Source organism: Arthrobacter sp. zg-Y40 (assembly GCF_020731535.1).
In the GTDB taxonomy this organism is placed as follows: Bacteria; Actinomycetota; Actinomycetes; order Actinomycetales; family Micrococcaceae; genus Arthrobacter_B.
The window spans coordinates 401,323-625,387 of sequence record NZ_JAJFZS010000001.1 but is presented as its reverse complement, the minus strand read 5'-3'; the positions used below and the strand labels follow the sequence as shown (position 1 = coordinate 625,387).

The following is a 224,065-nucleotide window of genomic DNA, read 5'->3' as shown; positions in this document are numbered from 1 at the left end:
TCGAATGATGAACCAGGTAAGGACCGGTAATGGACCCCATCGATTACGACCTCGCGCGCTACAGCGAGTTGTTTATGCTGCTTGCGGCCTTCACCTACACGGTCGCCTTCCTGGCCTTTGCGTGGGACCTGGCCAAGAGCAGCAAGATCATCCAGACGGTGGAGAACCGGGTGGAGCAGAAGAACGCAGTGCGTGAAACAGTTCCCGCCGGCAACGGCAACGCCCGGGACTGGGATGCCGAGGCAAGCCGGGGTTCGCAGACCGCAGACGCAGGCATGGGCTACGGCGGTCCGCGGCGCAACGCCGCACGGGTGGGCGTTGCCCTGACCGTGCTGGCTGCCGCCATCCACGCTGCCGCCGTCCTGTGCCGCGGCATGGCGGCCCACCGCGTGCCGTGGGGCAACATGTACGAGTTCTGCACCACCGGCGCCCTGGTGGTGGCCGTGGTCTTCCTGCTGGTGATCACCCGCCGCGACCTGCGCTTCCTGGGCACCTTCGTGCTGGGGCTGGTCCTGGTCATGATGATGGCCGCCACCATCGGTTTCCCCACCCCGGTGGCGCACCTGGTACCCGCCCTGCAGAGCTACTGGCTGATCATCCACGTGTCGGTGGCCGTGCTGGCTTCGTCGCTCTTCACCCTGACGTTCGCCATGTCCGTACTGCAGCTGCTGCAGGCGGACCGTGAATCCCGTATCCGCTCCGGCCGGCCCGCACGGATGGCGTTCATGCGCATTGTTCCGTCCGCGCAGAGCCTGGAAAACCTGTCCTACCGCATCAACGCCGTGGCCTTTGTGCTGTGGACCTTCACGCTGATGGCCGGGGCCATCTGGGCCGAGCAGGCCTGGGGCCGGTACTGGGGCTGGGACACCAAGGAAGTGTGGACCTTCGTGATCTGGGTGGTCTACGCCGGCTACCTGCACGCACGCGCCACCCGCGGCTGGACCGGAACCCGCGCTGCCTGGCTGTCGATCGTCGGCTACCTGTGCGTGATCTTCAACTTCGGAATCGTCAACGTGTTCTTCTCCGGCCTGCACAGCTACTCCGGCCTGTAAGGCACTGAAGCCCTAACGCACCAACGGTCAATAACGCACCAACGCGGAAGGCCCCGTCCCGGATCTCCGGGACGGGGCCTTCCGCGTTACAGGGTTCCGGCATCGCCGGGGTGCTGCGGCTGAAAAGGGGCGTGCAGCCTAGGCGCCCGGCAGGCCGTCGTCGTTCTGCTTGCCGCTGTCATTCTGCTTTCCGCTGCCTTCCTCGCGTGCTTTCAGCTCCGCTTCGCGGCGTGCGGCCTCTTTCTGTGCCTGGCGGCGGCGGCTCTCCAAGTTGCGCAGGAAGTCCGGGTCGTCGTCGGGGGCGGCAGGACGGCGCGGCTCCCTGGGCCCGGAACCCCCGCCGGTGGGACGGCCGAACAGGAACCACAGCAGGGCGCCGAGGACCGGGACCAGAATGATGGCGAACAGCCAGGAAACCTTGGAGATGCTGCGCACTTCGTTCGAGCGGGACATGATGCACTCGATGACGGCGTAGATGATCACGGCAGCGACAATAATGACGCCGAACAACACAAGACGGGGCATACCAACAGTGTAGAGGAGGGGCGCCTGCCCGGTCCTTTGGCGGCGAAAGGAACAGCAGGGGTACCCAGCGCCTAGAATGAAGGCGTGGCTTTCTGGAAATTTACTGCACTCCGCCTTGGTTTGGTGGCCGTTTTCTTTGCGATCAGCATCTGGCTGGGGCTGGGCATTGTGCCCTCGGCGCTGGCGGCCGCGGTTATCGCCTGGTGCGTGACCTATCTGTTTGCACGCAACATGCGCGATGAAGCCGCACGCACGGTACAGCGCCGGTTCACCCAGGAACGCGCACCCAAGCGCAACCGCGGCGAACTTGACGACGCCGCGGCGGAGGACGGCATGGTGGCGGACCGTCCCGGCGTCGAAACCGACGCGGACCGCCGCCGCGACGCCTAGCCCCGCAACGGCTTAGGCTGCACCGTGCTGACCCGGCCTAGGCCAGGATGCGGGTGATCACCAGTCCCGCGGCGTAAAGCACGCTGAAGCCCAGGTTGATCAAGCCCGTGTGTTTCAGCACCGGAACCAGGCTGCGGCCGGTCTTGCCGGTGAGCATCAGCCCGGCCGGCAGGATGCAGGCCGGCACCAGCAGCAGCACCAGCAGGAGCCAGGGGTAACTGCCGACAATAAACAGCGGCAGCAGCAGTGCCACCGCCAGCATCATGACGTAGCTGATCCGGGCCGGACCGTCGCCCAGCCGGACTGCCAGGGTGCGCTTGCCGGCCACCCGGTCCGTGGGAATGTCCCGGACGTTGTTGGCCATCAGCAGTGCCACGGCAATCAGTCCGGTGCCTACGGCGCCCAGCACGGCGGCAGCGTTGATTTCCAGTGCCTGGGTGTAGGTGGTGCCCAGCGTGGCCACCAGGCCGAAGAACACAAAGACGAACACGTCGCCCAGGCCCATGTAGCCGTAAGGGTTTTTGCCGCCGGTGTAGCCCCAGGCCGCCGCCACGCAGCCGATCCCGACCAGGATCAGGAACCACGTGGAGGAGAGCACCACCAGGCCCAGACCGGCGACCATTGCTGCGCCGAAGCAGCCGAAGGCCGCGTACTTGACCTGCTTGGGGGTCGCCAGCCGGGAGCCGGTCAGGCGAAGCGGTCCCACCCGGTTGTCGTCGGTGCCGCGGATGCCGTCGGAATAGTCATTGGCGTAGTTGACGCCTATCTGCAGCAGGACGGCAACCAGTGCAGCCAGTACGGCACGCAGGGGCGAGAAGGCTCCGAGGTCATAGGCGGCGGCGGAGCCGATAATCACCGGCGCGACTGCCATCGGCAGCGTCCGGGGCCGGGCGCCTTCTATCCATTGGGCGGCTGTAGCCACAGTTGTAATCCTTAATTTTTCTTCGGTTTTGGAGAGTTGTACCCGGCGGTTCAGTGCCGTGCGGCGGCGAGCAGCCGCAGCAGGGTCATCCGGTCCGCCTTGCCGTTGGGCAGCAGGGGCAGGGATTCCAGCAGCAGGACCACCTTCGGCACTGCCGCGGCGCCCAGCCGGGCGCGGACGGCGTCGCGGACCAGTTCAGGGTCAACACTGCCAACGACGGCGGCGCCCACCCGGGCGCCCCACTCGGCGTCCTCGAGGCCCAGGACAAAGGCCTGCTCCACCCCGGCCACGGTTTCGACCGCTTCGGCCACCACCTGCGCGGAGACCTTGACGCCGCCGCTGACAATTACGTCATCCAGCCGGCCGGATACGCTGACCCGTCCCTCGCCGTCGACCGTCCCGGTGTCATCCGTGCGGAACCAGCGCCGGCCGGAGTTGAACCGGAAACGGTCCCGGGTAAGCTCCGGACGGCCCATGTACCCGTCGGCGAGCACGTCACCGGCTATCCACAGCCGGCCGTCTTCGCGGATCACGTCGACGCCGGGCAGCGGAAGCCCGTTGTAGACGCAGCCGCCGCAGGTTTCGCTCATGCCGTAGGTGGTGACCACGTTCAGCCCAAGGCTGCCGGCCTTTTCCAGCAGCGCAGCACCGGCCGGAGCTCCGCCGAGCAGGATCGCATTGAAACGCCGCAGCACGCGCAGCGTCTCCGGGGCAGGATCCTGCAGCAACCGGTGCAGCTGGGTGGGCACCAGCGAGGTGAAGCGGTTGCGGTCCGTCATGTCTTCGGCGGCGCGGGTGAAGACTTCCGCGGTGAACGGGACGGACAGGTCCATAAAGACCGGCTGTGTCCCGGCGTAGAGGGACCGCACCAGGACTTGGATGCCGGCAATGTAGTTCACCGGCAGGGCCGCCAGCCACTGGCCGTCCGCTTCCAGCGCCACCGCAGTGGCCATGGAGGAGGCGGCCAGGGCATCGCTGCTGAGCATGGTCTGCTTGGGGGTGCCGGTGGACCCGGAGGTGCTGATCACCAGGGCAATGTCGTCATTGGGCAGCTCGCCCTCGAACGCCTGGCCCGGGTCGGTGTGCGGCGCGACGGCGGGGCCTTCCCCGGCCAGCGCGTCGGCCAGCGGGGCAAGCAGCATGCCGGCATCGAAGCCGGGCCTGGTGAGGACTGGGAGCAGTTCCAATGCGGTCCTAGAAGTAGTAGGGGAATGAGGACCAGTCCGGGTCGCGTTTGGCCAGGAATGCTTCCTTGCCCTCCACCGCCTCGTCCGTCATATAGGCCAACCGGGTGGCTTCGCCGGCGAAGACCTGCTGCCCGGCCAAGCCGTCGTCGGCCAGGTTAAAGGCGAACTTCAGCATCCGGATGGCCTGCGGGGACTGCCGGGCTATATCGGCAGCGTACTCCAACGCCGTTTTTTCGAGGTCCTCGTGGTCCACGGCTTCATTGACCGCACCCATGGCCACCATGTCCTCGGCGGAGTATTCACGGGCGAGGAAGAAGATTTCACGGGCTTTTTTCTGGCCGATCTGCCGGGCGAGCAGCGCCGAGCCGTATCCGGCGTCGAAGCTGCCCACTGTGGCGTCGGTCTGCTTGAATTTTCCGTGCTGGCGGGAAGCGATGGTCAAATCGGCAACCACATGGAGGCTGTGCCCGCCGCCGGCGGCCCAGCCGTTCACCACGGCAATAACCACCTTGGGCATGGTGCGGATGAGCCGCTGGACTTCCAGGATGTGCAGCCGCCCCGCGCGTGCCGGGTCAATGGTCTCCTTGGTTTCCCCTTCTGCATAGCGGTAGCCGTCACGGCCGCGGATCCGCTGGTCGCCGCCGGAGCAGAACGAGTGGCCGCCGTCCTTGGGGGAGGGGCCGTTGCCGGTGAGCAGGACGGTGGCGACGTCGGGGGTCATCCGGGCATGGTCCATGGCCCGGTACAGTTCGTCCACGGTGCCGGGGCGGAAGGCATTGCGTACCTCGGGCCGGTTGAAGGCAATCCGCACGGTCGGCAGGTCGCGCAGGACGGCGCCGTCGGCGTCGCGCTCCACCTGCCGGTGGTAGGTCATGTCCTGCAGGTCTTCGAATCCGGATACAAGACGCCACTGCTGCGGGTCGAAAATATCGGACACCTGTGCTGGAAGTTCTGTGCTCACAAACCGAGTTTATCGCCCGGCGCGGTTCGTTCCCGACAACCCGGGCAGCCCGGAACGCACCGCAACCCTCCCGTGCCCCGGGCCGTGTTGCCGGCCGCAGCCGCTTAATCCGCCGCACCCCTGTTCTCTGCAGGGCATCCTGCTCCAAGGTAGTAGCTATGGCTGGCTCCGTTCCGGGGATAGATGGCCCCGCATCAGATGCAATGCTCAAGTTTGGCCGGTTCTTCACCCGATGGGATGAAACCGATGACGGCCGGGCGGTTTTCCGCGAGGGCGGCCGGGAGGGGGACGCCTTCTACCGCAACCGGTGGAGCCACGACAAGGTGGTGCGGTCCACCCACGGGGTGAACTGCACGGGCTCCTGCTCCTGGAAGGTCTACGTCAAGGACGGGATCATCACCTGGGAAGCGCAGGAGACCGATTACCCCTCGGTGGGCCCGGACCGCCCCGAATACGAACCCCGCGGCTGTCCGCGCGGTGCGGCCTTCTCCTGGTACACGTATTCCCCCACCCGGGTCCGGTTCCCATACATCCGCGGAGTGCTGCTGGAAATGTACCGGGACGCCAAGGCCCGCACAAAGGATCCGGTGCTGGCCTGGGAAGAGATCATCAACGACCCCGAGCGCCGCCGAACCTACCAGCAGGCCCGCGGCAAGGGCGGGCTGGTGCGCTCCAGCTGGGCCGAGGCCCTGGAGATGACTGCCGCCGCGCACGTCTCCACCATCAAGAATTACGGGCCGGACCGCTGCACCGGGTTCTCACCCATCCCTGCCATGTCCATGGTCTCGCACGCCGCCGGGGCCCGGTTCATCAACCTGATCGGCGGGGTGATGAACAGCTTCTACGACTGGTACGCGGACCTGCCGGTGGCCAGCCCGCAGGTTTTCGGCGACCAGACGGACGTCCCGGAATCCGGCGACTGGTGGGATGCCACCTACCTGATGATGTGGGGCTCGAACATCCCGGTGACCCGTACCCCGGACGCGCACTGGATGGTGGAGGGCCGGTACCGGGGCACCAAGGTGGTTTCCGTCAGCCCGGATTATGCGGACAACACCAAGTTCGCCGATGAATGGCTGCCGGCCGCCGCCGGTTCCGACGCGGCGCTCGCCATGGCGATGGGGCATGTGATCCTCAAGGAAAACTTCGTGGACCGGAGGGTTCCGTTCTTCGAGGACTACGTGGTGCAGTACACGGACCTGCCGTTCCTGGTTCACCTGGAGGAACGGGATGACGGGACGGTGGTGCCGGGAAAGTTCCTGACCGCGGCGGATCTGGGCCGCAGCCAGAAGAAGGTCTCGGACGCCGCTTTCAAGACCGTGCTGCTGGACCGTGATGCCGGCACCCCGGTGGTGCCCAACGGCTCCGTGGGTTTCCGCTACAACGAGGCCGACGCCGGCAAATGGAACCTCGACCTGCAGGGCGTGGTGCCGGCCCTGTCGGTGGTGGATGCCTCCTCCTACGGCCAGCAGGTTAGCCGCGTGGACCTGCCCGCCTTCACCGATCCGTCCGGCGTCGGATCGGTGGTGCAGCGCGGAGTGCCCGTGCTGGAAGTGGCCGGCCGGACCGTCACCACCGTCTTCGATCTGATGCTGGCGCAGTACGGGGTAGGCAGGGACGGGCTGCCCGGCCAGTGGGCCGCCGGCTACCACGACGCCGCCACTGCGTACACCCCGGCCTGGCAGCAGGAAATCACCAATGTGGGTGCCGAAGCCGTCATCCGCACTGCCCGGGACTTCGCGGCCAACGCGGAGAAATCCAATGGCCGGTCCATGATCATCCTCGGCGCGGGCATCTGCCAGTGGTACCACGGCGACGTCACCTACCGTGCCATCCTGGCCATGCTGATGCTGTGCGGATGCCAGGGCCGGAACGGCGGCGGCTGGGCCCACTATGTGGGACAGGAGAAGTGCCGGCCCATCACGGGGTGGGCGGCCATGGCCTCTGCGGGGGACTGGAACCGGCCGCCACGGTTCATGGTCGGCACCGCGTTCTGGTACATGCATACGGACCAGTTCCGTTCCGACGGGTATTCTTCGGACGCCATGCAGTCCCCGCTGGCCTCCGGCCACCTGCGCGGAATGCACACCGCCGACGTCATTGCGAAGTCCACCCGGATGGGCTGGATGCCGTTCTTCCCGCAGTTCGATGCCCGGAACTCCCTGGACGTTGCCGACGACGCCGCCGCCGCCGCTGCGCGCGGTGAAGCGGATACCGAAGCGGGGTGGGTTGCGCGGCAGCTGAAGGAGGAAAAACTGCGGTTTGCCGTGGAGGATGTGGACGCCCCGGGGAACTGGCCGCGCACCCTGATCCTGTGGCGTTCGAACCTCCTGGGCTCCTCGGCCAAGGGCGAGGAATACTTCCAGAAGCACCTGCTGGGCACGCTGAACAACGTCATGGGCAAGGACCACGCCGACGCCCGGCCCAAAGACGTGGTGTGGCGCCAGGACGCCCCGCAGGGGAAGTTGGACCTGCTGGTGTCCGCGGACTTCCGGATGACCAGCTCCACGCTGCTTTCCGACGTCGTGTTCCCCGCCGCCACCTGGTACGAAAAGTACGATCTGTCCTCCACCGACATGCACCCGTATGTCCACGCCTTCACCCCGGCCATCGCCCCGCCCTGGGAAGCGAAAACGGACTACGACCTGTTCCGGTTGCTCGCCGAGGAATTCTCCCGCCAGGCGGCCACGCACCTGGGGGTGCGCAAGGACATGGTAGCCACGGCACTCACCCATGACACCCCCGGCGAAATCGCCCAGCCCGGCGGGCACGCGCCGGATTGGAAAGGCACGGACATCCCGGCGGTCCCGGGGCAGAATCTGCCCTCGCTCGCGGTGGTTGAACGGGACTACACCGCCATCGGGGAGAAGTTCACCGCTGTAGGCCCGCTGGCTGAGAAGCTGGGCTTCACCACCAAGTACGTCAAATACGATGTCTCCCGGCCGCTGGTCCAGCTGGCCCGTAAGCACGGCGTCTTTGACCGGGGAGCGGCAGCGGGCAGGCCGGCAGTGGATACCGATGCCCGGATGGCCGAAGCGATCCTGCTGCTTTCCGGCACCACCAACGGGGAACTGGCGGTGCAGGGCTTCCGGACCCTCGAAAAACGGACCGGGATTCCCCTGGCGGACCTGGCCGAAGGCGCGGAGGACCGGCAGATCACCTTCCGGGACACGCAGGACCGGCCCACACCGGTCATTACCTCCCCGGAGTGGTCCGGTTCGGAGACCGGCGGCCGGAGATACGCCCCGTTCACCATCAACATCGAACGGCTCAAGCCTTTCCACACACTGACCGGACGGATGCACTTCTTCCTGGACCACGACTGGATCCAAGACATGGGTGAGGCGCTGCCTGTGTACCGGCCGCCGCTGGACATGCACCGGCTGTTCGGCGAGCCCGCCCTGGGTACCCGCGGCGAGTTATCCGTGGCCGTACGGTACCTGACGCCGCACAACAAGTGGTCAATTCACTCCGAGTACCAGGACAACCTGCTGATGCTCTCCCTTTCCCGCGGCGGCACCTCGGTGTGGATGAGCGAGGAGGACGCCGCCCTTATCGAGGTCTCCGACAACGACTGGGTGGAATGTGTAAACACCAACGGTGTCCTGGTGGGCCGGGCCATCGTGAGCAGCCGAATGCCCGCGGGGGTCTTGTACGTCTACCACGCACAGGAACGGATCATTGACGTGCCCAAGTCCGAAGCCACCGGCAGGCGCGGCGGCATCCACAATTCGGTGACCAGGATCCTGGTTAAACCCACACACATGATCGGCGGCTACGCGCAGCTGTCCTGGGCCTTCAACTATCTCGGCCCCACGGGCAACCAGCGCGACATCGTCTCCGTTGTCCGCAAGCGTTCCCAGGAGGTGGCCTACTGATGCGCATCATGGCCCAGACCGCAATGGTGATGGCACTGGATAAGTGCATTGGCTGCCATACGTGTTCGGTGACCTGCAAGCAGGCGTGGACCAACCGCGCCGGCACCGAATACGTGTGGTTCAACAACGTGGAAACCCGTCCCGGGCAGGGGTATCCCCGCCGGTACGAGGACCAGGAACGGTGGAAAGGCGGCTGGGAACTGAACAGCCGCGGGAAGCTGAAGCTGAAGGCCGGCGGACGGCTGGCCAAACTCTTCGGCATCTTCGCCAGCCCGGTCCAGCCGGAGCTGAATGACTACTACGAGCCCTGGACCTACGACTACGAGAACCTGATCAACGCCCCGGCCGGCAAGGACTTCCCGGTGGCCCGGCCCAAGTCCCTGATCACCGGCGAGAACATGAATATCCGCTGGTCCGCCAATTGGGATGACGACCTGGGCGGTTCGGAGCGCACCAACCGGCAGGACCCGGTGCTGCAGAAGCTGCGCAGCGAGGCCGAGGAGAAGGTCAAGGCGGACTTCGACAACACGTTTATGTTCTACCTGCCGCGGATCTGCGAGCACTGCCTGAACCCCTCCTGCATGGCCTCCTGCCCGTCCGGAGCCATTTACAAGCGCGAAGAGGACGGCATTGTGCTGGTGGACCAGGACCGCTGCCGCGGCTGGCGGCAGTGCGTCACCGGCTGCCCGTACAAAAAGATGTACTTCAACCACCGCTCCGGCAAGGCCGAGAAGTGCACCTTCTGCTATCCGCGCATCGAGGTTGGTATCCCCACGGTCTGCGCGGAAACCTGCGTGGGCCGGCTGCGGTACATCGGGATTTTCCTGTATGACGCCGACAAGGTCACTGAGGCCGCCTCCACCCCCAACGTTCAAGACCTGTACGAGGCACAGTTGGACCTGATGATGGACCCCAATGATCCGGAAGTGGTTGCCGGCGCCCGGGCAGAGGGGATCCCGGAGGACTGGATTGACGCGGCCCGGCGCTCGCCGGTCTACGCCATGGCCAAGACGTTCCGGGTGGCGCTGCCGCTGCATCCGGAATACCGGACCATGCCCATGGTCTGGTACGTACCGCCGCTGTCCCCGATTGTGGACGTGCTCAACGAGCAGGGGCACGACGGCGAGAGCGCGGACAATCTTTTCGGCGCCATCGAGGCGCTGCGGATACCGGTGGAATACCTGGCCGAACTGTTCACCGCCGGGGACACCGACCTGGTGACCGGGGTGCTGCGCAAGCTCGCTGCCATGCGCGCCTACATGCGCGACATCACCCTCGGTGACGCTCCCGACGAGCGGATTGCGGCCGACGTCGGGATGACAGGTGAGCAGATTGTGGCTATGTACCGGCTGATGGCCGTGGCCAAGTACGAGGAGCGGTACGTCATCCCCACTGCGCACCTGGAGGACGCCCACAACCTCGAGGAAATCGGCTGCTCCCTGGATGTGGAGGGCGGGCCGGGCATGGGACAGACCGGGGTGTTCGGTGAAGCCTCCGGCCGGCCGACGCCGGTGGCGGTGGAAAACTTCGACGCGCTGCAGGCGCGGCAGCGCGGGGAGGACCCCACCGGGAACGGCAACCTGGGCGGCCGGGTGAACCTGCTCAACTGGGACGGGCGGGGAACACCGCGCGGACTGTTCCCCGCCAACAACAACCGCGGGGCAGCGGACGCAGACGCCGCCGAGGGCAAAGGCGCGGGGTACGACTCCGCCGAAGGCGACGGACCGGCGTCGGACTCCGGCGGGCGGAACGGTCCCGAGCCACCCTCCTCCGGACCGGGGGTCCGCCCGTGAGCCTGCTGGAGAAGCTGCTGGGCAAACCGGGCAAGGGCACGCTGGCCCCCGAGCCGTACGCTGACCAGCACCCCGCGCGCAGCCGGGCCATTCGGCAGGCAGCTGCCCTGCTGCTGGAGTATCCGGACCGGCAGCTGCTGGACCTGGTGCCGGCCATCCGCTCGGCCCTGGCCGAAGCCGGCGCCGGCAGCAGCGAGCTGGACCCGCTGTTTGGCTGGTTCGCCGACACGCCCCTGCGGGACGTGCAGTCGGCCTACGTGCAGGAATTCGACCTCTCCAAGCGGCACAGCCTGCACCTTACCTACTGGACCGACGGCGACACCCGGCGCCGCGGCGAAGCGCTCGCAGCCTTCAAGGAGATCTACCGCTCGCACGGAGTCCTGCCCGAGGGCACCGAGCTCCCGGACTACCTGCCGCTGGTGCTCGAGTTCGCCGCCAAAGTCTCACCGCAGGACGGCTACGAGCTGCTGCAGCGCTACCGGCCGTCCGTGGAACTGCTGCGCCTAGCCCTCCGCGATGACGGGCTGCCCCATGAGGGTGTGCTGACCCTGCTGTGCACCACGCTGCCCGGTGTCTCTCCCGAGGATGCCGCTGCGGTGATGCGTACCGCGGGCTACGGGCCGCCCACCGAAACCGTGGGCCTGGAACCCTACAGTTCGCGGCTGCTGCCGGTGAGTGAAAGGAACAGCCCATGATCGCAGTGGATCTACGGGCGGAAATGCCGCAGGCAACCGTGCCGGAAGCAACCGTGCCGGAAGCAACCGTGCCGCTGGACGTGCCGCCGCCGGGGAATGTGCAGGTGGGCCTGGACGACGTGATGCTCTGGGGAGTGCTGCCCTATCTGGTGCTCGCCGTCCTGATCCTGGGCTCCATCTGGCGCTACCGGTATGACAAGTTCGGCTGGACCACCCGGTCCTCCCAGCTGTATGAATCCCGGCTGCTGCGCATTGCCTCGCCGCTGTTCCACTTCGGCATCCTCGCGGTGATTGTGGGTCACTTTGTGGGACTGGTGATTCCCAAGACCTGGATGGACGCCATCGGGTTGAACGAGGACACCTACCATTTCTTCGCCCTCAGCGTCGGGACCCTGGCCGGTGTAGCCACCCTGGTGGGAATCGTGCTGCTGATCTACCGGCGCCGCACCACCGGTCCGGTGTTTATGGCCACCACCCGCAACGACAAGCTGATGTACATCTTCCTGCTCGCCGCAATCCTCACCGGGCTGGCCACCACCGTCTTCTCCGTCTTCGACACGAACATCGTGAATTACCGGGACACTGTGTCGCCCTGGTTCCGGTCGATCTTCATCCTTCAGCCGGACATCCTGGGCATGACCGCGGCCTCGGTGTCCTTCAAGATCCACACCCTGTTCGGCCTGGTGCTGTTTTCCCTCTGGCCGTTCACCCGGCTGGTGCACGCGTTCACCGCACCGCTGCAGTACCTGTTCCGGCCCTACATTGTCTACCGCTCCCGGGGGAAGCGGCCTCTTCCCGGTGCTGCGCCTCCGCCCCGCGGCTGGGCGCCGGTGGGCACCCCTGACCGCGACCGCCGCGGCGTTCCGCGGAACTGAGTTCTCCCTCCTGAAGGCAGGCACCCATGTCTACAGCATCTACCTCGCCGGCCGCAGGGGCGGACCTGAAATCCGGCCAGCTGCGGAACCTGATAGTCGCGACCATTGCCTCCACAGTCGGCTTCTGGGCCTGGACCATCATCGGGCCGCTCTCCAGCCGTTACGCCGCCGACATGGACCTGGGCGCAGGCCAGACCTCCATCCTGGTGGCCATGCCCATCCTCGTCGGTTCGGTGGCCCGCATCCCGGTGGGTGCCCTGACGGACCGGTACGGCGGGCGGATCATGTTCACCGTCATCCTGGGTGTCACCGCGCCGCTGGTGCTGCTGACCGGCATCGTCGGAGGGCTGGGCAACTTTCCGTTCCTGGTGGTCATCGCCTTCTTCCTGGGCATTGCCGGAACGGTGTTCGCCATCGGTATCCCGTTCTGCTCGGCTTGGTATGACCGCAGCCGAAAGGGTTTCGCCACCGGTGTTTTCGGCGCCGGGATGGTGGGCACCGCGGTGTCCGCCTTCTTCACCCCAAGGCTGGTCGACGCCGTGGGCTACATGGGCGCGCACATCACCATCGCCGTCGTGGTGGCCGTCATGGCCGTGATCAGCTGGCTGGTCCTGCGCGAGTCCCCGGCCTGGTCCGCCCCCACGGAACCGGTGCTGCCCAAGATCACCCACGCCTTCACGCTGCGGGTCACCTGGCAGCTGTGCTTCCTGTACGGGGTGGTGTTCGGGGCTTTCGTGGCGTTCTCGAACTACCTGCCCACGTATCTGGGCAACGTGTACGACTATGACGCAACCGCGGCCGGGACCCGGACCGCCGGGTTTGCGGTGGCCGCCGTCATTGCCCGGCCCATTGGCGGGACTATTGCGGACAAGGTGGGGCCGAAGCTGGTCACCCTGGCCTCCCTCGCCGGAACGGTGGTGCTGGCCGTGATCGTGGCGCTGCGGCCGGAGGAGGAACGGGTGTACGGTACCGCGTTCATCCTGATGGCGCTTTTCCTGGGGCTGGGCACCGGCGGCGTGTTTGCGTGGGTAGGGCGTGCTGCCCCGGCGCAGGACGTCGGCACCATTGGCGGCATCATTGCCGCCGCCGGCGGGCTTGGCGGATACTTCCCGCCACTGGTTATGGGGGCCACCTATGATCCGGAAAGCCGCAGTTACTTTGTGGGGCTGCTGCTGCTGGCCGCTTTTGCCGCCGTCGCGTTCCTGCTGACCTTTACGGTGCGCAACGGCGGGCGGGTGGATGAACGGACGCGTACCTGAAAACCGGTGTCCGGCCGGCGGCGGGCGTACAGTCGGGTGCATGGGTGCAACCGAACTGATCCTGATCCGCCACGGCGAGAGCGCGGGCAACGTAGCCGCCACCCGCGCCGGACGTGTTGGTGCCGAACGTATTGACATTGCCTGGCGGGACCCGGATGTCCCGCTCAGTCCCGACGGCGAGGAGCAGGCCGCGGCGCTGGGCCGCTGGTTCGCCGAGCTGCCTGCCGGGGACTTGCCGGATTCGGTGTGGTGCTCGCCGTACCTGCGCGCACAGCAGACCGCAGAACTGGCCGGACTGCCTGGACGCGCCGGGCCGATGCGCCTCGATGAACGCCTCCGCGACCGTGAACTGGGCGTGTTGGACCTGCTGACCAGCGCCGGCGTCGCCGCCCGCTACCCGGAGGAAGCCGAGCGCCGGGCCTGGCTGGGGAAATTCGTGTACCGGCCGCCGGGCGGGGAGTCCTGGGCCGACGTCGCCCTGCGGTTGCGCTCCGTCTTCCGCGACCTCGATGACGAGGAAGACGGCAACCGGGTGGCAGTGGTCTGCCATGACGCAGTAATTATGCTGATCCGCTACATCTGCGAACGGCTGAGCGAACAGGAACTGCTGGATCTCGCCGCGGCCAACAGCGTCCGCAACGGCTCGGTCACCCGCCTGGTGCGGCCGTCCGGAACCGGACCGTGGAAAGTGCACACCTTCAACAGCGTGCTCCACCTGCAGGACAGCGGAGCACCCGTCACCGAACACTCTGGAGATGAGCATGACGTCCACCCCCGCTAAACTCGTTACCCCCGCACTGCTGCGCGACTGGCAGCTCTCCACCGACACTGCCGGGAAGGAGGAGCGCGGCACCGTAGTGGTAGTCGGCGGCGAACGCCGCACCCCCGGAGCCGTGATGCTGACCGGCCTTGCGGGCCTGCGCGTGGGCGCCGGCCGGCTCACCATGGGCGTGGCGGACTCCGTGGCCGTGGCCGTGGCCGTTGCCATTCCCGAATCCGGCGTGGTGGGACTCGCGGAAGCCGACGGCGGCATAGACGGCGGTGCCGCAGGCGGGCTTCTCGCTGCGGACCTGGAATCCGCAGCTGCGGTGGTGATTGGCCCGGGAATGGCCGACGCCGAACAGACTGCGGCCCTGCTGCAATCCGTGGTGCCGCTGTTGGGGGAGAAGACCCAGGTGGTGCTGGATGCCTACGCGCTGGGTGTGCTGCCCGGCCAGCCGAAGCTCGCGGAGGCACTCGCCGGACGGCTGGTCCTGACCCCTAACCGCACCGAGATCCTGCACCTGCTGGGGGATGAAGGCGCGGACGAGGAGTCCCTTGACCTGGCCGAAGCCTCGGCCGAGGTGGCCCGCAAGTATTCGGCCGTGGTCACCGCACAGAACCTCATCACGGCACCGGATGGCTCCAGCTGGGAAGTGCCCGCCGGGAATCCAGGCCTGGGTACGTCCGGTTCGGGTGATGTCCTGGCTGGTGCGGTGGGCGGTTTCCTGGCCCGCGGTGCCACGCCGGAGCAGGCTGCATGCTGGGGCACCTACCTGCACGCCGTGTCGGGGGACCGGCTCTCGGCCTCGCGCGGCCCGCTCAGTTTCCTGGCGCGCGAGCTGCTGGAGGCCATGCCCCCGGTGATCGCGGAGCTGAACTAGGGGGAGCAGGCTGCCCGGGGCCGCTTCGGGCTCCTATCCTTAACTGATGACAGCTAACGAATACCGGGCCCCGTCCGGCCGCCCGCCGGCGCAAATCCCCTGGCTGCCGTACCGCTTCACCCGCAGTGATGCCGTGGCGGCGGGCTACTACGTCCTGTTCCTGCTGTTGCTCAGCTTTGTGCCGATTGACATTCCGGGGCTGTCCACGCTGATCCCGGATCCGCTGGTGGCCGCGTATGTGCTCAACCTGGCCTTCTACGCGGTGGGCGGCGTCCTGGCCCTCATCGCAGCCCGTGCCTATGCGGCACGGGAAGCAAGGATCCTCGCTACCCGGCCGGTCCTTTCAGCGGCGCTGATTCCGATCGGCGTGATCCTCACCATCATCGCTTCCATGGTGGGCCTGATCATCACCGGTGAGGCGGAGACCGCCGTGAACCAGGAGGCCGTGCAGGGCCTGGTTACGCAGATGTCGCCCTGGCTTGTGGTGCCCCTGGTGGTGGTGCTGGCGCCCTTCGTGGAGGAGTACATTTTCCGCCACCTGCTGATCGGCAAGCTCAGCCGCTACTGGAACATCTGGGCTTGCTGCATCCTGTCGGTCCTGTTGTTCGCCTCCATCCACATTGTGGGCAAGGAGTCGCTGTCCCTGCCGGTGCTGATGCCCTATCTGGCCACCGGCGCCGTGCTGGTGGGCATGTACGTGTGGGCCGGGAACAACTTCATGCTGTCCTACGGGGTGCATGCCGCGAAGAACCTGCTTAGCGTGGTGATCATCTATGCCGTGCCGCCGGAGCTGCTGCAGCAGTAGGGTCTCACGGCTGTTTTGGAGGTTCCGCGGACGCCCTCTGTACAGCTGATGCGGGTATTGGCCCTTCCAAGCCGCATCAGCTGTACAGAAGCTGGAAGAGCAGGTGCGCGTCAGCTGATGCAGAACTCGTTGCCCTCGGGATCGGCCATCGTGTACCAGGAGTGCGGGCCCTGACTGGCCTCGTACAGGAAGGATGCACCTCGACCTTCCAATGCGGCCCGGGCTTCGTCCTTGTCCCTGCCCTCCAGCCGCACATCCAGGTGGATTCGATCCTTGACGGTCTTGGGCTCGGGGACGGGCTGGAACAGGATGCGCAGCCGGTCCTCCTGTCCCACCTGATCGGCAGGGCAGATAGCTGCGCCGTCACGCCAGACCCGGACACCGTTGTGCTCAATCACGTCCTCGGGTTTTGCGAAGCCCTGGTCCAGCAAGGACGAGATGAAGCCCTGGTCCGTGGGCTCCAACGTCCAGCCCAAGGTTTCCGCCCACCAATCGGCCTGAGCGTGGGCATCGGTGCAGTCTACGCAGATCTGTATGTTCGTCATGGCCCAGAGCCTAGGAGCGCAGCGCCACCGTCGGCACTGAATTGCGGCCAGCTACCGTCCGCAAGCTAGGAGCCGGGCTTCTCGAGCCGCTCACTTTCGGGTGCCCGGACCGGAGAGCCGTTGCATGGCAGCACCCGCTCCGGCCGGGCCAAGTAGAAAAAAGAGCTCCGGGCTTCGGAGCCAAACCCGCCGGGCACCATCAGCGTGGAATACCGCTGGCACCACTGGGGCGTGTCGACGGCGGCTTCCAACGCGGTTGCGACCGCACCGACATTGTGGAACCACATCAACTGCTGCTGCCCGTCGATAACCAGGTAGATGAGGTCCAGCTGCGGATCCGCGGTGACGGCGACGTCGGCCCAGTGCTCCCAGCCCTGAAGTCGGCGGCCGTGGATCCAATGGATGTTGTGGCCCGGAGCGAAACCGGTGCAGTTGCTCGGGGAGGAACTGTTGAAGTCGGGGTTGTTGAAGCCGGAGTTGCTGACACTGGAAATGCTCACAGTGGGTTCCTTTTCAGGTTGTCCTTGCCTGCAGCGGATGAAGCAGGCCGCTTCGTCATCCGAACCACCCGCCGAACAGTGGGGTTGGTGTGGGGCCAGTCGGAGCTTTTATGCCCGGCGAACCGGGCGAAGGCCACATCTCGTGAAGCTGAAAACTACTGTAGCGGAGGGCGCCGACATTTCGACAGGGGTGCGGGTTTCCGGGTCCCGGGCGGGCTGGGTCCCGGGGCGGGCGCCGCGCGGGTCGGGCGCCGGGCGGGCCGGGTCCCGGGGCGGGCGCCGCGCGGGTCGGGCGCCGGGCGGGCCGGAACGGCGGCAACGAAAACTTCCGCTCGCAGAGCTCGCGAAAGTTATTAAAGCCGCCTAACCCGGCCCGTCCGGTGCCCTGGTGCCGCACCGCGCCTAACCCGGCCCGTCCGGTGCCCGGTGCCCTGTGCCGCAACGACGCTCCGAGCCCCGGGATCCCAGCACCCCCCGAAGGCTGCGGTTAGAACCTACGGGGCCGAGTCCACCACGGAGGTTCTCACCGAAGTCCATGCCGAAACGGTGCCGGCCGGAGCGTTGGGGAAGTCCTGCAGCAGTACGTCCTGTTCGCCGATGACCAGTCCCGAGTCAGGATCGATGATGATGTCGGTCCGTGATGTTCCTTCTGGGTAGGGGATCCCAATGGCGACGCCCGTCCTGCCGTCAACGGTTGCCTGCTTGTCGCTTATGACCACGCCGGGGATCAGTGCAGCGGCCCGATACATGGTTGCGCGCAGGTCGGCGGGGACGGCCCCGGTGCGCAAACCGTCAGCGATGGTTACAAAGGCCTCGGTTTCCGGCGTTTTGCCGGCTCCCTCGGTGCGCTCGTAAATGAGGTCCAGCAGTTCCCGGGGATCCCGGGGCAGGCTTCCGGCTTCGTCGAGGGAGGTGCCGATGATGACCATCGGCGCCTGCCCGTAGAAAGCTCCGCCCGGGCCGCGCTGGATTCCGACCGTCGGGTTCGGCACCCCACCCTTCGGCGGCAGCTGGGCGATCTCGGCGGCCGCCTTCTTGGCGGCGTCGGACGAGGACTCGAGGGGAATCCGCTCTCCGCGGTCCCAGACCCATTCACCGTTCCTGTCTGCCGGTATGTAGAGCTGATCGCTGACGGTTTCCTGCCAGGAAAGGTCGCTGCCGTCGGCCATCTGCTTGCCGCCCCAGGTCAGCTCGGTTGTGTCGATCTTCAGGTACTGGCCGGGCCCCACCAAGGGATCAGAGGTGCGGATAGTGGCGTCAGCCGCGGCGTTCAGGACTTCTGCTGCCTCAGCGGTGGCACCGGGACTGCCGGGCCGGACGACGTCGGCCACCACTATGCCTCCCACCAGCAGAGCCGCAGCGGCGGATGCAAGCAAGAGACGGCGTCGGGCGCGGGGCGCCGTGGTCCTCGGGCCTCCGGCGCGGCGGGCGTTCAGCGGAGGAACGGCGTGCAGGCGGGAGGGCGAGGTGCTTTGCGCCGCCTGCGGAGCGTCCATCACGGCCAGCGACCTGGCTCGGCTGCCGGCCAGCTCCGTTTCGTGAACGGAACGTGCGGGGTCAGCGGATGCAAGTGCGCGGTCAATGCCGCCGGGCATATTGGTATGGCTCATCGTTTCGCTCCTTCTGAAAGTGATTCCGTGTCCAGCAGGCGGCCGAGCGCCTTGCGTGCCCGGTGCAAACGCATCCTGACGGCGGTGGCGCTGGTGTTGAGCAGGTCCGAGACCTCGCTGGAACTGAAACCGTCCCAGTACGTCAGGAGGAGGACCTCCCGCTCATCGGGCCCGAGCCGGGCGAGCGCCTCATGGATGCGGGAGTCGTCGTCGTTCCGCTCGTGGTCGCGTTCAAGCTGGAGGGCTCCGAGGAGGCTCGCGGACCGGGAGGCGGACCGGTCGTGGTTGCGGAGGACGTTTTTCGCGATCCCGAACAGCACCATGACCGAAAGGCTTTCCTCCTGCCCGGTCTTTTCCCAGGCGATCCGAAAGACCTCGGCGCACAGGTCCTCGGCGATGGCGGCGTTTTCGGTTCGGCGCCGGAAGTAGCGGTAGATGCGGTCATGTCCGGCGGCATGGGCGGCCAGGAAACGCTTCTCCCTGTCCACGTCCCGTTGTTCCTTCCGGAAAGTTTCTACACTCATGCCCTGTTAATGTCCGGCAGCCTCCAAAGTGTAACTGCGCGCGCCGAAAGCCCCGGCCGCGTACCAAAGGGAAGCCGTATCGAGCGCAGTAGGTACCGGACACAACGAAGGGGCCTGGCGGAGGCGGCTTTAATATTCCCCGCGAGCTCTGCGAGCGGGGAATTTCGTTGCCGCCGGAGCCAGGCCTCGTAGGTGCCCACGGCCACCGTCCTAGGTGCCGGAGCCAGGCCCCGTGGGTGCCACGGCCACCGTCCTAGGTGCCGGAGCCAGGCCCCGTAGGTGCCCACGTTCCCAGCGAGGCCGGTCAAAGCCAGCGAAAGAGTTACCGCCAGCCTGCCCCCGGCGCCACCAGCTTCACGACGCTTTCCAGCAGCTGCGCGTTGTAGTCCACGCCCAGCTGGTTCGGCACGGTAATCAGCACGGTATCGGCTTCCTGCACGGCGGCGTCGGCGGCCAGTTCAGCAGCGATGACATCCGGTTCGCCGATGTAGCTCTTGCCGAACCGCGCCAAACCGCCGTCGAGATGGCCCACCTGGTCCCGTCCCTCGGCCTGCGCACGGAGCCCGAAATAATGCCGGTCCTCCCCGGTGACCAATGGGATGATGCTGCGGCTGACGGAGACCCGCGGGGTGCCCTGGTGGCCGGCGTCGGCCCAGGCCTGCCGGTACACGGCAATCTGCTCGGCCTGCAGCTGGTCGAACGGGACACCGGTGTCCTCGGTCAGCAGGGTGGAGCTCATCAGGTTCATGCCCTGCTCGCCCGTCCACTTGGCTGTGGCCCGGGTGCCGGATCCCCACCAGATGCGCTCGGGCAGGCCGGGGGACAGCGGATCGATGGGCATGGCTCCGGTGCTGCCGGTCATGGCCGGATCCGCCTGGGCGACGCCGGCACCGGCAATCGCGGCCCGGAACACTTCGGTGTGCTGCCGGGCCATGTCGGCGTCGGTGGATTCCGGCCCCGGCACGTAACCGAAGGACTCATATCCGCGCAGGGCCGGCTCGGGGGATCCCCGGCTGATGCCCAGCTGCAGCCTGCCACCGCTGATCAGGTCCGTGGCCGCGGCATCCTCGGCCATTGAAAGCGGATTCATATAGCGCATGTCGATCACGCCGGTGCCCAGCTCAATCCTGCTGGTCCGCGCGGCCATGGCTGCGAGCAGCGGGAAGGGGGCGGAGAACTGCGGGGCGAAGTGGTGCACCCGCAGGTACGCGCCGTCGACGCCGATTTCCTCGGCTGCGACGGCCAGCTCCACCTGCTGCAGCAATGCGTCACGTGCGCTGGGCGTCCGTGAGCCGAGCGCATTCCGGTAATGTCCGAAGGACAGGAACCCTATTCGTTTCATATCAGCCTCAGCGCCGTAAGGTTCGGCCGTATTCCCGTCCTCCCCGGACTTCCGGGCCGGGCACGTGGAAACGCAGCGGAAGGAAGCAGGAACAGTGCACATCACCTTGGTCCCGGGCTATCAGGGCTCACCGCCGGAGCAGTGGCAGAGCCGGTGGGAAGCCGACCTGCCGGACGTCACCCGCATCGCGCCGTCGTCGTGGGACGAGCCGGAGCTGGAGGACTGGATGTCCGCGCTGGACAAAGCCGCCGGGGCACAGCACGGGAACACCGTGCTCGTGGCGCACAGCCTGGGCTGCCTGGCCGCCGCGGAATGGCTGCTGCGCAACCCGGACGGCGCCCGCGGGGTCTTCCTGGTGAGCCCGCCGGATCCCGTAGCAGCCTCGTTCCCGCAGCCGGCCGGGACGTTCCGGAACCCGCGCTTGCAGGAACTGCCGGTTCCGGGCCTGCTGATCGCCAGTGAGAGCGACCCGTACTGCGCGCTGCCGGCGGCAGAGGTCATTGCAGCGGCCTGGAAACTGCCGTTCATCAATGCCGGCGAGCTGGCGCACATCAACGAAAAGAGCGGCGTGGGCTACTGGGAACAGGGCCGCGACCTGCTCACCGCGTTCACCGCGGGGCTGGGGGAACGGGCCGCAATCGGATAAGAATGGGCACATGCAACTTCCGGTGATGCCTCCCATTGCGCCCATGCTGGCCAAAGCCGCCAGCTCCCTGCCTGAAGGCGAGTATCTCTACGAGCCCAAATGGGACGGGTTCCGGTCCATCATTTTCCGGGATGGCGACGACGTCGAGATCGGCTCCCGCAACGAGAAGCCGATGACGCGCTACTTCCCCGAACTGGTGGAGGCACTCAAGGCCAACCTGCCCGAGCGGTGCGTGGTGGACGGGGAAATTGTGATGGTGGCGCCGGACGGTAAGCGCCTGGACTTCGAGCTGCTGCAGCAGCGCATCCACCCGGCCGCCAGCCGGGTGAAACTGCTCGCCGAATCCACCCCGGTCCGGTTCGTGGCCTTCGACCTGCTGGCCCTGGGAGACACGGATTACACGGACAAACCGTTCGCCGAACGCCGCGAGGCCCTGGTCCAGGCGCTGAAAACGGCGCAGGCACCGGTGTCCGTCACCGCCGCAACGGATGATCCGGAGCAGGCGCGGGACTGGTTTGACCGGTTCGAAGGTGCCGGGCTGGACGGAGTGGTTGCCAAGCCGCTGGATGCTGCGTATGCCCCGAACAAGCGCACCATGGCCAAGCTCAAGCATGAGCGCACCGCTGACTGCGTGCTGGCCGGCTACCGGGTGCACAAGTCCGGCCCGGACCTCATCGGTTCGCTGCTGCTGGGCATTTACAACGACGACGGCGAGCTCACCAACGTGGGCGTTGCCGGAGCCTTCTCCATGGACCGGCGCCGGGAGCTGTTCCAGGAGCTCCAGCCGCTGGTGGCGGGCGAAGAAGGGCACCCCTGGGCGTCGGAGGAGCAGGAGGCCGGCACCCGCACGCCCCGCAACTCGGAAGGCAGCCGCTGGAGCGGCAAGAAGGATCTCTCCTTTGTGCCGCTGCGTCCGGAGCGGGTGGTGGAGGTGAAGTACGACCACATGGAAGGGAATCGGTTCCGGCATGTGGCGAGCTTCGTGCGCTGGCGGCCTGACCGCTCGCCGGAGTCCTGCACCTACGCCCAGCTGGAGGAACCCGTGAAGTTCGACCTGGCGGACGTGCTGGGCAGCTAGCTGCGAAGACTAGCCGCGGCCCCGGCACCCGGTCCGGAATTCGCTGCCGGCATCCGCCAGGATGGCCGCGGTGTAGCCGTCCCGGTAACCGGTCTCGGTGGGATGCAGGTCGAACGGGCCGCCTTCGAAGCGAATCCAGGAATCGGCGGATCCCACTCCGTGTCCGGCGAATTCGTCCACCACGTCCACAAAGACGCCGTCCTCGGGAACCTGTCCGGCGATGACCGCATTCAGGGCGTCGGTTCCGGCGTTGAACAGGGCCTGCGCCTCCGCGCTGAGCGGGCCCGGCGCACCGGTTTCGAACAGGTGCGGGTATCCGGTGACCACCAGGGTGGCGCGCGGGGCTGCCTCGGCTATCCGGGCGAATTCCGCCGCCAGCTGGGGAGCCAGGACCGTCGAGGCGTAGGTGCTGGCCTGCTCGATGGCCGGTGCGCAGGTGGCCGGAAGCTGGGTCCCGGCGCAGGCGGCCACCACGGTGCCGAACCGGACGTCGTTGCCGCCGATGGTCACGGTCACGACGTCGGTCCGGTCGTTGAGCGTGCCGCTGGCCGCCGCGTTGCTGATCTGTTCGGGCAGGTCCACCGGTGCGTCAGCCGGGGTGGTCAGGGCGGTGGCGCCGGCGCAGGTGGCATCGGCTTCCAGATCCACGCGCCGCCGGGCGTCCAGCAGCGCGGGATAGCCCTGTTCCGTGCGGCCGCAGGCATCCAGCACGGGACCGCCGCCGTAGCCGGCGGCATAGGAGTCTCCGAAGGCCACATAGTCGACGTCGCGGCCCCAGCCGTGCCCGCCACCATGCCCGCCGCCGTGGCCCCAGCCATGCCCGTGGCCGTCTCCGCCCCGGTGCTGCACGGAGTCCCCGCCGAAGTTGCCCGGGGAGCCGCCTGCCGGACCGTCTGCCGCGGCGGACGACGCACCGCCGGCTAGGAGCGCCGCCGCAGCCAGGGCCAGGACACCGAGCCTCCCGCCGCGGAATGAACGGCGGAACGGGAGGCGGAACGGACTGCGGAAAGGGACACCGGGTGAACGGCGGGAAAGACCTGGGCGAGGGCTCATCTTTGCACTCCTTCGGGCAGCGGAATCAACGGCTCCAAGGCGGACAGTCTTTCCCAGCGCAGGGCACGCGGGCAATCGCCAATCCCTTATCCGGTTCCCTGGCGGCAGGTTTTTCATCGATAACCCGGGCAGTATGAGCGGCCGGAATGCTGCCGGGAGGGGTGTGGCGCAATGCACCTCTGCGCTACGCTGGCGATATACCGACCGTATGGTCAGTAATCGCTGGCTTCTTGCAGGCCCGTCGGTACATTCCAGCAGTCCCGGGCAACGGTGCCCGGCAGGACGCGTCCCGTGCGAAAGGTTTTCCCATGACGGCAACAGCCCTCGACGTTGACTACGTACCCAGCTACGTCCGGGACGCCTGGTGGTCTCCCGGCGACGGCGGAGCGGGCACCGAGGTGCGGGATGCCAGCACCGGCGAACTGCTGGCCCGGGTCAGTACGGACGGGCTGGACACGGCCGCCGCCGTCGAACATGCCCGCAGCACCGGCCAGACCGAACTGGGGAAGTACACCTTCCACCAGCGGGCCCTGCTGCTCAAGGAACTGGCCGGTTTCCTCAACGCCCGCCGGGAGGAACTGTACGAGGTGTCCGCCCGCTCCGGGGCCACCCGCAAGGACTCCCTGGTGGACATTGACGGCGGCATCGGAGTGCTCTTCGCCTACGGGTCCAAGGGGCGCCGCGAGCTGCCCAACGCCACGGTCATCACCGACGGCGCGGCGGAACGGCTGTCCCGGGACGGGTCTTTCCTTGGCGAACACGTCTACACCCGCCTGCCCGGCACGGCCGTGCAGATCAACGCCTTCAACTTCCCGGTATGGGGCCTGCTGGAAAAACTGGCGCCGGCCTTCCTCGCGGGGCTGCCGAGCATCGTCAAACCCGCCACCCCCACCGGCTACCTGGCCGCCGCAGCCGTGCGGCTGATCGTGGAGTCCGGGATCCTGCCTCCCGGGTCGCTGCAGCTGATCTCCGGCCCGGCGCGGGACCTGCTGGACCACCTGGACTACCGGGACCTGGTCTCCTTCACCGGCTCGGCGTCCACCGCCGAAAAGCTGCGTGCGCATCCCAATGTGGCGGTGGGAGGCGTTCGTTTCACGGCCGAAACGGATTCACTCAATGCCGCCATCCTGGGAGCCGACGCCGTGCCCGGCACACCCGAGTTCGAGGCCTACATCGAATCGCTGGTCACCGAGGTGACGGTCAAGGCCGGCCAGAAATGCACCGGCATCCGCCGGGCCCTGGTGCCGCGGGAACTGGTGGACGACGTCGTAGCCGCCGCCGCGGACCGCATCCGGGAGCGGGTGGTGCTGGGTGATCCACGGGCCGCGCAGGTGACCATGGGGGCGCTGGCGTCCACCGAGCAGCTCGACGGTGTCCGCGGTGCCGTCCGTGAACTGCTAGCCGCCGGCGGGACGCTGGCGCTCGGCTCGCTGGAGGCACCCGACGTCGTACTTGCCGACGGCAGTACCGGCCCGGCGCCGTCGGGCGCCTTTATGGAACCGGTGCTGCTGACCTGGGACAACAAGGACGCGGACGCACTGCACAGTGTGGAGGCCTTCGGACCCGTTGCGTCGGTGGTCGGCTATGACAGTGTGGCCGACGCCGTCCGGCTGGCTGCCCGCGGGGGCGGGTCGCTCGTGGCCACCGTCTGCACGAATGATCCGCAGGTGGCCGCCGAAGTGCTCGCCGGCATTGCCGGGCACCATGGGCGGGTGCTGATCCTGAACCGGGAGGATGCGGCGAGTTCCACCGGCCACGGCTCCCCGGTGCCGCACCTGGTCCACGGCGGTCCCGGGCGGGCGGGCGGGGGAGAGGAGCTGGGCGGCATCCGCGCGGTGCTGCATTACATGCAGCGCACCGCCGTGCAGGGCTCGCCGAACATGCTCACCGCCCTCACCGGCATCTGGCACACGGGTGCGGACCAGCGGTTCGACGCCGGCCATCCCTTCCGCAAGCCGCTGAGCGAGCTGCGGGTGGGCGACGCCGTGCGCTCCGGGCTGCGCACGGTGACCCTGGCGGACATCAGTGCCTTCGCCGAGACCACCGGCGACACGTTCTACGCCCACACCGACCAGGCCGCGGCCGAGGCCAATCCGTTTTTCCCGGGCATTGTGGCGCACGGCTACCTGCTGCTGTCCTGGGGTGCGGGCCTGTTCGTGGACCCGGCACCCGGTCCGGTACTGGCGAACTACGGGCTGGAGAACCTGCGCTTCATCACTCCGGTGGCTGCGGGCGACGCCATCCGGGTCACGCTGACCGCCAAGAAAATCACGCCGCGGGAGACCGACGACTACGGCGAAGTGGCGTGGGACGCGGTGCTCACCAACCAGGACGATGAGCTGGTAGCCACCTACGACGTGCTGACCCTGGTGGCCAAATAGCTGCCGGGGGACGCTGGGTTACGGGCAGCTGCTGCGGCGTACTGCCCAGTCGCAGACGGTGTCCGGGCTCAGGACGTCGCTGACCACCACCACGCCGTAAGCGGCCAGGACGAGCCCTGCAACTGCCAGGGCCGCCCACAGCAGCCGGCGCTTCCCCATCAGGCCGAGCCTGGACCCAGGCGGGTATGCAGCCCGTCGAAAACCATGGTGATGATGTTGTCCGCGAGCTTCTGCGCGGGCAGCGGACCGCCCGGCCGATACCACTCGACAATCGAGTTGATGGTGCCGAAAAGCAGCCGGGTGGTGGTCCGCGGATCAATGTCGCTGCGCACCGAGCCTTCACGCCGCGCCGCGTCCACCAGGTCCGCCACCCGGTGGTCGAACTCGCGGCGGCGGGCCAGCGCGGTGCGCTCAATCTCGGTGTTGCCGCGCAGGCGCAGCAGCAGGGTCACAAACGGCAGCCGCTCGGTCAGCACCTCAATGGTGCCGCGCAGCACGAATTCGAGCCGGACGTCGGCCGCACCGTCGGCGGCACCGTCGGAGGCCCGCGGGTCATCCAGCACCGCCTCCAGCCCGTCCAGGGCATGGTCGAGGGCCATGCGGAGCAGCTCGCCCTTGGAGGGGACGTGGTGGTAAATGGCTGACTTGGTGATGCCCAGGTTCTCGGCGAGGATGCCCATGGACGTGGCTTCGTACCCGTGCCGGTTGAACACGTCCACGGCCACGTTCAGCACACTCTGCTGGTCATAGCCGGGGCGGCCGCGGCGGCCGGGAACGGCAGCAGCAGGTGCATCGGGGGCAGCAGCGGGATCGGGGGCGGCATCAGGCATGGCGCCATTTTCCCACGCCGGGGCGCACCGGCGTCGGGCCGTTCATCACGACGGCGCGGCGCCGGGCTGCCGGCGCAGATCGTAGATCCGGCGCAGCTTGCCGCTGGAGCGTGCCAGCGTGCCCGGTTCCACCACCTCCACCGTGCAGGAGGAGCCGACGTGGACCTTGATCTGCGCTGCCAACTCGACGGCGGCGGTGGCGGCCTCCGGTGCGGAGGTCTCTTCCCGCCGCTCGATCCGCACGGTGAGTTCATCCATCCGCTCCGGCCGCGTGATTTCCAGTTGGAAGTGCGGGCTGAGGGCCGGCAGGCGCAGCGCGATTTCCTCGACCTGGGTGGGGAAGAGGTTCACGCCGCGCAGGATGACCATGTCGTCGCTCCGGCCGGTGATCCTGCCCATCCGGCGCATGGACGGCCGCGCCGTGCCGGGCAGCAGGCGGGTCAGGTCATGGGTCCGGTAGCGGATGATCGGCAGCGCTTCCTTGGTCAGGGAGGTGAAGACCAGTTCCCCGGGCTCGCCGTCGTTGTGCACCCGGGTGTCATCAAAGGGATCGATGATCTCGGGGCGGAAGTGGTCCTCCCAGATGTGTGCACCGTCCTTGCTCTCCACGCACTCGCCGGCCACGCCCGGGCCCATCACCTCGGAGAGGCCGTAAATGTCGCAGGCATCCAGGTCCATCAGGGTTTCGAGTTCATGCCGCATTTCCTCTGTCCATGGTTCGGCACCCAGCACCGCGGTTCGAAGCGACGTGGACCGGGGATCAATGCCGGCGGCAGCCATCGCGTCGGCGATCGCCAGCAGATAGGTGGGGGTGCAGAGGATGGTGTCCGGCTCGAAGTCCAGAATCAGCTGGATCTGGCGTTCGGTCTGCCCGCCGGAGATCGGTATGACGGTGCAGCCCAGTTTCTCCGCTCCGAAGTGTGCGCCCAGCCCGCCGGTAAACAGCCCGTAGCCGTACGCATTGTGCACCTTGTCGCCCGGCCGCACCCCGGACGCACGCAGCGAACGTGCCACCAGGGCGGCCCAGCGGTCCAGGTCCCCGGACGTGTAGCCGACCACCGTGGGCCGCCCCGTGGTTCCCGAGGACGCGTGGATGCGCGAGACCTGGTGCTGCGGTACCGCGAACATGCCGAAGGGGTACGTTGAACGCAGGTCCTCCTTAGTGGTGTACGGGAAAAGCCGCAGGTCGCCCAGCTCGCGCAAATCCGAGGGGTGCACGCCGGCGTCGTCGAACTTGGTCCGGTAGAGCGGAACCCGCTCGTAGGCGTAGGCCAGCGTCTGCTGCAGGCGCCGCAGCTGCAGGTCCTCCAGTTCGTCCCGGCTCATCCGCTCCTCGGGATCCAGGGAAGCAGGATCCAGGGCGGCGGGATTCGCGGCGGCGGATTTGGCGGGGGAAGTCTTCATGCGCTGTTTCCTGTCGGGAACGGGGCCGGCTCCCGGCCGGTGTCGGGACGGGAGAGCGGGTCCGGGAGCGGGCCGCGGATGGTGCGTGAGCGTCCGCGGAAAAGGGCGACGACGTCGGATGTACCGTCGGGGCGGTCGGCCCGCACCTCAATGTCATAAACACCGCTGCGGCCGCGGCCCGCCCGGTGCTCGGCGTGAGCGGTCAGGATGTCGCCCGCCTGCGCCGACGCCAGGAAGGTGATGTCTGCCCCCGCAGCCACGGTAACCTCGATCCGCTGCCGGGCCGGTCCGCCGGCTTCCGGGTTGCAGGCCAGCGCAAAGGCGGTGTCGGCGAAGGCAAAAACCATGCCGCCGTGCGCAATGCCGAAACCGTTGAGCATTTCCGGGCGCAGCAACATGGAGATGCGCGCTGCGCCGTCCCGGAGTTCCAGGATTTCGATGCCCAGCCACTGCGAGGCGGCATCGAAAACCAGAAGGGGATGGGCGGGGGATTTGCCCGGGGTGACGCCGGTGTCAGCCATGGGACCCTCCTTTTTATTTACCGAATGTTCATTAGGTAATCCCGGCAGGAGGATGGCTGTCAAGGACCCGGGCACCCGCGGGCCTGCCGGTGTTCCCAGAGGGTGCAGCAGGTCATGGCGTACCCTAGGGAGGTGACTCTTACCGCGGCCGCTGCCGTTTCCGGGCCCGTAAGGCCTCCCACATCTGCCCTTTTGCCCGAGTGGCTGGACCCTCAGGTATTCCTGGCCAATCCTGCCCTGGGACCTTGGGTTGTCCTGCTCGTCTGCGGCATTGTTTTTGCCGAGACCGGGCTGCTCATCGGGTTCTTCCTGCCCGGTGACTCCCTGCTTTTCACCGCGGGCCTGCTGGTGGCCACGGGCACCATCCACATCAATGTGTGGCTGCTGGGCCTGCTGGTCTTTGTCAGCGCGTTCGTGGGCGACCAGACCGGTTATTACATCGGCAAAAAGACCGGCCCGGCAATCTTCAAACGGGAGAACAGCCGGCTGTTTAAACAGGAAAACGTGCACCGGGCCGAAGTGTTCTTCGAGCGCCACGGCGGCAAGGCCGTGATCCTGGCACGCTTTGTTCCGGTGGTGCGGACCTTCACGCCCGTGGTGGCTGGCGTCGCAAAGATGAACTACAAAACCTTCGTTACCTTCAACGTCATCGGCGCCTTCTTCTGGGGCGTGGGCGTTACCCTGCTGGGTTATGTGCTCGGCGACCGCGTGCCGTTTGTCCGGGAAAACCTGGACCTGATCTTCGTGGGCGTAGTAGTGCTTTCGGTGATTCCGATCGTTATCGAGGTACTGCGCCAGTCCCGTAAGGCCAGCACCAAGCACGACGACGGCGGCCCTGCCGGAGATGCCGAGGAATCCGGCCCAGCTGCATCAGGCCAAACCACCGCTGCCTCCGCACAAAGCCCCGCTGCCCGTCCGGCCGCCGGCGATGCTGCCCTGGCCCGGCAGGCGCAAGAGTCGGCTGGCCGTCCGGCCGCCGGCGATGCTGCCCTGGCCCGGCAGGCGCAAGAGTCCGCTGCCCGTCCGGCCCGGCACGCCGCAGCCGACGGCGGACGCTTCTCCGCACCGAAAGCGGATGCCGAAGGCAGCGGCTCCTAACCGCACTGCCCGCAGGCTGGGATAGCAGTCCCGCCCGCAGAGTTCCCAGAAGGCCCGGACCCCAGGTCCGGGCCTTCTGCGCGTCCGGGGCAGCTGAGCTAAACGGCCGCCATGGTGCCGGCGTTGTGCCCGTGCGTCCCGGCAGTTTCGGGCCGCCACGGCGTCAGGGCCGGGGAAATGGGCGCGCTGGTAGGGACCGCGCGGTCGGGAGGGATGTCCGGCCAAACGGGCCCACCGGCCCCCGCGGTCGCAGAAGTTCCCACGCACCGGCGCCAGGCCGCAGAAGTTCCCACGCACCGGTTCCAGACCGCAGAAGTTCCCACGCACGGGGACTGGAGGGGCGCGTGGGACCCCAGCGGGAACATCCGTACCACTACGTGGGATCTTCGCGGAAGCTCGATCAAGACGTGGTGCGGGCGGAGTGCTAACTTCCGGGCATGGCAGGAGCCGGATCCAGATAACAATCCGGTAACCCGACCACGCCTTATGTGCCCCTGACCTGTGGTTCTATCCGGCTGCCGCGAGTTTCTGCGAAACGTGGGAGCGCTCCCACTTGACATGTGATGCACCGCACATCAGCATTTAGGCATCGCTTGTGGGAGCGCTCCCACACCGCCGGCATCACCGCCGGGCCAGGCACCCGGGCGCATCCGTTAGGCAACCGCACGGCAGGCGCGTAAACACCCGCCACGCACTCGTGCACTCGTAATCGACAAAGGAGTCAGCAATGAGTACCACACCCATATCGGCAGGCCGCGCACGCCGCCGGGGTCCCGCGGTTGCCGCATCGGTCGCAGCCGCAGCCCTTCTGCTCACCGCCTGCGGAGGCGGCGACGACGGAGCATCAGGAGAAGACGGACAGGTGACGCTCAGCGTCAGCACGTTCAACGAGTTCGGCTACGAGGATCTCTTCAAGGAGTACGAGGCAGCCAACCCGAACGTGAAGATCGTGCACGACAAGAAGGCCACTTCTGACAACGCGCACGACAACCTGAACACCAAGCTGGCAGCCGGGTCGGGCCTGTCGGACATCGAAGGCATCGAAGTGGACTGGCTGCCGGAGCTGAAGCAGTATGCGGACCAGTTCGCGGACCTTTCCAGCCCGGAAGTTGAAGGGCGCTGGCTGGATTGGAAGGAAGAAGACGCCACAGTTGACGGCAAGCTGATCGGCTACGGCACCGACGTCGGTCCCGAAGGCGTCTGCTACCGGGCGGACCTCTTCGCCGCAGCCGGCCTGCCGACCGACCGCGAGGAAGTCGCCAAGCTGCTCGAGGGCGACTGGGACCACTACTTTGAGGTTGGCGAGCAGTTCACCGCCAAGTCCGACGCCGCATGGTACGACTCGGCCATGGCCGTCTACCAGGGCCAGATCAACCAGGTGAAGAACGCCTACGAGGAAAATGACGGCACAGTCATTGCCACCGAGAACCCGGAAGTGAAGGAGATCTACACCAAGGTCCTCGAGAACTCCGTGGACAAGGACCTCTCGGCGCACCTGGAGCAGTGGTCCGATGACTACACGGCGGGCTTCCAGAGCGGCGCCTTTGCCACCACCCTCTGCCCGGGCTGGATGCTGGGCAGCATCGAAGGCAACGCAACCGGCGTTGAAGGCTGGGACATTGCCAACGTGTTCCCGGGCGGCGGCGGAAACTGGGGCGGGTCCTACCTGACCGTTCCCAGCCAGGGCAAGAACCAGGAAGAAGCCATCAAGCTGGCCCAGTGGCTCACCGCCCCTGAGCAGCAGATCAAGGCCTTCGAATCCAAGGGCACCTTCCCCAGCCAAACCGAGGCCTACGAGTCCGACACCCTGCTGAACTCCACCAACGAGTTCTTCAACAATGCGCCGGTCGGCAAAATCCTCGTGGACCGGGCCAACGCGGTCACCATGACTCCGTTCAAGGGTCCGAACTACTTCACCATCAACACCAACATGGCCCAGGCACTGAACCGGGTGGATGTCCTCAAGACCGATGACGCCAACTCCTCCTGGGAGAAGTTCGTCGCCAGCGTCGACGCCCTCCAGTAGCCCCCTAACCTCCGGTGCCTGTGGCTGCCACTGTGTGTAGTCCGCAGGATGGCGCTGCAGGCACCGGACCCAACTTCTTCCCCCTTGAACGTTAGGAAGTCAGCCATGGCTGTCACCGTCAAGCCGCCGGCAGCGCGGACGCCGGTACGGCGGTTAGGGTTCAGCAGCCGGCTGGCCCGCTGGGACGTCAAAGTCTCCCCGTACCTTTACATTTCGCCGTTCTTCATCATCTTCGCCATCGTCGGCCTCTTCCCGCTGATTTACACCGGATGGGTTTCCCTGCATAACTGGAACCTGATTGGCGGCAACCAGGGCTTCACCGGCACCGAGAACTTCACCTTTGTGCTCTCCCAGCCGTATTTCTGGAATGCGGTGGGCAACACCTTCAGCATCTTCCTGATCTCCGCAGTGCCCCAAATCATTCTTGCCATTGCCATCGCCGCCGTGCTGGATGCCAACCTGCGTGCCAAGACCTTCTGGCGCATGGGCGTGCTTTTGCCCTACATCGTTGCCCCCGTAGCCGTGGGCCTGATTTTCGGCAACCTCTTCGCTGACCAGTCGGGTGCCATCAACGGTGCGCTGACTTCCATCGGACTCCCGGCCATTCCCTGGCATGCCAACTCCCTGGCCAGCCACGTCGCGATTGCGACCATGGTGGACTTCCGCTGGACCGGCTACAACGCGCTGATCTTCCTGGCCGCCATGCAGGCGATCCCGCGGGACATGTACGAGGCCGCGATTATCGACGGTGCCAGCCGCTGGCGGCAGTTCATCTCCATCACCGTGCCCATGCTGCGCCCGACCGTGATTTTCGTTGTCATCACCGCCACCATCGGCGGACTGCAGATCTTCGACGAGGCCCGCGTCTTCGACACGTACGGGCTCGGCGGTGCAGACCGCCAATGGCAGACCCTGACGATCTACATCTGGGAACTGGGTTGGGGCCAGCGCAACCTGGGACGTGCTTCTGCAGTGGCCTGGCTGCTGTTCGTCATCATCGTGGTCATCGCCGCACTGAACTTCTTCATCACCCGACGCATCGCCACCCAGGGAGGACGGAAATGACTTCCGTACCCATGGTCGAACAGACCGCCGGCCGCAAGGCCGCCGAAGCAGCCAAGCGACGCCGTGACCGCGGCGGACAGGACCAGCGTCCGGGACGCGTCCATGTCCGGGCGGCGAAGACGGGCGGATACAACAAGCGGCCCGGCTTCCTCACCTACGGGCTGCTCGGAGCAGTGATCCTGGGCTCAGCCCTGCCGATCCTCTGGTCCGTCCTGGTCGCCAGCCACGACAGCACCGCAATTGCCAAGGGAGTGCCACTGATCCCCGGCGGTAACTTCTTTGCCAATGCCGCAACAGTGCTCGACAGCATCCCGTTCTGGCGGGCCCTGGGCAACAGCGTCCTGGTCTCCACAGTGACCGCCGCCTCCGTGGTGATCTTCTCCTCCCTGGCCGGCTTCGCCTTCGCCAAGCTGCGCTTCAAGGGTTCGAAGGCGCTGCTGGTCTTCGTGGTGGCCACCATGGCCGTTCCCACGCAGCTCGGCGTCATCCCGCTGTTCATCGTGATGTCCAAGCTCGGCTGGACCGGCACCATGGGCGCCGTCATCATTCCCGGGCTCGTCACCGCGTTCGGCGTGTTCTGGATGACCCAGTACCTCCAGGACGCCCTGCCGGACGAATTGATTGAAGCCGTCCGGATGGACGGCGCGAACATGTGGCAGTCGTTCTGGCACGTGGCCCTGCCGGCCGCCCGCCCGGCTGCCGCCATGCTGGCACTGTTCACTTTCGTGGCCACGTGGACCAACTTCTTCTGGCCCCTGATTGTGCTCAACGCGCAGAACCCGACGCTGCCGGTGGCCTTGGCGCAACTGCAGTCGGCGCGTTTCGTGGACTACTCGGTGGTCCTTGCCGGAGTGGTGCTCTCCACCATTCCGCTGTTTATTGTTTTCGCCGTCGCAGGACGGCACCTGGTTGCAGGAATTATGCAGGGAGCGGTTAAGGGATGACGCAGCACACCAACGGAAACTTCCCCACGGGATTCCTGTGGGGGGCGGCCACCGCCGCCTACCAGATCGAGGGTGGCGCGTGGGAAGACGGCCGCAAGGCCTCCATCTGGGACACCTTCAGCCGGGTCCCGGGCGCAGTGGTCAACGCCGAGAACGGCGACGTCGCCTGCGACCACTACCACCGCCTTGATGAAGACGTGGCCCTGATGAAGTCGCTGAACCTGGCTTCCTACCGCTTCTCCACCTCCTGGGCGAGGATCCGGCCCGACGGCGGCGCAGTGAACCCGGCCGGCCTGGACTTCTACAGCCGGCTCACTGACAAACTGCTCGACGCCGGAATAAAGCCCTGGCTGACCCTTTACCACTGGGACCTGCCGCAGGCGCTGCAGGACGCCGGGGGCTGGGCCAACCGCGACACTGCCTACCGCTTTGCCGAGTACGCCCTGAGCGTCCACGACGCCCTGGGGGACCGGGTGAAGGCCTGGACCACATTGAACGAGCCCTGGTGCTCCGCCTATCTCGGCTACGCAAGCGGCGAGCACGCACCCGGGCTGCAGGACCGGTCCCTGGCCGTGGCCGCCAACCACCACCTGCTGCTCGGCCACGGACTTGCCGCGCAGGAGCTGAAGGCCCGCGATGCGTCCCTGGACGTGGGCCTGACCCTGAACTTCACCGTCGCGGATCCGCTGGATCCCGAGAACCCCGACGACGTGGACGCCGCCCGCCGGATCGACGGGCAGTTCAACCGGGTGTTCGCCGACCCGGTTTTCCGCGGCAGTTATCCCGAGGACGTCCTCGCTGATCTGGCCCCATACGGTTTGGGACAGCACATCGGCGAAGGGGATATGGCGGTTATCAGCACACCGGTCGATTTCCTGGGCGTGAACTATTACCACGGCGAGGCCGTCACCAAGACGCGTCCGGCCACACTGCGGAGCACCGAGGCGCCCGTTTCGCGGCCGTCGGCCAGCCCGTATCCCGCCGCGGACGGGGTCTACTCCGTGCCCCGCGGACTGCCGGTGACGAACATGGGGTGGGAAATCCAGCCCGAGGGCCTGCACCGCCTCCTGCTCCGGCTGCAGCGCGACTACACCGGGCCCGCCGGGGTCCCGCTGTACATCACGGAAAACGGCGCCGCGTTCGACGACGACGTTGTGGTGGACGGCGTGGTCCAGGACGAGGACCGGCTGGGGTTCATCGAAGCGCACCTGCAGGCTGTCCGCGATGCGGCAGCAGACGGCGTCGACGTCCGCGGCTACTTTGCCTGGTCGCTCATGGATAACTTTGAATGGGCCTGGGGCTACGCCAAGCGGTTCGGCATTGTCCATGTGGACTACCAGACCCAGGTCCGCACACCGAAGGCCAGCGCCCGGTGGTTCGCCGAAACCGCACGTACCAATGCCTTGCCGGAAAGGTCCTCCGCGGCCGCACCGGATGTCGTATCGTCGATTCAGTGAGCTCCCTCAACCAGGGCACCCGCGGAACGCAGGTCAAGCCCCGCCGCAGCAGTCCCACACTGGAAGACGTGGCGGCGCTTTCCGGCGTCTCCCGCTCCACCGTGTCGCGGGCGATCAACGGCGGGGCCCGGGTCAGCGCCCGGACGCAGGCGGCCATTGACGCCGCTATCGGAGAGCTGGGCTTCACCCCCAACAGGGCAGCCCGGTCGCTGGCCACCAGCCGTGCCGACTCCATTGCCCTGGTGATTCCCGAACCGGACGGCCGGGTCCTGGTGGATCCCTTCTTCGCCATGACCCTCAACGGGATCACCGAGTCGCTGGCGGACACCGAGGTGCAGCTGGTGCTGCTGATTGCCCGGCAGGGGGAAAAAGCCGGCCAGATCATCCGGTACCTGCGCAGCGGCCACGTGGACGGGGCCATAGTGGTCTCGCACCACAAGGCCGACGCTCTGGAAATCGAACTGGCGGACGCGCCGCTGCCGGCCGTGTTCATCGGCCGGCCGTGGCATGGCCGCCAGGGACTGGTGTTCGTGGATACTGACAACTACACCGGCGGACTGCTCGCGGCGCGGCACCTAGCCGGCCGCGGTTACCGCCGGATCGCCACGGTGACCGGACCGGCGGACATGACCGCCGCGCAGGACCGCACGGAGGGCTGGCGTGCCGGGCTCGCTGAAGCAGGGCTGGTCTCTGCCGGGGCGGAGTCCGGGCACTTCACCACCGAAGGCGGCGCAGCGGCAGCAGCCCGGCTGCTGGACGCCGATCCGGGGATTGACGCCATCTTCGCGGCGTCGGACCTCATGGCCCTGGGTGTGCTGACCGTCCTGCGCGAGCGGGGCCTGTCGGTTCCCGGGGACGTGGCGCTGGTGGGGTATGACAACCACCAGCTGGCCGCCTCGAGCAAGCCCGGGCTGACCACCGTGGTGAACCCGATGGTCGAGATGGCACGGCGCGCCTCCGAAATGCTGCTGCGCGAAATCGAGGAGCCCGGATCGCGCCTGGAACCGGCTATCTACCCGCCGGAACTGGTCATCCGGCAGTCCGCCTAGCCCGCCGGGAATCCGCCTAGGCGGCGTTCTCCCGTTTGGCCGCCGACAGCAGGTCCCGGGCGCCCAGGGCGGCCAGGATGAACGCGTAGTCCCAGGCGCGGTCCTTCCAGGCCTCGTACCGCCCGGAAGCCCCGCCGTGGCCGCCGTCCATTTCGATCTTGAGCACAATAGGTTCGCTGCCGGTGGTGGTTTCGCGCAGCTGGGCCACCCACTTGGCCGGTTCCACGTACAGCACACGGGTGTCATTGAAGCTGGTGACGGCGGCGATTTTGGGATAGTCCACGGCCCGGATGTTCTCGTAGGGCGTGTATTCCTTCATGTACCGGTAGACCTCGGGGTCGGTGATGGGATTGCCCCATTCCTCCCATTCCAGGGCCGAGAGCGGCAGATCAGGGTCAAGGATGCTGGTCAGCGCGTCCACAAACGGCACCTGCGCCACGATGGCGCGGTACTTTTGCGGCGCCAGGTTCGCGACGGCGCCCATCAGCAGGCCGCCGGCCGAGCCGCCCATGGCCGCGATCCGGTCCGGATCCGCCCACCCGGACGCCGCCACCGCGTCCGTGGCATCCACGAAGTCGGTGAAGGTGTTCTTCTTGTGCAGCTTCTTGCCGTTGTCATACCAGGAGCGGCCCATTTCTCCGCCGCCGCGCACATGCGCCACCACGTACAGCACTCCGCGGTCCAGGAGCGAGAGCCTGGCTACGTTGAACCCCGGGTCCATGCTCATTTCGTAGCTGCCGTAGGCGTAGACCAGGGCCGGGTTGCTGCCGTCCCGCTGCAGGTCCGCCCGCCGGATGACGGAGAGCGGAATGCGGGTGCCGTCCGCCGCCGTCGCCCAATCACGTTCGGCTACGTAGTCCTCGGACCGGTAGCCGCCCTTCACCGGGGTTTCCTTACGCAGCTCCAATTCGCCGGTGGCCAGCACGTAGTCGTAGACCCGCGGCGGGGTAAGGAAGGAGGTGTAGCTGAGCCGCATGATCGGGGAGTCGAACTCTGCGTTGGCCAGGTTGGCGGTGTAGAGCTCCTCGTCGAAGGCCGGTTCCACCGGGGAACCCTGCGCGCCGGTGCCCAGGCCGTCAACCGGGAGGATCTGGACCCGCTCGGTGGTGTCCTTCCGGACCGAAACGAGCACATGCGTGGCGGTGACGGCTGCGCCGTTGACCCGCACGGTGTCGTCGTGGGCGATCACGGTGCGCCACTGCTGCTCGTCCAGGGGCTTGTCGAATTCGGCCTCGTCCACCAGCGAAAGCATGGAGTTCAGCGCCCCGCGGTTGTGCGTGAGGAGGTACTGGCGGCGGCCGTCAAGGGTCAGCGGCTCGGCCTCGTAAAGGATGTGTGCGCTGCGGGGAATCAGGGTGCGGACCGTGTCCGTGGGATCGGCGAAGTCCAGCACGCGGTATTCGCTGTATTCGGAGCTGCTAATGCCGATCAGCAGCTGCCTGCGGTCTGCGGAGAGGTCGAAGCCGGTCCACATGGCAATGTCGTCTTCCTGGTAGATCACGACGTCGTCCTCGACCGGGGTGCCCAGGGTATGCGCCTTGATCTGGTACGGCCGCCAGGAATCATCCACCACGGTGTAGAAGACGCGGGTGCCGTCCGGGGCGAAGGCCAGCGAATAGAAAACGTTGGCAATGGTGTCCGGGAGCAGCTCCCCGGTGCGCAGGTCCTTGATCCGCAGGGTGAAACGCTCGTCGCCGGCGTTGTCCTCGGAGTAGGCGAGCAGGTTGCCGTCCTCGGTCACGGCCAGTCCGCCCAAGGAGAAGAACGGCTTGCCTTCGGCTTCCACGTTCCCGTCCACGAGGATCTGTTCGCCTTCCACCGGGACGCCCGGCAGGACGGCGGGCGGCGTCCAGTCGGCGTCGAGGTCCCCGGTGTCTTGGGCGGCGGTGCGGCAGTGAATGGCGTACTGCTTGCCCTCTTCGGTGCGGGTGTAATACCACCAGCCCTTCTTGCGGGCCGGAACGGAGAGGTCCGTCTCCTCAGTGCGGTTCTTGATCTCGTTGAAGATCTCCTCGCGCAACGGCTCCTGATCGGCCGTGATCTCGGCGGCGTACGCATTCTCCGCGGTCAGGTGGGCAACCACCTCGGGGTTTTCCTTCTCCCGCAGCCACTCATAGTTGTCGATGAAGGTGTCACCGTGGTGGGTGCGTTCAGTCGGGACTTTCTTGGCAACCGGGGGCTGGGGAGTAGTCATGCTTCGAATATATCCATCCGGGCCGCGGCGTCGAAGGACCGCGCTGGCGTTATGCTCGCGGCTTAGCCCGCGGACCCCCGGCGTCAGCGGGCGGGGATGTAAAGCACGCTTTACATCTCCGGAGTCGGCATGGCATGCTCCAGGCCATGACTTCCGAGACGAAGGGCGGCCGCACCCGCCTCCTGACGATTTGTGCGGCCGCAGCAAGTGGTGCGGCCGCCGGTGCGCTCCTTGGCTGGGCCGCGGCGCTGCGGACCGGTGGGGACCCGGCGCTGTATGTGCCGGTCTTCGCCGCGGCGGTGGGCCCGGTAGCGGCGGCGGCGTTCTGGATGCTGGTGCTGAACGCCGGGGAAACCCGCCGGCTGGACACGGCCTCGGCCGCCGACGTCGAACGCTCCTGGACGCGGGATGCCGCAGCTGCGGCATTCACGGACCTGATAGTGCTGCTGGCCGCCGGAGTGGTGGTGCAGGCAGTGGCAGGTTGGGCCGCGCCGCTGCCGCTGTACTGTGCGGCCGGGCTGGGGGCTTGGACACTGCGTTATGCCGTTGCCCGGCACCGGAATTCTTAGGCATGGAGAACCGCGTGGCCCAGGAGCGGCTGCGCCTGGGACTATCACAGGTGCAGTTGGCCGAACGCCTGGGGGTCTCCCGGCAGACGGTGATTTCCATCGAGAAGGGCAAATTTGATCCGTCCCTGCCGCTGGCCTTTAGCCTGGCCCGCGTGTTGGGCCGGCATATTGAAGACCTGTTCCTGCCCGGGGGCTAGTCGCCCAGCAGCAACCAAGCGCACAGCGCTCCCACGCTGAGGAAAAGCAGCCAGTTCACCGCCACGACCAGGAGGGTCGAGGTGAAGGGCCGCGGCGGCATCTCGCGGTGGGGGAGCAGTACCGGTTCCGGCGCCGGGCCCTTGCGGAACTGCCCCCAGAGGCTGGTGCCCAGCAGGACGGTGCCCCCTGCCAGGGCCAGCGGAAGTGCCGGCAGCGAGAATAGGACCAAGTGCGGTGCAGCCAGCAGGAGGACGGCTTCCACCACCAGGCAGGCTGCGAGGAGAAGGGTCGGACGCCGCAGCGAACGCCAGGTGGGATTGCGTGCGTAGAGCGGGCTGACCCCGGCAACAACCAGGGCGGTGAAGGCCAGCAGCAGGCCCGGCGCAGTGACGTTGACGGTAGCGGCATCGGAGGTCACCGCGGCCGCCACGGCGAAAAAGCCCAGCAGTCCCAGGAGCGTTGGCACAATGACCACCGCTGCCGAACGAACGGCCGGCCGTTCCTCCCGGTCCTCGGGCCGCGGTCCGGGAAGGGCAGCACCGGACGGACCAACACCGGCAGGGCCAGCCCCGGCAAGGTCAGCACCGGCCGGACCAACACCGGCCGGGTCAGCCCCGGCAGGGTCAGCCCCGCCCGGAGCAGCACCTGCAGGGGCGCCCGGTATCCGGCGCCCGGCATCGGGTTCGGGGGTACCCATGGTAATCCTCTCCGCGTTGAACTCTCTGTGTTCAGTTTTCCATAGGGTCTTGACCCTCGTATCCACTCTCCATATTCTGAACGAACGGTCGGTAAATAATACGGTCGGTAGCAATACTGCCGTCCACTGAGGCGGGGATTCAATGCCTGCGGCGCGTTGCACCGGGTGCGGTTGGGACGAACGCGGTTGGGACGAGTGCGGTTGGGATGATGAGCATGGAAAATATGGGCCGGACAGCTCTCAGTGCGGAGACCGGAAGCGGTTCCGGCGGGCAAGAACACTTTGACAGGCTGATCGCCGCCGACACACGGGTGGAACCGCGGGACTGGATGCCGGATGCATACCGGAAAACCCTCGTGCGGCAAATCTCCCAGCACGCACACTCGGAAATCATTGGGATGCAGCCGGAAGGGAACTGGATTTCCCGGGCGCCCTCGCTCAAGCGCAAGGCCATCCTGATGGCCAAGGTCCAGGACGAAGCCGGACACGGACTGTACCTGTATTCCGCAGCTGAAACCCTGGGCACGCCGAGGGAACAGATGACCGAAGACCTCATTGCCGGCAAGGCCCGCTACTCGTCGATCTTCAACTATCCCGCTCTGACCTGGGCGGACATGGGGGCAATCGGCTGGCTGGTGGACGGCGCGGCCATCTGCAACCAGGTCCCGCTATGCCGCGCCTCCTACGGACCGTACGGCCGGGCCATGGTTCGGATCTGCAAGGAAGAATCCTTCCATCAGCGGCAGGGTTTCGAGATCCTGCTGGAACTTGCCCGCGGCACCGAGCCCCAGCGGGAAATGGCCCAGGATGCGATCAACCGGTGGTATGCCCCATCGCTGATGATGTTCGGCCCGCCCGACGACGATTCCCCCAACTCGCGCCAGTCCATGGCCTGGAACATCAAGCGCTTCTCCAACGACGAACTGCGCTCCCGGTTCGTGGGCATGATCGTGGAACAGGTCAAGGTGCTGGGCCTGACGCTGCCGGACCCGGACATCCGCCTCAATGACGAAAGCGGCAAATGGGAGCACGGACCGTTGGACTGGGACGAGTTCCGTGAGGTCCTCGCCGGCCGCGGCCCCTGCAACTCCCAGCGGCTGGCACGCCGCCGCGAAGCGCACGAAGACGGCGCCTGGGTCCGTGAGGCCGCTGCGGCCTACGCCGCCCGGCAGTCGGCCCGGCAGTCCCGGGAAGGAGCGGCATAGCCATGACGGGTGGATCTACAACCGGCGACGACGGCTCCCGTCCCGCCGCTCAGGCGGCCCCGGAGACTCAGGCGGCCCCCGCGACTGAGACTGCCGCCGCCGCGGCCCCAGTTGCCCCGCAGCCTGCCGTCCCGGCCGGTGCGTGGCCGCTCTGGGAAGTCTTCGTCCGTTCCTCCCGCGGCCTGTCGCACGTCCATGCCGGGTCCCTGCACGCCCCCGATGCCCAGATGGCCGTGCGGAACGCCCGCGATCTCTACACCCGGCGGAACGAGGGCGTCTCGCTTTGGGTGGTCCCGGTGTCGGCCATCATTGCCAGCGACCCGGACGCGAAGGGGCAGTTCTTCGAGTCCCCGCAGGGCAAGGACTACCGGCACGCCACCTATTACACGGAATCCGAAGGGGTGAAGCACCTGTGAGCTCGGACAGCGCCACCCGGATTACCCCGGGCAACGCCCTGCGCCCGGAAGACATTGCCGCCGCCGGAACCCGTGCACCCGCCGAGGTGGCCGAATATGCGCTGCGGCTGGGCGACGACGCGCTGGTGCTGGCCCAGCGGCTCGGCTGGTGGATTTCCCGTGCCCCGGAACTTGAGGAGGACGTGGCGCTGGGCAACATAGCCCTGGACCTGATGGGCCATGCCCGCTCCTTCCTGACCTACGCCGGCAGCGCCGACGGGCGGACCGAGGATGACCTGGCCTATTGGCGCGGGGAATCCGGGTTCCGCTCTGCGCACTTGATGGAGCAGCCCAACGGTGACTTCGCCCGGACCATTGCCCGGCAGTTCGCCGTCTCCTTCTACCAGTTCGAGCTGTACAGCGCCCTGCAGCACTGTGCTGACGCAACCCTGGCCGCCATCGCAGCGAAGGCGGTCAAGGAAGTGGACTACCACCGCGACCACAGTGCCCAGTGGGTGCTGCGGCTGGGGCTGGGCACCGACGAGTCCCGTCGCCGGATGATCCGGGCGCTGGAACTGACCTGGCCCTACGTGGGTGAACTGTTCGACGACGACGCCCTGGTTACCGCCCTGGGGGACCGGGCCGTGCTGCCGTCCACCCTCAAACCGGCCTTCGAACGCAACATTTCCGCCGTGCTCCGGGAGGCCGAGCTGGAGGTGCCCATGGTCCAGCCCGCGCCCGGCGGCGGACGGCAGGGCCGGCACAGCGAGCATCTCGGCTATATGCTCGCGGAAATGCAGGTCCTGGCCCGTGAACACCCGGGTGCCACGTGGTGAGCGTGATGGAATCCGCCCTGCGCCCGGCAGACCCCGCCGCAGCGGCGGCCTGGGATGTGGCCGCCACGGTGTGTGATCCGGAGATTCCCGTGCTGACCATCGAGGACCTGGGGGTCCTGCGCCGGGTGGAGGTTTCCGGGGCCGGGGTCCAGGTGGCCATCACCCCCACCTATTCCGGCTGCCCGGCCATGGACGCCATCACCGAGGACGTCACCGCAGCCCTGCACCGGGCCGGATACACCGGAGTGCAGGTCCGGTTGGAGCTGGCCCCGGCGTGGACCACCGACTGGATGAGCAGTGCCGGCAAGGCGAAGCTGGACGCCTACGGCATCGCCCCGCCGTCGGGACGCGCCGCGGCCGGCCCCGTCCGGGTGGGACTGAGCGTGAAGTGTCCGCAGTGCGCCTCGCTGAATACCCGCGAACTGACCCGCTTCGGGTCCACCTCGTGCAAGGCGCTGTGGGTCTGCGGCGACTGCCGTGAACCGTTCGACTACTTCAAGGTGCTCTAAAGATGTCCGTCCTTCCCGCGGCACCCGTCCGGCGTGCCGTTTTCCATCCGCTGACCGTTGCCGCAGTGCGCCGGCTGACCGAAGACGCCGTCGAGGTCACTTTCGCGGTGCCGCCGGACCTGGTGGATTCGTACCACTACCTGCCCGGGCAGTATGTTGCCCTGCGCAAGGTTTTGGACGGCACCGAACTGCGGCGCAGCTACTCCATCTGCGCCGAGCCACGCCCGGGGGAGCTGCGGGTGGCAATCAAACGGGACCTGGGCGGACTGTTCTCCTCCTGGGCCAACGAGCACCTGTTGGCCGGGGATGCGCTGGACGTGATGAGCCCGGCCGGCAGCTTCACTTCGCGCTCCCTGCCCGCCGCCCTTTCCGACGCATACAGCGGGGGCCCCGCCGGCATGCCGGCACACCAGCAGGTTGAGGGGCAGGTGTTTGCCGCCGTGGCCGCCGGCTCCGGCATCACCCCGGTCATTGCCATTGCCCGGACCATCCTGGCCTCTTCGGACACCACCCGCTTTGACCTGGTCTATGCGAACAAGGCCGCCATGGACGTGATGTTCCTCGAAGAGCTGGCGGACCTGAAGGACCGCTACCCGTCCCGGTTCGCGCTGCACCACGTGCTGTCGCGTGAACAGCGCATTTCTCCGCTGCTCTCCGGCCGGATCGACGCCGCGAAACTCACGGCACTCATCGGTACGGTCCTGCCGGCCGATGCTGTGGACGAATGGTTCCTCTGCGGGCCGTTCGAGCTGGTTCAGCTGTGCCGCGATGCCTTGTCCGCACGCGGAGTCGATCCGGCCAAAGTCCGGTTCGAGCTGTTTACCACCGGCCGTCCGGACCGGCCGGAAGGCTCATCCGGCCGTCCCGTTGTGCCGGACAGCTCGGGCGAAAACTACGGCATCACCTTCCGGCTGGACGGGCTGCAGGGGTCGGTCTCCAGTCCGGTCCATGCCCGGGAATCGATCCTGAATGCGGCCCTTCGGGTGCGCCCGGACGTGCCGTTCGCCTGTGCCGGCGGCGTCTGCGGGACCTGCCGCGCCAAGCTTGTGGCCGGCACCGTGGAGATGGAAGAGAACTACGCGCTGGAACCGGAAGAGCTTGCAGCCGGTTACGTGCTCACCTGCCAGAGCCGGCCCACCAGCACCGAAGTCAACGTGGACTACGACGCCTAGGAGGCACCGATGATCGAGCTGAGCATCAGGGACGGGGTGGCCGAGGTCCTGCTGAACGCCCCGCAGAAACTCAACGCCTTGGATTTCGAGGCACTGGGTGAGCTGGGACGGGCCTACGACGACGCCGCGGCGGCCGGTGTGCGCGCACTGCTGCTGCTCGGGGCGGGTCGCAGTTTCTGTGCCGGCCGGGACATCTCGGGGGTAAACCCTGCGGATGATGATGCGCGGGGTTACCTGGTGGAGGGCGTAAAACCGCTGCTGCGGAAAATGTCCGCTTTCCCGGCGCCAACCTTCGCTGCCGCGCAGGGCGCCTGCCTCGGGGTTGGCCTGGGTTTGCTCGCGGCCACCGACGTCGTCTACGTAGCCGCGGACGCGAAGATCGGCTCGCCGTTCGCGAACCTTGGGGCGGCCCTGGATTCGGGCGGGCACTGGCTCTTCACCGAACGGCTCGGCCCGCACCGCACCCTGGACCTGATCTACACCGCCGAGTTGATGAGCGGCACCGAAGCAGTGGCGGGCGGCCTGTTCAGCCGCGCCCTGGAACCTGCCGGCCTGCTCGCACAAACCCGGGAAGCCGCAGCCCGGGCAGCGGCCGGCCCCGCCCGGGCGCTGCTGGCCTCCAAGGCGCTGGTGGCGGAGATCCGGGACCGGCGGTTGGGCTTCTGGGAGGCGCTCGATGCCGAAAACGAGGTGCAGGAGCGGCTGAGCAGGACACCGGATTACGCTGAGGGATTTGCAGCATTCAAGGAGAAGCGCAAGCCGGTGTTCCGGCGCTGAGCGGCGTCCCGGATCCCCTCCGGAAGCGCACGGAAGCACCGGGGATTGCGTCCCGGCTTGTGATGCGGCACGCACCGGGCTAGGTTGGAAGAGAACTCGTAAGCATGCTTACAACCGTGCTTGCCGGGACCAGGAAACAGACCAGGAGGCGGAACATGGCCGACAGCTACAACCCGAACAACGATCCGGCTAATCCGGATAAGCCCAAGGACGCGCAAAAGGGCGCCGGGACCCAGGAGGGCACCGGCAACCATGAGCACAGCGAGGCAAAAGCCGGTAGCACCAACCCGGATCCCCTGGATGGCAACATCACCGGGTTGGAGCCCGGCGGCGGTGTTCCCCCGGGAGAAACCCCTCCCGCAGAAGACCAGATGAGCACTGATCAGGGCCACGACGAGAACTGACCCCGCCCCCGCGGCACCACGGCGCCTGCAGCAGTTGCTGCGGGCGCCGTCGTATGCCGCGGCCATGTTTGCCTCCACCCTCTCGTAGACCGGGCCGTTTCAGGCCGGCTTGAACTGGTGGAACGGCACCCGGAGGCGCCCGTGCCGCCGTTCCGTCCCGGTGCCGGATGGCTCATTGCCGGGCGCCAGCCCGTCTAGGTTTGAGCGCAACATTTACCAGCGGCGGAAGCCGCCTTCGGTGTTCAGTACCTGGCCGACCATCCACCGGCCTTCGTCGCTCACCAGCCAGGCGACGAGCCGCGCCGGATCGTCGGGTTCCCCGAACCGGCCGCCCGGGAAGTGGGCCAGCACGGCCTCCAGTTCCTCCGAGGGCCGGTCCCTGGTGGCGTCGTCGAGGTAGCCGGTGTTGACCGGTCCCGGATTGACGGTGTTGAGGACTATGCCGCGGCCAATCAAGTCGTCAGCCACCGAGGCCGTGATCCCGGCCAGTGCCCCCTTCGACGTCGCGTAGGCGATTTCCGCAGGCATGGGCCCCTTGGACTGTCCCGAGGTCAGCCAGATCACCCGCCCGCCGGGGCGTCCGTCATGCTGTTCGGCGAAGTACCGCGTGGCCAGCAGGGTGGAGCGCGTGTTCACCTGCCAGTGCGCGTCCAGCTTCTCCGGCGTCATCTCCAGCAGGCGCCCGTCGCTGCCGCTCATTGCATGGTTGCAGACCAGGATGTCCACGTGTCCGAATGCGTCCCGGGCAGCGTCGACGAGCTGCCGGGCGCCGTCGGCCGGGGCCAGGTCCATCCCCGCATGGTCGAGCCGGGCATCACCGACCAGTTTTCCGCGCAGCTCCCGCAGCAGGTCGTCGATCGAATCGGCACCCCACGGCTGGGCCTCGTCGTTGGGGGCATAGTGCTGCACGAACAGGTTGGCACCCATGGCGGCCAGCCGGGATGCAATGGCGTAGCCAATGCCCCTGCGCCTGCTGACACCTGTGACGACGGCGGTCCGTCCGGACAACGGGAAAGCGGAGGACGGGAAAGCGGAGGACAGGACAGCGGAGGACGGGACAGCGGAGGACAGGACAGCGGAGGACGGGACAGCGGACGGTACGGCAGCGGAAGTCATTCGCCCAGCGTAAGGCGTCCCGGCGGCGGGCCGTTTGTCCTAGCGGGTGTCGCGTTCCTCGAAGACCAGGAACGTCTGGGTATCCAGGACCCCGGGCATGGACTGCAGCTGGTCGAAGATGACCCGCCGCAGGTGGACGTTGTCCTCGGCCCGGACCAGCACAATGACGTCGAAGGAACCGCCCACCAGCGCGATGTGGTGGATTTCCGGGATATCGACGAGCCGGTCCTTCAATTCCCGCCAGGCATGCTGGCGGACCTTCAGGGTGACATAGGCGGAGGAGCCCAGTCCGGCCTTTTCCGGATCCACCAGGGCGGTAAATCGGCTGAGGACACCGGTGTCGGTGAGCCGTGCGATCCGCGAATAGGCGTGCGCCCGGGAAATGTGCACGGCCTGGGCCACGGCGGTAAAAGACGCCCGGCCGTCGGACCTCAGGACGGCCAGGATCTTCCGGTCAATATCGTCCAGCACCTGTGTTGGCTTCGGTGTTGCTGTGGTTGCCGGTGTAGCTGCCATAATGTCCACGCTCTCCCCAAGTAATCTGCGTCACATTTGCAAGGTGTCCATCAGATTACTCCCGGCCGTCCAATGCGTCCAAGATTTCCGCGGATGCTGGCTATGCCTGCGCGCCGGTCAGCATACTGGCAAGACAGAAGTTCCCGCGTGCAATGACGCCGCGGGCACTGAAGGACGGAGGCTCGTAATGACCATCTCTCCCGGACGTCCGCCCCAGGCGGCCCCCTCCTCCAACGGCGTGCCCGACGCCGCATCCGGCGCCGCTGTGCAGAACCTGCTCCCGTCGGACACCCCGGTGCAGCTGATCGATGCCAACGGCACTGCCTCTGTGCACCCGAGCTACCTTCTGCCCGCCGGAGACGCCCTGCTGGACGCCTACGCGCAGCTGGTGACCGGACGGCGGATCAATGACCAGGCCAACGCGCTGGTGCGCCAGGGGCGGATGGCCGTGTACCCCTCATCGCACGGGCAGGAAGCATGCCAGGTTGCCGCCGCCGCGGTGCTTCGGGACCAGGACTGGCTCTTTCCCACGTACCGTGACAGCGTCGCCGTCATGTCCCGAGGCGTTGACCCGCTGCAGGTGCTGACCCTGCTGCGCGGGGACTGGCACAGCGGTTACGACCCGTATGAACACCGGGTGGCGCCGCAGGCCACCCCGCTCGCCACGCAGCTGCTGCACGCCGTCGGTGTTGCCCACGCAGCCAAGCTGAAGGGCGAGGACACTGTGGTCCTGGCGCTGTGCGGAGACGGCGCCACCAGCGAGGGGGACTTCCACGAGGCCCTGAACTTCGCCGCCGTATTCCACCTCCCCGTGGTCTTCTTTATCCAGAACAACCAGTACGCCATCTCGGTGCCGCTGCGGAACCAGTCCGTGGCACCTTCCCTGGCGCACAAAGCCGTGGGGTACGGGATGCCGGGGGAGCGGGTGGACGGCAACGACGTCGCGGCCCTCCTTGCCGTCCTGGGTGCAGCGGTGGAGCGGGCGCGGGAAGGCGGCGGCCCGGCCCTGGTGGAAGCGCATACCTACCGGATGCAGCCGCACACCAACGCCGACGACGCCACCCGGTACCGCACCGCGGAGGAAGTGCAGGACTGGGTGCCCCGGGACCCGCTGGCCCGGACCCGGACCTACCTGCGCGTACTGGGGCTGTTGGACGATGCACGGGAAACCGAGCTCGCGGCCGACGCCGAAGCGGTTGCCGCCACTATGCGCGACGGCCTGAACGCCGACGTCGTTCCCGACCCGCAGGAGCTGTTCGAACACGTGTATACCCGGCGCACCCCGCAACTGGCCGAGCAGGCCCGGCTGCTGCGCAGCGAACTTGACCGCGGCTGACCGAAAGGCGCACACCATGGCAGCAACCAGCACGCAGGCCCGGCCCGCAGGGGTGCCTGCACCGGAGACCGACGGCGGCCCCCTGACCTTTGCGAAGGCGCTCAACGCGGCGCTCGCGGACGAGATGGCCGCCGATCCCGCGGTGGTGGTCTTCGGGGAGGACGTGGGTCCGTTGGGCGGGGTCTTCCGGATCACCGACGGCCTGACGGCCCGCTTCGGCACCGACCGCTGCTTCGACACCCCGTTGGCCGAATCCGGCATTATGGGCATGGCAGTGGGCATGGCGATGAACGGATTGCGGCCGGTGGTGGAAATGCAGTTTGACGCCTTTGCCTACCCGGCGTTTGAGCAGGTGGTCAGCCATGCGGCCAAAATGTCCAACCGCACCCGCGGCAAGGTAAAGCTGCCGCTGGTGATCCGGATTCCCTACGCCGGCGGAATCGGCGGAGTGGAACACCACTGCGATTCCTCCGAGTCCTACTATGCGCACACCCCGGGCCTCACCGTGGCGGCCCCGGCCACCGTCGCGGACGCGTATTCGCTGCTGCGCGCCGCGGTGCGGCTCAACGACCCGGTGGTCTTCCTGGAACCCAAAAAGCTCTACTGGGCGAAGGAAACCGTTGATCTGCCGGCACTGCGCCGCGCCGCCGATGATGCCGTGCGGACCGGGACCGAGGCAGCCGGCGGCATCGGCACGGCCGCCGTTGCACGTTCCGGAACGGACGCCACCCTGATTGCCTACGGGCCGTCGGTCTCCACAGCCCTGGCCGCCGCAGCTGCCGCTGAAGCGGAAGGGCGGTCCTTGGAAGTGATCGACCTGCGCTCCATCGTCCCGTATGACGACGCCACCGTGGATGCCTCGGTGCGCAGGACGGGGCGGGCCGTGGTGATTGCCGAAGCACCGGGGTTCGCGTCTGTCGCCTCCGAAATTGCGGCGCGCGTGCAGGAACGCTGCTTCCACTCCCTTGCCGCCCCGGTGCTGCGGGTGACCGGTTTCGACGTGCCTTACCCTGCGCCCAAGCTCGAGCACTGGTTCCTGCCCGGCGTGGACCGGATCCTGGAGGCCGTGGACGAGCTGCAGTGGGACGAAGGGGACGCCGGTGACGAGGGGGTCGTCGAGACGGAAACCCGCGCAGAGGCGGGAGGGCCGCGATGAGTGTGCGTACTTTCCTGCTGCCGGACCTGGGCGAGGGCCTTACCGAAGCCGAGCTGGTCAACTGGCTCGTTGCGGTTGGCGACACCGTGGCGGTGGACCAGCCAGTGGCGGAGGTGGAGACAGCCAAGTCCCTGGTGGAGGTTCCGTCCCCGTTCGCCGGGCGGGTGGCGCAGCTGCACGGCAGCGCGGGAGAGAGCGTCGACGTCGGCCGTCCCCTGATTTCGGTGGATACCGCGCCTGCGGGGCCGTTGGCCGCCGAGCCGTCGCAGGGGGACACCGCGAATGCCGCTTCAGCCGGGCTGGGAACAGCGCCTGCTGCCGGACTGGAAACCGCTGCGGCGGTGGGAACTGCGGAAGCGGCGGCTTCCGCGGCGGGGGAGGCCTACCGGCAGGAGGAAAAGGCCGGTTCCGGAAACGTGCTGATCGGCTACGGCACCCCGGCAGCAGGCCGGGCGCCGCGGCGTACCCGCGCACCCAAGCGTCGAGCCGGTGGGCCGAACCCTGCGGAGCGCGGCGCCGCCGGCGGATCGGCGCAGCAGCATCCCGGCACTGAAGCTCCGCGCTGCATCTCGCCGCTGGTGCGCCGAATGGCCCGGGACGCAGGTCTGCGGTTGACGGGTCTCACCGGGACGGGACCGGACGGCCTGATCCTGCGACGCGACGTCCAATCGGCCCTGGCAGCCAAGTCTGTTCCGGGCCGGATGCCGGCCAACGGTCCTGTCGCGGGCATCATCGCCACAGTGCCCGTGGCCCCTGCCCCGGCGGCCCCTGCCCCGGCGGCCCCTGCCCCGGCGGCCCCTGCCCCGGCGGCCCCTGCCCCGGCGGCCCCTGCCCCGGCGGCCCCTGCCCCGGCGGCGGTTGCTGCCCCGACGGCGGTTGCGCTGGCCCCTGCGGCTGGCACGGCGGCCACAATACCGGCCGGACCCCGGGATCCCCGGACCGGACTGGCCATCACCAGCCGCACCCCTCTACGGGGTCTGCGCCGCACGGCAGCCGCGACCCTCAGCCGGAGCCGCACCGAGATCCCCGAGGCCACCGTCTGGGTGGACGTGGACGCGACCGCCCTGGTGGAACTGCGTGCCGACCTGGCGCGGGACGGCCAGGGCGTTCCGTCGCTGCTGTCCTTCCTGGCCCGGTTCACCCTGGCCGGGCTGGCCCGCTACCCGGAACTGAATACCCGCTACGTTCCGGCCGGGGAAGCGGCTGCGGAATCTGCAGGCGCCGGCGCCCGTCCCGGTGGACAGTCCGGCACCCGCCCGGGCGCAGCCTCAGGGACAGCGTTCCGCGGGGGAGCCGAAGCGGCGGTCGAGGCCTTCGACGGAGTGAACCTGGGCATAGCGGTACAGGCTCCGCGGGGGCTCATGGTGCCCGCGGTACGGCGCGCCGATTCGCTGTCAACGCGCGAGCTGGACACCGAAATCCGCCGGCTGACCGCTGCGGCACAGGAGGGACGTGCCACCGCTGCCGAATTGACCTCGGGCACCTTCACCTTGAACAACTACGGGGTGTTCGGCGTGGACGGCAGCGCCGCCATCATCAATTACCCCGAATCGGCCATCCTCGGCGTGGGCCGCATCATCGACAAACCGTGGGTGGTTGACGGCCGGCTGGCTGTACGCAAAATGACGGAGCTGACCCTGGTCTTTGACCACCGGGTCTGCGACGGCGGCACTGCCGGCGGGTTCCTGCGGTACGTGGCCGACGCCGTCGAAAACCCGGCCCGGGTGCTGGCCGACCTGTAGCTGCCAATCCGAAACGACTGACCTGTAACGACTGACCTGTAACGACTGGCCTGTAACCACTGCCCCGTAATACGTGCCGCGCACAACCCGTCCGCGATAGGTTGGTAGGGCCGGCGAAGGGATCCCTGACATGACCGAAACACCGCAGCAGCATCTAACCGGCCAGCTGGGCTGGCAGGAGGTTGCGCCCCGCATCTGGGTGCGCAGCAACACCGCTTACAGCGTCAACACCGGACTGGTGGTGGGCGACGAGCGGGCCCTGCTCATTGACACCGGAGCCGGCCCCGGCATGGCACAGGAAATTTACGACGCCGCCCGGCAGTTGACGGACCTGCCGCTGACGGCGGTGAACACGCATGCGCACTTCGACCACTATTTCGGCAACGCCCTGATGCTGGCCAACGGTGTGGAGGACATTTGGGCCACCGCCGGCTGCGCCGCGAGCATTCGCGAAAACGGCAACACCCACCGGTCCCAGGCGGGCGACGCCGAGCCCGAGATGGCTGCCGGGATGGGTGAACACACGGAAATTGCCGAGCCCACAAAGCTGGTGGATGAGGCCCCAGTGGACCTGGATCTGGGCGGCATCTCCGTCACCCTGTTCCACCTGGGCCGTGGACACACGGACCACGACCTGCTGGTCGGAGCCGGCGACGTCTTGTTCACCGGAGACCTGGTGGAGCAGGGAGCGGACCCGCAGTTCGAGGATTCCTTCCCCAAGGACTGGATCCGCACGCTGGGCAAGATTACCGCCCTGGAAGACCTGTATACGGTGTTCATTCCCGGTCACGGCTCACCGGTCACGGTGGATTTCGTGACCACCCAGATGAACAAGATGCGCACCGCGGTCGCCGTGACCCGCAGCGCCATGGACCAGGCATCGGTGGACATGACCAAGGCCATCCCCATCCTTCCGTACGGGCCCGAACAGTCGCGGGCGCTGCTGACGCGGCTTCGCACCCTTGCCCGGTGGAAGTGGCTGAAGAAGTAACAGCACTGTCCGGCAGCCGGTGCGGGGATAGTCTGGGGCCGTGCCAGCGGAAGATTTCAGCCTTCGAACCATAGCCGTTCCTGCCTACGGCCCCACCCTGCTTTACGGGCTGGCAACCGGCGCCATCCTGCCGGTGGTGGCGATCACCGCCCGCGGCCTCGGCGCCACCGTTGCCCTGGCTGCCCTGCTCATCACCCTTACCGGGGTCGGCTCGCTGCTGACCAATGTGCCTGCCACCGTGGTCACCACGCGGTTCGGTGAGAAATGGGCGCTTGTGGCTGCCTCGGCCTGGTGCGCACTGGCCATGGTCCTGGCAGCAGCCGTACCGGTGCTGTGGGTCTTTGCCGTGGCCGTGTTTATGGTCGGGATGGCCGGCTCGGTGTTCGGCCTGGCCCGGCAGAGCTATCTCACCGAGGCGGTGCCCCTGTATTTCCGTGCCCGGGCGCTGTCCACCCTGGGCGGCGTCAACCGGATCGGCGTTTTTATTGGTCCGTTTGCCGCTGCCGGGGCCATCCACTTCCTGGGCACCCAGGGCGCCTATTGGGTGGGTGCCGCGGCCGCCGTCGGGGCAGGCATCCTCAGTTTCCAGGTCCCGGATCTGGCCCTCCGTTCCAGCGGTTCAAGCGGTTCCGGCGGTTCCAGCGGGTCCGGAGGGCCGGGCGGGCCGGCTGGCCGCGGACCGGAAGATGCCCCTGCACCCACGGTCCTTGGCATCCTGCGCAGCCACGCCCGGGTGTTCCGGACCATCGGCATCGGGGTGCTGCTGATCGCCGCGGTCCGGGCCACCAGGCAGGCAGTGATTCCGTTGTGGGCCCAGCACATTGGACTGGATCCCACCGCCACGGCACTGATTTACGGGCTATCGGGCGCCATCGACATGCTGATCTTTTATCCCGCGGGCAAGGCCATGGATACCTGGGGCAGGCGCTCGGTGGCTGTGCCGTGCATGCTGATCATGGGCGCGGGGCTGGGCCTGCTGCCGCTGGCCAGCGGACCCACCGGGCTGCTGCTGGCGGCCCTGCTGATCGGATTTGGCAACGGTATAGGCTCCGGCATTGTGATGACCCTTGGCGCCGACTTTTCGCCCTCGCCGGGACGCCCGCAGTTCCTGGGCATCTGGCGGCTGCTCGCGGACCTTGGAACCATGGGCGGGCCGGGACTGCTCGCGGCCGTAACCGCCCTTGTCTCGCTGTCGGCGGGAATCGGGGCTACCGCCGTACTTGGGCTGCTGGGAGCGGCGGTGCTGTGGCGCTGGGTGCCCGGGCGCAAGGCCCGGGCAGCCGCTAGCGTCGGGCAGGGTCCCCCGCCTGCTGGCTGAACAGCCAGCAGGCCAGGGCACTGATCAGGAAACCGACTCCGACAATCAGCGCCAGACCTGCCCAGAAATACAGCGGCGCGGCAGTGGCCACGGGGGCCGAATCCCACCGGGCGTAGAAGTACAGGCCCAGGCTCACGGCGGTGGCCAGGACGCCGGGCACGGCGCACAGCAGGGCAATGACCTTCGCCTGCCCCTGGGCCGGGCCGGTGGCCGGCCAGCAGTTCCATTCCGGGTTGGTGCGCATCATGACCAGGCCGCCCACCAGCGTCCAGGCCGCCACCACCAGCAGGGAGGCGACGACGTCGGACGGGCGGTGCCAGAGGTTCAGGAACGTGGCTGCCCCCGCCAAGATGGCGTAGCTGCCGCCGAAGAGCGCCGCGAGCGGGCGCCAGCGCGGGGAGGCCAGCAGGAAGACCGCCGCCGCGGCGGAGGCGGCAAGGGTGGTGTGGCCGGAAGGAAGCGAGTTGAAATCAAGGGTCACCACGCCCCGGTCGGGACGGTCCAGCACGGTGCGTTTGAGTAGCTGGCTGCTGATGTTGGCTGCAGCGAACGTACCCAGGGCAATCACGGCAGGGGAAATCCGATGCCGCAGGATGGTCACGAAAACCACCACTATCACCGCGATGAAAACCGAGATGAGCGGCAGGTTGTCCAGGAACGAGATGACCGGCAGATGGTTGCCCAGGGCGATCAGTTCGGCTTCCTTGAACGCGGATTCGTCGGCCAGTTGGCCGGTGGTGGTGCGGACGAAGAACCAGTAGGTGGCGGCAACGCCGGCGGCACATACAAGGGCGGCAAAAAGGAAGAGCGCCGGATTATGCGCAGCCGGACGTTGGGCACGGGAGCGCTGTGCCAGCAAGTTGCGAGTATCCATTGCTTCCAGATTGCCACATCATCGTGAACGTTGCCTGAGCCTGCCTTCACCGCGGCGGCCTCAAACTCCACAAGCGTAGGCTGGCATGGTGCCGAACTGGATGAGTACCGATTTCCCTGCCCTGCGCGCCGGTGCGCGTGTGGTCTCCATTCCCATGCGGGTAAAGTTCCGCGGCATCCTGCACCGTGAGGCCCTGCTGCTGCAGGGGCCCGCAGGCTGGGGCGAATTCTCCCCCTTCCCGGAGTACGCGGATGCCGAAGCCGTGCCGTGGCTGGCCTCGGCCCTGGAAGCCGCCGAGCTGGGTTACCCGGAGCCCGTGCGGAACTCGGTGCCGGTAAACGGAACCGTTCCCGCAGTGCCTGTGGACCAGGTGGAGGCCGTGCTGGCCCGCTTCGGCACGGTATCCGCCGTGAAGGTGAAAGTGGCGGAGGCAGGCCAGTCCCCGGAAGAGGACCTGGCCCGCGTGGCCGAGGTGCGGCGGCTGCTGCCCGACGCCGGAATCCGCGTGGACGCCAACGCCGGCTGGGACATTCCCACCGCCGTCGCAACCTTGACCCCGCTGGCCGAGGCCGGGCTGGAATATGCCGAACAGCCCGTAGCCGGGATTGACGGGCTGCGTGCGGTGCGGACCGAGCTGCGCCGCCGTGAGGTGCCGGTGCTTATTGCCGCTGATGAAAGTGTCCGCAAGGAAACCGACCCGCTGAAGGTTGCCCGCGAAGACGCCGCGGACCTGATCGTCATCAAGGCCGCGCCGCTGGGCGGGGTGCGCCGGGCTGTGGATATAGTCCGGCAGGCCGGGCTCCCCGCCGTGGTGAGTTCCGCCATCGACACCTCAGTGGGCATCCGCACCGGCGTCGCCCTGGCCGCCGCGCTGCCCGAGCTGCCCTACGCCTGCGGGCTGGGCACCCTTTCGCTGATGGCCGGCGACGTCACCGGGGAATCCCTGCTGCCCGACGGCGGCGCCCTGGCCGTGCGGGACGTGACGGTGTCCGAGGAACTGCTGGAACGCTATGCAGCCCCTGCGGAACGCACCCGGTGGTGGCTGGACCGGTTGGAGCGGGTGCACGGGCTGCTGGCCCGACGCGCCTAGGTGGCGATTCTTCTGCCCGGCCGCCTCTGACAGCCGGGGCGTGTACCGACAGGATCACCGGACCGATAGTGCCCGCACGCAGGTCCGGCTCGTGCCGTTACCCTTCCCGTTGCATCCCGGGGGCCGGGAGCTGGGGGTCTTCGATCAAGCCCAAAAGGGCAAGATTGTCCGCATCCCGGGACCCCGCCGGGGCGCTGTAGAGCACCAGCTGTTGGTCACGGTCCGCCATATCCAAGCTGTCGCAGTCGACGGTGATATCCCCGATGGCGGTGCGGAAGGTTTTCCGCAGGGTGGGCACATACTGGACGTCGTGCCGGTCCCACAACCGGGCAAACTCGGGGCTGCCCTCCTGCAGGTCCCGGACCAGGTCCCTGACTGACGGATCGGACGGATACCGGGTCAGAGCCGAACGGAGCCGCCGAACCGCGGTCTGCCGGAATTCGGCACCGTCGCTGATGCCGTATAGGTCCTCCTCTGTCCGGGGACGAAGGAACGCCTTCCTCGCAAGGTTGCGGTCCGCGGGATCGAGTTTGGCGTAGTCCTCCATCAGGGCGGCTGCGAGGTCGTTCCAGGCGAGGACCTCAAACGCCGCTGAGACCACGAACCCGGCCGTCTGGGGAAGCCGGTCGAGGAGCGCCAGGATGCTGGGGCGGACGTCCCGGCGGTGCATCCCGCGATGCAGGGGTGCCGTGCCGGCGAGGGCGTGCAGGTGCATGGATTCTGCATCCGTTAGTCCAAGTGCCCCGGCGATCCCGGCCAGGACCTCGGCCGATGGCCGGGGCGCCCGCCCCTGTTCCAAGCGCGCGTAATACTCGGTGGAGATGTGTGCAAGCACCGCGACCTCCTCCCGGCGCAGCCCGGGGGCGCGCCGGCGGGGACCTGGGGGAAGGCCGCGGTCTTCCGGGCGGAGCCGCTCCCGGCGGCTGCGGAGGAATGCTCCAAGCTCCTGCTTATCCATGCCCCTAAGTGTGCCCGTCCGACGCCGGTGGAGAGTAGTACAGTCTGTGCCTGTTTCCGGCTCCGGGCCTGCGGAACGCTGTGGACATGACACAAACAAAAACCATTGAAGCCCCATCCCTCGGACTGCTTGCCGGCAAGGTCGTCTTCGTCTCTGGTGCCAGCCGGGGTATCGGAGCCGCGGCCGCACGCCTCTTCGCCCGGGAAGGCGCCGCCGTAGTGCTCGCTGCCCGCAGCACCGGAGCCCTGGACCGCATTGTGGCCGGTATCCGGCGCGACGGCGGCGTGGCGGACGCCGTTCGGATGGATCTGGCGGACCCGGCAAGCATCCGTGCCGCGCTGGACCACGTCGGGGAACTGCATGGGCGGCTGGACGGCGCCTTCAACAACGGTGCCGCCATCCAGCCGCCCGGCAGCGTGGAAACCATCACCGATGAGGACCTTGAGGAGCAGTACACGGTAAATTTCCGGGCACATTGGATTGCCCTGAACGCTGAAGCCGCGCTCATGCGGAAAAGCGGCGGCGGAGCAGTCGTGAACACATCGAGCATCGGCAGCCGGCGGGCGAACCCCACCCTCCCCGCCTACGGCGCCATGAAGCGGGCGCTGAACAGCCTGACGGAGACTGCCGCCGTGAACCTGGCCCCCGAGCGGATCCGGGTCAACGGGATCACCCCGGGGGGTACGGCCACGGAAATGATCGATACGTGGGAGGAGGCTGCTCCCGGGGTCGTCAAGTCGATAGTGGCATCGGTTCCGCTCGGCCGGCTGGCCGAACCGGAGGAGATTGCCGAGGTCGCCGCCTGGCTGCTCAGCGACCGGGCGTCCTACGTTACCGGGGCAATAATCCCGGTCGACGGCGGGGCCGGGGCCTAGGGAAGCGTATGACCTGCTGCCCGCAGCAGGTCGCGGGCCTGATCGAACTGCGGTGAGGGAACCATGAGGATGTCGCCGTCGAAGGTCGAGACCACAAACACCGGGCAGCCGGCGGCCGAAAGCGGCGCAACCAGGGAGGCCACCACTCCGGTCAAGCCGAAGGGAATGGGGCCTGAGGCATAAAGAGCGGCCCAGGTTCCATCAATTTCGGCATCTGCCGGAGCCAGCGCCGCGGGGCAGACAATCGAAAGCTCCTGCGGCGTCCGGGTGATCGAAACGAATCCGTCCGGGGGCGCCGCAGCCAGGAGACCGGCGGGCGCCTCCGCGGCGGGGGAAAGCCTGGCAATCACGTAGTTGCCGGCGAGCACGTGCAGCTCCACTGAAGGAGCGGGGGCAGGAAGGGTCATGGAAGCATCCTGATTCACTTCGTGCGGAAGGCCCCCGTAGGGCCGCGCTAATCGCACCCCATCATCCTGCCAGACAGGCCGCGCGTCACGGGTTGGCCGCATGCGGCGCGCCGATGCCCGGGTCGATCCGGACCGGGCCGGCGGCGGAGGGCCGCACGTCGAAGTCGAAGATCGCGGTGGGTAGGTAGACCGTGGCGCAGGAGTTGGGGATGTCCACGACGCCGGAGAGCCGGCCCTCGATCGGGGCGGCGCCCAGCAGTAGGTACGCCTGCTCGGGGGAGTATCCGAACTTGGTCAGGTAGTCGATCGCGTGCAGGCAGGCGCGCTGGTAGGACAGGTGAGAATCGAGGTAGCGCTGCTCTCCGTCGAGCGTTACCGAAGTGCCGGAGAACGCGAGCCATTCGGAGAACCGAGGCTCCACGGTGCCGGGCATAAAGATGGCATTCTCGCCCACTCCGTAGGTGTCCATCCCGCCCCGGATCAGGTCCACCCGCAGGTCTATGAAGCCGCCCATCTCGATGGCCCCGCAGAAGGTGATTTCGCCGTCGCCCTGCGAAAAATGCAGGTCCCCGACGGACAGATTGGCGCCGTCCACAAATACGGGATAGAAGATCCTGCTGCCCTTGGAGAGGTTCTTGATGTCCTGGTTCCCGCCGTTCTCCCGCGGCGGCGCAGTCCGGGCAGCCTCCGCCCCCACCCTGTCCCATTCGCTTTGGGGCAGTCCGCCAAGCACTGCGTGCCCGGCCTCCGGCGGCAGCGCCAGCGGCGGCACCCGGTACGGGTCGGTCTGGATCAGTGCGCCCTCGCGCTGGTTCCACCGTTGCAGCAGCGCCGCCGAGGGAGCGGTGCCCATCAGGCCGGGGTGGATCAGCCCGGTAAAGGACACTCCGGGCACGTGCCGGGAGGTGGCGCGCTGGCCGGTGAAGTCCCAGATGGCCTTGTATGCGTCGGGGAACTGGTCGGTAAGAAACCCGCCGCCGTTTTCCCGGGCGAAAATCCCGGTATAGCCCCAGCCCTGTCCGGCCAGCGGTCCGTTGTCCTCCCGCGGGATGGGTCCGACGTCGAGGATGTCCACCACCAGCAGGTCGCCGGGCCTGGCGCCCTCGACGGCAAACGGGCCGCTGAGCTTATGGACGGCGAGCAGCGGAGCGTTGAGGATGTCCTCGGCTGAGTCGTCGTTGTGAATGGCGCCGTCGAACCATTCCCGGCAATCCACACGGAAGGAATCGCCGGGCCGCACCACCGCGACCGGGGGAATTTCGGGATGCCAGCGGTTGTGGCCGAGTCTCTCCTGGTCTTCGAACGTCCTGGTGGAATCGAGGGAAAAGACGGTCTTTGGCATGGTCTCTCCTTGGGGTGGGCGGGGTGCAGCTAATCGGGCCGGGGAAGTTTGCGGTGCAGCGGGTTCGCGGACGTTGTGGCGCGTGGGGCGGCAGCTTCGGTCCCGGGCACGGCGACGACGCCGGGCTCCGAGGCCGAGCGCTCCGTTTTTTCGAGCAGGCGGTAGGCGCTGCCGGAGGCATGCGACAGATGCGGGCCCGTGAACCGGCGCTGAGCCGCGTGTCCGCAGGTGGGACAGGGGATGAAGCCGGTGGCTTCGCCCATCGCGAGGAAGACATCAAATTCCCAACAGTCCGGGCAGCGGTAGGAGTAGAGCGGCATGGGTCCCCTTCTCGGGCAGCTGCGGAAAACGCCCGAGGCAGCTTAAGTTCGGCGCCGCTCCGGCTTGCCCGACAGCCTAAGAACGGCCGGGATGTGCGTCAACGGTGGACGGCCCGCACCGCATCCGGTGACGCCGAACCCTAGGATGGAAGGGTGACCGGATCTTCGCACCGCCCTGAGCCCGCAGCCAGCAGTCCCGAACCGATTGCCGGAAATGGGTTGAGTTCCCTGCAGGCCGCCCGATCCGCCGTCGCCGCCCTCGCGGCCGCCGGGGTGCACGACGTCGTGATTGCCCCGGGATCACGCAGCGCACCGCTGGCTTACGCCTTGGCCGAAGCGCAGTTGCAGGGCCGGATGCACGTGCACGTGCGGATCGACGAGCGGGTTGCCGGTTTCACGGCCCTTGGCCTGGCGCGCGGCGGACGCCGCCCCGCAGCCGTAGTGACCACCTCGGGCACCGCTGTGGGTGAACTGGTTCCGGCCGTGATGGAGGCCCACCACGCAGGTGTCCCGCTGGTGGTGCTCTCCGCGGACCGGCCTGCCGAACTGCACGGCACCGGCGCCAACCAGACCACGGTACAGCCGGGCATCTTTGCCGGCTTCCCCGTGGCAGCTCAGGATGTGGAAGCCGGCACAGACCCGGCCGGAGCCATTTCGGCCGCCCTGGCCCGGCTGGGGGCCGGCATCCCGGTGGGACCGGTGCACATCAACCTGCAGTTCCGCGACCCGCTGACCCCCCGCGACACCGACCCGCTGTTCCTCAACGCCCCGGATGTCCCGGAAACGCTGCCCGTCGTAGCTCCCGTCCCGGCGGAGGACCGTGTTCCCGCCACCGATCCGCCCGTTCCCGGGACGCACCGCACCGTAGTGGTGGCCGGCGACGGCGCGGGGGAACTCGCCGCCGTCTTTGCCCAACGTGCCGGGCTGCCGCTGCTCGCCGAACCGTCCTCCAATGCGCGTTTCGGGCCCAACGCCGTTTCCGCGTACCGGCTGTTGCTCGCCGAGCTTGGGCCGGAGATCGAACGCGTGGTGGTCTTCGGCCGCCCCACCCTGTCCCGGCCGGTGGCTGCCCTGCTGGCCCGCACCGACGTCGAGAAGGCGCTGTACCTGCCCCGCCCGGTGAACTGGTTCACGCCGGGACGGCGGCCCGAAACGATCATCAGCGACATTCCCGGGCTCTTCGAATTCGCCGGCGCCGGAGCACCCGGCTGGCTCGAGGCCTGGCAGACGGCATCGGAAGCGGCGCGTAACACCATCACCAACATGCTGGAGGGGCAGGCTGAACTGACCGGTCTGCACGTAGCCGATTTGGTCTGGGACGCCGCGGACGCGAACCTAGTGCTCGGCTCCTCCAACGTCATCCGGGACATGGACCTGGTTGCTGCCCCGGACTGGCATCCGCTGGACGTGTACGCGAACCGGGGGCTGGCCGGCATCGACGGGACCATTTCCACGGCCACCGGTATTGCGCTGGCGGGCGGCATCCCGACCCGCCTGCTGGTGGGGGACCTGACCTTCCTGCATGACGCCGGTGCGCTGCTCCTGGGGACGGGAGAGGATGAGCCGGACCTGCAAATAGTGGTGCTCAACGACGGCGGCGGCGGCATCTTCTCGGTGCTCGAACACGGCGCGCTGGGCGAGGACCCGAAATATACCGCCCTGGTGGAGCGTTTCTTCGGCACCCCGCACCGGGCCGACCTGGCCGCACTGTGCGCCGGCTACGGGGTGCGGCACCAGCTGCTCCAATCAGCCGCTGAGCTCGAAGCGGCGCTGGCGGCGCCGGTGGCCGGCCGGTCCGTGCTGGAAGTGCGCGTGGCCCGGGACATGCTCCGGAACCTGCACGCCCGGGTCCAAGACGCGGTCACGGCGTCCCTGCGCCGCTGACCCGCTCCTGAGAACAAACTGACCTGCTCTTGAGACAAAAAAGAACGGCCCGCACCTCCAGGTGCGGGCCGTTCGATGCTGCTGAGTGGAAGGTGTGGAGAAGTCCCAGAGGCCCCTAAGTCCTAGAGGACCTTAGGTCTTAGAGGCCCTTAAGTCCTAGAGGACCTTCGAGAGGAAGGCACGGGTGCGTTCGTGCTGCGGGTTGCCCAGGACATCCTCGGGGCGTCCCTGCTCCACCACGACGCCGCCGTCCATAAAGACCACGCGGTCGCCAACCTCGCGGGCGAAGCCCATTTCGTGCGTCACGACCATCATGGTCATGCCTTCTTCGGCGAGCTGACGCATAACGCCCAGCACGTCGCCCACCAGTTCGGGGTCCAGGGCGGACGTCGGCTCGTCAAAGAGCATCATGTCCGGATCCATGGACAGTGCGCGGGCAATGGCTACGCGCTGCTGCTGTCCGCCGGAAAGCTGGCCGGGGAAGGCGCCTTCACGGTCCGCCAGTCCCACCTTGGCCAAATTCCGCTTGGCCACCTGCTCGGCTTCGGACTTGCCGCGGCGCTTGGCCCGGCGCTGGGCCAAGGTGAGGTTGCGCAGCACGTTCAGGTGCGGGAAGAGGTTGAACTGCTGGAAGACCATGCCGATCCGGGTGCGGACTTTGTCCAGGTCCGTGTCCGGGTCGGTGATGTCTACGCCTTCCACCATGATGGTGCCGCTGGTGGGATCCTCCAGGCGGTTCACGCACCGCAGGAGGGTGGACTTGCCGGAACCGGACGGGCCAATCACGCAGACCACTTCGCCCTGGTCCACGTGGAAGTCGATGCCCTTGAGGACCTCGTTACTGCCGAAGGACTTGTGAAGGTTGCGGACCTCGATGGCAGGGGCACTGTTTTTATCGACGGCGCTGTTCTTGTCGACGCTCATGGCTGCTACCTGCCTCTCTGGTTGTGTCGTTCAAGCTTTGCTACCAGCTGGGTGAGCGGCAGCGTAATGATCAGGTACATCAGGGCGGCCAGGACCAGCGGCGTCGCGTTGGCCGTCTGGGAAACGGAGTCGCGGGCGAAGGTGGTCAGCTCACGGTCCTGCAGGGCCATGCCGGCAATGAACAGCAGGGAAGTGTCCTTGATCAGGATGACCAGTTCATTGGTCAGCGGCGGCGTGATGATCCGGAAAGCCTGGGGCAGGGTCACGGACACCATGGTCCAGGCCGGGCTCATGCCCAGCGAGCGGGCCGCTTCAGCCTGCCCGGCGGGAACCGCCTGGATACCGGCGCGGATGGTTTCGGCGATGTACGCGCCCGAAACGATGATGAGGGCCAGCAGGCCGGCGCCGGCACTGCCGCCCGGGGGCCGCCAGTCAAAGGCAATGGGTACGGCGAAGGCGAAACCGAAAATCACCAGCAGCGCCGGAAGGCCACGGAAAAGCTCGATGTACACCGTGGCGGCCCAACGGTAGGGGGCTACGGGGGAGAGCTTCATCAGGGCCAAAACCAGGCCCAGCAGCAGGCCGCCGGCAAACGCGATCACCGTGTAGATGATGGTGTTCTTCACGGCGACCGTGATGATGGTCGGGAAGGCCTCGCGGGCCACCTCGGGGTCGAAGAAGTTCTCGCCGATGGCCTCCCAGTCGGCCAGCAGCACAACGGCTGCCAGCGCGAGGACAAAGACGGCGTACAGGACGCCTTGGACCAGGCGTCTGCGGGTGGAGGGTTTCAAGTGTGGAGCCTTCCGGAGAAGAGAAAACGGGCCGTCCCGGGCCTTGGCGCCCGGGACGGCACAGCATTGATGGTTCTGGGCTTATTCGGTGAAGTACTTGTCGTAGATCTCCTGGTATTTACCATTTTCGCGCAGTTCGGACAGCTGCTCGTTCACCGCGGAGATGAGTTCGGTGTTCTCCTTCTCCATCGCGAAACCGTAGGACTCGTCCGTCTGGAACTTCTCGGCAATGGTGAAGGCACCGTCGTCGGTGTGGCCGAGGTTCACCGGCAGGTCCTGCAGGACGGCGTCCACGTTGCCGGACTGGAGGGCGGGGAACAGTTCCGCGTCGCTGGGGAAGGAAACAATTTCGACGTCGTCGGGGATGTTGTCGCGGGCGTAGGCCTCGCCGGTGGTGCCCTGCTGGACACCCAGCTTCTTGCCGGACATGTCCTCCAGTGCCTTGGTGTCCGAATCGGCCGGAACCAGCAGGGACTGCAGTGAGTCGTAGTACGGCTCGGAGAAACCGAGCTTTTCTTCCCGTTCCGGGGTGATGGTCATGGCGCTGGCACCCAGGTCACACTGGCCGGCCGCCAGGACCGTGCCGCTCTGCAGGCCGTCGAAACCCACGTCCTGAACTTCCAGTTCCAGCCCCATACCGGTGGCGATCTCGCGGATCAGGTCCATGTCGAACCCGGTGTACTCCCCGTTTTCTTCGTACTCGAAGGGTGCATAGGGGATATCCGAGCAGACCGTCAGCGCGCCGTCGGACACGAGGTTGAACTCGTTGCCGGCGTCGGAGGACCCGGCATCGTCATTGGAACCGCCGCCGCAGGCGGTCAGCGAGAGGGCACCCACGGCCAGGAAGGCCAGGGCAGCAGTGCGGGTGTTACGCAACATGAGTTACAACCTTACGTCGGACGGTGTGAGCCGGGCCTGTGTGGCCCGGCTCACCCTTTGCTGGTATTGGGATGCAGTCTAGAGCGTACGTACCGCATATTTCGGTAACATGTCGGCTACTTTGCCGCCGGGCCCTTGCGGTGCGGAAGTGGAGCTACTGCGCGAAGTACTTGTCGTAGAGCTCCTGGTACTTACCGTTCTCCCGCAGGGTTGAGAGCTGCTTGTTGACCTCGGCGGTCAGCTCTTCGGTGCCCTTCTTCTTCATTGCGAAGCCGTAGACCTCACCGGTTTCGAAGGTGGCGCTGACGGTGAACTTGCCGTCCCCGGTGTGGTCCTGGTTGACCGGCAGGTCCTGCAGCACGGCGTCAACGCCGCCGGCCTGCAGGGACTGGAACAGTTCGGCGTCCGTCTGGAAGGACATGATCTCGGCGCCCTCGGGAGCGTTGTCCCGTGCGTAGGACTCACCGGTGGTGCCCTGCTGGACGCCCACCTTCTTGCCGTCGAGGTCAGCCACGGACGCGATGGAGGAGCCGGACTTCACCAGCAGCGACTGCAGGGAGTCGTAATACGGGTCGGAGAAGGCCAGTTTGTCCGCGCGCTCCTCGGTGACGGTCATGGCGGCGGCGATCATGTCGCACTGGCGGGCGGCCAGGACGGTGCCGCTCTGCAGTCCGTCGAAGCCGACGTTCTGCACCTGGTAGTCCAGGCCCATTCCGGTGGCGATTTCGCGGGTGAGGTCAATGTCGAATCCGGTGTACTCGCCGTCGACCACGTATTCAAACGGCTCGAACGGGACGTTGGAGCAGACCGTCAGGGAGCCTTCGTTGACCAGGCCGAGACCGGATTCTTCTTCGGTCCCCCCGCCGCAGGCGGTCAGGGACAGCGCGCCGGCGGCCAGGACGGCGACGACGGCGGTGCGGGCTTTGTGCAGCATGGCGATTGGAAACCTTTGGTCGTGGGTTGAAGCCGCAGGGGGGAAACTAACCGTCTCCGGAAGCGGCAGCAGGTGGAAACAGGCACAACGGCAGCTTCCGAGTTTCTATTCTACCCAATGCAAATTTATGCAACGAACCAAACGGTTATGCAATGCCCCACCCGGGAGTGGTTCAAAGGTGCTGCCGGGCCGGCTCAGGATGCTGCGGGAGCAGCTGCCAGGTCGCCGCTTCGCTGCGCAACAGCTCGCGGGCGGTCCAAGCTGAGGGCCTCGAGCATGGGCCGGAATTTACTCCAGGTTTCCTCCAGTTCCGCGGCAGGATTGGATCCTGCAACGATTCCGCAGCCTGCATAAAGCCGGACCCGGGTGGGCTTTTCTATGACGGCTCCGCGCAGGGCAATCCCGAATTCACCGTTTCCGGCCCCGTCCATCCAGCCGACCGGGCCGGCGTACGGACCGCGGTCCATGTGTTCAAGCTCACTGATTAACTCACCGGCCACACTGGTGGGGAACCCGCAGACAGCTGCCGTGGGGTGCACTGCTTCCACCAGTGTCAGCGGAGTGGGGACCATGCCGGAACCGTCGGCCGCCAGTTCGGCGCTGACATCGGAGGCGAGGTGCCATACGTTGGGCAGTTCCAGTACGAACGGCTCGGTGTGGGAGGTCATGGAGGACGTGAACGGCTCCAGCGCCCGGGTCAGGGAGTCAATGGCGATCTGGTGCTCGTGCTGCTGCTTGTCGGATCCGGCCAGTACCCGCGTGGCGTAATCCGGGTCTCCGGCAGGGGCGGTGGCCCGGTCCAGGGTTCCGGCCAGGACGCGTGCCTGCGCTGTGCCGTCCTGCACCCGGATCAGCATCTCCGGCGTGGAGCCGATCAGCCCGTCCACAGAGTAGGTCCAGCAGTCGCGGTACCGGACGGCGAGTTCGCGCAGCACCTGGGACGCCACCAGGGGGCTGCCCAGTTCCACGGCAATGTCCCGGGCCAGGACAATCTTGCTCAGGTCTCCGGCGGCAATGTGGGCCACGGACCGGGCCACGGCGTTTTTCCACTCGGACTCGCTGAGCATTCCGGGCACAATCCGGTCCGCCGGATCATGCTCGCGGTACAGCGGCAGGTCTTCGAGGTAACGGGCCAGGGCGGCCTTCGCCGTCTCCTCGGACAGCTCGGCGTCGGGGTCCGCGGTTGTATAGGTCACCCATGACTCGTTGTCGCGCAGCCCCACAACCACCTCGGGAACGATCAGCCGGGACTGGAAGGGGGAGCGCTTGGAGAAGGCGAAGGAGCCGAAGGCCACGAGTCCGGTGCCCGCAAACGACAGCGGATTCTCGACGTCTGCGGAGGCCAGGACGGAGCGCCACCACTGCTCGGCCAGACTGAAGCGTTCCGGGCCGGTGGAGGTGAAACGGGCAGCTTCGCCGAAGCCGACCAGTCCTTCCTGCTGCCGGATCCAGCACAGCTGCTCGTCAAGAACCAGATACTCAAGGAGGCCGATGGTGGCGGAAAGCTCACCGACAGGCACTGTCACAGAACGCAGGGTGGTCATAGTGATTCCACATTACTCCGCCGCCGGGTCGCGCCCGTTACCGGCGGCCCGCAGGGGAGAGCAAGGAGACACTGCCGCGGGGCGGTTCGGCGGCATCCCTATTCTTTGAGACAATGACAGGGTGAACCGCGCATCGTTGGAAAAACGCCCGGATGAAGTTGCTGCCATGTTTGATGACGTGGCACCTAAATACGACGTCGTCAATGACGTGCTGTCCCTTGGACAGACCCGCCGTTGGCGCAAAATCGTGGTGGACGCCGTCGGCGCCGTGCCCGGACAGCGGGTCCTTGACCTGGCCGCCGGCACCGGCACCTCCAGCGAGCCCTACGCCGACGCCGGGATCGACGTCGTGGCCTGCGACTTCTCGATTGGCATGCTCACGGTCGGCAAGCGCCGCCGCCCCGATATCGAGTTCGTGGCCGGCGACGCCACCGACCTCCCGTTCGAGGACAACTCCTTCGACGCCGCCACCATCTCCTTCGGGCTGCGGAACGTGAATGAGCCGAAGAAGGCCCTGAGCGAAATGCTCCGCGTGACCAAGCCCGGCGGCCGCCTGGTGATTGCGGAGTTCTCCTCCCCGGTCATCCCGGTATGGCGGACCATGTACACCGAATACCTCATGCGGGCACTGCCTTCGATCGCCCGCAAGGTGGCCTCCAACCCGGACGCGTACGTCTATCTGGCTGAATCCATCCGGGCCTGGCCGAACCAGGACGGACTGGCGGCCTGGATAGCCGAGACCGGCTGGGAGGATGTGGCCTACCGCAACCTCACCGGCGGCATTGTGGCTGTGCACCGCGCCGTGAAGCCCGCTGCCAAGTCCGGGGGATCTCCGGCGAAGTGAAGGTCCTGATTGTCGGAGCCGGCCCCGCCGGCTCCACGGCCGCCTACTACCTCGCCTCGGCCGGGGTGGATGTCACCGTGCTTGAGAAGACTGCCTTTCCGCGCGAAAAGGTCTGCGGCGACGGGCTGACGCCCAGGGCCGTGCGTGAAATCCAACTGCTCGGCCTGCCGCATGAGGAAGCCGAGGGCTGGCGCCGGAACAAGGGCCTGCGGCTGATTGCCGGCGGCCGGACGATTGAGCTGCCCTGGCCGGCGCTTTCGGATTTCCCCGACTACGGGCTGATCCGCACCCGCCTCGGCTTCGACGAAGCCCTGGCCCGGCACGCGCAGGCAGCCGGCGCAAAAATCCTTGAACACCACTCCGTCACGTCAGCCGTCCGCGGCGGGGACGGACGTGTGGAAGGTGTTGTCGCCAACGTCCTGGACGAGAACGGCCGGCGTACCGGTGAGGAGCGTACGTTCCTGGCCGACGTCGTGCTGGCCGCTGACGGAAACTCCACCCGCACCGCGCTGAGCCTCGGGATCGAAAAGCGGGACGACCGGCCCATGGGCGTGGCCGTCCGCACCTACTTCGAGAGCCCACGCACCAACGATGACTGGATGGAAGGCTGGCTGGAGCTGCCCGACGCCGCCGGCAACCCGCTGCCCGGCTACGGCTGGGTCTTCGGCGTGGGGGACGGCACCTCCAATGTGGGCCTGGGCATCCTGAACTCCTCGAAGGAATTCGGGAAACTGGACTACCGCAAGGTCCTGCGCGACTGGACCGCGGGCATGCCCGCCGAGTGGGGATTCACCCCGGAGAACCAGGTGGGAGAAATCCGCGGCGCTGCCCTGCCGATGGGCTTCAACCGAACTCCGCACTATTCACCCGGACTGCTGCTGCTGGGTGACGCCGGCGGGATGGTCAGCCCGTTCAATGGTGAGGGCATTTCCTACGCCATGGAATCCGCCCGCTTCGCGGCCGAACACATCATCGAAGGCCAGGGGGCATCCCTGGATCCCGGGCTGCTCTCCTCACGGGCCGCGTTCGACGTCGAACTCCAGGCCTACGCAGGGCACATCCGGGACGAGTGGGGCAGCCACTTCACCCTGGGCCGCATTTTTGCCTCGATGATCGGCAAACCTGCGGTCATGAAGCTGGCTTTGCGCACCGGAATGCCCATCCCCGTGCTGATGCGCTTTGTGGTGCGGATGCTGGCCAACCTCACGGACCGCAACTCCAAGGGCATTGAGGATAGAGTGATTGCCTTACTGGAAATGCTCGTTCCGGCGGCAGGCAACCAGGGAGAACCTTCCCGTTTGCCACCCCGGCGCCCCTGACGTTTCGCCTCTTTGCCCACCCGTTCCGACGAATAGTTAGTCTTGAACAGTGACTGAATCCACCAACACCAGCCCGGAGTCCGGGTCGAGCACTTCCACACTGCCCCCGGGGTTCGCGCTGCTGGCGGAGGATCCCAGGCTTGGGCCTTCCATGGTCGCCTCCCTGGAACAGGTGGAGGTGCGGCTGCGCGAGGCCGTTGCGAACTCTGATCCGTTCGCCGACACCACCTCCCGGCACTTGGTGGAAGCGGGCGGCAAGCGGATCCGGCCCCTGCTGACCTTGCTGGCCTCCCACCTCGGCCGGGAGGAAGCCGGGGACAAGGTCATCCAGTCCGCCGTCGTCGTGGAACTGACGCATCTGGCCACGCTCTACCACGATGACGTGATGGACGAGGCTCCCTACCGCCGCGGCGCCCCCACAGCACATGAGATCTGGGGCAACTCCGTGGCGGTGCTGACCGGCGACCTGATCTTTGCCCGTGCCTCCAGCCTGGTTTCCGCGCTTGGCGGACCGGCCCTGGCTATCCAGGCTCACACATTCGAACGGCTGTGCATGGGGCAGCTGCATGAAACCATGGGCCCGGCCGAGGGCCAGGACCCGTTGGAGCACTACCTGTCCGTGATCGCGGACAAGACCGGTTCGCTGATCGCCGCTTCCGGTCAGTTCGGTGCGCTGTTCTCAGGAGCCGGCCAGGACGTCATTGACATCATGGTCGAATACGGCGAAAAGGTGGGCATTGCCTTCCAGCTGGCCGATGACGTGATTGACGTGACCGGTATGCAGGAAAAGTCCGGGAAGACCCCGGGTACCGATCTGCGCGAGGGCGTGCCCACGCTTCCCGTCCTGCTGCTGCGCCGTGCAGCGGCTGCCGGCGATGCCGATGCCGCAGCAGCGCTGGCCCTGGTGGAGCGGGACCTGTCCTCGGACGAGGCCCTGGCCGAAGCCGTGGCCGCCCTGCGCAACAGCCCGGTGACGGAAGAGTCCTGGGCCGTGGCCCGCAGCTGGTCCGAAGACGCCGTGGCGGCCCTCGCTCCGCTGCCCGACTCCGTGGTGAAGGAAGCCCTGGTCTCGTTTGCCCGTGCAGTGGTGAACCGCGAGGTGTAAGTGAACCACGGGGCCTAGCCGGCGTCTGCGCCGGCACTGCCGCTGCGCCGTTCCAGGAGCAGGGTGTCCCGCCACTGGCCGGTTTGCGGTCCGTGGGTCATCTTCGCAATCCGTTCCCGCCGGCCGACGACGCGGAACCCCTCTGCCCTGTGCAGGGCGAGACTGGCGGTGTTTTCGGGAAAAATGCTGCACTGCAGGGTCCAGATGCCGGCTTTTTCGGTGGAGGAAACCAGTGCGCGCAGCAGCTGGCGGCCCACGCCGCGCCCCTGCGCCGCAGGGCAGACGTAGACGGAGTGCTCAACCACTCCCCGGTAAACGGCGCGGGTGGAGGTGGGTGCGGCTGCCGCCCACCCCACGGTCTCTTCTCCGGCACACGCGAGAATCCTGTGTTCGGTCAGATGGGTGGAATTGAAGGTTTCCCAGTCCGGCGGCCGGCGTTCGAAGGTGGCCCGGCCGGCGGCAATTGCTTCCGCATAGATCCCGCGCACCGCTGGCCAGTCCTGCACCGTGAGGGCCCGGAGGGTAACGGCACCGGGTCCGGCACCGGGTCCGGCCGGCATCATCATGCCTACCGGGGAGCGAGAACGGCAGCTGCCCGTTCGAGCGCTCCGGGAATGATGGAGTAGTAAGCCCATACGCCGCGCTTTTCCCGGCGCAGAATTCCGGCATCCACCAGAATCTTCAGGTGGTGGGAAATGGTCGGCTGGCCCAAGCCGATCGGCTCAGTCAGGTCGCAGACACACGCTTCCTTGTTCTCCTGCGCCGCAATCAGTGAGACCAGACGCAGCCGCGTCGGTTCGGCAACAGCCTTGAGCAGCTGGGCAAACCGCTGGGCGTCCTCGGCGCTGAGCGCCTCTTTGGTCAGCGGCGTGCAGCAGGCTTCAGACACATCGGACACAGCGGACGCAGCGGACGCAGGGGTGAAAGCGGTCTGAACAGTGGTCACCCGTCCATTATGCACTCGGATTGACATTCGTCGATGCCTGCGGGAATACTCGAAATCGATACCCATCGATATTTCTCGATGCGTGTCGCCCCAAATCTCTGAGGAGTTCATGAGCACCCCCGCCGCACCACCGCAAACCGGCCCGGTCACCGCCCGGCTGTCGATGCTGGACCGCTTCCTGCCCGTGTGGATCCTCGCCGCGATGGCAGCCGGACTGCTCCTGGGCCGGCTGGTTCCAGGCATCGGCCCGGCACTGGACTCGGTGAAGGTTTCCAACGTGTCCCTGCCGATCGCCGTCGGCCTGCTGGTGATGATGTATCCCGTGCTGGCCAAGGTCCGATACAACGAAACCTCCAAGGTGGTGGCGGACCGGAAGCTGATGGTCACCTCGCTGATCCTGAACTGGGTGGCCGCACCGGCGTTTATGTTTGCGCTGGCCTGGATTTTCCTGCCGGACCTGCCCGAGTACCGGACCGGCCTCATCATTGTGGGTCTGGCGCGCTGCATCGCCATGGTGATGATCTGGAATGACCTGGCCTGCGGGGACCGCGAAGCCGCCGCCGTGCTGGTCGCCATTAATTCCGTGTTCCAGGTCCTCGCGTTCGGCGCCCTGGGCTGGTTCTACCTTCAGGTGCTGCCCGGCTGGCTCGGACTGGAAACCACCAGCGTCGAGTTCTCCTTCTGGGCCATCACACTCAGTGTCCTGATCTTCCTCGGCATCCCGCTGCTGGCCGGTTTCCTCACCCGCACCCTGGGCGAAAGGGCCCGGGGCCGGGACTGGTACGAAGGCACCTTCCTGCCGAAGCTTGGACCGTGGGCCCTGTACGGCCTGTTGTTCACCATCGTGCTGCTGTTCGCCCTGCAGGGCGATGGAATCACCTCCCATCCGCTGGACGTGGCCCGGATTGCCCTGCCGCTGCTGGTCTATTTTGTGGTGGTTTTCAGTGTGGGCATGCTGCTGGGCAAGGTCCTGAAGCTGGGCTACCCGCGCACCACTACGCTGGCGTTCACAGCCGCCGGAAACAATTTCGAACTGGCCATCGCCGTGGCAGTCGGCACCTACGGAGTGACCTCCGGGCAGGCGCTGGCCGGCGTCGTCGGGCCCCTGATCGAAGTTCCCGTCCTGGTTGCCCTGGTCTACGCCGCGCTCCGGGCGCAGAAGAAATACTGGCCTGCCGCTGCCTCTCCAGTCACCGCATCTCAAGAAATGACGAACCGATGAGCACCCCCAAAGCCACCGAAACCAAGCCCTCTGTCCTGTTCGTATGCGTGCACAACGCCGGCCGCTCCCAGATGGCCGCCGCCTACCTCCGCACATTGGGGAAGGGCCGGATCGAGGTCCGCTCTGCCGGGTCAGCACCCGCCGAGTCGGTCAACCCCGCAGCCGTGGAGGCCATGGCCGAAGACGGGATCGACATGTCCGCCGAGCTGCCCAAGGTCCTGACCACCGAGGCGGTGCAGGCCTCCGACGTCGTGATCACCATGGGCTGCGGCGATGCCTGCCCGATCTTCCCGGGCAAACGCTACGAGGACTGGAAACTCGAGGACCCTGCCGGACGGGGCGTTGAGGCGGTCCGGCCCATCCGGGACGAAATCAAGGCCCGGATCTCTGCCCTGATCGAAGACTTGCTCCACGCGAAGTAACCACCCGCACCGAAGAGGAAACACCCGTGCCTGACACCACTGAGAACACTGACAACACTGAGATGTCCGAACTTCCCGTCGCCGTGATCGGTGCAGGCCCCGTGGGCCTTGCAGCTGCCGCGCACCTGATTGAGCGCGGACTGACGCCGGTCATCTTCGAGGCCGGTGCAACGCCTGCGGCTGCGGTTGCGTCCTGGGCGCACATCCGGCTGTTCTCGCCGTGGCGGTACGACGTCGACGCCGCCGCCCGCCGTCTGCTCGCCGGTACCGGGTGGCAGGAGCCGGATGCCGAGGCCTTGCCCACGGGTGCCGAACTGGAGGAGCAGTACCTGCGGCCGCTTGCCGCTGTCCCCGGGATTGCGGCTTCGCTGCACACCTCCACCCGGGTTGTGGCTGTGAGCCGGGAAGGCCTGGACAGGACCCGCAGCAGCGGCCGGGAGGACACCCCGTTCCTTCTCCGGGTCGAAGATGCCGAGGGAACCGTCACCGACTTCCGGGCCCGCGCCGTCATTGACGCCTCCGGCACCTGGCAGACGCCGAACCCGCTGGGTCAGGCCGGACTGCCGGCTGTCGGGGAAGCGGACGCCGTCGCGGCAGGGCTGATCACACGCCCGCTGCCCGACGTCGTTGGCCGCGACCGTTCCCGGTTCGCCGGAAAGCATGTCCTGGTGGTGGGCGCCGGCCACTCGGCTGCGAATACCCTGCTGGCACTGGGGGAACTGGCCGAGCAGGAACCGGGAACCCGGATCAGCTGGGCCATCCGCAGCGCCTCCGCTGCCAATGTCTACGGCGGCGGCGACCTGGATGGCCTGCCCGCCCGCGGGGCGCTCGGCAGCCGGCTGCGTACCCTCGTGGCGGACGGACGAATCGAGCTGCACACGGCCTTCACCATCACCGGCTTCAAAACCTCAGACACCTTGTCGGTAGTTGGCACTACGCCGTACGGCGGGAAGCAGCTTGACGTGGACCTGCTGGTTCCGGCCACCGGTTTCCGCCCGGATCTGGAGATGCTGCGCGAAATCCGGCTGGACCTGGACCCGTCGGTTGAGGCCCCGCGGGGGCTCGGGCCGCTGATCGATCCCGAGTTCCACAGCTGCGGCACCGTGGCACCGCACGGCGCCCAGCTGCTGTCCCACCCGGAGAAGGATTTCTACGTTGCGGGCATGAAGTCCTACGGCCGGGCACCCACGTTCCTGATGGCCACCGGTTACGAGCAGGTCCGCTCCATTGCGGCGGCGTTGGCAGGAGACCAGCAGGCTGCCGACGACGTGCAGCTGGTCCTGCCCGAAACCGGAGTCTGCTCCACCGATCTCGGCGGCAGCTGCGACACAGCGTCAAGCTGTGATGCACCGGCCGTTGCGGGTTCAGTCGTGTCCGTTTCCTGCTGCGGAGCCGCGCCGGAGCCTGTGCCGGCCACGGAAGCGGCGTCGTCCTGCTGCGGGGCACCGGAACCGGCCCCCGCGGCCCCCGCGGCGTCTTCCTCGGCGTCGTGCTGCGGGACGGATGCCGGCATTGCGGCAGCAGAGGAAACCGCACCGGCGGCATCCTCCTCCTGCTGCACGCCCGAACCGGCGTTCCTGGGTATTCCCACCGGACTGGAGCACGGCCGCTCCGCGGAACAGGGGGACTGAATGCCGGGTACACCGAGCGTCTTGTTCATCTGCGTGAAAAACGCAGGCAAGTCGCAGATGGCGGCAGGGCTGATGAAGGACCTTGCCGGTGAAACCGTGGACGTGCGCTCGGCCGGGACCAAACCCGGTACGGCGCTGAACGCCCGGTCAGCGGAATCGCTGGCCGAACTCGGTATCGACATCAGCGCCGAGACTCCGAAAGCCGTGACGGACGAGGCGATGCGGGCGGCCGACATCGTCGTGACCCTTGGCCGCGAAGCAGCCGTGACCGTGCCGGCCGGCACCCGATACGAGAACTGGGACACCGACGAACCCTCCGAACGCGGCATCGAAGGAATGGACAGGATGCGCCTGGTCCGCGACGACATCCAGCGCAGGGTCCGTGAGCTGCACCGCGACCTCACCGGTGCCGAGGGCGCCTGAGCCCCTATGACTGAAAACCAGTCCCGGGATGTCGATGTCCTGGTGATCGGGGGAGGCCAGGCCGGTCTCGCTGCAGGCTACTACCTGAACCGCCTGCGGCGGGACGAGGCCACCGGCCGGTCCGGGCCAGCGCCCACCTTCGCCATCCTCGACGCCAACCGACAGCCCGGCGGTGCCTGGCAGCACTACTGGAAGAGCCTGGAACTGTTCTCCCCGGCTGCCTACAGCTCCCTGCCCGGCTACCAGATGCCCGCCTGGACGGGTGAAGGCAACCCCTCGGCGGAGCATGTTGCGCAGTATCTGCGCACTTACGAGGCCCGCTATGACCTGCCGGTGTACCGGCCCGTCCGGGTCGACGCTGTGCGGAGGATCGACGGCGGCGGCTACCTCACTGACGGCGGCTACCTCACTGACGGCGGCTACCTCACTGACACCGACCACGGGCAGTGGGCCAGCCGGGCGATCATCAACGCCACCGGCAGCTGGGCTACCCCGTACATCCCTGCGGTGCCCGGCAGCGAGCAGTTCACCGGCCGGCAGCTGCACACCGCCGGCTACCGGGGACCGGAGCCTTTCGCCGAACAAAACGTAGTGGTGGTGGGCGGCGGCAACTCGGGGGCGCAGATCGCCGCGGATCTCGCCCCAACGTCGTCGGTGACTTGGGTGACGCGGCATCCGCCGCGCTACCTGCCCGACGACGTCGACGGCCGGGCATTGTTCTCCATCGCCACACGCCGCAGCAAAGCCCTCGCGGCGGGAGAGCCTGCACCAGCCGGTATCGCCGACATAGGTGACATTGTTGCCGTTCCCGCGGTGCGGAAAGCCCGCGACGCCGGCCTGCTGAAGGCCCGGCCGATGTTCTTCCGCTTTGTCCCGGAGGGGGTGCAATGGGAGGACGGGGAGAAGCTCCGCGCTGATGCGGTTATTTGGTGCACCGGCTTCCGGCCGGACCTGCAGCACCTGAGGCCCCTCGGCCTGGCTATCCGCAACGGTGTTCCGGCTACGGATGCCCAGCTGCGCACCCGCTCAGTTGACGGCCCCGATCTGTTCTTCCTGGGATACGGGGATTGGACCGGACCTGCCTCAGCCACGCTCATCGGCGTCGGCGCGACGGCACGGGACACTGTGGCGAAGATTTCGGGCAGGTAGGACGGCCCCAAAAGCCGGCGCCCCTACTAGGACAGCCTTCCCTACAGGACGGCGCGCAGCTCCGCGGCTTTCCGGGCACGGACGGCCGGCGGCACGATGGGCCGCTTGGGGGTGAAATACAGCCCGTCATTGGTCCAACGCGGCAGCACATGCTGGTGGTAGTGCCACACGTGCTGGCTGCCGGCGGGCTCGTTGTGCTGCCGGGTGGTGACGCCGTCCGGGTGCCAGGCCTTCTTGATGGCGACCGCCATGTCGCGGGTCACCAACATGATCCGGGCCGCAACGTCGTCGGGCAGTTCATACAGCAGCTCGTAATGGGCGCGGGGAGTGACCAGGACATGGCCAGGCTCCGGGTCGAAACCGTGGGAGGCGATGAAGGCCAGCACCAGATCATCCGAGTAGACGAGGTCCCCGGGCTCGCAGAGGTTGCCGGGAAACCGGAACTCCCCGGAGGCCATGTCGCAGAAGGGGCATTCATAGCCCTCCGGTGCGTGGCTGGTCCAGGCGGTTTCGCTCGACAGTTCCTTCATTAAAGCCTCAGTCCTCGTCTTCGTCCTCTTCGAAAATCCACTCGAACATGTCCAGGACATATTCGCTCAGGGTGCCTTCTTCGCTCTGCCAGTCCCCGCGGGCGTTGTTGCGGCGCCACACAATGGGATCGGGAACGTCCAGCTGGTCCTCGCGGATGCCCCAGACGAACTTCTCATCCTCGTCTTCGAGGAACAGCAGGTACCCGTCTTCGATTTCCAGCTCATCCGGATCCCAGAAGAAGTGGAACGCCTCCATGAGGTCCTCGCACCCGCCCACGGCGAGGTAGAACTCGCGCAGCACCAGCGGGATGTTGAAATCATGGGCGGCGAGCATGGCATCGAGTTCGTGCTCGGGGATGCCGTCCTCTTCACGCCAGTTGTCCTCCAGGTACTTGGGGACCAGGGCGCGGAATCGATCAAGGAAAATTTCACTCATGTGGTCTCCAAGCGTGCGGTGAGTGGATGTATTCCAATCCTAGCGGGGACGCGGCGGCGGCCGTGCACCACCGCGCTAGGACAGGCGGGCCGCCAGGCCCGGGTAGTCGAGCACTGCGCCGTCCGCGTCCACCTCGAGTTCAGCGGTGAACCCGCCGGTATCGGAACTGTAGAGCACGACGGCGCGCCCGGACTCCGGTGAATAGGGCCTCACCTGCGAATAGACCTGCCGGCTGGGCAGCACCCGCAGACTGGGGATCTCCACCCACGCCATGGTCAGCTGCGTTTCATCCGGGGGAGCGGACCCGTTCAGCAGGTCCAGGCGGAGGATGGGCATGGTGTTGGTCAGCGGGCACAGTCCCAGATCGGCGTCCTGGGCCTCGTCCAAGCTGCGCGGATCGTCCAGCCCCGGAGCGGGCAGGCCGGTGTTGCCGGAGGCCGTGGTTTCCGCTGTCCACCGGCCCTCGGTGCTGCGTTCGAGCAGCAGCGTCCGGGCCCAGCCGTTGCCCTTCACACGGACGGACAGATGCCGGGTCACCCAACCCGGGATGGTGGAGAGCGTCCAGGTAACCGTGTACCCGGGGGTCACCGAGGTCCCGGCGGCAGCAAGTTCCCGCTCCCGGAAGGACACCACAGCTGTGTCCGTGCGCTCCGGATCATCCAGTCCCTGCCAGCGGATAGTCCTGGCCTGCGCGGTTAAGGTCATCCCTCCAGGTTAACCGTGCGGGCCTACCTGCCCGGATTCAGGCTGCCGACCCGGTTGCCAGGGCTCAGCGGGCCAGCTTCAGCCGCCCAGCCGCCGGACGCTCAGGGCCAGGAAGAGATGCACGCGGTCGGCAGTGACGGCCGGGTCGTAGCCGGTGAGTTCCGCGATCTGTGCCAGCCGGTAGCGAACAGTGTTGCGGTGCAGGTTCAGATCCGCGGCTACAGCGGCCACGGATCCGTTGAGGGCCAGATAGGTGTCCAGGGTAGGGAGCAGCTGGGCTCCGTGCCGGTTGTCGAAGGCTTCCAGCGGGCCCAGTGCTTCCGCGGCCAGATCGGCCAGCGGAACATCCCGGCCTGCCATCAGCAGGGACGTGAGGCTGAGGCGCTCCGGTTCGTTGACGGCCGCGCCGCGCTGCAGCGCCTCGCGGGCCTCGTAGTAGCTCCAGCGCAGTCCTGCCGGTTCCGTGTACGCGCCTCCCACTCCCACCTTGGCCGTGAGTCCGGCGCCAAAAAGGAAGGAGCTGAGCGCCTCGGCCAGCCGGGGCCCGTCAGAAGCCGGAACCACCACTGCCAGGCGCTTGCCGTACACGCCGGTGGGGGCGCCGTCGAACATTGCCGGAAGCGGCAGGGCCGGCAGGCCGCGGACCTGTCCCGAGGCGGCCTCCACCAGCAGGATCAACAGCCTCTGCGACGTGTCGATGCCGGCGGACCGGAGCCGGACGGCGGCGTCCGCCCCGGCCAGTCTCCCCTCCACTACGTCGCCCAGGAGCTGCCCGGTGACCTTTCGGCTGCTGGCCCGGCGTGCTGCTTGGTTGCTAAGTTCCACGCCAATCAGGCTGGAGGCGTAGGCCACGACGTCGGGCTGCACAAAGGGTTCCGCGATGGCCAGGGTGCAGCGGTCGCGCATCCCGGTGGAAACGGGTATCCGGCGCCAGGACGAGTCCGGCTGCGCGGTGGCAAAGACCGGTGCTCCGTATTGGAACAGGGCCACCTCGGCCCCCACCAGGCGGGACAGCTCGGTGAGCAGCCGGGGAAGCCCTTTGCCGCTGAGCAGCGCTTCGGCCAGCACCTGGTGTGCGGAAAGCAGTTGGTGCAGGTGGGTCACATGCTCGGCCGAAAGCGAATCGGCCACCAGCTTCCCCAACGCCATAAAGGGGGTGTCGTAAGGCACTTCGAAAACGGGCAGGTCTCTGCGGTCCGCTTCCGCCAGCAACGGACCGGGCACCGTGCCGTGGCTCAGCCCCGTACCGAAGCCGATGCCCAGGGCGCCGGCCTTATCCACGCTCTGCACAAAACGCCGCTGGGCAGCCGCGCTGCTGTGCCGCAGTCCGGTGGTTAGCACTACTTCGCCTCCGCCAAGGAACGGGGAGGGGTCCTCGAGTTCGGTCACCGCCACCCATTGGATGGGCCGGTCCGACAACGGTGCGGAACCGTGGCGGGTGAGGTTCAGTCCGCCTGCGGCCAGCAGATCCGGAAGAGTGATCGACATGGCTCCACTATAGGAGCGAAGCCGTTGGGCAACTGCACCGTGATGCTGCAGTCTGTCTGTGCGGATGCCTCTGGATGTGATCTGGGGCGCACAGTACGTTTGGGGTATCCCGGGTGCACGCCCGGCACGTTTCCGAAAGGACCCCCGGCATGGCGCAGACACTGCAGAACTTCATCAACGGCGAATTCGTCGCCTCCCGCGGAACGGAGGTGCTGGACATCGTGAACCCCGCCAACGGCGAGGTGGTGGCTGTGTCGCCGGTGTCGGTGGAGGCCGACGTCGATGCCGCCATGAATGCCGCCGCAACTGCGTTCCGGACCTGGAAGCGCACCACGCCCAGCGAGCGCCAGCTACTGTTGCTGCGCCTGGCCGACGCCCTGGAAGCCAATTCCGAGGAGCTGGTGGAAGCCCAGCACCGCAACACCGGGCAGGTCCGCTCGCTGATTGCCGCGGAGGAAGTGGCCGTGGGGGCGGACCAGCTCCGGTTCTTCGCCGGTGCCGCCCGGCTGCTGGAGGGCAAGTCCGCCGGGGAATACCTCGAGGGGCACACTTCCTTTGTCCGGCGTGAACCCATCGGCGTCGTCGCGCAGGTGGCCCCGTGGAACTATCCGCTGCTGATGGCCGTCTGGAAGATCGGCCCCGCTCTGGCCGCCGGAAACACCGTGGTGCTCAAGCCCTCCGACACCACGCCGGAATCCACGCTGGTCCTCGCCCGGCTGGCCCAGGACATCTTCCCTGCCGGTGTGCTGAATGTGGTCCTGGGCACCGGGGAGACGGGCGCCCTGATGGTCGAGCACCCCGTACCCGGACTGGTTTCCATCACCGGCTCGGTGCGGGCCGGCATTGCCGTGGCCTCCGGTGCGGCCAAGGGCCTGAAACGCGCGCATCTTGAACTGGGTGGCAAGGCACCGGCCGTGGTCTTCGCCGACGCCGACCTGGACCGCACCGCGCAGGCAGTGGCCGAGTTCGCCTTCTTCAACGCCGGGCAGGACTGCACAGCCATCACTCGCGTGCTCGTGGAAGATTCCGCCCATGACGCCCTGGTGGAGAAGCTGGTGGCAGCGGCCCGCGGGTTGAAAACCGGCAGCGACAACGACGAAGACAACTACTTCGGGCCGCTGAACAACATCAACCATTTCAACGCCGTGAACGCGGTCATTGATGCGCTTCCGGCGCACTGCAAGGTGGAAACCGGAGGACGCCGGGCCGGGGCGAAGGGGTTCTTCTTCGAGCCCACTGTCATCAGCGGTGCCCGCCAGGACGATGACATTGTGCAGAAGGAAACCTTCGGCCCGGTCATCACCGTGCAGCGGTTCGGCAGCGAAGACGAGGCCGTGGAAATGGCCAACGGTGTCGAATATGCGCTCGCCTCCAGCGTCTGGACCACCAACCACGGCCGGGCCATGCGCCTGTCCCGGGACCTTGACTTCGGTGCGGTCTGGATCAACACCCACATCCTACTCACCGCCGAAATGCCGCACGGCGGCTTCAAGAGCTCCGGCTACGGCAAGGACCTGTCCATGTACGGGGTGGAGGATTACACCCGGATCAAGCACGTGATGACCGCCTTGGACGCCTGAGTCCCGCGCCTCCAACCCCTACGGCACATTTTTGAAAGGCAGCATCATGAGCACTTCCGTCACCGCCCCCAGCTACCGACTGGAACAGAAACGCCGGATCAGCGGTTCCTTCCCGGGCCCGAAGTCCGCTGCCCTGGAGGCACGCCGTGCCGCAGTGGTGGCCAAGGGGGTTGCCTCCAGCGTCCCCGTGTACGCAGCCGACGCCGACGGCGGGATCATCGTGGACGTGGACGGCAACGCCTTCACCGACCTCGGTTCCGGCATTGCCGTGACCAGCGTCGGTGCGTCCGATCCCGCCGTCGTCGCTGCCGTGCAAGAGCAGGCCGCGCACTTCACGCACACCTGCTTTATGGTCACCCCGTACGAGGGCTACGTAGCCGTAGCCGAACGGCTGGCCGAAGTGACGCCTGGGGACTTCGAAAAGCGCACCGTGCTGTTCAACTCGGGTGCCGAAGCGGTGGAGAACGCGGTGAAGATTGCCCGGTCCGCCACCGGACGCAACGCCGTAGTGGCCTTCGACCATGCCTACCACGGGCGCACCAACCTCACCATGGGGCTGACCGCGAAGGCCATGCCGTACAAAACCGGTTTCGGTCCGTTCGCCCCGGAAATTTACCGGATGCCGATGAGCTACCCGTACCGGGAGGAAAACCCTGCCATCACCGGCGTCGAAGCCGCGGACCGGGCGATCCTCGCCATCGAGAAGCAAATCGGCGCCGACCAGCTCGCCGCCCTGCTGATTGAACCGATCCAGGGCGAGGGCGGGTTCATCGTCCCGGCGGAAGGCTTCCTGCCCCGGCTGGCAGAGTGGGCGCGTGCCAACGGCGTGGTCTTTATTGCCGACGAGGTGCAGTCCGGTTTCTGCCGGACGGGTGAGTGGTTCGCCGTCCAGCACGAGGGCGTGGTTCCGGATCTGATCACCATGGCCAAGGGCATTGCCGGCGGCATGCCGCTATCCGCCGTGACCGGCCGCGCGGAGCTGCTCGACGCCGTGCATCCCGGCGGCCTCGGCGGGACGTACGGCGGCAATCCGGTGGCCTGCGCCGCCGCGCTGGCCGCCATGGACACCATGGTGGCCCAGGACCTTGCCGGCCGGGCGAAGCACATCGGGGAGCTGGTGCTGCCCCGGCTGCGGGCGCTGGCCGCGGAGTCCGGCGCGGTCGGAGACGTGCGCGGCCGCGGGGCCATGCTTGCCGTGGAGCTCGTCATCCCGGGGACCATGGAGCCCGACGCCGCTGCCGCCAAAGCGGTGGCTGCGGCCTGCCTGCGCGAGGGCGTCATTGTGCTGACCTGCGGTACCTACGGCAACGTCATCCGGTTGCTGCCGCCGCTGACCATCGGCGACGAACTGCTGCTTGACGGCCTCGACGTACTGGAGGCAGCGGTCCGCGCGCAAGGTTGACCCTTTAGCGGTCTTGCCGGCAGGCCACACCGGCCTGCCGGCTGAGCCCTGTCACCAGGGCATCCAGCCCGGCGTCGAACGCCGTATCGGCGGCACGGCCTTCTTCCCGGCCCAACTGCTCCTGCACCGCGGACGTGAACAGCGGACTGTCCGGAGCGAGGGCACCGGTGTCGAAGATGTCCTGCGGCGCCACGGCGTCGTACGCCGAGCCGTAGATAAAGGACTCAAGTGCCACAATGGCGGGCACGATGTGTTCCTGCGGCCAGCCCGCACGGAGGAAACCCTCGGTGACGACTTCGTACATTGCCAGGGTCCGGGGCGCGCCGCGGACCTGCAGGACGGCGATCACCGGAATCAGCGGTGTGTGCCGGGCGAACACATCGCGGTAGGAACGTGCCCAGGTCCGGACCGCCTCCTCCCAGGGAAGCTCGCTGAAGCAGGATGTGTCCACCCCCGACATCACGTAGTCCTGGATCCACTGCAGGACTTCAGCCTTGGATTCCACATGGTTGTACAGGGCCGAGGGAGCCACACTCAGGCGCCGGGCCAGGGCAGACATTGTCAGCCCGTCATAGCCCTTGGCGCGGATGACGGCCAAGGCCGCGGCTGTAATTTTCCCGGGAGTCAGCACGCGGTTAGCGGGACGTCCCGCTCCGCGCCGTGCGGGTACCTGCCCTGTCATCCGCTCCCGTTCCGTCCTTCCCCAAGAAATGCCGTGCCGTGCAATGTTCTTGCCGTGCACTGCCATGCCGCATGCAACTGTGCCTGCCTGCCTGCCTGCCGGACTAGCTGCGCTGCCTGCCTGCCGGACTAGCTGCGCTGTCTGCCTGCTTGCCAGACTGGCTGCGCTGCCTGCGCTGCCGGACTGGCTGCGCGGCCTGCCGGACGACCGGCTGCGCCGCAAACTCCGACCCTTAATATTCACACAACCTCTTCCCCTTCCGTGTGACGGACGCTACAGTTCCATTCAATAAATGAACACCATTCATTTACCGTACCCGTGCAGCTCCGCATCCGTTGCTGCACGCGGCGGTACGCGGCCGCTCCCGGCCGCAGGGAAAGGAATCTGTGCAAACGCTGGAACGCGACGTTGTGATCATTGGGGCCGGACCGTCCGGACTGTCCGCTGCCCGGGCCCTGAAGGCAGGCGGGCTCAGTGTGGCAGTCCTTGAGGCGCGTGACCGTGTGGGCGGCCGGACTTGGACGGACACCATCGACGGGGCGATGCTCGAAATCGGCGGCCAGTGGATTTCCCCGGACCAAACCGCCCTGTCCGCGCTGGTGGAAGAGCTGGGCCTGGAAACCTTTGAACGCTACCGCGAGGGCGAATCGGTCTACATTTCGGCGGACGGAACCCGGCGCACCTACACCGGGGATATGTTTCCGGTGGGAGAGCAGACCGAAAAGGAAATGCTCCGCCTGATCGAGATCCTGGATGCGCTGGCCGCGGAAACCGACCCCGCCGCACCGTGGAATCATCCCAGAGCACGGGAACTCGACACCGTTTCCTTCCACCACTGGCTGCGGGCGCAGTCCGCGGATGAAGAGGCCTGCAACAACATCGGGTTGTTCGTAGCGGGGGGAATGCTGACGAAACCGGCCCACGCTTTCTCCGCTCTGCAGGCAGTACTCATGGCAGCGTCCGCCGGTTCCTTCTCGAACCTGGTGGATGAGGACTTCATCCTGGACCGCCGCGTCGCCGGAGGCATGCAGCAGGTATCCGAACGGATGGCAGAGGACCTGGCCGGGGACGTGTTCCTGTCCAACCCGGTGCGTTTCCTGCGCTGGCCCGGTGAAAGCAGCGGCACGGCCGGGGGTGCGCACGAGGGCGGAACTGGCACAATGCAGGATGGCGAAACGGGCACGACGGCGATTACGGACCCGATTCGCACGACGGCTGTGACAGCAGTTGCCGAATCTGTCACCGTCCACGCCCGGTATGCCGTGATGGCCGTGCCTCCGAACCTCTATTCCCGGGTCTCCTTTGAACCGCCGTTGCCGCGCCGGCAGCACCAGATGCACCAGCACCAGTCCCTGGGCCTGGTCATCAAGGTCCACGCCGTATACCGCACTCCGTTCTGGCGGGACAAAGGGCTGTCCGGCACCTGCTTCGGAGCGGGCGAACTGGTGCAGGAGATCTACGACAACACGAACCACCAGGACCCGCGCGGCACCCTCGTCGGTTTTGTTTCCGATGAAAAGGCGGACCGAATGTTTGAACTGTCCGCCCAGGACCGCCGCCGGGCGATACTTTCCTCCATCGCCGCGTTCCTGGGCGAGGAGGCACTGGAGCCGGAGGTCTACTACGAGTCCGACTGGGGCTCGGAGGAATGGACACGGGGCGCCTACGCGGCCAGCTACGACTTGGGCGGCCTTCACCGCTACGGGAAAGACCAGCTCACCCCGGTGGGCCCTATCTACTGGTCCTGCTCCGACCTCGCAGCCGAGGGCTACCAGCACGTAGACGGCGCGGTGCGAATGGGCCAGGGAACGGCACACAAAATCCTGGCCGTAGACGGTCAAGGCTGAAAGGGGTACCACCGTGCGCTACGTCGTCGGATACACGGCCAATGAACAGGGCCGGGATGCGCTGAACCTCGCGGGTGTGCTGGCCCGAACCCAGCACGCCGGACTGGACCTGGTTCTGGTTGCGCCTGAACCCTCGCCCTATACCGCCGTCTATCCCCCGGAACGCGGCTACACCGACCTGCTCGACGAGCAGCTGGAGGCCTGGCGCACCGAGGCCCTGGGTTTGGTGCCTGCGGATGTCCACGCTGATGCAGAGATCCGGCGGGCTGACTCTGACGCTCAGGGCCTCATGGACGCTGCGGAGGATCTCGATGCCGGACTCATAGTGGTGGGTGCCGCCGGCAACAGCATCTTCCAGCGCTTCACTGTCGGCAGCGTCGCGAATGCCCTCCTCCATGCTTCCTCCGTACCGGTCGCGTTGGCCCCGAAGGGGTACAGCCGCACTGCGCCGCTGACCCGGATCACCTGCGGCATCGGCAGCCGTCCCGGAGCGCAGGACGTGCTCGACGCCGCGGTGGAGGCAGCCGCACGCAGTTCGCTGCCGCTGCGGCTGGTGTCACTGGTGGCGCTGGACGCGCCGGCCGGGAAAGACGAAGCCATGGCGGAAGCGTCGCGCCATGCCAAGGCCGCCCAGGCCAAAGCGGAAGCGCTCGCGGGCGGCCGCTGTCCCGTCAGCGCAGTGGTAGCCCACGGGAGGACCATCGAAAACGCTATTGACGAACTGGATTTCGACAAGGGCGAAATCATGCTTATCGGCTCCAGCCGGCTGGCCCAGAACCACCGGCTGTTCCTGGGCACTACGGCCAGCAAGGTACTTCGCAGCCTTCCCGTACCCATGGTGGTTATCCCCCGCGGCGACGGGGCCCATCCTGCCGGCGGTCCACAACACACAACAGAGGAGATCCAATGAGCTCCAGCAGTGCAGTAGTGCCCGCCCGCGGAGACGAAGGCGGAAATGGCCTGAGCCGCAAGGGCTTGAAATCCGGCTCCGTGGGCCTGCTGGGCGCCGTCGTCATCGGCATCTCTTGCATAGCCCCCGCCTACACGCTCACCGCCGGCCTGGGCCCCACGGTGTCCGAGGTGGGTGTCCAGCTCCCTGCGATCTTCCTGGTCGGGTTCATCCCCATGATCCTGGTGGCCTTGGGCTACCGCGAACTAAACAACGCGATGCCGGACTCAGGCACGTCCTTCACCTGGGCCACCCGGGCGTTCGGGCCATGGGTGGGCTGGATGGGCGGCTGGGGTCTGATCGCAGCAACGATCATTGTGCTGTCCAACCTGGCGGCCGTGGCGGTGGACTTCTTCTATCTGCTGGTCGCACAGGTCACGGGGAACGACTCCCTGGCGGACCTGACCACCAATCTGCCGCTGAACATCCTCACCACCTGCCTGTTTATTGCCGGTGCCTGCTGGATCTCCTACCGGGGGATCGAAACCACCAAGGCCTTCCAATACGTGCTGGTGGGTTTCCAGTTGCTGGTCCTGGGATGGTTCTCCGTGGCGGCGTTCATCCACGTGGCTAACGGAACGGCCTTTGATGCCACCGCCATTACCGCCGACTGGTTCAACCCCTTCGCCGTGGAGTCCTTTTCCGCATTCGCTGCCGGAGTATCGCTGTCCATCTTTGTGTACTGGGGCTGGGACGTGACGCTGACCATGAACGAGGAGACCCGCAACCCGGACAAAACCCCGGGGCGGGCAGCCACCGTGACTGTGTTCGTGATTGTCCTGATCTACATGATGGTTGCCCTGGCAACCCTTGCCTTCGCCGGGGTGGGGGAGGGGGAACTCGGGGCCGGCAATCCGGACAACCAAGAGAGCATCTTTGCCGTCCTGGCCGGTCCGGTCATGGGGCCGTTTGCCATATTGATGTCCCTGTCCATTCTCAGCAGCTCCGCTGCGTCGCTGCAGTCCACCTTCGTCTCACCGGCCCGGACGCTGCTCGCGATGGGGCACTACCGGGCGCTTCCCGGCAAGTTCGCCAGGATCAGCCCGGCGCACAAGTCTCCGGGGTATGCCACGGTGGTGGCCGCGCTGGCAGCAGCAGGGTTCTATGCCTTCACGCGGGTGGTCTCCGAGAACGCACTATGGGACACCATCACCGCCCTGGGCCTGATGATCTGCTTCTACTACGGCATCACGGCGCTCGCCTGCGTCTGGTTTTTCCGCGCCGAGGCCTTCAGCTCGGTGCGCAGCTTCCTGCTGAAATTCCTGTCCCCGCTGCTGGGAGGAGTGATCCTGTTCGTCATGTTTTTCAAGACCGCGAGTGACTCCATGGACCCCTCCTACGGCTCCGGGTCCTCCGTGGCCGGGGTTGGGCTGGTATTCGTCCTGGGCATGGGCGTAATCCTTCTCGGCGCGGTGCTGATGCTCATCATGTACAAGGCCAATCCGGGGTTCTTCCGCGGTGAAACACTGCGAAAGGGAGTCGCTGAACCGGTTCCGGCGGAACTTGCGTAAAAGTTCCTCTGGAACTCCCACAGTCCGCAGGAACGTCGCAACTCCCCCCGGTTGCGGCGTTCCTGTGTTTATTCACCGAAGTTTATGCACCGAACCCGAAGTTTATGCACCGAACCCGGGGTTTATGCACCGAACCCGGGGTTTATGCACCGAACCCGGAGTTTATTTACCGAACCGGGTTGGGAACCTGCCTCCGGGTGGAAGTAGGTGTTCCTCAGCTGCTCCCGGTCCGGATCCACATAGGCCGGAGGCCGAAACCAGGGAATGCCGGATTGCATCGACACCTGCCAGTTCCCCTGATGAATCAGGTGGTGGTGGAACGAGCACAGCAATGCTCCGTTATGGATACTGGTACCCCCGCCGCGCTCCCAGAAGGTGACGTGGTGTGCCTCCGTCCAAGGCCCGGGGACAGTACACCCCGGGAACGTACAGCCGCGGTCGCGCGCATGCAGGGCTTTGCGCAGGTGCGGAGGGAACAACCGTGTCGCTCTGCCTAAATCCAGCACCTGGCCCGCCGACCCCAACACTGCGGGGATCAGATCGGCATCGCACGCAAGCCTGCGTACCTCTTCTGCGCGGATTGGGCCGGAGAAGGTTGCTGCTCCAGGGATTGGGAAGGATTTGCAGGTGCCATCGGACGGAGGGGTGCCTTCCTCGGAACGGGTAGCTAGTCCTGCCACCAGTGCGTCATGGCTGATAGTCACCATCACCTGCGGGCGCAGACCGCCTGAAGCGGGCATCCCGCCGGTAGCGAGGCCAGCTCGGATTGCCCCCAAAAGTCCTTCCAGCAGTTGCTGAGGGCGGCTTGGTTCCGGCGGCCGCGAGGAAGTATCCGACGGCGTAATGCCGGCCGAAGGAACTTCGCGGGCAGCGACGCGGGGGTTCGCGCCGCCGTTCATCGCGGTTGTGAGGGCCTCATGCTGTTCGTCCGTGCAGTAGACGTGCAGATGGTTTAGGCCGTTCCTTCGACGGCCAGCGAATCCCTTGGAACCGTGCGAGTTCTTCCTCCCCGGGCGGGGTTTCCTGGTCGATGAGAGCGAGCCAATGCCGTGCAGTGCGGAGCAGAAAGTCATGATCCTGCTGGGCCCCGACCTCGACTAACTGCTTCTCCATGGAATCGAGCAGATCCGGCTGCAACCGTGGTTGCGCCTCTTCCAGGGACTGAACGATGAGTTCGACACCTGCTGCAGACAGGACACCATCGGCACATGACTCGGCGACTCTTGGAAAGGAAGGTGGCAGGGAACGGCCCGTGAGAGTGTTCGTGGGCAGAATCGCAGCGGCGAGACCCAGCCGGCGCTTCGCTTCGGCCCGCGAGATCCGCAGCCGGGCCCGAAGGAAATCGGCGGTACTGCGGAATTCGCGGAAGCGGCGTCTAGTGTTGGTGCCTTTTCCGCTCGCGGCTTGCTCGTCCGAAGAGACACCATAGGTGTCGGCCGGACGGTGCCGGTCGACCGTGCCGGCCACGACGACCTGCAGGTACTGCGTGATGCGTGACAGGTCTTCAATGACGGAAGCAGCTTCGACGGCCTCCTCGAGGTCCACAAGCTTCCAGTCATTGGCCATTGACTCGCTCAGCCCGCGAGCCGCCTCGAGCAGCGCCTCGGCGTCAGAAACCAGCTCCGTCCCGTGCACCGTGGAGGAGTGCGCCACTCGCACCGCCTGCTCCACCGGTTCCGCCGTCATGGAACCAGCCTCTCCTAAAGCGGCACAGCACACACCACGGTCCTCTGGCGGTGGGAACGAAGTTCCCGGCCCCGGAACAGAACGCCCCCCTGTGGAGGATTAGTCGCCGGCCGGGCGGACCTGTGGTCCTGCGGGCGGACCAGTGGTCCTGCACGCGGCCTGTCTTCGGAGCCCGCCCAGACAGCCTTCCTACGCGGCAGCGGCCGCAGCCCGCAGCTTGCGGTTGCGCCGGGGTCCGCCGATCATGTCGACGGTCAGCATCACGAGTGCCAGCCACACCAGCCCGAAGCCGGCCCACCGCTCCGGCGGCATGGCTTCCTTGAATACGGTCAGCGCGAGGATGAACTGCAGCGTGGGGGCCAGGTACTGCAGCAGTCCTACGGTGGAAAGCGGCAGCCGGCGGGCAGCGGCGCCGAAGAAGATCAGGGGGACGGCGGTGATGACGCCGGAAGCGATCAGCAGCCACATATGAGCCGGCCCGTTGGTGGTCAGCGTGGCGGCGCCGGATACCCCGAGCCAGATCATGACGGCGGCGGCAATCGGGGTCAGCACGGCGGTTTCAATGGTGAGGCTGGAAACGGCGTCGACCCGGGAGCCGATGCCTTTCTTGACCAGTCCGTAGAACCCGAAGCTGAACGCCAGGGCCAGGGCGATCCAAGGCATGTTTCCGTAGGCCAAGGCAAGCACCAGGACGGCAATGAAGCCCACGCCCATGGCCGCCCACTGCAGAGGGCGGAGCTTTTCCTTGAGCACCAGGACACCCAGCAGTACCGAAACCAGCGGGTTGATGAAGTAGCCCAGTGCCGCTTCAACGGCGTGTTCATTCAGGACGGCCCAGGAATAGGTCAGCCAATTCACGGCAATCAGCAGGGCAGCTCCACCCAGGGTGCCCACGATGCGCGGGTTGCGGCCGGCGGCGAGCATGGGCTTCCATGCCCGCATCACGGTCAGCAGGATGGCGCAGAACACCAGTGACCACACCACGCGGTTGGCCACGATCTCCACCGCTCCGGCGGGCTTGAGCACCATGAAGTACAGGGGAAGCAGCCCCCAGAGGCCATAGGCGGCAACACCAAACAGGATGCCGGGAAGATTCTCGCGGCCAGTCCCGGCAGAACCTGAGGAACCGGCAGAAACGTTAGTGCGGGCGGGTGCGGCGTCGGGCTCGGCGTTACGCACGCCGCGGAGGGCGGGGACAGGCTTGGAGAAAGGCACGTGGGCATCAACACACCAACCCCGGATCCTATTCCCACCTGCCTTTGGGCAACCGTTTAGACGGCGGGGAACCCGGCATTTAGAATAAATAACTGTGTGTTAATTGCGCACCTACGGATCTTTCGAAGAGAAGAAGGACTATCAGTGACTAACCCAGCCGCGGAGAGCCCCCAGCGTCCCTTGAGGGTCGCCATTATCGGTGCAGGCCCCGCCGGTGTTTACGCCGCCGACATCCTTACCAAGGCCGAGCGGGACTTTGAGGTCAGCATTGACCTTTTCGACCAGTACCCCGCCCCTTACGGCCTGATCCGCTACGGGGTGGCACCCGACCACCCGCGGATCAAGGGCATCGTCAACGCCCTGCACAAGGTGCTGGACCGCGGCGACATCCGCTTCCTCGGCAACGTCAACTACGGACGCGACCTGACGCTGACGGACTTCCGGCACTTCTATGACGCCATCATCTTCGCCACCGGCGCCATCAAGGACGCACCCCTGAACGTGCCCGGCGTCGAGCTGGAAGGCTCCTTCGGCGGAGCCGACTTCGTCTCCTGGTATGACGGGCACCCGGACGTTCCGCGTGAATGGCCGCTGGACGCGAAGGAAGTTGCCGTGATTGGCAACGGCAACGTAGCCCTCGATGTCGCGCGCATCCTTTCCAAGCACGCCGATGACCTGCTCACCACGGAGATCCCGGCGAACGTCTACGAGGGCCTGAAGAAGTCCCCGGTGACGGATGTGCACATCTTCGGACGCCGCGGCCCGGCGCAGGTGAAGTTCACGCCCCTGGAACTGCGCGAGCTTTCGCACTCACGCGACGTCGACATTGTGCTCTACCCCGAGGACTTTGAATTCGACGAGGGCTCTGATGAGCAGATCCGCACGAACAACCAGACCAAAACCATGGTCAACACCCTGACCAACTGGTTGGTGGAGGAGCAGGACACCGGCGCCTCCCGCCGCCTGCACCTGCACTTCCTGCACAGCCCCGTGGAGATTTACGACGACGCCGCGAACCCGGGCAAGGTTGCGGGCATGAAGTTCGAACGTACGGAACTGGACGGAACCGGCAACGTACGCGGCACCGGCGAGATTGTCGACTACCCCGTCCAGGCCGTCTACCGGGCCATCGGCTACTTTGGCTCCGAGCTGCCCGAGGTGGGCTACGACGAGCGCCGCGGCGTGATCCCGAACGAGGGCGGCCGCGTCATCAACGAAGACGGCACCCCCGTCCCGGGCATCTACACCACGGGTTGGATCAAGCGCGGCCCGGTGGGCCTGATCGGGCATACCAAGGGTGATGCGCTGGAGACCATCGGCTTCCTGCTCGAGGACCGGCTGAACCTTCCCGCCGCCTCGCACCCGGATCCCTCCTCCATCATCGAGCTGCTGGAGGAACGGGGCGTCAAGTACACCACCTGGGAGGGCTGGCTGAAGCTGGATGCCTACGAGCGCAGCCTCGGCGCCTCCTACATCCACCCGGATTCGACTGCTGCCGAACTCGTCCGCGAGCGCGTCAAGGTGGTTGACCGCGAGGAAATGACCCGCATCTCCCGCGGCGAATAAGCGAATCGCCGGCCCAGCCGGCCGCAAAGGAGGGCCGCAGTCCAGCCGGACTGCGGCCCTCCTTTGTCTATGCGCGTCCCTGTGCACTGCCAGACGACGACGGCGACGCCGGCCCCGCCCGCCAACCCGCCGGCCCCCGACGCCGCCGACGACGGCCCCGCATCCCCGCCCGACCGACGGCGACGGCGACGACGACGACGCCGGCCCCGCCCGCCCACGGCGACGTCGGACCCACGCCGACCGGCCGGAGCACAGGAATAAGTTACGCGGTGGAAACCAGTGGAGCCCGCCGGGCCCAGAAGGTACTCTTGCCACCATCCGGCCCGCGGGTTTCCTGCGGCGGTTCTCCCAATCAGAGTGGATAGGCGGAGCGGTGGATACTTCGGCTGGCGTCACCGGGCAGGAGTCCGCCCTGCACGCCCACGAGCAGCTGAGCCCGGGCCGCCCGGTACCCAGCCTCCTGCGCGAGCCAGTCCGCGAGTCATGGCAGCGTTCGCTCGGCTATTCCCGCAACCCCGATGTCGACACTCCTGTCCTGGCCTTTGAACCGGACGAACTGCGGGAGTACCGGAAGGCTCACCCGCTGCACGTGGTGATGCCCGTAATCCAGCGGCTCTTGGTGCAGCCTGCAGCGGACAGCGGGCTCCTGGTGGCGGTGGGGGACCAGCACAGCCGCCTGCTGTGGGTGGAGGGGGACGAGGACCTGCGCCGCCGCGCGGAGGGCATGTACTTCATGCCGGGCACCGACTGGTCCGAGCCGTCCATTGGTACCAGCGCCCCGGGCGCGGCACTAGCCGGCGGAACGGGCATCCAGATTGCCGGGGCCGAGCACTTCAACCGCAGGGTCCATTCCTTTAACTGCACTGCCGTTCCGGTCCGGGACCCGGACTCGGGGACGGTAATCGGCGTCGTGGATATTACCGGGGGCGTGGCCGCCGTAGCACCGCACACCCTGTCCCTGATTGAGGCCGCTGTGGACGCGGCCCAGTCGCACCTGCGGATCGAGCGGCTGGAAGCCCGTGAGCGCAGCCGCAGCGGGCGGCGGCTGCGCCGGCTCGAAACGGTCCGCGCTGGGTTGTACCGTGACAGCCTGCAGATCCTGGGCCGCGACCATGCCCTCCTGAACGTGGGCGGAGCGTCACTGCAGCTCAGCGGCCGGCACGCAGAACTGCTGACCCTGCTCGCGCTGAACCCGCAGGGGCTCACCGCACACGAGTTGGCCGCCATGGCGTATCCGGAGACCGCAGCGCCAGCCACGGTCCGGGCCGAGATGCTACGCCTGCGCGCCATGCTGGCGCGGTTCGCGGACGGTCCGCAGGGGCTCGTGCCCCAGTCCCGGCCCTACCGCCTGCCCCGGGAGCTGGTGGTAGATGCCCGGCAGGTACTCAGCTACCTCGAACACGGTGCCCACCGCCTGGCGCTGAACATTTATGCCGGTCCGGTGCTGCCGCGCTCCGAAGCTCCGGCTGTGTCCGGCCTCCGGGCCGAAGTGTCGTCGGTCCTGCGGGAAACCATGCTTTCGGACGCATCTCCGGACCTGCTTGCCCAGTACCTCAAGCTGGAGGAAGCGGAGGACGACGTCGAGGGCTGGGCTGTTCTGCTGCGCCTGCTGCCGCCGGACTCTCCGCGGAGGGCCGCCGTCGTCGCCCGCTTGGAGCGCCTGGACCGTGAACTGGGGCTGGACCGTGAACTGGGGCTGAACCGTGAGCCGGGGCTGAACCGTGAACGGGGCGTTCCCCGGCCGGGCCCGCTTGGGGGCCGGCCATGGGGGAGATCCGCAGGCTCGTCAGCCCGGCAATACCAGGCCCGAACGTAACTGGAAGCGCGCCTATGCAACGTACATGCAACGTTGTGCTGCCTACCCTCAAAATATCCGCAGGCGGCCCGCTACGCCCCTGTGACCAGCACGCGGCCGCCGTCCAACGGTTGACCGCACGGAAGAGGGAGCTCAACGATGAGTGTTTATGCCCAGCCAGGCACCGAAGGCGCCAAAGTCACCTTCAAACCGCGCTACGAGAACTGGATCGGCGGGGAATGGGTGGCCCCGGTCAAAGGCCAGTACTTCGAAAACGTTTCACCGGTCACCGGCAAGCCGTTCTGCGAAGTGGCTCGGGGAACCTCGGAGGACATCGATTTGGCCCTGGATGCGGCGCACAAGGCCGCCGGGGCATGGGGCAAGACGGCGGTGGCCGAGCGCGCGCTGGTCCTGAACCGGATTGCTGACCGGATCGAAGCCAACCTGGAAATGCTGGCCGTGGCCGAAACCTGGGACAACGGGAAGCCCGTCCGGGAAACCCTGGCGGCGGACCTGCCGCTGGCGGTGGACCACTTCCGCTACTTTGCCGGCGCCATCCGGGCCCAGGAAGGCTCGATCTCGCAGATCGACGACAACACCACCGCTTACCATTTCCATGAGCCCCTCGGTGTGGTGGGCCAGATCATCCCCTGGAATTTCCCCATCCTGATGGCCACCTGGAAGCTGGCTCCGGCGCTTGCCGCCGGCAACGCCGTCGTTCTCAAGCCCGCGGAACAGACCCCGGCGTCGATCATGGTGCTGATGGAACTTATTGCGGACCTGCTGCCGGCAGGGGTGCTGAACGTGGTCAACGGTTTCGGCGTGGAAGCGGGCAAGCCGCTGGCTTCCTCGAACCGGATCCGCAAAATCGCCTTCACGGGCGAGACCACCACCGGCCGGCTGATCATGCAGTACGCCAGCCAGAACCTCATTCCGGTCACCTTGGAACTGGGCGGCAAGAGCCCGAACATTTTCTTCTCCGACGTCGCGGCAGCCGATGATGCTTTCTACGACAAGGCGCTGGAGGGCTTCAACATGTTCGCCCTGAACCAGGGCGAGGTCTGCACCTGCCCCTCGCGGGCGCTGGTCCAGGACTCCATGTACGACTCCTTCATGGCCGACGCCCTGGCCCGCACTGCCCAGATGGTGCAGGGCAACCCGCTGGACACCAACACCATGGTCGGCGCGCAGGCCTCCAATGACCAGCTGGAGAAGATCCTCTCCTACCTGGACATCGGCCGGCAGGAGGGTGCGAAGGTCCTGGCCGGCGGCTCCCGGCGGATCCTGGACGGCGACCTGGCCGACGGGTTCTACGTTGAGCCCACGGTCTTTGAGGGCAGCAACAGCATGCGGATCTTCCAGGAGGAGATCTTCGGCCCGGTGGTGTCGGTGACCCGTTTCTCCGACTACGGGGAAGCGCTGGCCATCGCCAACGACACGCTGTACGGCCTGGGTGCCGGTGTATGGTCCCGGGACGGGAATACTGCCTACCGCGCGGGCCGGGATATCCAGGCCGGCCGGGTCTGGGTCAACAACTACCACGCCTATCCCGCCCACGCGGCCTTCGGCGGCTACAAGTCCTCCGGCATTGGGCGCGAAAACCACGCCATGATGCTGGACCACTACCAGCAGACCAAAAACCTGCTGGTCAGCTACGCCGAAAACAAGCAGGGCTTCTTCTAGGAACCTGCCGGGCCCGCCTACGCTGGGTTACGCCCTACCTCCGATCGGATTGAGGATTGAATGGCCAGCATGCAAGCAGCAGTAGTGAACCAACTGGGTGCAGGACTTTCCGTTGAGGATGTGGCAGTAATTGACCCGGGTCCGGGCCAGGCACTGGTCAAGCTCGTTGCCACCGGGGTCTGCCATACCGACCTGCACGCCGCGGACGGGGACTGGCCCGTCAAACCGACGCCGCCCTTCATCCCCGGGCATGAGGGCGTGGGGGAAGTGGTGAAGGTAGGCGAGGGGGTCACCGACCTGAAGCCCGGTGACATGGTGGGCAATGCCTGGCTCGCCTCAGCCTGCGGCGTATGCGAGTACTGCAGGACGGGGTGGGAGACGCTGTGCGAGAACCAGACGAACAGCGGCTACTCCGTGGACGGTTCCTTCGGCCAGTACATGCTGGTGGACGCCCGTTTCGCCGCGCGTATTCCGGAAGGAGCGGACCCGCAGGAAATCGCGCCCGTCCTCTGCGCCGGCGTCACGGTCTACAAGGGATTGAAGGTCAGCGAGGCGCGCCCGGGCCAATGGGTGGTCATCTCGGGGATCGGCGGCCTGGGCCACGTCGCCGTGCAGTACGCAAAAGCCATGGGACTGCGGGTTGCCGCCGTCGACATCAGCGACGACAAGCTGGAGCTCGCGCAGAAATACGGAGCCGAGGTGGTGGTGAACGCCAACACCGAGGACCCGGCAGCGGCAATCCAGGAAAAGGTCGGCGGTGCCCACGCGGTGCTGGTCACAGCGGTCCATCCGGCGGCCTTCGGGCAGGCCATCGGCATGGCCCGGCGTGGGGGAACCATCGTTTTTGTCGGGCTGCCCCCGGGTGACTTCCCGGCTCCGATCTTCGACATTGTGCTCAAGGGCCTGACCATCCGGGGATCCATAGTGGGCACCCGCCAGGACCTGGCCGAGGCGATCGACTTCTATGACCGCGGTCTGATCCATCCCAATATCAGCGTCCGCAACCTGGACGAGATTAATGCGGTGATGGACGAACTGCGTGCAGGCAGGGTCGATGGCCGGGTGGTGATCGGGTACTGATGGATGCCGCACCTGTCTCCACTCTGGACGCGGCGGCGGCGCTGCCCGGGGAAGATTTCTCCCGGGTGGCGCTCACCCCGCCGGCGCAGGAACTGCTGCGCATCCTGCGGCAACAGCACGGTCCGCTGATGTTCCACCAGTCCGGCGGCTGCTGCGACGGCTCCTCGCCCATGTGTTACCCGAAAGGGGAGTTCCTTACCGGGGACGCTGACGTGCTGCTGGGAGTCTTCGATCTGGACGGGGACGAACTGGAGTTCTGGATGTCGCGGGAACAGTTCGAATACTGGAAACACACCCACCTGACCGTGGATGTCGTGTCCGGGCGCGGCAGCGGATTCTCCGTGGAGGCCCCCGAAGGTAAACGGTTCCTCATCCGGTCCCGTCTGTTCAGCTAGCCGGCAAATAGTAAGCTGGCTGTTGAACCTGCCGTTTTGCACGGTAGGGTGCAGATGGACGGTACTTATCGAGGCCCAGTGAGGGCGGGAGAAGAGGAAGACCATGGTTAAGAAGTTTGTATTCCTGGCCGGCTTGGGTGCAGGCTACCTGGCCGGCTCCAAGGGCGGCCGCGAGAAGCTGATGAAGCTCTGGAACGATCCCAAGGTTCAGGACACCGTGTCCCACGGCACCGACTGGGCCAAGGAGAAGGCCCCGGGCCTGCAGGACAAGGTCACGGGCGCCGCTAAGGACGCTGCTTCCAAGGTCAAGGGCTCCTCAAGCGGGTCCGGATCCACTGCCGGCAGCAGCTCCAGCAGTACCGGAACCAGCAGCACCGGCTCCGCAGCAGGGTCCTCTGCGGCCGGAGCCAACGGTTCCTTCACCAACGGCGGCGAGCACAAGATGTCGCCGGCCGAGCCGCAGCCGGAGGCCTAGGCTCAGCTCCAAACGCAGCACAACGCAACGGATGGGCGGACGAAAGTCTGCCTGTCCGTTGCGTTTTGTGTATTCCGGAACCCGCAGGGTGCCGGGCACGTTGGGTAGGCGTGGGACGCGTGCGGATCCTCGGAACCGTCAGCCGCCAGCGAAAATTGCGCTGCGGAACCGGAAATGGGAATAGCGCGCAACGGTACGTCCGTTATGTTCGGCTAGTATCGAGTGCCCGGAAAGAACACAACAACGGATTTGGAGTGTGAGCCGAGAAAATGGCTACAGATTACGACGCACCGCGCAAGACTGAGGAAGATGCCGGCACTACCTCCTCCATCGAGGAACTCCAGGCCCGGCGAACCGACAAGCAGTCTGCCGTAGTTGACGTCGATGAAGCCGAAGCGGCCGAAGGATTCGAACTGCCCGGCGCTGACCTCTCCGGCGAAGAACTGCTGGTGCGGGTAGTGCCGCCCCAGGAAGACGAGTTCACGTGCAACTCCTGTTTCCTTGTCCGTCACCGCTCCCAGCTGGCCGTGGAAAAGAACGGCCTGGCCTACTGCAAGGACTGCGAGGGCTAAGCGCCTTCTCCCTGCCGCCGCACCTCCTCCGGTCCGGCGGCTGCCTGCTTTAACCGCGTGTTGGAAAGGGGGTGGCCGGGTAATGACAGGAACGACGACGGCGGTGCTGCTTGCCGCGGGTGCCGGCACCCGTTTGGGGCTGGGGCCGAAGGCGATGCTGCCGTTCCGTGGCCGACCCCTGATTGAACACCAGGTGCGGGTGCTGCGGGACGGCGGGTGCGCCACGGTACTGGCCGTGCTCGGCGCCGGCAGGGGAGACATCCTGGCCGCGGCCAGACTGCAGGACGCCCGCCCGGTGCTCAACCCCGACTGGCAGCGCGGCATGGGTACCAGCTACCGCAGCGGCGTTGCGGCAGCCCTGGCACTGTGTCCGGGGGCGGTGCTGGTGGCCCTGGTGGATCAGCCGGGCCTGACCGCCGCCGTCGTCGCCCGGCTCCTGGCCGCCGGGAGGCCAGGCCGGATCACCGCCGCGGGTTACCGTGATCCGGGATCGGACCGGCTGCGGCGCGGCCATCCGGTGCTGTTCGATGCGGCGCTGGCGGCCCGAAGCCTTGAACCCGGTGAAGCCGCTGATGACGGCGATGCAGGCGATACCGGAGCTCGGCACTTCCTGGCCGCCCATCCGGACCTGGTGGACTTAATTGACTGCTCGGACCTGGCCGACGGGCGGGACGTAGACAGCGAAGCGGACCTTGTCCTGTTAGACTGAAAACTTCGTAGGGGAGTATCCCGAAACGCAGATATCCGTCAACACGTGGAGCACCGACGCTCCGCCGGATTCCGCGGCCGCCCGCAAGGGTTGGCGGGAGAGACCTATGCTCCTTTGGCATACCCTACGAAAGCAGACATCTCATGACTGTTTCCCCCATGGTCTGGGGAGTGACCATTGTGGTCATCCTGGCCCTTCTGGCCTTTGATTACTTCTTCCACATCCGCAAGGCGCACATCCCCACCCTCAAGGAAGCGGCCATCTGGTCCTCCATCTACGTGGGCGTGGCGATAGTCTTCGGCATCATCGTGTTTGTCCTCGGCGGCAGCCAGATGGGTACGGAGTACTTCGCCGGGTACATCACCGAAAAGGCCCTGTCGGTGGACAACCTGTTTGTCTTCCTGATCATCATGGCGAGTTTCCGGGTGCCGCGTGAGGACCAGCAGAAGGTCCTGCTCTTCGGCATTGTCTTCTCGCTGATTGCCCGCACCGCCTTCATCTTCCTCGGCGCAGCACTGATCAATTCCTTCTCCTGGATCTTCTACCTCTTCGGCCTGATCCTGCTGATCACCGCCGGAAACCTGCTCAAGCCCGAAAGCACCGAGGGCGACGACGAAGCCAACAACTTCATCATCCGGCTGGCCCGGAAGATCTTCCACACCTCGGACTCCTACGACGGCGACAAGCTGTTCACCATGGAGAACGGCAAGCGTGTCCTGACGCCCATGCTGCTGGTCATGGTGGCCATCGGCGGTACCGACATCCTCTTCGCGCTGGACTCCATTCCGGCCATCTTCGGCCTGACCCAGAACGTCTACATTGTCTTCACCGCCACCGCGTTCTCCCTGATGGGACTTCGCCAGCTGTACTTCCTGATCGACGGCCTGCTGGACCGCCTGATCTACCTGACCTACGGCCTGGCCGCCATCCTGGCCTTCATCGGCGTCAAGCTTGTCCTGCACGCCCTGCATGAAAACACCCTGCCGTTCATCAACGGCGGCGAGCATGTACCGGTCATTGAAATCACCACCACACTGTCCCTTTCCGTCATCATCGGCGTGCTGGTGGTCACCGTCATCGGTTCCCTGGTCAGCCCGGCAGGCAAGGCCATGACGGCGGTCAACAACGCCCGCCGCCATGCCGACGCCTACCTGGACCTGTCCTACACTGCCGATCCGGCCGAGCGCGAGCGGGTGTACAAGGCACTGTGCGACGAAGAGCAGGACATCCTGAAGATGGACCTCAAGTACCGCGACAAGGTCAAGGACATCGGGGAGATCCGCGAAACCGTGGCCCGCGCTCACAGCGAGCACGAGCGCTACCTCTCCCGCTAGGAAACAGCACCAGCCCCGGCCCAACCCGCCTGGACGGCAACAACGCCCGGGCAGCGACACCGCTGCCCGGGCGTTGTTGTGCGGCTTCCCGGGGTTTCCGCAAGGCTCCGGGGCTTCTGCAAGGCTCCGGGGCTTCCCGGCGGCACTTCCGGTCCGGTTCAGCCTTCCCTGACGGTCCGTTCTAGCGGTCCGTTTCCTGGCGGTGCAGCCGCGGGATGCTGCCTGCCGCCGCCATCCGTCCACCCGCCCGGCGGACCGCCATCCCCAGGCAGACTCCGGACACCAGTCCGCCAAGCCCGCCCGCGGCCAGGTCCCCCATGGTGTCCCCGTAGCCCACATTGATACTCCTGTCGACAAAGGCGTTGCCCCACCATTCGCCCATCTCCCATAGGACACTCAGCGCCAGTCCCAGGGAGAGCACCAGCACGGGCACAACCAACGGCAGGGAGCGCGAGGGGCGGTGCGGACGGCGTACGGCCGGGACCGCGTTGAACTGGACCAGCAGGAAGTAGGACATGGCGGCAAGAACACCCGTGGCCGCGCAATGGATGGCCAGGTCCCACCAGGAGATGCGGGCATACAGGTCCGCCACGCTGCTCCATGCCGCCAGCAGCAGCACCAGGCCGTACGCCGTGTCGAATCCCGGAATCACGTCCAGGCTGCGGGCAACCAGCAGCCCCAGCAGCACCAGCAGGAACAGGGCGGTTTCCACCGGTCCCAGCAGCAGGAGTGCGCCGGCCACGCTGAGGATGCCCAGCGCACGCACCACGTCCGCAATGACTTCCCCGCGGGTCTCCGGCGGCCGGAGCAGTGCATCGATCATCCTCATACGGTAGCCCGGCCGCGGCTGCGGCAGGAGGGGGCGCGGGGATCCGCGAACCGGGACCACAGCCGCCCCACGCTAAACTCGGCCCCATGTCCACTGTGCTTCCGCCCGTTACCGTGGTGATCCCATGCCGCAATGATGCCGCGCTGCTGGAAGCCTGCCTGCAGTCACTGGCCGGACAGAGCCTCGCGCCGCGGGAAATCGTGGTGGTGGATAACAACAGCACCGATGCCAGCGCTGAAACGGCGCGCCGTTTCGGCGCCCGGGTGGTCTTTGAGCCGGTGCCCGGTATTCCGGCCGCGGCAAGCGCCGGGTACGACGCCGCGTCCGGCCCGCTCGGCGCGGACACAGTTGCGGCAGGTGCCGCAGCCGGCCCGGCGACGGTCCCGGAACCGGACCTGATTATTGCCCGATGTGACGCCGATTGCGTGCTTCCCCGGGATTGGGTGCAGAGAATAGCTGAATCGTTCGCCGCGGACCCGGCTTTGGAAGTGCTCAGCGGGCCCGGGGTGTTCTACGGAATGTCCCCGCGCACCGGACGGCTGGTTTCCCGCCTGTATCTGGGCTCCTACTACCTGGCCATGGGATCGGCCCTGGCCCACTGGCCGTTTTTCGGGTCCAACCTGGCTCTGCGGGCACGCACCTGGCAGGACGTCAGCGGGCAGGTGCACCGTGAGGATGCGCAGATGCACGACGACGTGTGCCTGAGCTTCCATTTGGGTCAGGGCCGCCGCTGCAGGCGGGACCGGAGCCTGGTTGTCGGGATGGCACCGCGGGCCGTACAGACCAGGGCCAACCTGGCCCTGCGGTTCCGCCGGGCCTTCCATACTCTCGTCTCCCACTGGCCGCAGGAATATCCGTGGGTGCGCTGGGGCAGGCGCTTTGCCCGGGGCTGAAAGGGCACGGAGGAAGACGGTTTGAGTGCCCTGAGAAGCGCGGAAGTCCGTTGCCGCCGTGCCTGGCGCGCAGGCCCGGGGAATCCCGTCTAGGGGTAGAGCAGGGGCAGCTGCAGCACGAGCCACGGGCTGAACGCCCAGGGGGTCAGCCGCACCGCATCAACCAGCGGCACGGGGTCAACCCACTGCCAGTCCATGACCTCGTCCTCCGCCGGCACCGGATCCGCGTCGGCAACCGCGGTGTAGACCGGGCAGATTTCATGCTCCACAATCCCGGAGGCGTCCACGGCGCGGTAGCGGAAATCCGGCAGGCGCAGGGTCAGATCACGGACCTGAAGGCCCAGTTCGCGCTCCGCCCGCCGGCGGACCGCGTCCTCGTTTGGTTCGCCGGGGCCGGGGTGGCCGCAGAACGAATTGGTCCACACTCCCGGCCAGGTCAGCTTGGACAGAGCTCGCCGGGTCACCAGCAGCTGGCCGCGGGTGTTGAACACGTGCGTGGAGAACGCCAGATGCAGTGGAGTGTCGGTGGTGTGCACCCCGGCCTTGTCCCGGGTGCCCAACGCATGGCCGTCATTGTCAACCAGAACCACCAGTTCTGCGCGGCCTGTCATTTCTTCCACTCGTCCCATACGTGTTTACTTTACCTATGCAGACGCACCCCCCGCTCGAGCTGAACACCGGCCAGGAGCAGGTAGAGGCAGTCCTGAACCGGTTCTTCGAACAGGCCAAGGAACGGGCAGTCAAGCTCGGCTCCAGCTACCTGTCCCTGTGGCAGGCCTTGGAGGATTCCACGGCCGGGGGGAAGCGGGTGCGTCCGCGCAGCCTGCTGACCGCCTATCTGCACCTTGGCGGGACGGACATCCGCGCCGCTGCGCACGTAGGTGCCGCTTTCGAGCTGCTGCATACGGCGTTGATTGTGCACGATGACGTCATTGACCTGGATTTCTCCCGCCGGGGCCACTCCAATGTTTCCGGTGTGTACCGGGACCTGGCTGCATCAGCGGGCGCGGGGGAGGGCGCTGCACGGCACCGCGGCCTGTCCGCCGGGGTTATTGCCGGAGACCTGGCCCTGACCGGTGCGTTCCGGCTGCTGGACAGTGCCGGAGTGGACACGGACCTGCGGCTCCGATTGGCGGAAATCCTCGATGACGCCGTCTTTGCCTCCGCCGGAGGCGAGCTGATCGACGTCGACTTTTCCTTCCACCCCGGTGCCCCGCCCATTTCCGAAATCCTGCACATGGAACGCCTGAAGACCGCCGTGTACTCCTTCGAGGCGCCGCTGCAGGCCGGCGCCGTGCTTGCCGGGGCGTCCGACGACGTTGTGTCCACTCTGGGCCTGTACGGACAGGACATCGGTATCGCCTACCAAGTCGTGGATGACCTGCTGGGCGTGTTCGGCGCCGAAAGCGCCACCGGCAAATCCAGTTTCTCCGACCTGCGCGAGGGTAAGCGCACCGTGCTGGTCTCCTATGTGGCGGATAAGCCGGAATGGGCCGAACTGTCCGGGCTGATCGGCAACCCCGACCTCACCGTCCGCGATGCCGCCCGTGCCCGCGAACTGCTCGTATCCTCCGGTGCCCGGGACCACGCCCGCGAGTTGATGCAGGAATACGCAGACCGGGCACGGCAGCACCTGGACTGCCCGGCCGTGACGCCTGGACTGCGCGCCGCGTTGTCCGCCGTCGTTGACGACGCCGTGAACCGGGGACGCTAGGACGTGGCAGCAGAGCAGGGGCTGGCCCTCTACAACACTGTGTCCCGGCAGACCTCGGCCGTCCTGATCCGGAACTATTCAACATCCTTCGGGCTGGCTTCCCGGCTGCTCTCCGCGCGTACCCGGATGCAAATCGAAACCATCTACGCGCTGGTGCGGCTGGCCGATGAAATCGTCGACGGCGTGGCTGCGGCGGCCCGCATTCCGCGCGCAGAGATCGGGGTGCTGCTCGATGAACTCGAAGTGGACACCGAACGTGCGCTCCGGACCGGTTACAGCACCAACCTGGTGGTCCACGCCTTCGCGCTGACCGCCCGCGGGACCGGCATCGGCACGGACCTCACGCGCCCCTTCTTTGCCTCCATGCGGGCGGACCTGGACCAGGCAGAGCACACCGAGGCCAGCTTCAATGACTATGTCTACGGCTCGGCCGAAGTCATAGGACTGATGTGCCTGCAGTGCTTCCTGTACGGGATCTCCCTGCCCGAGGACCAGGCCAAACGGCTGCGTGAAGGCGCCCAGCGGCTGGGCGCGGCATTCCAGAAGGTCAACTTCCTCCGGGACCTGGCGCAGGACTTCGAGGCCCTGGGCCGCAGCTATTTCCCCGGCGTTACCGTTGCGGCGTTCACCGAAGCGGACAAGAACCGGATCCTGGACGGGATCGACGCCGACCTGATCGTGTCCGGCGCGGCGGTGGCGCAGCTGCCGCCGGGCTGCCGTGCCGCCGTCGCCCTGGCCCAGGACCTGTTCAGCGAGCTCGCCCGCCGGCTCCGGGACACCCCGGCCGAGCAGCTGCGCAGCACCCGCATCCGGGTGCCCAATCCGGTCAAGGCCCGGATAGCGGCCCGGGCGCTGCTGACCCGCAAAGTGGCCGCCCGGCCGGTATCCCCAACCGCCCCGAACGGAAGGCAACCATGAGCACGAGTCCGCGCACCGCCGTCGTAATAGGCGGCGGCATCACGGGTCTGGCCACTGCCGCGCTGCTGGCACGCGAAGGCCTCTCGGTGACCGTGCTGGAAAAGCAGCCCGAAACCGGCGGCCGTGCCGGCAGCTGGGAAACCGGCGGCTTCCGCTTCGACACCGGTCCGTCCTGGTACCTGATGCCGGAAGTCTTTGACCACTTCTTCCGGATGCTCGGGACCTCCGCCGCAGCGCAGCTGGACCTGGTCCGGCTGGATCCCGGCTACCGGGTGCTGTTCGAGGATGAGCCCGAACCGGTGGATATTGCTGCCACCCGCGAGGCCAACATTGCGCTCTTTGAATCCCTTGAACCCGGCGCCGGACCGCGCCTGGCGGAGTACCTCGAGTCCGCCGAAGAGGTCTACGCGATGGCGAAAAAGCGGTTCCTCTACTCCACGTTCGCCTCGTTCGCCCCGCTGCTGCGCGCCGACGTGCTGCGCCGGGGACCCCGGCTGGCCCGGCTGCTGATCGAACCGCTGAGCACCTTCGTGGCCAAACGCTTCACCGATCCGCGGATTCGGCAAATCCTGGGCTACCCGGCTGTGTTCCTGGGTTCCTCGCCGTTCACCACGCCCAGCATGTACCACCTGATGAGCCGGCTGGACCTTGCTGACGGGGTGCTGTACCCCATGGGCGGCTTCGCCCGGATGGTATCCGTGATCGGCGACCTGGCCCGCGCCGAGGGCGTTCGGATCCTCACCGGAGCAGAGGTCACCGGTATCCGCACCACCGCCGCCGGCCGGCGCAAACCGGGCGTTGCCGGTGTCCGCTACCGGGACGCCGGGGGAGCCGAAGCGTCCCTGGACGCGGACCTGGTGGTCTCGGCCGCGGATCTGCACCACACCGAAACCGCCCTGCTGCCGGCCGAACTGCAGACCTACCCGGAGAGGTACTGGCAGCGCCGCGTTCCCGGTCCCGGCGGGCTGCTGCTGCACCTGGGCGTGCAGGGCAAGCTCCCGCAGCTGGAACACCACACCCTGCTGTTCACCAGGGACTGGGAAGCGAACTTCGGGAAGATCTTCGGCAAGGAAACGTCCGTGCCGGATCCAGCCTCCCTGTATGTATGCCGGCCCAGCGCCACGGACCCGGATGCGGCCCCTGACGGCCACGAGAACCTGTTTGTCCTGGTCCCCGTACCGTCCGACCCGTCACTTGGCGCCGGCGGCATTGACGGCGCGGGGGACCCCCGGATCGAAAAAATGGCCGACGCCGTAATTGCCCAGCTTTCGGCCTGGGCCGGCATTCCCGACCTGGCCGAGCGGATCATCATCCGCCGCACGGTGGGGCCGCAGGATTTCGTGACGGATCTGAATTCGTGGCGCGGCACGATGCTGGGTCCGGCGCACATCCTTAAGCAAAGTGCCTTTTTCCGCGGCACCAACGCCAGCCGGAAGGTGGACGGGCTGCTGTACGCCGGCGGGTCCACGCTGCCCGGCATCGGCCTGCCGATGTGCCTGATCAGCGCCGAACTGGTGCTCAAGCGGCTGCGCGGGGAGACGGGCACCGAGGCGCTGCCCGAGCCGGCACCGTGGTCTGCTGCTGCTGCTGCTGCTGCGCCGGCTGCGGGCCCCGGACATGCTTCCCCCGGACTGGAAACATCTGGACTGGAAACATCAGGACTGGATCTATCTGGGGCGGAGGACGCCTGATGGGAGTGCTGTACCTGCTTTTCCTGCTGCTGTCCCTGGGGTGCATGGCCCTGCTGGACCACCGGTTCCGGCTGTTCTTTTTCGCCGATGCCCGCCGCGCCGGGATTGTCCTGGTCATCGGGGTCTTGTTCTTTACCGCTTGGGACCTGGCCGGCATCGGCGCGGATATCTTCTACCGCGGAGAGACCCCGTTTATGCTCGGCCTCGCCCTGGCCCCGCACCTTCCCGCGGAGGAGATCTTCTTCCTGGCCTTCCTCTGCTATCTGACCATGGTGGTTTTCGGCCTGGTCCGGCTGGCCGCCGGACTCGCTGCGGAACGGGGCGCGAACCGGGCGGCCGTACGGATGCAGGGCCGCGCGCCCGGGCAACCGGGGCACCCCGGGCAACCAGGGCAACCAGGGCAACCGGGGCAACCGGGGCAACCGGGGCAACCGGGGCAACCAGGGCGCAAGCCGGTGCGTAAACCGACGGAGCGGCCGCAGCCATGACGTACTGGACCCTTAACGCGTTTTTCCTGCTGCCGGCCGCCGGAGTATGCGCCGCAGCACTGCTGGCCAGGCGCCGCCGGCCGCGCTTCTACGCCGCGGCAGCGGCCGTTACGGCCGCCGTCCTGCTGGCCCTGACGGCGGTCTTCGACAACATGATGATCCGCGTGGGCCTGTTTTGGTACAACAATGACCGCATTTCCGGCGCGTTCGCGGGTGCCGCTCCGCTCGAGGACTTCGCCTACCCGCTGGCGGCCGTCCTATTGCTGCCCGCCCTGTGGATCCTTTTGCCGGGCCGGGCCCCCGAACCGGGCGCACCAAGGCCGGGCACTGCATCAAGGCCGGGCACTGCATCAACGCCGGGCACTGCATCAACGCCGGACACTGTATCAACGCCGGACACCGCACATCCTGTCCCTAAGGAGAATCCGTGAGCACCGGCTCCACCCGAACGGCCGGCAGCACCCTGCGGATGCTGCTGGTGTCCTCCCGGCCGCTGTCCTGGGTCAACACCGCCTACCCGTTTGCTGCCGCGTACCTGTTGACCACGGGACGAATTGACGCTGCATGGGTGATTGGAACCCTGTATTTCCTGGTGCCCTACAACCTGGCGATGTACGGCATTAACGACGTTTTCGACTATGAGTCGGACCTGCACAATCCACGCAAGGGCGGTGTGGAGGGCGCGGTCCTGGACCGCAGTTTCCACCGGGTCACCCTCTGGGCGGCACTGGCCACCAACGTGCCCTTCCTCGCCGCCCTGGTGCTGCTGGGCAGCCCGCTGTCCTGGCTGGTGCTGGCCTTCAGCGTGTTCGCCGTCATTGCCTACAGCGCTCCCGGCCTCCGGTTCAAGGAGCGCCCGTTCCTGGACTCCATGACCTCCAGCACCCACTTCGTCAGCCCGGCCCTGTACGGACTGGTGCTTGCCGGGGCTGTGTTCACCCCCGGCCTGTGGGCTGTGCTGGGTGCCTTCTTCCTCTGGGGAATGGCCAGCCAGGCCTTCGGAGCCGTGCAGGACGTGGTGCCGGACCGGGAGGGCGGCATCGGGTCCATCGCCACCGTGCTCGGCGCCCGGCCCGTGGTGCGGCTTGCCGCAGCCGCGTATTTGGCTGCGGGCCTGCTGATGCTGATGACCCCATGGCCGGCCCTGCTGGGCGGGCTCCTGGCCGTGCCCTACATCCTCAACCTGCTGCCGTTCATGGGGATTACCGATGCCGGCTCCGCCGCCGCCAACGCCGGGTGGAAGCGGTTCCTGAAACTGAACTTCCTCACCGGTTTCCTGGTGACGCTGCTGATCATCTGGTACTGGCCCAGCCGGTAAGAACCCGGCGGGCCAGAACCCGGCGGGCCAGAACCCTGCCGGGTTAGAAGCCCGGCAGGCAGCAGCACACGCAAAAGCGGCCGGCCCCCGAGGGGACCGGCCGCTGCTGTCTACGCGGACCTGCCGGAAACCGGCGTCAGCTTCTGAAGGGAGCAGTTACTCCGCGACGCCCACAAACTCGGCCTTTTCGTTGGCCGTGGTTTCGCCCTGGGCCAGGGACAGGCGCAGCTTCCCGCCAAGCGTCGCGTCAACGTTGGTCCAGTACTGGATCGCTGCTTCGCGGATGTGCGGGCGCTGCACACCGGAGATGGCACCGGTGATGGTTTCCAGGAAGCGTTCCTTGGCGGCGTCGTCGTAGACCTCGCGGTACAGGGTACCGGCCTGGACGAAGTCGCTGTCCTCGGAGTGCAGGGTCTGCGCGGAACGCACCAGGGCGCCGTCGTTCTCCCAGCTGCCCGCGCCGGCCAGCGCTGCGTCGGCCACCGGGCCGCCGAGCGTGTTCGGTGCGTAGACCGGGGTTTCCGGGCTGTTGTAGGAGAAGCGCATGGCGCCGTCCTGCGAGTAGTTGTTCACCGGAGCCTTGGGTGCGTTCACCGGCAACTGGTTGTAGTTGGCACCCACGCGGTAGCGCTGGGCATCCGGGTAGGAGAAGATGCGGGCCATCAGCATCTTGTCCGGGCTGGCGTCGATGCCGGGAACCAGGTTCGCGGGGGACAGGGCAACCTGCTCGATCTGCGCGAAGAAGTTCTCCGGGTTGCGGTTCAGGGTGTGGGTGCCCACCTTGATCAGCGGGTAGTCCGCGTGCGGCCAGACCTTGGTCAGGTCGAACGGGTTGAACCGGTAGGTCTTGGCGTCTTCGTACGGCATGACCTGAACGTGCAGGTCCCAGGACGGGAAGTTGCCCTCGGCAATGTTCTCGTACAGGTCGCGGCGGTAGAAATCGGCGTCGGCTCCGGCAATCTTTTCGGCTTCGGCACCGGTGATCTCGTGGTTGCCCTGGTTGGACGTGAAGTGGTACTTCACCCAGAAGCGCTCGCCGGCGGCGTTGATCCACTGGTAGGTGTGCGAGCCGAAGCCGGGCATTTCACGCCACGACGTCGGAATGCCGCGGTCACCCATCAGGTACGTGACCTGGTGGGCGGACTCGGGGGAGTTGGTCCAGAAGTCCCACTGCATGTCCGCATCGCGCAGGCCGGAGCCCGGCAGGCGCTTCTGCGAGTGGATGAAGTCCGGGAACTTGATGCCGTCGCGGATGAAGAACACCGGGGTGTTGTTGCCGACGATGTCGTAGTTGCCCTCGGTGGTGTAGAAACGCATAGCGAAGCCGCGGACGTCGCGCCAGGTGTCGGGGGAGCCCTGCTCGCCGGCAACGGAGGAGAACCGCTGGACGGTTTCGGTCACGGCGCCGGGCTGGAAGACAGCTGCACGGGTGTACTTGGAGACGTCCTCAGTGACGACGAACTCACCGAATGCGCCGCCGCCCTTGGCGTGCACGATGCGCTCGGGCATCCGCTCCCGGTTGAACTGGGCCAGCTTCTCGACCAGGTAGCGGTCGTGAAGGGCAATGGCGCCGTCGGCACCGGTGCTCAGGGAGTGGGCGTCGCTGGCGACCGGGGTGCCGGTCTGCGTGGTGGTGAAGTTGGACATGCTGGTTCTTTCTCTGGTGCTGGCAAAAAAGGGAGGAAGTTGGGGGTGCGGGCTAGGACGCTGCGGCGGCGCAGTCCGTGCACAGCCCGCGGTAGAGCACATCGGCAATCTGGATGGTCATGCCGTGGGTATTCCCGGGGGTGAGGCAGGGGGCGTGGCCAACGGCGCAGTCCACGTCCTCGATGCGTCCGCAGCCGGTGCATACCGCGTGATGGTGGTTGTCGTTCACCCGGGTTTCGTACCGGGCGGGTGAGTTGGGCGGTTCGATTTTCCGGACCAGTCCCGTCTCGGCCAGGTCCGCGAGGACCACGTATACCGACTGCACCGTGATGTCCGGAAGTTCCGCGCGGACGGCTGCGGCGACGTCGTCCGCTGCCGTGTGCGGTGCGGAGTCAACAGCCCGGAGCACGGCCAGGCGCTGTTTGGTGACCCGGCGGCCGTGTGCGCGCAGCTCAGCGGACCACTTGGCGGTGGTCTCCTCTGCTGCTGCTGCTGTCCCGGTCATGACACTCATCGTACACACTTATTTTGAGTTACTCATAATAAGTCCCGCCTAACTTGTGCCGGCCCCGGTACGCTGGGCCTAGCAGAGGGAACATCCACCTTCAGGAACATCACAGGGAAGCGGGGCAGCGTGCCTGCAGCAGATGCACGAACACAATTCCAGCGTGTGGCGGTGGGCGATGCGCGGGTGGACCTGCGCACGTACCGCCGGTACGACGACGCCGGGACGCCGGCGTGGCCCGGCTCCGGTTCAGAGGTGGTGCTGGTACACGGGATCGGTGCCTCCGAAAGGTACTTCGGCCCGCTGATCTGGGAGCTGGCACGCACGGCCACGGTCCATACGCTGGAACTGCCCGGCTTCGGTACAGCGCCCAAGCCGGAGCGGCAGCTGCAGATGGAGGATTTCGGGCGGATTGCCGTTCAGGCGCTGGAGGCCGCCGGTATCCGCGGCGCGCAGTGGGTGGGCCACTCCATGGGCTGCCAGGTGGTGGTCGAAATGGCGCTCGCCGCTCCCGACGCCGTGTCATCGGTGGTGCTCCTGGGTCCGACCATCAACGACGCCGAACGTTCCGCACCGCTGCAGGCGCTGCGGCTGCTGCAGGACTGCCTGGGCGAACCCCCTGCGGTCAATGCCATCCTGGTCACCGACTATCTGTTCCGGGCGGGGCCGCGCTGGTACCTCAAGACGCTGCCCGTGATGATCCGGCACCGGATGGAGGAACGGATCCGGGGCGTGCAGCCGCCGGTGCTGCTGGTGCGCGGAGGCAAGGATCCGGTGGTCCGCGCTGACTGGCTGGCCCGGCTGGCCGCAGCCCGGCCCGGCACCCGCACGGCGGAAGTGCCCGGCCAGCCGCACGTGATGATGTACAACCGTCCGGTTGAGACCGCCGCCCTGCTGCACTCGGCGGTTCCCTCCCGGTGACGCAGGAACCGCGGGAAAAAGGCAGTGCAGAGCCCACGCTGGAAGGGGCGGACCCCGGCGCCGGGGTCCGCCCCCGGCGCCGGGGGCGGATCTTCCGCCGGGCCAGGGAAGCCGGAGGCTGGGCCTCGGACTACGCCTACGTGGCCTACTGGCAGGTCCGGAACTTTTTCCTGCGCCGCGACCCGTCCGCCTACCTGCACCCCGAGGGACCGCAGCAGGTGCCGGTGGTGCTGATTCCGGGCGTCTACGAAAACTGGCAGTTCCTGCGCCCCTTGGCCGACTATCTGTTCGAGCGCGGGCATCCGGTGCACACCGTGGCCCCGCTGGGCTATAACCGCGGCGTCATCAAAGATGCCGCCGTGCTGGTGGAGCGCTACCTGGTGGAACAGGACCTGCACGGCGTGCTGGTGGTGGCGCACAGCAAGGGCGGGCTGATCGGCAAGCACCTGATGACCTTGCCCGAAGGTGGCCGCAGGGTGGAACGGATGATCGCCGTGAACACACCGTTCTCCGGATCCGTTTACGCCCGGCTGTTTCCGCTGGCGAGCATCCGCGCCTTTTCCCCGCGGGACCCGTTCCTGCAGGAGCTGCTGCGCAACCAAGAAGTGAACCGCAGGATCACCTCGGTATACAGCGGCTTCGACCCGCACATTCCGGCCGGCAGCCACCTCGCCGGAGCACGCAACATCCAGCTGGAAACCATGGGGCATTTTCGGCCCATCGGGGACTCTCGGCTCCTTGAGGTACTCGAGCAGGAGCTGGACGACGCCGGAAGCTAGCCCGGCGCCGTCGTGCCCTGCCGTAGTGCCGGAACCGGACGGAACCCGTAACCGGACGGACCGGGCTGAACCCGGGACCTGGCTGAACCCGGGACCTGGAACCGGACGGAGTCAGGACGCCCCGCGGGCCAGTGCCTGCTCCACGGCTGCCGCCGATCCGTCCCGCCACGGTTCCCCGTGCCCGGTCAGCATCAGCGGAGCGTCGGTGTCGGCCAGCATGGACAGGGAAGCCAGGGCCTGTGCGCTGTCCGCCGTCGCGGCGCCGGAGACGATCTGCGGGCCGCGCGCGCCGGTGTAGGGGTCCAGGGTCACCAGGGAATCGCCGCTGATGAGCGTTCCGCGGTCCGGATAGTGCAGGGCCACGTGCCCGGCGGTATGGCCCGGGGTGTAGATGATCCGGGGCTTGCCGGGCAGGGCGTCGCCGGAGTCCCGGGTGAGGCTGTGCACATCGGTAACGCCGCGCACGTTCAGGGCTCCGGCAAGCGTCATGGCGCCCAGCACCGGAACGGCCTTGGGATGGCGCACCGGGTACAGGAACCGGTTGTTCTCGTGCTCGTAGCGGTAGGGGTGGGCGGCAATGTAGCGGTCGGCGTCATGGACCAGGATGGGGGTGCGGTACTCCTGCCGGAGCCGGGCCGCCGTGCCCACATGGTCGAAGTGGGCATGCGTGAGCACCAGGGCGCGGATGTCTCCGGGGCCGTAGCCCAGCTCGTCCAGGGCTCCGGTGAGGTGGGGCCACATTCCGGGCAGTCCCGCGTCGATCACCGCCACCCCGTTGTCGTCCTCGACCAGGTACACGTTGACGTAGGCGTGTTCAATGCGGTGGATGCCGTCGGCGACGCTGCGGGTAAACACTGCGGTTCCTCCTTGGGGTGGAAACGGTGGACTGCCCTCCATCCTAAGCATGCTTGCTATTCATGTAGGCGAGTGATGGCCGGGATCTGTCCGGTGCGCCCCTAGACTGCTGGGGTGCCAAGACTCCTCGCCGACCTCACCCCCTTGCGTGAAAGCCCGGAATACCGCCGCCTCTGGACCGGAACGGCGCTGTCCGCCGTCGGCACCCAGCTCACCCTCGTGGCGGTGAGCCTGGAAGTCTACGCACTGACGGAATCCAGTTTCTACGTAGGCCTGCTCGGATTGGTGGGCCTGGTTCCGCTGGTCCTGGCCGGGCTGTACGGCGGGTCGGTGGTGGACGCGTACGACCGCCGGAAAGTCGCACTGGTTTCCTCCCTGCTGCTCTGGGGCAGCACCATCGGCATTGCCGCGCAGGCCTGGGCCGGAGTGGGCAACGTCTGGCTGCTGTACTTCCTGGTGGCCGTCAATGCCGGCGCCGGCGGACTGAACCAGCCTGCCCGCAGCGCCATCATTCCCCGGCTGGTCCGCCCCGAGCTGCTGCCGGCCGCCAATGCGCTGAGCATGATTACCTTCGGCCTGGCCATGACCGCCGGTCCGCTGCTGGCCGGTGTGCTGGTGGCCAGGGTCGGCTACGGCTGGACCTACACCATTGACGTGGTCACCTTCACTGCCGCCATGTGGGCGCTGTACCGGCTGCCGCCCATGCCGCCGGTAGGCGAGGTGCAAAAAGCCGGGCTGAAATCGGTGCTGGAGGGATTCAGGTTCCTGGGCACCCGCCCCAACATCCGGATGACGTTTGTGGTGGACCTGTGCGCTATGGTCTTCTCGCAGCCGCGGGCCCTGCTGCCGGCCATCGGGGCGTTGGCGCTCGGCGGCGGCGCGACGACGGTGGGCGTGCTGCTGGCCGCGACGGCAGTGGGTGCCTTCCTGGCCGGTTTGTTCTCCGGTCCGCTGGGACTGGTCCGCCGGCAGGGGCTGGCGGTGCTGTGGTCCGTGGCGGCGTGGGCACTGTCCGTATCGGCCTTCGGCGCCGTGGTGGTCCTGGCCGGGCACAACGACGGCGCGGTCCCGTCCCGCTGGCTGATCCCGGCGGCCGCTGCCATGGCGTGCGCCGGGATAGCCGATTCGATCAGCAGCGTCTTCCGCTCCACCATCCTGCAGGCCGCCACCCCCGACGCGATGCGCGGACGGCTGCAGGGTGTGTTCGTGGTGGTGGTGGCCGGCGGTCCCCGGCTGGGGGACCTGGTGGCCGGCGTGGACGCTTCCTTCCTGGGGGAGGGCTGGGCCGCGGTGCTCGGCGGGCTGATCTGCCTGGCGCTGGTGGGGGTGCTGGCCCGTACCCAGCCGCGGTTTGCCCGCTACGACGCCCTGCATCCCGAGCCCTGAGCCGGCTCCTCCCGCCCCGGTGTCCGGGGCGTGTTCTACGCAGAACGGCGCGGAACAGTCCGGGATGGTTCTGCGTTGAACTAAACGTACCTACCGTAGAAGCTGCAGGCCGGCAGCGGCCTGCGTTGAAAGGACTGTGTACCCGTGCATCACCATTTCAACGGCCTCAAGACTGCCGCACTGTTCGGTGTGCTGTTTGCCGTGCTGCTGGGAATCGGGGCGATTCTGTCCTCGGGTACGGGAAGCCCCGCGTACATCTGGATCTTCCTGGCCATCGGCCTGGCCACCACCGCCTACAGCTATTGGAACAGCGACAAGCTCGCCATCCGGGCCATGCGCGCCGTGCCGGTGACCGAGGCACAGGCGCCGGAAATGTACCGGATTGTCCGGGAGCTCTCCTCGAAGGCCGGCCAGCCCATGCCGCGGCTGTATGTTTCCCCGACCATGGCGCCCAACGCCTTTGCCACCGGGCGCAACCCGCAGCACGCCGCGGTGTGCTGCACCCAGGGCATCCTGGCCCTGCTGAACGAGCGTGAACTGCGCGGTGTGCTTGGCCACGAGCTGATGCACGTCTACAACCGCGACATCCTCACCTCCTCGGTCGCCGCCGCGATTGCCGGCGTCATCACCTCGCTGGGCCAGTTCCTGCTCTTCTTCGGCGGCGGCGACCGCCGCAACTCGAACCCGCTGGCAGCCATCGTCATGGCCATTCTGGCCCCGTTTGCCGCGTCCCTGATCCAGATGGCCATCGGCCGGACCAGGGAGTACGACGCCGACGAAGACGGTGCCAAGCTCACGGACGATCCGCTGGCGCTCGCCTCGGCCCTGCGCAAACTGGAGAGCGGAACCCAGCGCGCCCCGTTGCCGGCCAATGACCAGAAGCTGGCCAACACCGCCCACCTGATGATTGCCAACCCGTTCCGCGCCGGCGTCCGCGGCCTCCTGGCCACGCATCCGCCGATGGATCAGCGGATTGAGCGCCTGGAACGGATGGCCGGCCGCGCGCTGGGCTCCTGACCGGTCCCGGCCTGCCGGCTTCCTGAACCTGCCGGTTCCCGGCCCAGCCCAACCCAGTGACGAAGTAGGCTTCGAGCATGCGCCTGATACTGATCCGCCACGGCCAGACCCCGTCCAATGTGGAGCATTACCTGGACACCGCCGTCCCCGGTCCCGGACTCACCGAGCTGGGGCTCGAGCAGGCCGCCGCGCTCCCGGAAGCGCTCGGGCACGAGCCCATCGACGGGGTCTTCGCGTCCAACCTGGTGCGCACCCAGCTCACCGCTGCGCCGCTGGCTGCCGAGTTGGGGCTGCCGGTGGAGATCAGGGACGGGCTGCGGGAAATTTCCGCCGGCGACCTCGAGATGCGCAATGACCGGGATTCGATCATCGCCTACCTCAAAACCGTGTACCGCTGGGTCAACGGGGAGACGGAGGCCCGGATGCCCGGCGGCCCGGACGGCGCGGGCACCTTGGCGCGTTTTGACGGCGTCGTCGGCGAACTGGCCGCCGCCGGGCTGCGGGCGCCGGTAATCTTCAGCCACGGCGCGATGATCCGGACGTGGGTCACCGCTCGGGCGCAGAACGTGGGACCGGACTTTATTGTCCGCAACGCCCTGAGTAACACCGGCATCGCCGTGCTGGAAGCGCCGGAGCCCGCCGTCGGCGGCGCGGGCCCGTGGCAGCTGCTGACCTGGATGGGGGAGCCTGTGGGAGGGGCGGGCCTGGCGGACTCCGGTGACGACGGTCCCGCCGCCGAAGACGTCCGGCTTTGACCATGCGGGAACGCAAACGGCACCGTTCCCCGGCTGGGGAGCGGCGCCGTCGAAAGCTCCGGTGGAGTTCTCCTAGCGGAAGTTGATGAACCTCTAGCCCGTTATTGGGTCGTGACTGTATATGTCGTTTTGCCGCTAGTTTCCGGGCATTGCATTGTTGGCGTTGCATGCCTGGATAGGTGTGTTTGTGGGCGTCTTGCGGAATTTCTGCGGACCGTGGTCCTAGAGTTTGCGGAACGCTTGAATGAACTCCTTACGCGCTGCCTGATACTCCTCGGCCTTCACATCTGCCCATACGTGTCCCTCAAGAGCCTTGATCAAAGCCATGGCTCTCCGGTTGATCAGTGGAGGGCAGTGGAGCTCTATATCAGTGAGAAGTATCCTGGCGTTGGCTGGGCTCGGTTCATAGCCGTTGTCTATCGGGAAGACCCCATGCTCTTCCTCATAGGAGTATGCGCCCGCCAACTCGTCCTCAACGCTCTTGAGCAGAGCTTCACAACGATTCTTGTTGAGTTCCCTCGCAGCTTCCTTGCCGCTGATTCTCAGCTTCCTTCTCTCCACGAAGAGGTTCATTCCACCAGTGGCCACGATGCCTGCAACTACGCCACCTATTGCCCAGAGCTGATCGGTCATTAGACCATTCTGCCCGAGTTTGAATAAACCAAAGCGCCAGTCAGGAAGAGTGCTCAGCGGCGCAGTTAGGCTACCGGTATGGCAGTTCTACCAATAGCCGAGGGCGAGGCATGGGCTTATCGCAAGGCTCCAGATCCGCCGATTGAAGTCACGGTAGTCAAGGTCGTGTCGCAGAGGGGGAACGCAAACGTGCGCATCCAATTCGAAGACGGACTGAAGGCTGGCCAAAAGGAATGGGTGACGCGACGCTCCCTTAAAGTCCCATGGGTGCAGTTGGATGACTTCTTGGAGCTGGGGCGTCGGTGGGAAGAGTTCAGGGAGGCTGGCAGTAAGTCCAGCCGAGGCGTCCTTGAAGCAGCTGGCATAGTTATCCATAAAGTTGCAGGCAGTGGGGTCGCGTGGACCAAGGCTTAGGGGATTCTCGGGGTCAGAGATTACGACGCCCTCTTTAGCCTGGCGCCCGGTGCGTTGCCCGCGGTAGGCAGTGAAGCCTGCATCTCGGATGGGGACACTCATTATTTCGTGTGGCGGGCCCTTCGCGACGTCGCGAAGGAGTTGGCCCGCCTCCGCCCGGGATCCTCTTGGACTACGGTTACCACCCCAAGCGCATACGGAATGCAGCTTTCAGGGAGTTCGGTCCGGCGCCAAGCTGGATCGATGAAATATCGTGACAGCCGGAGATAGCGGCCGTTCCCTGACGGTCCCGCAGCTTGCGGAGCGTTGGCAGCAGCGCCCGGAGTGGGTGACGCAGGCAGCAGGCCGAGATCCCTGGCGCATGGAAGCTGGGGGCATCTGTGGCGGTTCCGGCTCGCAGAGATCGAAGCTTACGAAGCGGGGCAGATCGCGAATATCTTCGAGCTGAGCCCCGGTGCCGCGTCGAGGTGCAGGAACCTTGAGCGACGGGAGCGAGTGTTGTAGTCGCCCGCTGGTAGAGTGCCCGTGAATTGCACAGTCTCACTACTGGGGGAAGCATGAAGAAGCCCGTCCTTGTCGCCGCTCTCGGCGTGCTCCTCCTCGCTGGATGCGCGACGCCCGAGAAGGATGTTGCCTACGAGTCCATCAACGACTTCGCTGCTGCCTATGAGGATGGCATGGGAGATGGCACTGAGTGCGATCGGACAGAGAATGAAATCGACGATTACGGGTGGATACAAACCACCTGCGGCGGAGAGACCATCTTGATGATGTTCACCTCTGACGATAAGAGAGAAGAGATACGCCGAAAGAACCCTCTGGAGTCGGGGGAGCGCTGGGTTGATGGGCCAAATTGGGCAATCAATGACTCCCAATACGAAGCAGAGAAAGCGCAGGCCGTTCTTGGTGGCGAGATGCTCGACTAGCTACCCTCACCCCAGCAAGTCGTAAGCATCCACACACGCACTCTCCTCCCGCGTGATCCGCCGTACAGCGCTCGTCGGCACCCACTCGTCCGTAACGACCCCGTCTGGTTCGGCGTGGAACAGTACGCGTTCCCGGGTCCATGCCATCGCTGTCCCGTCGCGCACGGTCCCGTCGTGCCAGGTGACGCGGATGTACGGCGCGGGTGACCTCGGCGGGGTCGGGTATCCAGGCGGGACGATCCGGGCGCACGTACCGGGACGCGGACATGACATCAACTTTATTCACGCTGGGATCGTTTCAGGCGGCGGTGACAAAAGGTCCCAGCTAAGCCAACAGGCGCGAGGTCCGCTAGGCTGTCGTTCGCTCATTAGGACAATTGGGGGAACCTTGAAGAATAAATTTATACTCGCTGCGGCGTCGCTGCTTTTGCTTACCGGTTGTGGTGGCGAACCAACGCCAACGGCCACCGATCCGAACGTGCCATCGGCAACCTCAGATGGAGGCGGCTCTGGAGAATCCGCATCCGATGGCAAGGAACGATCAGACCGCGGGAGTCTCATCGTAGGAGTTGGTGAACCCACCGGATACAGCGTGGACGGTACTCAGATTGTTGACTTAGTGGTCACATCGATCGAAGTCGACCCTGTTTGCACCGAAGAGGGCGCTCTGCCACCGGAGAATGGGCACTTCGTTGTTGTAAACATGGAGGTGGAGACTGCGCCTGAACTCATCAATGACAAGAACCCCTATTTCATGCCAGACATGTTCAACGTGATAGCGGAGAATGGCACGCTTATGAATGGGTCGCCTACGTCGAACGCGGCTTACGCATGCCTCGCCCCCAACATGATGATTCCCGGAACCATGGATCCAGGCCAACGAGCGTCTGGCTCCGTCGTGTTGGACGTCGCAACTCCGACCGGGGTTCTCATGCTTGACGATTTTGCCGACAATGAAAAATGGGAGTGGGAATACCCTTCTGCCGCCGTAGATAGCTGACGACGAAAAGCCCCCACCCGATGAAGGGTGGGGGCTCTGCCGGGACGGAAGGGGTTACGTGGCTTGCACTACGAAGCTGCGCAGGCGGTGGACACTGCCTACCCCATCACGGTAGCCGACCATATTCGCCCCCTCCAGTGCTTTGGCCGGCTACTACTGGCGCGAAGTCCGCGAGGCCTGCGGGATGGAGGAATTCACGCTCCATGACCTCCGGCACTTCTTCGCCTCAGCGTTGATTGCGTCCAGCTGCGATGTGGCGGCGGTACAGAGGACCCTGAGGCACTCTCAGCCGTCGATCACGCTGGACATCTACACGCACCTGTGGCCGACTGCCGAGGACAAAACAAGGACCGCAGCCGACTCTCTCATGGCTGCGGTCCTTGACGGTCCTGCGGACTACGGCACGGTAATCCGCTTTCTGACTAGGGGATACGTATGCGTCCTAGCGGAAGTTGATGAACTGCAGATCGACGTCGAGGTCCGCGCCCTTGAGCAGCGCCATGGTGGCCTGGAGATCATCGCGGGACTTGGAGCTGACGCGCAGCTCGTCGCCCTGGATCTGCGACTTGACGCCCTTGGGGCCCTCGTCGCGGATCAGCTTGTTGATCTTCTTCGCCTGGTCCTGGGCGATGCCTTCCTTCATGGAGGCCTCGATCCGGTACTCCTTGCCGGAGGCGAAGGGCTCTCCGGCGTCCAGGGACTTCAGCGAAATGCCGCGCTTGACCAGTTTGGACTGCAGCACGTCCAGGACGGCCTTCACGCGGTCCTCGGAGTTGGCCTTCATCAGGATCTTCTCACCGCTGAAGTCCACCTCGGCGCCGACGCCCTTGAAGTCGTAGCGCTGGACAATTTCCTTCTGCGCCTGGTTCAGCGCGTTGGCCACTTCCTGCTTATCGATCTTGCTGACGACGTCGAACGTAGACTCGCTTGCCATGGGAACTCCTTGGGTCGGTGACTCTTTTCCTGTGTCTTAGCGTAGTAGGTCGCCGCGGTTCGGGCGCTCGGTTCCCAGCGATCATCCAGCCAATCCCCGGTGTTGTCCCATTGAAGTGCGGAACGGCGAGGGGGTGGAAAAGAAACCGACGGCCTATTCCGGCCAGTTCCTCCGCCGTCCCGCCTCCGTCCGGATCCGCACCGCCGCGGCCGGCTCTTTCCTTGCGGCCGCTTCTGCTGCCGGTCTCGGCACGGCGGGTGCCCCGCCCGCGCGGGCCGCGGAGAGCAGTCCCGTCACCACCCCCGACGCCGGCAACCCCCGGACCGCACACGCGCAGGGAACGCAGGAGCGTTTGGCCGGCATCCGTGCGGACCTGCTCAACGCAGTGCAATGGGGGTCGGTGACCCAGACGCAGGCGGACGGATTCTATGCACAGCTCGAGGCCAGGATCCTGCGCGGACTGTAGCTGTGAGCCGAGGGGCGGGAACCGCCGCAGGGCTCTGTTTCAGCGGCATTTTTGGCCCGATTCGTAACTTCGGAGAATCTTCGGTAAAGTTGTCTTGCCCGCAGATACTGCGGACAAAGTCTTCACTTGAAGACGTTCGGCAGATTACCCGAGCGGCCAAAGGGGGCTGACTGTAAATCAGCTGGCAACGCCTACGGGGGTTCGAATCCCTCATCTGCCACCGACTAACCCGTCCTCACCGTCACGGTGGGGGCGGGTTTTTCTGTGTGTGAGCGTTGTATGCTCAGTGCCACGGGGCGGGCCTTGCATCCGGCTCCCCAAGATATTAGGCTACCTAACTATGACGACCGATCCCGCCCTGGACGATCTTGCGGACGAATTCCGTGAGTCCCTCCGGCTGGCACTGTACATTGCCCGCAACATGGATGCGGAGACGAACCTCAGCGCCACGCAGGTCAGCATCCTGAAAATGGCGGCCGGTGACGGCCTGCGGGTGAGCGAAATTGCCCGGAACCTGGGCGTCAAGGTGCCCAGCGCCACGGAGCAGATCATCCGGCTTGAAGGTGCGGGCCTGGTGGTGCGCAGCCCGGACCCGCACGATTCGCGCGGCGTCCGGGTCATCCTTACCCCGGTCGGAGCGAAGGAGCTGCGGGAAGCCAACGGCAGCCGGACCGCGTTGATGGCAACACTCCTCGAGCAGCTCAGCGGGGAAGAACGCAACGCCCTGGCCCAAGCGCTGCCGGTGATCCGGCGGCTGAGCAAACTGCCCGGGGCCTAGCCACGGCCTTCACCGAACGGCCTTCACCGTTCAGCGAACAGTAGAGACAATGTCCCAGCGCCCCGCTAGCGTTGAGCGTATGGCTACTATCGACATCACCGAAGCAACCTTCCCCGAAACCATCGAGGAAAACGACATCGTCTTCGTGGACTTCTGGGCGGACTGGTGCGGACCGTGCAAGCAGTTTGCACCCGTGTACGACTCGGTTTCGCAGAAGCACGAGGACATTACCTTTGCGAAGGTGGACACCGAGGCGGAGCAGGGCCTGGCCGCCGCCGCAGGCATTACCTCCATCCCCACGCTTATGGCGTTCCGCGAGAAGGTGCTGGTGTTCTCCCAGCCCGGCGCACTCAATGCGAGCCAGTTCAGCGAACTGGTGGATGCCGTGAAGGGCCTGGACATGAAGGCCGTGCACGAGCAGATCGCCGCACAGGAGCGCGAAGCAGCGGCTGGCTCCAACGGGCAGCCCACCCAGGGCTAGTCCCCACCGTTTTCAGCAGGCAGGTACCCGGTCAGGGTGCCTGCCTGCTAAGCGTTTAACGCCCGCCGCAGCCTGAGGCAAAGATCCACAACTGCTACTGTCTACCGCCGTCGTGCTGCCGGCTGTACCCTCGCTGCCAAGGGCGCAGGCCCCGGGGGAGGCACGTCCTGCAACCAGTCAGAGACGACGAAAGACAGCGAGGCCGCCATGAGTTCCAATCGGGGAGTTGCCTACATTGAACCCGGGGTAGTGGAAGTCCAGGACATCGACTATCCCACCTTCGAACTGAAAGACGGGCCGGGGGTGAATCCCGCCAACATCGGCCGGAAACTGCCGCACGCGGCCATCCTGAAAGTGGTCACCACCAACATCTGCGGCTCGGACCAGCACATGGTCCGCGGCCGGACCACGGCTCCGCCCAACCTTATTCTCGGCCACGAGATCACCGGCGAAGTGGTGGAAACCGGACCGGATGTCGAATTCATCAACGTCGGAGACCTGGTCTCGGTGCCGTTCAATATTTCCTGCGGCCGCTGCCGCAACTGCAAGGAACGCAAGACCGGGATCTGCCTGAACGTGAACCCGGAGCGCCCCGGCAGTGCCTATGGATACGTGGACATGGGCGGCTGGGTCGGCGGACAGGCCGAGTACGCCCTGGTTCCCTACGCGGACTGGAACCTGCTGCGGTTCCCGGACAAGGACCAGGCCATGGAGAAAATCATGGACCTGACCATGCTCTCGGACATTTTCCCCACCGGGTACCACGGTGCCGTCAGCGCAGGTGTGGGGGTTGGGTCCACCGTATACATTGCCGGTGCCGGGCCGGTGGGACTGGCAGCTGCCGCCTCCGCCCAGCTGCTGGGAGCCGCGGCCGTCATTGTGGGTGACCTGAACCAGGAGCGGCTGGCACAGGCCCGCAGCTTCGGCTGCGAGACGGTGGATATTTCGCAGGGCGATCCCAAGGACCAAATCGAGCAGATCCTCGGCGTGCCGGAGGTGGACTGCGGCGTGGATGCCGTGGGCTTCGAAGCCCGCGGACACGGCTCCGGATCGGACACCGAAGCCCCGGCCACCGTCCTGAATGCCCTGATGGACATCACCGCGGCCGGCGGTGCCCTGGGCATTCCAGGCCTCTACGTCACCGGTGACCCGGGCGGTATCGACGAAGCGGCACAGAAGGGGTCCCTGAGCCTGGACCTGGGCACCGGCTGGGCCAAGTCCCTGTCCTTCACCACCGGGCAGTGTCCGGTGATGAAGTACAACCGGGAACTGATGATGGCGATCCTCCATGACAGGGTCCAGATCGCCAAGGCGGTCAACGCCACGCCCATCAGCCTGGACCAGGCACCGGAGTCCTACCGCGAGTTCGACTCCGGTGCAGCCCGCAAGTACGTCATCGACCCCAATGGCATGGTGGGCTCGCACAGCTAGTCGAGGACGGCAAAGGCGGGCTTACAGCCCGGGGAAAGGAACCGGCAGCGCCAATTAGGCCTGCCGGCTCCTTTTTGCGTCTCCTGCCCTTCTGGTGCTTCCCTGCCCGGCGGTACGCTCGTTTGGTCCAAAGGCCCCGGGTTCGGCACCACGCCGAACCGGTCCCCACCACTCGCATTTGCCCACGGCTGTACACGAGTTGGAAGCGGAGATGTCATGTGCCGTTGCAGAGGAACCCTCAATAACACCTCCTCCCGGAGCCGGACGTGAACGGGGCTGATACCGCCTGGGTGCTGATCTGCGCCGGGCTGGTGCTGTTTATGACCCCCGGGCTGGCGCTGTTCTACGGCGGGATGGTGCCGGTGCGCAACGTCCTGACCATGATGATGCAGAACATCATCCCCCTCGGGGTCATTAGTCTCACGTGGGTGCTGGTGGGATACACCCTGGCGTTCAGCAACCAGGGCAATTCGCTCGTGGGGGAGTTTGATGCGTTCGCGCTGATCGACGTCGACACTCCGCAGTTCCACACGGTGGCCGCGGGGGTGACCATTCCCGCGCTGGCCTTCGTGGCCTACCAGATGATGTTTGCCATCATCACGCCGGCGCTGTTGACCGGTGCCACCGCCGGCAGGCTGCGCTTTGCAGGCTGGGTGGTGTTCCTGGCTGCATGGTCCATCCTGGTCTACCCCCAGGTGGCGCGGTGGCTATGGCACCCGAAGGGCTGGCTGGCCCAGCTCGGTGCCCAGGACTGGGCCGGCGGAATCGTGGTGCATTCTTCCGCCGGGGCTGCCGCCGTCGCGGTGCTGCTGGTGGTGGGCCGGAGGCGAGGGTGGCCGAACCTGAAAACGTCGCCCAACAACCTTCCCCTGATGCTGGTGGGCGCCGGGATCCTCTGGTTCGGTTGGTTCGGCTTCAACGCCGGGGACGGCTTGCAGGCAAATGACGTTGCCGCTCAGGCCCTGATGAACACACACATAGCCGGGTCCGCGGCCATGCTGACCTGGCTGGTGGTGGAACGGCTGCGGGACGGGCATTCCACCTTGGTGGGCGCCGTCTCCGGCGCGGTGGCCGGTCTGGCGACCATTACCCCCTGTGCCGGGTTTGTCGGCACCGGGGCGGCCCTGCTGATCGGGCTGATTGCCGGCTTGGTCTGCGCGCTCGCCGTTCAACTCAAGCGCCTGCTGCGTTACGACGACGCCTTGGACGTGATCGCCGTGCATTTTGTGGGCGGTGTGCTCGGCTCGGTCCTGCTGGGTTTCTTCGGGGACAACTCAGTAAACCCGGCAGGCGTGGACGGCGTGTTTTCCGGCGGAGGCGGGAACCTGCTGTGGCACCAGGTGGTGGCGATTGTATGCGTGGTGCTGTTCTCGTTTGTGCTCAGCTGGATCATCGCCGCGGTCATTTCGCGCACCATGGGGCTGCGCGAGCCCGGGCCGGAGCAGGAGGACCTGGACCGCGTCCAGCAGGGTGCCTCGGGGTACTCGCTCAGCGGCATCACGACCCGGCCCACAACCGCCGGACGGGCCGCAGCGAACGGCGGCAACGCCGTCGACGCCCGCAAGTCCGTACCCAACCACCTGGTGAGCGCGGTGGTGAGCACCGACCGGATCGACGGCCTGCGGGACGCGCTGCTGATGGCCGGTGCCCGCTCCCTCGAGCTCTCCGACGCCGCCGTCTACACCGGGAAGGTCCGTACCGAAGCCTTCCGCAGCGAGAAGCGGCGGATCGATTTCGCCGACCGGATGCGGGTGCAGGCGGCTGTGGACGAGGAGCACGAAGAAGCGGTGGTGGCAGTCCTGAAACGTTTCGGCGCTGAACCGGACTCGATCTACCGGCTGGCCATCACGCCGTACTAGACCTGCTCCACCTTCAGCGGCTCGGCCAGCAGTGCGCTGAGGGATTCCTGCAGATCCTGCAGCGCGGCGCCGCGGGCGTGGCGCTGCAGGTCTTCCTGGGTGGCCCACTGTTCGGCCAGCACAATGGCCGCTTCGGAGTCTTCAACAATCTCGTAGCGCAGGCAGCCCGGTTCGGTGCGGACCTGCTCAATGGCGATCTCCAGCGCCAGTTTCACCCGGTTGTATTCACCGGGATTGGGGACCATGGTGGCGCGGAGGTTGATGGGGGCATTGGCTTCAGTCATGTCCCTACCCTAAGCCGACGCGGCGCCGTGCGCCCGGTGCGCAGGCGGTGCCTTCGCAGCGGGCAGAACTTGCTAGCGCCGGCGGTGGTCCATGGGGGCAAGCTTCGGGCCGTAGGTAGGTTTGCGGTACCCGCTGAGCATGATCATCCGAACCACCCGCTGCCGGTGTCCGCGCCATGGTTCGAGCAGTTCCAGCATGCCGGCGTCGTCCGTGCGGCGGCCCGTCAGCGCGGCACCCACATAGGCGGCCAGATGGTAGTCGCCCACGGAGACCGAGTCCGGTGCTCCGTGGGTGCGCTGGGTAATCTCCGCCGCGCTCCACACTCCGACGCCCGGAACCGAGCAGAGCCTTGCGGTCAGGTCATCGCCCAGCGGGGCATTGGCCAGCCGCTCCAGTCCGGAGGCCAGTGAGCAGGCGCGCAGGATGGTGCTGGAGCGGGATAAATCCACCCGGGCCTTGTGCCAGTCCCAGCTGGGGATCCGCCGCCAGGTCTCGGGTGCGGGGGCGGCCTTCATTCCGGCCGGTGCCGGCCCGGGCGCGTCGGTGCCGTACCGGCTCACCAGGTAGCGCCAGGCGTAGTAAGCCTCGATCACGGTTACTTTTTGTTCCAGCACCACGGGGATCAGGGAGTCCATGATGCGGCCGGTGCTGGGCAGGCGCAGCGAGCGGTTGCGGCGCCGGGTCTCGGTGACCATGCGCGGCAGCGTGGCGCAGAAGGCGTCGTCGTCGAATTCCGTCCAGTCATCGTGCTCGCCCAGCAGGGCAGGCACCGAGTCCAGTGCCCATCCCGCGCCCGGGCCCCAGGCCTGGGCCCGTACGCGTGCACCCGGCGCGGGGGCGGGTTCTTCGCGCAGGTTCAGGGTGGCCGGCCCCTCCGGGGTGAGGAACGCAAGCCAAGCCGCACCGGGCGCGAGCCGGATGGTTGGATCGCCCTTGCCCCGGACCAGGATCCGCAGCGAGGTATGCAGGCAGTACGGGGCGGGGGAGTCCCAGTAACGCACCGGGCCGGCGGGAACCGACTGCAGCGGCGCGGCAGCGGCAGTGAAGGACATGCCCCTATGGTTGCACGCACCGCCCCCGTTCCGGCGCCGCTTCCGGGGCCCCGGTGGTGTGGTGTTAGCTACTAGGCCGCGTGCCCTGCGTCCGGCCGGGAACCGTTGTGCGGGTTTTGCGGCGCCGTGTTTCGCCTCCGGTGGACAGCGGGAGGTTTGGAAGTAACGTGGGTCACATGAAGTACGCCAATACAGTCCTGGACCTGATCGGCAATACGCCCCTGGTGAAGCTGAACAATGTCACCGAAGGGATCCGCGCCACCGTCCTGGTGAAACTGGAGTACCTGAATCCGGGCGGGTCCGTGAAGGACCGGATTGCGGTGAAGATGATCGACACCGCGGAGCAGGAGGGCAAGCTGCGCCCCGGCGGAACGGTGATCGAACCCACCAGCGGCAACACCGGCGTCGGGCTGGCGCTGGTGGCGCAGCAAAAGGGCTACCGGTGCATCTTCGTCACCCCGGACAAGGTGGGTGTGGAGAAGCGGGACGTGCTGCGGGCGTACGGCGCCGAAGTGGTGGTGACCCCGACGTCGGTGGCCCCGGACAGTCCAGACTCCTACTACGGCGTCTCGGACCGCCTGGTGCGCGAAATCGACGGGGCGTACAAACCGGACCAGTTCTCCAACCCGTCCGCCCCGGCCAGCCACTTCGAATCCACGGGGCCGGAAATATGGGCGGACACCGAGGGCCGGGTCACCCATTTCGTGGCCGGCGCAGGCACCGGCGGCACCATCACCGGCACCGGGCGCTACCTCAAGGAAATCTCCGCGGACCGGCCCTCCGGCCCGGTGCGCGTGATCGCCGCAGACCCGGAAGGGTCGGTCTACTCCGGCGGCAGCGGACGCCCCTACTTCGTGGAGGGGGTGGGGGAGGACATGTGGCCGGCGAACTACGACCGGTCCGTGCCCGATGAGGTGATTGCCGTGCCGGACGCGGACTCCTTCGCCATGACCCGCCGCCTGGCCCGGGAGGAAGGCCTGCTGGTGGGCGGGTCCTCCGGCATGGCCGTGACCGCGGCACTGCAGGCTGCCCGCGGCCTGGGACCCGACGACGTCGTGGTGGTCCTGCTGCCGGACAGCGGCCGGGGCTACATGGGCAAGATCTTCAACGATGAGTGGATGCGTTCCTACGGGTTCCTCCAGGACGGCGGCGAGCAGGCCTCCGTGCGGGACGTGATGGAGATGAAGGACGGGTCGCTGCCCGCCCTGGTGCACACGCATCCGAACGAGACCGTGCGTGACGTGATTGCCATCCTCAACGAGTACGCGGTCTCCTGCCTGCCGGTGCTTTCGCAGGAACCCCCGGTGGTGCTCGGCGAGGTCCTCGGCTCCGTGGACGAGCGCTCGCTGACGGAGAAACTCTTCCGCGGTGAAGCCAAGCCCACGGACCGGATCAGCGAACACATGGGTCCGCGCCCGGCCCTGGTCGGCGCCGGAGACTCAGTGGCTTCGGCCCGCGCCAAATTGCAGGACGACGACGCCGTGATGGTGACGTCCGACGGCGCGCCCATCGGCATGCTGACCCGGCACGACCTGCTTTCGTACCTGAGCCTCTGACCGGCCGCCGCCGGGCGGCGGTTTTCCGCACCAACCCGCCGGCATGCCGGCACAGGAGGAACCAATGACCAGCTTCAGCACCCGCGCCGTCCATGCGGGGCAGGCCCCGGATCCCACCACGGGGGCAGTCATTCCGCCGCTGTACCAGAGCACCACTTACGCCCAGGACGGCATCGGGGGGCTGCGGAACGGTTATGAGTACGGCCGCGGCACCAACCCCACCAGGGACTCGCTGCAGGAGCAGCTGGCGGCGCTGGAGGGCGGGAAGCACGCGTTTTCCTTCAGCTCCGGCCTAGCCGCCGAGGACGCCCTGATCCGGGGGCTGCTGGCTCCGGGGGACCACATTGTGCTGGGCAACGACGCCTACGGCGGCACCTACCGCCTGATCACCAAGGTGCTGGGGGCCTGGGGAATCACCAGTGCGGCGGTGGACATGTCCGACGCCGTTGCCGTGCAGACCGCCGTCGCCGCAGGCAACACGAAAATCGTGTGGCTGGAAACGCCGTCGAACCCGATGATGAAGATTTCCGATATTGCCGCCACCGCCCAGGCGGCGCACGACGCCGGGGCGCTGCTGGTTGTCGACAACACTTTTGCCTCCCCCTATCTGCAGCAGCCGCTCTCGCTCGGCGCCGACGTCGTGGTGCACTCCACCACCAAGTACATCGGCGGGCATTCCGACGCCGTGGGCGGCGCGGTGGTCCTCAACGACGACGCGATGGCGGAGAAGGTCGGGTTCATCCAGTTTGCCGTTGGAGCGGTGTCCGCACCCATGGAGGCCTGGCTGACCACGCGCGGGCTGAAGACCCTGGCCGTGCGCATGGACCGGCACTCCGCCAACGCCATGGCCGTGGCGAAATGGCTCCGGGACCAGCCGGCGGTGGAAAACGTGCTGTATCCGGGCCTCGAAGAACATCCCGGGCATGACCTGGCCAAGGCACAGATGAAGGACTTCGGCGGCATGGTGTCGGTGTCTTTCAAGGGCGGCGAGGCTGCCGCCCGGACGGTCGCCGAATCCACGCGCCTGTTCCTGCTGGCCGAGTCGCTGGGCGGGGTGGAATCCCTGATGAATTACCCGTCGGAAATGACCCATGCCTCGGTGAAGGGGACCGAGCTGGCGGTGCCGGAGAACCTGCTGCGTTTGTCCGTGGGCATCGAGGACGCAGAGGACCTCATTGCGGACCTGGATTCGGCGTTCGGGCGGCTGTAGCCGCGGTCGGTGGTTAGCCGCTGCCCGGCGTCAGGTGCGGGGCCGGCGGCCTTTGGGCCCGCGCTTCTTCGGGTCCCGGAGCCGGAAGAAACGGTTGCTGGCGGGCAGCCAGAGCAGCCCGGCGCAGGCCAGCAGGACCAGACCCACGGCCACCAGAGCCGGGCCGCGGAAGAGCAGCGGGAACCCGCCGATGGCAGCGATGCTGGTGAGGGTTTCACGGGCGCTCCGCTTGCCTGCCCGCAGCCGGAGAACGCTGTACGCGCTGAGCGCTGCCAGGGCCAGGACAAGGATCCCCAGCATGGTCAGTGCCGTGCTGTCCTGGTGCTGGGTGCGGGCGGATACAACAAAGGAAACCCCTGCCGCGGCCAGCAGGACCGCCGCCCCCAGCCAGGCTGCGGCGGCAATGCGGATGATCGACGGCGGGGGCGTCCGGGGTGATGCACCGGAGGGGCCGGGCGCTGCAGGGGTGTTGCCGGGACGCATCAGCGCGGCGCCACAATCTGTTCGCGGGTTGCGGCATCGTAGCGGTAGACCTCGCGGCCGCCAATCCACACTCGCATGGCACGCTGCATCACATCCAGCGGATCACCGCTCCAGAGGACCAGATCGGCGTCCTTGCCGGGCTCCAGCGAGCCAAGCCGGTCCGCCAGGCCAAGCACCCGGGCGGGGTTGATGGTGACCGAACGCAGTGCTTCCTTCCGCTCCAGCCCCTCCTTGACCGCGAGCGCCGCCTGGTAGATCAGGAAGTTGACGGGCACCACCGGGTGGTCGGTGATGATGGAGATTTCCACTCCGGCGGCGGCCAGCTTGCCCGGGTTGGCCATGCTGCGTCCGCGCAGCTCCACCTTGGACCTGGTGGTGAACAGGGGACCGATCAGCACCGGCACCCCGCGCTCGGCCAAGACATCGGCCAGCAGATGCGCTTCCGTTCCGTGGTCCAGCACCAGGTCGTAGCCGAATTCGTCCGCGAGCCGCAGGGCAGTGCCGATATCGTCGGCGCGGTGCGCGTGCTGCCGCCACGGGATTTCCCTCCGCAGCACCATGGCCAGGGCTTCCATGTGCGGATCGCGGGCATCCGGGTCCGCTTTGCCCATGTAGTTTTGCGCGTCCATAAACGCCTGCCGGATCACCATGGCGGTACCCAGCCGCGTAGAGGGGGTCTGCTTCTTCTCGCTGTAGATCCGCTTGGGGTTCTCGCCCAGGGCGGACTTCAACCCGCTGGGCGCGCGCAGGACCATTTCCTCCAGGTAACGCCCGTGCGTGTGCAGGGCCACGGCCTGCCCGCCGATCGGATTGCCCGAACCGGGGTTGATGTTGGCGGTGGTCACGCCGCCGGCCAGGGCGTCGTCAAACCCGGTGTCGAACGGGTTAACGGCATCGAGGGCGCGCACGCCGGCCATCACCGGGTCCGTCATTTCGTTGGAGTCATTGCCGGCCCAGCCTTCACCCTCCTCGTGGACCCCCAGATGCGTGTGGGCGTCCACCAGCCCCGGCAGCAGCCACTGCCCGCCGGCGTCGAGCACCTGCGCCGACTCCGGCACCCGGACGTCCGGGCCCAGCTCGCGGATCCGGCTGCCTTCAACGAGCACCGTGCCGTCAAAGGGATCCCCGGTGACCGGTACCACATGGGCATTTGTGAGGGCCAGCAACGCGTCAGACATGGGGGACCTTTCGCTCTTCAATCTTCTCCGGCCAGCCTAGCGCCTGCCCCGGCAGGGGCAGGCCGAAGGGGTTGCCCGGTAGACTGGGATAAGTCAATATCGCCATATCGCTATGCGGCGCCACGAGCGCGGACGGCAGTGCTTACAGGAGAACAATGGGCCAGATCCACCGATCCGCCTTCGTGCGGACCGTTGCGACCCTGGGGGCGCTGGCACTAGCCGGGCTGCTCGTATGGACAGCTTTTGATGTGTCGCCGCGCCACGGACTGGATTTCCGCGTTTACCTCACCGGCGGACAGAGTGTGCTGGACGCCGGCGGCGAGCTGTACACCAAGGCGCTGCAGTACGACGCCGACAGCAGTCTCCTCTTTACGTATCCGCCTTTTGCGGCGCTGGTTTTTGCGGTGCTGGCTCCGTTCGGGCAAGGCATCGGCCTGAACATCTTTACCGGCATCTCCATCGCCATAGCCGCGGCAACCGCGCTCTGGGGCGTCCGGTACGTCTTCGACCGGGCCGGCGCCATGGATGTCCTGCGCCATCCCTGGCTGCGTCCGCTTGCCACGCTCGCGGCGGGGTTCATCGTGCTGCTCGGTCCCTGGCGGGAAACCCAGGCCTTCGGGCAGATCAACATCCTTCTGTTCGGGCTGATCATGGCCGACTTCGTGGTCAAGCGGGAAGGCTGGCCCACTGGGCTGCTGACCGGCGTGGCCGCCGGATTGAAGCTCACCCCGCTGGTCTTCGGCCTGTACTTCCTGGCTCGTGGGGACTGGCGGGGCCTGCGCAACATGACCTACGGCTTCCTTGCAACGTTCGGCCTGGGCTTCCTCATTCTGCCCCGGGAATCCAAAACGTATTGGCTGGAGCTGCTGCCGGATACCTCCCGGATCGGCGGCGCGGGCTATGTGGACAACCTCTCCATCAAGGGCGCCATCCTGCACTTCGGCGGCCCGGACTTCCCCGTGGACCTGCCCTGGCTGCTCCTCACCCTCCTGGCCGTCGCTGCCGCGGCAGTCATCATCCGCATGGCCGGCAACCGCGGGCAGACGTTCACGGCCCTGGCGGCCACGGCACTGCTGATGCTGCTGATGTCCCCGGTGTCCTGGTCCCACCACTGGGTATGGGTGGCACTTTTCATTCCGGTTTTGGGCCGGAACCTGCTGGACCTGGGGCCGGGGCACCGGAAGCTGCGGGTCACGGGCGTGATGCTGCTGGTGAGCTCGCTGGTGATCTTTGTGTACTCACCCAAAACCATCGGTGAGCTCTTTGATTCCCCCAACCTGGATTCCCAACTGCCGGAACCGTGGCTGATGGCTTCCAGTGCCGGCGTGTTCTGGGGTGCGGGGCTGATGATCTGGTGGTTCGCCGCTTACTGGGGGAGCCGGTCCCGGAACTGGTGGCGCAACGACCCGCCGCAGTTGCTGCGTGCCACGGAGCCGCAGCCCTAGACTGCAGGCATGACCACCGGTTCCCTGCTCGCCGTTTGCCTGGTGCACGGCCTCCTGCCCACTAAAGACGCCACCGGCGTCACCGCCATTGACAAGCGTGCCGTGGAGGGGCCGGTAAAGGTCCATCCCCTGGGCCTGACCGGGGACCTGCAGGCCAGCAGGAAACACCACGGCGGCGAGTCGAAGGCCCTCTACGCCTATTCGCAGGCCGACGCCGAGTACTGGGAACAGGAACTGGGCCGCAGCATTGAGCCGGGGCTGTTCGGGGAAAACCTGCGCATCGCCGGACTGGATGCCACGGACGCGCTGATTGGCGAACGGTGGCGGATCGGTGCGGACGTGGAAGTGGAAGTAACCTGTCCCCGCACCCCGTGCCGGAATTTCCAGCAGCGCATGCAGGTGCCTAACTGGGTGCACCGCTTTGCCGAAGCAGGCCTGGTGGGAACATACCTGCAGGTCCGCCGCCGCGGCAGCATCGCCGCCGGAGACCCGATCGAAGTCCTGACCAGGCCGGCGCACGGCGTCACTGTCCGGGACGTCTTCCGGGGCCTGGACCAACAGCAGGCTGAAGCGCTGGAGGCCTCCCGCATCGCAGGTGAAATCAGACTGTCGCCCGAAATCCAGAAGGTCCTGCGGACCATGGCGGCGAAGTCCGCGGCTAAGGATCAGGTGCAGGCCGTGCCGGCTGCTATCTAGCCGCGCGGCTAAAGCTTCCGTCAGGAGCGTGTGCCCAAGCTCACCGCCCCCTGCGAAGCAGCGGCAGCCGTTATGCCGTACACTGGAAAACATCCCCCACTCCGGTATTCCCTTATTTTCCTGCGGATCATCGAGTTTTGAACCGAAACCGCAAGGTACGTTGTGTTGGGGCCCGCATTCAATTGCGGGCAGATTCATCTTTTGGGGAGCGCCGGCAAAGAAATCGTCACACCGGTCGTAGACACAATCCAGTGAAATCGGCCCACAGCTGTGACGGAAAGTCCTGCCTGGGATTGCAACAGCGCCGGACTTACGTCCTGCAGCCTCCTGGTTGCGTGGTTCCCCGATTGAATGAGGATTCCCTCTTGTCTGAAGCACCGCTGGATAACAGCACCGTTGAAAATGCCGCTCCCGAAGCCGAAGAGAACACAGTGATGTTCAGTGACTTCGGACTGGACGAGCGCGTCCTGTCAGCCCTGAAGGATGTCGGCTACGTCAAGCCGTCCCCCATCCAGGCAGCCACCATCCCCCTGCTGCTTGAAGGCCGCGACGTCGTGGGTCTGGCCCAGACCGGTACCGGCAAGACCGCCGCATTCGCCGTCCCCGCCCTGTCCCTGCTGGCCGGCCGCCCGGCCACCAAGGACACCCAGGTGCTGGTCCTGGCCCCCACCCGTGAACTGGCCCTGCAGTCCGCTGAAGCCTTCACCTCCTACGCAGTCCACATGGACGGCATCACCGTGCTGCCCGTCTACGGCGGATCCGCTTACGGACCCCAGCTGGCCGGCCTGCGCCGCGGCGCTCAGGTTGTCGTAGGTACCCCGGGACGCGTTATCGACCACATCGCCAAGGGTTCCCTGGACCTGTCCAACCTGGAATACCTGGTGCTGGACGAGGCCGACGAAATGCTCCGCATGGGCTTCGCCGAAGATGTGGAGCAGATCCTTTCCTCCACTCCGGCCGAGAAGCAGGTTGCCCTCTTCTCCGCCACCATGCCGCCGGCCATCCGCAAGATTGCCAAGAAGTACCTGAACAACGCCGCCGAGGTCACGGTCAAGTCCAAGACCACCACCGGTGCCAACACCCGCCAGCGCTACGTGCAGGTCATGGGCCCGCACAAGCTGGACGCCATGACCCGCATCCTGGAAACCGAAGAGTTCGACGGCGTCATCGCGTTCGTCCGCACCAAGGCTGCCACGGAGGATCTGGCGGACAAGCTGAAGGACCGCGGCTACAGCGCCGCCGCCATCAACGGCGACATCCCGCAGCAGCAGCGCGAGCGTACGGTTGAGGCCCTGCGCGACGGCAAGATCGACATCCTGGTTGCCACGGATGTTGCCGCCCGCGGCCTCGACGTCGAGCGCATCAGCCACGTCGTCAACTACGACATCCCGCACGACACCGAGTCCTACGTGCACCGCATTGGCCGTACCGGCCGTGCAGGCCGCACCGGCGACGCGATCCTGTTCATGACCCCGCGCGAGAAGTACCTGCTGCGGGCCATTGAAAAGGCCACCCGCCAGCCGGTTGAGCACATGCAGCTGCCCAGCGTTGACGTAGTCAACGAAAAGCGCCTGGCCAAGTTCTCCGAAAAGATCACCGAAACCCTCGGTTCCGAGGACATCTCGGTGTTCCGCGGCTTGGTGACCAAGTACCTGGCCGAGCATGACGTTCCCGCCGAAGACGTTGCCGCAGCCCTGGCCGTCATGGCCCAGGGCGGCCGCGACCTGCTGCTGAAGGAAATCCCGGTGGCCCCGGCCCGCCAGCGCGAGCGCTCCGAAGGCCGCAATGACGGCTTCGGCTCCCGCGGCCCGACGCGCCCGCTGACCGAAGGCAATGCAACGTACCGCATCGCCGTCGGCCGCCGCCAGCGCGTGCTTCCCGGTTCCATCGTCGGCGCCATCGCCAACGAAGGCGGCCTGTCCTCCGCACAGATCGGCGGCATTGACATCCGCGCCGACCACACGCTGGTGGAACTGCCCGCAGACCTGTCCAAGGACCAGCTGCGCGCCCTGTCCCGCACCCGGATCGGCGGCGAGCTGATCCACCTGGAACTGGACAAGGGACGCAAGCCGGCCCGCGAGCGTGAAGGCGGCAGCTTCAACGACCGTGCCGACCGCGGCGGCTTCAAGAAGGATTTCAAGAAGCGCGACGGCGAGCGGTCCTTCGGTGACCGCGGCAGCGACCGCCCGTTCAAGAAGCGCGAAGGCGGCTTCCGGGACAGTGCCGCTACCGGCGCCCGCAAGCCCCGTTTCCGCGACTAGGAAACACCCGGCGCCGGAACTCCGGCGCCGGCCCGGGCACTAGGCCCGGGCAACACAAGGAAGGGCGCCTCCCGCTTCGGGAGGCGCCCTTCCTTGTGTTGCCGTATACGTCGTGTATCCGCTGCCGGTGGTTACCCGGCGGAGTGCGAGGCGGAGGCGCGGCGGCTTTCCAGCCGCATCTCCAGATCATTCATCACAATCGCGGCCATGTCCGAAAGGGTCTGGGCGTCCTCTGCGGAGAAGCTGCGCGGCTGCGTATCCAGGATGCAGAGCGTTCCCAGGTTGAATCCGTCACTGGTTTCCAGCGGAACGCCCGCATAGAACTGCAGGCCGAACTCGCCGGCCACCAGCGGGTTGGCCAGGGTCCGGGGGTCCTGCCTGGCGTTGCCCACCACATAGACGTCGTCCTGCAGGATGGCGGAAGCGCACAGGCCCGGGTCACGGCCGATTTCGGTGACGTCCGTGCCGTGGTGGGATTTGAACCAGATGCGGTCGGTGTCCACCACGCTGACAATCGCCACGGGGACGTTGAAGACCCGGGAGGCCAGGGCTGTGACCCGGTCAAAGGCGCCGTCCGGGGGAGTGTCCAGCAGTTCGTATCGGCGCACGGCGTCCATCCGCTGGGCCTCATTGTCCGGGAGCAGTTCCGGGTCTACGCGGTGCCGGCCACGGGCGCGGACAACCATGTCGTACAGCACCATTGAAACGTCGTGGGCGCTGGGGCGCTGTGCGGCCTCCTGAGCCGTCATCGCCTTGAGGAGGGAAACCCAGTCCTCTCCCAGTGCCGCAGGGATCTCAGGATCGCGCAGAAGGCGTGCCAGGGCGCTTTCCAGTGCGGGCCCGGGGAATGCCGGGGAACCGGTGAGGCATTGGAGCAGGACGAGTCCCAGTGAATATACGTCACTGGCCGGAACGGACTCCTCGCCGCGGGCCTGTTCGGGGCTCATAAACGCCGCCGTGCCGGAGAAGGTCCCGTGCTGGGACTGCGGGTCATTAGCGACCATGGCAACCCCGAAGTCGGTGAGCTTGGCCCTGATCCGGGCATCCTCGCTGCCGTAGTCGAACAGCATGACGTTGGCCGGCTTGACGTCGCGGTGCACCACGCCGTTGCCGTGGATATAATCCAGGCCCAATGCCAGGTCATAGCCGACCAGCGCCGCCTGGCGGCGCGTAAGGGTGCCCTGCTTCAGCCGGTCCCGCAGGTCCAGGCCCTGGACCAGTTCCATGACCAGATAGATCAAGGGGTAGTCGGGATTGGAGGTATCCGAACCGGCATCCAGCAGGGTGACCAAGCTGTGGTGGTTCAGGCGTGCCAGGATTTTGGCCTCGGCGTCACTGCGCCGCAGGTCCAGTTCACTGGTGGCGGACGGGCGGATGATCTTCACCGCGACGTCGCGGCCCAGGAATTCGTCCCGGGCCCGGTGTACGGTGCCCATGGCACCGGCTCCGATTTGGTTCAGCAGCCGATATCTTCCACCAAGGAAGAGGCCGTCTGAAAGGTTGTTTGGCACTATGTCCACGTGCCCTCGCTTTCTCGTAGCCTAAGCATACTGACAAAACGGGTTGGCACTTTACTCCCTGACGGCCCAAAACGCGGTGCAGGAGTGGAAAAAGTGGCACTTGTCACGTTTGCCGTTTTCGATTTCATGTTCCCGAAAAGTGCTGGTAGAGTTTTATGTCGTTGCCCCGATAGCTCAGTGGTAGAGCGCCATCTTGGTAAGATGGAGGTCCCGGGATCGATTCCCGGTCGGGGCTCTCAATGGGAGGGCCCGCGTTGCTAAGGCTGTTTGTTTTGCAGAGGCCATTTAGGGACGCGGGCTTCACTCATTTATGGCGGTGTAGCTCAGTTGGTTAGAGCGCACGACTCATAATCGTGAGGTCGGGAGATCGAGCCTCCCCACCGCTACACATCAGGGCAGGTCCGGAAGTTTTGAAGCTTCCGTACCTGCCCTTTTTCTTTGCCCGGATGCGCCGCTTGCGGCGTAAACACCGGCGCAGATACCCCAATTCAATATGTTGGATCACAGGGCCAGACCCGACCCGTCCAGATCAATCGCCACCCCCACGGAACGAAAGACGACGACTCCATGACTGAGCATTTTCCCCATCCGAACGAGCGCCCGGATGACCTGCCCTCCCGCCGCCGCCGGCGGGCAGGCACTGTCCCCGGAAGCGAAGCGGAATGGTGGAACTCCCCGCCGCAAGGCGCCGAAGCGGGCGCGGGAGTGACCGGGAATGCTCTAAATGGAAGCAGCAGCGCAACCGTCCCGGGTGAGGCCTGGGATGAGTATCCGCACGGCATGGGTGGCTCACTGACAGGTGACGACGACGGCGCGGCGGGCGGAGGCGGGGACTTCGCAGTGGCCGGGACGTGGGACGCCGGCAGCTGGGACAGCCCTGCAGCAGGGGCCATACCGGCGGTCGCACCACTGCCCCCGCTGCCGGTAAGCATGCCGGAACCCCCGGCGGAGCCCGCCGGCTGGGTGGAACGGCTCGGCGGAGGAGAACCGGACACCTGGGCGGAGCCGCTGGGCGGGGCAGCTTTGGAAGCGAACCAGCCCGGCAGCCGGGCCGAGGCCCGCGCTGAACACGGCCGGCACGGCGGCCGCCGCGCGTCGTTTTTGGACCAGCAGCCCGCGTCCATCCCCGCGTCGAAGGGTTTCCGGGGACTGCTCACCGGGCTGGGCCTGCGCCTTGCGCCCTCCGCGCAGGAGCTGGAGGAACGCCGTGCCATGCGGGCCGTGAGCCGGCACTGGCCGGGCCCGCGGACCGTTTCCGTTGTCAACGGCAAGGGCGGCGCCAACAAGACCCCCACCACGGTGATGTTGGCCGCAGTTTTTGCGCGTAACGGCGGCGGGCCGGTGCTGGCCTGGGACAACAACGAAACCCGGGGCACCCTGGGTTGGCGCACCGAGCAGGGGCCGCACGAGTCCACGGTGATGGACCTGCTGCCGCAGACCGCGGACCTGCTCTCCCCGTCTGCGCAGTCCGCACTGCTGGCCCGGTTCGTGCACCACCAGGTGGAAGACAAATTCGACGTCCTGCGCTCCAAGCCGGATGTACTGGCCTCCGAGCAGAAGATCACCGCCGAAGACTTTGACGCGCTGCACGAGGTCGCCTCCAAGTACTTCCGGCTGAACATTGTGGATTCGGGGAACGACGAGAGCGCCGAGCGGTGGCTGCGCATGATCGATCACACGGACCAGCTGGTCATCGCCACCACCACGGTGGAAGAACACGCCGAGGCGGGGGCCCTGCTGCTGGAAGCACTGCAGGTGCGCGGCGGACGCTACGCGGAACTGGCCCGGGACGCCGTCGTCATTGTGAGCCAGTCGGACCGCAACGGAACGGACAGCCAGGCCCGCAGGGTGGCTGAAGGTTTTGGCCAGCTGGCACGGGCCGCTGTCACCATTCCGTATGACCCGGCGCTGCGCAAGGGGCAGATCCGCTATGACTCGCTGAAACCCGCGGCCCAGCGGGCCTGGCTGGCTGCGGCGGCGGCAGTGGCCGAGGGCCTGTAAGAACCGGGATTTCCTGCCGGGGCCGATGGCGGACGTTCTCGCAGAGCTAAATAAGGTTGCTTATTATCCGTAAAGGTTCATAGTCTGGGTCCAGCGGAAGCCAAGGGTTTCCGGAAACAGCGGTAAGACCGTAGACGCAATGCCGCCGCCCGCAGGGGCAGCGGCGGGAATGAACGGAGACACCATGGCAGAGCACGACATTTCAGGCAAGAAGGTAGCTTTTCTCCTCACCGACGGGGTGGAGCAGATCGAGCTGACCAGCCCGTGGGAGGCCGTAAAGGAAGCCGGCGGACAGCCGGTCCTGGTTTCCCCCAAGAAGGGCACCATTCAGGGCTTCGACGGCATGGACAAGGGGGAGACCTTCACGGTTGACCTCGATGTTGCCGACGCCAACGCGGACGACTTCGACGCACTGGTGCTGCCCGGCGGCGTCGTAAACGCCGACTTCCTGCGTGTGAACGAGGACGCCCAGCACTTTGCCCGGGCCTTCTTCGAAGCCCACAAGCCGGTGGCGTCCATCTGCCATGGCCCCTGGCTGCTGATCGAGGCCGGTGTGGTCAAGGGACGGGACATGACCTCCTACCACACCCTCGCCACGGACCTGAAGAACGCCGGCGCCAACTGGACCGATGAGGAAGTGGTGGTGGACCAGGGCTTCGTCACCAGCCGCAACCCTGACGATCTGCCCGCCTTCAACGACAAGCTCGTGGAGGAAATCTCCGAAGGCGAACACGCGGGCCAGCACGCCTGACGCCTGCCGGATCACCGCCAAGGGGTGGAGTAACGTGAAAACGTTGCCCCACCCCTTGGCGTTTTAACGGAGGAATCATCCGGTGAATGCAGATGAGCGAGATGCCGATGAGCCGGTTCCAGACGAAGACGCCGGCCGGTTCCTCTGCTCCGGCACGTCCTGGGATGCCTCCGGCCCCGCCCTTGCGCTGCACACGCCGAACGGCATGCCGCACCGGCTGCGCCTGGAGCCAGGAACGGAAGTGCGGTTCCGTGTCTTGGAAGGCCCCGGTGCCGCATCGCGCTTCTGCCTGGGATCGTGGCAGGTGAACGACGGCGGCGGCCAGTCCCACACGCCGTGTCCGGCGCAGGCAGCGGCGGAACGGGGCTACCAGTGCGGCCAGTGCTTCGCCCGTGACGAGGTGCGGGGCATGCACAACAGCCACCGCACCTTCAGTGTTCCCGAAACCCTGCGCCGCTACCTGGACCAGCCGCACTGGCTCTATGTCGCCACCTTCGCCGACGGCTCCACCAAAGTCGGCACGGCAGCCGACCCGCGCAAGCACTTGCGCCTGGTCGAGCAGGGAGCCGTCCGCGCCTCCTATGTTGCCCGCGCCGTGAACGGCCTGACTGTCCGTGTGCTCGAAGATACGGTGACCTCCCGGCTTGGCCTGCCCCAGGCGGTCCGCGCCGGAGCCAAAGCAGCAGCACTGGCCCGGCCGCTTGCCGCGGCGGAACTGGATTCCCTCAACACGGAGGCCGCGCAGGACGTGCGGGACCTGCTGGACAGTACAGGGATTGAGGGTTTCGCCACCGTCGAGGAACGCTGGGAACCGCCCGCGCAGTTTGCCACTGTCCTGGAGGCGGCCTGTGAGCTGTATCCCTGCGACCCCGGAACCGGAGAGCACGGGATGGTTATCGTGGCCGTGCTGGGACCTACCGCCCTGGTCCGGGTGGACGGTGAACAGACCCTGTTCGCCGCGGACCTGTCGCGGCTGAAGGGCCGGCGGCTGCTCACCGGCGCGGCTTACCGTACACCGCTGCCTGCGTTGCAGTCAGCCTTGTTCTAGCAGCACGGTTCCGGCAGCAGGCACGGTACGGTTCCGGTCCGCCCGGCCCGCCCCTGTATTCTGAAGGCATGCTAAACACCCCTTGGGAAACCGGCTCGCCCCTGTACCGGAAACTGGTAGTAAGTGCCTTGGCGATCAGCGGCGCCGGGGTGCTGCTGGTGCTGCTGGGCGCGGTGACGGACAACCAGGTCCTGATGTACATTGCCCTTCCGCTGATAGTGGTGGGCTTGAGTATCCACCTGAGCGGCATGGTGGTGCGGGCCCGTGACACCCGCCGTCGAATCAAGGGAATGGAAGGCAAGAAATGAGCATCAATCCCGGCCTGCAGGGCCGCAGCTACCCCGCCGGTGAGGCCTACGCGGTGGGGCGGGAGAAGATCCGCGAGTTCGCCGCCGCCGTCAAGGCCACCAATCCGGCCCACTTCGATGTCGCCAGCGCGCAGGAGCTCGGGTACAGCGACCTGGTGGCGCCTCCCACGTTCGCCATTATCGTTGCCCAGCGCGCAGACGCCCTGCTGGTGGCCGATCCCGAAGCGGGCATCGACTTCTCCCGCGTGGTGCATGCCGACCAGCGCTTCACCCATCACCGCCCCATTGTGGCCGGCGACGAACTGGTGGCCGAACTGCACGTGGATTCCGTGCGTGCCATGGGCGACGGCGCCCTGATCAGCACCCGTGCGGAAATTTCCACCGTGGAAGGCGAACAGGTAGCCACCACCGTTTCATCCATCCTCGTCCGCGGAGAGGGACAGTAACCAATGTCCATTGCACTGAGCGAACTTTCCACCGGGACGTCCATCGGCTCGTCCACCATCGAAATTTCCCGGGCCGATCTGGTCCGCTATGCCGGCGCATCCGGCGACTTCAACCCCATCCACTGGAATGAACGCTTCGCCCGCGAGGTGGAGCTGCCCGGCGTTATTGCGCACGGCATGTTCACCATGGGTGCTGCCGTGCAGCTGGTCAGCGACTGGACGGGGGATCCCGGGGCGGTCATCGACTACCAGACCCGCTTTACCCGCCCGGTCCTGGTGGAGGACCTCGACGGAGCTCCGGGAGCCGTGGTGGAGGTTGCCGGGGCCATCGGCGCCATTGACGTGGATAACTCCACGGCGCGCGTGGACCTCACGGTGACCTTCAACGGACAGAAGGTGCTGGTCAAGGCACAGGCCGTGGTGCGGATCTGGTGACCGCTTTGACCCGGATGCCGCTGGCATCGCTGACTACCGCACGCGTTGGCGGGCCCGCCCGCCGCTACCTTGAAGCCGAAACCGAAGACGAACTGATCCTCGCCGTCCGCGCCGCGGACGAGGCGGGGGAGCCGCTGCTGATCGTTGGCGGCGGATCCAATCTGCTGATCTCGGACCGGGGGTTCGACGGCGCGGTCATCCGCATCGCCACCCGCGGACTGCGGATGACACCGGCCGACGACGGCGGCGCCGTCCTGCGTGCCGAAGCCGGCCACCCCTGGGACGAACTGGTGGCGTACACCCTGGCCGAAGGCTATTCCGGACTGGAAGCCCTCTCGGGCATTCCCGGGCTCGCCGGGGCAACCCCGGTGCAGAACGTGGGTGCCTACGGCGCAGATGTGTCCCAGTCCATCCGGTCGGTGCGGGCCTGGGACCGCACCGAACGCTGCGTGGCGGAATTCAGCAACGCGGAGCTGGGCTTCGGCTACCGGGATTCGGTACTCAAGCGCAGCACAGTCAACGGCTCCCCGCGTTACGTTGTGCTCAGCGTCGAGTTCAACCTGGCCAAGGGCCATACCAGTGCCCCGGTGCGTTACGCCGAGCTGGCCCGTGCACTGGGCACGGACCTGGGCGAGCGGACCGATGCCGTGGATGTACGCCGCGAGGTACTGCGCCTGCGGGCGGGCAAGGGCATGGTCCTGGATGCAGCGGACCCGGATACCTACAGCACCGGCTCCTTCTTCACCAACCCCATTGTGGACGAGGCAACGGCTGCAAACCTGCCCGAGGACGCCCCGCGCTATCCGGTAACGGAGCCCGGACACGTAAAGCTCAGCGCCGCGTGGCTGATCAGCCACGCAGGTTTCCGCAAGGGATTCGGGTTGGACCCGGCGGACGGGACCGGAGGCCGTGCTTCCCTGTCCACCAAGCACACCCTGGCGGTGACCAACCGCGGAGAGGCAACCGCGGAAGACCTGCTGGTGGTGGCACGCGCCGTGGCGAAGGGAGTGGAGCAGGCCTTCGGAATCCGGCTGCATCCCGAGCCCGTCCTGGTGAACTGCAGCCTCTAGGAACCCTCCCAGCGCCGCTGGGAACCCTCCCTGCCGGCGGGGCCTTTCCGCGCCTCCGCCGCCGCCGCACGGGCGCCGCGGATAGCCGGGCGGTGCCGGTGCGGATCCAGCAGATGCGTGTTGCACAGCCACTGGATCAGGCGCGGGGTCATGCTGACCTGGGTGCGCCTGTCCTGCAGGTCCGGCAGCAGCCACGCCGGGTCCAGGAAGCCGGTGAGGGCATAGGCGAGCTCTGCGGCGCCAAACAGCCGGGCAAAGGCTGACCCTTCACCGAAACCGCGTTCCAGCTCCAGGAGCGCCGTGTCCTCCGCCGAGAGGATGCGGACGCCTTCGGCCTCGAGATAGGCGCGCAGCTGTACGCCAACCCGCAGGTAGCGGGCATGCGTGGGTATCTGCTTGCCCGCGCAGCTGAAGGCAAAAAAACTGGTCAGGATGGCGTCTATGCTCTGTTGGGCAGGATGCCCTGCGTTGTGCCCTGCATTGTGCCCCGCGGCCGGTTGCTGCTCCATGCGCAACAACCTGCCACATGCCTCTGACAGTTTTGCGTACGGGCCTGCCTTGCCCGCCCCGGTGCTGCGCGGGAGCGGTGCAGGGCCCCTTACAGGTTGCCGGTGGCGATGCGCAGCATCCGGCGCAACGGCTCGGCCGCACCCCAGAGCAGCTGGTCGCCGATGGTGAAGGCGCTGATGTACTCCGGGCCCATTTCCAGCTTGCGGATACGTCCCACCGGAACCTGCAGCGTGCCGGTGACCGCCACGGGGGTCAGCTCGGCCATGGTGGCCTCCTTGGTGTTGGGCACCACCTTCGCCCACTCGTTGTCCGCGTCAATGATCTTCTCGATCTCTTCGACGGAGAGATCCTCGGTGAGCTTCAGGGTCAGCGCCTGGGAGTGGGAGCGCATGGCACCGATGCGCACGCACAATCCGTCAAACGGGATACGTCCGCCAGCACCGCGGCCGAGGATCTTGTTGGTTTCGGCGCCGCCCTTCCACTCTTCCTTGGACATGCCGTTGCCCAGGTCCGCGTCAATCCACGGGATCACGGAACCGGCCAGCGGCACTCCAAACCGGGAAGAATCCAGCGCCGGGTCCTGCTGCGCAGCCAGCACGGCCCGGTCAATGGCGAGGATGGCCGACGCCGGGTCAGCCAGCTCCGGGGCCACCGCACCGTGCAGCGCACCGAACTGGTTCAGCAGTTCGCGCATGTGCCGGGCACCGCCGCCGGACGCTGCCTGGTAGGTCATGGAGGTGCCCCATTCCACCAGGCCATTGCGGAACAGGCCGCCCAGGCCCATCAGCATGCAGGAGACCGTGCAGTTGCCGCCGACAAAGTTCTTCACGCCCCGGGCCAGTCCGGCATCGATCACGTCGCGGTTCACCGGATCCAGCACAATGATTGCGTCGTCATCCATCCGCAGTGTGGAGGCGGCATCAATCCAGATCCCGTCCCAGCCGGCGGCACGCAGCTTCGGGAAGACCTCCGCGGTGTAGTCCCCGCCCTGCGCCGTCACGATGATCGGCAGCTTGGCCAGCGCCTCGACGTCGTAGGCGTCCTGCAGCGGGCCCGCGCCGGCCGCGAACGACGGCGCGTCTCCTCCCGCGTTGGAGGTGGAGAAGAAGACGGGGTTGACCAGGGCAAAGTCGCCTTCGTCCTGCATGCGCTGCATCAGGACGGAGCCAACCATGCCGCGCCAGCCGATGAAACCTGCAGTGGGAACGGAGGAAGAAGTCATGGGTTCCACTTTAGGGCGTTGGGCCGCTGCCGTCTTGGTTGTTTACGTCACTGTCCACGCGCATCACGTGTCCAGAGGGCAATCCGGTACTGGCTGCCGTTGGCGGACGTGTACCAGCCGGAGGCCGGGCTGACCCCGGTAAAGGTCCACTCCGGGCCGAGGTGAGGGGCGTAGGTGTCGCCCTCGGTCTCGCTGTCGATCACGGTCACCACCGCGGCGTCGGCCACTTCCACGGCCGCCTCGTAGAGCTGCGCGCCGCCGATGATCCAGACCTCCTCGCTGCCGGGGCTGGCGGCAGCGGCGGCCAGAGCCTGCTCGAGGGAACCCGTGACGACGGCGCCGGAGGCTGACGCTTCGGCTGCCAGTTCCGGGCTGGAAGAAATGATGATGTTCGTCCGGTCCGGAAGGGGACGGTATTTCGCCGGGAAGGACTCCCAGGTGCGCCGGCCCATGATCACCGGGTGACCGGAGGTGGTGGCCTTGAAATGTGCCAGGTCTTCGGGCAGGTGCCACGGCATCCCGCCGTCGCGTCCTATGACGCCGCCGGCAGTCTGCGCCCAGACCATGCCGATGACCGGTTCCCCGGCGGGTACGGTGCCGAGTTCCTGCAGCACTTCGTGCAGGTCCGCTCCTTCGCCGGAACCGCCGCCCACCGGGTAGTAGCGGGTGCCGGGAGCGGACGTGTTGGGTACGGACTCAGTCATGGTGTCCTTTTCCGTTGGGGTCGGATCAAACGGCGATGGGAGCTTTGATGCCGGGATGGTGCTGGTAGTCCCGGACTTCGAAGTCCTCAAGCGTGTAGTCGAAAATGCTCTCCGGCGTACGGCGGATATGCAGTTTCGGGTAGGGGAAAGGCTCGCGGCCCAGCTGTTCGCGGACCTGCTCCACGTGGTTGTCGTAAATGTGCACGTCGCCGCCGCTCCACACGAATTCGCCCGGCTCCAGACCGGTCTGCTGGGCAACCATCATGGTGAGCAGGGCGTACGAGGCAATGTTGAAGGGGACGCCCAGGAAGGTGTCCGCGGAGCGCTGGTAAAGCTGGCAGGAAAGCTTCCCGTCGGCAACGTAGAACTGGAACAGGGCGTGGCACGGCGGCAGGGCCATATTTTCCACTTCGGCCGGGTTCCAGGCGGTGACGATGTGCCGGCGCGAGTCAGGGTTCTTCCGGATCCCTTCGACCAGTTTGGCGATCTGGTCGATGTGCCCGCCGTCCGGGGTGGGCCACGAGCGCCACTGGACGCCGTAGACCGGTCCCAGTTCGCCGTCGTCGTCAGCCCATTCGTCCCAGATGCTGACGCCGCGCTCCTGCAGCCAGCGCACATTCGAATCGCCGCGCAGGAACCACAGGAGTTCCAGGGCCACGGATTTGAAGTGCACCCGCTTGGTGGTGATCAGCGGAAAGGACTCGCTGAGGTCAAAGCGCATCTGGCGGCCGAACACGCTGCGCGTGCCGGTGCCGGTGCGGTCGGACTTCTGCGTGCCGTTGGCCATAACGTCTCGCAGCAGGTCTTCATACGGGGTTGGAATGCTCACCGGGCCAGTCTAGTTCAGGTCAGGGCGCCAGCAGGGGCAGTGCGATGCCCGCCACAAGGGCAGCCATGCTGACCAGTCCGATCAGCAGGTAAAAGGCCAGCCCGGCGGGACGGCCGGCGTTCAGCGTCCAGCCAACGCCCAGCCGTTTGGGGACCAGCAGGCGGGGATCGGCGCGGTTCACGTAGATGCCGGCACGGTAGTTGCTGCGCTGCGCCACCGGATCACCGGCGCCGGCTGCGGGGGCGTCCGGTTCATCTCCCGGGCCCTCTGCCCTCTCATCCTCTGCCGCCGCATCCGACGTCCCTGCAACTTCCCTGCGGTACCGGCGCAGGGCTGCCACCCCGAAGCCGGCCATGGCCAGGAACAGGGCCACCGTGGGCAGCACGAATTCCAGGGCGCTGCCGTCCGGGGGCAGGAGCCAGCCCCGCAGGGCAAGCCAGGCGAACAGCATGCTCAGTGCGAAGGCGGTGCCGCCGAGGAAGAACTGCGTGGCGCGGATGTTGGCAGTATGGGCCGCAGGGCCGCCGGCGTGCAGCTGGCCGGACAAGGCCGCCAGCCGCGGGATGACCGCCGCACTTCCCAGCAGGAAGAGCAGCATTCCAAGGGCTATCAGCGGCGCAGCAAAGACGGACCAGGTGCTCTTGGGCGCATAGCTGTCGGCTTGCCCCGCACCGTTCCAATGCACCGGCAGGGACTGCGGCAGGGCCGGGTAGAGAACTGCCCCGGCGCCTGCCGCAGCCAGGACGACGACGGCGGCGGCGACGTACCGGCCGTACGCCGGGCCCGGCACGGCGCTGGCCGATGCACCGCTGACTGTTACGCCGCCCGGTGAAGTATCGCGGTGGGTTTCGGTCATGGCGGGCGCCCCCTCGCGCCGGTGAAACGTCAGTCGTCGAACGCCCGGTACTTCTCCAGGGAAACAATACGGCCTTCATCGGCACTGCTGACCTGGCAGATCACGGACTCGCCGGGCGCCAGGTACGGGTCCTTGACGGGCAGTCCGGCAGCCATCTCCTCGGACATGTGCGCGGCCAGCACGTCAAAGACCAGCGGCAGTACCGGGCGGTGCGTGCACACGGCCGCGGACTTGGCCTTGTCGAACAGGCCTTCCACGGCGCCGCGGGCCTTGCCCGGTTTCCGCTTGGCGTTGTGCTCGGTGAGGGCGTCCACCGTCTTGAACTTGGCGCCTTCCGCCTTCACATACGGCTTGACGGTCTGCACGCAGCGGACCCAGGGGCTGGAGACCACCCGTTTGGGCCGCCAGGCCACCAGCAGCCGCGAGACGGCCATGGCCTGGCGCAGGCCGGTAGCAACCAGCGGACGGTCCCCTTCGGCCCTGGTCCAGGAGGAACGGGGCTTGGCTTTGGCATGGCGCACCACAATGAGCGGCCAGGTCAGCAGGCGCTGCTCGTCATAGGCCAGGACCAGTTCCTGCAGCGGAAGCTTGTCGGTGGGATTGGTCAGCGACTCGGCAGCTTCCTCCGGGCTGCACCAGCGGATCCCGTCCACCTCCTTGCCGTCGGGACGGGCCTTGCCTGAGTCCACGTGAGAGGCCCAGTAGTGGACAATCTTCATGCCGGAGGCCACCGGGTAGACGGTGGGCGGCAGCGGGATGCCCAAGCTGATCCGCAGGCCCACTTCCTCGCGGACCTCGCGCACGGCGCATTCGGGCGTGGTCTCGCCGTCGTCCAGCTTCCCCTTGGGCCAGGACCAGTCGTCATAGCGGGGACGGTGGATCATCAGGACCTGCAGCTTGCCTTCGCGCTCCCGCCAGCACAGGGCGCCGGCAGCAACCACCTTGACCGGCGCGTCCCCGGGGGCAGCGGCCGGCGTCGTCCGGGACTCCGTTGCTTCCATCAGCGGCGGGCCACCGAGCGCTGGCGCGAACGGGAGGCCAGCAGCCAGGACTGGACATCCTGCAGCGGGTTGCCCTCTGCATCCTTATGGTGGCGGTTCCAGATCCCTTCCGCATCCAGGTGCCAGCTGGCGGTGCCGGGGTCCATGTACCGGTCCATCAGCGCCACCAGTTCCGCAACGTCGTCCTTGGATGCCAGCTGGACCAGGGCCTCGACGCGGCGGTCCAGGTTGCGGTGCATCATGTCGGCTGAACCGATGAAGACCACCGGATCGCCTCCGTTGGCGAAGGCGAACACGCGGGAGTGCTCCAGGAAGCGGCCCAGCACGGAACGGACCGTAATGTTCTCGCTCAGCCCGGGCACGCCGGGGCGTACCGAGCAGATGCCGCGGACAATCACGTCCACCTGCACACCGGCTTGGGAAGCCCGGTAGAGGGAGTCGATGATTGCCTCGTCCACCATCGAGTTGACCTTGATGATGACACGGGCGCTGAGGCCGGCCTTCTTATTGGCGATCTCCCGTTCAATCCGGTCGATCAGTCCTGACCGGACGGAGCGCGGTGCCACCAGGAGGCGCTTGAACGTGGACTTGGGCGCGTAGCCGGACAGCTGGTTGAACAGCTTCGTAAGGTCTTCGCCCACCTGCTCATTGGCCGTCAGCAGGCCCAGGTCCTCGTAGTAGCGGGCGGTGCGCGGGTGGTAGTTGCCGGTGCCGATGTGGCAGTAGCGGCGCAGCCCGTCCACTTCCTGCCGGACCACCAGCGAAAGCTTGCAGTGGGTTTTCAACCCCACGATGCCGTACACGACGTGGACCCCGGCCTGCTCCAGCTTGCGGGCCCAGGAAATGTTGGCCTGCTCATCGAAACGTGCCTTGATTTCCACCAGCGCCAGGACCTGCTTGCCGGCCTCGGCGGCGTCGATCAGTGCGTCGACAATGGGGGAGTCCCCGGAGGTGCGGTACAGGGTCTGCTTGATGGCCTGGACGCGGGGATCCGCAGCAGCCTGCTCCAGGAAGGCCTGGGTGGAGGTGGAGAAGGAATCGTACGGGTGGTGCAGGAGGATGTCCCGGCGCCGCATGGCGGCAAAGACGTTGGCCGGCTTGGAGGTTTCGGACTCCTTCAGGTGCCGGTTGGTATGCGGTACCTGCTTCGGATAGTGCAGATCCGTCCGGTCGATGCGGCTGATCCCGGACAGCCCGCGCAGGTCCAGCGGGGCGGGCAGGACATAGACCTCGTCCGACTCCACGCCCAGCTCGCGTTCAAGCAGTTCGCGGATATTCGGGTTCATTTCCGGAGTTACTTCCAGGCGCACCGGCGGCCCGAAGCGGCGGCGGAGCAGCTCCTTTTCCAGGGCCTGCAGCAGGTTCTCGGCGTCGTCCTCTTCCACCTCGAGATCCTCGTTGCGGGTCACGCGGAAGGTATAGTGCTCAATGACGTCCATGCCCGGGAAGAGCTGGTCCAGGTGCTGGGCAATCACGTCTTCGAGCGTAATGAAACGGGCCATCCGCCCGGCCACGTTGCCGGCGCGGGGTCCGTCCACGGAGATCAGCCGCGGCAGCTGGTCCGGAACCTTGACGCGGGCAAAGAACTCCTTGCCGCTGACCGGGTTGCGGACCACCACGGCCAGGTTCAGGGACAGCCCGGAAATATAGGGGAACGGGTGGGCCGGATCAACGGCCAGCGGCGTCAGGATCGGGAAGACCTTGGACGCGAACTGTTTGTGCAGGTTCGCCTTGGCGGCGTCGTCGAGCTCGTCCCAGCTGACCAGGTAGATCTGTTCCTCGGCGAGGGCGGGGCGGATCTGCTGAGCGAATACGTTTGCGTGGCGCTGCTGCAGGCGGTAGCCGGCGGCCACGATCTCCTCCAGCTGTTCGATGGGGCTCATCCCCGCGGCGGACGGGACGGCCAGCCCGGTGGCAATCCGGCGCTTAAGCCCGGCCACCCGGACCATGAAGAACTCGTCCAGGTTGGAGGCGAAGATGGACAGGAAGTTCACCCGCTCCAGCAGGAACAGCTCCGGGTCCTCCGCCAGCTCCAGCACGCGGGCATTGAAGTGCAGCCAGCTGATTTCCCGGTCCAGGAAGCGCGCCGGCGAGATATCCCCGCTGGGCAGCAGGGCAGGGCCGAAGTCCGGGATGTCGATGCGGTCCTGGGTGGCCCGGGGCGCCGACATGGCCTCGGCCGACCCGAAGGTCGCGCGGGGCTCGGCGGCGGTATCGAAATCCATAGTGTCTCCCTGAAGTGCTGGCGGCGGGACAGGGCAGCCGCGCCGGTGGCCGGGCGGCCCTGTCCAAATAACATTACAAGCTGCGGAATCTATGCGGGGGCGTACATGACGTCCTGGTCCCAGCGGACAAAGCCCAGCCGTTGATACAGCGCGACGGCGGCGGTATTGTCCGCGTCCACGTACAGCATCACCGCGTCCAGTCCGGCGGCATGCAGGTGCCGGATCCCGGCAATCGTGAGGGCCTTGCCCAGCCCCTTGCCCTGCGCGTCGGGGCTGACGCCCACCACGTACACCTCGCCGATGGGCGGATGGCCGCCGGCACCCGGATGCACCTTGGTCCAGTGGAAGCCCAGGATTTTTCCGTCCTGGTCCACGGCCAGGAGGAACCCGGACGGGTCGAACCAGTCCTCGGCCATCCGGGCCTGCAGATCGGCCAGGCTCATCGAACCCTGTTCAGGGTGGTGCGAGAACGCTGCGGCGTTGGCTTCAAGCCAGGGAAGTTCATCGCGGCCGGGTTCGAAGGAACGCAGTGTCACGCCCTCCGGGAACGGTGCCTCCGGCAGTGCGTCGGCCAGGGCGGAACGGCTCAGCCGCATCTTCCACAGGTCGCGGACCGGCCGGTAGCCAAACCGTGAAGCAAGCTCAACGGCGGCTTCATGGTTTCCGTGCGACCAGGCAGCGGGCCGGTTCGTGCCGGTCCGCTCGGCAACCGCCCGGGCCAGCGCAGTGCCCACACCCTGGTTGCGGTAGTTCGGGTGCACCACCAGTTCCAGGACCCCGGGGGCGCCGGGGGCTTCGGCCACCAGCACGGCAACGCCGGCCAGCCAGCGGCCGCCGCCGGTAGCTGCACCCGCGTCGTCGGCGTAGGTCGTAAAGACGGCCAGCGTGTCCGGGTCCGCGTCCGCCGAGCGCAGGTCAACGAGCGTCTGCTCGGACAGGGGAGGGTTGCCGTCGGAATCCCGGGCGGCCGCTGCCAGTTCCAGGATGTCTGCCAAGGCAGCGGGTTCCGGGGTTCCGCGTGTCTCGACGACGGGCCATGCTGTCTGCGGTTCTTCACTCATGCCGAAAGCCTAGCGCGGCCGGGGCTGTGAGCGGGCCGCGCGGCGCGGGTTCGGGTGCTCAGGCATCCTGGCTGGCGGGTGCGGCGGTTTCCGTACGGGAGCGGGTGAACCGGTAGCCGACGTTGCGGACCGTGCCGATCAGCGTTTCGTGGTCCGGCCCGAGCTTGGCGCGCAGCCGGCGTACATGCACGTCCACGGTGCGGGTGCCGCCGTAGTAGTCGTAGCCCCACACCTCGTGCAGCAGCTGGTCGCGGGTGAAAACCCGCCCGGGGTGCTGTGCCAGGTACTTAAGCAGCTCGAATTCCTTGTAGGTCAGGTTCAGTGCCGTGCCGTTGACACGTGCGGTGTAGCTTGCCTCGTCAATCACGACGCCGGAGGCGGAGATCTCCGTGACGGTTTCCTCCGCGCCGCTGCCGCCCCGGGCCGACGCCAGCCGCAGCCGGGCTTCCAGCTCGGCAGGTCCTGCGGTATCCAGGATGACGTCGTCGGACAGCCAGTTGGGGGCGACGGCGGCCATGCCGCCCTCGGTCAGGATCAGGATCAGCGGGGTGCCAAGCCCCGTGGCCTTGAGCAGCTGGGTCAGGGAACGGGCTCCCACCAGGTCCTTGCGGGCATCAATGAGGATGACGTCGCTGGGCTCGGTGTCCAGGAGGGCAGTGGGCTCCGCCGGAACAACATGGACCTTGTGGTTGAGCAGCTCCAGGGCAGGCAGGACATTCACCGAGGCACCTGAACTGTTGGTCAGGAGCAGAATGTGCGACATAGGTCCTCCGAATGTTGGGCGCACACCGTTGGGCACAGATTCTTCGCCGATCCGCTTGGCTGGAAGTGATCGAAAGTATACCCATCGGCCTTTGCGGGCCTGTCGCTTTTCATCTGGACGCCGTAATAAGGCAGGATAACTAGGGTGAAACTATGGAGCTTAGCGGTGCCGGCGGCGCTTGCCATTATCGGTATCGTAAGTGCCTCCTACCTCTCGGTGCCCGCCGTGGCGCTGGTGTCCGGTGCAGCCGCCGTGCTGACCGGCCTGTGCTGGCCGCACCTGATCGGGGTGCCGGCGCGTAAGACGCAGGGCGCCGTGCTGGCCCTGGTTGGAGCCGGCGCAACCGCTGCGGCCTGCTACGCGCCCCCCGCGGCCATGCTGACCTGGCTGCCCGCCGCCGTCGCCGTCGGAGTGGGGGCAGTGTTCCTGATCCAGCTGCTGCGCGGCACCGGCCAGGCCCACCGCCTGGAATCCATTGTCGGCATTATCTCCGGTGTCCTGGTAACGGCCATGGCTTCAGGCTGGGTGGCGGCCGACAGGCTCGCCGACGCCGGCGAGGACCCGGCCCTGCTGGCCGTGGCCGGCGCCGCGGCCCTGGCCGCCGTAGCGGTGTCCCTGATCCCGCTGCCGGACCGGATGGCGGCACCCCTTGGACTGGTTGCCGGCGGGCTGTGCGGCGCACTTGCCGTCCTGCTGGCATCGGGAGTGTCCTGGCAGTGGGCTGCGTTCTCCGGCGTGGTGGTTGCCGCCGTCGTGATGGCCTTCCGCCGCCTGGTGTTATCCCGTGCGGACAAATCCAACACCGCCGGACAGCTGGCACTCGCACTGGCGCCGGTCCTGGTGCTGGGACCGGTGGTCTATTTCCTCGGACGCCTCATCGGCCTATGACCCGCAGGCCGGTGTGCACTCCCCGGGCGCAGTGCGGTTTTGTCCGGGCTGTCCCGCATGATCGAATGGCTGTACCGTCACTTCCCCGCGTTAGGATGTACCCATGACTGCACTCGAAATCTTCTTCATCGCTCTGCTGGGTCTCACCGGCCTGGGTATGGCCGGATTCGCCGGCCTGGTGGTTTCCCGCCTGTACAAGGGCCAGAAGTAGCACCGAACCGGTAATCCCGGGCCTGTAACTCCGGACCCGTCGCCTGCCGGCGTTTGCGCCGGCCCGTTAGATATCGAAGGACAGGTTCCACCATGCCAATGGAGATCCCCACCGACCTGACGCCGGAACTGGTTCCCCTCTCCTGGCTGATCGGCACCTGGGAAGGGTCCGGGAGGCTTGGCGAAGGCGAAGCCGATTCGGAGCACTTCGCCCAAAAGGTAACGTTCACCCAGAACGGCCTGCCCTACCTGCAGTACATGGCGGAAAGCTGGCTCACCGACGAGCAGGGCACCCGGCTGCGTCCGCTGGCGGTGGAGACCGGCTTCTGGTCCCTTGACCGTCCGCTGAACGACGCCGACGGCGGCCCCGGGCTGGTGCCCGCAGACATTGTTCCGGCCCTGCGCAGCGCCGACGAGGTCGAAGAGCTGCGCAACGAAAACGGCGGCTTCGACATCACCGCCACCATTGTGCATCCCGGCGGCATTGCCGAGCTGTACTACGGGCAGATCAAGGGACCGCAGATCCAGCTGGCCACCGACCTGGTCATGCGTGGCGTGAATTCCAAGGAATACACGGCCGCCACCCGCATCTTCGGCCTGGTCAATGGAGACCTGTACTGGCGCTGGGATGTCGCCTCGGAGGGTGAAAACCTCAAAGCCCATGCCTCCGCCATCCTCAACAAGAGCTCCTGAGCCGGGGAATAGCCCCGCAAGGCAAGGACGTTGCACTTCCCATGACGTATTCCAGCCCCCTGCTTTCCCGCCACGGTGCCGTGGCGGCCGGCGGCCTCGATGCCGGCACCGCCTCCCACTACGGTGATCCGCTGCGCGAACAGCGCGCCCTGGCACGCGGCACCGCCGTCGTCGACCTCTCCTACCGCGGCGTGGTCACCGTCAGCGGGCCGGACCGGCTGAGCTGGCTGAACACCCTGTCCTCCCAGCAGGTGGGCACCCTGCAGCCCGGCGTGAGCTCGGAACTGCTGCTGCTCAGCGTCCAGGGCCGGATCGACTACGACGCCCGGATCATCGACGACGGTGAAACCGCGTGGCTGCTCGTGGAAGCAGCCGAAGCGGCCGGGCTGACCGAATGGCTGGAGCGGATGAAGTTCATGCTCCGGGTAGAGGTCACCAACGCCACGGACCAGTGGGCGGTTGCCGGCACCACGGCCGAGGTTCCGGAATGGGAGCAGTACCTGCGCTGGAGCGATCCGTGGCCGCACATCGGCAGCGGCGGCTTCGCGTACACCGCCGTCCCGGAGGATGCCCACCCGGGGCTGGAACGGCCCTGGCATGAGTACCTGATTCCGAGGGACTCCTTCGCGGAGGCCATTGACGCCTCGGGCCGCACCCTGGCCGGTTCCATGGCGTCCGAAGCCCTGCGCATTGCCGCCTGGCGTCCCCGTTTGGGCGCAGAAACCGACGATAAAACCCTCCCGCACGAGCTGGACCTGATCCGCACTGCCGTGCACCTGGCCAAGGGCTGTTACAAGGGCCAGGAAACCGTCGCCCGGGTGCACAACCTGGGCCACCCGCCGCGGCGCCTGGTGTTCCTGCAGCTGGACGGCTCGCAGCACACCATCCCGGCAGCCGGCAGTCCGGTGATGCTCGGCGAGCGGAAAGTCGGAACACTGACCTCCGTGGGCGCCCACTATGAAATGGGCCCCGTCGCCCTGGCAGTGGTGAAGCGGTCGGTCGATCCCGCCGCCCAGCTGGTGGTGGACGACGGCGGCGAACTTTACGCCGCCGCCCAGGAACCCATCGTGGCCCCCGACGCCGGAGCGGTTGTCGGACGCGCCACGGGCTTCCTGAAAGCACCGCGGGTCTAGCCCGGCGCGAGCCGGCGGACAACCAAACCATCACAAGAGGAGATCCATGACCACCCCGGAACCCCGCCCGGAAATTGACGACGACATCATTGAGCTGGCCGGTATGGTCTTTGATGCTGCCCGGGCCGGTGACGCCGAAGGGATCCGCCGTTACCTCGATGCCGGGGTGCCGGTGAACCTCACGAACAGTGCCGGTGACAACCTGGTCATGCTGGCCTCCTACCACGGCCACGCTGCAGTGACAGCGCTGCTGGTGGAACGCGGAGCAGACGTAAACGCCCGCAATGACCGGGGCCAGACCCCGCTCGCCGGGGCCGCGTTCAAGGGCTACGCAGAGGTATTCCGCCTCCTGCTGGACGCCGGAGCAGATCCCGACGGCGGTTCACCCACCGCCCGTGACACGGCGGCGTTCTTTAAGCGCCAGGAGATGCTGGAACTGCTGGGCTGAGCGTCGGGACCGGTGCGGCCGCAGCCTAGGCCGAGAGGGCTACGGATGTCTTGACGCCGGCCGGGATAAAGCCGGAGCCCACCGCTGTCCGCGCGGCACCCACGTTGTCCAGCGGTGCCCGCCACTGCGGGATCAGGCCGCCGGCCATGGCATCCTCCAGGGCAACCGAGCTGATGTAGCTGCCCAGCCCCTGCAGCCGGTACGGCGGCGCCGTCAGGACACTCATGTCCGCCAGGATTCCATCGGTAATGCTGTACCCGGCGCCGGCCACCGGGCGCGGTTCGTCAAGGGAGTCGTCCACGAGGATAAAGAGGTCCTCTTTGCCCGCCAATCCTGCTTCGGCGACGTCGTCCGGCGGGCACAGGCGTTCCAGTGCCAGCGCGAGGTCGGGGTCATTGGCAACGGCCAGTTCCTCCAGCGGAGCCACGGTGGGGAAGGAATCGGCAAAAAAGAGCTGTTCGGCGCCCAGGGTCCGCCCGCCGTGCTCCATGGACATCTGCACCAGGCCCGAATTGCGGGTGAGTTCAAGGGCGCTCTTGCTGCGCGCACGATCAGCGGCCCACTCCGGTCCGCTGAAGACTTCGGTGCCGAACAGACGAAGGAAACACAGGGTTTGGGCGCGTTCGCTGACGCTGTAGATGCGTTCACCGCTGTCCGTCTCAGCCAGCGCGTTGTCCTCCAGCCCCAGGTGGCGGGACCAGGCAAGCTGGATAATCGCTATGGTTCCTGAATCCAGGTTCATGGGTTTCAACCTACACCGCTGCCCGGGCACCCCGGCCGGCGCCTTGCCGACCCACAGCAAATCCTCATGGAATACACAGGAACAGCTGCGGGCCGTCGAGGGTGGCGGTGCCGGTGTTTCCTAGCCGAAAAGGATGGCCGCTTCGTCGTAACGGTGCTCCGGAACGGTCTTGAGGTTCCCGAGGGCCTTCTCGAAACCGACGTGGACAATGTCCGTGCCGTGCAGCGACACCATGGTGCCCCACAGGCCCTGCACCACCGAGTCCACTGCAGCCATGCCCAGACGCGTGGCGAGGACCCTGTCGTACGCCGTCGGCACGCCGCCGCGCTGGATGTGGCCCAGCACCGTGGCCCGGGTTTCGATCCCGGTCCGTGCCTCGATCTCCGGGGCGAGCAGTTCACCGATGCCGCCCAGCCGCGGCCGGCCAAAGCTGTCCAGCCCGCGTTCGGAGTGCGGGGACTCCATGTCCGTGGTGACGAAGCCTTCGGCAACTACCACCAGCGGGGCCCGGCCGCGCTCGTGGGCCTCGTTGACCCACTGGGAGATCTGGTCCAGGCTCACCGGGTGCTCGGGGATCAGGATGGCGTGGGCACCGGCGGCCATGCCGGAGTGCAGCGCAATCCAGCCGACGTGCCGGCCCATTACCTCGGCCACCATGCAGCGGTGGTGGGACTCGCCGGTGGTGCGCAGCCGGTCGCAGGCTTCCGTGGCGATCTGGACCGCGGTGTCGAAACCGAACGTGTAATCCGTGGCGTCGAGGTCGTTGTCCACGGTCTTCGGCACGCCCACAATCTGCAGCCCGGCGTCGGTCAGGCGCTGCGCGGCGGCGAGGGTTCCCTCGCCGCCGATCGCGATGATGGCGTCAATCCCCAGCCGGTCCATCGTGGCCTTGATCTTCACCGGGCCGCCGTTGGGTCCTTCGAAGGGGTTGGTGCGGGAAGTGCCGAGGATGGTTCCGCCCTGCTTGGAAATGCCGCGGACGCTGGCGCGGGGCAGATCCATGATGTCGCCGTCCACCACGCCGCGCCAGCCGTCACGGAATCCGACAAATTCGATGCCATCGTATTCCTTGATGCCCTTCAGCACGGCGCCGCGGATCACCGCGTTCAGCCCGGGGCAGTCGCCGCCGCTGGTGAGAATACCGATCTTCATGTTTTTTACCCCTGGTCTGATGGCGCCGGTGTGATGCTGCTCTAGATTCTAGCCAGCCTTCCGGCAGCATCTAAGCCTAGGCGCTCACCATGCGCTGCAGGAGGATGGTTCCGTCAGCCTTCGGCAGCAGCAGCCAGGCCACCAGATATGTGCCCAGGCCGATGAACGGGAGCAGGAAACTGAGGAGCACGCCGATCCGGACCAGGGATACATCCCAGCCGAAGGTTGCGGCGATTCCGGCGCAGACGCCGCCGGCCCAGCCCTTGCGGCGTTTGATGGGGGAGGAGCGGAGGAGCTGAAAGAACTTATCCATGGATCAAGCCTGTCTGACGATGGGGAAAATGGGAAACTTTGGTGCTGGTGATGCAGACGGTGTTGCCTGTGCGGCTAGCGGGAACGGCTGCGCTGGAAGGCCGCCAGGAAGCCGCCTGCCAGCAGGGCCAGCCCCGCTCCGAGGGTAAGGCACAGCAGGAGCAGTACCGGGTCCACCCTGAGGTTCACGGTGTCCACCAGCAGCAGGAGCACAGCCAGGACGGTGAGGACCAGGCCCCACACCACCGTGCCCACCCGCATTCCCCGGCCCGGTGCCAAGCCGGATGCGGTGTCCGTTCCGCTGCCGTCGCCGTCGTTCTCCGCGTCCGTGGGGGCCGGGCCTGCGGGGGACGGTGAGCCGGGAAGCGCGCCCCCGGATTCAGGCATCAGCGGGGTCGGCCCGTACTGTCCGGGAGGCTCCGTTTCGTAGCTGCCGGCGGTGTAGGGCCGGCCGAGGTAGTCCCGCTCGTTATCCTGCTCCATGGCTAAAGATCGCTTTCTTCAGTTGTCACAAGTACATTGCCTGCCAGGCCCCGGACATCAATGGTGATGGGGTCCCCGCCGGCGTCTTGGTTGAACGTGCGCTCGGTGGTGGACTGCCACAAGCCGCTGTATTCGTGGTGGTCACCGCCGTCATTGACTTCGATGTTGCCCGCCGCCATGCCGAACCGCACGGTCACCGGCGAATCAATGGGAACCAGGAAGTTCAGGTTTCCGGCAGCCACGCTGACCGGAATATCGGTGTCCCCGGAAAGGTCGGTACCGCGCAGGTCCACAGTCCCGTTGGCGGCGACGGAGGTGTAGCCACCGCCGGCCTGGGCCGAGTCCTGCGGTGTCCAGTCGGCATTGCTGGCGACGACGAGGTTGGCGTTGGCCAGGTTTCCCTGGGCCAGCAGGGCCGCCGCAAGGGCCACCACCGCCGCCGTGCCGGCGCCGCCGGACTGCCGGCCCAACAATCCCAGCAGGACCACACCGAGTCCAAAAACCCCCGCCGCCGCAGCCAGGGCCACGGAAACCGGGGAGCCAAGGGGAAGGATGCCGGCATAGTCCAAGCCGAGGATTGCGCCGCCGGCAAGCAGCGCTGCCCCGAAGAGGGCCGCCAGGAAGGGTCCGCCGGCGCCGGGAACCTTGGCGGCCTTGGCGGTGCAGCCGGCAGGAGCGCCGTGGCTGTCTCCGAAGCCCGCCGTGCCTGCGGGGGCCGTGACTGCGGGGGCCGGGGTTTCGGGGCTGCCGGTTTTGGCCAGCGACACCGGGGCGGTACCGGAAGTGCCGGCGGCGGTAGTGCCGGCATCCGCCGCTTCCGGGCCGCCGGCAGGGGCGGATGTGCCGTGCGGCATATGGCCCTGGAAATATGCGCGGCCCTTGGGCCCGGAGAACCAGTAGATTGCTGCAATGCCGGAGCCGATCCAGAACAGCGTCCACACAACGGCACCGAACCACGAGTCGCCGCCGAGGACCGAAGCACCGGGGCCGCCCATCCCCACGATGGTAAACACGAGCGCGCCGGTCATTCCGGAGGTCCAGCTGCCGCGGAGGGCTTCTTCCACGTGGATCCTGCCGTCCGGTTCCGGAAGCAGCGCCCAGGCCAGGCCATAGGCCAGGAACCCGATCCCGAAAACCCCCAGGACCACAAACAGTCCGCGTATCAGCACCGGATCCAGTCCGGTCTTCGCCGCGAGGCCGGAAGCTACGCCGCCGAACCAGCGGTCCGGACCGCGCTGCACGCCAAGGGACCGGAGCCACTGAAAGAAGCCGCTGTGTATGCCGTCCGGCCGGTGGCCTGCGGCGGAGGTTCCAGCGGAGGCGGAACCGGCCCCGGAGGGCTGCTGTTCCGAAGCGGAGGCCGGCTCATCGGCGGCAGAGGATGGGAAAGGGTTCATGACCCCAGTCTTCCCGCCGGGGGCGGCGGGAAGCATCAGGGACTACCCTGAGCGGCCCCTGAACCTCCCCTGAAGAACTTCGGAACTTGGCTCCGGGCACGGTTCCCGGGGTCCGCGCCGTGCTTTGATAGGGCCATGAGAGAACCTCTGGTGCGACCCCGCGACCGGATGATTGCCGGCGTCTGCGCCGGACTGGCGGCACACCTGGGCTGGCCGGTGAAGCTGACCCGTGCCCTCATGGCGGTGTTCTGCCTGGCCGGCGGCGGCTTCCTCTTGTACGGCTGGCTGTGGATCATGGTTCCCACCCGGGAAGAACTGGACAAGAAGGAACAGGTCCAGGCCAACCCGCGCAGTATTGCGGACAACTATGCCCGGCTCCTGCGCGACGGCGGCGGCTGGGCGGGGCCGACTGGAACCCTGGGCAAAGCCGGGCAGCGCGAAGTTGCTGCCGGGCTTGCCCTGCTGCTCGTCGCCGCTGCCTTCATCGCCCAGCGGCTGGGCGCCGACCTCAACTGGGGACTGTTCGTGCCGCTCGGTGCCATTGCAGGCGGTGCGGTGCTGGCCTGGAGCCAGCTGGATGAAAGGCGCCGCGCCGGGCTCGTGAACAGTGCCGGCGCAGACCGGACGTCCGGGCTGATCCGGTTGGCCGCAGGGCTGCTGCTGGTGGTGGCGGGCGTGCTGGTGATGGTTTCCGGAGCGGTGAGCTGGGACGTGCTGGTTGCCGGACTGCTCGCTTCCGCAGCGGTCCTGGCAGGTGTGGCACTGGTATTCACCCCGTGGGCCGTCAAGCACTGGCGGGACCTGGAAGCCGAACGTGCGGGCCGGATCCGGCAGACGGAACGCGCCGAAATTGCCGCCCATCTGCATGACTCGGTCCTGCAGACCCTGGCCCTGATCCAGAAGCGTGCCGGCTCCGAGCAGGACGTGGTCCGGCTTGCCCGCGCCCAGGAGCGGGAACTGCGGCAGTGGCTCTACACCGACCGGGCCCGTGCCGAGGACCATCTGGTCCAGAGCCTGCGCCGCATTGCCGCTGAAATCGAGGATGCCTACGGCCACCCCATAGAGTTGGTGGCCGTCTCCGATGCCCGGTTGGACGAGCGCACCGAAGCGCTGGCGCAGGCCGCCCGCGCGGCGCTGCTTAACGCGGCGCAACATGCAGGCGGCACCGTTTCCGTCTACGTCGAATGCCGGCCGGAGCAGCTTGAAGTCTTTGTCCGGGACCGCGGTCCCGGGTTTGATCCGGCAGCGGTTCCACCGGACCGGATTGGCGTGCGCGGTTCCATCATCGGCAGGATGGAGCGGGCCGGCGGCAGCGCGGGGATCCGCAGCAGCGCCGGCGGGACCGAAGTCCGGCTGGTACTTCCGCTGGACGGGAACCCGGAGCACGGTTCGGCTCCTGCCGGCAGCACTCCGGCAGGTTCAGCTCCTGCCGGCAGTCCTCTTGACGACACCGTTCCTGCCGACAGTCCTCCGGTCGACGGGGTCGCGGCGGCGGCCGCCACGAACGCTCCCGCTGCCGGGCACAAACCCGCTCCCGCTGCCCACGGTGCCTCGGCCGCACCCGCTCGGCCGGTGAGCCGGTTCAGCCCGGCCAGCCCGCTCGATTCCTTCCCCAACCAACCGTCCCGCCAGGAAGCACAACGTAAATGACGCTCCAGCCGCACCTGCCGATCGACGTCGTCGTTGTTGACGACCACGCCATTTTCCGTTCCGGCCTCCGGGCCGACCTCGATGCACGGATCAACGTGGTGGCCGAAGCCGACAGCGTGGAATCGGCCATCGAGGTGATCACTGCACGGCGGCCGGCGGTTGTCCTGCTGGATGTCCACCTGCCCGGCGGCAGCGGGGGAGGCGGAGCCGAGGTCCTGGCCGGTTGTGCCGGGCTGCTGGGGGCCACCCGGTTCCTGGCGCTGAGCGTGTCCGACGCCGCGGAAGACGTGGTCACGGTGATCAGGGCCGGTGCACGCGGATACGTCACCAAGACCATTTCCGGTCCGGAGATTTCCGACGCCGTCCTGCGGGTTGCCGGCGGCGACGCCGTGTTCTCGCCCCGCCTGGCCGGGTTTGTACTGGATGCCTTCGGCACCGCGAGCGTGGCCTCGGTGGACGACGAACTGGACCGCCTCTCGGCGCGGGAGCTGGAAGTCATGCGCCTGATCGCCCGCGGCTACAGCTACAAGGAGGTAGCCCGCGAACTGTTCATTTCCGTGAAGACCGTGGAAACCCATGTCTCCTCCGTGCTGCGCAAGCTCCAGCTGTCCTCCCGGCATGAACTCACCCGCTGGGCGGCGGACCGCCGGCTGCTCTAGCTCCCGCGCTAGCCGGCTGCCCGGCCCAGGAACTCCTGCAGCCGTGCCATGCCGGTGGCCAGGTCCTCGTCGCCCAGGGCGTAGGAAAGCCGCAGGTAGCCGGAAGGGCCAAAGGCCTCGCCGGGAACTACGGCCACCTCCACGGTGTCCAGGATGAGGGCGGCCAGCTCGGCCGAGGTCTGGGGGCGCACGGCGCCGTCCTTGCCCGGGAATTCACGGCCCAGCAGTCCGCGGACGTCCGCGTAGGCGTAGAAGGCGCCTTCCGGCATGGGGCATTCCACCCCGTCAATCGAGTTCAGCGCGGAAACCATGGCGCGGCGGCGCCGGTCGAAGGCCTGCTTCATCTCATCCACCGCAGCCAGCGGGCCGGAAACGGCGGCCAGGGCGGCCATCTGCGACACGTTGGAGACGTTGGAGGACAGGTGGGACTGCAGGTTGGTCGCAGCCTTGATGACGTCCGGCGCGGCGATCATCCAGCCCACGCGCCAGCCGGTCATGGCGTAGGTCTTGGCCACGCCGTTGAGCACAACCACCTTGTCGCCCAGTTCCGGGGCGGCAGTGGCGATGGAGGTGAAGGGAACGCCGTCGTACGTCAGGTGTTCGTAGATTTCATCCGTGATGACCCACAGGCCGTTCGCAGCAGCCCAGCGGCCAATGGCGGCAACCTGCTCCGGCGGGTAGACCGCGCCGGTGGGGTTGGACGGGGAAACGAACAGCAGCACCTTCGTGGCGTCGGTGCGGGCTGCTTCGAGCTGGTCGACGGTGACCAGGTAGCCCTGCTCCGGACCTGCGAAAACCTCTACCGGGATGCCGCCGGCCAGCCGGATGGCTTCGGGATAGGTGGTCCAGTAGGGCGTGGGCACCAGCACTTCGTCACCGGGGTTCAGCAGCGTGGCGAAGGACTCGTAAACGGCCTGCTTGCCGCCGTTGGTCACCAGGACCTGGGCCGGATCCACGGCATAGCCGGAGTCACGCAGGGTTTTCTCGGCAATGGCCTTCTTCAGCTCGGGGAGGCCGCCGGCGGGGGAGTAGCGGTGGAACCGGGGCTGGCGGGCTGCTTCCACGGCGGCGTCGACAATGTAGTCCGGGGTGGGGAAGTCCGGTTCGCCGGCACCGAAACCGATAACCGGGCGGCCGGCGGCCGCCAGTGCCTTGGCCTTGGCGTCCACTGCGAGTGTTGCGGACTCGGCAATGGAGGCGATGCGCTCTGAAATACGGCCGGTGGAAGACATGGGATTCCCGTCTGATGTGTGGCGGCAGCTTACGTTCGCGCCGTGTCCGGTGGTCCCGGGCGACGGCGGCGTTCCCCAGTTTATGCGGTCCGCCCGCCCGCTGCGGTGTGTGTCGCCGGCCTCCGGCGGGCGCCGGTTCGACGTGGGCGCAAACTTTGCGTAGACTGGTTCCTCGGTGGTTCTCCTCACCACGCTGTTTCGTGCCCAACGATCGGGATGCCGGTCGGGATTCCGATCAGGGATTATCCTGGAATAATCCGGTCGCCGGGTGCGGCTACAATAGTGGCGGTGGGGATATTTCCTCCATAGGGTAGTGGCGCAATTGGTAGCGCAGCGGTCTCCAAAACCGCAGGTTGCAGGTTCGAGTCCTGTCTGCCCTGCGCAGAACTGTCATCCGGCAGCTCAGCAGTCCTTCATGGAAGCGCACAGTCCAGGTTTGTGCGCCAGCCGTGTACCTACACAGATGAGTGAGGCGAAGGTGACCGAGACAGCTGCCAGCAGCTCCAAGGGACACCCCTCCAGCGGGCCCAAGAAGCGCGGCTTCTTCGCGGCGATCGCGCTCTTCCTGCGTCAGGTCATTGCGGAGCTGAAGAAGGTGGTCACCCCCACCCGCAAGGAACTGCTGAGGTACACCCTCGTGGTCCTGGCCTTCGTGGTCGTGATGATGGTTATTGTGACGGTTCTCGACTTTGTCTTTGGTGCCGGCGCACTGTGGATCTTCGGTGAGGGCGGCGGCGAAAGCTAGTCCCAGACCCTGCGTTCCACCTGCGGGATACGGAACCGGAGACCATGAGCTAGTGCCAAAACCGATAATGCTCTGAAGAAAGCAGGAATCCACGTGTCCGAGCAAGAACTCGAATCACAGGTCAATGACAATGCCGCTGATCTGGATACCGAGGATGAAATGACCGCAGCCGACGTCGACGAGGCGCCTGCTGCTGTTGATGCATCGGCAGACGAAGCAGACGTTACCGAAGAGGCAGCCGACGCTGAGGTTTCCGCCCCCGAGGCCGAAGAAGAGCCCGAGGAAGATCCGGTCGACGCCTTCAAGGCCAAGCTGCGCCGCCAGGAGGGTGACTGGTACGTCATCCACTCCTACGCCGGCTACGAAAACCGCGTGAAGTCCAACCTCGAGACCCGCATCCAGACCTTGGACATGGAAGAGGATATCTTCGAAATCCAGGTCCCGATGGAAGAAGTCGTCGAGATCAAGAACACCACCCGGAAGATCGTGAACCGGGTCCGCATTCCCGGCTACGTCCTGGTCCGGATGAACCTGACCGACGAATCGTGGGGCGTTGTACGCCACACCCCCGGCGTCACCGGCTTCGTGGGCAACGCCCACAACCCGACGCCGCTGAGCCTGAACGAAGTGTTCTCGATGCTCGAGCACACCGTGGTTTCGCCCAAGACCGAAGCCGGCAAGCCCGCTGCCCAGCAGTCGGCTAACATTGCCGTGGACTTCGAGGTCGGCGAGCCGGTCACGGTCAACGAGGGCCCGTTCGAAACCCTCCAGGCCACGATCTCCGAGATCAAGCCCGAGTCCCAGCAGCTGGTGGTCCTCGTGACCATCTTCGAGCGCGAGACTCCTGTGACCCTTGGCTTCGGCCAGGTCACCAAGCTCCAGTAGCTTTCAGACTTCGCTGCCAGCAGGTCCGCTTTAACCTGCAGGCAGCGTCCGGCCACCAAGCCATGGCGGCCACCAACCCGGATGGACGCTCCTGTCCTTCGGGAACATAATTTAGAGAAGGACCCTTTCATGGCCCCCAAGAAAAAGGTCACCGGCCTCATCAAGCTGCAGATCAACGCAGGTGCCGCCAACCCGGCTCCTCCGATCGGTCCGGCACTTGGCCAGCACGGTGTCAACATCATGGAATTCTGCAAGGCGTACAACGCTGCAACGGAATCCCAGCGCGGCAACGTTATCCCGGTTGAAATCACCGTTTACGAAGACCGTTCCTTCACCTTCATCACGAAGACTCCTCCGGCTGCACAGCTGATCAAGAAGGCCGCCGGTGTGGCCAAGGGTTCCGCAACCCCGCACACCGCCAAGGTTGCCAACCTGACCCAGGCCCAGGTCGAAGAGATCGCCACCATGAAGATGGAAGACCTCAACGCCAACGATGTCCAGGCAGCAGCCAAGATCATCGCCGGCACCGCCCGCTCGATGGGCATCACCGTAGAGGGCTAAAGCCCCCTGCGTTTCAATTTCACATAAATGCCGGTGCCCCCAACGGGACCGGCGCGTGGCAGGGCCGGGCGCGGTCCGACAGACCACAACTGCACAAGGAGAAAAAGCAGATGGCAAAGCGCAGCAAAGCATATGAAGCAGCTGCAGCCAAGATCGATGCGGACAAGCTGTACGCACCGGTCGAGGCTGTAGAGCTGGCCAAGGACACCAACCCGTCCAAGTTCGACGCAACCGTTGAGGTGGCTTTCCGCCTGGGCGTTGACCCCCGCAAGGCTGACCAGATGGTCCGCGGCACGGTCAACCTGCCCAACGGCACCGGCAAGACGGCCCGCGTCCTCGTTTTCGCAACCGGCGAGAAGGCTGAAGCGGCAATCGCTGCCGGCGCCGACTTCGTTGGTTCCGACGACATGATCGAAAAGGTCGCCGCAGGCTGGACCGACTTCGACGCAGCAGTGGCTACCCCGGACATGATGGGCAAGGTCGGCCGCCTGGGCCGCGTGCTCGGCCCGCGTAACCTCATGCCGAACCCGAAGACCGGTACGGTAACCCCGAACGTCGCCAAGGCCGTTTCGGACATCAAGGGTGGCAAGATCGACTTCCGCGTCGACAAGCACTCCAACCTGCACTTCATCATCGGCAAGGTGTCCTTCGATTCCCAGAAGCTGGCTGAGAACTACGCAGCCGCCCTGGAAGAAGTCCTGCGCCTGAAGCCGTCGGCTGCCAAGGGCCGCTACATCCAGAAGGCCACCGTGTCCACCACGTTCGGCCCTAGCATTGCCGTTGACCCCAACGTCACCAAGGTTCTCGCAGACGCATAGTCTTCGAGCATCTTCGGAAGGGTTTCCTTCTGCTTGAGGCGGCCGCAGCTTTTCGCTGCGGCCGCCTTTTTGCTGTCCGGCAGGGGCCGCGTTTTTGGCACCGGCGCCGTTCTCCGGCAGGATGTGGGCCATGACACAGATTTCCATCGAGCATGTTGCGGTCCCGGCAAGCCTGGACGGGCCGGGCGGCGCGGACTTCCTGGCCATCGCAGACCTGATGAATACCCAGCAGCGCGAGATCTGGGGCAATGATGATTTCTACGGAACGCCGCAGTCCCAGCTGGCAGGCCGGAGCAGCACTCCTACCCGGCGGCGCTTGATCCTGGCCGCACGGGCCGTGGAATCGCGAGAAATTCTGGGTGTGGTCCAGCTGAACCTTCCGCTCACCGACAACCTGCACACCGGAAACGTCAATGTTGTGGTCGCCCCGGATGCCCGGCGGCAGGGGGTGGGCACGCAGCTGTATTTCGCCGCCGAGCAGCTGGCCGCCGCCAACGGCCGCCGCATGCTGATGACGGAGACCGAGCACCTCGCGGGGGTCGGCAAAGCCGATGTCGACCCGGACCGTGAAGACCTGGCGGGCACCGATACGGCACGGTTCATTCCGAACGACGCCGCGGCCTCCTTCGCCGCCAAGCTCGGCTTCCGGCTGGAACTGGTGGACCGTGTCAGCCGCCTGGACCTCTCGGATTACGACGGCGGAAACGCGTTGCAGGAGCAGGCCGCCGCGGCAGCGCGCGCCGGCTATGAACTGGTGTTCTGGCGCGGCGCCTGCCCGCAGGACCTCGTCGGGGCGTATGCGCAGCTGCGGCAGAAGATGAGCACAGATGCACCCCAGGGCGGCCTGGATCTGGCCGAAGAGGCCTGGGACGAGGCGCGGGTGCGGGAGGCCGAGGCCCGGGAAGTGGAGATGGATTACGAGTCGCTGGTCTGCGCCGCCCGGCACACCGGTTCCGGGGAGCTGGCCGGGCATACCGTCCTGGAGGTCTTCCGGAACAACCTTTCCGTCGCCTACCAGGACGACACCTTGGTGCTGGAAGGCCACCGGGGCCAGCGGCTGGGGATGCTGATGAAGGCCGCGAATCTGGCGCGCCTGCGGGAAGCCGTTCCCGGGGCCGAGCGCGTGTACACCTGGAATGCCGAGGAAAACCGGTACATGCTCTCCATTAACGAGCAGCTGGGATTCCGTGCCGTCGGATACGCGGGGGAGTGGCAGAAACAGCTGGCCTCCGCCTGATCCGCCGGGATTTGTCCCCTGCCCGAATGTCCCGTACTCTTGAACTACCAAAGACCGTCGGTCGATGTGCATTCAATCCCACCGTGAGGCTGAACCTTCAGTTCTCTGCGTGTGGACTACGGTTGGAAATACATCCGAAAGTCCCTTGCCTAAAGGGCGGCCTGCGCAGGTGAACGAACTGCACTCCGGATTAGTCCGTAGAGTGAAGCCCCGTGCATCTGCCCGGGGCGTTTTTTATGTTCGGGACCCGATCCACCGGCACTATTTCCCCGGAAGGAGGGTTATGGCAACGCCAACAAAGGTGTCAGCAGTCGAGGAGATCACCACTGATTTCAAGGAATCGACCGCTGCTGTCCTAACCGAATACCGCGGGCTCACCGTTGCACAGCTCAAGGAGCTGCGTCGTTCGCTCGGCCAGGACACCAAGTACTCGGTCGTTAAGAACACCCTGACTGGCATTGCAGCCAAGGAAGCCGGCATCGACGCGTTCGAAGGCCAGCTTGCCGGACCTACTGCAATCGCCTTCATCAAGGGAGACGCAGTTGCAGCTGCTAAGAGCCTGACGGATTTTGCCAAGTCCAACCCGCAGCTCATCATCAAGACCGGTATCTTCGAGGGCAATGCCCTGGATGCCTCCGGTGTAGCCGCACTGGCTGCTCTTGAGTCCCGTGAGTTCCAGCTTGCACGCGTCGCCGGTGTCCTCAAGGCACCGATGTCCATGCTGGCACGCACGGCTGATGCACTGCGCCTGAAGCTCGAAGAGGAGAGCGGCACTCCCGCTGCTCCCGCTGCAGAAGAGGCTCCGGCCGCTGCAGAAGAAGCTCCGGCCGCAGAAGCAGCCACCGAAGAGTAAAACCTCTTCTCATCCAATCTCCGGTGCCTGCGCGCACCAACTATAGGAAGGACGCCACACCATGGCGAAGCTGACCAACGAAGAGCTCATTGAAGCCTTCAAGGAACTGTCCATCATCGAGCTCTCCGACTTCGTGAAGCTCTTCGAAGAGACCTTCGACGTTACCGCTGCTGCCGTTGCCGTTGCCGGCCCCGCCGCCGGTGCCGCTGAGGCCGCTGAAGAGAAGACTGAATTCGACGTCATCCTCGAAGCTGCCGGCGACAAGAAGATCGCAGTGATCAAGGAAGTCCGTGCCCTGACTTCCCTGGGTCTGAAGGAAGCCAAGGACCTGGTTGACAGCGCTCCGAAGGCCATCCTCGAAGGTGCCAACAAGGAAGCCGCTGACAAGGCCAAGGAAGCTCTCGAAGCTGCCGGCGCCACCGTCACCGTCAAGTAGTTTTCCTTTTCGCAGCCTCGGCTGTGAAACACAGAAAGACCCCGTCCTCCGGACGGGGTCTTTCTGCATCCCCAGTGTCCATATCCCCAGTGTCCATATGCCCGGTGTCCACCTACCAGCAGCCGCGGGAAGCGGCACGAAGCAAGGGAACCACTTACCAATGCGGCAGCTACTGATCCTGGGACCGCTGGTTGCGGCCGCGGCGGCGTGTGTGCTCAGCGGAGCGTTGCCGCCTGCCGAGTTCAGCGCGCTGATGGGCCGTATCGGTCCCATCATGGTGTTCGTGACGGCGGCGACCGTCGTGAGCTACCTCGCTGACGCCGCAGGACTCTTCCGGGTGCTGACCCGGTTCACTGCCCGGCTGGGGCGCGGCCGCACCTTTGCCCTGTGGGTGCTGGTCCTGGGCCTGACCTCGGCCTCCAGCATCTTCCTCTCATTGGACACAGCCGTTGTGCTGATCACTCCGCTGGTCGTGGGGCTGGCTGTGGAGGCCAGGCTCCCTCCCATTGTTTTCGCGCTCAGCACGGTCTGGCTGGCCAACACCGCGTCCATGCTGCTGCCCGTTTCGAACCTCACCAACCTGCTGGCCCAGGAAAAGGCCGATCTGCACCCCCTCGAATACGCGGCGACCGTCTGGGCTCCGGCGGCCGCCGGCATCCTGGTGCCCGCAGCGCTCCTGTGGCTTGCCTTCCGGCGCTTCCTGCGCGGCAGGTACACGGACCCGTCCGAGCCGGTTACGGTGCCGGACCGCGGGCTTCTCGTGCTGAGCGGGGCAGTAGTGGCCCTGCTGCTGCCGGCTCTCGTCAGCGGCATCCACGTAGCCATTCCCGCCTCCGCCGCGGCCATCATCCTGGCCGCGGGATTCCTGGTCCGGCAGCGGAGCGCGTTTGCGTGGGACATGGTTCCGGTGATGCCGGTGGTCCTGGCCGTGAGCCTGTTCGTCCTGGTCCAGACGGCCCACAGCCACGGGCTGGCCTCCCTCCTGGCGCAGGCCGCGGGCTCGGGGGAGGGCTTTGGCGATCTGCTGCAGCTGGCCGGTGCGGGTGCCGTTGCGTCCAACGCGGTGAACAACCTCCCGGCCTACCTTGCGCTGGAACCGGCGGCGGACACTCCCGTCCGCCTCGCCGCGCTGCTGGTGGGGGTCAATATGGGGGCGATCGTGACGCCCTGGGGTTCCCTGGCGACCCTGCTCTGGTATGACCGGATGCGCTCCATGGGGGTGGCCGTACGCTGGGGCCGCTTTATTGCAGCGAGCTCAGTTGCCGCCGTCGTCACCGTGACGGCGGCGACGGCGGCCCTGTCGCTGGCGGCCTAGGATTCTTCGCGGAACAGCAGGAGGGCTTCACCCTGCCCGCCGCCGCCGCACAGTGCGACGCCGGCCCGGCCGGAACCGCGCCGGAACAGCTCGTGTGCGGCGGTCAGGGCCAGCCGGGCACCGGACGCCCCGATCGGGTGGCCCAGGGCAATTGCCCCGCCGTGCAGGTTGCACTGTTCCAGGTCCATGCCCAGTTCATTCAGGGACTGAACGGCCACAGCGCCGAAGGCTTCGTTGATCTCGATGAAGTCCAGGTCCGAGACGCTCCATCCGGCCCGTTCGAGCGCGGCGGAAAGTGCATTGGACGGCTGTGAATGCAGGGTGTTGTCCGGTCCGGCGACCTGGCCGGGCAGTCCAACGGAGGCGAGGATTTCCAAACCGTTCGCCTCGGCGTAGCTGCGGGTGGCTAGGACCAGGGCCGCTGCGCCGTCGGAAAGCGGTGAGGAGTTGCCGGCCGTAATGGTTCCCTCCGGGTCGAAGGCCGGGCGCAGGTTCGCGAGGGTGTCCACGGTGGTGGCGGGGCGTACGCCTTCATCGAGGGTCAGCACCAGCGGCTCGCCCTTGCGCTGCGGGACGGTGACGGGGACGATCTCGGCGTCGAAGATGCCCGCTTCCATGGCCGCCGCCGCCCGTTGGTGCGAGGCCGCGGCCACTTCGTCCTGTTCCAGCCGCTTAATCGCCAGTTTGGTGTTGCCCCGCTCCGTGGAGATTCCCATGGAGTCGTTGTCGAAGGCATCGGTCAGGCCGTCGTGGGCCACGGAGTCAAGTGCGGAAATGTTGCCGTAATTCCACCCCTGCCGGGAACCGGGCAGCAGGTGCGGGCCGCGGGACATGGATTCCTGGCCGCCGGCCACCACCACGGTGGCCTCGCCGCCGCGGATCAGGCGTGCGGCATCGATGACGGCGGCCAGGCCGGAGAGGCAGACCTTGTTCACGGTAACGGCGGGAACGTCCCAGCTGATGCCCGCCTTGATTGAGGACTGGCGGGCAGGGTTCTGCCCGCAGCCGGCCTGGACCACGTGGCCCATGATGACGCTGTCTACATCCGCAGCAGGGACGCCGGACTTCTCCAGCGCGCCGGCGATGGCGAAGGCGCCCAGTTCAACGGCGGTAAAGGGGGCAAGCTGGCCGTTGAGCCGGCCCTGCGGGGTGCGCGCTCCACCAACGATTACCACTTCGGTCACGGCTGCTGCCCCGGGGGCTGCGGAGTTGCTCATGGCTGGTTCAGTCCTTTGTGTTGTATTCGTCATCGAATGCTGGATCAAGGGTACGCCAACCGCCGGGCCGGGGAGAGGGATCTCACACGGTTAGGCGCCCGCCTGGTGCCGGCGGGCGCCCCGGTGCGCCGGGAGGCACCCCCGGCCACCACATTCGGGGAATCTTGCGGTAAGGTATCTGTATCCGATGCGTGAACGGTGCGCCGGTGTCTTGTCTGTTACCGATGTCGGTTACCGATGTCGGTTACCGATGTCGGTTACCGACTGTTGTTGGATTGCTATTGGTCTGTTCCGGACGGTTATTGCCTGTTACTCCCCGAATACACGGGATCCTAAGCGGGGTCCTACGCGAGGTTGCAGCCGGGATTGCGCTCCCGGTGCCATCCGACACGGGTTGAGTGCAGCAGGCTTGACGAAACCGGGTAGACTTGTATGCCCATAATGCCCTATAGTGGATATTTGCTTCCTCCTGTTAACCTTCAGCCTTCATATAGCGGTGGGCTATGTTCCGTGCCGGGCAGTATCCGTAACCCTCGGATGTGCCCTTTGCCGGACACCGGGACGCACACGGACTCGGTCCGTGCAGTGCAGGGGAGGAAGCGCGAAACACGCCTGAAGGTCTGTGGAAGGATCCCTCTTGGTCGCCTCGAGCACCTCTAATAACGAAACCGCTACTAATCCGGAGAACGCAGCTTCCCGGATTTCATTCGCAAAGATTCACGAACCGCTTGACGTTCCCAATCTTCTTGCCCTGCAGACAGACAGCTTTGACTGGCTCGTCGGCAACGAGCGCTGGAAGGCGCGCGTGGAAAAGGCACGGGAGACCGGCGAACAGGGTATTGCCACCACCTCCGGTCTGGCTGACATCTTCGAGGAAATCTCCCCGATCGAAGACTTCCAGGGCACCATGTCCCTGAGCTTCTCGGAGCCGGAGTTCGCCGACCCGAAGTACACCATGGCCGAGTGCAAGGACCGGGACGCTACGTACTCGGCTCCGCTGTACGTGAAGGCCGAGTTCATGAACAACAACACGGGCGAAATCAAGCAGCAGACCGTGTTCATGGGCGACTTCCCCCTCATGACTGACAAGGGAACGTTCGTCATCAACGGCACCGAGCGTGTTGTTGTTTCCCAGCTGGTCCGTTCCCCGGGTGCCTACTTCGAGCGCACCGCGGACAAGACCAGTGACAAGGACATCTACACCGCGAAGATCATTCCTTCCCGCGGTGCATGGTTCGAACTGGAAATCGACAAGCGCGACCAGGTGGGTGTCCGCCTGGACCGCAAGCGCAAGCAGTCCGTCACCGTGCTGCTCAAGGCGCTGGGCTGGACCGAAGGCCAGATCCTCGAGACCTTCGGCGAGTACGACTCCATCCGTGCCACCCTGGAAAAGGACCCCACGGAAACCCAGGAAGATGCCCTGCTGGACATCTACCGCAAGCTGCGTCCGGGCGAGCCGCCCACGGTCGAGGCTGCAAAGACGCTGCTGGAAAACCTGTACTTCAACCCGAAGCGCTACGACCTGGCCAAGGTTGGCCGTTACAAGATCAACCGCAAGCTGGGCATCGACAAGCCCCTGACGGACTCCGACGCATCGGTCCTGAACAATGACGACATTGTCGCCATGATCAAGTTCCTGGTGGCACTGCACGCCGGTGAGAAGACCGTTCCGGGCAAGCGCGACGGCAGCGACGTCGACATCCGCGTGGAGGTCGACGACATCGACCACTTCGGCAACCGCCGCATCCGCGCCGTCGGCGAACTGATCGAGAACCAGATCCGTACGGGCCTGTCCCGCATGGAGCGTGTGGTCCGCGAACGGATGACCACCCAGGACGTCGAGGCCATCACGCCGCAGACCCTGATCAACATCCGTCCCGTTGTGGCTGCCATCAAGGAGTTCTTCGGAACGTCCCAGCTCTCGCAGTTCATGGACCAGAACAACCCGCTTGCCGGACTGACGCACAAGCGCCGCCTGTCCGCGCTGGGCCCGGGTGGTCTGTCCCGTGACCGTGCAGGCATGGAAGTCCGAGACGTCCACCCGTCCCACTACGGCCGCATGTGCCCCATCGAAACCCCTGAAGGCCCGAACATCGGCCTGATCGGTTCGCTGGCTTCCTACGGCCGCATCAACGCCTTCGGCTTCATCGAGACTCCGTACCGCAAGGTGGAGAACGGCGTCGTCACCGACAAGGTCGACTACCTGACCGCCGATGACGAAGTTGAGCGCACCATTGCCCAGGCAAACGCTCCGCTGCGCGCCGATCAGCACTTCGAAGAGGACCTGGTCCTCGTCCGTGCCCGCGGCGGTTCCGGCGAGCCCGTCCTGGTCGAGCCCGACGAGGTCGAGTACATGGACGTCTCCCCGCGCCAGATGGTGTCGGTGGCCACGGCCCTGATTCCGTTCCTGGAGCACGACGACGCCAACCGCGCCCTCATGGGTGCGAACATGCAGCGCCAGGCTGTGCCGCTGCTCCGTTCCGAGCGCCCCGTTGTGGGCACCGGCATGGAGAAGTACACCGCAGTTGACGCCGGCGACTCCGTGACCGCCAAGAAGCCCGGTGTTGTCACCGAGGTTTCCGCTGACCTCGTTACCGTCATGAACGACGACGGCACCGAGACCAGCTACCCGATCATGAAGTTCGAGCGCTCCAACCAGGGCAACGCCTACAACCAGCGCGTGCTGGTCTCCGAAGGCGCCCGGGTCGAGGTCAACAGCATCATCGCCGACGGTCCCGCAACGGACCAGGGTGAACTGGCCCTTGGTAAGAACCTGCTCGTGGCATTCATGTCATGGGAAGGCCACAACTACGAAGATGCCATCATCCTGTCCCAGCGCATGGTCTCCGACGATGTCCTGACCTCCATCCACATTGAGGAGCACGAGGTTGACGCCCGCGACACCAAGCTTGGTGCCGAGGAAATCACCCGCGACATCCCCAACGTCTCCGAAGAGGTGCTGTCCCAGCTCGACGAGCGCGGCATCATCCACATCGGTGCAGAGGTTGAAGCCGGCGACATCCTGGTTGGCCGCGTCACCCCGAAGGGCGAAACGGAACTGACCCCCGAAGAGCGCCTGCTGCGCGCCATCTTCGGCGAGAAGAGCCGCGAAGTACGCGACACCTCCCTGAAGGTTCCCCACGGCGAGTCCGGAACCGTCATCGGCGTGCGTATCTTCGACCGCGACAACGACGACGAGCTGCCCCCGGGCGTGAACCAGCTGGTCCGCGTCTACGTGGCGCACAAGCGCAAGATCACGGACGGCGACAAGCTGGCCGGCCGCCACGGCAACAAGGGCGTCATCTCCAAGATCCTCCCGATCGAAGACATGCCGTTCATGGAAGACGGAACTCCGGTCGACATCATCCTGAACCCGCTTGGTGTTCCGGGTCGAATGAACGTTGGCCAGGTCCTGGAAATCCACCTGGGCTGGGCTGCCAAGCAGGGCTGGAAGATCGAGGGCGAGCCGGACTGGGTCAAGGACCTGCCGAACCTGCCCCGCGAGACCGGCCCCACCACGGTTGCCACTCCGGTGTTCGACGGCGCGAGCGAGGATGAGATCGTCAACCTGCTCGACTCCACCAACGTGACCCGTGACGGCAACCGCCTGATCGGTGCCTCGGGCAAGGCCCGGATGTACGACGGCCGCTCCGGCCAGCCGTTCCCGGACCCGATCTCGGTCGGCTACATGTACATCCTGAAGCTGCACCACCTGGTCGACGACAAGATCCACGCACGTTCCACCGGGCCGTACTCCATGATCACGCAGCAGCCGCTGGGTGGTAAGGCACAGTTCGGCGGCCAGCGCTTCGGTGAAATGGAAGTCTGGGCCCTGGAGGCGTACGGCGCCGCCTACACGCTGCAGGAACTGCTCACGATCAAGTCCGATGACATCCATGGCCGCGTGAAGGTCTACGAAGCCATCGTCAAGGGCGAAAACATCCCGGAGCCCGGTGTTCCGGAATCGTTCAAGGTCCTGATCAAGGAAATGCAGTCGCTCTGCTTGAACGTGGAAGTCCTCTCCACCGAAGGCAACACGATTGAAATGCGTGACTCGGATGAAGAAGTCTTCCGGGCCGCGGAGGAACTGGGTATCGATCTGTCCCGCGCAGAGCCCAGCTCCGTCGAAGAGGTTTAGCTGGTAGATCCGCCCGGGAGTCCGTCGGGCGGTTCGGAACGGCGGCAACGAAATTCCTTGCTCGCAGAGCTCGCAGGAATATTAAAGCCGCCTAACCCGAACCGTCCGGCGGACGCAGGGTGGGTCACCTTCAGTCTTTTCCGCACCCGAGACATTCAGATTTAGAGAACAAGAGAGAACAGGGACCCATGTCCAACGATTCCACGTTCGGCCTCATGCGAATCGGCCTTGCCACCGCGGATGAAATCCGTGGCTGGTCTTACGGCGAAGTCAAGAAGCCGGAAACCATCAACTACCGAACCCTGAAGCCGGAGAAGGACGGTCTTTTCTGCGAAAAGATCTTCGGTCCGTCCCGTGACTGGGAGTGCTACTGCGGCAAGTACAAGCGCGTGCGCTTCAAGGGCATCATCTGTGAGCGCTGCGGCGTCGAGGTAACCCGTGCCAAGGTCCGCCGCGAGCGGATGGGCCACATCGAGCTCGCCGCTCCCGTGACCCACATCTGGTACTTCAAGGGTGTTCCCTCCCGCCTGGGCTACCTGCTGGACCTGGCACCGAAGGACCTCGAGAAGGTCATCTACTTCGCCGCCTACATGATTACCTCGGTTGACGAAGAGAACCGCCACGCCGAACTGCCGAACCTGCAGGCCGAGCACGACCTGGAGCGCAAGCACCTCGTCGACCAGCGCGACTCCGACATTGCTGCGATCGCCAAGGACCTCGAAGGCGAGCTTGCCCGCCTGGAAGGCGAAGGCGCCAAGGCTGCCGACAAGAAGAAGGCCCGCGACTCCGCCGACCGCCAGATGGCCAAGGTCCGCCGCGATGCCGACAACAACATCGAGCGCCTCGAGCAGGTCTGGGACCGGTTCAAGAACCTCAAGGTCGGCGACCTGGAAGGCGACGAAGGCCTCTACCGCGAACTGCGGGACCGCTACGGCCTGTACTTCGAAGGCTCCATGGGTGCCGAAGCCATCAAGAAGCGTCTTGAAGACTTCGACATGCAGGCCGAGTCGGAGAACCTGCGCGACATCATCCAGAACGGCAAGGGCCAGCGCAAGACGCGTGCCCTGAAGCGCCTGAAGGTTGTCAACGCATTCCTGACCACCTCCAACAGCCCGCTGGGCATGGTCCTGGACGCCGTCCCGGTCATCCCGCCGGAACTGCGCCCGATGGTCCAGCTCGACGGCGGCCGTTTCGCGACGTCCGACCTCAACGACCTGTACCGCCGCGTGATCAACCGCAACAACCGCCTGAAGCGCCTGCTGGATCTCGGTGCCCCCGAGATCATCGTGAACAACGAAAAGCGCATGCTCCAGGAAGCTGTTGACTCCCTGTTCGACAACGGCCGCCGCGGCCGTCCGGTCACCGGACCGGGCAACCGTCCGCTGAAGTCGCTGTCCGACATGCTCAAGGGCAAGCAGGGCCGCTTCCGCCAGAACCTGCTGGGTAAGCGCGTTGACTACTCCGGCCGTTCCGTCATCGTGGTTGGCCCGCAGCTGAAGCTGCACCAGTGCGGTCTGCCCAAGCAGATGGCCCTGGAGCTCTTCAAGCCGTTCGTGATGAAGCGCCTGGTTGACCTCAACCACGCCCAGAACATCAAGAGCGCCAAGCGCATGGTCGAGCGTTTCCGTCCGCAGGTCTGGGACGTACTGGAAGAGATCATCACCGAACACCCGGTGCTGCTCAACCGTGCACCCACCCTGCACCGCCTCGGCATCCAGGCCTTCGAGCCGCAGCTTGTTGAAGGCAAGGCCCTTCAGCTGCACCCGCTGGTCTGCGGCGCCTTCAACGCTGACTTCGACGGTGACCAGATGGCAGTGCACCTGCCGCTGAGCCCCGAAGCCCAGGCTGAAGCACGCATCCTCATGCTGTCCTCGAACAACATCCTGAAGCCGTCCGACGGCCGCCCGGTCACCCTGCCCTCGCAGGATATGATCATCGGCCTGCACCACCTCACCACCAAGCGCCCCGGTGCTGTTGGCGAAGGCCGTGTGTTCGGTTCAATGTCGGAAGCCATCATGGCCTTCGACATGGGCGAGCTGCACCTGAACTCGCTGGTGAAGATGCGTGTTGACGGCTTTGTCCCCAGCGCAAGCCAGCCCGCTCCGGAAGGTTGGGAAGAGGGCACTCCTGCCCTCATCGAAACCTCCCTCGGACAGGTCATCTTCAACCAGACGCTGCCTGCGGATTACCCGTGGGTGCCGGAAGTTGCGGACAAGGGCCAGCTCTCCGCGATCGTCAACGATCTCGCCGAGCGGTACCCGAAGGTCGTCACGGCTGCCACGCTGGACAACCTGAAGGACGCCGGTTTCTACTGGGCCACCCGCTCGGGCGTTACCGTCGCCATCTCCGACATCGCGGCTCCGATCGACAAGCCGGCCATTATGGAAGGCTACGAAGCCCAGGCCGCCAAGGTTGAAAGCCAGTACGGCAAGGGCCTGATCGCTGAAGACGAGCGCCGCCAGGAACTGATCGACATCTGGAACAAGGCCACCAACGAGGTTGCTGCTGCAATGCGGGCGAACATGCCCGAATTCAACAACATCAACCGCATGGTGTCCTCCGGTGCCCGTGGTAACTGGCTGCAGGTCCGGCAGATCGCCGGTATCCGCGGCCTGGTGGCTAACCCTAAGGGTGAGATCATCCCCCGCCCGATCAAGTCCTCTTACCGTGAGGGCCTGTCGGTGCTGGAGTACTTCATCGCCACCCACGGTGCCCGTAAGGGTCTTGCCGATACCGCCCTTCGTACCGCCAACTCGGGTTACCTGACCCGTCGCCTGGTGGACGTTTCCCAGGACGTTATTGTCCGCGAGGAAGACTGCGGTACCGAGCGCGGCCTGAACGTGACCATCGCGGTTCCGGATGCCAACGGCGAACTGCAGCTGCACGAAGAGGTCGAGAACTCGGCCTACGCCCGTACGCTGGCCACCGACGTCACCGATGACCAGGGCAACGTCCTGGCCAAGGGCGGCGACGATGTTGGCGACGTGCTGATCGCGAAGCTGTTCGAAGCCGGTGTCACCGACATCAAGGTCCGCTCCGTACTCACCTGTGAGTCCGCCGTCGGTACCTGTGCCCTTTGCTACGGCCGCTCCCTGGCCACGGGTAAGACCGTGGACATCGGCGAGGCCGTGGGCATCATCGCCGCACAGTCCATTGGTGAGCCGGGTACCCAGCTGACCATGCGTACCTTCCACACCGGTGGTGTTGCTTCCGCTGAGGACATCACCCAGGGTCTGCCCCGTATCCAGGAGCTCTTCGAAGCACGTACCCCCAAGGGCGTTGCTCCGATCTCCGAGACCGCAGGCCGGGTCACCATCGAAGAGACCGACCGCCAGATGCGTCTGGTTGTCACTCCCGATGACGGCTCCGAGGAAATCGCGTACCCGGTCCTGCGCCGTGCCCGCCTGCTGGTTGCCGACGGCGACCACGTCGAGGTTGGCCAGCAGCTGGTCTTCGGTGCGGTGGATCCCAAGCAGATCCTCCGTATCCTCGGCCCGCGCAAGGCACAGGAGTTCCTGGTGGACGAAGTCCAGCGCGTGTACCGCAGCCAGGGTGTGGGCATCCACGACAAGCACGTCGAGGTCATTGTCCGCCAGATGCTGCGCCGCGTGACCGTGATCGAGTCCGGCGACTCCGATCTGCTCCCGGGTGAGCTGACCGAACGCCGCCGCTTCGAAAGCGAGAACCGCCGCGTGGTTTCGGAAGGCAAGAAGCCTGCTTCGGGCCGTCCGGAACTGATGGGTATCACCAAGGCCTCCCTGGCCACCGAGTCCTGGCTGTCCGCAGCTTCCTTCCAGGAAACGACCCGCGTCCTGACGCAGGCCGCCATGGAAGGCAAGAGCGATCCGCTGCTCGGCCTCAAGGAGAACGTCATCATCGGTAAGCTGATCCCGGCCGGAACGGGCCTGCCCCGTTACACCGAGGTCACTGTCGAGCCGACCGAAGAAGCAAAGGCCAACCTGTTCACCGGCCCGAGCGCCTTCAGCGACTTCGACTACGCCGGAGTCGACGGCGGCCTGAGCCCCGAGTTCCATGCCATCCCGCTGGATGACTACGACATGGGCAGCGACTTCCGCTAAGGAAAGCGCGCACTAACGGCAGGTCCCGCACCCTCAAGGGTGCGGGACCTGCCGCGTTTAACCCGGAGTTGCGCTGTACGGGGGAGCCACTTTGGCTCTCCCGTGTGCCGGCAGCCACACTTGGAGGTAGTGTCCGCTACAAGATTCCAAGGGAGTAATCAATGGGCGCAGGGCGCACTATCCTCAAGACGCAGGTCGGCATAGTGGGCGCAGGCCCGGCCGGGCTGATGCTCTCGCATCAGCTCTCCACCTCCGGCATCGACTCCATAGTGGTGGAGAAACGGGACCACGAAACCATCCGCACCACCCACCGGGCCGGCATCCTGGAACACGGCAGCGTCCGGATGCTTACCGAGACGGGCGTGGGCAGCGGGGTCCTGGATAAGGGCACCCGGCACGAGGGCATCGACCTGCGCTTCGGCGGCGAAAGCCACCGCCTCGACTTCGAGGACCTGGTGGGGGAGTCCGTCTGGCTGTACCCGCAGAACGAGGTCTTCACCGACCTGGCGGCGGCCCGGGCCCGCGACAACGGCGACGTCCGGTACGGCGTCTCTGACACCGCCGTGGCGGACCTGGCCACGGACGTCCCCAAGATCCGCTTCACCGATGCGGCGGGGACCGGGTACGAGATCCACTGCGACATCCTGGTTGGCTCCGACGGCTCCGGCGGGATCTGCAGGCGCTCCATTCCCGCCGAGGCACGCACGGACAACTTCATCGAGTACCCCTTCGCCTGGTTTGGAATCCTTACCGCTGCTCCGCCCAGCGCCCCGGAGCTGGTCTATGCCAACTCCGACCGCGGGTTCGCGTTGATCAGCCAGCGTTCGGACACCGTGCAGCGGATGTATTTCCAGTGTGATCCGGACGAGGATCCGGCGGCATGGAGCGAAGAGCAGATCTGGGATGAACTGCAGGCCCGGGTGGACGGCCCGGACGGTTTTGGGCTGCAGCGCGGATCCATTTTCGACAAGTCCGTGCTGAAGTTCCGCAGCTACGTCTGCGAACCGCTGCGGTACGGGAACCTCTTCCTTGCCGGCGACGCCGGACACACTGTCCCGCCCACCGGTGCCAAGGGGCTTAACCTGGCCCTGGCCGATGTCCGGGTCCTCTTCGAAGCCGTCGATTCCTTCTACGCAACCGGTTCGCGGGATCTGCTGGAGGGCTACAGTGACAAGGCCCTGCAGCGGGTATGGCGGGCGCAGAACTTCAGCTACTGGATGACGTCCATGCTGCACACGCGGGCTGACGCCGGCCCATTCGAACGCAAGCGTGCGCTCGGTGAACTGGGCGGCGTCGTCGGCTCCCGGCACGGCAGCGCCTATCTCGCCGAGGCGTACACCGGCTGGCCCAACGCCTAACCCGTTCGCATTGCGAACACCTGTACTTGAAGTGAACAGGCAGTGTAGTGTGGTGCCCACCACGTGGATGCTTGGAGAATAGCCGGAGCGCGACGGTGCGTTCCACCGAAAGGAAAACCATGGAAATGGAAGAGGATCTTTTCTCGAACAGCCATGTCGTTGAAAAACCGGACGCTGCAGAGGCCACCCAGGACCAAATCTCGGCCGAGATCGGCAGTATCCACGCGGCCTACGGCAAAACGCTGGACGACGGCGCCGCGGAGGAAACCCAACCCCGCGTGGACTTCTCTCCCTACCGCAGTTCCCTCCTGCGCCACCCCACCAAGGATCCCCGCCATGTGGATCCGGAAACCATTGAACTGTGGTCCCCGGCCTTCGGGCACCAGGACGTCCACGCGCTGGAGAGTGACCTGACCATCCAGCACAACGGCGAGCCCATGGGGGAGCGGATCATCGTGCGCGGCCGCATCCTCGACGGTGACGGCCGGCCGGTGCGGAACCAGCTGGTGGAAATATGGCAGGCCAACTCCGCCGGACGCTACATCCACAAACGGGACCAGCACCCGGCGCCGCTGGATCCGAACTTCACCGGTGTGGGCCGCTGCCTCACCACGGAGGACGGGTTCTACGAGTTCACCACCATCAAGCCCGGACCTTACCCGTGGAAAAACCACCACAACGCCTGGCGGCCGGCGCACATCCATTTCTCGCTCTTCGGCACCGACTTCACCCAGCGGATGATCACCCAAATGTACTTCCCCGGCGATCCGCTCTTTGCGCTGGACCCGATCTACCAGTCCATTACCGACCAGTTGGCCCGGGACCGGCTGGTGGCAACGTATGACCACAACATCACCGCCCACGAGTGGGCTACCGGCTATAACTGGGACATTGTGCTCAGCGGCAGCAACCGCACGTGGATGGAAGACGAGGATGCACAACCATGAGCGAGCAGAAGCTGACGGCCACGCCCGGGCAGACTATCGGGCCGTTCTACGGCTACGCCCTCCCTTTCGAGAAGGACAACCAGCTGGCGGCGCCGGGCATGCCCGGCAGCGTGCGGCTGCAGGGCACGGTCACGGACGGCGCAGGGGACCCCGTTCCCGACGCCCTGCTGGAAATCTGGCAGGCCGACGCCGCGGGCAACATTGCGCAGCGCGCAGGTTCGCTCGTCCGTGACGGGTACACCTTCACCGGCTGGGGACGCACGGCGGTGGACAATGCCGGAAACTACACGTTCACCACGGTGAATCCCGGTCCTGCCGAGACAGGCTCCGCGCCCTTTATTTCCGTTGTCGTTTTTGCCCGCGGCCTTCTGAACAAGCTGCACACGCGGATGTACCTGCCGGACGATGAAGCGGCCCTGGCCCGCGACTCCCTGCTGTCCTCGCTCCCCGAGGAGCGCCGGCGTACGCTCATTGCCACCCGTGAAGCGGACGGCGGGCTGCGCTGGAACGTCAGCCTCCAGGGCGAGAATGAAACCGTTTTCCTGACCTACCCGGGAGCCTAGGCATGGATGCTGCACAGAGCGCCGATTACGGGCTGCTCGCGCCGGCCTGGGCAGGCACGCCCGCGGCGGAGCTGACCGGAGACCGGCAGCTGCTCCAAACCCTCCTGGATGTTGAACTGGAATGGGTGCGGGTGCTGGCCGCCGCCGGCCTGGCCGGCCCCTCCGCTCCCGAAGCGGTGGCCGAGGCAAGTGACGCGTCCCAGTACGACGCCGCGTCCCTGGCCGTGCGTGCCCAGGGCGGCGGGAACCCGGTAATACCGCTGCTGGCCGACCTGCGCGCACGGGTGCGGTCCGGGCCGGGGGGAGCTGCAGCGGCCGCCGCAGTCCACCGCGGCGCCACCAGCCAGGACGTTATGGACACCGCGCTGATGCTGATGTCCCGCCGCGCACTGGACGTCATTGCATCCGACGCGGACCGCGCCGCCGCAGCGCTGGGCAACCTGGCCCGGGAGCATGCCGCAACGCTGTGCGTGGCCCGGACCCTGACCCAGCATTCGACGCCGTCAACCTTCGGCCTGCGCGCCGCCCAGTGGCTGCACGGCGTCGGGCAGGCCACCACGAGCCTGCGCACCGCGGCCGCTGCCCTGCCCCTGCAGTGGGGCGGTGCCTCGGGTACCCTCGCTGCCCTCACCACGGCGGCTGCCGGCGCACAGCCCGAAGGTGGACGGATCAGCAGTCTCGACCTCACCGAACGCCTCGCTGACGCGCTCGGGCTGTCCCACCCCGTGGCGCCGTGGCAGACCAACCGGCTTCCCGTCACCGCCCTCGGCAACGCCCTGCAGGACTTCACCGCTGCCGCCGGGAAAATGGCCAACGACGTCCTGCTGCTCAGCCGCCCCGAGATCGGCGAGGTATCCGAACCCCGTGCCGCCGGGCGCGGCGGTTCCTCGGCCATGCCGCAGAAGCAGAACCCGGTCCTGTCCGTCCTGATCCGCAGCGCCGCGCTGGCCGCGCCTGGCCACGGGGTGCAGCTGCAGGCCGCCGCGGCGGCAGCAGACGACGAGCGTCCCAGCGGGTCCTGGCACGTGGAGTGGCAGGCCCTGCGCTCCATGCTGCGCCTGGCCGGGGGAGCGGCCGCCCACCTGGCTGAACTGGCCGAGGGGCTGCAGGTGCACACCGGGGCGCTGGCTCGGAACCTGGACAGTGCCGGGCCGCTGGTGGTCAGCGAGAAGATCATGGCCGTTGCGGCGCCGCTGCTCGATGACCACATGGAGCGCAACGGCATGCCGGGAAGCGGCAAGGAGATGATCTCCGAGGCAGTTGCCGCCTCGCTCAGCTCCGGGGAGCCCTTCGAAAAGCTGCTGCGCGGCGTCGTGCCGGTGCAGGTGCTCTCCGACGCGGACCTGTTGTCCCTCCTCGACCCCGCCCAATACCTTGGGGAGGCGGCAGCGCTGATTGAACGGATCACCGCCGCCTACCCCGGAAAGCCGAGCGCATGAGCATCCCCGCCATCAAGGCAACCCGCCTCACCGGGCCCGGTGCTCCCGTGCTGATCGCCGGGCCTTCGCTGGGAACGGCAGCCCTGCCGCTATGGAACCGGGCGGCAGCAGCCCTGGACACCTTTACGGTTATCGGCTGGGATCTTCCCGGCCACGGCGCCAGCCCCGCCGCAGAGGACGGCTTCAGCATCGACGACCTGGCGGCGGCCGTCGCGGACCTCGTCCGCGGTGCCCGCCGTTCCGGGGACATTGCCGCCGGCGTCCCGGTGTTTTACGCCGGCGTGTCCCTGGGCGGCGCCGTGGGACTACAGCTGGGCCTGGACCACGGCGACCTGTTCGACGGGCTAGCCGTGATGTGTTCGGGTGCCAAGATTGGCGACGCCGAGGGCTGGGAGGAGCGTGCGGACACCGTGCGCGCCCAGGGCACCCCCACGCAAATCACGGGGTCCGCACAGCGCTGGTTCGCGCCCGGCTTCATGGAGCGCGAACCAGCCGCCGCCGCAGCCCTGCTGCACTCGCTGCAGGATGCAGACCGGTTCTCCTACGCTTACTGCTGCTCCGCTCTCGCCAACTTCGACGTCCGCGAACGCCTGCCGGACATCACGGTGCCGGTGCTCGCCGTCGCCGGCGCCGAAGACGCCGTCACGCCGCCCTCGTTTGCAGACCTGATCGCGGACCGTGTCACCAACGGCACAGCCGCCGTCGTCAACGAGGCCGCCCACCTGGTCCCGGCCGAACAGCCGGCCCAAACCGCGCAGCTGCTGAAGGACTTCTTCGGCGCCCAGTACCTGGAAGGGATCTAGCCCGTGATCGCAGACGGAGACAAGAGCCGGCAGGACGTGTACAACGAGGGCATGGCCGTCCGCCAGGAAGTCCTCGGCCCCGAGCACGTGGACCGTGCCAACGCCGGCAAGGACGGGTTCACCGCCGACTTCCAGGACCTGATCACCCAGTACGCGTGGGGCACCATCTGGACCCGGCCGGGCCTGCCGCGCACTATGCGCAGCGCCGTCACCCTCACCGCCCTGATCGCGCACGGCCACTTGGAGGAGTTCGCCATGCACGTCAGGGCGGCCCTGCGCAACGGCCTCAGCCGCGACGAGATCAAGGAGATTGTGCTGCAGTCCGCCATCTACTGCGGCGTCCCGGCAGCCAACTCGGCGTTCAAGACGGCGCAGGGCGTGTTCCGGGACATCGACGCCGAGGCGTAGCCGCGCAACGAGCCAGACCCAACAGTCCGAACGTTCCGATTCCAGTTTCTTCGCAGCACGTTTCAAAGGAGCACCGGTGAACCAGGCATATATCTACGACGCAGTTCGTACCCCTTTCGGGAAATTCGGCGGCGCCCTCGCCGGCGTCCGCCCCGATGACCTGGCCGCCCAGGTGATCCGGGCAGCCGTCTCTCGGGCACCGGAACTGGACCCGGACCGGATCGATGAAGTGGTCTTCGGCAATGCCAACGGCGCGGGTGAGGAAAACCGCAACGTTGCGCGCATGGCGGCCCTGCTGGCGGGACTGCCGACCTCCATTCCGGGCACCACCGTCAACCGGCTCTGCGGGTCCTCGCTGGATGCGGCAATGATTGCCTCCCGTCAGATCAACACCTCGGAGGCGGACCTGATGCTCATCGGCGGCGTGGAGTCCATGAGCCGCGCCCCCTGGGTGTTGCCCAAGAACGAGTTGCCGTATCCCGCCGGTGACGCCGCCCTTGCCTCCACGACCTTGGGCTGGCGCCTGGTCAACCCGGCCATGCCGAAGGAATGGACGGTGTCCCTGGGCGAGGCCACCGAGCAGCTTCGGGAGAAGTACGGCATCACCCGCGAACGGCAGGACGAATTCGCCGCCGCCTCCCATGCCTCGGCGGCCCGGGCATGGGACGAGGGCAAGTACGCGAACCTGACCGTCGCCGTCGACGGCGTGGACCTGGCCAGGGATGAAAGCATCCGCGCAGGGTCCACCACGGAGAAGCTCGCCACCCTGCGCACTGTCTTCCGCCCGGCGTCCGACGACGCGTCCGGCGGCACAGTGACCGCCGGCAACGCCTCGCCCCTGAACGACGGCGCCTCCGCGGCCTGGTTGGGCAGCGAAAGTGCGGCCGGGATCCTGGGGCTGGCGCCGCTGGCCCGCATCGCAGGCCGCGGCGCCGCCGCAAATGAACCGCAGTTCTTCGGCTACGCACCGGTGGAAGCAGCCAACACCGCACTGAAGCGCGCCGGCATCAGCTGGGGCGATGTTGGCGCCGTGGAACTGAACGAGGCCTTTGCCGCCCAGTCCCTGGCATGCCTGGATGCGTGGGACGTGGACCCCGGGATCGTCAACGCCTGGGGCGGTGCGGTAGCGATCGGGCACCCGTTGGGGGCTTCCGGCGCCCGCATCCTGGGCACCTTGGCCCGCCGGCTGCAGGAATCCGGGGAACGCTGGGGCGTGGCCGCCATCTGCATCGGCGTCGGCCAGGGCCTCGCCGTCGTGCTGGAAAACGCCAATTGACCCGCCCCGCCGCTCAACCGTAAGGAAGACACCGTGCTCAAGATAGTCCAGGACGCAGATGAGGCCGTGGCGCCCATACACGACGGCGCCACCGTGATGATCGGCGGGTTCGGCCGTGCCGGGCAGCCCGTGGAACTGATCGAAGCGCTGCTGCGCCAGGGAGCAGCCAACCTGACCGTCGTGAACAACAACGCCGGCAACGGGGAGCAGGGCCTGGCAGCGCTCATCGGCGCCGGGCGGGTGAAGAAGATCGTGTGCTCCTTCCCCCGGCAGTCCGACTCGCAGATCTTCGACGCCCGATACCGGGCCGGGGAGATTGAACTGGAACTGGTGCCGCAGGGCAACCTGGCCGAACGCATCCGGGCCGCCGGCGCCGGCATCGGCGGTTTCTTCACGCCCACGGCCTTCGGCACGCCGCTGGCCGAAGGCAAGGAAACCCGGATGATCGACGGCCGCGGCTACGTCTTCGAAACGCCGCTTCATGCCGACTTTGCCCTGGTCAAGGCCCTGCGGGCGGACCGCGCCGGCAACCTCGTGTACCGCAAGACCGCACGGAACTTCGGTCCGATCATGGCTGCGGCGGCGAAGCACGCCATGGTGCAGGTCCGCGAGATAGTGGACACCGGGCAGATAGACCCCGAGACCGTCGTGACCCCGGGAATCTACGTCAACACCCTGGTCCGCGTGGACCGGGAGAAAGCACCGGCCGCAGCATGAGCACCACGGAAAAGCTGGACAAAAACGCCCTGGCAGCCCTAGTAGCTGCGGACATCGCCCCGGGGTCCTTCGTGAACCTGGGCATCGGACAGCCAACCCTGGTGTCGGATTTTTTGAAGCCGGAGCAGAACATCACCCTGCACACCGAGAACGGCATGCTCGGCATGGGACCCCAGGCGCACGGTGACGAGGTGGACCCGGACCTGATCAACGCCGGCAAGATTCCGGTGACCGAACTGCCCGGCGCCTCCTACTTCCACCACGCCGACTCCTTCGCCGTCATGCGCGGCGGACACCTGGATGTGTGCGTCCTTGGCGCCTTCCAGGTATCGGCCTCCGGTGACTTGGCCAACTGGCACACCGGGGCGCCGGACGCCATCCCCGCCGTCGGCGGCGCCATGGACCTGGCCACCGGGGCCAAGGACGTCTACGTCATGATGAACCTGTTCACCAGGGACGGTGCCAGCAAGCTGGTGAAGGAATGCAGCTACCCGCTGACCGGCGTCGGCTGTGTCACGCGCGTCTACACTAATGAGGCGGTCTTTCTGCTGAAGGAAGACGGGGTCCACGTCCGCGAGACCTTCGGCACCACCCTCGAGGAACTGGCCGCAGCAATGGACATTGAGCTGATTCGCGGCAACGCCGGCAGCTAGGCCTACACCATGGGGGATAAATGAGCGGGACCGCACCGGCCAGCGACCAGTACGTCCAGTCCCTGGCCCGGGGCCTGCAGGTGATCCGCGCGTTCGACGCCGAGCACGTGCAGATGACGCTCAGCGACGTCTCGCGCCGGACGGGCCTGACCCGTGCCACGGCCCGCCGTTTCCTGCTCACCCTGGTGGAGCTCGGCTATGTGCGGACCGACGGGCGGACCTTCGAGCTGACGGCGCTGGTGCTGCAGTTGGGGTATTCCTACCTGTCGGGCCAGTCCCTTCCCCAGCTGGCCCAACCGGTCCTGGAGGACCTTTCCCGGGCGATTTCGGAGTCCACCTCCGCCTCCATCCTGGACGGCAACGAGATTGTGTACATAGCCCGAATCCACACCCGCCGGCTGATGACCGTGGGCATCAGCGTGGGCACCAGGTTTCCGGCCTACGCCACCTCCATGGGGCGGGTGCTGCTGGCCGGCCTGTCCGGGGACCGGTTCGAAGAGTACCTGGCCGCGGTTGAGCTGCGGCCGCTGACCGACCGGACGGTGACCGATCCGGACCGGCTCCGGAGTATGGTTGCCCGGGTGCGGGAACAGGGCTGGGCCATTGTGGACCAGGAACTGGAGCAGGGCCTGCGCTCGGTGGCCGTACCGATATTCGACTCCCGCGGGCAGGTGCTGGCTGCGCTGAACACCTCCATGCAGGCAGGCCTCGGAACCGGAGCGCCTACACTGGAGGAAGCAGCGGCCAGGGTTGTGCCGCACCTGCAGCAGGCGTCGGCCACCATTACGGCCGCCCTGGCGGCGCGAAGCTAGCGGGACAGGGCCAAGCAGAATGTGATCCCTGCCGCACTTTCGTCCGGCTCCGCTTAAGTCTGCTAGACTGAAAGCCAATTGTTTGTGTGGCAGTGGATGAAGGCCGCTCGCGTGCCCTCCGTGGTGAGATACTCGGAGGAATGCATTCCGGAAGGAATGGGCGGGCCTGTTTCCGGGTTGCGGGCTTCTTGCGCAACGAATGCCACACTTTTGCACGCCTACGGTCGCTTTCGGCGAGAGTATCGGAACTTCTCGGGGCATTGCGGCAACGACTTTAAGCGCGTCGCCCCCTGGTTGGTTTCAGCCGGCAGCGGGGCGGGGCAACCAGAGAATTATCTCGAGAAAAAACGGAGAACACGAAAGTGCCTACGATTCAGCAGCTGGTCCGCAAGGGCCGCTCACCCAAGGTCTCCAAGACCAAGGCTCCTGCCCTCCAGGGCAGCCCGATGCGCCGTGGTGTCTGCACCCGCGTTTACACCACCACCCCGAAGAAGCCGAACTCGGCTCTGCGTAAGGTTGCACGTGTCCGCCTCAACGGCGGCATCGAAGTAACCGCTTACATCCCCGGTGTGGGTCACAACCTTCAGGAACACTCCATCGTGCTGGTGCGCGGCGGCCGTGTGAAGGACCTTCCCGGTGTCCGCTACAAGATTGTCCGCGGTGCCCTCGATACCCAGGGTGTCAAGAACCGCAAGCAGGCTCGCAGCCGCTACGGCGCGAAGATGGAGAAGAAGTAATATGCCCCGCAAGGGTCCGGCCCCCAAGCGGCCGCTCGTACTGGATCCCGTCTACGGCTCCCCGCTGGTCACGCAGCTGATCAACAAGGTTCTGATCGACGGCAAGAAGTCCACCGCAGAGCGCATCGTCTACGGTGCACTTGCAGGCGCTCAGGAGAAGACCGGACAGGATCCGGTTGCAGCCCTGAAGAAGGCCATGGACAACATCAAGCCCAGCCTTGAGGTTAAGTCCCGCCGCGTTGGCGGCGCCACCTACCAGGTTCCCGTTGAGGTCAAGCCGGGCCGTGCAACCGCACTGGCCCTGCGCTGGCTGGTTGGCTACTCGAAGGCCCGCCGCGAGAAGACCATGACCGAGCGTCTCCGCAACGAAATCCTGGACGCTTCCAACGGTCTCGGTGCAGCTGTGAAGCGCCGCGAGGACACCCACAAGATGGCTGAGTCCAACAAGGCCTTCGCGCACTACCGCTGGTAAAAAGCCTGGCCGACGGCGGCCCCTCCTTCGAGGCCCTGCATTCCGCTTAGGCGGGGTGCGGGGCCCGAAGCAGATAAACGCAGTCGAACCGGCAAACACCAAATATAGGGAGAAACCGTGGCACTTGACGTGCTTACCGACCTGAACAAGGTCCGCAACATCGGCATCATGGCCCACATTGATGCCGGCAAGACGACTACAACCGAGCGCATCCTGTTCTACACGGGTGTCAACCACAAGATTGGCGAGACCCACGACGGTGCGTCCACCATGGACTGGATGGCACAGGAGCAGGAGCGGGGTATCACCATTACCTCCGCAGCTACCACGTGTTACTGGGACAACAACCAGATCAACATCATCGACACCCCGGGTCACGTTGACTTCACTGTCGAGGTTGAGCGGTCCCTGCGCGTCCTCGACGGCGCCGTCGCTGTCTTCGACGGCAAGGAAGGCGTTGAGCCGCAGTCCGAGACTGTTTGGCGTCAGGCCGATAAGTACGATGTGCCGCGTATCTGCTTCGTCAACAAGATGGACAAGCTGGGCGCTGACTTCTACTTCACCGTAGACACGATCATCAACCGCCTGGGCGCCAAGCCGCTGGTTCTCCAGCTGCCGATCGGCTCCGAGAGCGAATTCGAGGGCGTCGTTGACCTCATCGAAATGCGTGCCCTGACCTGGCGCGGCGACGCCAAGGGTGACGTGACCATGGGCGCCAAGTACGAAATCGAGCCGATCCCCGCAGACCTGCAGGAAAAGGCCGAAGAGTACCGCGCACAGCTGGTCGAGACCGTTGCTGAAGCCAGCGACGAACTGATGAACAAGTACCTCGAAGGCGAAGAGATCAGCATTGCGGAGCTGAAGGCCGGCATCCGCAAGCTGACCATCAACTCCGAGGTCTACCCGGTTCTGTGCGGCTCTGCCTTCAAGAACCGCGGTGTGCAGCCGATGCTGGACGCCGTCGTCGACTACCTGCCCAGCCCGCTGGACGTGCCGAACATCAAGGGCCACGACATCCGCGACGAAGAGGTCATCCTCGAACGCGCCGCTGATGCCAACGCTCCGTTCTCCGCCCTGGCTTTCAAGGTTGTCACGCACCCGTTCTTCGGCCGCCTGACCTACATCCGCGTGTACTCCGGTCACGCTGCTTCCGGCGCCCAGGTCATGAACGCGACCAAGCAGAAGAAGGAGCGCATCGGAAAGCTCTTCCAGATGCACGCCAACAAGGAAAACCCGGTCGAGGAAATCACGACGGGCCACATTTACGCCGCTATCGGCCTGAAGGATACGACCACGGGCGATACCCTGTGCGACCTGCAGGACCCGATCGTGCTGGAATCCATGAGCTTCCCGGAGCCCGTGATTTCCGTGGCCATCGAGCCGAAGACCAAGGGTGACCAGGAGAAGCTCTCCACGGCCATCCAGAAGCTCTCCGAAGAGGACCCGACCTTCCAGGTCTCCCTCGACGAAGACACAGGTCAGACGATCATCGCCGGCATGGGCGAGCTCCACCTGGACATCCTGGTGGACCGCATGCGCCGCGAGTTCCGCGTGGAGGCCAACGTGGGCAAGCCCCAGGTGGCTTACCGCGAGACCATCCGCCGTGCAGTCGCCAAGCACGACTACACGCACAAGAAGCAGACCGGTGGTTCGGGTCAGTTCGCAAAGATCCAGATCGCGATCGAGCCGCTGGATACTTCCGACGGCACGTTCTACGAATTCGAGAACAAGGTCACCGGTGGTCGTGTTCCGCGCGAATACATCCCCTCCGTTGACCAGGGTATCCAGAGCGCCCTCACTGACGGTGTGCTCGCCGGTTACCCGGTTGTCGGCATCAAGGCCACGCTGCTTGACGGCGCGTACCACGACGTCGACTCCTCGGAAATGGCGTTCAAGATTGCCGGACGCCAGGCCTTCAAGGAAGCTGCACGGATGGCCAACCCGGTCCTGCTGGAACCGCTGATGGATGTAGAAGTCCGCACCCCTGAGGAATACATGGGTGAAGTCATCGGTGACATCAACTCCCGCCGCGGCCAGATGCAGTCCATGGAAGATGCAGCCGGCGTAAAGGTCATCCGGGCGCACGTCCCGCTGTCCGGCATGTTCGGTTACATCGGCGACCTGCGGTCCAAGACCCAGGGCCGCGCCGTGTACTCCATGTCCTTCAACAGCTACGCCGAGGTCCCGAAGGCAGTTGCCGACGAGATCATCCAGAAGACGCGCGGCGAGTAAAACTTGGAGGGTGGAACGGTTTACGCCGGGACACCCGCCGTGTGTGCCCGGTCCGGGTTTCGGCCCGGACCGGGCGCATAGCCAAACTGAGCGGCCTCGCCAGGCTGCTGCGGAAATCGGCAATTTCATCAAATAAACAGCCCCCAGTAGACTTACATCAGTTTCAGTTGCGAAAAGCGCGGCTGGAGATTGAGTCTTCTAACTCTCTAGGAGGAACCCGTGGCGAAGGCAAAGTTCGAGCGGACTAAGCCGCACGTCAACATCGGCACCATTGGTCACGTTGACCATGGCAAGACCACGTTGACCGCTGCCATTTCGAAGGTGCTTGCTGACAAGTACCCTGATCTGAACGAAAAGCGCGATTTCGCTGCTATCGACTCTGCACCTGAAGAGCGCCAGCGCGGTATCACCATCAATATCTCGCACATCGAGTACCAGACCGAGAAGCGCCACTACGCACACGTAGACGCTCCCGGCCACGCTGACTACATCAAGAACATGATCACTGGTGCAGCTCAGATGGACGGCGCAATCCTCGTGGTTGCCGCTACCGACGGTCCGATGGCCCAGACCCGCGAGCACGTTCTGCTCGCCCGCCAGGTGGGCGTTCCCTACCTGCTGGTCGCACTGAACAAGTCCGACATGGTTGACGACGAAGAACTGCTCGACCTCGTGGAAATGGAAGTTCGCGAACTGCTGAGCTCCCAGGAATTCGACGGGGACAACGCTCCCGTCGTCCGCGTTTCGGGCCTGAAGGCTCTGGAAGGCGACCCCAAGTGGGTTGCTTCCGTCGAAGAGCTGATGGACGCCGTTGACAACAACGTGCCGGACCCGATCCGCGACAAGGACAAGCCGTTCCTGATGCCGATCGAGGACGTCTTCACGATCACCGGTCGTGGAACCGTTGTCACGGGCCGCGCCGAGCGCGGTACCCTCGCCATCAACTCCGAGGTCGAGATCGTCGGCATCCGTCCGGTCCAGAAGACCACGGTTACCGGTATCGAGATGTTCCACAAGCAGCTTGACGAAGCATGGGCCGGCGAGAACTGTGGCCTGCTGCTCCGCGGCATCAAGCGCGAAGACGTAGAGCGTGGCCAGGTCATCGTGAAGCCGGGTTCCATTACCCCGCACACCGATTTCGAGGCCAACGTCTACATCCTGTCCAAGGATGAAGGCGGACGCCACAACCCGTTCTACTCGAACTACCGCCCGCAGTTCTACTTCCGTACCACGGACGTAACCGGCGTCATCACCCTCCCCGAGGGCACTGAAATGGTTATGCCCGGCGATAACACTGAGATGACCGTTGAGCTCATCCAGCCGATCGCTATGGAAGAGGGCCTCGGCTTCGCTATCCGCGAAGGCGGCCGCACCGTTGGATCAGGCCGCGTCACCAAGATCATCAAGTAATTTTTGATGTTCTAGCCTGAACCTTTTCGGTTCTTAGCAGGGCCCCGTTGCTTATGGCAGCGGGGTCCTGCTGCGTTTAAACCCGGGGGTTTCAACTCCGGACGCCGCCGGGGTGCGGGCCAGGGACCGGATAAGATCCGTGGCTGCGGCCAGTCCCTGTTCGAAGGCACGCACGGCGTTGAGCCCCGACGCGTCACGTGCCCCGCCGATAACGGTAAACGGTGCACCGGCCGCCTCGAGGTGCCCCTGCAGCGGGTTGTGCGGCACCTGTCCGGCGGCCAGGACGACGGCGTCGGCCGGCAGCACTGTCCGGCTTCCCGCCTCGTCCCGGACCAGGAGCCCGCCGGAGCGCAGTTCCAGGGGAACGGTGTGGGCCATGGTGCGCACCCCCGCTTCCCGCAGTTCCTGCAGGACTGCCCAGCGGGTTGACGGGCCGATGCCCGCACCGATCCGCGCGCCGCGGCGCAGGATGGTGACCCGGCGGGGTCCGGTCCCGGCGTACTCCACCAGGAGGCGGGCCAGGTCGACGCCGATTCCGCCTGCCCCGATAACCACCACCCGGTTGCCGAGCAGCTCAGCGTCGGCAAAGGCACGGCGGTAGTCCAGTACGGGGATGTTTCCGGTACGGGGCAGCGGTACCGGCCGCGGACGGACACCGGTTGCCAGCAGGACGTGCGCGTAGCCGGCCAAGACCGGGGCCGTGGGGGCGGTCCCGCACCTGATCCGGACACCCAGCCGCGGTAGTTCGTTGCCGAAGTAGCGGATGGTCTGCAGGAAGTCGGCTTTCCCCGGCACCTGGCCGGCCAGCCGGAACTGCCCGCCGATGCCATCTGCTTCCTCATAGAGGTCCACCCGGTGCCCGGCGTCCGCCAAGGTGGCTGCTGCCTGCATCCCTGCCGGTCCCGCACCCACTACCGCCACCGCGGCACTGTTTCGGAGTTCCCGCCGGCGGAGCAGCGGGAAGTAGTTCTCCCGCCCGGCCCTCGGGTTGACCAGGCAGGAGACCGGGTCGGCCCCCAGCGAGCGGTCAATGCAGGCTTCATTGCAGGCGATGCAGGTGTTCACCAGCCGCGCATCTCCGCGCCGGGACTTCGCCACGATGTCCGGGTCGGCGAGGAACGGCCGCGCCATGGAGACCAGGTCGGCGTGGCCGGCAGCAAGCGCCTGTTCTGCCAGCGGCAGTGAGTTGATCCGGTTGCTGCCAATCACCGGTACCGGCACGTCGCCTGCGGCCAGGGCTGCCCGGATGCCGCCGGCAATCCCCATCCAGTGGCCGTGGGGAACCATCGCCTGCACGGACGGCACGGTGGATTCGTGCCAGCCAATGCCGATGTTGAGGGCGTCGGCTCCGGCCCGGGCCAGCTCAACGGCCAAGTCAGCCGACTCCCCGATGCTGCTGGAGCCCTCCACGAAGTCGGCGCCCGAGGTGCGGAAAATCACCGGGAAGGTGCTGCCGACGGCGGAGCGCACCGACTGCAGCACCGCCAGCGGGAAGGCCTGCCGCCGCACAGGATCGCCGCCCCAGCGGTCCCGGCGCAGGTTGGTCAGGGGCGAGGCAAACTGGTTGATCAGGTAGCCTTCGGACCCCATGATCTCCACCGCATCGAATCCGAGTTCCCGCGCCCGGGCCGCTCCGGCAGAGAAGTCGGCGAGCGTGTCCTCGATCTGTGGTCCGGTCATGTCTGCGGGCATGGTCCGGGAGAAACCGGAGAATACCTGTGACGGGGCGGCCGGGCGCAGTCCGTAGGTGGATTCGAAGGCGTACCGCCCGGCGTGGAAGAGCTGGAGGGCCAGCCGCCCGCCTGCTTCATGGACGGCGTCGAGCACCGGTGCCAGCACCGCAGCGGCTTCCGGCTCGTTGATCAGCAGGTAATTGGGGCCGCCGGCACCCGTTCGGTTAACCGCAGCGCCGCCCGTCACGATCAGCGCGGCACCGCCCGCTGCACGTTCCCGGTAGAACGCTGCGAGGGAACCGGCGTCGTCCTCCCGGTTCAGGTGCATGGAGCCCATCACTATCCGGTGCGGCAGGAGCAGCGAACCAATGGAAACGGGGGAGAAGACCCTGGTGAGGGACACTTCCGGCACGCGGGCAGCGGGCATTAGCGCAGGGCGCCCGGTGATGCTGCGGGATCGGGGACGGCGGCCGCGACGCCGTCGTCGGCAGCCGGTGCCTGCGCGCGGCGGAACAGGTCGCGGGCAATCACGGTCTTCTGGATCTCGTTGGTTCCTTCTTCGAACCGCTGGGCACGGGCGTCCCGGTAGACCCGCTCAATGGGCATGCTCTTCCAGTAGCCGATGCCGCCGTGCACCTGCAGGGCCTTGTCCGTGACCCGGGTGAGCATGTCCACCGCGGTGAGCTTGGCCATGGAGGACAGCGAGGGGGCAGACTCGCTGCCGTCCTGCCAGGCTTGTGCCGCCGTCATGGTCAGGGCCCGAGCGGCTTCGATGTCGGCGGCGTTTTCAGCCAGGGCGAAGGCGACGGCCTGCCGGGCAGCCAGCGGCTGGCCGAAAGTGGTGCGTTCCAGGGCATAGGCGACTGCAAGCTCCTGGGCGCGCCGGGCCAGGCCCACGCAGCTCATGGCCACCGAGATGCGGCTGGGGGTCAGGAAGCCGCCCAGGGCCACGTCCAGCCCGTCGCCTTCCGCGCCCAGCCGGTTTGCCACCGGAACCGGTGTGTCGGTGAAAGACAGGGAGGCATGGTCGGTGCCCCGCACGCCCATGGTTTCCGAAGTGTCCTCCACCACGGTGCCGGGGGCATGCCGGTCCACCAGCAGGGCGACGGTGCCGTCCCGCCCGGTGGTGCCGGCCAGCCGGGCGAACAACAGCCAGTAGTCGCAGCGCACGCCGAAGGTGATCAGGTGCTTGCGGCCGGTGAGATAGTACGTGTCGCCCTCCCGCCGCACACTGGAGGTGATGTCGGCGCCGGTGCCGTTGCCGGGCTCGGTGAGCGTGAAGGCGACCACCAGGTCGCCGGCGACGGCGGGACGCAGGTATTTTTCCCGCTGCGGTTCGCTGGCATGCGGGTTCATGGCCCGCCAGGTGCCGTTAACCACGTGCACGATCATCCGGATGGAGGCATGCGAACGGGAGAAGACTTCCATCAATCCCATCCACTGGACGAAGCTCACGCCCCGCCCGCCCAGGTCCGCCGGTGCCGCAAGGGAGAGGAAACCCGCTTCCCGCAGCTCCTTCCACAGGGCATCGGGCACCCGCCCGGTGGACTCGATGCGCTCCGCCCATGCTTCACCGGGGCCTTCCACCCAGGCGGTCACGGCTGAAAGCAGGTCCCGGTATTCCGAATCCGGGACGCTGCTGCCCCGTCCGTCTGCGGTGATGGCTGTGCTGGTCACTGTGGACTCCGATTCACTCATAACGCTCATATTGCTGGTTGGGGGAGGCACTGATTTGCCGGGTGCTTCAGCCGGAGACGGAGGGGTCCCGGCCGTTCCCGCCTGCCGGGGCGAAGTTCCGGGCCATGTCCCGCAGGAGGAATTTCTGGACTTTGCCCACGGCATTGCGCGGTATCGCATCCATCAGCTCCAGGCGTTCGGGCCAGTAATGCTTGGACACCTGGTGCCGGTCCAGGAAGACGGTGAGGTCAGCCAAGCTCAGGGGAGCTCCTGGAACCGGCACCACGAAGGCACAGGCCCGTTCGCCCAGCCGTGCGTCCGGCATGGCCGCCAGCGCAATGTCCAGCACAGACGGGTGCCGGAACAGCAGTTGCTCAATCTCAGCCACCGGGATCTTCTCGCCCCCGCGGTTGATGATGTCCCGGACCCGGCCGGTGACGCGCAGGTACCCGGCGCTGTCCATTACGGCAGTGTCGCCGGTCCGGTACCAGCCGTCTTCGGTAAAGACTTCCTTGGTCAGGTCCGGGCGGTCGAGGTAGCCGTCAAAGACCGTGGGGCTGCTCAGTTCGAAGTTTCCTTCGACACCGGCCGGAAGCAGCCGACCGTCATCGTCAACAATCCTGGTTCTTACTCCGGCCAGGGGACGGCCGTCGGTTCCCCATACCTTCGCGGGTTCGTCCTGCGGCGCGGCCAACGTGCCCAAACAGGTTTCAGTGGTGCCGAAGGCCCCGCAGATCCCGGCACCCAGCACGCGTGTGGCCCGTTCGGCCAAATAGCGCGGCACGGCGGCACCGGTGCTGACGAAAATGCGCAGGCTGGGCGGAGCTGTTGCCCCGGCGTCCACTGCCTGCACCAGGTCCGTGAGGAACGGGGTGGCAGCCTGCACAAACGTGGCGCGCCAGCCGTGCATCAGCTGCAGGGCACGTCCCGCGTCCCAGACCGGCTGCAGGATCTGCGGGCAGCCCAGGACAAAGGACAGCCACATGCCGTACAGGAAGCCGGTCTGGTGCGCCAGGGGCGAGGGGATGAACACTGCGTCGTCACTGGTCAGGTGCAGGTGCGCCGCTTCCATGGCTGCGGCCCGGCTCAGCGTTCCGTGCCGGTGCACAACGCCCTTGGGCTCGCCGGAGGTGCCGGACGTGAACAGCAGCTGCGCGGCGTCGCGCGCCGTGGGGGAGTACCGGGAGAGGACGCCGGGATCGGGCCGGGCCTGTGCCAGGGTCTGGTGCCAGTCACTGAACCGCGGCCCTCCGTGGACCTTGGGGAGGGGATCCGCGCTGCCCGGAGCGCGCAGTACCAGCACGTCCCGCACGGGCAGGCCCGGTTCCGGTCCGGCCGGGGCGGGTTGCCCGACCAGTCCGGCCAGCTCCGCAGCGGGCCGGCGGCCGCGGAATTCCTGCATGGTGACGAATACGCGGGCGTGTGCACGCTGCAGTGCCAAGGCCACTTCGCGTTCGCGGAAGATGGGCATCAGCGGCGCCGCCACCGCGCCGATGCGCAGGGAGGCCACGGTGAGAATCACGAATTCACTGCAGTTGGGCAGCTGGAAGGCCACGCGGTCTCCCGGCTGTACCCCCAGCTCCAGCAGCGCTGCGGCGGTACGGTCGGCTGCCGTGTCCAGTTCCGACCAGGTCAAGTGCCCTGATCCCTTGGCACCGCCGTCGACCACCGCCGTCTCGCTGGGACGTTCCGCAGCCCACCTGCGCACCCAATCCGGCCCGGTGACTGCAGCGGCGGCCTCCACAGCGGCCGGGGTGGCGATGGTCCGGGCACTGCTGCCGCGGGCCGTGCGCGCCGGACGGGCCAGGCGCGCACGGCGGATGACTCCGTCCTGCACCTCCATGCGCAGTCCGAAGGCAGTCATGGCGGCCAGGTACTCCGGGTAGGAAATCCGATACGCATTGGGATATGTGAGGGTGCTGCGGCCCTCTGCTGCGGAGGCTGCAACGGCAAGGGACATCAGGACGCGGTGGTCGTTAAAGGAGGAAAGGTCCGACCCGTTCAGGCCGCGCACACCGCGGATCACCAGGGAAGAACCTTCCACGCCGAGGTCTGCGCCCATCGCGTTCAGCTGCAGCATGGCAGCTACCCGGTCTGATTCCTTCATCCGCACGTGGTCAACGTGGTGGAAGACGCTGCGGCCGCCGGTGAAACAGGCCATGACCGAGAGGATCGGAAGCATATCCGGTACGCGGCGGCAGTCCACCTCCACCGGTTGCAGCCGCAGCCCGCCGTGCCGGATACGGACTGCGCCGGCGGCAGGATCCAGCTCCAGGGGCACCCCCATGGAACGCGCCAGGTCAAGGAAGTCCGCTTCCGGGTGGTCGGAACCGGAGGAGGAGGCGGAGGACAACCCGGCCAGCGTAATGTCTGCGGGATGGAGCGCGGCCGCGGCGACGCCGAAGGCGGCCGACCCGATGTCCGGGGGCATGCGCAGATCCGCGGGTACCGCCTGCTGGTTGGGCGGAATCCGAAAACGCCGGAAGTCCGGATCGGCGTCGACCTGCAGTCCGAATTGCCGCATCATGGCGATCGTCAGCTCTATGTAGCTGCTTTCGTTCTGAGCGCCGTCCACGAACACCGTTGTTTCCGTGCGGGCGAACGGGGCCAGCAGCAGCAGGCCGGAGACCCATTGGGACAGGGTTCCGGGGATGTGCACTTCACCGCCGTGCGGGCGGCCGCTGCGGACCCGTATCGGCGGACAATCGTTGGTGGAGGAAACATCCAGGCCCATGTCGCGCAGGGCGGCGAGCAGTGCCCAGATGGGCCGGCGCTGGAAGTACTTCTGGCCCGTCACTGTGACGTCCCGCCCGGCCAGCGCAGCCAGCCCCACCATGAAGTACAAGGTAGTTCCCGAACTCCCCGCCGATACGGTGTCCCGCTGCGGCCGGTAGGCTCCCCCGTGCACCACGAATGTGTCGCCCTCGATCTCAATGCCGGTGCCCAGCTGGCGCAGCATGGCCACTGTGTACTGCACGTGCCGGGCATCCGTGAGACCGGAAATCCTGCTGCTGCCGGATGCCAGCGAGGCCAGGATCAGGGCGCGGTGGGCGTGGTACTTGGAGTTGGGAACCTGCACTGTGCCGCTGATGCCGGCGTGCGTTCCGAGGACCGAAAGATACATGGCCGCACGGCCTTCCTGTTGTCTGCGTGCCTACCCCTGCCACCCCTCGTGCGCCGACGCTACCAGCTTGGTATCCGGGTCGGAACAGCCTCCCGCGGTCCGGTTCCGCCGTGAAGCGAATCGGCTGCGCTGCGGTAGGGATCAGCGGTGGAAACGGGTGGCCCGGCCAGGCCGGGCGGACGGGTGGCCCGGCCAGGCCGGGCGGGGCGGAAGCGGCCGGACGGGACCTCTCCTCCACACAGCGGCGACGGACCGGGATGCAGGCCCTTTGTCCACCGGAGCGCCCCTTGCCGGGGAAGTGAGCGCCGTCACCCTAGGATAGGCAAGAGCCAATACCGGCTGGAGCACAAAAACCGGAAGGAAGCAGATCGATGGGGGTCTTCCTGCTTTTCCTGGCTGCAATCACAGCCAGCTATTTCATAGGCCGTTCAGCGGGCCGCAGGGCAGCGCGCGGAATGGACAGTATGGGCAGGCCCTTGCCGCCACCGGACCAGATCTATGACGAGGGGTACCGGGCCGGCTACGCCGGCGCTGCGGCACAAGCAGCGCACGCTCCACAAGCAGCGCAGGCTGTACAAGCGGCCCAGACCACTGCCGGCGACCATGCAGAACCGCACGTGACGGCCGCTCCACCGGCTTTTGTGCCACCGAACTCTGCTCGGGCTAACTCTGCTCCGGCGAACTCTGCCAACGTGAATTTTGCCCAGTCTGCTCATTCGGTGCTGCCGTCAGCGGCGCCGGTTCCGGCCGGCGCCAGCGCGGCATCTATCGCAGCCGATCCGTCCTTGGTTGCGCGGCGGGGACAGGGCATGCCGCCGGCACCGCCCGCGGTGCCGGCGCCAGAACCGCCGCGGGCCAAGACCGAGGCTGAACTCCGCGAGGAGAAACGCCGCCGGGACCTGCGGAACATCAACATCACGCTGTACTCCGCCAGCCTGTTGCTGGTGGCAGCTGCCGCCCTGTTTATCGGCCTGGCCATACCCGAGCAGGCGCGCTTCTCCGGCGTGGTTGCGGTGACGGCACTGTTTTACGTCTCGGGACTGGTGATCCATGCCCGCAGCCGGCGGCTCCGTCCGGCAGCCGTCGCCTTCACCGGTACCGGACTGGCACTGATACCGGTTGTGGGACTGGCGCTGTTCAACCTCGTCCTCCATGACGGCCCGGCCGCCTGGCTGTTCACTTCCGTTGCCGGAACCGCCGCCTTCGCCTATGCCGCAGCAAAGATCGAAAGCCGGGTGGTGGCCTACCTGGCGCTCACGTTCCTGTTGTCTTCGGGATTGGCCTCCGGTGCCGCCCTCCGCTGGGGAATTGTTTGGTATTTCCTGTCTACGGTCGTCCTCGCGACCCTGATCAGCCTCGCGGCAGTCCGCCGCCCCAAATGGTTGAACAACCTTTATCTGGACGCCTTTGTCCGCTCCCACCGCTACCTCGTACCGGCCACCGCGGTTGCCTCAGCCTGGATTTCAGATGATCTGGGAGCCGCGCAGCTGGCAGTCCTCTTCCTCGCCTTCGCCTGTTACTACGCGGTCATGCTGTGGCAGGGCCCGGACCGCCACATGCTGGTAAACAGCTACGGACTGCGTGCTGCGGGCACCGTGGGGCTCACAGCCTTGTTCTACTCATTCACCGACAGCGGCCAAGCCACGTTGCTGGCCTTTGCCGTACAGGTCCTGGCCCAACTGGCGGGCGTCCTGCTGCGGCGTCCGGTTTACGGCGCCGCTGCACTGATGCAAGCCGCATCCAGGGCAGCGGGCCTGCCGCTGGACAATGCGGACGAGGCCAGGCGGCACCGCAGCAGCGGAACCGGCGCTCCCCAAACCGCAGGGGCCGTGGGTGGCCAGGGCGGAAGCCTGCCTGAGCTGTTCGGTGCGGATACTCCCGGGGCCGCTTCGGTCAGCCTGGTTAAAAAGCCGGCACGGACAGTGCAGCAGTCGGCCGGGCGCTTTTTCCGCGTGGATGTTGCGGTGCTGTTGGCGGTTCAGGCCGGAGCAGGGGTGCTGGCAGGCCTGGCCTACGCCTTTGGCATGTGGGGTGGGAACATGGCTGTGTTCGCCGGTACGGCCCTTGTGGTTCTGCTGGCCTACCTTGCCGCCGGCTGGAAGGTTGGCGGGGTGCTGGAGTTCGGGGTTACCGTCCCAGTGCTTCTGGTGCTGGTTCCCACGGCTGTGGAGCCCCGGGTATCCCTGTGGCCGGCAGTGCTGGTTACCGCAGCCCTCACTGCCTACCTGGTCATCCGCGCAGTACGCAGCGGCCCCGGTCGGAGAGCGGTGTTTGTCCTCGCGGCACGCGCAGCCGCAGTCCTGCTGGTGCCTCTGGTGCTCCTGGCATCCCTGGCAGAGTCCGTTGGAGCGGATCCGGGTGCCTGGGCCCTCGCCGGAACGGCCGCGGCCCTGGCAGCGAATCAGGTAATGACGGTGCTGCGCCTCCGGCAGGGGAAACCGGAATACCGGCCGGGTATAACAGCCTTGTCAGCCGCGGCTGGAACTGTGCTGCTCGCCTGCGGCCTGCGCGGGGCCGAGGACCCGGGGCTCGCTTTGGCCGGCCTGTGGGTACTGGTAGCCGCAAACGTTCTGACCTCGGTACTGCACCCGAGGGGGCGGTACCTCGCTGCCGGCCCGGCAGGTTTCCTCTCGGCGGCCCTTATCGGGGCGGGCGTCCTGGGACTGCGGGGCTACGAACTGCTGACGGCAGCCGCACTGGCGTACTGCGTTGTGCTGTTCGCCAGGATTTCTTCGCACTTGCAGCGTCCCCCGGTCACGCCACGCCGCCCGCCGTTGCGAGGGGCCCACCTGCTGGCTGCGCAGGCCCTGGTTGTTGTCCTCTCCGGGCTGGTGGCTGCGGATGTGACCGGAAATGTGCACCGGATCTTCGCTGCCCTCGCGGTGAGCATCGGTGTGCTGCACCTGCTGCGGACCCTGTTTGCCGCCCGCATAGAGCCGATGGGACTGGCCGGCGCCGGCCGGTGGGGCGGCCTCGCCGCATCCGCGGCGGTGCCCGGGGCGTATGCCCTGCTGCCGCGGGGGACCGGCGACCCGGGCAGCTTGCTGTTCCTGATCGCCTGCGCTGCTGCGGTCGCAGTGTTTACGCAGGTGGCTGCCGCCGTCCGCCTCCGCCGGGGGCGGCCGCTGCCGCTGGCTGCGGAATTGATCACTGCCGCTGCCCTCATCGCAGTCCTTGCCGCGGCTGCGTCACGCGGCGTGGAAGGCCCTGCGGCCTGGAGCCTTGCCTTGCTGTGGGCGGCCCTTGCCGCCAACGCAGCTGCTTCGCTGTTGGTCCCGGACAGGTTCGAGCCGGCTGCACCAGCCGGGTTTGCCGCGGCGGCTGCCGTGGGTGCCGGGCTCCTGGGCCTGCGCGGCTACGAACTGCTGGTCCTGGCCGGCCTGGCCTATGCCGCCGGTCTTGCAGTGAACCGCAGGCAGCCGAACCGGGGCTTGTACCTGTTGGCGGTTCAGGGACTGCTGATCGTCTTGGCCGTATTGGCGGTTGCGGACCTTGGTGCCGATGCGCACGGCTTGGTGGCAGCAGGAGCGGCAGCAACGGCGGCGCAGCACCTGGTGCGAACGGCGCTGCACCGACGCCTTGACGGCGGCGGCTACTCCGAAACATCACTGTGGATCAGCTTGGCCCTGCTGGTCCTGGCACCCGGTTTTTACGCCCTGCACACTGGCACGGAAGCCCGCCGGGACGTGGCGGCAGTTCTGCTGCTGCTGCTCCTGGCCGCAGCGGTACCAGCCTTCGCCCGGCGGCACCGGGCTTCCGAAGCACGCTCTGGATGGATACTCTATCCGGCAGCCCTGGCGCTGGGGGCGTTGCCGCTGGTCCTTTCCGGCCTGCCTGATGTGGCGGAGAAGGGCTTGCTGCCCGAACCGGTGCTCAGCTCGGAAGCCGCGGGCCTGGTTCTGCTCGCCCTCGGTGCGGCAGCGCTGTGGGGAGAGACCCGGCGGTCCTGGCACGCGGATACCAGGATGCCGTTGCTGGCTGCGTCGGCGGGGTACGCGGCTGCCGTCCTGTTCACAGCCGGGGCCACCGGAAACGCGTTCCTCGCATCCGCTGGCTTCGCCATGGGCGGGGCAGTGTGCCTGGTCCTGTCCTACAGCCGGGCACAGCCATGGGCAGCATTGGGAACCCCGCCGCTCCTGTTCGCCGCGGCACTATGCCTGTCGGCTGCAGTGGGGGACAGTTACTCCAAAGGTCTTGGGGCGGCCGGGTACAGGTTCCTCGCTGCCGCTTGGGCGGCAGCTGCCCTGCTTCAGCTGCTTCGTGCGTTCCTTCCGGCAGGACGCAGCTGGGACCCCCGCGACGAAAGCGCACCGGACAGTGCCGTGCAGGTGCCCGGCGCCGGTTCCGGTTTCCCTCAGTTGCTGAGGCGTCGGATCATGGGTTGCGCCTCTGCACTAGTCGCTGCGATAGCCGCAGTTCCCGCCATGGCGTCGGATTCAACTGCCGTGGCGGGGTCCGTGACCGTCATCGCGGCCGCGGCCCTGGCACTCCCGGAGCTTCCCCGGCAGTGGCGCGAACAGGCAATGCAGGGAGGAGCCGTCCTCACTGCCTTGGCGGTTCAGCGGATTAGCTGGCTGGTGCTGGGCGGGGTGAACGTCTTCTGGTCCGTGCAGTACTGGGCGTGCGTGCTGGCCGCGATGGCCGGTTACGAGTTCCTGCGAAGGCGCGAACAGCGCGGAACGGCCTTCCTGACGGTTTCTGCCGCCATCCTCTCCGCGAGCGGGTTGCTCACCGTCATCAGCGGAGGCGGAGGCAAGCAGCTGTGGGCACTGGTGGCCCATGCCGGCCTGCTCGCCTTCGGACTGCTGGCCAGCCGGCGGCTGTTCACCATGTGGGGAGCGGCAGGTGTGGTGCTGGCCGTGCTGTGGTACCTGCGCGGCTATACCTTCCTCCTGCTGGCACTGCTGGGTGTCGGACTGATCGCGCTGGCTGTATGGCGGCTCACCCGTGTCCGTTCCGACGCCGACGGCACGGAGCAGAACCGAACGCATCACTCGGACCCAATTGCACCGGCCGGGGGAGCGGCGGGCCCGGGGCTTATGCAGCCGGCGCCGGGAGGAGCGCCCTCTTCGGGGACGATCCAGGCGGCGCCCTGGACGCAGCCGGTGCCCGGGGCGCCCCCGGCACCGCCACTGCCGGAAAACGGTCCGGACCCGGACAGCCAAGCCCCGGAAGCCCCGGGCGCGGGTGGGCGCACCCTCTGACACGAAGTTCAATCCTCCGCTAGGCTCGGAGGATGGAACTTCTCATTCTTTTGGTCATTGCGGCAGCCGTCGCCGCCGGTGTGGGCTGGACCCGGAAGAACTTCCGTTCCGAAATCGACCGCACCAAGCGGATCCGCCGGTCCAACCGGGACGGCATGCCCTGAGTCCAGGAGATGCGGCCTGCCACGGACACCGTTTCAGGGAGCCGCGGCGCCTGGGTTAGACTGTTGGAAGTTGACGCTCCGCTGGCCCTTTGGAAACATCGGCCCTTGGAAACCTCGGGCAGGGAAACCTCAGGCCCGGGCGGCAGCAGCCAGATAGTGCAAGGTATGCCGCTACACCGGCATTGCCTTGTCGTAGGTGCGGTGCCTGATTGGCCATCCGTGCCCAAGTCTGGCAGACTAGAGAAGTTGTTCAAGCGCTTTTGTGCCCACACGCGCCCTTGCTCCTGCTGAACTGCAGGAAACAGGCAGTGGTGAGATTGCGTCCCGGCCAGGATAATGCCTGGTGCAGGGTCGGATCCTTCAGGGGAAGAGCCCATATATAACCCGCCCCTATTCTTTCTCGGGGTCGTCGGTCTCAACACCGCGACACGCCCGAGCGCGGGGGTCGGAGCCTCGACAGGGTGAGGAACCCGGATTCATCCGGATTCAGTCTGTTGGAGGGGTGCCAGGCCGTAAGGCAGTTCGGCGCAAAAACTGTACAGAGAGCATTACTCGAAGAAAGAGGCACGACGCCATGGCGGGACAAAAAATCCGCATCCGGCTGAAGTCGTACGACCACGAGGTCATCGACGTATCAGCACGGAAGATCGTTGAGACGGTCACGCGTGCAGGCGCAACGGTAGTAGGCCCCGTGCCGCTGCCCACGGAAAAGAACGTTTACGTTGTTATCCGTTCGCCGCACAAGTACAAGGACAGCCGCGAGCACTTTGAAATGCGCACGCACAAGCGCCTGATCGACATCATTGACCCCACGCCCAAGGCCGTTGACTCGCTTATGCGTCTTGACCTGCCTGCAGACGTGAACATCGAAATCAAGCTGTAGGGGGGGAGCGGATAATATGTCTACTTCACTTACACGCCAGGTAAAGGGACTGCTGGGCACCAAGCTCGGCATGACCCAGGTCTGGGACGAGAACAACAAGCTCATCCCCGTTACCGTCGTCCAGGCTGACTCCAACGTCATCACGCAGCTGCGCAGCGCGGAAAAGGACGGCTACACCGCCGTTCAGATCGGCTACGGCCAGATCGATCCGCGCAAGGTGACCAAGCCGCTGGCCGGCCACTTTGAAAAGGCCGGCGTCACGCCGCGCCGCCACGTAGTTGAACTGCGTACCGCAGATGCCGACACCTACGAGCTGGGCCAGGAACTCTCCGTTGAGATTTTCGAAGCCGGCCAGAAGGTCGACGTCACCGGAACCTCCAAGGGCAAGGGCTTTGCCGGTGTCATGAAGCGTCACGGCTTCCACGGCGTCGGTGCCTCCCACGGTGCACACAAGAACCACCGTAAGCCGGGTTCCATCGGTGGCGCATCCACCCCGGGACGCGTCTTCAAGGGCGTTCGGATGGCAGGCCGCATGGGCGCTGTCAAGCACACCACCATGAACCTCACGGTTCACGGTGTGGACGCCGAGAAGTCGCTCCTGCTGATCAAGGGTGCCGTTCCCGGCGCCCGCGGCCAGGTCGTCCTCGTACGCACCGCCGTGAAGGGAGCTTAGTCTCATGGCTAACGAAACCACTGTTGAATTCCCCGCAGAGATCTTCGACGTTCAGACGAACGTACCGCTGCTCCACCAGGTGGTAGTTGCTCAGCTTGCAGCCGCCCGCCAGGGTACGCACAAGACGAAGACCCGCGCCGAGGTTAGCGGTGCAGGCCGCAAGCCCTTCAAGCAGAAGGGCACCGGCCGGGCTCGCCAGGGCTCGATCCGTGCGCCTCACATGACCGGTGGCGGCGTTGTCCACGGACCGACGCCCCGCGACTACAGCCAGCGCACCCCCAAGAAGATGAAGGCTGCTGCACTGCGCGGCGCCCTGTCTGACCGGGCACGCAACGGCCGTATCCACGTCCTCGAATCCCTGGTTGAAGGCACCAAGCCTTCCACCAAGGACGCACTGAGCGCCCTGCGTTCGGTTTCCGACCGCAAGAACCTGCTCGTTGTTATCGAGCGCGCCAACGATGTTGCTGCACTGTCCGTGCGCAACGTCCCGGAAGTTCACGTGATCTACGTAGATCAGCTGAACACCTACGACGTGCTGGTTTCCGACGACGTGGTCTTCACCAAGGCTGCCTACGACGAGTTCGTCGGCAAGAACACTGTCAAGGAGGACGCCAAGTGAGCGCGACCACCGCTAAGGACCCGCGCGACGTAGTGCTTGCACCCGTCGTCTCGGAAAAGAGCTACGGCCTGATCGACGAAGGTAAGTACACCTTCCTGGTCGACCCCCGCTCGAACAAGACCGAGATCAAGCTGGCCGTGGAGAAGATTTTCTCCGTCAAGGTCGACTCGATCAACACCATCAACCGTGCCGGTAAGCGTAAGCGCACCAAGTTCGGATGGGGACAGCGCAAGAGCACCAAGCGCGCAATTGTCACCCTCAAGGACGGCACAATCGACATCTTCGGCGGTCCGCTCAGCTAGGGCGGAGACCACTTTAACGAGGAATAAATAATGGGAATCCGTAAATACAAGCCGACTACCCCGGGCCGTCGCGGCTCGAGCGTAGCCGACTTCACCGAAATCACGCGGTCAACGCCGGAAAAGTCGTTGGTACGTCCGCTGCCCAAGAAGGGCGGCCGTAACAACACCGGTAAGATCACGACCAGGCACAAGGGTGGTGGACACAAGCGTCAGTACCGTCTGATCGACTTCCGTCGCCACGACAAGGACGGCGTCAACGCTCGCGTTGCCGAGATCGAATACGATCCGAACCGTACCGCCCGCATTGCGCTGCTGCACTACGTTGATGGCACCAAGCGTTACATCATTGCTCCGAACAAGCTCAAGCAGGGCGACTTCGTAGAGGCCGGCGCCGGGGCTGACATCAAGCCCGGCAACAACCTGCCGCTGCGCAACATCCCCGTGGGTACCACCATCCACGCCGTTGAACTGCGTCCGGGCGGCGGTGCCAAGATGGCCCGCTCCGCCGGTGCTTCTGTTCAGCTCGTTGCCAAGGAAGGCCGCTTCGCCCAGCTGCGTCTGCCCTCCGGTGAAATCCGCAACGTTGACGTCCGCTGCCGCGCCACGATTGGCGAGGTCGGCAACGCCGAGCAGTCCAACATCAACTGGGGCAAGGCCGGCCGTATGCGCTGGAAGGGCGTTCGCCCGACCGTCCGCGGTGTCGCCATGAACCCGGTTGACCACCCGCACGGTGGTGGTGAAGGTAAGACCTCCGGTGGACGCCACCCGGTCAACCCGAATGGTAAGCGCGAAGGCCGTACCCGCCGCCCCAATAAAGAGAGCGACAACCTCATTGTGCGTCGCCGTCGTTCCGGCAAGAACAAGCGATAGGAGCCTGGAAACATGCCACGCAGCCTGAAGAAAGGCCCCTTCGTCGACCAGCACCTGTTCCTTAAGGTAGCGGCCGAAAACGAAAAGGGCACCAAGAACGTCATCAAGACGTGGTCCCGCCGTTCGATGATCATCCCCGACATGCTCGGGCACACGATCGCCGTACACGATGGACGTAAGCACATTCCGGTGTTTGTCACCGAGTCGATGGTCGGGCATAAGCTCGGCGAATTCGCTCTGACGCGGACATTCCGCGGCCATGTGAAGGACGACCGCAAGGGCAAGCGCCGCTAGGCGCTGCTCTTTCGGCAGAAGACGAGAGAAGGAAAGCAATGGAAGCCAAGGCAATTGCGCGTCATATCCGCGTAACGCCTATGAAGGCCCGGCGCGTCGTCAACCTTGTTCGTGGCAAGCAAGCGAATGAGGCTCTGGCAATTCTGAAGTTTGCCCCCCAGGCAGCTTCGGAGCCGGTATTCAAGGTAGTTCAGTCGGCTATGGCCAATGCACGAGTCCTCGCGGACCGTGACGGCGTGGCCTTCGACGAAGGTGACCTCTACATCAGCGAAGCATTCGTTGATGAAGGACCCACCATGAAGCGGTTCCAGCCGCGGGCCCAGGGCCGCGCCTACCGCATCAACAAGCGGACCAGCCACGTCACCGTGGTAGTCGCAACCCCTACGAACGAGGAGGAACGCTAAGTGGGACAGAAGGTAAACCCGCACGGGTTCCGACTCGGCATCACCACTGACCACGTATCGCACTGGTTTGCTGACAGCAACAAGCCGGGCCAGCGTTACAAGGACTTCGTCCGCGAGGACATCAAGATCCGTCAGCTGATGTCCACTGGCATGGACCGCGCCGGCATCGCCAAGGTTGAGATCGAGCGCACCCGTGACCGTGTCCGTGTGGATATCCACACTGCACGTCCGGGCATCGTGATCGGCCGCCGCGGCGCCGAAGCAGACCGTATCCGCGGCGAGCTGGAAAAGCTCACCGGCAAGCAGGTTCAGCTGAACATCCTCGAGGTCAAGAACCCCGAGATGGAAGCCCAGCTTGTTGCCCAGGGTGTTGCTGAGCAGCTCTCTTCCCGCGTGGCTTTCCGCCGTGCGATGAAGAAGGCCATCCAGTCCGCACAGCGTGCAGGTGCAAAGGGTATCCGTATCCAGTGCTCCGGCCGTCTGGGCGGCGCCGAAATGAGCCGTTCGGAGTTCTACCGCGAAGGCCGTGTGCCCCTGCACACCCTCCGCGCGCAGATCGACTACGGCTTCTTCGAGGCCAAGACCACCTTCGGCCGCATTGGCGTGAAGGTATGGATCTACAAGGGCGACGTCACCGCTAAGGAACTGGCTGCACAGCAGGCTGCTGCACCGTCCCGCGGACGCTCCAACGACCGTCCGGGCCGCGGCCCGGCAGCCGACCGTGGCGACCGCGGCGGCGACCGCCGTCGTCGCAACGACCGCGGCGACAAGGCCGCCGCGCCTGCTGCAGAGGCTCCGGCCGCTGAGGCAGCTGCCCCCGCAGCAGAAGGAGGACAGGCTTAAATGCTTATCCCACGTCGAGTCAAGTTCCGTAAGCAGCACCACCCGGGTCGCTCCGGCGCTGCAACCGGCGGCACCGCCGTCAGCTTCGGCGAGTGGGGTATCCAGGCTCTGACGCCTGCGTACGTCACCAACCGCCAGATTGAAGCTGCGCGTATTGCCATGACACGCCACATCAAGCGTGGCGGAAAGGTCTGGATCAACATTTATCCGGACCGTCCGCTGACGAAGAAGCCGGCCGAAACCCGCATGGGTTCCGGTAAGGGTTCTCCGGAGTGGTGGGTTGCAAACGTCAAGCCGGGCCGGGTTCTGTTCGAACTCTCCGGTGTTTCTGAAGAGGTAGCTCGTGAGGCACTGCGCCTGGCGATCCATAAGCTGCCGTTGAAGGCACGCATTGTGCGTCGCGAGGGTGGTGAATAGAAATGGCAGTTGGATCAAAAGAGCTGACAACTGAGCAGCTGGACGGCTTCGATAAAGACCGTCTCGTCGAGGAACTGCGCAAGTCCAAGGAGGAGCTGTTCAACCTCCGCTTCCAGTCGGCCACCGGCCAGCTGGAAAACCACGGTCGTCTGCGTGCAGTCAAGCGCGATATCGCCCGCATCTACACGGTGCTGCGTGAGCGCGAGCTGGGCATTCGTCCCGAGGTTGCCGCTCCCGTTGAGGAAGCAGCACCCGAGGCACCGAAGAAGTCCAAGAAGAAGGCTACTGAGTCTGAATCTGAAGCCAAGGTCGCTGAGGATGATGCCAAATGAGCGAAAACAAGAATGAGGCAGCAGTGACAACTGACGCAAACGGAGCCGATGCCCGCGGGTACCGGAAGACCGCACGCGGCTACGTGGTCTCGGACAAGATGGATAAGACCATCGTTGTCGAGGTTGAAGACCGCGTGAAGCACGCCCTTTACGGCAAGGTTATTCGCCGGACTTCCAAGCGCAAGGCCCACGACGAGCAGAACGACGCCGGCATCGGCGACCTCGTTCTGATCGCCGAGACCCGGCCGCTGTCTGCGACCAAGCGGTGGCGCCTGGTCGAGATCCTCGAGAAGGCCAAGTAACCTAGTAGTAAGAAGTACCGGCCGGCCAGCCGGTGTGTCCTTCGGTCCTAGCGGACCAAGGGCACGCCGGCCCCGTCCAAGCGTGAGGGGCCCCGGCCGCGTTATCGTCTTCGATTTCGCTTCCGGGGCCTTTTCGCGATAAACTTGAAATCTTGTCTGTGCGGTGCGGAAGTGTGTCCGGAGTGCGGCCCGAATCTGGGGCCTGATCCGGCCCGGCTTCCTCACCGCCGAATGAGACAAAAGCCCGATAATCTTGTTCGACGCCGTAAAGGCAGCCTGCACTGGCGTGCGGCCTGCCGGCCAGGCGTTGAGTACCAGTATTACGGGGTCCACCCATATCCGTTCCGCAAGGCTCAGTACTGAGAACCGGCGCGACGACAGGAGTAATAAGTGATTCAGCAGGAGTCGCGACTGAAGGTCGCCGACAACACGGGTGCCAAGGAAATCTTGACCATCCGCGTTCTCGGTGGATCCGGCCGTCGCTACGCAGGCATTGGCGACACCATTGTTGCCACCGTCAAGGATGCAATTCCCGGCGGCAACGTCAAAAAGGGCGACGTGGTCAAGGCCGTCATCGTCCGTACCAAGAAGGAACGCCGCCGCCAGGACGGTTCCTACATCAAGTTCGATGAGAACGCTGCAGTGATCTTGAAGAACGACGGAGACCCCCGCGGTACCCGTATCTTCGGCCCGGTCGGCCGCGAACTTCGCGACAAGAAGTTCATGAAGATCATTTCGCTGGCTCCGGAGGTGCTGTAGTCCATGGCAAAGATCAAGAAGGGTGACCTCGTTCAGGTCATCACCGGTGCAAAGGCTGAGCGCGGCGGAGACCGCGGTAAGCAGGGCAAGGTTCTGAAGGTCTTCCCCGAGAGCAACCGCGTTCTCGTTGAAGGCATCAACCGCGTCACCAAGCACACCAAGGTTGGCCAGTCCTCCCGCGGTTCCAAGACCGGCGGCATCGAGGTTGTCGAAGCCCCGATCCACGTTTCCAACGTCGCAGTCGTCGACCCGGAGACCAAGAAGCCGACCCGCGTTGGCTTCCGCACTGAAACCGTCGAAAAGAATGGCCGTGAGCGCACTGTGCGTATCCGCGTGGCCAAGGGCTCTGGGAAGGACCTCTAATGACTGAGACTGTCACCAAGATCGTTCCCCGTCTGAAGACCCGCTACGCAGCGGAGATCAAGCAGACCCTGCAGGACGAATTCAACTACTCAAACGTCAACCAGGTTCCCCGCCTCGTCAAGGTTGTCGTGAACATGGGTGTTGGAGATGCCGCCAAGGACTCCAAGCTCATTGACGGTGCCGTCCGGGACCTCACCCAGATCACGGGCCAGAAGCCCCAGGTCACCAAGGCACGCAAGTCCATCGCACAGTTCAAGCTGCGCGAAGGCATGCCGATCGGCGCGCACGTTACCCTGCGCGGCGACCGCATGTGGGAATTCGTAGACCGCTTGGTCACCCTGGCCCTGCCCCGTATCCGTGACTTCCGCGGCCTGAACGGCAAGCAGTTCGACGGCAACGGCAACTACACGTTCGGTCTGACCGAGCAGTCGATGTTCCACGAAATCGATCAGGACAAGATCGACCGCGTACGCGGCATGGACATCACCGTGGTTACCACCGCAAAGACCGATGACGAGGGACGCGCGCTGCTGAAGGCGCTCGGCTTCCCGTTCAAATCCGAAGATTAATTACTACGTAACAGGTCCGACGGACACCCGTGAGGCAACGCCGCACGGAACTCCTGCAGGAAACCGTTACGAGGGAGGGCAAGAGCCCAAATGACAATGACAGATCCTGTCGCAGATATGCTCACGCGTCTGCGCAATGCAAACTCGGCATACCACGATTCCGTGTCCATGCCCTACAGCAAGCTCAAGGCGCGCGTTGCTGACATCCTGAAGGCCGAGGGCTATATTGCCGGCTGGAAGGAAGAAGAAGCCGAGGTCGGCAAGAAGCTGACCCTGGACCTCAAGTTCGGTCCGAACCGCGAGCGTTCCATCGCCGGTGTACGCCGCATCTCCAAGCCCGGTCTGCGCGTTTACGCGAAGTCCACCAACCTGCCGCACGTGCTGGGTGGCCTGGGTATCGCAATCCTGTCGACGTCGTCAGGTCTCCTGACCGACCGCCAGGCCGCCAAGAAGGGCGTAGGTGGGGAAGTCCTCGCCTACGTCTGGTAGCAGGGAAGGGAAAGAAAAATGTCACGTATTGGACGTCTGCCCATCCCGGTTCCTGCCGGAGTAGATATCGCCATCAACGGCAACGTTGTGTCCGTCAAGGGCGCCAAGGGCGAGCTGAGCCACACTGTGCCCAGCCCGATCACGGCTTCCCTGGAAGACGGCATCATCACCGTTGTCCGACCGAACGACGAGCGTGAATCCCGCTCCCTCCACGGCCTGACCCGCACGCTGATCAGCAACATGATCACCGGCGTGACCGAGGGCTACAAGAAGGACCTGGAAATCGTTGGTACCGGTTACCGCGTTGTAGCAAAGGGTGCGGACCTCGAGTTCGCCCTGGGCTACAGCCACCCGGTTCCCGTCACGGCCCCGGAAGGCATCACGCTTACCGTGGTAGGCCCCACGAAGGTCACCGTGTCCGGTATCGACAAGCAGCAGGTGGGCGAGGTTTCCGCCAACATCCGCAAGCTGCGTAAGCCCGACCCCTACAAGGGCAAGGGTATTCGTTACGCCGGCGAGATTGTCCGCCGCAAGGTCGGAAAGGCTGGTAAGTAACCATGGCCATCAGCATCAATAAGAAGCGAAACAGCAAGAGCAAGTCTGCCCTGCGCAGCCGTCGCCAGCTGCGTATCCGCAAGCGGATTTCCGGCACCGGGGCCCGTCCCCGCCTGGTGGTTAACCGCTCTGCCCGCCACATCTTCGTCCAGGTTGTCGATGACACCCGTGGCGTAACCGTGGCTTCCGCCTCCACCATGGAAGCGGATCTGCGTGCACTGGAAGGCGATAAGACCGCCAAGGCCAAGCGCGTTGGCGAACTCGTCGCTGAGCGGTCCAAGGCCGCCGGCGTTGAAGCCGTTGTCTTTGACCGCGGTGGTAACCGCTACCACGGCCGCATTGCTGCAGTTGCAGACGGCGCACGTGAAGGTGGGCTGGCACTGTGACCGAGGTAAACAAGGAAAAGGAAAATCAGGTGACTGAAGCTACAGCTGCTGAGGCAACTGAGACCAAGGACGCCGCAGCAACCGGTACCGACGACCGCCGCGGCGGACGTCGCGGCGAGCAGCGCTCCGGCTCCGACCGTGGAGGCCGCGGCGAACGCGGTGGCCGCGGTGGCCGCGACGGCGGACGCAACGATGACAAGGACAAGTTCATTGAACGCGTCGTTACCATCAACCGCGTTGCCAAGGTGGTCAAGGGTGGCCGTCGCTTCAGCTTCACCGCCCTCGTTGTTGTCGGTGACGGCAACGGCATGGTCGGCGTTGGCTACGGCAAGGCAAAGGAAGTTCCCTCCGCTATCGCAAAGGCTGTCGAAGAAGCCAAGAAGTCCTTCTTCCGCGTCCCGCGCATCGGTGGAACCGTCCCGCACCTCGTCCAGGGTGAAGCTGCTGCAGGCGTAGTCCTGCTGCGTCCGGCTTCCCCGGGTACCGGCGTTATCGCCGGTGGTCCGGTCCGCGCCATCCTCGAATGCGCCGGAATCCACGACGTTCTGTCCAAGTCGCTCGGATCCTCCAACGCCATCAACATCGTGCACGCCACGGTTGATGCGCTGAAGCGCCTCGAAGAGCCCCAGGCAGTGGCAGCCCGCCGCGGCCTGCCGCTGGACCAGGTTGTTCCGGCCGCAATGCTCCGCAACATGCAGAAGGCAGGTGCCTGATGATGACGACTCCGAAGAACGTCGCCGTTAGCTCGGCGCGGCTCGAAATCACTCAGATTAAGTCCACCATCGGTGGTAAGCAGAATCAGCGCGACACGCTGCGTTCACTGGGCCTGAAGCACATCGGCGACTCCGTCGTCCGTACTGCAGACGCCGTGACCGTTGGCATGATCAACACGGTTCCGCACCTCGTGAAGGTTGAGGAGGCGAAGTAACATGCCCGAAGAAATCAAGACTCTGAAGGTCCACCACCTGCGTCCGGCACCCGGTGCCAAGACGGCCAAGACCCGCGTCGGCCGCGGTGAAGGTTCCAAGGGTAAGACGGCAGGCCGCGGTACCAAGGGTACGGCTGCCCGCTACCAGGTCAAGGCCGGTTTCGCAGGCGGGCAGCTTCCGCTGCACATGCGCCTGCCGAAGCTGCGCGGCTTCAAGAACCCGTTCCGGGTCGAGTTCCAGGTCGTAAACCTGGACAAGATCTCGGAGCTGTTCCCCGAAGGCGGCGCCGTGACCATCGAAGCACTGGTTGCCAAGGGTGCGGTTCGCAAGAACCAGCCCGTGAAGGTTCTCGGCTCCGGCGATATCACCGTCAAGGTTGATATCTCCGCCAACGCCTTCTCCGCCAGCGCTGCAGAAAAGATCGCCGCAGCAGGCGGATCCACCACCGAGGTCTAAGACTTCCGTGGCGGGCCTGTTTCCCTCCCCGGCCGGGCGCACCGAGCGTGCCGGCAGGGGAGGGGTGCACGATCCCATGTTTCACCCCTGAACTCCTGGCGGGCCGGCGAACGGTCCGCCGGGAGTTCAGTTCTGTTTAACGCAACTACCGCGCCCCGTACGCCGTTAACGCAGTACGGGGTCGGAGCGGCTAGACTCTGTTTCTGTCACAAGTCCGCATGGGACTTTCCAAACTTCAGGAGGACGCTTGCTTAGCGCTATTGGCCGGGCTTTCCGGACGCCAGACCTGCGACGCAAGCTGTTGTTTACGCTGGGTATCATCACTATCTTCCGCATGGGTGCTTTTATCCCGGCCCCGGGTGTTGACTACGGCAATGTGCAGCAGTGCTTGGATCTGGGTGCCACCTCGGGTGGCATATATGAATTCGTCAACCTCTTTAGCGGCGGCGCCCTGCTGCAGGTCTCCATCTTTGCGCTCGGGATCATGCCGTACATTACGGCGAGCATCATCGTGCAGCTGCTGCGCGTGGTCATTCCGCACTTCCAGGCGCTGCATGACGAAGGCGCCCAGGGCCAGTCGAAGCTGACCCAGTACACCCGCTACCTGACCATCGCCCTTGGCCTGCTGAACGCAACCACGGTGGTTTCCCTGGCGCGCACGGGTGCCCTGTTCGGCAACCAGTGCCCGTACGACATCATTCCGGACCAGGGCATCGTCACGATCCTCCTGCTGATCATCACCCTGACCGCCGGCACCGGCGTCATCATGTGGATGGGCGAAATGGTCACGGAGAAGGGCGTGGGCAACGGCATGTCGCTGCTGATCTTCACCTCCATCGCAGCGTCCTTCCCCAGCGCCCTCGGCGCCATCATCACGTCCAAGGGCTGGACCGTGTTCCTCGGCGTGCTTGGCATCGGCATCCTCGTAGTGGCCCTGGTGGTCCTGGTCGAGCAGTCCCAGCGCCGTATTCCGGTGCAGTACGCCAAGCGCATGGTCGGGCGGCGCACCGTGGGCGGCACCAACACCTACATTCCGATCAAGGTCAACATGGCCGGCGTGATCCCCGTGATCTTCGCGTCCTCCATGCTGTACCTGCCCACGCTGATCGCGCAGTTCAACACCCCCAGCACCGGCTCGCCTGCCGGCTGGGTCGTGTGGATCAACAACCACCTGGTCAGCGGCGAGCACCCGCTCTACATGGCGGTCTACTTCCTCCTGATCGTCTTCTTCACGTACTTCTACGTCTCCATCACGTTCAACCCGGACGAGGTTTCGGAGAACATGAAGAAATACGGCGGCTTCATCCCCGGCATCCGGGCCGGCCGCCCCACCGCCGAGTACCTGCAGTACGTGCTCTCCCGGATCACGCTGCCCGGCGCCCTGTACCTGGGCTTTGTCGCCCTGATCCCGCTGATTGCTCTGGTCGTTGTTGGAGCCAACCAGAACTTCCCGTTCGGCGGAACGTCAATCCTCATCATGGTTGGTGTGGGACTGGAAACGGTTAAGCAAATTGACGCGCAGCTCCAGCAACGTCACTACGAAGGGTTATTGCGATGACAAGAATGCTCATTATCGGGCCTCCCGGGGCCGGTAAAGGAACTCAGGCCGCCCGGATATCGGACCGCCTCGGTGTCACGGCAATATCGACCGGAGACATCTTCCGCTCCCACGTCAAGGAGCTCACGCCCCTGGGCGTTGAAGCCAAGAAGTTCATCGACGCCGGAAACTTCGTCCCGGACAGCGTCACCAACGGCATGGTCCGCACCCGCCTGCAGGAGGACGACGTCGAGCGCGGTTTCCTGCTGGACGGTTACCCGCGCACTGTGGCGCAGGTCGAGGAACTGGACGACATCCTGGCCGGCAACGGCCAGAAGCTCGACGCCGTGCTGCTGCTGACCGCCGACGACGACGAACTGGTGGCGCGGCTGCTCAAGCGGGCCGAGCTTGAAGGCCGCAGCGATGACACCGAAGACGTCATCCGCCACCGGCTGGACCTCTACAAGCAGCAGACGGCCGACGTCGTTGCCCGCTACGAAGACCGGGGGATCGTCACCCGCGTGGACGGCCTCGGCGCCATCGACGAGGTCACGGAGCGGGTCATGGACGCGCTGAAGGACCTGCGCTGACACATCCGGCACGTGGCGAATGCCAGGCAGCGCCAAAGAGTTATCCGCTAGGAAGTTAGAAGACACATGTTCGGCCAGCCCCGGATCCAGTACAAGACAAATGAACAGATGCGCATCATGCGCGAAGCCGGCCTCGTGCTGATCTCCGCGCTTGACGCCGCCGTCAAGGCCGCCGATGTGGGCGTGAGTACCCGCGAGATCGACGCAGTATTCGCGGGGGTCCTGCGGGAAAAGGGAGCCACCTCCAATTTCCTGGGCTACCACGACTACCCGGCCACGGTCTGCACGTCGGTGAACGAAGAAGTTGTCCACGGCATCCCGGGGGACCGGGTGCTGCAGGACGGCGACATCATTTCCATCGACGGCGGCGCCGTGGTCCGCGGGTGGCACTCGGACTCGGCACGCACCGTGATTGTGGGTACCGCAGACCCCGAGGACCAGCGGCTCTCCGACGTCACCGAGGAAGCCATGTGGCACGGCATCGCCGCAGCCGCCAAGGGCAGGTTCGTGGGGGATATCGGAGCAGCCGTGGATGACTACGTCAGCGGGGTACCCGGCAAGCGGCTGGGGATCCTGGAGGACTATGTCGGCCACGGCATCGGTACCGAAATGCACCAGGCCCCGGATGTGCTGAACTACCGCACCGGCCACAACGGTCCGAAGCTGCGCCCGGGAATGTGCCTGGCCATCGAACCGATGCTGGTCCGCGGGAAGATCACCACCCGCACCTTGGATGATGACTGGACCGTAATCACCGAAGACGGCAGCCGGTCCAGCCAGTGGGAGCATTCCGTGGCAATTCACGAAAAGGGTATTTGGGTGCTGACCGCGCCCGACGGCGGTGCCTCCAGGCTTGAGCCGCTCGGCGTCACTCCGGTTCCCATCCCGTAGCGGGCGATCCATTGCCCATGCAGGCCCCGTTCCGGTTTGGAACGGGGCCTGCTCTCGTAGGGGAGCATCGGCTGTCCAGGCAGGATTCGGACTGGACAGGTGGAGCGATTTAACTTATGGGTCCTCTTCCCGTAGAGTTATCTGTTGGTTGTCTCTACATTCGTGCCCGGAATACCCGCCCTCGATGCCCTGTGCAGCGGAAGCGGTCTGCGGAACAGGTAGGGGAACCACAATCGAAAACCGTTCCCGGCTCAGGCCGGGGGCACAGACGTTAGCGGAGGATATGGCCAAGAAAGACGGCGTCATTGAGATCGAGGGCTCGGTCAACGAAGCCCTGCCCAACGCGATGTTCCGCGTTGAGCTGGCCAACGGCCACATTGTGCTCGCACACATCTCGGGAAAGATGCGTCAACACTACATTCGCATCCTCCCAGGAGACCGCGTTGTAGTGGAACTTAGCCCGTACGACCTCACCCGGGGTCGGATCGTCTACCGCTACAAATAAACCGCTGCAAAGACGGACGGCGGACCGGCCCAGCCGGCCTGCCCCACGTTGAAGCTCAACCCTGCAACCACGCAAAGGAACACCATGAAGGTACAGCCGAGCGTCAAGCAGATCTGCGATAAGTGCAAGGTGATTCGCCGTAACGGTCGAGTCATGGTGATCTGCGAGAACCCGCGCCACAAGCAGCGCCAGGGCTAATCAGCCGCTCTTCCGCCGAGGCCTGCAAGGGCAGCGGCAAGAGGGCCCCTTACACAGGGATCAGCCCACGCGTAGTTAATTGAATATGGCAGTGCAGCGTCAATACGCGTGACGCATACCCCCGGTACGGAGGCCGGGGACCTGGCAACAGGGACGCACTGCTTCAGACCTCCGGTAATAACCAAAGGAGAACCGCCGATATGGCACGTCTCGCTGGCGTTGACATTCCCCGCGAAAAGCGGGTAGTGATTGCGCTTACCTACATCTACGGCGTGGGCAAGACCCGTGCAGAGCAGACCCTTGCAGAGACCGGCATCAGCCCGGAAACTCGCGTCAAGGACCTCACCGACGCTGAACTCGTTCAGCTGCGTGACTACATCGAGGGCAACTTCAAGGTTGAGGGTGACCTCCGCCGTGAGGTGGCCGCCGACATCCGCCGCAAGGTCGAGATCGGCAGCTACCAGGGTATCCGCCACCGTCGTGGCATGCCCGTCCACGGTCAGCGCACGAAGACCAACGCTCGTACCCGCAAGGGCCCGAAGCGCACCGTTGCCGGTAAGAAGAAGGCCGGCCGCTAAACAGCGGTCTTACGGCCACGGCCCGAATCCGGGCCACCTAAACCAAACTCTTTGTAGGAGAAGTAATGCCCCCCAAGACTCGTGGAGCGGTCCGCAAGCCGCGTCGCAAGGATAAGAAGAATATCGCGCTCGGCCAGGCGCATATCAAGAGCACCTTCAACAACACCATCGTGTCCATCACGGACCCGTCCGGTGCTGTTATCTCATGGGCTTCCGCCGGTGAGGTTGGCTTCAAGGGCTCCCGTAAGTCCACCCCGTTCGCTGCTCAGATGGCTGCTGAAGCCGCTGCAAAGCGCGCACAGGAGCACGGCGTCCGCAAGGTCGACGTCTTCGTGAAGGGCCCGGGCTCCGGTCGCGAGACCGCCATCCGTTCGCTGCAGGCCACCGGCCTGGAGGTTGGCTCCATTCAGGACGTCACCCCGAGCGCGCACAACGGCTGCCGTCCCCCGAAGCGCCGCCGCGTCTAATCAGTCATTCGGTTCCGGTTCCCCCGGCGGGCAGGCCACTTCGGTGGCCGGCCCGCCGGAGGCCCACCGGTCCCGGGCACGTGGCTGTTAGCCGTCCAAGACGCCCGCGGAAGACCCGTCGTCGTCGTTTCCACCATTTGTGTTGCGTCATATAGCGGATGCTCGCTGAAAGGAAATGCAAGTGCTCATTGCACAGCGCCCTACCCTCACTGAAGAAGTCGTAGCCGATAACCGCTCAAGGTTCATCATCGAACCCCTGGAGCCCGGTTTCGGTTACACCCTCGGTAACTCCCTCCGTCGTACCCTGCTCTCCTCCATCCCCGGTGCCGCTGTAACCAGCATCCGGATTGACGGCGTGCTGCACGAGTTCACGACGGTTCCCGGCGTCAAGGAAGATGTCACTGAGATCATCCTGAACGTCAAGAACCTCTCGGTTTCCTCCGAGCACGACGAGCCCGTTGTGGCGTACCTGCGCAAGCAGGGCCCCGGCGTGGTGACGGCTGCGGACATCGCTCCGCCGGCCGGCGTGGAGTTCCACAACCCCGACCTGCACATCGCCACGCTGAACTCGAAGGGCAAGTTCGAACTCGAACTGACCATCGAGCGCGGCCGCGGCTACGTGTCGGCCAGCCAGAACAAGTCCGGTGACCAGGAGATCGGCCGCATCCCGGTCGACTCCATTTACTCGCCGGTCCTGAAGGTGACCTTCCGCGTGGAGGCCACCCGTGTTGAACAGCGCACCGACTTCGATCGCCTGATCGTTGACGTTGAGACCAAGGATGCCATTGCACCGCGCGACGCCGTCGCCTCTGCCGGCACCACCCTGGTTGAACTGTTCGGCCTGGCACGTGAACTCAACACCGCCGCTGAAGGTATCGAAATCGGCCCGAGCCCCACGGATGCCGCACTGGCAGCCGACATGGCCCTGCCGATCGAAGACCTCGAGCTGACCGTGCGTTCTTACAACTGCCTCAAGCGCGAAGGCATCCACACGGTGGGTGAACTCGTTGCCCGCTCCGAGGCTGACCTGATGGACATCCGCAACTTTGGCGCGAAGTCCATCGATGAGGTGAAGGCAAAGCTGGTTGAACTGGGTCTGTCCCTGAAGGATTCCCCTCCCGGGTTCGACCTGGCCGCCCGTGCCGCAGCTATTGAAGAGGACGAGTCCGAATACTCGGACGACGAGCTCTAACTGAAGCAAATTCTTGCCGGCGGGCTTTGAAAGCACCGTACGGCACCGTTTGAGGAGAAAATGTAATGCCTACACCCACCAAGGGTAAGCGCCTCGGAGGCAGCCCGGCACACCAGCGCCTGATGCTGGCCAACCTTGCCGCGCAGCTGTTCGAGCACAAGCAGATCACCACCACGGTGACCAAGGCCAAGCGTCTGCGTCCCTACGCAGAACGCCTGATCACGTTCGCTAAGCGCGGGGACCTGTCCTCACGCCGCCGCGTCCTGGCCCTGATCTCCGACAAGGGCATCGTCCACGAGCTCTTCACCGATATTGCTCCGGCAGTGGCGAAGCGCGACGGCGGTTACACCCGCATCACCAAGATCGGCAACCGCAAGGGCGACAACGCTCCCATGGCTGTCATCGAACTGGTCCTGGAACCGCTTTCGGCCAAGCAGTCGGTTGTGGCCGAGGCCAACACCGCAGCTGCCGTAGCCGCTCCGGCTCCGGTCGAAGAGTCCGCCGATTCGGCTGAGTCCGCTGAGTCTGCTGAATCAGCAGAGTCTGCCGATTCTGCTGACGAGGCAGTCGTTGTTTCCGAAGAAGCACCCGAAGCAGTCGTGGAGACCGAAGAGAAGAAGTAATTCTTCGCTGACGTCCCGGTGCCCTTAATATGGGTGCTATGACTCTTGAAAGGCCCGCCCTCCCTGAACCGGACGGCGGGCCTTTCCGCGTCCGGATGGACCTTGCCTATGACGGGGCGCCCTTCTCCGGGTGGGCCGCCCAGCCAGGCCTGTGGACCGTTCAGGGCCTCGTGGAGGATGCCCTGGCAGTACTGCTGCGCCGGCCGGTCCGTATTACCGTAGCGGGGCGGACCGACGCCGGCGTGCATGCCCGCGGGCAGGTGGTGCACTTCGATCTCACTGCCGCGGAATGGTACGGACTGGCCCGCGGAAGGGACCTGGATCCGGGCGTCTCCCTGCGGCGCAGGCTGCACGGAGTGCTGAACAAGGAGCTGACAATGGCGGCGCGGGAGGCCGGCCAGCAGCGGCGCGCAATAGATGCCCATGGCGGCGCCGTGGAGGTACTGTCGGCAGTCCCGGCCCCGGCAGGCTACGACGCCCGTTTCTCGGCCCTCTGGCGGCGGTACAGCTACCGGATATGTGACCTTCCCGAGAACCGGGACCCGCTGTCGCGGCACACCACCCTCTGGTTCAAGGCACCCCTGGACATCGGGTTGATGAACCAAGCAGCGGACGGGGTACTGGGGATCCGGGACTTCCTTTCCTTCTGCAAGCCGCGCACCGGTTCCACCACCATCCGTGAACTGCAGGAGTTCAGTTTCAGCCGCGGCGCCGACGGGGTGATCACCACCCACATACAGGCGGACGCGTTCTGCCACAACATGGTCCGCTCGCTGGTAGGCGGCTCCCTGCTCGTCGGATCGGGGGAGCGGCGTCCGCAGTGGCTCGCCGACCGCCTCGCCGCCAGGATCCGGGACTCGAAATCGCTCCTCGCGCCGCCCCATCCGCTGGTCCTGGAAGAGGTCCGCTACCCGGCAGATGCGGAACTCGCCGGCCGGGCGGAACTGACCCGGGCACACCGCGAATAGCGCCGCGGCGGGCAGCCGTCGTAAAATGAGGGCAAATCCCATATCCCGGCGCTGCGGCAGCTTTTGACCAACCTACGTAAGCAGGCTATTGTTTATAGTCGTTGTGCGTGTCCTACCTCGATAGGCCTATGCCCACGGGAGCGGCTCAGTTGCAGAGCCACCTGGCCCCGGGGAAATAGCCGAGATATCAGGACCACTGGTTACTTCAGTCCTCACCTGACCATCCGGTAACGCATAGAGAAGCTGCACTGTCCATGGCACCATGGCCAGCGCGCCACCTAAGAAGAAGAAACGAAGGCAAACACCGTGCGTACGTACACCCCGAAGCCCGGCGACATCAACCGCCAGTGGCACGTCATTGACGCCACCGACGTTGTCCTAGGCCGTCTTGCCAGCCAGACCGCAACACTGCTGCGCGGAAAGCACAAGCCGACCTTTGCTCCCCACATGGACATGGGCGATTTCGTCATCATCATCAACGCTGAGAAGGTTGCCCTCACCGGCGCCAAGCTCGAACAGAAGCGTGCCTACCGCCACTCGGGTTACCCGGGCGGCCTGTCCTCCGTCAACTACGCCGAACTGCTGGAAAAGAACCCGGTGCGCGCAGTTGAGAAGGCCATCCGCGGCATGCTGCCCAAGAACTCCCTGGCTGCTGACCAGATCAGCAAGCTGAAGGTCTACCGCGGTGCCGAGCACCCGCACGCCGCTCAGCAGCCCAAGACCTTCGAAATCACCCAGGTCGCCCAGTAGTTCTGGCCCGCCAACTAAAGAATTAATTCAAGGAGAATCGTGGCTCAGAACACTGAAGAGCTGAATGAAAACACCGAGGAGCTCACCAGCTACACCTCGGAATCCTCTGACTCGGTCCAGACCGCTGTCAAGGAACGCCCCGCCCTGACCGTCCCCGGCTCCGCCGTCGGACGCCGCAAGCAGGCCATTGCCCGCGTGCGCGTTGTCCCGGGTACCGGCAAGTGGATCGTCAACGACCGCGAGCTCGAAGACTACTTCCCGAACAAGCTGCACCAGCAGGAAGTCAACGAGCCGTTCAAGCTTCTTGACCTCGAAGGCGCCTACGACGTCATCGCCCGTATCCACGGCGGTGGCCCCTCCGGCCAGGCCGGTGCGCTGCGCCTCGGCGTTGCCCGCTCGCTGAACGAGATCGACCGCGAGAACAACCGCCCGGCCCTGAAGAAGGCAGGCTTCCTGACTCGTGACGCCCGCGTCATCGAGCGCAAGAAGGCCGGTCTCAAGAAGGCCCGCAAGGCCCCGCAGTACTCCAAGCGCTAAAAAGCGCCTACCCAAACTGCATTCGCTGGAGCGAATGCAGTTTGGGGCCCTCGGCGCTTTTTGGCGCTTGGCTCCACAAGCGCCCGGAACACTTCGTTACAGAAGCGCCGGTCAGGGTTCTATTGCACAAAAAGGCAGTCGCTGCGGCGGCTGCCTTTTGTGTGTCAGGGGAGCCCGCGGCAGAGGTGGGGCGGATTACCCCCACGCGTGTTTTTAGCCGCGCCGGGGGCCCTATCGGGGTGCCCGTTTCGGAGTCGGGACCGCACCGGTGGCAGAATGGGGCAGTAAGTTGCCCGTGTGCGGCTACCCGCTGTGGCTACAACCTGCTTGAGGATACGCAATGACTAGATTGTTTGGAACGGACGGTGTCCGTGGACTGGCCAATGGGCTGATCACCGCCGAAGTGGCCATGGGGCTCGCCCAGGCCGCCGCCGTCGTACTCGGCCACCGCCGCGTGGGCGAGGGCCGGCGTCCGGTGGCAGTGGTCGCACGCGACCCGCGGATCAGCGGTGACTTCATTTCCGCTGCCATGGAGGCAGGGCTGGCCAGCTCGGGCGTAGACGTCTTTGATGCAGGCGTGCTGCCGACCCCGGCCGCCGCGTACCTGGTGGCGGACCTCGGCGCCGACTTCGGCGTCGTTATTTCCGCATCCCACAATGCCGCCCCCGACAACGGCATCAAGTTCCTGGCCCGCGGCGGGCAGAAGCTGGATGACGCCGTCGAGGACGAGATCGAGGCGGAAATGTCCCGCCCCAGCCTGCGCCCCACCGGCAGCGAAGTGGGACGCATCCACCGCTTCGCCGACGCCGAGGACCGCTACGTGGTCCATCTGCTGCAGACCCTGCCCAACCGGATTGAAGGCCTCAAAGTTGTCCTCGACTGCGCGCACGGTGCCGCCAGCGGCTGCTCCCCGCAGGTCTTCGCCGACGCCGGGGCCGAGGTAGTGGTTATCGGAGCAGAGCCGGACGGCCTCAACATCAACGACGGCTACGGCTCCACCCACCTGGAGCAGCTGCAGGCCGCAGTTGTGGAGCACGGTGCGGACCTGGGCATTGCCCACGACGGCGACGCCGACCGCTGCCTGGCAGTTGACCACGAAGGAAACGTGGTGGACGGGGACCAGATCATGGCCATCATGGCCGTGGCCATGAAGGACGCCGGCAAGCTCAAGGACAACGCCCTTGTGGCCACCGTCATGAGCAACCTGGGCTTGAAGCTGGCGTTGCGGGAAGCCGGCATCGCGCTTATCGAGACCGGCGTCGGCGACCGTTACGTGCTCGAAGGCATGCGCAGCGGCGGTTACAGCCTCGGCGGCGAGCAGTCCGGACACGTGATCTTCTCCGAATACGCCACCACAGGCGACGGCGTGCTCACCGGGCTGCAGCTGGCCGCCCAGGTGGCACGCACGGGCCGCACCCTGAAGCAGCTGGCCGGCGTCATGGAGAAGCTCCCGCAGGTTCTGATCAACGTCAAGGGCGTGGACAAGTCCGCCGTCGAAAGCAATGAACCCGTCCGGCAGGCCGTGGCCCGGGCGCAGGCAGAGCTGGGGGAGACTGGCCGCGTGCT

At 66.2% G+C, this 224,065-nt stretch carries 224 protein-coding genes, 4 tRNA genes, 1 pseudogene and 1 riboswitch (2 of these 230 running past the window's edge); of the genes and pseudogenes, 160 read left to right on the top strand and 69 right to left on the bottom strand.

What is annotated here, in order from left to right:
- Both resB and ccsB read left to right on the top strand, forming a co-directional pair.
- Positions 1-30: the end of a cytochrome c biogenesis protein ResB gene (gene resB / locus LJ754_RS02955; protein ID WP_227925431.1), read on the top strand. The gene continues 1,704 nt to the left of window position 1, outside the view; 30 of the gene's 1,734 nt are visible here — the last part of the coding sequence; its start codon lies beyond the left edge, outside the window; its stop codon occupies positions 28-30.
- Entirely contained in the window at positions 30-1,052 is a 1,023-nt protein-coding gene (ccsB, locus tag LJ754_RS02950; protein ID WP_227912640.1) for a c-type cytochrome biogenesis protein CcsB, read from the top strand. Before resB ends, ccsB begins: the two co-directional genes overlap by 1 nt.
- 138 nt (positions 1,053-1,190) lie before the next feature.
- Here ccsB and LJ754_RS02945 read toward each other — a convergent pair whose 3' ends face one another.
- A complete protein-coding gene (locus LJ754_RS02945; protein WP_227925286.1) occupies positions 1,191-1,577 on the bottom strand; it encodes a PLD nuclease N-terminal domain-containing protein in 387 nt (128 codons plus the stop codon).
- Positions 1,578-1,661: 84 nt separating this feature from the next.
- Here LJ754_RS02945 and LJ754_RS02940 point away from each other — a divergent pair, with 84 nt between their 5' ends.
- Complete coding sequence (locus LJ754_RS02940; protein ID WP_227925284.1) at positions 1,662-1,967, top strand: DUF4229 domain-containing protein; 306 nt, start codon at positions 1,662-1,664, stop codon at positions 1,965-1,967.
- A 37-nt stretch (positions 1,968-2,004) separates the two neighbouring features.
- Here LJ754_RS02940 and LJ754_RS02935 read toward each other — a convergent pair whose 3' ends face one another.
- From LJ754_RS02935 to LJ754_RS02925, 3 genes are read right to left on the bottom strand one after another with little or no spacing between them, the layout of a single operon-like run.
- A complete protein-coding gene (locus tag LJ754_RS02935) occupies positions 2,005-2,889 on the bottom strand; it encodes a 1,4-dihydroxy-2-naphthoate polyprenyltransferase (RefSeq protein ID WP_227912643.1) in 885 nt (294 codons plus the stop codon).
- 50 nt (positions 2,890-2,939) lie between these two features.
- Positions 2,940-4,076, bottom strand: coding sequence for an AMP-binding protein (locus tag LJ754_RS02930; protein ID WP_227925282.1), 1,137 nt, complete (start codon positions 4,074-4,076; stop codon positions 2,940-2,942).
- 7 nt (positions 4,077-4,083) lie between these two features.
- Positions 4,084-5,037 (bottom strand): 1,4-dihydroxy-2-naphthoyl-CoA synthase, encoded by a 954-nt coding sequence (locus tag LJ754_RS02925; RefSeq protein ID WP_227925280.1) that lies wholly within the window; start codon positions 5,035-5,037, stop codon positions 4,084-4,086.
- Positions 5,038-5,195: 158 nt separating this feature from the next.
- Between LJ754_RS02925 and LJ754_RS02920 the strand changes: the two genes are divergently transcribed.
- The 8 genes from LJ754_RS02920 to LJ754_RS02885 all read left to right on the top strand — a co-directional run bounded on the left by LJ754_RS02920 (position 5,196) and on the right by LJ754_RS02885 (position 15,985).
- Positions 5,196-8,915: a nitrate reductase subunit alpha gene (locus tag LJ754_RS02920; protein WP_227925279.1), complete on the top strand. Its 3,720-nt coding sequence runs from the start codon at positions 5,196-5,198 to the stop codon at positions 8,913-8,915.
- Entirely contained in the window at positions 8,915-10,708 is a 1,794-nt protein-coding gene (gene narH / locus LJ754_RS02915) for a nitrate reductase subunit beta (protein WP_227925278.1), read from the top strand. Before LJ754_RS02920 ends, narH begins: the two co-directional genes overlap by 1 nt.
- Positions 10,705-11,403 carry a nitrate reductase molybdenum cofactor assembly chaperone gene (gene narJ, locus LJ754_RS02910; protein WP_227912648.1) on the top strand — a complete coding sequence of 233 codons (699 nt, stop codon included), beginning with the start codon at positions 10,705-10,707 and terminating at the stop codon, positions 11,401-11,403. Before narH ends, narJ begins: the two co-directional genes overlap by 4 nt.
- A 122-nt stretch (positions 11,404-11,525) precedes the next feature.
- On the top strand, positions 11,526-12,278 hold the full coding sequence (narI, locus tag LJ754_RS02905; RefSeq protein ID WP_227925430.1) for a respiratory nitrate reductase subunit gamma: 753 nt from the start codon (positions 11,526-11,528) through the stop codon (positions 12,276-12,278).
- 26 nt (positions 12,279-12,304) lie between these two features.
- Positions 12,305-13,537, top strand: a complete 1,233-nt coding sequence (locus LJ754_RS02900; RefSeq protein WP_227925276.1) for an MFS transporter — start codon at positions 12,305-12,307, stop codon at positions 13,535-13,537.
- A 40-nt stretch (positions 13,538-13,577) separates the two neighbouring features.
- Positions 13,578-14,318 (top strand): histidine phosphatase family protein, encoded by a 741-nt coding sequence (locus LJ754_RS02895; protein ID WP_227925275.1) that lies wholly within the window; start codon positions 13,578-13,580, stop codon positions 14,316-14,318.
- Positions 14,293-15,180, top strand: coding sequence for an NAD(P)H-hydrate dehydratase (locus LJ754_RS02890; protein WP_227925273.1), 888 nt, complete (start codon positions 14,293-14,295; stop codon positions 15,178-15,180). The genes LJ754_RS02895 and LJ754_RS02890 overlap by 26 nt, the downstream gene beginning before the upstream one ends.
- A gap of 46 nt (positions 15,181-15,226) precedes the next feature.
- Positions 15,227-15,985 (top strand): CPBP family intramembrane glutamic endopeptidase, encoded by a 759-nt coding sequence (locus tag LJ754_RS02885; protein WP_227925271.1) that lies wholly within the window; start codon positions 15,227-15,229, stop codon positions 15,983-15,985.
- Positions 15,986-16,095: 110 nt separating this feature from the next.
- On the opposite strand, the gene LJ754_RS02880 is transcribed toward LJ754_RS02885, so the two are convergent.
- From LJ754_RS02880 to LJ754_RS02860, 5 genes are all read right to left on the bottom strand, one after another.
- Entirely contained in the window at positions 16,096-16,530 is a 435-nt protein-coding gene (locus LJ754_RS02880; RefSeq protein WP_227912653.1) for a VOC family protein, read from the bottom strand.
- A gap of 65 nt (positions 16,531-16,595) precedes the next feature.
- Entirely contained in the window at positions 16,596-17,030 is a 435-nt protein-coding gene (locus LJ754_RS02875) for a hypothetical protein (RefSeq protein WP_227925269.1), read from the bottom strand.
- 15 nt (positions 17,031-17,045) lie between these two features.
- Positions 17,046-17,178: riboswitch (SAM riboswitch) on the bottom strand.
- A gap of 346 nt (positions 17,179-17,524) precedes the next feature.
- Positions 17,525-18,640, bottom strand: a complete 1,116-nt coding sequence (locus LJ754_RS02870) for a CU044_5270 family protein (protein ID WP_227925268.1) — start codon at positions 18,638-18,640, stop codon at positions 17,525-17,527.
- Positions 18,637-19,164, bottom strand: a complete 528-nt coding sequence (locus tag LJ754_RS02865; protein ID WP_227925267.1) for an RNA polymerase sigma factor — start codon at positions 19,162-19,164, stop codon at positions 18,637-18,639. Before LJ754_RS02865 ends, LJ754_RS02870 begins: the two co-directional genes overlap by 4 nt.
- A gap of 322 nt (positions 19,165-19,486) precedes the next feature.
- The gene (locus tag LJ754_RS02860) at positions 19,487-20,506 is read right to left on the bottom strand and encodes an LLM class flavin-dependent oxidoreductase (RefSeq protein WP_227912657.1); all 1,020 of its coding nucleotides are present in this window, start codon (positions 20,504-20,506) and stop codon (positions 19,487-19,489) included.
- A 94-nt stretch (positions 20,507-20,600) separates the two neighbouring features.
- Between LJ754_RS02860 and LJ754_RS02855 the strand changes: the two genes are divergently transcribed.
- Positions 20,601-21,152, top strand: a complete 552-nt coding sequence (locus tag LJ754_RS02855; protein ID WP_227912658.1) for an RBBP9/YdeN family alpha/beta hydrolase — start codon at positions 20,601-20,603, stop codon at positions 21,150-21,152.
- 10 nt (positions 21,153-21,162) lie between these two features.
- Positions 21,163-22,230 carry an ATP-dependent DNA ligase gene (locus tag LJ754_RS02850; RefSeq protein WP_227925265.1) on the top strand — a complete coding sequence of 356 codons (1,068 nt, stop codon included), beginning with the start codon at positions 21,163-21,165 and terminating at the stop codon, positions 22,228-22,230.
- Positions 22,231-22,239: 9 nt separating this feature from the next.
- Here the strand turns inward: LJ754_RS02850 and LJ754_RS02845 are convergent, their stop codons facing one another.
- Positions 22,240-23,283, bottom strand: coding sequence for an SGNH/GDSL hydrolase family protein (locus LJ754_RS02845; protein ID WP_227925264.1), 1,044 nt, complete (start codon positions 23,281-23,283; stop codon positions 22,240-22,242).
- Positions 23,284-23,591: 308 nt separating this feature from the next.
- Between LJ754_RS02845 and paaZ the strand changes: the two genes are divergently transcribed.
- Positions 23,592-25,664 carry a phenylacetic acid degradation bifunctional protein PaaZ gene (paaZ, locus tag LJ754_RS02840; protein ID WP_227925261.1) on the top strand — a complete coding sequence of 691 codons (2,073 nt, stop codon included), beginning with the start codon at positions 23,592-23,594 and terminating at the stop codon, positions 25,662-25,664.
- Positions 25,665-25,682: 18 nt separating this feature from the next.
- On the opposite strand, the gene LJ754_RS02835 is transcribed toward paaZ, so the two are convergent.
- The 4 genes from LJ754_RS02835 to LJ754_RS02820 are packed head-to-tail and all read right to left on the bottom strand — an operon-like array spanning position 25,683 to position 28,419.
- Entirely contained in the window at positions 25,683-25,823 is a 141-nt protein-coding gene (locus LJ754_RS02835; protein ID WP_227925258.1) for a hypothetical protein, read from the bottom strand.
- The gene (locus LJ754_RS02830; RefSeq protein WP_227925256.1) at positions 25,823-26,494 is read right to left on the bottom strand and encodes a TetR/AcrR family transcriptional regulator; all 672 of its coding nucleotides are present in this window, start codon (positions 26,492-26,494) and stop codon (positions 25,823-25,825) included. Before LJ754_RS02830 ends, LJ754_RS02835 begins: the two co-directional genes overlap by 1 nt.
- A 45-nt stretch (positions 26,495-26,539) precedes the next feature.
- The gene (gene paaK, locus LJ754_RS02825; protein WP_227925254.1) at positions 26,540-27,898 is read right to left on the bottom strand and encodes a phenylacetate--CoA ligase PaaK; all 1,359 of its coding nucleotides are present in this window, start codon (positions 27,896-27,898) and stop codon (positions 26,540-26,542) included.
- Complete coding sequence (locus tag LJ754_RS02820) at positions 27,895-28,419, bottom strand: hotdog fold thioesterase (protein ID WP_227925252.1); 525 nt, start codon at positions 28,417-28,419, stop codon at positions 27,895-27,897. Before LJ754_RS02820 ends, paaK begins: the two co-directional genes overlap by 4 nt.
- Positions 28,420-28,551: 132 nt before the next feature.
- Here LJ754_RS02820 and LJ754_RS02815 point away from each other — a divergent pair, with 132 nt between their 5' ends.
- From LJ754_RS02815 to LJ754_RS02790, 6 genes are all read left to right on the top strand, one after another.
- A complete protein-coding gene (locus tag LJ754_RS02815) occupies positions 28,552-29,517 on the top strand; it encodes a DedA family protein (RefSeq protein WP_331461499.1) in 966 nt (321 codons plus the stop codon).
- Between the two features lie 727 nt (positions 29,518-30,244).
- Positions 30,245-31,543, top strand: coding sequence for an ABC transporter substrate-binding protein (locus tag LJ754_RS02810; protein WP_227925251.1), 1,299 nt, complete (start codon positions 30,245-30,247; stop codon positions 31,541-31,543).
- Between the two features lie 105 nt (positions 31,544-31,648).
- Positions 31,649-32,608: a carbohydrate ABC transporter permease gene (locus LJ754_RS02805; RefSeq protein WP_227925248.1), complete on the top strand. Its 960-nt coding sequence runs from the start codon at positions 31,649-31,651 to the stop codon at positions 32,606-32,608.
- Positions 32,605-33,552 carry a carbohydrate ABC transporter permease gene (locus LJ754_RS02800; protein ID WP_227925246.1) on the top strand — a complete coding sequence of 316 codons (948 nt, stop codon included), beginning with the start codon at positions 32,605-32,607 and terminating at the stop codon, positions 33,550-33,552. Before LJ754_RS02805 ends, LJ754_RS02800 begins: the two co-directional genes overlap by 4 nt.
- The gene (locus tag LJ754_RS02795) at positions 33,549-35,009 is read left to right on the top strand and encodes a GH1 family beta-glucosidase (protein ID WP_227925245.1); all 1,461 of its coding nucleotides are present in this window, start codon (positions 33,549-33,551) and stop codon (positions 35,007-35,009) included. Before LJ754_RS02800 ends, LJ754_RS02795 begins: the two co-directional genes overlap by 4 nt.
- Complete coding sequence (locus LJ754_RS02790) at positions 35,006-36,058, top strand: LacI family DNA-binding transcriptional regulator (protein ID WP_227912670.1); 1,053 nt, start codon at positions 35,006-35,008, stop codon at positions 36,056-36,058. The genes LJ754_RS02795 and LJ754_RS02790 overlap by 4 nt, the downstream gene beginning before the upstream one ends.
- 16 nt (positions 36,059-36,074) lie before the next feature.
- Here LJ754_RS02790 and LJ754_RS02785 read toward each other — a convergent pair whose 3' ends face one another.
- Positions 36,075-38,252: a S9 family peptidase gene (locus LJ754_RS02785; protein ID WP_227925243.1), complete on the bottom strand. Its 2,178-nt coding sequence runs from the start codon at positions 38,250-38,252 to the stop codon at positions 36,075-36,077.
- A gap of 146 nt (positions 38,253-38,398) precedes the next feature.
- Between LJ754_RS02785 and LJ754_RS02780 the strand changes: the two genes are divergently transcribed.
- Positions 38,399-38,821, top strand: a complete 423-nt coding sequence (locus tag LJ754_RS02780) for a hypothetical protein (RefSeq protein ID WP_227925241.1) — start codon at positions 38,399-38,401, stop codon at positions 38,819-38,821.
- Positions 38,822-38,823: 2 nt separating this feature from the next.
- Positions 38,824-39,018, top strand: coding sequence for a helix-turn-helix transcriptional regulator (locus tag LJ754_RS02775; RefSeq protein WP_227912673.1), 195 nt, complete (start codon positions 38,824-38,826; stop codon positions 39,016-39,018).
- Here LJ754_RS02775 and LJ754_RS02770 read toward each other — a convergent pair.
- On the bottom strand, positions 39,015-39,716 hold the full coding sequence (locus LJ754_RS02770; protein ID WP_227925239.1) for a hypothetical protein: 702 nt from the start codon (positions 39,714-39,716) through the stop codon (positions 39,015-39,017). The genes LJ754_RS02775 and LJ754_RS02770 overlap by 4 nt on opposite strands.
- 215 nt (positions 39,717-39,931) lie before the next feature.
- Here LJ754_RS02770 and paaA point away from each other — a divergent pair, with 215 nt between their 5' ends.
- From paaA to LJ754_RS02735, 7 genes are all read left to right on the top strand, one after another.
- The gene (gene paaA / locus LJ754_RS02765; protein WP_227925428.1) at positions 39,932-40,921 is read left to right on the top strand and encodes a 1,2-phenylacetyl-CoA epoxidase subunit PaaA; all 990 of its coding nucleotides are present in this window, start codon (positions 39,932-39,934) and stop codon (positions 40,919-40,921) included.
- 2 nt (positions 40,922-40,923) lie between these two features.
- On the top strand, positions 40,924-41,337 hold the full coding sequence (paaB, locus tag LJ754_RS02760; protein ID WP_227925238.1) for a 1,2-phenylacetyl-CoA epoxidase subunit PaaB: 414 nt from the start codon (positions 40,924-40,926) through the stop codon (positions 41,335-41,337).
- Positions 41,334-42,152: a 1,2-phenylacetyl-CoA epoxidase subunit PaaC gene (gene paaC / locus LJ754_RS02755; protein ID WP_227925237.1), complete on the top strand. Its 819-nt coding sequence runs from the start codon at positions 41,334-41,336 to the stop codon at positions 42,150-42,152. The genes paaB and paaC overlap by 4 nt, the downstream gene beginning before the upstream one ends.
- Positions 42,153-42,157: 5 nt before the next feature.
- Positions 42,158-42,661, top strand: coding sequence for a 1,2-phenylacetyl-CoA epoxidase subunit PaaD (gene paaD / locus LJ754_RS02750; RefSeq protein ID WP_227912946.1), 504 nt, complete (start codon positions 42,158-42,160; stop codon positions 42,659-42,661).
- A gap of 2 nt (positions 42,662-42,663) precedes the next feature.
- Positions 42,664-43,833: a 1,2-phenylacetyl-CoA epoxidase subunit PaaE gene (paaE, locus tag LJ754_RS02745; RefSeq protein ID WP_227925235.1), complete on the top strand. Its 1,170-nt coding sequence runs from the start codon at positions 42,664-42,666 to the stop codon at positions 43,831-43,833.
- A gap of 9 nt (positions 43,834-43,842) precedes the next feature.
- Positions 43,843-44,610: an enoyl-CoA hydratase/isomerase family protein gene (locus LJ754_RS02740; RefSeq protein WP_227925234.1), complete on the top strand. Its 768-nt coding sequence runs from the start codon at positions 43,843-43,845 to the stop codon at positions 44,608-44,610.
- Between the two features lie 155 nt (positions 44,611-44,765).
- Positions 44,766-45,014 (top strand): DUF6480 family protein, encoded by a 249-nt coding sequence (locus LJ754_RS02735; RefSeq protein ID WP_227912680.1) that lies wholly within the window; start codon positions 44,766-44,768, stop codon positions 45,012-45,014.
- A 213-nt stretch (positions 45,015-45,227) separates the two neighbouring features.
- On the opposite strand, the gene LJ754_RS02730 is transcribed toward LJ754_RS02735, so the two are convergent.
- Positions 45,228-46,130 (bottom strand): SDR family oxidoreductase, encoded by a 903-nt coding sequence (locus tag LJ754_RS02730; RefSeq protein WP_227925232.1) that lies wholly within the window; start codon positions 46,128-46,130, stop codon positions 45,228-45,230.
- Positions 46,131-46,169: 39 nt separating this feature from the next.
- Positions 46,170-46,646 carry an Lrp/AsnC family transcriptional regulator gene (locus tag LJ754_RS02725; RefSeq protein WP_227912682.1) on the bottom strand — a complete coding sequence of 159 codons (477 nt, stop codon included), beginning with the start codon at positions 46,644-46,646 and terminating at the stop codon, positions 46,170-46,172.
- Positions 46,647-46,833: 187 nt separating this feature from the next.
- On the opposite strand from LJ754_RS02725, the gene pdhA reads away from it, so the two are divergent.
- The 5 genes from pdhA (at position 46,834) to LJ754_RS02700 (ending at position 53,189) form a co-directional block, all read left to right on the top strand.
- Positions 46,834-47,982, top strand: a complete 1,149-nt coding sequence (pdhA, locus tag LJ754_RS02720) for a pyruvate dehydrogenase (acetyl-transferring) E1 component subunit alpha (RefSeq protein WP_227925230.1) — start codon at positions 46,834-46,836, stop codon at positions 47,980-47,982.
- A gap of 16 nt (positions 47,983-47,998) precedes the next feature.
- On the top strand, positions 47,999-49,138 hold the full coding sequence (locus LJ754_RS02715) for an alpha-ketoacid dehydrogenase subunit beta (RefSeq protein ID WP_227925228.1): 1,140 nt from the start codon (positions 47,999-48,001) through the stop codon (positions 49,136-49,138).
- Positions 49,135-50,880: a dihydrolipoamide acetyltransferase family protein gene (locus tag LJ754_RS02710; RefSeq protein ID WP_227925226.1), complete on the top strand. Its 1,746-nt coding sequence runs from the start codon at positions 49,135-49,137 to the stop codon at positions 50,878-50,880. The genes LJ754_RS02715 and LJ754_RS02710 overlap by 4 nt, the downstream gene beginning before the upstream one ends.
- A 130-nt stretch (positions 50,881-51,010) precedes the next feature.
- Positions 51,011-51,871, top strand: coding sequence for an MBL fold metallo-hydrolase (locus LJ754_RS02705; protein WP_227925224.1), 861 nt, complete (start codon positions 51,011-51,013; stop codon positions 51,869-51,871).
- 40 nt (positions 51,872-51,911) lie between these two features.
- Positions 51,912-53,189: an MFS transporter gene (locus tag LJ754_RS02700; RefSeq protein ID WP_227925222.1), complete on the top strand. Its 1,278-nt coding sequence runs from the start codon at positions 51,912-51,914 to the stop codon at positions 53,187-53,189.
- Here LJ754_RS02700 and LJ754_RS02695 read toward each other — a convergent pair.
- Positions 53,155-54,063: a phosphatase PAP2 family protein gene (locus tag LJ754_RS02695; RefSeq protein ID WP_227925220.1), complete on the bottom strand. Its 909-nt coding sequence runs from the start codon at positions 54,061-54,063 to the stop codon at positions 53,155-53,157. The two genes, LJ754_RS02700 and LJ754_RS02695, sit on opposite strands and share 35 nt — an antisense overlap.
- 100 nt (positions 54,064-54,163) lie before the next feature.
- Between LJ754_RS02695 and LJ754_RS02690 the strand changes: the two genes are divergently transcribed.
- Positions 54,164-55,153, top strand: coding sequence for an o-succinylbenzoate synthase (locus tag LJ754_RS02690; protein WP_227925218.1), 990 nt, complete (start codon positions 54,164-54,166; stop codon positions 55,151-55,153).
- Between the two features lie 97 nt (positions 55,154-55,250).
- Here LJ754_RS02690 and LJ754_RS02685 read toward each other — a convergent pair whose 3' ends face one another.
- Positions 55,251-56,111 carry a helix-turn-helix transcriptional regulator gene (locus tag LJ754_RS02685; RefSeq protein WP_227925217.1) on the bottom strand — a complete coding sequence of 287 codons (861 nt, stop codon included), beginning with the start codon at positions 56,109-56,111 and terminating at the stop codon, positions 55,251-55,253.
- An 86-nt stretch (positions 56,112-56,197) separates the two neighbouring features.
- Here LJ754_RS02685 and LJ754_RS02680 point away from each other — a divergent pair, with 86 nt between their 5' ends.
- Positions 56,198-56,986, top strand: coding sequence for an SDR family NAD(P)-dependent oxidoreductase (locus LJ754_RS02680; protein WP_227925216.1), 789 nt, complete (start codon positions 56,198-56,200; stop codon positions 56,984-56,986).
- On the opposite strand, the gene LJ754_RS02675 is transcribed toward LJ754_RS02680, so the two are convergent.
- From LJ754_RS02675 to LJ754_RS02665, 3 genes are all read right to left on the bottom strand, one after another.
- A complete protein-coding gene (locus LJ754_RS02675; RefSeq protein ID WP_227912692.1) occupies positions 56,983-57,393 on the bottom strand; it encodes an ACT domain-containing protein in 411 nt (136 codons plus the stop codon). The genes LJ754_RS02680 and LJ754_RS02675 overlap by 4 nt on opposite strands.
- 85 nt (positions 57,394-57,478) lie before the next feature.
- Positions 57,479-58,735: a formamidase gene (gene fmdA, locus LJ754_RS02670; RefSeq protein WP_227925214.1), complete on the bottom strand. Its 1,257-nt coding sequence runs from the start codon at positions 58,733-58,735 to the stop codon at positions 57,479-57,481.
- A gap of 29 nt (positions 58,736-58,764) precedes the next feature.
- Positions 58,765-59,055 (bottom strand): FmdB family zinc ribbon protein, encoded by a 291-nt coding sequence (locus LJ754_RS02665; RefSeq protein WP_227925212.1) that lies wholly within the window; start codon positions 59,053-59,055, stop codon positions 58,765-58,767.
- A 153-nt stretch (positions 59,056-59,208) separates the two neighbouring features.
- Between LJ754_RS02665 and menD the strand changes: the two genes are divergently transcribed.
- Complete coding sequence (menD, locus tag LJ754_RS02660) at positions 59,209-60,939, top strand: 2-succinyl-5-enolpyruvyl-6-hydroxy-3-cyclohexene-1-carboxylic-acid synthase (protein ID WP_227925211.1); 1,731 nt, start codon at positions 59,209-59,211, stop codon at positions 60,937-60,939.
- 156 nt (positions 60,940-61,095) lie between these two features.
- Here the strand turns inward: menD and LJ754_RS02655 are convergent, their stop codons facing one another.
- From LJ754_RS02655 to LJ754_RS02635, 5 genes are all read right to left on the bottom strand, one after another.
- Positions 61,096-61,863: an amino acid ABC transporter ATP-binding protein gene (locus tag LJ754_RS02655; RefSeq protein WP_227925209.1), complete on the bottom strand. Its 768-nt coding sequence runs from the start codon at positions 61,861-61,863 to the stop codon at positions 61,096-61,098.
- A 5-nt stretch (positions 61,864-61,868) separates the two neighbouring features.
- Positions 61,869-62,654, bottom strand: coding sequence for an amino acid ABC transporter permease (locus LJ754_RS02650; protein ID WP_227912696.1), 786 nt, complete (start codon positions 62,652-62,654; stop codon positions 61,869-61,871).
- Positions 62,655-62,735: 81 nt separating this feature from the next.
- The gene (locus LJ754_RS02645; RefSeq protein ID WP_227912697.1) at positions 62,736-63,533 is read right to left on the bottom strand and encodes a basic amino acid ABC transporter substrate-binding protein; all 798 of its coding nucleotides are present in this window, start codon (positions 63,531-63,533) and stop codon (positions 62,736-62,738) included.
- Between the two features lie 154 nt (positions 63,534-63,687).
- The gene (locus LJ754_RS02640; RefSeq protein WP_227912698.1) at positions 63,688-64,467 is read right to left on the bottom strand and encodes a basic amino acid ABC transporter substrate-binding protein; all 780 of its coding nucleotides are present in this window, start codon (positions 64,465-64,467) and stop codon (positions 63,688-63,690) included.
- Between the two features lie 194 nt (positions 64,468-64,661).
- A complete protein-coding gene (locus LJ754_RS02635) occupies positions 64,662-66,011 on the bottom strand; it encodes an isochorismate synthase (protein ID WP_227925208.1) in 1,350 nt (449 codons plus the stop codon).
- 121 nt (positions 66,012-66,132) lie between these two features.
- Between LJ754_RS02635 and LJ754_RS02630 the strand changes: the two genes are divergently transcribed.
- From LJ754_RS02630 to LJ754_RS02620, 3 genes are all read left to right on the top strand, one after another.
- Positions 66,133-66,855, top strand: coding sequence for a demethylmenaquinone methyltransferase (locus LJ754_RS02630; protein ID WP_227912700.1), 723 nt, complete (start codon positions 66,133-66,135; stop codon positions 66,853-66,855).
- Positions 66,852-68,174 (top strand): geranylgeranyl reductase family protein, encoded by a 1,323-nt coding sequence (locus LJ754_RS02625; protein ID WP_227925206.1) that lies wholly within the window; start codon positions 66,852-66,854, stop codon positions 68,172-68,174. Before LJ754_RS02630 ends, LJ754_RS02625 begins: the two co-directional genes overlap by 4 nt.
- Before the next feature lie 151 nt (positions 68,175-68,325).
- Complete coding sequence (locus LJ754_RS02620) at positions 68,326-69,279, top strand: polyprenyl synthetase family protein (RefSeq protein ID WP_227912948.1); 954 nt, start codon at positions 68,326-68,328, stop codon at positions 69,277-69,279.
- A 14-nt stretch (positions 69,280-69,293) separates the two neighbouring features.
- Here LJ754_RS02620 and LJ754_RS02615 read toward each other — a convergent pair whose 3' ends face one another.
- Positions 69,294-69,839, bottom strand: coding sequence for a GNAT family N-acetyltransferase (locus LJ754_RS02615; protein ID WP_227925205.1), 546 nt, complete (start codon positions 69,837-69,839; stop codon positions 69,294-69,296).
- Positions 69,840-69,847: 8 nt separating this feature from the next.
- Positions 69,848-70,225: an ArsR/SmtB family transcription factor gene (locus tag LJ754_RS02610; protein ID WP_227925203.1), complete on the bottom strand. Its 378-nt coding sequence runs from the start codon at positions 70,223-70,225 to the stop codon at positions 69,848-69,850.
- Positions 70,226-70,334: 109 nt separating this feature from the next.
- Between LJ754_RS02610 and arsB the strand changes: the two genes are divergently transcribed.
- The 5 genes from arsB (at position 70,335) to LJ754_RS02585 (ending at position 75,072) form a co-directional block, all read left to right on the top strand.
- Positions 70,335-71,447 carry an ACR3 family arsenite efflux transporter gene (gene arsB, locus LJ754_RS02605; protein ID WP_227925202.1) on the top strand — a complete coding sequence of 371 codons (1,113 nt, stop codon included), beginning with the start codon at positions 70,335-70,337 and terminating at the stop codon, positions 71,445-71,447.
- The gene (locus LJ754_RS02600) at positions 71,444-71,869 is read left to right on the top strand and encodes an arsenate reductase ArsC (RefSeq protein ID WP_227925201.1); all 426 of its coding nucleotides are present in this window, start codon (positions 71,444-71,446) and stop codon (positions 71,867-71,869) included. The genes arsB and LJ754_RS02600 overlap by 4 nt, the downstream gene beginning before the upstream one ends.
- 62 nt (positions 71,870-71,931) lie before the next feature.
- On the top strand, positions 71,932-73,500 hold the full coding sequence (locus tag LJ754_RS02595; protein WP_227925427.1) for an FAD-dependent oxidoreductase: 1,569 nt from the start codon (positions 71,932-71,934) through the stop codon (positions 73,498-73,500).
- A complete protein-coding gene (locus LJ754_RS02590; RefSeq protein WP_227925200.1) occupies positions 73,501-73,923 on the top strand; it encodes an arsenate-mycothiol transferase ArsC in 423 nt (140 codons plus the stop codon). It abuts the gene before it with no gap.
- Between the two features lie 6 nt (positions 73,924-73,929).
- On the top strand, positions 73,930-75,072 hold the full coding sequence (locus LJ754_RS02585; protein WP_227925199.1) for an ArsO family NAD(P)H-dependent flavin-containing monooxygenase: 1,143 nt from the start codon (positions 73,930-73,932) through the stop codon (positions 75,070-75,072).
- 41 nt (positions 75,073-75,113) lie between these two features.
- On the opposite strand, the gene LJ754_RS02580 is transcribed toward LJ754_RS02585, so the two are convergent.
- From LJ754_RS02580 to LJ754_RS02565, 4 genes are all read right to left on the bottom strand, one after another.
- Positions 75,114-75,602: an HIT family protein gene (locus tag LJ754_RS02580; RefSeq protein ID WP_227912705.1), complete on the bottom strand. Its 489-nt coding sequence runs from the start codon at positions 75,600-75,602 to the stop codon at positions 75,114-75,116.
- 7 nt (positions 75,603-75,609) lie between these two features.
- Positions 75,610-76,038, bottom strand: a complete 429-nt coding sequence (locus LJ754_RS02575; protein WP_227912706.1) for a hypothetical protein — start codon at positions 76,036-76,038, stop codon at positions 75,610-75,612.
- Between the two features lie 75 nt (positions 76,039-76,113).
- Positions 76,114-76,743 carry a putative glycolipid-binding domain-containing protein gene (locus LJ754_RS02570; protein WP_227925197.1) on the bottom strand — a complete coding sequence of 210 codons (630 nt, stop codon included), beginning with the start codon at positions 76,741-76,743 and terminating at the stop codon, positions 76,114-76,116.
- Positions 76,744-76,821: 78 nt separating this feature from the next.
- Complete coding sequence (locus LJ754_RS02565; protein WP_227925195.1) at positions 76,822-78,231, bottom strand: PucR family transcriptional regulator; 1,410 nt, start codon at positions 78,229-78,231, stop codon at positions 76,822-76,824.
- Positions 78,232-78,380: 149 nt separating this feature from the next.
- Here LJ754_RS02565 and LJ754_RS02560 point away from each other — a divergent pair, with 149 nt between their 5' ends.
- Both LJ754_RS02560 and gabT read left to right on the top strand, forming a co-directional pair.
- The gene (locus LJ754_RS02560; protein ID WP_227925193.1) at positions 78,381-79,811 is read left to right on the top strand and encodes a gamma-aminobutyraldehyde dehydrogenase; all 1,431 of its coding nucleotides are present in this window, start codon (positions 78,381-78,383) and stop codon (positions 79,809-79,811) included.
- Positions 79,812-79,857: 46 nt separating this feature from the next.
- Complete coding sequence (gene gabT / locus LJ754_RS02555; RefSeq protein ID WP_227925192.1) at positions 79,858-81,213, top strand: 4-aminobutyrate--2-oxoglutarate transaminase; 1,356 nt, start codon at positions 79,858-79,860, stop codon at positions 81,211-81,213.
- Between the two features lie 4 nt (positions 81,214-81,217).
- On the opposite strand, the gene LJ754_RS02550 is transcribed toward gabT, so the two are convergent.
- A complete protein-coding gene (locus LJ754_RS02550; RefSeq protein WP_227925191.1) occupies positions 81,218-81,895 on the bottom strand; it encodes a TetR/AcrR family transcriptional regulator in 678 nt (225 codons plus the stop codon).
- 386 nt (positions 81,896-82,281) lie between these two features.
- Between LJ754_RS02550 and LJ754_RS02545 the strand changes: the two genes are divergently transcribed.
- Genes LJ754_RS02545 through LJ754_RS02535 form a run of 3 tightly spaced genes read left to right on the top strand, consistent with a single transcriptional unit; the run spans position 82,282 to position 86,202 of the window.
- Positions 82,282-83,742 carry a flavin monoamine oxidase family protein gene (locus LJ754_RS02545; RefSeq protein WP_227925190.1) on the top strand — a complete coding sequence of 487 codons (1,461 nt, stop codon included), beginning with the start codon at positions 82,282-82,284 and terminating at the stop codon, positions 83,740-83,742.
- Positions 83,743-83,755: 13 nt separating this feature from the next.
- On the top strand, positions 83,756-84,652 hold the full coding sequence (locus tag LJ754_RS02540; RefSeq protein ID WP_227925185.1) for a universal stress protein: 897 nt from the start codon (positions 83,756-83,758) through the stop codon (positions 84,650-84,652).
- On the top strand, positions 84,649-86,202 hold the full coding sequence (locus LJ754_RS02535) for an APC family permease (RefSeq protein ID WP_227925183.1): 1,554 nt from the start codon (positions 84,649-84,651) through the stop codon (positions 86,200-86,202). The genes LJ754_RS02540 and LJ754_RS02535 overlap by 4 nt, the downstream gene beginning before the upstream one ends.
- 122 nt (positions 86,203-86,324) lie before the next feature.
- On the opposite strand, the gene LJ754_RS17020 is transcribed toward LJ754_RS02535, so the two are convergent.
- The 3 genes from LJ754_RS17020 to rarD all read right to left on the bottom strand — a co-directional run bounded on the left by LJ754_RS17020 (position 86,325) and on the right by rarD (position 89,103).
- Positions 86,325-87,149, bottom strand: a complete 825-nt coding sequence (locus LJ754_RS17020; RefSeq protein ID WP_442860300.1) for a DUF222 domain-containing protein — start codon at positions 87,147-87,149, stop codon at positions 86,325-86,327.
- Complete coding sequence (locus tag LJ754_RS16690) at positions 87,118-87,888, bottom strand: DUF222 domain-containing protein (protein WP_231705919.1); 771 nt, start codon at positions 87,886-87,888, stop codon at positions 87,118-87,120. Before LJ754_RS16690 ends, LJ754_RS17020 begins: the two co-directional genes overlap by 32 nt.
- Before the next feature lie 189 nt (positions 87,889-88,077).
- A complete protein-coding gene (gene rarD / locus LJ754_RS02525) occupies positions 88,078-89,103 on the bottom strand; it encodes an EamA family transporter RarD (protein WP_442860160.1) in 1,026 nt (341 codons plus the stop codon).
- A 144-nt stretch (positions 89,104-89,247) separates the two neighbouring features.
- Between rarD and LJ754_RS02520 the strand changes: the two genes are divergently transcribed.
- The 9 genes from LJ754_RS02520 to LJ754_RS02480 all read left to right on the top strand — a co-directional run bounded on the left by LJ754_RS02520 (position 89,248) and on the right by LJ754_RS02480 (position 98,712).
- Entirely contained in the window at positions 89,248-90,669 is a 1,422-nt protein-coding gene (locus LJ754_RS02520) for an FAD-dependent oxidoreductase (protein ID WP_227912716.1), read from the top strand.
- A 373-nt stretch (positions 90,670-91,042) separates the two neighbouring features.
- Positions 91,043-92,485 carry a transcriptional regulator gene (locus tag LJ754_RS02515; RefSeq protein WP_227925182.1) on the top strand — a complete coding sequence of 481 codons (1,443 nt, stop codon included), beginning with the start codon at positions 91,043-91,045 and terminating at the stop codon, positions 92,483-92,485.
- A 138-nt stretch (positions 92,486-92,623) separates the two neighbouring features.
- Positions 92,624-94,147, top strand: a complete 1,524-nt coding sequence (gene exaC, locus LJ754_RS02510) for an acetaldehyde dehydrogenase ExaC (protein WP_227925180.1) — start codon at positions 92,624-92,626, stop codon at positions 94,145-94,147.
- Between the two features lie 60 nt (positions 94,148-94,207).
- On the top strand, positions 94,208-95,227 hold the full coding sequence (gene adhP / locus LJ754_RS02505; protein WP_227925178.1) for an alcohol dehydrogenase AdhP: 1,020 nt from the start codon (positions 94,208-94,210) through the stop codon (positions 95,225-95,227).
- Positions 95,227-95,622 carry a DUF779 domain-containing protein gene (locus LJ754_RS02500; RefSeq protein ID WP_227925175.1) on the top strand — a complete coding sequence of 132 codons (396 nt, stop codon included), beginning with the start codon at positions 95,227-95,229 and terminating at the stop codon, positions 95,620-95,622. The genes adhP and LJ754_RS02500 overlap by 1 nt, the downstream gene beginning before the upstream one ends.
- A gap of 103 nt (positions 95,623-95,725) precedes the next feature.
- On the top strand, positions 95,726-96,097 hold the full coding sequence (locus tag LJ754_RS02495; protein WP_227912720.1) for a YtxH domain-containing protein: 372 nt from the start codon (positions 95,726-95,728) through the stop codon (positions 96,095-96,097).
- Between the two features lie 269 nt (positions 96,098-96,366).
- Entirely contained in the window at positions 96,367-96,669 is a 303-nt protein-coding gene (locus tag LJ754_RS02490; protein WP_227912721.1) for a DUF4193 domain-containing protein, read from the top strand.
- A gap of 82 nt (positions 96,670-96,751) precedes the next feature.
- On the top strand, positions 96,752-97,378 hold the full coding sequence (locus LJ754_RS02485) for a nucleotidyltransferase family protein (protein ID WP_227912722.1): 627 nt from the start codon (positions 96,752-96,754) through the stop codon (positions 97,376-97,378).
- Positions 97,379-97,521: 143 nt separating this feature from the next.
- A complete protein-coding gene (locus LJ754_RS02480; RefSeq protein WP_227912723.1) occupies positions 97,522-98,712 on the top strand; it encodes a TerC family protein in 1,191 nt (396 codons plus the stop codon).
- A gap of 181 nt (positions 98,713-98,893) precedes the next feature.
- Here the strand turns inward: LJ754_RS02480 and LJ754_RS02475 are convergent, their stop codons facing one another.
- A complete protein-coding gene (locus LJ754_RS02475; protein WP_227925174.1) occupies positions 98,894-99,535 on the bottom strand; it encodes a hypothetical protein in 642 nt (213 codons plus the stop codon).
- A 92-nt stretch (positions 99,536-99,627) separates the two neighbouring features.
- Here LJ754_RS02475 and LJ754_RS02470 point away from each other — a divergent pair, with 92 nt between their 5' ends.
- Positions 99,628-100,434: a glycosyltransferase family A protein gene (locus LJ754_RS02470; RefSeq protein ID WP_227925173.1), complete on the top strand. Its 807-nt coding sequence runs from the start codon at positions 99,628-99,630 to the stop codon at positions 100,432-100,434.
- Positions 100,435-100,523: 89 nt separating this feature from the next.
- Here the strand turns inward: LJ754_RS02470 and idi are convergent, their stop codons facing one another.
- Positions 100,524-101,045 carry an isopentenyl-diphosphate Delta-isomerase gene (gene idi / locus LJ754_RS02465; RefSeq protein ID WP_227912953.1) on the bottom strand — a complete coding sequence of 174 codons (522 nt, stop codon included), beginning with the start codon at positions 101,043-101,045 and terminating at the stop codon, positions 100,524-100,526.
- 35 nt (positions 101,046-101,080) lie between these two features.
- Between idi and LJ754_RS02460 the strand changes: the two genes are divergently transcribed.
- The 6 genes from LJ754_RS02460 to LJ754_RS02435 are packed head-to-tail and all read left to right on the top strand — an operon-like array spanning position 101,081 to position 106,563.
- Positions 101,081-102,148: a polyprenyl synthetase family protein gene (locus LJ754_RS02460; protein ID WP_227912726.1), complete on the top strand. Its 1,068-nt coding sequence runs from the start codon at positions 101,081-101,083 to the stop codon at positions 102,146-102,148.
- Between the two features lie 3 nt (positions 102,149-102,151).
- Positions 102,152-103,066: a phytoene/squalene synthase family protein gene (locus LJ754_RS02455; RefSeq protein ID WP_227925171.1), complete on the top strand. Its 915-nt coding sequence runs from the start codon at positions 102,152-102,154 to the stop codon at positions 103,064-103,066.
- Complete coding sequence (gene crtI / locus LJ754_RS02450) at positions 103,063-104,757, top strand: phytoene desaturase family protein (protein WP_227925169.1); 1,695 nt, start codon at positions 103,063-103,065, stop codon at positions 104,755-104,757. Before LJ754_RS02455 ends, crtI begins: the two co-directional genes overlap by 4 nt.
- Positions 104,757-105,245 (top strand): lycopene cyclase domain-containing protein, encoded by a 489-nt coding sequence (locus tag LJ754_RS16900; protein ID WP_331461498.1) that lies wholly within the window; start codon positions 104,757-104,759, stop codon positions 105,243-105,245. Before crtI ends, LJ754_RS16900 begins: the two co-directional genes overlap by 1 nt.
- A complete protein-coding gene (locus tag LJ754_RS02440; protein ID WP_227925167.1) occupies positions 105,242-105,676 on the top strand; it encodes a lycopene cyclase domain-containing protein in 435 nt (144 codons plus the stop codon). The genes LJ754_RS16900 and LJ754_RS02440 overlap by 4 nt, the downstream gene beginning before the upstream one ends.
- A gap of 38 nt (positions 105,677-105,714) precedes the next feature.
- Positions 105,715-106,563, top strand: coding sequence for a prenyltransferase (locus LJ754_RS02435; RefSeq protein WP_231706001.1), 849 nt, complete (start codon positions 105,715-105,717; stop codon positions 106,561-106,563).
- 156 nt (positions 106,564-106,719) lie between these two features.
- On the opposite strand, the gene LJ754_RS02430 is transcribed toward LJ754_RS02435, so the two are convergent.
- Both LJ754_RS02430 and LJ754_RS02425 read right to left on the bottom strand, forming a co-directional pair.
- Positions 106,720-108,210 carry a catalase gene (locus tag LJ754_RS02430; protein WP_227925164.1) on the bottom strand — a complete coding sequence of 497 codons (1,491 nt, stop codon included), beginning with the start codon at positions 108,208-108,210 and terminating at the stop codon, positions 106,720-106,722.
- A gap of 52 nt (positions 108,211-108,262) precedes the next feature.
- Positions 108,263-108,715, bottom strand: a complete 453-nt coding sequence (locus LJ754_RS02425; protein WP_227925162.1) for a Fur family transcriptional regulator — start codon at positions 108,713-108,715, stop codon at positions 108,263-108,265.
- A gap of 129 nt (positions 108,716-108,844) precedes the next feature.
- On the opposite strand from LJ754_RS02425, the gene LJ754_RS02420 reads away from it, so the two are divergent.
- Positions 108,845-109,636 carry an alpha/beta fold hydrolase gene (locus LJ754_RS02420; RefSeq protein WP_227912733.1) on the top strand — a complete coding sequence of 264 codons (792 nt, stop codon included), beginning with the start codon at positions 108,845-108,847 and terminating at the stop codon, positions 109,634-109,636.
- The gene (locus LJ754_RS02415; RefSeq protein WP_227925160.1) at positions 109,633-110,415 is read left to right on the top strand and encodes an esterase/lipase family protein; all 783 of its coding nucleotides are present in this window, start codon (positions 109,633-109,635) and stop codon (positions 110,413-110,415) included. The genes LJ754_RS02420 and LJ754_RS02415 overlap by 4 nt, the downstream gene beginning before the upstream one ends.
- A gap of 111 nt (positions 110,416-110,526) precedes the next feature.
- Here LJ754_RS02415 and LJ754_RS02410 read toward each other — a convergent pair whose 3' ends face one another.
- A complete protein-coding gene (locus LJ754_RS02410; RefSeq protein WP_227925159.1) occupies positions 110,527-111,270 on the bottom strand; it encodes an MBL fold metallo-hydrolase in 744 nt (247 codons plus the stop codon).
- A gap of 114 nt (positions 111,271-111,384) precedes the next feature.
- Between LJ754_RS02410 and LJ754_RS02405 the strand changes: the two genes are divergently transcribed.
- The 3 genes from LJ754_RS02405 to LJ754_RS02395 all read left to right on the top strand — a co-directional run bounded on the left by LJ754_RS02405 (position 111,385) and on the right by LJ754_RS02395 (position 114,428).
- Positions 111,385-112,656 carry an MFS transporter gene (locus LJ754_RS02405; RefSeq protein ID WP_227925158.1) on the top strand — a complete coding sequence of 424 codons (1,272 nt, stop codon included), beginning with the start codon at positions 111,385-111,387 and terminating at the stop codon, positions 112,654-112,656.
- Between the two features lie 144 nt (positions 112,657-112,800).
- Positions 112,801-113,673 (top strand): zinc metalloprotease HtpX, encoded by an 873-nt coding sequence (gene htpX / locus LJ754_RS02400; protein ID WP_227925156.1) that lies wholly within the window; start codon positions 112,801-112,803, stop codon positions 113,671-113,673.
- 77 nt (positions 113,674-113,750) lie between these two features.
- On the top strand, positions 113,751-114,428 hold the full coding sequence (locus LJ754_RS02395) for a histidine phosphatase family protein (protein ID WP_227925155.1): 678 nt from the start codon (positions 113,751-113,753) through the stop codon (positions 114,426-114,428).
- A 222-nt stretch (positions 114,429-114,650) separates the two neighbouring features.
- Here LJ754_RS02395 and LJ754_RS02390 read toward each other — a convergent pair whose 3' ends face one another.
- The gene (locus tag LJ754_RS02390; protein ID WP_227925153.1) at positions 114,651-115,061 is read right to left on the bottom strand and encodes a hypothetical protein; all 411 of its coding nucleotides are present in this window, start codon (positions 115,059-115,061) and stop codon (positions 114,651-114,653) included.
- Positions 115,062-116,032: 971 nt separating this feature from the next.
- On the opposite strand from LJ754_RS02390, the gene LJ754_RS02385 reads away from it, so the two are divergent.
- The 3 genes and pseudogenes from LJ754_RS02385 to LJ754_RS17015 all read left to right on the top strand — a co-directional run.
- Positions 116,033-116,401 (top strand): hypothetical protein, encoded by a 369-nt coding sequence (locus LJ754_RS02385; RefSeq protein ID WP_227925150.1) that lies wholly within the window; start codon positions 116,033-116,035, stop codon positions 116,399-116,401.
- Between the two features lie 388 nt (positions 116,402-116,789).
- On the top strand, positions 116,790-117,401 hold the full coding sequence (locus LJ754_RS02380) for a hypothetical protein (protein WP_227925146.1): 612 nt from the start codon (positions 116,790-116,792) through the stop codon (positions 117,399-117,401).
- 142 nt (positions 117,402-117,543) lie between these two features.
- A pseudogene (locus LJ754_RS17015) lies at positions 117,544-117,711 on the top strand (tyrosine-type recombinase/integrase); the annotation flags it as partial.
- Between the two features lie 132 nt (positions 117,712-117,843).
- Here the strand turns inward: LJ754_RS17015 and LJ754_RS02370 are convergent.
- Positions 117,844-118,335: a YajQ family cyclic di-GMP-binding protein gene (locus tag LJ754_RS02370; protein ID WP_227925144.1), complete on the bottom strand. Its 492-nt coding sequence runs from the start codon at positions 118,333-118,335 to the stop codon at positions 117,844-117,846.
- A gap of 133 nt (positions 118,336-118,468) precedes the next feature.
- Here LJ754_RS02370 and LJ754_RS02365 point away from each other — a divergent pair, with 133 nt between their 5' ends.
- The 6 genes from LJ754_RS02365 (at position 118,469) to amt (ending at position 123,350) form a co-directional block, all read left to right on the top strand.
- On the top strand, positions 118,469-118,801 hold the full coding sequence (locus LJ754_RS02365; RefSeq protein ID WP_227925141.1) for a hypothetical protein: 333 nt from the start codon (positions 118,469-118,471) through the stop codon (positions 118,799-118,801).
- Positions 118,802-118,939: 138 nt separating this feature from the next.
- Positions 118,940-119,021: transfer RNA gene (locus tag LJ754_RS02360), tRNA-Tyr, on the top strand.
- Between the two features lie 120 nt (positions 119,022-119,141).
- Positions 119,142-119,579: a MarR family winged helix-turn-helix transcriptional regulator gene (locus LJ754_RS02355; RefSeq protein WP_227912740.1), complete on the top strand. Its 438-nt coding sequence runs from the start codon at positions 119,142-119,144 to the stop codon at positions 119,577-119,579.
- A 79-nt stretch (positions 119,580-119,658) separates the two neighbouring features.
- Positions 119,659-120,060, top strand: a complete 402-nt coding sequence (trxA, locus tag LJ754_RS02350; RefSeq protein WP_227912741.1) for a thioredoxin — start codon at positions 119,659-119,661, stop codon at positions 120,058-120,060.
- Between the two features lie 207 nt (positions 120,061-120,267).
- Entirely contained in the window at positions 120,268-121,491 is a 1,224-nt protein-coding gene (fdhA, locus tag LJ754_RS02345; protein ID WP_227912742.1) for a formaldehyde dehydrogenase, glutathione-independent, read from the top strand.
- A gap of 266 nt (positions 121,492-121,757) precedes the next feature.
- Positions 121,758-123,350, top strand: coding sequence for an ammonium transporter (gene amt, locus LJ754_RS02340; RefSeq protein ID WP_227912743.1), 1,593 nt, complete (start codon positions 121,758-121,760; stop codon positions 123,348-123,350).
- Here amt and LJ754_RS02335 read toward each other — a convergent pair.
- Together LJ754_RS02335 and LJ754_RS02330 are read right to left on the bottom strand one after the other, a co-directional pair.
- Positions 123,347-123,634: a putative quinol monooxygenase gene (locus LJ754_RS02335; protein WP_227912744.1), complete on the bottom strand. Its 288-nt coding sequence runs from the start codon at positions 123,632-123,634 to the stop codon at positions 123,347-123,349. The genes amt and LJ754_RS02335 overlap by 4 nt on opposite strands.
- Before the next feature lie 72 nt (positions 123,635-123,706).
- The gene (locus tag LJ754_RS02330) at positions 123,707-124,687 is read right to left on the bottom strand and encodes a DNA-3-methyladenine glycosylase family protein (RefSeq protein ID WP_227925139.1); all 981 of its coding nucleotides are present in this window, start codon (positions 124,685-124,687) and stop codon (positions 123,707-123,709) included.
- Positions 124,688-124,863: 176 nt separating this feature from the next.
- Between LJ754_RS02330 and LJ754_RS02325 the strand changes: the two genes are divergently transcribed.
- Positions 124,864-126,243: a cystathionine beta-synthase gene (locus LJ754_RS02325; RefSeq protein WP_227925136.1), complete on the top strand. Its 1,380-nt coding sequence runs from the start codon at positions 124,864-124,866 to the stop codon at positions 126,241-126,243.
- Between the two features lie 64 nt (positions 126,244-126,307).
- On the top strand, positions 126,308-127,453 hold the full coding sequence (locus LJ754_RS02320) for a cystathionine gamma-synthase (RefSeq protein WP_227925134.1): 1,146 nt from the start codon (positions 126,308-126,310) through the stop codon (positions 127,451-127,453).
- A gap of 30 nt (positions 127,454-127,483) precedes the next feature.
- Here the strand turns inward: LJ754_RS02320 and LJ754_RS02315 are convergent, their stop codons facing one another.
- Both LJ754_RS02315 and LJ754_RS02310 read right to left on the bottom strand, forming a co-directional pair.
- Complete coding sequence (locus LJ754_RS02315; RefSeq protein WP_227925133.1) at positions 127,484-127,936, bottom strand: hypothetical protein; 453 nt, start codon at positions 127,934-127,936, stop codon at positions 127,484-127,486.
- Entirely contained in the window at positions 127,936-129,114 is a 1,179-nt protein-coding gene (locus LJ754_RS02310) for an amidohydrolase (RefSeq protein ID WP_227912749.1), read from the bottom strand. Before LJ754_RS02310 ends, LJ754_RS02315 begins: the two co-directional genes overlap by 1 nt.
- Before the next feature lie 155 nt (positions 129,115-129,269).
- Here LJ754_RS02310 and LJ754_RS02305 point away from each other — a divergent pair, with 155 nt between their 5' ends.
- The 3 genes from LJ754_RS02305 to LJ754_RS02295 all read left to right on the top strand — a co-directional run bounded on the left by LJ754_RS02305 (position 129,270) and on the right by LJ754_RS02295 (position 133,516).
- A complete protein-coding gene (locus tag LJ754_RS02305) occupies positions 129,270-130,559 on the top strand; it encodes a glycosyltransferase 87 family protein (RefSeq protein ID WP_227925131.1) in 1,290 nt (429 codons plus the stop codon).
- A 9-nt stretch (positions 130,560-130,568) separates the two neighbouring features.
- Positions 130,569-131,255, top strand: a complete 687-nt coding sequence (locus tag LJ754_RS02300) for an MOSC domain-containing protein (protein WP_227925129.1) — start codon at positions 130,569-130,571, stop codon at positions 131,253-131,255.
- Between the two features lie 365 nt (positions 131,256-131,620).
- Positions 131,621-133,516: a DEAD/DEAH box helicase gene (locus tag LJ754_RS02295; protein ID WP_269439668.1), complete on the top strand. Its 1,896-nt coding sequence runs from the start codon at positions 131,621-131,623 to the stop codon at positions 133,514-133,516.
- Between the two features lie 131 nt (positions 133,517-133,647).
- On the opposite strand, the gene LJ754_RS02290 is transcribed toward LJ754_RS02295, so the two are convergent.
- Positions 133,648-135,027, bottom strand: a complete 1,380-nt coding sequence (locus LJ754_RS02290) for a GAF domain-containing serine/threonine-protein kinase (RefSeq protein WP_227925425.1) — start codon at positions 135,025-135,027, stop codon at positions 133,648-133,650.
- Positions 135,028-135,199: 172 nt separating this feature from the next.
- On the opposite strand from LJ754_RS02290, the gene LJ754_RS02285 reads away from it, so the two are divergent.
- From LJ754_RS02285 to LJ754_RS02245, 9 genes are all read left to right on the top strand, one after another.
- Positions 135,200-135,271: transfer RNA gene (locus LJ754_RS02285), tRNA-Thr, on the top strand.
- 77 nt (positions 135,272-135,348) lie between these two features.
- Positions 135,349-135,422, top strand: a tRNA-Met gene (locus LJ754_RS02280).
- A 181-nt stretch (positions 135,423-135,603) separates the two neighbouring features.
- The gene (locus LJ754_RS02275; protein WP_227925127.1) at positions 135,604-137,037 is read left to right on the top strand and encodes a MinD/ParA family ATP-binding protein; all 1,434 of its coding nucleotides are present in this window, start codon (positions 135,604-135,606) and stop codon (positions 137,035-137,037) included.
- A 184-nt stretch (positions 137,038-137,221) separates the two neighbouring features.
- Entirely contained in the window at positions 137,222-137,788 is a 567-nt protein-coding gene (locus LJ754_RS02270) for a type 1 glutamine amidotransferase domain-containing protein (RefSeq protein WP_227912753.1), read from the top strand.
- 82 nt (positions 137,789-137,870) lie between these two features.
- Positions 137,871-138,836, top strand: coding sequence for a DUF2797 domain-containing protein (locus tag LJ754_RS02265; protein WP_227925126.1), 966 nt, complete (start codon positions 137,871-137,873; stop codon positions 138,834-138,836).
- Between the two features lie 68 nt (positions 138,837-138,904).
- The gene (locus LJ754_RS02260; protein WP_227912755.1) at positions 138,905-139,144 is read left to right on the top strand and encodes a hypothetical protein; all 240 of its coding nucleotides are present in this window, start codon (positions 138,905-138,907) and stop codon (positions 139,142-139,144) included.
- Positions 139,141-139,590: an FAS1-like dehydratase domain-containing protein gene (locus LJ754_RS02255; RefSeq protein ID WP_227925124.1), complete on the top strand. Its 450-nt coding sequence runs from the start codon at positions 139,141-139,143 to the stop codon at positions 139,588-139,590. The genes LJ754_RS02260 and LJ754_RS02255 overlap by 4 nt, the downstream gene beginning before the upstream one ends.
- Before the next feature lie 3 nt (positions 139,591-139,593).
- Entirely contained in the window at positions 139,594-140,025 is a 432-nt protein-coding gene (locus LJ754_RS02250) for a MaoC family dehydratase (RefSeq protein WP_227925122.1), read from the top strand.
- A gap of 5 nt (positions 140,026-140,030) precedes the next feature.
- On the top strand, positions 140,031-141,095 hold the full coding sequence (locus LJ754_RS02245) for a UDP-N-acetylmuramate dehydrogenase (RefSeq protein WP_227912957.1): 1,065 nt from the start codon (positions 140,031-140,033) through the stop codon (positions 141,093-141,095).
- Here LJ754_RS02245 and LJ754_RS02240 read toward each other — a convergent pair.
- The 9 genes from LJ754_RS02240 to LJ754_RS02200 all read right to left on the bottom strand — a co-directional run bounded on the left by LJ754_RS02240 (position 141,092) and on the right by LJ754_RS02200 (position 150,266).
- Positions 141,092-141,604 carry a hypothetical protein gene (locus tag LJ754_RS02240; protein ID WP_227925120.1) on the bottom strand — a complete coding sequence of 171 codons (513 nt, stop codon included), beginning with the start codon at positions 141,602-141,604 and terminating at the stop codon, positions 141,092-141,094. The genes LJ754_RS02245 and LJ754_RS02240 overlap by 4 nt on opposite strands.
- 89 nt (positions 141,605-141,693) lie before the next feature.
- Positions 141,694-142,827 (bottom strand): aspartate-semialdehyde dehydrogenase, encoded by a 1,134-nt coding sequence (gene asd, locus LJ754_RS02235; protein ID WP_227912759.1) that lies wholly within the window; start codon positions 142,825-142,827, stop codon positions 141,694-141,696.
- Between the two features lie 47 nt (positions 142,828-142,874).
- Positions 142,875-143,531, bottom strand: a complete 657-nt coding sequence (locus tag LJ754_RS02230) for a dihydrofolate reductase (protein ID WP_331461497.1) — start codon at positions 143,529-143,531, stop codon at positions 142,875-142,877.
- Between the two features lie 25 nt (positions 143,532-143,556).
- Entirely contained in the window at positions 143,557-144,360 is an 804-nt protein-coding gene (locus tag LJ754_RS02225; RefSeq protein WP_227925119.1) for a thymidylate synthase, read from the bottom strand.
- Positions 144,361-144,379: 19 nt separating this feature from the next.
- Positions 144,380-145,216, bottom strand: a complete 837-nt coding sequence (locus LJ754_RS02220) for a DUF1648 domain-containing protein (RefSeq protein ID WP_227925117.1) — start codon at positions 145,214-145,216, stop codon at positions 144,380-144,382.
- Between the two features lie 29 nt (positions 145,217-145,245).
- A complete protein-coding gene (locus tag LJ754_RS02215) occupies positions 145,246-146,217 on the bottom strand; it encodes an NUDIX hydrolase (protein ID WP_227925115.1) in 972 nt (323 codons plus the stop codon).
- Positions 146,217-148,442, bottom strand: a complete 2,226-nt coding sequence (locus tag LJ754_RS02210; RefSeq protein WP_227912763.1) for an RNA degradosome polyphosphate kinase — start codon at positions 148,440-148,442, stop codon at positions 146,217-146,219. Before LJ754_RS02210 ends, LJ754_RS02215 begins: the two co-directional genes overlap by 1 nt.
- Before the next feature lie 89 nt (positions 148,443-148,531).
- Positions 148,532-149,503: a mycothiol synthase gene (mshD, locus tag LJ754_RS02205; RefSeq protein ID WP_227925113.1), complete on the bottom strand. Its 972-nt coding sequence runs from the start codon at positions 149,501-149,503 to the stop codon at positions 148,532-148,534.
- Between the two features lie 58 nt (positions 149,504-149,561).
- Positions 149,562-150,266, bottom strand: coding sequence for a winged helix-turn-helix transcriptional regulator (locus LJ754_RS02200; protein WP_227925111.1), 705 nt, complete (start codon positions 150,264-150,266; stop codon positions 149,562-149,564).
- 144 nt (positions 150,267-150,410) lie between these two features.
- Here LJ754_RS02200 and LJ754_RS02195 point away from each other — a divergent pair, with 144 nt between their 5' ends.
- From LJ754_RS02195 to LJ754_RS02180, 4 genes are all read left to right on the top strand, one after another.
- The gene (locus LJ754_RS02195) at positions 150,411-151,154 is read left to right on the top strand and encodes a hypothetical protein (protein WP_227912766.1); all 744 of its coding nucleotides are present in this window, start codon (positions 150,411-150,413) and stop codon (positions 151,152-151,154) included.
- Positions 151,155-151,457: 303 nt separating this feature from the next.
- Positions 151,458-152,057 (top strand): FABP family protein, encoded by a 600-nt coding sequence (locus tag LJ754_RS02190; protein ID WP_227925109.1) that lies wholly within the window; start codon positions 151,458-151,460, stop codon positions 152,055-152,057.
- A gap of 41 nt (positions 152,058-152,098) precedes the next feature.
- Positions 152,099-153,190, top strand: a complete 1,092-nt coding sequence (gene ygfZ / locus LJ754_RS02185; RefSeq protein WP_227925108.1) for a CAF17-like 4Fe-4S cluster assembly/insertion protein YgfZ — start codon at positions 152,099-152,101, stop codon at positions 153,188-153,190.
- Positions 153,191-153,236: 46 nt separating this feature from the next.
- The gene (locus LJ754_RS02180) at positions 153,237-153,638 is read left to right on the top strand and encodes an ankyrin repeat domain-containing protein (RefSeq protein WP_227912769.1); all 402 of its coding nucleotides are present in this window, start codon (positions 153,237-153,239) and stop codon (positions 153,636-153,638) included.
- A 25-nt stretch (positions 153,639-153,663) separates the two neighbouring features.
- Here the strand turns inward: LJ754_RS02180 and LJ754_RS02175 are convergent, their stop codons facing one another.
- The 5 genes from LJ754_RS02175 to LJ754_RS16820 form a co-directional block, all read right to left on the bottom strand.
- The gene (locus tag LJ754_RS02175; protein WP_227912770.1) at positions 153,664-154,380 is read right to left on the bottom strand and encodes a GNAT family N-acetyltransferase; all 717 of its coding nucleotides are present in this window, start codon (positions 154,378-154,380) and stop codon (positions 153,664-153,666) included.
- Positions 154,381-154,500: 120 nt separating this feature from the next.
- Positions 154,501-155,532 (bottom strand): 6-phosphofructokinase, encoded by a 1,032-nt coding sequence (locus tag LJ754_RS02170; RefSeq protein WP_227912771.1) that lies wholly within the window; start codon positions 155,530-155,532, stop codon positions 154,501-154,503.
- Between the two features lie 76 nt (positions 155,533-155,608).
- The gene (locus LJ754_RS02165; protein ID WP_227912772.1) at positions 155,609-155,845 is read right to left on the bottom strand and encodes a PspC domain-containing protein; all 237 of its coding nucleotides are present in this window, start codon (positions 155,843-155,845) and stop codon (positions 155,609-155,611) included.
- A 74-nt stretch (positions 155,846-155,919) separates the two neighbouring features.
- On the bottom strand, positions 155,920-156,327 hold the full coding sequence (locus tag LJ754_RS02160) for a hypothetical protein (protein WP_227925107.1): 408 nt from the start codon (positions 156,325-156,327) through the stop codon (positions 155,920-155,922).
- A gap of 2 nt (positions 156,328-156,329) precedes the next feature.
- Positions 156,330-157,724 carry a PspC domain-containing protein gene (locus tag LJ754_RS16820; RefSeq protein ID WP_269439667.1) on the bottom strand — a complete coding sequence of 465 codons (1,395 nt, stop codon included), beginning with the start codon at positions 157,722-157,724 and terminating at the stop codon, positions 156,330-156,332.
- Positions 157,725-157,859: 135 nt separating this feature from the next.
- Between LJ754_RS16820 and LJ754_RS02145 the strand changes: the two genes are divergently transcribed.
- On the top strand, positions 157,860-159,374 hold the full coding sequence (locus tag LJ754_RS02145) for an ATP-binding protein (RefSeq protein ID WP_227925106.1): 1,515 nt from the start codon (positions 157,860-157,862) through the stop codon (positions 159,372-159,374).
- Complete coding sequence (locus LJ754_RS02140) at positions 159,371-160,033, top strand: LuxR C-terminal-related transcriptional regulator (protein ID WP_227912775.1); 663 nt, start codon at positions 159,371-159,373, stop codon at positions 160,031-160,033. Before LJ754_RS02145 ends, LJ754_RS02140 begins: the two co-directional genes overlap by 4 nt.
- Before the next feature lie 8 nt (positions 160,034-160,041).
- On the opposite strand, the gene LJ754_RS02135 is transcribed toward LJ754_RS02140, so the two are convergent.
- The gene (locus tag LJ754_RS02135) at positions 160,042-161,265 is read right to left on the bottom strand and encodes a pyridoxal phosphate-dependent aminotransferase (protein WP_227925105.1); all 1,224 of its coding nucleotides are present in this window, start codon (positions 161,263-161,265) and stop codon (positions 160,042-160,044) included.
- Between the two features lie 307 nt (positions 161,266-161,572).
- Between LJ754_RS02135 and LJ754_RS02130 the strand changes: the two genes are divergently transcribed.
- The 9 genes from LJ754_RS02130 (at position 161,573) to LJ754_RS02090 (ending at position 168,115) form a co-directional block, all read left to right on the top strand.
- Positions 161,573-161,645 (top strand) — tRNA-Trp (locus LJ754_RS02130).
- 83 nt (positions 161,646-161,728) lie between these two features.
- A complete protein-coding gene (secE, locus tag LJ754_RS02125) occupies positions 161,729-162,010 on the top strand; it encodes a preprotein translocase subunit SecE (protein WP_227912777.1) in 282 nt (93 codons plus the stop codon).
- Positions 162,011-162,103: 93 nt separating this feature from the next.
- Positions 162,104-162,895, top strand: a complete 792-nt coding sequence (gene nusG / locus LJ754_RS02120; RefSeq protein WP_227912778.1) for a transcription termination/antitermination protein NusG — start codon at positions 162,104-162,106, stop codon at positions 162,893-162,895.
- 129 nt (positions 162,896-163,024) lie between these two features.
- Complete coding sequence (rplK, locus tag LJ754_RS02115; protein ID WP_146361026.1) at positions 163,025-163,456, top strand: 50S ribosomal protein L11; 432 nt, start codon at positions 163,025-163,027, stop codon at positions 163,454-163,456.
- 110 nt (positions 163,457-163,566) lie between these two features.
- A complete protein-coding gene (rplA, locus tag LJ754_RS02110; protein WP_227912779.1) occupies positions 163,567-164,274 on the top strand; it encodes a 50S ribosomal protein L1 in 708 nt (235 codons plus the stop codon).
- A gap of 130 nt (positions 164,275-164,404) precedes the next feature.
- Positions 164,405-165,511, top strand: coding sequence for a GNAT family N-acetyltransferase (locus LJ754_RS02105; RefSeq protein ID WP_227925104.1), 1,107 nt, complete (start codon positions 164,405-164,407; stop codon positions 165,509-165,511).
- 283 nt (positions 165,512-165,794) lie between these two features.
- Positions 165,795-166,364, top strand: a complete 570-nt coding sequence (gene rplJ / locus LJ754_RS02100) for a 50S ribosomal protein L10 (protein ID WP_227912781.1) — start codon at positions 165,795-165,797, stop codon at positions 166,362-166,364.
- Between the two features lie 61 nt (positions 166,365-166,425).
- On the top strand, positions 166,426-166,800 hold the full coding sequence (gene rplL, locus LJ754_RS02095; RefSeq protein ID WP_227912782.1) for a 50S ribosomal protein L7/L12: 375 nt from the start codon (positions 166,426-166,428) through the stop codon (positions 166,798-166,800).
- A gap of 160 nt (positions 166,801-166,960) precedes the next feature.
- On the top strand, positions 166,961-168,115 hold the full coding sequence (locus tag LJ754_RS02090; RefSeq protein WP_227925103.1) for an SLC13 family permease: 1,155 nt from the start codon (positions 166,961-166,963) through the stop codon (positions 168,113-168,115).
- Here LJ754_RS02090 and LJ754_RS02085 read toward each other — a convergent pair.
- A complete protein-coding gene (locus tag LJ754_RS02085) occupies positions 168,112-169,332 on the bottom strand; it encodes an acetyl-CoA C-acetyltransferase (protein ID WP_227925102.1) in 1,221 nt (406 codons plus the stop codon). The genes LJ754_RS02090 and LJ754_RS02085 overlap by 4 nt on opposite strands.
- A 637-nt stretch (positions 169,333-169,969) precedes the next feature.
- Here LJ754_RS02085 and rpoB point away from each other — a divergent pair.
- From rpoB to tuf, 16 genes are all read left to right on the top strand, one after another.
- Complete coding sequence (gene rpoB / locus LJ754_RS02080) at positions 169,970-173,470, top strand: DNA-directed RNA polymerase subunit beta (RefSeq protein ID WP_227912785.1); 3,501 nt, start codon at positions 169,970-169,972, stop codon at positions 173,468-173,470.
- Between the two features lie 188 nt (positions 173,471-173,658).
- Positions 173,659-177,549 carry a DNA-directed RNA polymerase subunit beta' gene (locus LJ754_RS02075; protein ID WP_227912786.1) on the top strand — a complete coding sequence of 1,297 codons (3,891 nt, stop codon included), beginning with the start codon at positions 173,659-173,661 and terminating at the stop codon, positions 177,547-177,549.
- Between the two features lie 161 nt (positions 177,550-177,710).
- Entirely contained in the window at positions 177,711-178,907 is a 1,197-nt protein-coding gene (locus tag LJ754_RS02070; RefSeq protein ID WP_227925101.1) for a 4-hydroxybenzoate 3-monooxygenase, read from the top strand.
- Positions 178,908-179,032: 125 nt separating this feature from the next.
- On the top strand, positions 179,033-179,854 hold the full coding sequence (pcaH, locus tag LJ754_RS02065; RefSeq protein WP_227925420.1) for a protocatechuate 3,4-dioxygenase subunit beta: 822 nt from the start codon (positions 179,033-179,035) through the stop codon (positions 179,852-179,854).
- On the top strand, positions 179,851-180,417 hold the full coding sequence (pcaG, locus tag LJ754_RS02060; protein ID WP_227925100.1) for a protocatechuate 3,4-dioxygenase subunit alpha: 567 nt from the start codon (positions 179,851-179,853) through the stop codon (positions 180,415-180,417). Before pcaH ends, pcaG begins: the two co-directional genes overlap by 4 nt.
- A gap of 2 nt (positions 180,418-180,419) precedes the next feature.
- The gene (locus tag LJ754_RS02055; protein ID WP_227925099.1) at positions 180,420-181,856 is read left to right on the top strand and encodes a lyase family protein; all 1,437 of its coding nucleotides are present in this window, start codon (positions 180,420-180,422) and stop codon (positions 181,854-181,856) included.
- Positions 181,853-182,659: an alpha/beta fold hydrolase gene (locus tag LJ754_RS02050; RefSeq protein ID WP_227912791.1), complete on the top strand. Its 807-nt coding sequence runs from the start codon at positions 181,853-181,855 to the stop codon at positions 182,657-182,659. Before LJ754_RS02055 ends, LJ754_RS02050 begins: the two co-directional genes overlap by 4 nt.
- A gap of 3 nt (positions 182,660-182,662) precedes the next feature.
- Entirely contained in the window at positions 182,663-183,067 is a 405-nt protein-coding gene (gene pcaC, locus LJ754_RS02045; protein ID WP_227925098.1) for a 4-carboxymuconolactone decarboxylase, read from the top strand.
- A gap of 76 nt (positions 183,068-183,143) precedes the next feature.
- A complete protein-coding gene (locus LJ754_RS02040; RefSeq protein WP_227925097.1) occupies positions 183,144-184,343 on the top strand; it encodes a thiolase family protein in 1,200 nt (399 codons plus the stop codon).
- 33 nt (positions 184,344-184,376) lie between these two features.
- Complete coding sequence (locus LJ754_RS02035; protein WP_227912794.1) at positions 184,377-185,060, top strand: 3-oxoacid CoA-transferase subunit A; 684 nt, start codon at positions 184,377-184,379, stop codon at positions 185,058-185,060.
- Positions 185,057-185,713 carry a 3-oxoacid CoA-transferase subunit B gene (locus tag LJ754_RS02030; protein WP_227925096.1) on the top strand — a complete coding sequence of 219 codons (657 nt, stop codon included), beginning with the start codon at positions 185,057-185,059 and terminating at the stop codon, positions 185,711-185,713. Before LJ754_RS02035 ends, LJ754_RS02030 begins: the two co-directional genes overlap by 4 nt.
- A gap of 20 nt (positions 185,714-185,733) precedes the next feature.
- Positions 185,734-186,525: an IclR family transcriptional regulator domain-containing protein gene (locus LJ754_RS02025; protein WP_227925095.1), complete on the top strand. Its 792-nt coding sequence runs from the start codon at positions 185,734-185,736 to the stop codon at positions 186,523-186,525.
- A 362-nt stretch (positions 186,526-186,887) separates the two neighbouring features.
- A complete protein-coding gene (gene rpsL / locus LJ754_RS02020; RefSeq protein WP_104052742.1) occupies positions 186,888-187,262 on the top strand; it encodes a 30S ribosomal protein S12 in 375 nt (124 codons plus the stop codon).
- A 1-nt stretch (position 187,263) separates the two neighbouring features.
- Positions 187,264-187,734, top strand: a complete 471-nt coding sequence (gene rpsG, locus LJ754_RS02015) for a 30S ribosomal protein S7 (protein WP_227903869.1) — start codon at positions 187,264-187,266, stop codon at positions 187,732-187,734.
- Between the two features lie 117 nt (positions 187,735-187,851).
- The gene (gene fusA / locus LJ754_RS02010; protein WP_227912797.1) at positions 187,852-189,966 is read left to right on the top strand and encodes an elongation factor G; all 2,115 of its coding nucleotides are present in this window, start codon (positions 187,852-187,854) and stop codon (positions 189,964-189,966) included.
- A gap of 219 nt (positions 189,967-190,185) precedes the next feature.
- Positions 190,186-191,376 (top strand): elongation factor Tu, encoded by a 1,191-nt coding sequence (tuf, locus tag LJ754_RS02005; RefSeq protein WP_227892319.1) that lies wholly within the window; start codon positions 190,186-190,188, stop codon positions 191,374-191,376.
- Positions 191,377-191,427: 51 nt separating this feature from the next.
- On the opposite strand, the gene LJ754_RS02000 is transcribed toward tuf, so the two are convergent.
- From LJ754_RS02000 to aroA, 3 genes are read right to left on the bottom strand one after another with little or no spacing between them, the layout of a single operon-like run.
- The gene (locus LJ754_RS02000) at positions 191,428-193,476 is read right to left on the bottom strand and encodes an oxidoreductase (protein WP_227925094.1); all 2,049 of its coding nucleotides are present in this window, start codon (positions 193,474-193,476) and stop codon (positions 191,428-191,430) included.
- Complete coding sequence (locus tag LJ754_RS01995) at positions 193,476-194,747, bottom strand: acyl-CoA dehydrogenase family protein (RefSeq protein ID WP_227925093.1); 1,272 nt, start codon at positions 194,745-194,747, stop codon at positions 193,476-193,478. The genes LJ754_RS02000 and LJ754_RS01995 overlap by 1 nt, the downstream gene beginning before the upstream one ends.
- Before the next feature lie 46 nt (positions 194,748-194,793).
- A complete protein-coding gene (gene aroA / locus LJ754_RS01990; protein ID WP_227925092.1) occupies positions 194,794-197,850 on the bottom strand; it encodes a 3-phosphoshikimate 1-carboxyvinyltransferase in 3,057 nt (1,018 codons plus the stop codon).
- Positions 197,851-198,659: 809 nt separating this feature from the next.
- Here aroA and LJ754_RS01985 point away from each other — a divergent pair.
- The 35 genes from LJ754_RS01985 to glmM form a co-directional block, all read left to right on the top strand.
- On the top strand, positions 198,660-203,054 hold the full coding sequence (locus LJ754_RS01985; RefSeq protein WP_227925091.1) for a hypothetical protein: 4,395 nt from the start codon (positions 198,660-198,662) through the stop codon (positions 203,052-203,054).
- A gap of 32 nt (positions 203,055-203,086) precedes the next feature.
- Positions 203,087-203,218 (top strand): hypothetical protein, encoded by a 132-nt coding sequence (locus LJ754_RS16815; protein ID WP_269437385.1) that lies wholly within the window; start codon positions 203,087-203,089, stop codon positions 203,216-203,218.
- A 574-nt stretch (positions 203,219-203,792) separates the two neighbouring features.
- Positions 203,793-204,101: a 30S ribosomal protein S10 gene (gene rpsJ / locus LJ754_RS01980; RefSeq protein ID WP_146361073.1), complete on the top strand. Its 309-nt coding sequence runs from the start codon at positions 203,793-203,795 to the stop codon at positions 204,099-204,101.
- 16 nt (positions 204,102-204,117) lie between these two features.
- Positions 204,118-204,774, top strand: a complete 657-nt coding sequence (gene rplC / locus LJ754_RS01975) for a 50S ribosomal protein L3 (protein ID WP_227912802.1) — start codon at positions 204,118-204,120, stop codon at positions 204,772-204,774.
- 4 nt (positions 204,775-204,778) lie between these two features.
- Positions 204,779-205,393 (top strand): 50S ribosomal protein L4, encoded by a 615-nt coding sequence (rplD, locus tag LJ754_RS01970; RefSeq protein ID WP_227912803.1) that lies wholly within the window; start codon positions 204,779-204,781, stop codon positions 205,391-205,393.
- Positions 205,390-205,695: a 50S ribosomal protein L23 gene (gene rplW, locus LJ754_RS01965; RefSeq protein ID WP_066295939.1), complete on the top strand. Its 306-nt coding sequence runs from the start codon at positions 205,390-205,392 to the stop codon at positions 205,693-205,695. The genes rplD and rplW overlap by 4 nt, the downstream gene beginning before the upstream one ends.
- A gap of 30 nt (positions 205,696-205,725) precedes the next feature.
- Complete coding sequence (gene rplB / locus LJ754_RS01960; protein ID WP_146361090.1) at positions 205,726-206,565, top strand: 50S ribosomal protein L2; 840 nt, start codon at positions 205,726-205,728, stop codon at positions 206,563-206,565.
- A 12-nt stretch (positions 206,566-206,577) separates the two neighbouring features.
- Positions 206,578-206,859, top strand: a complete 282-nt coding sequence (rpsS, locus tag LJ754_RS01955; protein WP_104052734.1) for a 30S ribosomal protein S19 — start codon at positions 206,578-206,580, stop codon at positions 206,857-206,859.
- A 38-nt stretch (positions 206,860-206,897) separates the two neighbouring features.
- The gene (gene rplV / locus LJ754_RS01950) at positions 206,898-207,263 is read left to right on the top strand and encodes a 50S ribosomal protein L22 (RefSeq protein WP_227912804.1); all 366 of its coding nucleotides are present in this window, start codon (positions 206,898-206,900) and stop codon (positions 207,261-207,263) included.
- Complete coding sequence (gene rpsC / locus LJ754_RS01945; protein ID WP_227912805.1) at positions 207,264-208,106, top strand: 30S ribosomal protein S3; 843 nt, start codon at positions 207,264-207,266, stop codon at positions 208,104-208,106.
- Positions 208,107-208,523: a 50S ribosomal protein L16 gene (gene rplP / locus LJ754_RS01940; RefSeq protein WP_146361096.1), complete on the top strand. Its 417-nt coding sequence runs from the start codon at positions 208,107-208,109 to the stop codon at positions 208,521-208,523.
- A gap of 2 nt (positions 208,524-208,525) precedes the next feature.
- Entirely contained in the window at positions 208,526-208,855 is a 330-nt protein-coding gene (gene rpmC, locus LJ754_RS16810) for a 50S ribosomal protein L29 (protein WP_269437386.1), read from the top strand.
- Positions 208,852-209,157 carry a 30S ribosomal protein S17 gene (gene rpsQ, locus LJ754_RS01930; protein ID WP_146361100.1) on the top strand — a complete coding sequence of 102 codons (306 nt, stop codon included), beginning with the start codon at positions 208,852-208,854 and terminating at the stop codon, positions 209,155-209,157. Before rpmC ends, rpsQ begins: the two co-directional genes overlap by 4 nt.
- Before the next feature lie 390 nt (positions 209,158-209,547).
- On the top strand, positions 209,548-209,916 hold the full coding sequence (rplN, locus tag LJ754_RS01925) for a 50S ribosomal protein L14 (RefSeq protein WP_055239356.1): 369 nt from the start codon (positions 209,548-209,550) through the stop codon (positions 209,914-209,916).
- A 3-nt stretch (positions 209,917-209,919) separates the two neighbouring features.
- Positions 209,920-210,279, top strand: a complete 360-nt coding sequence (gene rplX / locus LJ754_RS01920; RefSeq protein ID WP_227912806.1) for a 50S ribosomal protein L24 — start codon at positions 209,920-209,922, stop codon at positions 210,277-210,279.
- A complete protein-coding gene (gene rplE / locus LJ754_RS01915; RefSeq protein WP_227912807.1) occupies positions 210,279-210,848 on the top strand; it encodes a 50S ribosomal protein L5 in 570 nt (189 codons plus the stop codon). Before rplX ends, rplE begins: the two co-directional genes overlap by 1 nt.
- A 90-nt stretch (positions 210,849-210,938) precedes the next feature.
- Positions 210,939-211,337 carry a 30S ribosomal protein S8 gene (gene rpsH, locus LJ754_RS01910; protein WP_146361106.1) on the top strand — a complete coding sequence of 133 codons (399 nt, stop codon included), beginning with the start codon at positions 210,939-210,941 and terminating at the stop codon, positions 211,335-211,337.
- An 18-nt stretch (positions 211,338-211,355) separates the two neighbouring features.
- Complete coding sequence (gene rplF / locus LJ754_RS01905; RefSeq protein WP_227912808.1) at positions 211,356-211,892, top strand: 50S ribosomal protein L6; 537 nt, start codon at positions 211,356-211,358, stop codon at positions 211,890-211,892.
- Between the two features lie 2 nt (positions 211,893-211,894).
- Positions 211,895-212,278: a 50S ribosomal protein L18 gene (gene rplR / locus LJ754_RS01900; protein ID WP_227912809.1), complete on the top strand. Its 384-nt coding sequence runs from the start codon at positions 211,895-211,897 to the stop codon at positions 212,276-212,278.
- 29 nt (positions 212,279-212,307) lie between these two features.
- Positions 212,308-212,991, top strand: coding sequence for a 30S ribosomal protein S5 (rpsE, locus tag LJ754_RS01895; RefSeq protein WP_227912810.1), 684 nt, complete (start codon positions 212,308-212,310; stop codon positions 212,989-212,991).
- A gap of 2 nt (positions 212,992-212,993) precedes the next feature.
- On the top strand, positions 212,994-213,206 hold the full coding sequence (gene rpmD / locus LJ754_RS01890) for a 50S ribosomal protein L30 (protein WP_227912959.1): 213 nt from the start codon (positions 212,994-212,996) through the stop codon (positions 213,204-213,206).
- A 1-nt stretch (position 213,207) separates the two neighbouring features.
- Complete coding sequence (gene rplO, locus LJ754_RS01885) at positions 213,208-213,663, top strand: 50S ribosomal protein L15 (protein ID WP_227912811.1); 456 nt, start codon at positions 213,208-213,210, stop codon at positions 213,661-213,663.
- A gap of 247 nt (positions 213,664-213,910) precedes the next feature.
- The gene (secY, locus tag LJ754_RS01880) at positions 213,911-215,221 is read left to right on the top strand and encodes a preprotein translocase subunit SecY (RefSeq protein ID WP_227925090.1); all 1,311 of its coding nucleotides are present in this window, start codon (positions 213,911-213,913) and stop codon (positions 215,219-215,221) included.
- Complete coding sequence (locus LJ754_RS01875) at positions 215,218-215,790, top strand: adenylate kinase (RefSeq protein ID WP_227912813.1); 573 nt, start codon at positions 215,218-215,220, stop codon at positions 215,788-215,790. The genes secY and LJ754_RS01875 overlap by 4 nt, the downstream gene beginning before the upstream one ends.
- A 66-nt stretch (positions 215,791-215,856) precedes the next feature.
- Complete coding sequence (gene map, locus LJ754_RS01870) at positions 215,857-216,681, top strand: type I methionyl aminopeptidase (RefSeq protein ID WP_227912814.1); 825 nt, start codon at positions 215,857-215,859, stop codon at positions 216,679-216,681.
- 283 nt (positions 216,682-216,964) lie between these two features.
- Positions 216,965-217,186: a translation initiation factor IF-1 gene (gene infA, locus LJ754_RS01865; protein WP_055239372.1), complete on the top strand. Its 222-nt coding sequence runs from the start codon at positions 216,965-216,967 to the stop codon at positions 217,184-217,186.
- A gap of 84 nt (positions 217,187-217,270) precedes the next feature.
- Positions 217,271-217,384 carry a 50S ribosomal protein L36 gene (rpmJ, locus tag LJ754_RS01860; protein ID WP_012397712.1) on the top strand — a complete coding sequence of 38 codons (114 nt, stop codon included), beginning with the start codon at positions 217,271-217,273 and terminating at the stop codon, positions 217,382-217,384.
- A 200-nt stretch (positions 217,385-217,584) separates the two neighbouring features.
- The gene (gene rpsM, locus LJ754_RS01855; RefSeq protein WP_146361124.1) at positions 217,585-217,962 is read left to right on the top strand and encodes a 30S ribosomal protein S13; all 378 of its coding nucleotides are present in this window, start codon (positions 217,585-217,587) and stop codon (positions 217,960-217,962) included.
- A gap of 65 nt (positions 217,963-218,027) precedes the next feature.
- Positions 218,028-218,429 (top strand): 30S ribosomal protein S11, encoded by a 402-nt coding sequence (gene rpsK / locus LJ754_RS01850; protein ID WP_049829160.1) that lies wholly within the window; start codon positions 218,028-218,030, stop codon positions 218,427-218,429.
- A 181-nt stretch (positions 218,430-218,610) separates the two neighbouring features.
- Positions 218,611-219,621, top strand: a complete 1,011-nt coding sequence (locus tag LJ754_RS01845) for a DNA-directed RNA polymerase subunit alpha (RefSeq protein WP_227912815.1) — start codon at positions 218,611-218,613, stop codon at positions 219,619-219,621.
- 65 nt (positions 219,622-219,686) lie between these two features.
- Complete coding sequence (rplQ, locus tag LJ754_RS01840) at positions 219,687-220,244, top strand: 50S ribosomal protein L17 (protein ID WP_227912816.1); 558 nt, start codon at positions 219,687-219,689, stop codon at positions 220,242-220,244.
- A gap of 38 nt (positions 220,245-220,282) precedes the next feature.
- Positions 220,283-221,212, top strand: coding sequence for a tRNA pseudouridine synthase A (locus LJ754_RS01835; protein ID WP_227925089.1), 930 nt, complete (start codon positions 220,283-220,285; stop codon positions 221,210-221,212).
- Positions 221,213-221,518: 306 nt separating this feature from the next.
- Complete coding sequence (rplM, locus tag LJ754_RS01830; RefSeq protein ID WP_146361130.1) at positions 221,519-221,962, top strand: 50S ribosomal protein L13; 444 nt, start codon at positions 221,519-221,521, stop codon at positions 221,960-221,962.
- Between the two features lie 39 nt (positions 221,963-222,001).
- Entirely contained in the window at positions 222,002-222,499 is a 498-nt protein-coding gene (gene rpsI / locus LJ754_RS01825) for a 30S ribosomal protein S9 (protein WP_227912818.1), read from the top strand.
- A 340-nt stretch (positions 222,500-222,839) separates the two neighbouring features.
- Positions 222,840-224,065, top strand: the 5' portion of a protein-coding gene (gene glmM / locus LJ754_RS01820; protein WP_227925088.1) for a phosphoglucosamine mutase. Its footprint extends 139 nt past the window's final position; the window shows 1,226 of its 1,365 coding nt (coding positions 1-1,226); its start codon is at positions 222,840-222,842; the stop codon falls past the right edge of the window.

Excerpts from the sequence above, each read along its gene's own strand:
- ccsB (WP_227912640.1), top strand. The coding sequence starts at position 30 with ATGGACCCCATCGATTACGACCTCGCGCGCTACAGCGAGTTGTTTATG.
- LJ754_RS02945 (WP_227925286.1), bottom strand. The coding sequence starts at position 1,577 with ATGCCCCGTCTTGTGTTGTTCGGCGTCATTATTGTCGCTGCCGTGATC.
- LJ754_RS02920 (WP_227925279.1), top strand. The coding sequence starts at position 5,196 with ATGGCTGGCTCCGTTCCGGGGATAGATGGCCCCGCATCAGATGCAATG.
- narH (WP_227925278.1), top strand. The coding sequence starts at position 8,915 with ATGCGCATCATGGCCCAGACCGCAATGGTGATGGCACTGGATAAGTGC.
- narI (WP_227925430.1), top strand. The coding sequence starts at position 11,526 with ATGCTCTGGGGAGTGCTGCCCTATCTGGTGCTCGCCGTCCTGATCCTG.
- LJ754_RS02900 (WP_227925276.1), top strand. The coding sequence starts at position 12,305 with ATGTCTACAGCATCTACCTCGCCGGCCGCAGGGGCGGACCTGAAATCC.
- LJ754_RS02895 (WP_227925275.1), top strand. The coding sequence starts at position 13,578 with ATGGGTGCAACCGAACTGATCCTGATCCGCCACGGCGAGAGCGCGGGC.
- LJ754_RS02890 (WP_227925273.1), top strand. The coding sequence starts at position 14,293 with ATGAGCATGACGTCCACCCCCGCTAAACTCGTTACCCCCGCACTGCTG.
- LJ754_RS02885 (WP_227925271.1), top strand. The coding sequence starts at position 15,227 with ATGACAGCTAACGAATACCGGGCCCCGTCCGGCCGCCCGCCGGCGCAA.
- LJ754_RS02880 (WP_227912653.1), bottom strand. The coding sequence starts at position 16,530 with ATGACGAACATACAGATCTGCGTAGACTGCACCGATGCCCACGCTCAG.
- LJ754_RS02870 (WP_227925268.1), bottom strand. The coding sequence starts at position 18,640 with ATGAGCCATACCAATATGCCCGGCGGCATTGACCGCGCACTTGCATCC.
- LJ754_RS02865 (WP_227925267.1), bottom strand. The coding sequence starts at position 19,164 with ATGAGTGTAGAAACTTTCCGGAAGGAACAACGGGACGTGGACAGGGAG.
- LJ754_RS02860 (WP_227912657.1), bottom strand. The coding sequence starts at position 20,506 with ATGAAACGAATAGGGTTCCTGTCCTTCGGACATTACCGGAATGCGCTC.
- LJ754_RS02850 (WP_227925265.1), top strand. The coding sequence starts at position 21,163 with ATGCAACTTCCGGTGATGCCTCCCATTGCGCCCATGCTGGCCAAAGCC.
- LJ754_RS02845 (WP_227925264.1), bottom strand. The coding sequence starts at position 23,283 with ATGAGCCCTCGCCCAGGTCTTTCCCGCCGTTCACCCGGTGTCCCTTTC.
- paaZ (WP_227925261.1), top strand. The coding sequence starts at position 23,592 with ATGACGGCAACAGCCCTCGACGTTGACTACGTACCCAGCTACGTCCGG.
- LJ754_RS02835 (WP_227925258.1), bottom strand. The coding sequence starts at position 25,823 with ATGGGGAAGCGCCGGCTGCTGTGGGCGGCCCTGGCAGTTGCAGGGCTC.
- LJ754_RS02830 (WP_227925256.1), bottom strand. The coding sequence starts at position 26,494 with ATGCCTGATGCCGCCCCCGATCCCGCTGCTGCCCCCGATGCACCTGCT.
- paaK (WP_227925254.1), bottom strand. The coding sequence starts at position 27,898 with ATGAAGACTTCCCCCGCCAAATCCGCCGCCGCGAATCCCGCCGCCCTG.
- LJ754_RS02820 (WP_227925252.1), bottom strand. The coding sequence starts at position 28,419 with ATGGCTGACACCGGCGTCACCCCGGGCAAATCCCCCGCCCATCCCCTT.
- LJ754_RS02810 (WP_227925251.1), top strand. The coding sequence starts at position 30,245 with ATGAGTACCACACCCATATCGGCAGGCCGCGCACGCCGCCGGGGTCCC.
- LJ754_RS02805 (WP_227925248.1), top strand. The coding sequence starts at position 31,649 with ATGGCTGTCACCGTCAAGCCGCCGGCAGCGCGGACGCCGGTACGGCGG.
- LJ754_RS02800 (WP_227925246.1), top strand. The coding sequence starts at position 32,605 with ATGACTTCCGTACCCATGGTCGAACAGACCGCCGGCCGCAAGGCCGCC.
- LJ754_RS02795 (WP_227925245.1), top strand. The coding sequence starts at position 33,549 with ATGACGCAGCACACCAACGGAAACTTCCCCACGGGATTCCTGTGGGGG.
- LJ754_RS02785 (WP_227925243.1), bottom strand. The coding sequence starts at position 38,252 with ATGACTACTCCCCAGCCCCCGGTTGCCAAGAAAGTCCCGACTGAACGC.
- LJ754_RS02780 (WP_227925241.1), top strand. The coding sequence starts at position 38,399 with ATGACTTCCGAGACGAAGGGCGGCCGCACCCGCCTCCTGACGATTTGT.
- LJ754_RS02775 (WP_227912673.1), top strand. The coding sequence starts at position 38,824 with ATGGAGAACCGCGTGGCCCAGGAGCGGCTGCGCCTGGGACTATCACAG.
- LJ754_RS02770 (WP_227925239.1), bottom strand. The coding sequence starts at position 39,716 with ATGGGTACCCCCGAACCCGATGCCGGGCGCCGGATACCGGGCGCCCCT.
- paaA (WP_227925428.1), top strand. The coding sequence starts at position 39,932 with ATGGAAAATATGGGCCGGACAGCTCTCAGTGCGGAGACCGGAAGCGGT.
- paaB (WP_227925238.1), top strand. The coding sequence starts at position 40,924 with ATGACGGGTGGATCTACAACCGGCGACGACGGCTCCCGTCCCGCCGCT.
- paaD (WP_227912946.1), top strand. The coding sequence starts at position 42,158 with ATGGAATCCGCCCTGCGCCCGGCAGACCCCGCCGCAGCGGCGGCCTGG.
- paaE (WP_227925235.1), top strand. The coding sequence starts at position 42,664 with ATGTCCGTCCTTCCCGCGGCACCCGTCCGGCGTGCCGTTTTCCATCCG.
- LJ754_RS02740 (WP_227925234.1), top strand. The coding sequence starts at position 43,843 with ATGATCGAGCTGAGCATCAGGGACGGGGTGGCCGAGGTCCTGCTGAAC.
- LJ754_RS02735 (WP_227912680.1), top strand. The coding sequence starts at position 44,766 with ATGGCCGACAGCTACAACCCGAACAACGATCCGGCTAATCCGGATAAG.
- LJ754_RS02730 (WP_227925232.1), bottom strand. The coding sequence starts at position 46,130 with ATGACTTCCGCTGCCGTACCGTCCGCTGTCCCGTCCTCCGCTGTCCTG.
- LJ754_RS02725 (WP_227912682.1), bottom strand. The coding sequence starts at position 46,646 with ATGGCAGCTACACCGGCAACCACAGCAACACCGAAGCCAACACAGGTG.
- pdhA (WP_227925230.1), top strand. The coding sequence starts at position 46,834 with ATGACCATCTCTCCCGGACGTCCGCCCCAGGCGGCCCCCTCCTCCAAC.
- LJ754_RS02715 (WP_227925228.1), top strand. The coding sequence starts at position 47,999 with ATGGCAGCAACCAGCACGCAGGCCCGGCCCGCAGGGGTGCCTGCACCG.
- LJ754_RS02710 (WP_227925226.1), top strand. The coding sequence starts at position 49,135 with ATGAGTGTGCGTACTTTCCTGCTGCCGGACCTGGGCGAGGGCCTTACC.
- LJ754_RS02705 (WP_227925224.1), top strand. The coding sequence starts at position 51,011 with ATGACCGAAACACCGCAGCAGCATCTAACCGGCCAGCTGGGCTGGCAG.
- LJ754_RS02695 (WP_227925220.1), bottom strand. The coding sequence starts at position 54,063 with ATGGATACTCGCAACTTGCTGGCACAGCGCTCCCGTGCCCAACGTCCG.
- LJ754_RS02690 (WP_227925218.1), top strand. The coding sequence starts at position 54,164 with ATGAGTACCGATTTCCCTGCCCTGCGCGCCGGTGCGCGTGTGGTCTCC.
- LJ754_RS02685 (WP_227925217.1), bottom strand. The coding sequence starts at position 56,111 with ATGGATAAGCAGGAGCTTGGAGCATTCCTCCGCAGCCGCCGGGAGCGG.
- LJ754_RS02680 (WP_227925216.1), top strand. The coding sequence starts at position 56,198 with ATGACACAAACAAAAACCATTGAAGCCCCATCCCTCGGACTGCTTGCC.
- LJ754_RS02675 (WP_227912692.1), bottom strand. The coding sequence starts at position 57,393 with ATGACCCTTCCTGCCCCCGCTCCTTCAGTGGAGCTGCACGTGCTCGCC.
- fmdA (WP_227925214.1), bottom strand. The coding sequence starts at position 58,735 with ATGCCAAAGACCGTCTTTTCCCTCGATTCCACCAGGACGTTCGAAGAC.
- LJ754_RS02665 (WP_227925212.1), bottom strand. The coding sequence starts at position 59,055 with ATGCCGCTCTACTCCTACCGCTGCCCGGACTGTTGGGAATTTGATGTC.
- LJ754_RS02655 (WP_227925209.1), bottom strand. The coding sequence starts at position 61,863 with ATGAGCGTCGACAAGAACAGCGCCGTCGATAAAAACAGTGCCCCTGCC.
- LJ754_RS02645 (WP_227912697.1), bottom strand. The coding sequence starts at position 63,533 with ATGTTGCGTAACACCCGCACTGCTGCCCTGGCCTTCCTGGCCGTGGGT.
- LJ754_RS02640 (WP_227912698.1), bottom strand. The coding sequence starts at position 64,467 with ATGCTGCACAAAGCCCGCACCGCCGTCGTCGCCGTCCTGGCCGCCGGC.
- LJ754_RS02635 (WP_227925208.1), bottom strand. The coding sequence starts at position 66,011 with ATGACCACCCTGCGTTCTGTGACAGTGCCTGTCGGTGAGCTTTCCGCC.
- LJ754_RS02620 (WP_227912948.1), top strand. The coding sequence starts at position 68,326 with ATGGTCGCCTCCCTGGAACAGGTGGAGGTGCGGCTGCGCGAGGCCGTT.
- LJ754_RS02615 (WP_227925205.1), bottom strand. The coding sequence starts at position 69,839 with ATGCCGGCCGGACCCGGTGCCGGACCCGGTGCCGTTACCCTCCGGGCC.
- arsB (WP_227925202.1), top strand. The coding sequence starts at position 70,335 with ATGAGCACCCCCGCCGCACCACCGCAAACCGGCCCGGTCACCGCCCGG.
- LJ754_RS02600 (WP_227925201.1), top strand. The coding sequence starts at position 71,444 with ATGAGCACCCCCAAAGCCACCGAAACCAAGCCCTCTGTCCTGTTCGTA.
- LJ754_RS02595 (WP_227925427.1), top strand. The coding sequence starts at position 71,932 with ATGTCCGAACTTCCCGTCGCCGTGATCGGTGCAGGCCCCGTGGGCCTT.
- LJ754_RS02590 (WP_227925200.1), top strand. The coding sequence starts at position 73,501 with ATGCCGGGTACACCGAGCGTCTTGTTCATCTGCGTGAAAAACGCAGGC.
- LJ754_RS02585 (WP_227925199.1), top strand. The coding sequence starts at position 73,930 with ATGACTGAAAACCAGTCCCGGGATGTCGATGTCCTGGTGATCGGGGGA.
- LJ754_RS02580 (WP_227912705.1), bottom strand. The coding sequence starts at position 75,602 with ATGAAGGAACTGTCGAGCGAAACCGCCTGGACCAGCCACGCACCGGAG.
- LJ754_RS02575 (WP_227912706.1), bottom strand. The coding sequence starts at position 76,038 with ATGAGTGAAATTTTCCTTGATCGATTCCGCGCCCTGGTCCCCAAGTAC.
- LJ754_RS02570 (WP_227925197.1), bottom strand. The coding sequence starts at position 76,743 with ATGACCTTAACCGCGCAGGCCAGGACTATCCGCTGGCAGGGACTGGAT.
- LJ754_RS02565 (WP_227925195.1), bottom strand. The coding sequence starts at position 78,231 with ATGTCGATCACTCTTCCGGATCTGCTGGCCGCAGGCGGACTGAACCTC.
- LJ754_RS02560 (WP_227925193.1), top strand. The coding sequence starts at position 78,381 with ATGGCGCAGACACTGCAGAACTTCATCAACGGCGAATTCGTCGCCTCC.
- gabT (WP_227925192.1), top strand. The coding sequence starts at position 79,858 with ATGAGCACTTCCGTCACCGCCCCCAGCTACCGACTGGAACAGAAACGC.
- LJ754_RS02550 (WP_227925191.1), bottom strand. The coding sequence starts at position 81,895 with ATGACAGGGCAGGTACCCGCACGGCGCGGAGCGGGACGTCCCGCTAAC.
- LJ754_RS02535 (WP_227925183.1), top strand. The coding sequence starts at position 84,649 with ATGAGCTCCAGCAGTGCAGTAGTGCCCGCCCGCGGAGACGAAGGCGGA.
- LJ754_RS16690 (WP_231705919.1), bottom strand. The coding sequence starts at position 87,888 with ATGACGGCGGAACCGGTGGAGCAGGCGGTGCGAGTGGCGCACTCCTCC.
- exaC (WP_227925180.1), top strand. The coding sequence starts at position 92,624 with ATGAGTGTTTATGCCCAGCCAGGCACCGAAGGCGCCAAAGTCACCTTC.
- adhP (WP_227925178.1), top strand. The coding sequence starts at position 94,208 with ATGGCCAGCATGCAAGCAGCAGTAGTGAACCAACTGGGTGCAGGACTT.
- LJ754_RS02500 (WP_227925175.1), top strand. The coding sequence starts at position 95,227 with ATGGATGCCGCACCTGTCTCCACTCTGGACGCGGCGGCGGCGCTGCCC.
- LJ754_RS02495 (WP_227912720.1), top strand. The coding sequence starts at position 95,726 with ATGGTTAAGAAGTTTGTATTCCTGGCCGGCTTGGGTGCAGGCTACCTG.
- LJ754_RS02490 (WP_227912721.1), top strand. The coding sequence starts at position 96,367 with ATGGCTACAGATTACGACGCACCGCGCAAGACTGAGGAAGATGCCGGC.
- LJ754_RS02485 (WP_227912722.1), top strand. The coding sequence starts at position 96,752 with ATGACAGGAACGACGACGGCGGTGCTGCTTGCCGCGGGTGCCGGCACC.
- LJ754_RS02480 (WP_227912723.1), top strand. The coding sequence starts at position 97,522 with ATGACTGTTTCCCCCATGGTCTGGGGAGTGACCATTGTGGTCATCCTG.
- LJ754_RS02475 (WP_227925174.1), bottom strand. The coding sequence starts at position 99,535 with ATGATCGATGCACTGCTCCGGCCGCCGGAGACCCGCGGGGAAGTCATT.
- LJ754_RS02470 (WP_227925173.1), top strand. The coding sequence starts at position 99,628 with ATGTCCACTGTGCTTCCGCCCGTTACCGTGGTGATCCCATGCCGCAAT.
- idi (WP_227912953.1), bottom strand. The coding sequence starts at position 101,045 with ATGACAGGCCGCGCAGAACTGGTGGTTCTGGTTGACAATGACGGCCAT.
- LJ754_RS02460 (WP_227912726.1), top strand. The coding sequence starts at position 101,081 with ATGCAGACGCACCCCCCGCTCGAGCTGAACACCGGCCAGGAGCAGGTA.
- crtI (WP_227925169.1), top strand. The coding sequence starts at position 103,063 with ATGAGCACGAGTCCGCGCACCGCCGTCGTAATAGGCGGCGGCATCACG.
- LJ754_RS16900 (WP_331461498.1), top strand. The coding sequence starts at position 104,757 with ATGGGAGTGCTGTACCTGCTTTTCCTGCTGCTGTCCCTGGGGTGCATG.
- LJ754_RS02440 (WP_227925167.1), top strand. The coding sequence starts at position 105,242 with ATGACGTACTGGACCCTTAACGCGTTTTTCCTGCTGCCGGCCGCCGGA.
- LJ754_RS02435 (WP_231706001.1), top strand. The coding sequence starts at position 105,715 with ATGCTGCTGGTGTCCTCCCGGCCGCTGTCCTGGGTCAACACCGCCTAC.
- LJ754_RS02430 (WP_227925164.1), bottom strand. The coding sequence starts at position 108,210 with ATGTCCAACTTCACCACCACGCAGACCGGCACCCCGGTCGCCAGCGAC.
- LJ754_RS02425 (WP_227925162.1), bottom strand. The coding sequence starts at position 108,715 with ATGACCGGGACAGCAGCAGCAGCAGAGGAGACCACCGCCAAGTGGTCC.
- LJ754_RS02395 (WP_227925155.1), top strand. The coding sequence starts at position 113,751 with ATGCGCCTGATACTGATCCGCCACGGCCAGACCCCGTCCAATGTGGAG.
- LJ754_RS02390 (WP_227925153.1), bottom strand. The coding sequence starts at position 115,061 with ATGACCGATCAGCTCTGGGCAATAGGTGGCGTAGTTGCAGGCATCGTG.
- LJ754_RS02385 (WP_227925150.1), top strand. The coding sequence starts at position 116,033 with ATGAAGAAGCCCGTCCTTGTCGCCGCTCTCGGCGTGCTCCTCCTCGCT.
- LJ754_RS02370 (WP_227925144.1), bottom strand. The coding sequence starts at position 118,335 with ATGGCAAGCGAGTCTACGTTCGACGTCGTCAGCAAGATCGATAAGCAG.
- LJ754_RS02355 (WP_227912740.1), top strand. The coding sequence starts at position 119,142 with ATGACGACCGATCCCGCCCTGGACGATCTTGCGGACGAATTCCGTGAG.
- trxA (WP_227912741.1), top strand. The coding sequence starts at position 119,659 with ATGGCTACTATCGACATCACCGAAGCAACCTTCCCCGAAACCATCGAG.
- fdhA (WP_227912742.1), top strand. The coding sequence starts at position 120,268 with ATGAGTTCCAATCGGGGAGTTGCCTACATTGAACCCGGGGTAGTGGAA.
- LJ754_RS02335 (WP_227912744.1), bottom strand. The coding sequence starts at position 123,634 with ATGACTGAAGCCAATGCCCCCATCAACCTCCGCGCCACCATGGTCCCC.
- LJ754_RS02330 (WP_227925139.1), bottom strand. The coding sequence starts at position 124,687 with ATGTCCTTCACTGCCGCTGCCGCGCCGCTGCAGTCGGTTCCCGCCGGC.
- LJ754_RS02325 (WP_227925136.1), top strand. The coding sequence starts at position 124,864 with ATGAAGTACGCCAATACAGTCCTGGACCTGATCGGCAATACGCCCCTG.
- LJ754_RS02320 (WP_227925134.1), top strand. The coding sequence starts at position 126,308 with ATGACCAGCTTCAGCACCCGCGCCGTCCATGCGGGGCAGGCCCCGGAT.
- LJ754_RS02315 (WP_227925133.1), bottom strand. The coding sequence starts at position 127,936 with ATGCGTCCCGGCAACACCCCTGCAGCGCCCGGCCCCTCCGGTGCATCA.
- LJ754_RS02310 (WP_227912749.1), bottom strand. The coding sequence starts at position 129,114 with ATGTCTGACGCGTTGCTGGCCCTCACAAATGCCCATGTGGTACCGGTC.
- LJ754_RS02305 (WP_227925131.1), top strand. The coding sequence starts at position 129,270 with ATGGGCCAGATCCACCGATCCGCCTTCGTGCGGACCGTTGCGACCCTG.
- LJ754_RS02300 (WP_227925129.1), top strand. The coding sequence starts at position 130,569 with ATGACCACCGGTTCCCTGCTCGCCGTTTGCCTGGTGCACGGCCTCCTG.
- LJ754_RS02275 (WP_227925127.1), top strand. The coding sequence starts at position 135,604 with ATGACTGAGCATTTTCCCCATCCGAACGAGCGCCCGGATGACCTGCCC.
- LJ754_RS02270 (WP_227912753.1), top strand. The coding sequence starts at position 137,222 with ATGGCAGAGCACGACATTTCAGGCAAGAAGGTAGCTTTTCTCCTCACC.
- LJ754_RS02260 (WP_227912755.1), top strand. The coding sequence starts at position 138,905 with ATGCTAAACACCCCTTGGGAAACCGGCTCGCCCCTGTACCGGAAACTG.
- LJ754_RS02255 (WP_227925124.1), top strand. The coding sequence starts at position 139,141 with ATGAGCATCAATCCCGGCCTGCAGGGCCGCAGCTACCCCGCCGGTGAG.
- LJ754_RS02250 (WP_227925122.1), top strand. The coding sequence starts at position 139,594 with ATGTCCATTGCACTGAGCGAACTTTCCACCGGGACGTCCATCGGCTCG.
- LJ754_RS02240 (WP_227925120.1), bottom strand. The coding sequence starts at position 141,604 with ATGGAGCAGCAACCGGCCGCGGGGCACAATGCAGGGCACAACGCAGGG.
- asd (WP_227912759.1), bottom strand. The coding sequence starts at position 142,827 with ATGACTTCTTCCTCCGTTCCCACTGCAGGTTTCATCGGCTGGCGCGGC.
- LJ754_RS02230 (WP_331461497.1), bottom strand. The coding sequence starts at position 143,531 with ATGACTGAGTCCGTACCCAACACGTCCGCTCCCGGCACCCGCTACTAC.
- LJ754_RS02220 (WP_227925117.1), bottom strand. The coding sequence starts at position 145,216 with ATGACCGAAACCCACCGCGATACTTCACCGGGCGGCGTAACAGTCAGC.
- LJ754_RS02215 (WP_227925115.1), bottom strand. The coding sequence starts at position 146,217 with ATGGAAGCAACGGAGTCCCGGACGACGCCGGCCGCTGCCCCCGGGGAC.
- LJ754_RS02210 (WP_227912763.1), bottom strand. The coding sequence starts at position 148,442 with ATGGATTTCGATACCGCCGCCGAGCCCCGCGCGACCTTCGGGTCGGCC.
- mshD (WP_227925113.1), bottom strand. The coding sequence starts at position 149,503 with ATGAGTGAAGAACCGCAGACAGCATGGCCCGTCGTCGAGACACGCGGA.
- LJ754_RS02200 (WP_227925111.1), bottom strand. The coding sequence starts at position 150,266 with ATGTCGCACATTCTGCTCCTGACCAACAGTTCAGGTGCCTCGGTGAAT.
- LJ754_RS02190 (WP_227925109.1), top strand. The coding sequence starts at position 151,458 with ATGCCAATGGAGATCCCCACCGACCTGACGCCGGAACTGGTTCCCCTC.
- ygfZ (WP_227925108.1), top strand. The coding sequence starts at position 152,099 with ATGACGTATTCCAGCCCCCTGCTTTCCCGCCACGGTGCCGTGGCGGCC.
- LJ754_RS02180 (WP_227912769.1), top strand. The coding sequence starts at position 153,237 with ATGACCACCCCGGAACCCCGCCCGGAAATTGACGACGACATCATTGAG.
- LJ754_RS02175 (WP_227912770.1), bottom strand. The coding sequence starts at position 154,380 with ATGAACCTGGATTCAGGAACCATAGCGATTATCCAGCTTGCCTGGTCC.
- LJ754_RS02170 (WP_227912771.1), bottom strand. The coding sequence starts at position 155,532 with ATGAAGATCGGTATTCTCACCAGCGGCGGCGACTGCCCCGGGCTGAAC.
- LJ754_RS02165 (WP_227912772.1), bottom strand. The coding sequence starts at position 155,845 with ATGGATAAGTTCTTTCAGCTCCTCCGCTCCTCCCCCATCAAACGCCGC.
- LJ754_RS02160 (WP_227925107.1), bottom strand. The coding sequence starts at position 156,327 with ATGGAGCAGGATAACGAGCGGGACTACCTCGGCCGGCCCTACACCGCC.
- LJ754_RS16820 (WP_269439667.1), bottom strand. The coding sequence starts at position 157,724 with ATGAACCCTTTCCCATCCTCTGCCGCCGATGAGCCGGCCTCCGCTTCG.
- LJ754_RS02145 (WP_227925106.1), top strand. The coding sequence starts at position 157,860 with ATGAGAGAACCTCTGGTGCGACCCCGCGACCGGATGATTGCCGGCGTC.
- LJ754_RS02140 (WP_227912775.1), top strand. The coding sequence starts at position 159,371 with ATGACGCTCCAGCCGCACCTGCCGATCGACGTCGTCGTTGTTGACGAC.
- LJ754_RS02135 (WP_227925105.1), bottom strand. The coding sequence starts at position 161,265 with ATGTCTTCCACCGGCCGTATTTCAGAGCGCATCGCCTCCATTGCCGAG.
- secE (WP_227912777.1), top strand. The coding sequence starts at position 161,729 with ATGAGTGAGGCGAAGGTGACCGAGACAGCTGCCAGCAGCTCCAAGGGA.
- rplK (WP_146361026.1), top strand. The coding sequence starts at position 163,025 with ATGGCCCCCAAGAAAAAGGTCACCGGCCTCATCAAGCTGCAGATCAAC.
- rplA (WP_227912779.1), top strand. The coding sequence starts at position 163,567 with ATGGCAAAGCGCAGCAAAGCATATGAAGCAGCTGCAGCCAAGATCGAT.
- LJ754_RS02105 (WP_227925104.1), top strand. The coding sequence starts at position 164,405 with ATGACACAGATTTCCATCGAGCATGTTGCGGTCCCGGCAAGCCTGGAC.
- rplJ (WP_227912781.1), top strand. The coding sequence starts at position 165,795 with ATGGCAACGCCAACAAAGGTGTCAGCAGTCGAGGAGATCACCACTGAT.
- rplL (WP_227912782.1), top strand. The coding sequence starts at position 166,426 with ATGGCGAAGCTGACCAACGAAGAGCTCATTGAAGCCTTCAAGGAACTG.
- LJ754_RS02090 (WP_227925103.1), top strand. The coding sequence starts at position 166,961 with ATGCGGCAGCTACTGATCCTGGGACCGCTGGTTGCGGCCGCGGCGGCG.
- LJ754_RS02085 (WP_227925102.1), bottom strand. The coding sequence starts at position 169,332 with ATGAGCAACTCCGCAGCCCCCGGGGCAGCAGCCGTGACCGAAGTGGTA.
- LJ754_RS02075 (WP_227912786.1), top strand. The coding sequence starts at position 173,659 with ATGTCCAACGATTCCACGTTCGGCCTCATGCGAATCGGCCTTGCCACC.
- LJ754_RS02070 (WP_227925101.1), top strand. The coding sequence starts at position 177,711 with ATGGGCGCAGGGCGCACTATCCTCAAGACGCAGGTCGGCATAGTGGGC.
- pcaH (WP_227925420.1), top strand. The coding sequence starts at position 179,033 with ATGGAAGAGGATCTTTTCTCGAACAGCCATGTCGTTGAAAAACCGGAC.
- pcaG (WP_227925100.1), top strand. The coding sequence starts at position 179,851 with ATGAGCGAGCAGAAGCTGACGGCCACGCCCGGGCAGACTATCGGGCCG.
- LJ754_RS02055 (WP_227925099.1), top strand. The coding sequence starts at position 180,420 with ATGGATGCTGCACAGAGCGCCGATTACGGGCTGCTCGCGCCGGCCTGG.
- LJ754_RS02050 (WP_227912791.1), top strand. The coding sequence starts at position 181,853 with ATGAGCATCCCCGCCATCAAGGCAACCCGCCTCACCGGGCCCGGTGCT.
- LJ754_RS02030 (WP_227925096.1), top strand. The coding sequence starts at position 185,057 with ATGAGCACCACGGAAAAGCTGGACAAAAACGCCCTGGCAGCCCTAGTA.
- LJ754_RS02025 (WP_227925095.1), top strand. The coding sequence starts at position 185,734 with ATGAGCGGGACCGCACCGGCCAGCGACCAGTACGTCCAGTCCCTGGCC.
- rpsG (WP_227903869.1), top strand. The coding sequence starts at position 187,264 with ATGCCCCGCAAGGGTCCGGCCCCCAAGCGGCCGCTCGTACTGGATCCC.
- LJ754_RS02000 (WP_227925094.1), bottom strand. The coding sequence starts at position 193,476 with ATGCCCGCTGCCCGCGTGCCGGAAGTGTCCCTCACCAGGGTCTTCTCC.
- LJ754_RS01995 (WP_227925093.1), bottom strand. The coding sequence starts at position 194,747 with ATGAGTGAATCGGAGTCCACAGTGACCAGCACAGCCATCACCGCAGAC.
- aroA (WP_227925092.1), bottom strand. The coding sequence starts at position 197,850 with ATGTATCTTTCGGTCCTCGGAACGCACGCCGGCATCAGCGGCACAGTG.
- LJ754_RS01985 (WP_227925091.1), top strand. The coding sequence starts at position 198,660 with ATGCCGCCGGCACCGCCCGCGGTGCCGGCGCCAGAACCGCCGCGGGCC.
- LJ754_RS16815 (WP_269437385.1), top strand. The coding sequence starts at position 203,087 with ATGGAACTTCTCATTCTTTTGGTCATTGCGGCAGCCGTCGCCGCCGGT.
- rpsJ (WP_146361073.1), top strand. The coding sequence starts at position 203,793 with ATGGCGGGACAAAAAATCCGCATCCGGCTGAAGTCGTACGACCACGAG.
- rplC (WP_227912802.1), top strand. The coding sequence starts at position 204,118 with ATGTCTACTTCACTTACACGCCAGGTAAAGGGACTGCTGGGCACCAAG.
- rplD (WP_227912803.1), top strand. The coding sequence starts at position 204,779 with ATGGCTAACGAAACCACTGTTGAATTCCCCGCAGAGATCTTCGACGTT.
- rplB (WP_146361090.1), top strand. The coding sequence starts at position 205,726 with ATGGGAATCCGTAAATACAAGCCGACTACCCCGGGCCGTCGCGGCTCG.
- rpsS (WP_104052734.1), top strand. The coding sequence starts at position 206,578 with ATGCCACGCAGCCTGAAGAAAGGCCCCTTCGTCGACCAGCACCTGTTC.
- rplV (WP_227912804.1), top strand. The coding sequence starts at position 206,898 with ATGGAAGCCAAGGCAATTGCGCGTCATATCCGCGTAACGCCTATGAAG.
- rplP (WP_146361096.1), top strand. The coding sequence starts at position 208,107 with ATGCTTATCCCACGTCGAGTCAAGTTCCGTAAGCAGCACCACCCGGGT.
- rpmC (WP_269437386.1), top strand. The coding sequence starts at position 208,526 with ATGGCAGTTGGATCAAAAGAGCTGACAACTGAGCAGCTGGACGGCTTC.
- rpsQ (WP_146361100.1), top strand. The coding sequence starts at position 208,852 with ATGAGCGAAAACAAGAATGAGGCAGCAGTGACAACTGACGCAAACGGA.
- rplX (WP_227912806.1), top strand. The coding sequence starts at position 209,920 with ATGGCAAAGATCAAGAAGGGTGACCTCGTTCAGGTCATCACCGGTGCA.
- rplE (WP_227912807.1), top strand. The coding sequence starts at position 210,279 with ATGACTGAGACTGTCACCAAGATCGTTCCCCGTCTGAAGACCCGCTAC.
- rpsH (WP_146361106.1), top strand. The coding sequence starts at position 210,939 with ATGACAATGACAGATCCTGTCGCAGATATGCTCACGCGTCTGCGCAAT.
- rplF (WP_227912808.1), top strand. The coding sequence starts at position 211,356 with ATGTCACGTATTGGACGTCTGCCCATCCCGGTTCCTGCCGGAGTAGAT.
- rplR (WP_227912809.1), top strand. The coding sequence starts at position 211,895 with ATGGCCATCAGCATCAATAAGAAGCGAAACAGCAAGAGCAAGTCTGCC.
- rpmD (WP_227912959.1), top strand. The coding sequence starts at position 212,994 with ATGACGACTCCGAAGAACGTCGCCGTTAGCTCGGCGCGGCTCGAAATC.
- rplO (WP_227912811.1), top strand. The coding sequence starts at position 213,208 with ATGCCCGAAGAAATCAAGACTCTGAAGGTCCACCACCTGCGTCCGGCA.
- LJ754_RS01875 (WP_227912813.1), top strand. The coding sequence starts at position 215,218 with ATGACAAGAATGCTCATTATCGGGCCTCCCGGGGCCGGTAAAGGAACT.
- map (WP_227912814.1), top strand. The coding sequence starts at position 215,857 with ATGTTCGGCCAGCCCCGGATCCAGTACAAGACAAATGAACAGATGCGC.
- infA (WP_055239372.1), top strand. The coding sequence starts at position 216,965 with ATGGCCAAGAAAGACGGCGTCATTGAGATCGAGGGCTCGGTCAACGAA.
- rpmJ (WP_012397712.1), top strand. The coding sequence starts at position 217,271 with ATGAAGGTACAGCCGAGCGTCAAGCAGATCTGCGATAAGTGCAAGGTG.
- rpsM (WP_146361124.1), top strand. The coding sequence starts at position 217,585 with ATGGCACGTCTCGCTGGCGTTGACATTCCCCGCGAAAAGCGGGTAGTG.
- rpsK (WP_049829160.1), top strand. The coding sequence starts at position 218,028 with ATGCCCCCCAAGACTCGTGGAGCGGTCCGCAAGCCGCGTCGCAAGGAT.
- rplQ (WP_227912816.1), top strand. The coding sequence starts at position 219,687 with ATGCCTACACCCACCAAGGGTAAGCGCCTCGGAGGCAGCCCGGCACAC.
- LJ754_RS01835 (WP_227925089.1), top strand. The coding sequence starts at position 220,283 with ATGACTCTTGAAAGGCCCGCCCTCCCTGAACCGGACGGCGGGCCTTTC.